The organism is Bacillus sp. FSL L8-0528, from assembly GCF_038593085.1.
Lineage (GTDB): Bacteria > Bacillota > Bacilli > Bacillales > Bacillaceae > Bacillus > Bacillus paralicheniformis.
The window spans coordinates 2,750,596-2,978,896 of sequence record NZ_CP151961.1 but is presented as its reverse complement, the minus strand read 5'-3'; the positions used below and the strand labels follow the sequence as shown (position 1 = coordinate 2,978,896).

The 228,301-nt window shown below is 46.0% G+C and carries 254 protein-coding genes, 1 tRNA gene, 1 other RNA gene, 5 pseudogenes and 5 other annotated features (1 of these 266 cut by a window edge); of the genes and pseudogenes, 221 read left to right on the top strand and 40 right to left on the bottom strand.

Features of this window, described 5'->3' with window-relative positions; all coding sequences use genetic code 11:
* The 8 genes from MHI30_RS15185 to MHI30_RS15150 form a co-directional block, all read left to right on the top strand.
* A protein-coding gene (locus MHI30_RS15185) for a MarR family transcriptional regulator (RefSeq protein WP_003184148.1) crosses the window boundary here: on the top strand, nt 1-431 show its 3' portion. The gene continues 13 nt to the left of window position 1, outside the view; only the last 431 of its 444 coding nucleotides appear in the window; its start codon lies beyond the left edge, outside the window; the stop codon is at nt 429-431.
* Between the two features lie 7 nt (nt 432-438).
* On the top strand, nt 439-1,257 hold the full coding sequence (racE, locus tag MHI30_RS15180; RefSeq protein ID WP_142238588.1) for a glutamate racemase: 819 nt from the start codon (nt 439-441) through the stop codon (nt 1,255-1,257).
* Between the two features lie 152 nt (nt 1,258-1,409).
* A complete protein-coding gene (locus MHI30_RS15175; RefSeq protein ID WP_075752008.1) occupies nt 1,410-2,519 on the top strand; it encodes a GerMN domain-containing protein in 1,110 nt (369 codons plus the stop codon).
* Between the two features lie 125 nt (nt 2,520-2,644).
* A complete protein-coding gene (gene rph, locus MHI30_RS15170) occupies nt 2,645-3,385 on the top strand; it encodes a ribonuclease PH (protein WP_025811024.1) in 741 nt (246 codons plus the stop codon).
* 22 nt (nt 3,386-3,407) lie between these two features.
* Nucleotides 3,408-3,998, top strand: a complete 591-nt coding sequence (locus tag MHI30_RS15165) for an XTP/dITP diphosphatase (protein ID WP_075752009.1) — start codon at nt 3,408-3,410, stop codon at nt 3,996-3,998.
* A 16-nt stretch (nt 3,999-4,014) separates the two neighbouring features.
* Nucleotides 4,015-4,536 carry a metallophosphoesterase gene (locus MHI30_RS15160; RefSeq protein ID WP_075752010.1) on the top strand — a complete coding sequence of 174 codons (522 nt, stop codon included), beginning with the start codon at nt 4,015-4,017 and terminating at the stop codon, nt 4,534-4,536.
* Between the two features lie 119 nt (nt 4,537-4,655).
* Nucleotides 4,656-4,729, top strand: a tRNA-Arg gene (locus tag MHI30_RS15155).
* Nucleotides 4,730-5,133: 404 nt separating this feature from the next.
* On the top strand, nt 5,134-5,622 hold the full coding sequence (locus MHI30_RS15150) for a hypothetical protein (protein WP_075752011.1): 489 nt from the start codon (nt 5,134-5,136) through the stop codon (nt 5,620-5,622).
* Between the two features lie 43 nt (nt 5,623-5,665).
* Here the strand turns inward: MHI30_RS15150 and MHI30_RS15145 are convergent, their stop codons facing one another.
* Nucleotides 5,666-5,920, bottom strand: coding sequence for a hypothetical protein (locus MHI30_RS15145; RefSeq protein ID WP_075752012.1), 255 nt, complete (start codon nt 5,918-5,920; stop codon nt 5,666-5,668).
* A gap of 398 nt (nt 5,921-6,318) precedes the next feature.
* On the opposite strand from MHI30_RS15145, the gene gdhA reads away from it, so the two are divergent.
* Nucleotides 6,319-7,701, top strand: a complete 1,383-nt coding sequence (gdhA, locus tag MHI30_RS15140; RefSeq protein WP_075752013.1) for an NADP-specific glutamate dehydrogenase — start codon at nt 6,319-6,321, stop codon at nt 7,699-7,701.
* A gap of 44 nt (nt 7,702-7,745) precedes the next feature.
* On the opposite strand, the gene MHI30_RS15135 is transcribed toward gdhA, so the two are convergent.
* Entirely contained in the window at nt 7,746-7,973 is a 228-nt protein-coding gene (locus MHI30_RS15135) for a hypothetical protein (protein ID WP_342409670.1), read from the bottom strand.
* Between the two features lie 455 nt (nt 7,974-8,428).
* Here MHI30_RS15135 and ilvE point away from each other — a divergent pair, with 455 nt between their 5' ends.
* From ilvE to yihA, 14 genes are all read left to right on the top strand, one after another.
* The gene (gene ilvE / locus MHI30_RS15130; RefSeq protein WP_025811029.1) at nt 8,429-9,343 is read left to right on the top strand and encodes a branched-chain-amino-acid transaminase; all 915 of its coding nucleotides are present in this window, start codon (nt 8,429-8,431) and stop codon (nt 9,341-9,343) included.
* 4 nt (nt 9,344-9,347) lie between these two features.
* Nucleotides 9,348-9,609, top strand: a binding site (T-box leader).
* A gap of 159 nt (nt 9,610-9,768) precedes the next feature.
* On the top strand, nt 9,769-11,493 hold the full coding sequence (gene ilvB / locus MHI30_RS15125; RefSeq protein WP_075752014.1) for an acetolactate synthase large subunit: 1,725 nt from the start codon (nt 9,769-9,771) through the stop codon (nt 11,491-11,493).
* On the top strand, nt 11,490-12,008 hold the full coding sequence (gene ilvN / locus MHI30_RS15120) for an acetolactate synthase small subunit (RefSeq protein WP_075752015.1): 519 nt from the start codon (nt 11,490-11,492) through the stop codon (nt 12,006-12,008). The genes ilvB and ilvN overlap by 4 nt, the downstream gene beginning before the upstream one ends.
* Nucleotides 12,009-12,030: 22 nt before the next feature.
* Nucleotides 12,031-13,059, top strand: a complete 1,029-nt coding sequence (ilvC, locus tag MHI30_RS15115) for a ketol-acid reductoisomerase (RefSeq protein ID WP_020452476.1) — start codon at nt 12,031-12,033, stop codon at nt 13,057-13,059.
* On the top strand, nt 13,046-14,602 hold the full coding sequence (locus MHI30_RS15110; protein ID WP_075752016.1) for a 2-isopropylmalate synthase: 1,557 nt from the start codon (nt 13,046-13,048) through the stop codon (nt 14,600-14,602). Before ilvC ends, MHI30_RS15110 begins: the two co-directional genes overlap by 14 nt.
* A gap of 27 nt (nt 14,603-14,629) precedes the next feature.
* The gene (leuB, locus tag MHI30_RS15105; protein WP_075752017.1) at nt 14,630-15,742 is read left to right on the top strand and encodes a 3-isopropylmalate dehydrogenase; all 1,113 of its coding nucleotides are present in this window, start codon (nt 14,630-14,632) and stop codon (nt 15,740-15,742) included.
* Nucleotides 15,743-15,775: 33 nt separating this feature from the next.
* Complete coding sequence (gene leuC, locus MHI30_RS15100; protein ID WP_075752018.1) at nt 15,776-17,194, top strand: 3-isopropylmalate dehydratase large subunit; 1,419 nt, start codon at nt 15,776-15,778, stop codon at nt 17,192-17,194.
* Between the two features lie 12 nt (nt 17,195-17,206).
* Nucleotides 17,207-17,806: a 3-isopropylmalate dehydratase small subunit gene (leuD, locus tag MHI30_RS15095; RefSeq protein WP_075752019.1), complete on the top strand. Its 600-nt coding sequence runs from the start codon at nt 17,207-17,209 to the stop codon at nt 17,804-17,806.
* A gap of 130 nt (nt 17,807-17,936) precedes the next feature.
* Nucleotides 17,937-18,944, top strand: a complete 1,008-nt coding sequence (gene ddcA / locus MHI30_RS15090; protein WP_075752020.1) for a DNA damage checkpoint antagonist DdcA — start codon at nt 17,937-17,939, stop codon at nt 18,942-18,944.
* Nucleotides 18,945-19,170: 226 nt separating this feature from the next.
* Complete coding sequence (gene tig, locus MHI30_RS15085) at nt 19,171-20,445, top strand: trigger factor (RefSeq protein WP_020452470.1); 1,275 nt, start codon at nt 19,171-19,173, stop codon at nt 20,443-20,445.
* A gap of 268 nt (nt 20,446-20,713) precedes the next feature.
* Complete coding sequence (gene clpX, locus MHI30_RS15080; RefSeq protein WP_003184083.1) at nt 20,714-21,979, top strand: ATP-dependent protease ATP-binding subunit ClpX; 1,266 nt, start codon at nt 20,714-20,716, stop codon at nt 21,977-21,979.
* Nucleotides 21,980-22,159: 180 nt separating this feature from the next.
* Nucleotides 22,160-23,815, top strand: a complete 1,656-nt coding sequence (gene lonB / locus MHI30_RS15075) for an ATP-dependent protease LonB (RefSeq protein ID WP_075752021.1) — start codon at nt 22,160-22,162, stop codon at nt 23,813-23,815.
* 216 nt (nt 23,816-24,031) lie between these two features.
* Nucleotides 24,032-26,356, top strand: a complete 2,325-nt coding sequence (lon, locus tag MHI30_RS15070; protein WP_075752022.1) for an endopeptidase La — start codon at nt 24,032-24,034, stop codon at nt 26,354-26,356.
* A complete protein-coding gene (gene yihA, locus MHI30_RS15065) occupies nt 26,353-26,940 on the top strand; it encodes a ribosome biogenesis GTP-binding protein YihA/YsxC (RefSeq protein WP_075752023.1) in 588 nt (195 codons plus the stop codon). The genes lon and yihA overlap by 4 nt, the downstream gene beginning before the upstream one ends.
* A gap of 47 nt (nt 26,941-26,987) precedes the next feature.
* On the opposite strand, the gene MHI30_RS15060 is transcribed toward yihA, so the two are convergent.
* Entirely contained in the window at nt 26,988-27,473 is a 486-nt protein-coding gene (locus tag MHI30_RS15060) for a hypothetical protein (RefSeq protein ID WP_020452466.1), read from the bottom strand.
* A 188-nt stretch (nt 27,474-27,661) separates the two neighbouring features.
* Here MHI30_RS15060 and hemA point away from each other — a divergent pair, with 188 nt between their 5' ends.
* The 8 genes from hemA (at nt 27,662) to ysxE (ending at nt 36,672) form a co-directional block, all read left to right on the top strand.
* The gene (hemA, locus tag MHI30_RS15055) at nt 27,662-29,023 is read left to right on the top strand and encodes a glutamyl-tRNA reductase (protein ID WP_075752024.1); all 1,362 of its coding nucleotides are present in this window, start codon (nt 27,662-27,664) and stop codon (nt 29,021-29,023) included.
* 5 nt (nt 29,024-29,028) lie between these two features.
* A complete protein-coding gene (locus MHI30_RS15050) occupies nt 29,029-29,859 on the top strand; it encodes a cytochrome c biogenesis protein (RefSeq protein ID WP_075752503.1) in 831 nt (276 codons plus the stop codon).
* Nucleotides 29,860-29,898: 39 nt separating this feature from the next.
* Nucleotides 29,899-30,840 (top strand): hydroxymethylbilane synthase, encoded by a 942-nt coding sequence (hemC, locus tag MHI30_RS15045; RefSeq protein WP_075752025.1) that lies wholly within the window; start codon nt 29,899-29,901, stop codon nt 30,838-30,840.
* Nucleotides 30,830-31,621: a uroporphyrinogen-III synthase gene (locus MHI30_RS15040; protein ID WP_075752026.1), complete on the top strand. Its 792-nt coding sequence runs from the start codon at nt 30,830-30,832 to the stop codon at nt 31,619-31,621. The genes hemC and MHI30_RS15040 overlap by 11 nt, the downstream gene beginning before the upstream one ends.
* A 3-nt stretch (nt 31,622-31,624) precedes the next feature.
* Complete coding sequence (hemB, locus tag MHI30_RS15035; protein ID WP_075752027.1) at nt 31,625-32,599, top strand: porphobilinogen synthase; 975 nt, start codon at nt 31,625-31,627, stop codon at nt 32,597-32,599.
* 26 nt (nt 32,600-32,625) lie between these two features.
* Nucleotides 32,626-33,921: a glutamate-1-semialdehyde 2,1-aminomutase gene (gene hemL / locus MHI30_RS15030; protein WP_075752028.1), complete on the top strand. Its 1,296-nt coding sequence runs from the start codon at nt 32,626-32,628 to the stop codon at nt 33,919-33,921.
* Nucleotides 33,922-34,068: 147 nt separating this feature from the next.
* Nucleotides 34,069-35,622: a LysM peptidoglycan-binding domain-containing protein gene (locus MHI30_RS15025; RefSeq protein WP_075752029.1), complete on the top strand. Its 1,554-nt coding sequence runs from the start codon at nt 34,069-34,071 to the stop codon at nt 35,620-35,622.
* A gap of 27 nt (nt 35,623-35,649) precedes the next feature.
* Nucleotides 35,650-36,672: a spore coat protein YsxE gene (gene ysxE, locus MHI30_RS15020; protein ID WP_075752030.1), complete on the top strand. Its 1,023-nt coding sequence runs from the start codon at nt 35,650-35,652 to the stop codon at nt 36,670-36,672.
* Nucleotides 36,673-36,690: 18 nt separating this feature from the next.
* On the opposite strand, the gene MHI30_RS15015 is transcribed toward ysxE, so the two are convergent.
* On the bottom strand, nt 36,691-36,882 hold the full coding sequence (locus MHI30_RS15015) for a hypothetical protein (RefSeq protein WP_020452457.1): 192 nt from the start codon (nt 36,880-36,882) through the stop codon (nt 36,691-36,693).
* 161 nt (nt 36,883-37,043) lie between these two features.
* Nucleotides 37,044-37,276, top strand: a binding site (T-box leader).
* A gap of 60 nt (nt 37,277-37,336) precedes the next feature.
* Between MHI30_RS15015 and MHI30_RS15010 the strand changes: the two genes are divergently transcribed.
* The 11 genes from MHI30_RS15010 to minD all read left to right on the top strand — a co-directional run bounded on the left by MHI30_RS15010 (nt 37,337) and on the right by minD (nt 49,320).
* Nucleotides 37,337-39,979 carry a valine--tRNA ligase gene (locus MHI30_RS15010; RefSeq protein WP_075752031.1) on the top strand — a complete coding sequence of 881 codons (2,643 nt, stop codon included), beginning with the start codon at nt 37,337-37,339 and terminating at the stop codon, nt 39,977-39,979.
* Nucleotides 39,980-40,061: 82 nt separating this feature from the next.
* On the top strand, nt 40,062-41,360 hold the full coding sequence (locus MHI30_RS15005) for a folylpolyglutamate synthase/dihydrofolate synthase family protein (RefSeq protein WP_305954529.1): 1,299 nt from the start codon (nt 40,062-40,064) through the stop codon (nt 41,358-41,360).
* 152 nt (nt 41,361-41,512) lie between these two features.
* The gene (locus MHI30_RS15000) at nt 41,513-42,262 is read left to right on the top strand and encodes an A24 family peptidase (RefSeq protein WP_075752033.1); all 750 of its coding nucleotides are present in this window, start codon (nt 41,513-41,515) and stop codon (nt 42,260-42,262) included.
* Between the two features lie 204 nt (nt 42,263-42,466).
* The gene (locus MHI30_RS14995) at nt 42,467-43,501 is read left to right on the top strand and encodes an SPOR domain-containing protein (RefSeq protein WP_075752034.1); all 1,035 of its coding nucleotides are present in this window, start codon (nt 42,467-42,469) and stop codon (nt 43,499-43,501) included.
* Nucleotides 43,502-43,923: 422 nt separating this feature from the next.
* On the top strand, nt 43,924-44,496 hold the full coding sequence (locus tag MHI30_RS14990) for a Maf family protein (protein WP_075752035.1): 573 nt from the start codon (nt 43,924-43,926) through the stop codon (nt 44,494-44,496).
* Nucleotides 44,497-44,550: 54 nt separating this feature from the next.
* The gene (gene radC, locus MHI30_RS14985) at nt 44,551-45,225 is read left to right on the top strand and encodes a DNA repair protein RadC (protein WP_075752036.1); all 675 of its coding nucleotides are present in this window, start codon (nt 44,551-44,553) and stop codon (nt 45,223-45,225) included.
* 87 nt (nt 45,226-45,312) lie between these two features.
* Nucleotides 45,313-46,323: a rod shape-determining protein gene (locus MHI30_RS14980; RefSeq protein WP_003184042.1), complete on the top strand. Its 1,011-nt coding sequence runs from the start codon at nt 45,313-45,315 to the stop codon at nt 46,321-46,323.
* 30 nt (nt 46,324-46,353) lie between these two features.
* On the top strand, nt 46,354-47,262 hold the full coding sequence (mreC, locus tag MHI30_RS14975; protein WP_017474373.1) for a rod shape-determining protein MreC: 909 nt from the start codon (nt 46,354-46,356) through the stop codon (nt 47,260-47,262).
* Nucleotides 47,259-47,777, top strand: a complete 519-nt coding sequence (gene mreD, locus MHI30_RS14970; RefSeq protein WP_020452449.1) for a rod shape-determining protein MreD — start codon at nt 47,259-47,261, stop codon at nt 47,775-47,777. Before mreC ends, mreD begins: the two co-directional genes overlap by 4 nt.
* Nucleotides 47,778-47,830: 53 nt before the next feature.
* Nucleotides 47,831-48,511, top strand: coding sequence for a septum site-determining protein MinC (gene minC, locus MHI30_RS14965; RefSeq protein ID WP_075752505.1), 681 nt, complete (start codon nt 47,831-47,833; stop codon nt 48,509-48,511).
* 2 nt (nt 48,512-48,513) lie between these two features.
* Nucleotides 48,514-49,320 carry a septum site-determining protein MinD gene (gene minD, locus MHI30_RS14960; protein WP_020452447.1) on the top strand — a complete coding sequence of 269 codons (807 nt, stop codon included), beginning with the start codon at nt 48,514-48,516 and terminating at the stop codon, nt 49,318-49,320.
* 46 nt (nt 49,321-49,366) lie between these two features.
* Here minD and MHI30_RS14955 read toward each other — a convergent pair whose 3' ends face one another.
* Nucleotides 49,367-49,690 (bottom strand): metalloregulator ArsR/SmtB family transcription factor, encoded by a 324-nt coding sequence (locus MHI30_RS14955; protein WP_023855421.1) that lies wholly within the window; start codon nt 49,688-49,690, stop codon nt 49,367-49,369.
* Nucleotides 49,687-50,118 (bottom strand): SRPBCC domain-containing protein, encoded by a 432-nt coding sequence (locus tag MHI30_RS14950; protein WP_035338321.1) that lies wholly within the window; start codon nt 50,116-50,118, stop codon nt 49,687-49,689. The genes MHI30_RS14955 and MHI30_RS14950 overlap by 4 nt, the downstream gene beginning before the upstream one ends.
* Before the next feature lie 145 nt (nt 50,119-50,263).
* Here MHI30_RS14950 and MHI30_RS14945 point away from each other — a divergent pair, with 145 nt between their 5' ends.
* The 9 genes from MHI30_RS14945 to pheA all read left to right on the top strand — a co-directional run bounded on the left by MHI30_RS14945 (nt 50,264) and on the right by pheA (nt 56,596).
* Nucleotides 50,264-51,055 (top strand): peptidoglycan DD-metalloendopeptidase family protein, encoded by a 792-nt coding sequence (locus MHI30_RS14945; protein ID WP_075752037.1) that lies wholly within the window; start codon nt 50,264-50,266, stop codon nt 51,053-51,055.
* Nucleotides 51,048-51,914, top strand: a complete 867-nt coding sequence (locus MHI30_RS14940; protein WP_075752038.1) for a M50 family metallopeptidase — start codon at nt 51,048-51,050, stop codon at nt 51,912-51,914. Before MHI30_RS14945 ends, MHI30_RS14940 begins: the two co-directional genes overlap by 8 nt.
* A gap of 74 nt (nt 51,915-51,988) precedes the next feature.
* Nucleotides 51,989-52,063: a sequence feature (ribosomal protein L21 leader region), on the top strand.
* A 12-nt stretch (nt 52,064-52,075) separates the two neighbouring features.
* Nucleotides 52,076-52,384, top strand: a complete 309-nt coding sequence (rplU, locus tag MHI30_RS14935) for a 50S ribosomal protein L21 (protein WP_003184027.1) — start codon at nt 52,076-52,078, stop codon at nt 52,382-52,384.
* Nucleotides 52,385-52,396: 12 nt separating this feature from the next.
* The gene (locus MHI30_RS14930; RefSeq protein ID WP_035338334.1) at nt 52,397-52,738 is read left to right on the top strand and encodes a ribosomal-processing cysteine protease Prp; all 342 of its coding nucleotides are present in this window, start codon (nt 52,397-52,399) and stop codon (nt 52,736-52,738) included.
* Nucleotides 52,739-52,750: 12 nt separating this feature from the next.
* Nucleotides 52,751-53,032, top strand: a complete 282-nt coding sequence (rpmA, locus tag MHI30_RS14925; protein WP_003184023.1) for a 50S ribosomal protein L27 — start codon at nt 52,751-52,753, stop codon at nt 53,030-53,032.
* Between the two features lie 226 nt (nt 53,033-53,258).
* The gene (locus MHI30_RS14920) at nt 53,259-53,837 is read left to right on the top strand and encodes a sporulation initiation phosphotransferase B (RefSeq protein ID WP_075752039.1); all 579 of its coding nucleotides are present in this window, start codon (nt 53,259-53,261) and stop codon (nt 53,835-53,837) included.
* A 32-nt stretch (nt 53,838-53,869) separates the two neighbouring features.
* On the top strand, nt 53,870-55,156 hold the full coding sequence (gene obgE, locus MHI30_RS14915) for a GTPase ObgE (protein WP_020452440.1): 1,287 nt from the start codon (nt 53,870-53,872) through the stop codon (nt 55,154-55,156).
* A 117-nt stretch (nt 55,157-55,273) separates the two neighbouring features.
* Nucleotides 55,274-55,717, top strand: coding sequence for an ACT domain-containing protein (locus MHI30_RS14910; protein ID WP_023855415.1), 444 nt, complete (start codon nt 55,274-55,276; stop codon nt 55,715-55,717).
* A 27-nt stretch (nt 55,718-55,744) separates the two neighbouring features.
* A complete protein-coding gene (pheA, locus tag MHI30_RS14905) occupies nt 55,745-56,596 on the top strand; it encodes a prephenate dehydratase (protein ID WP_035339345.1) in 852 nt (283 codons plus the stop codon).
* A 42-nt stretch (nt 56,597-56,638) separates the two neighbouring features.
* Here pheA and MHI30_RS14900 read toward each other — a convergent pair whose 3' ends face one another.
* A complete protein-coding gene (locus tag MHI30_RS14900) occupies nt 56,639-57,181 on the bottom strand; it encodes a transcription repressor NadR (protein WP_075752040.1) in 543 nt (180 codons plus the stop codon).
* Complete coding sequence (locus MHI30_RS14895) at nt 57,150-58,328, bottom strand: IscS subfamily cysteine desulfurase (RefSeq protein WP_075752041.1); 1,179 nt, start codon at nt 58,326-58,328, stop codon at nt 57,150-57,152. The genes MHI30_RS14900 and MHI30_RS14895 overlap by 32 nt, the downstream gene beginning before the upstream one ends.
* A gap of 100 nt (nt 58,329-58,428) precedes the next feature.
* On the opposite strand from MHI30_RS14895, the gene nadB reads away from it, so the two are divergent.
* The 7 genes from nadB to MHI30_RS14860 all read left to right on the top strand — a co-directional run bounded on the left by nadB (nt 58,429) and on the right by MHI30_RS14860 (nt 65,246).
* A complete protein-coding gene (gene nadB / locus MHI30_RS14890) occupies nt 58,429-60,003 on the top strand; it encodes an L-aspartate oxidase (RefSeq protein WP_075752042.1) in 1,575 nt (524 codons plus the stop codon).
* On the top strand, nt 59,984-60,823 hold the full coding sequence (nadC, locus tag MHI30_RS14885; RefSeq protein WP_075752043.1) for a carboxylating nicotinate-nucleotide diphosphorylase: 840 nt from the start codon (nt 59,984-59,986) through the stop codon (nt 60,821-60,823). The genes nadB and nadC overlap by 20 nt, the downstream gene beginning before the upstream one ends.
* A gap of 21 nt (nt 60,824-60,844) precedes the next feature.
* Nucleotides 60,845-61,954, top strand: coding sequence for a quinolinate synthase NadA (gene nadA / locus MHI30_RS14880; protein WP_075752044.1), 1,110 nt, complete (start codon nt 60,845-60,847; stop codon nt 61,952-61,954).
* Nucleotides 61,955-62,069: 115 nt separating this feature from the next.
* Nucleotides 62,070-63,119: a SafA/ExsA family spore coat assembly protein gene (gene safA / locus MHI30_RS14875; protein WP_075752045.1), complete on the top strand. Its 1,050-nt coding sequence runs from the start codon at nt 62,070-62,072 to the stop codon at nt 63,117-63,119.
* 172 nt (nt 63,120-63,291) lie between these two features.
* Nucleotides 63,292-63,927, top strand: coding sequence for a YhcN/YlaJ family sporulation lipoprotein (locus tag MHI30_RS14870; protein WP_075752046.1), 636 nt, complete (start codon nt 63,292-63,294; stop codon nt 63,925-63,927).
* A gap of 127 nt (nt 63,928-64,054) precedes the next feature.
* On the top strand, nt 64,055-64,777 hold the full coding sequence (locus MHI30_RS14865; protein ID WP_075752047.1) for a YebC/PmpR family DNA-binding transcriptional regulator: 723 nt from the start codon (nt 64,055-64,057) through the stop codon (nt 64,775-64,777).
* Nucleotides 64,778-64,919: 142 nt separating this feature from the next.
* Entirely contained in the window at nt 64,920-65,246 is a 327-nt protein-coding gene (locus tag MHI30_RS14860) for a hypothetical protein (protein WP_075752048.1), read from the top strand.
* A gap of 89 nt (nt 65,247-65,335) precedes the next feature.
* On the opposite strand, the gene MHI30_RS14855 is transcribed toward MHI30_RS14860, so the two are convergent.
* The gene (locus MHI30_RS14855; protein WP_003183993.1) at nt 65,336-65,515 is read right to left on the bottom strand and encodes a hypothetical protein; all 180 of its coding nucleotides are present in this window, start codon (nt 65,513-65,515) and stop codon (nt 65,336-65,338) included.
* A gap of 403 nt (nt 65,516-65,918) precedes the next feature.
* Here MHI30_RS14855 and MHI30_RS14850 point away from each other — a divergent pair, with 403 nt between their 5' ends.
* From MHI30_RS14850 to MHI30_RS14840, 3 genes are all read left to right on the top strand, one after another.
* On the top strand, nt 65,919-66,629 hold the full coding sequence (locus tag MHI30_RS14850; protein WP_003183992.1) for a poly-gamma-glutamate hydrolase family protein: 711 nt from the start codon (nt 65,919-65,921) through the stop codon (nt 66,627-66,629).
* Between the two features lie 60 nt (nt 66,630-66,689).
* The gene (locus MHI30_RS14845) at nt 66,690-67,154 is read left to right on the top strand and encodes a DinB family protein (RefSeq protein WP_003183991.1); all 465 of its coding nucleotides are present in this window, start codon (nt 66,690-66,692) and stop codon (nt 67,152-67,154) included.
* 95 nt (nt 67,155-67,249) lie between these two features.
* Complete coding sequence (locus tag MHI30_RS14840) at nt 67,250-67,429, top strand: small acid-soluble spore protein H (protein WP_003183990.1); 180 nt, start codon at nt 67,250-67,252, stop codon at nt 67,427-67,429.
* 277 nt (nt 67,430-67,706) lie between these two features.
* On the opposite strand, the gene MHI30_RS14835 is transcribed toward MHI30_RS14840, so the two are convergent.
* Nucleotides 67,707-68,357, bottom strand: coding sequence for a protein kinase family protein (locus MHI30_RS14835; RefSeq protein ID WP_003183988.1), 651 nt, complete (start codon nt 68,355-68,357; stop codon nt 67,707-67,709).
* A 242-nt stretch (nt 68,358-68,599) separates the two neighbouring features.
* Between MHI30_RS14835 and MHI30_RS14830 the strand changes: the two genes are divergently transcribed.
* From MHI30_RS14830 to yajC, 7 genes are all read left to right on the top strand, one after another.
* Nucleotides 68,600-69,121, top strand: a complete 522-nt coding sequence (locus MHI30_RS14830; protein ID WP_003183987.1) for an intercompartmental signaling factor BofC — start codon at nt 68,600-68,602, stop codon at nt 69,119-69,121.
* A gap of 122 nt (nt 69,122-69,243) precedes the next feature.
* Nucleotides 69,244-69,849, top strand: a complete 606-nt coding sequence (gene ruvA / locus MHI30_RS14825) for a Holliday junction branch migration protein RuvA (protein WP_003183986.1) — start codon at nt 69,244-69,246, stop codon at nt 69,847-69,849.
* A gap of 9 nt (nt 69,850-69,858) precedes the next feature.
* Complete coding sequence (gene ruvB, locus MHI30_RS14820) at nt 69,859-70,863, top strand: Holliday junction branch migration DNA helicase RuvB (protein WP_003183985.1); 1,005 nt, start codon at nt 69,859-69,861, stop codon at nt 70,861-70,863.
* Nucleotides 70,856-71,056: a DUF2905 domain-containing protein gene (locus MHI30_RS14815; protein ID WP_003183984.1), complete on the top strand. Its 201-nt coding sequence runs from the start codon at nt 70,856-70,858 to the stop codon at nt 71,054-71,056. The genes ruvB and MHI30_RS14815 overlap by 8 nt, the downstream gene beginning before the upstream one ends.
* A gap of 40 nt (nt 71,057-71,096) precedes the next feature.
* Entirely contained in the window at nt 71,097-72,125 is a 1,029-nt protein-coding gene (gene queA / locus MHI30_RS14810) for a tRNA preQ1(34) S-adenosylmethionine ribosyltransferase-isomerase QueA (RefSeq protein ID WP_020452420.1), read from the top strand.
* A gap of 28 nt (nt 72,126-72,153) precedes the next feature.
* The gene (gene tgt / locus MHI30_RS14805; RefSeq protein ID WP_020452419.1) at nt 72,154-73,299 is read left to right on the top strand and encodes a tRNA guanosine(34) transglycosylase Tgt; all 1,146 of its coding nucleotides are present in this window, start codon (nt 72,154-72,156) and stop codon (nt 73,297-73,299) included.
* A 46-nt stretch (nt 73,300-73,345) separates the two neighbouring features.
* The gene (gene yajC, locus MHI30_RS14800) at nt 73,346-73,609 is read left to right on the top strand and encodes a preprotein translocase subunit YajC (protein ID WP_085959518.1); all 264 of its coding nucleotides are present in this window, start codon (nt 73,346-73,348) and stop codon (nt 73,607-73,609) included.
* A 175-nt stretch (nt 73,610-73,784) separates the two neighbouring features.
* On the opposite strand, the gene MHI30_RS14795 is transcribed toward yajC, so the two are convergent.
* On the bottom strand, nt 73,785-74,168 hold the full coding sequence (locus MHI30_RS14795; protein ID WP_075752049.1) for a TIGR04086 family membrane protein: 384 nt from the start codon (nt 74,166-74,168) through the stop codon (nt 73,785-73,787).
* A gap of 149 nt (nt 74,169-74,317) precedes the next feature.
* On the opposite strand from MHI30_RS14795, the gene MHI30_RS14790 reads away from it, so the two are divergent.
* Nucleotides 74,318-74,968: a DUF421 domain-containing protein gene (locus tag MHI30_RS14790; protein WP_075752050.1), complete on the top strand. Its 651-nt coding sequence runs from the start codon at nt 74,318-74,320 to the stop codon at nt 74,966-74,968.
* Between the two features lie 9 nt (nt 74,969-74,977).
* Here MHI30_RS14790 and spoVB read toward each other — a convergent pair whose 3' ends face one another.
* A complete protein-coding gene (gene spoVB / locus MHI30_RS14785) occupies nt 74,978-76,531 on the bottom strand; it encodes a stage V sporulation protein B (protein ID WP_075752051.1) in 1,554 nt (517 codons plus the stop codon).
* Between the two features lie 117 nt (nt 76,532-76,648).
* On the opposite strand from spoVB, the gene MHI30_RS14780 reads away from it, so the two are divergent.
* From MHI30_RS14780 to dtd, 7 genes are all read left to right on the top strand, one after another.
* Entirely contained in the window at nt 76,649-76,945 is a 297-nt protein-coding gene (locus MHI30_RS14780) for a post-transcriptional regulator (RefSeq protein ID WP_075752052.1), read from the top strand.
* A 36-nt stretch (nt 76,946-76,981) separates the two neighbouring features.
* The gene (secDF, locus tag MHI30_RS14775; RefSeq protein ID WP_003183969.1) at nt 76,982-79,207 is read left to right on the top strand and encodes a protein translocase subunit SecDF; all 2,226 of its coding nucleotides are present in this window, start codon (nt 76,982-76,984) and stop codon (nt 79,205-79,207) included.
* A gap of 153 nt (nt 79,208-79,360) precedes the next feature.
* Nucleotides 79,361-79,654 (top strand): lipopolysaccharide assembly protein LapA domain-containing protein, encoded by a 294-nt coding sequence (locus MHI30_RS14770; RefSeq protein ID WP_017474367.1) that lies wholly within the window; start codon nt 79,361-79,363, stop codon nt 79,652-79,654.
* A 71-nt stretch (nt 79,655-79,725) separates the two neighbouring features.
* On the top strand, nt 79,726-82,074 hold the full coding sequence (recJ, locus tag MHI30_RS14765; RefSeq protein ID WP_075752053.1) for a single-stranded-DNA-specific exonuclease RecJ: 2,349 nt from the start codon (nt 79,726-79,728) through the stop codon (nt 82,072-82,074).
* 17 nt (nt 82,075-82,091) lie between these two features.
* A complete protein-coding gene (locus tag MHI30_RS14760) occupies nt 82,092-82,604 on the top strand; it encodes an adenine phosphoribosyltransferase (RefSeq protein ID WP_020452411.1) in 513 nt (170 codons plus the stop codon).
* A gap of 169 nt (nt 82,605-82,773) precedes the next feature.
* Nucleotides 82,774-84,975 (top strand): bifunctional (p)ppGpp synthetase/guanosine-3',5'-bis(diphosphate) 3'-pyrophosphohydrolase, encoded by a 2,202-nt coding sequence (locus MHI30_RS14755; RefSeq protein WP_023855390.1) that lies wholly within the window; start codon nt 82,774-82,776, stop codon nt 84,973-84,975.
* A gap of 13 nt (nt 84,976-84,988) precedes the next feature.
* Nucleotides 84,989-85,432, top strand: coding sequence for a D-aminoacyl-tRNA deacylase (gene dtd, locus MHI30_RS14750; protein WP_048349914.1), 444 nt, complete (start codon nt 84,989-84,991; stop codon nt 85,430-85,432).
* 29 nt (nt 85,433-85,461) lie between these two features.
* On the opposite strand, the gene MHI30_RS14745 is transcribed toward dtd, so the two are convergent.
* Nucleotides 85,462-87,033 (bottom strand): SH3 domain-containing protein, encoded by a 1,572-nt coding sequence (locus MHI30_RS14745; protein WP_048349915.1) that lies wholly within the window; start codon nt 87,031-87,033, stop codon nt 85,462-85,464.
* Nucleotides 87,034-87,175: 142 nt separating this feature from the next.
* Between MHI30_RS14745 and MHI30_RS14740 the strand changes: the two genes are divergently transcribed.
* From MHI30_RS14740 to MHI30_RS14720, 5 genes are all read left to right on the top strand, one after another.
* A complete protein-coding gene (locus MHI30_RS14740) occupies nt 87,176-87,340 on the top strand; it encodes a YrzK family protein (RefSeq protein ID WP_162009190.1) in 165 nt (54 codons plus the stop codon).
* Nucleotides 87,341-87,394: 54 nt separating this feature from the next.
* Nucleotides 87,395-87,634: a binding site (T-box leader), on the top strand.
* Nucleotides 87,635-87,714: 80 nt separating this feature from the next.
* Nucleotides 87,715-88,989: a histidine--tRNA ligase gene (gene hisS, locus MHI30_RS14735; RefSeq protein WP_020452407.1), complete on the top strand. Its 1,275-nt coding sequence runs from the start codon at nt 87,715-87,717 to the stop codon at nt 88,987-88,989.
* Between the two features lie 14 nt (nt 88,990-89,003).
* Nucleotides 89,004-90,782, top strand: a complete 1,779-nt coding sequence (gene aspS / locus MHI30_RS14730) for an aspartate--tRNA ligase (RefSeq protein WP_057957844.1) — start codon at nt 89,004-89,006, stop codon at nt 90,780-90,782.
* 68 nt (nt 90,783-90,850) lie between these two features.
* Nucleotides 90,851-91,047: non-coding RNA, 6S RNA (ssrS, locus tag MHI30_RS14725), on the top strand.
* Nucleotides 91,048-91,201: 154 nt separating this feature from the next.
* Nucleotides 91,202-91,966, top strand: a complete 765-nt coding sequence (locus MHI30_RS14720) for a tRNA threonylcarbamoyladenosine dehydratase (RefSeq protein ID WP_020452405.1) — start codon at nt 91,202-91,204, stop codon at nt 91,964-91,966.
* Between the two features lie 141 nt (nt 91,967-92,107).
* On the opposite strand, the gene MHI30_RS14715 is transcribed toward MHI30_RS14720, so the two are convergent.
* Nucleotides 92,108-93,373 carry a replication-associated recombination protein A gene (locus MHI30_RS14715; RefSeq protein WP_048350766.1) on the bottom strand — a complete coding sequence of 422 codons (1,266 nt, stop codon included), beginning with the start codon at nt 93,371-93,373 and terminating at the stop codon, nt 92,108-92,110.
* 375 nt (nt 93,374-93,748) lie between these two features.
* Here MHI30_RS14715 and cymR point away from each other — a divergent pair, with 375 nt between their 5' ends.
* The 13 genes from cymR (at nt 93,749) to MHI30_RS14650 (ending at nt 105,848) form a co-directional block, all read left to right on the top strand.
* Complete coding sequence (gene cymR, locus MHI30_RS14710; RefSeq protein ID WP_023855382.1) at nt 93,749-94,165, top strand: cysteine metabolism transcriptional regulator CymR; 417 nt, start codon at nt 93,749-93,751, stop codon at nt 94,163-94,165.
* A 20-nt stretch (nt 94,166-94,185) separates the two neighbouring features.
* Complete coding sequence (locus MHI30_RS14705; RefSeq protein WP_016885536.1) at nt 94,186-95,325, top strand: cysteine desulfurase family protein; 1,140 nt, start codon at nt 94,186-94,188, stop codon at nt 95,323-95,325.
* A 105-nt stretch (nt 95,326-95,430) separates the two neighbouring features.
* Entirely contained in the window at nt 95,431-96,549 is a 1,119-nt protein-coding gene (mnmA, locus tag MHI30_RS14700) for a tRNA 2-thiouridine(34) synthase MnmA (RefSeq protein WP_075752054.1), read from the top strand.
* Nucleotides 96,550-96,643: 94 nt separating this feature from the next.
* Complete coding sequence (locus MHI30_RS14695) at nt 96,644-97,294, top strand: tetratricopeptide repeat protein (RefSeq protein ID WP_016885534.1); 651 nt, start codon at nt 96,644-96,646, stop codon at nt 97,292-97,294.
* A gap of 51 nt (nt 97,295-97,345) precedes the next feature.
* Nucleotides 97,346-99,742: an ATP-dependent RecD-like DNA helicase gene (locus tag MHI30_RS14690; protein WP_075752055.1), complete on the top strand. Its 2,397-nt coding sequence runs from the start codon at nt 97,346-97,348 to the stop codon at nt 99,740-99,742.
* An 88-nt stretch (nt 99,743-99,830) separates the two neighbouring features.
* Nucleotides 99,831-100,295, top strand: a complete 465-nt coding sequence (locus MHI30_RS14685) for a PRC-barrel domain-containing protein (RefSeq protein ID WP_075752056.1) — start codon at nt 99,831-99,833, stop codon at nt 100,293-100,295.
* A 15-nt stretch (nt 100,296-100,310) separates the two neighbouring features.
* Nucleotides 100,311-100,502, top strand: a complete 192-nt coding sequence (locus MHI30_RS14680) for a hypothetical protein (protein WP_016885531.1) — start codon at nt 100,311-100,313, stop codon at nt 100,500-100,502.
* A gap of 15 nt (nt 100,503-100,517) precedes the next feature.
* Entirely contained in the window at nt 100,518-100,649 is a 132-nt protein-coding gene (locus MHI30_RS14675; RefSeq protein WP_003183926.1) for a YrzQ family protein, read from the top strand.
* 87 nt (nt 100,650-100,736) lie between these two features.
* Nucleotides 100,737-101,795 carry an AI-2E family transporter gene (locus MHI30_RS14670; RefSeq protein WP_016885530.1) on the top strand — a complete coding sequence of 353 codons (1,059 nt, stop codon included), beginning with the start codon at nt 100,737-100,739 and terminating at the stop codon, nt 101,793-101,795.
* Between the two features lie 60 nt (nt 101,796-101,855).
* Nucleotides 101,856-102,073: a binding site (T-box leader), on the top strand.
* A 67-nt stretch (nt 102,074-102,140) separates the two neighbouring features.
* The gene (gene alaS, locus MHI30_RS14665; protein WP_075752057.1) at nt 102,141-104,777 is read left to right on the top strand and encodes an alanine--tRNA ligase; all 2,637 of its coding nucleotides are present in this window, start codon (nt 102,141-102,143) and stop codon (nt 104,775-104,777) included.
* Nucleotides 104,778-104,860: 83 nt separating this feature from the next.
* Nucleotides 104,861-105,127 carry an IreB family regulatory phosphoprotein gene (locus MHI30_RS14660; RefSeq protein WP_003183920.1) on the top strand — a complete coding sequence of 89 codons (267 nt, stop codon included), beginning with the start codon at nt 104,861-104,863 and terminating at the stop codon, nt 105,125-105,127.
* A gap of 6 nt (nt 105,128-105,133) precedes the next feature.
* The gene (gene ruvX, locus MHI30_RS14655; protein WP_003183918.1) at nt 105,134-105,553 is read left to right on the top strand and encodes a Holliday junction resolvase RuvX; all 420 of its coding nucleotides are present in this window, start codon (nt 105,134-105,136) and stop codon (nt 105,551-105,553) included.
* Nucleotides 105,554-105,563: 10 nt separating this feature from the next.
* Nucleotides 105,564-105,848: a DUF1292 domain-containing protein gene (locus MHI30_RS14650; protein WP_016885528.1), complete on the top strand. Its 285-nt coding sequence runs from the start codon at nt 105,564-105,566 to the stop codon at nt 105,846-105,848.
* Between the two features lie 265 nt (nt 105,849-106,113).
* Here the strand turns inward: MHI30_RS14650 and MHI30_RS14645 are convergent, their stop codons facing one another.
* The 5 genes from MHI30_RS14645 to MHI30_RS14625 all read right to left on the bottom strand — a co-directional run bounded on the left by MHI30_RS14645 (nt 106,114) and on the right by MHI30_RS14625 (nt 109,311).
* Nucleotides 106,114-107,313, bottom strand: coding sequence for a tyrosine-type recombinase/integrase (locus MHI30_RS14645; protein ID WP_075752058.1), 1,200 nt, complete (start codon nt 107,311-107,313; stop codon nt 106,114-106,116).
* 91 nt (nt 107,314-107,404) lie between these two features.
* Nucleotides 107,405-107,881 (bottom strand): ImmA/IrrE family metallo-endopeptidase, encoded by a 477-nt coding sequence (locus tag MHI30_RS14640; protein ID WP_075752059.1) that lies wholly within the window; start codon nt 107,879-107,881, stop codon nt 107,405-107,407.
* A gap of 125 nt (nt 107,882-108,006) precedes the next feature.
* Nucleotides 108,007-108,528, bottom strand: a complete 522-nt coding sequence (locus tag MHI30_RS14635; RefSeq protein ID WP_075752060.1) for a hypothetical protein — start codon at nt 108,526-108,528, stop codon at nt 108,007-108,009.
* Nucleotides 108,529-108,622: 94 nt separating this feature from the next.
* Nucleotides 108,623-108,889 (bottom strand): hypothetical protein, encoded by a 267-nt coding sequence (locus MHI30_RS14630; protein WP_061576069.1) that lies wholly within the window; start codon nt 108,887-108,889, stop codon nt 108,623-108,625.
* 56 nt (nt 108,890-108,945) lie between these two features.
* Nucleotides 108,946-109,311, bottom strand: a complete 366-nt coding sequence (locus MHI30_RS14625) for a helix-turn-helix transcriptional regulator (protein ID WP_075752061.1) — start codon at nt 109,309-109,311, stop codon at nt 108,946-108,948.
* Nucleotides 109,312-109,446: 135 nt separating this feature from the next.
* Here MHI30_RS14625 and MHI30_RS14620 point away from each other — a divergent pair, with 135 nt between their 5' ends.
* Entirely contained in the window at nt 109,447-109,683 is a 237-nt protein-coding gene (locus MHI30_RS14620) for a helix-turn-helix transcriptional regulator (RefSeq protein WP_075752062.1), read from the top strand.
* 10 nt (nt 109,684-109,693) lie between these two features.
* A complete protein-coding gene (locus MHI30_RS14615; protein ID WP_075752063.1) occupies nt 109,694-109,873 on the top strand; it encodes a hypothetical protein in 180 nt (59 codons plus the stop codon).
* Here the strand turns inward: MHI30_RS14615 and MHI30_RS14610 are convergent.
* Nucleotides 109,857-110,099, bottom strand: a complete 243-nt coding sequence (locus tag MHI30_RS14610; protein ID WP_075752064.1) for a hypothetical protein — start codon at nt 110,097-110,099, stop codon at nt 109,857-109,859. The two genes, MHI30_RS14615 and MHI30_RS14610, sit on opposite strands and share 17 nt — an antisense overlap.
* A gap of 82 nt (nt 110,100-110,181) precedes the next feature.
* Between MHI30_RS14610 and MHI30_RS14605 the strand changes: the two genes are divergently transcribed.
* From MHI30_RS14605 to MHI30_RS14235, 75 genes are all read left to right on the top strand, one after another.
* Nucleotides 110,182-110,493: a hypothetical protein gene (locus MHI30_RS14605; protein WP_075752065.1), complete on the top strand. Its 312-nt coding sequence runs from the start codon at nt 110,182-110,184 to the stop codon at nt 110,491-110,493.
* On the top strand, nt 110,494-111,309 hold the full coding sequence (locus MHI30_RS14600; RefSeq protein ID WP_075752066.1) for a phage antirepressor KilAC domain-containing protein: 816 nt from the start codon (nt 110,494-110,496) through the stop codon (nt 111,307-111,309).
* Nucleotides 111,310-111,510: 201 nt separating this feature from the next.
* The gene (locus tag MHI30_RS14595) at nt 111,511-112,029 is read left to right on the top strand and encodes a helix-turn-helix transcriptional regulator (protein WP_044790091.1); all 519 of its coding nucleotides are present in this window, start codon (nt 111,511-111,513) and stop codon (nt 112,027-112,029) included.
* Entirely contained in the window at nt 112,026-112,295 is a 270-nt protein-coding gene (locus MHI30_RS14590) for a YqaH family protein (protein ID WP_075752067.1), read from the top strand. Before MHI30_RS14595 ends, MHI30_RS14590 begins: the two co-directional genes overlap by 4 nt.
* 374 nt (nt 112,296-112,669) lie before the next feature.
* Nucleotides 112,670-113,251: a host-nuclease inhibitor Gam family protein gene (locus MHI30_RS14585; RefSeq protein WP_075752068.1), complete on the top strand. Its 582-nt coding sequence runs from the start codon at nt 112,670-112,672 to the stop codon at nt 113,249-113,251.
* Nucleotides 113,248-113,913 carry an ERF family protein gene (locus tag MHI30_RS14580; RefSeq protein WP_342409669.1) on the top strand — a complete coding sequence of 222 codons (666 nt, stop codon included), beginning with the start codon at nt 113,248-113,250 and terminating at the stop codon, nt 113,911-113,913. Before MHI30_RS14585 ends, MHI30_RS14580 begins: the two co-directional genes overlap by 4 nt.
* Before the next feature lie 26 nt (nt 113,914-113,939).
* The gene (locus tag MHI30_RS14575) at nt 113,940-114,077 is read left to right on the top strand and encodes a hypothetical protein (RefSeq protein WP_178388303.1); all 138 of its coding nucleotides are present in this window, start codon (nt 113,940-113,942) and stop codon (nt 114,075-114,077) included.
* A gap of 13 nt (nt 114,078-114,090) precedes the next feature.
* Nucleotides 114,091-114,336: a hypothetical protein gene (locus MHI30_RS14570; RefSeq protein ID WP_075752070.1), complete on the top strand. Its 246-nt coding sequence runs from the start codon at nt 114,091-114,093 to the stop codon at nt 114,334-114,336.
* A 19-nt stretch (nt 114,337-114,355) separates the two neighbouring features.
* Complete coding sequence (locus tag MHI30_RS14565; protein WP_026579165.1) at nt 114,356-114,589, top strand: hypothetical protein; 234 nt, start codon at nt 114,356-114,358, stop codon at nt 114,587-114,589.
* A gap of 56 nt (nt 114,590-114,645) precedes the next feature.
* Nucleotides 114,646-115,641 (top strand): hypothetical protein, encoded by a 996-nt coding sequence (locus MHI30_RS14560; RefSeq protein ID WP_075752071.1) that lies wholly within the window; start codon nt 114,646-114,648, stop codon nt 115,639-115,641.
* 10 nt (nt 115,642-115,651) lie between these two features.
* Entirely contained in the window at nt 115,652-116,413 is a 762-nt protein-coding gene (locus tag MHI30_RS14555) for a DnaA/Hda family protein (protein WP_075752072.1), read from the top strand.
* 80 nt (nt 116,414-116,493) lie between these two features.
* Nucleotides 116,494-116,697 (top strand): XtrA/YqaO family protein, encoded by a 204-nt coding sequence (locus tag MHI30_RS14550; RefSeq protein WP_009328666.1) that lies wholly within the window; start codon nt 116,494-116,496, stop codon nt 116,695-116,697.
* Between the two features lie 13 nt (nt 116,698-116,710).
* Nucleotides 116,711-116,875, top strand: a complete 165-nt coding sequence (locus MHI30_RS14545) for a hypothetical protein (protein WP_178388304.1) — start codon at nt 116,711-116,713, stop codon at nt 116,873-116,875.
* On the top strand, nt 116,875-117,093 hold the full coding sequence (locus MHI30_RS14540; RefSeq protein WP_075752073.1) for a hypothetical protein: 219 nt from the start codon (nt 116,875-116,877) through the stop codon (nt 117,091-117,093). The genes MHI30_RS14545 and MHI30_RS14540 overlap by 1 nt, the downstream gene beginning before the upstream one ends.
* Nucleotides 117,071-117,376, top strand: a complete 306-nt coding sequence (locus tag MHI30_RS14535; RefSeq protein WP_256692801.1) for an IDEAL domain-containing protein — start codon at nt 117,071-117,073, stop codon at nt 117,374-117,376. The genes MHI30_RS14540 and MHI30_RS14535 overlap by 23 nt, the downstream gene beginning before the upstream one ends.
* Nucleotides 117,373-118,365 (top strand): DNA cytosine methyltransferase, encoded by a 993-nt coding sequence (locus tag MHI30_RS14530; protein WP_075218713.1) that lies wholly within the window; start codon nt 117,373-117,375, stop codon nt 118,363-118,365. Before MHI30_RS14535 ends, MHI30_RS14530 begins: the two co-directional genes overlap by 4 nt.
* Entirely contained in the window at nt 118,362-118,538 is a 177-nt protein-coding gene (locus MHI30_RS14525) for a hypothetical protein (protein ID WP_157769125.1), read from the top strand. Before MHI30_RS14530 ends, MHI30_RS14525 begins: the two co-directional genes overlap by 4 nt.
* Nucleotides 118,539-118,712: 174 nt before the next feature.
* Nucleotides 118,713-119,099: a YopX family protein gene (locus MHI30_RS14520; protein WP_075752074.1), complete on the top strand. Its 387-nt coding sequence runs from the start codon at nt 118,713-118,715 to the stop codon at nt 119,097-119,099.
* Nucleotides 119,096-119,365, top strand: a complete 270-nt coding sequence (locus MHI30_RS14515) for a hypothetical protein (RefSeq protein ID WP_075752075.1) — start codon at nt 119,096-119,098, stop codon at nt 119,363-119,365. The genes MHI30_RS14520 and MHI30_RS14515 overlap by 4 nt, the downstream gene beginning before the upstream one ends.
* On the top strand, nt 119,362-119,556 hold the full coding sequence (locus MHI30_RS14510) for a hypothetical protein (protein WP_075752077.1): 195 nt from the start codon (nt 119,362-119,364) through the stop codon (nt 119,554-119,556). Before MHI30_RS14515 ends, MHI30_RS14510 begins: the two co-directional genes overlap by 4 nt.
* The gene (locus MHI30_RS14505) at nt 119,553-119,975 is read left to right on the top strand and encodes a RusA family crossover junction endodeoxyribonuclease (RefSeq protein WP_009328659.1); all 423 of its coding nucleotides are present in this window, start codon (nt 119,553-119,555) and stop codon (nt 119,973-119,975) included. The genes MHI30_RS14510 and MHI30_RS14505 overlap by 4 nt, the downstream gene beginning before the upstream one ends.
* On the top strand, nt 119,954-120,160 hold the full coding sequence (locus MHI30_RS14500; RefSeq protein ID WP_075752079.1) for a hypothetical protein: 207 nt from the start codon (nt 119,954-119,956) through the stop codon (nt 120,158-120,160). Before MHI30_RS14505 ends, MHI30_RS14500 begins: the two co-directional genes overlap by 22 nt.
* A 58-nt stretch (nt 120,161-120,218) precedes the next feature.
* Nucleotides 120,219-120,458 (top strand): hypothetical protein, encoded by a 240-nt coding sequence (locus MHI30_RS14495; RefSeq protein ID WP_021837337.1) that lies wholly within the window; start codon nt 120,219-120,221, stop codon nt 120,456-120,458.
* A 14-nt stretch (nt 120,459-120,472) separates the two neighbouring features.
* Nucleotides 120,473-120,778, top strand: a complete 306-nt coding sequence (locus tag MHI30_RS14490; protein ID WP_145699678.1) for a hypothetical protein — start codon at nt 120,473-120,475, stop codon at nt 120,776-120,778.
* On the top strand, nt 120,768-120,983 hold the full coding sequence (locus MHI30_RS14485; RefSeq protein ID WP_075752083.1) for a hypothetical protein: 216 nt from the start codon (nt 120,768-120,770) through the stop codon (nt 120,981-120,983). Before MHI30_RS14490 ends, MHI30_RS14485 begins: the two co-directional genes overlap by 11 nt.
* Nucleotides 120,973-121,401: a single-stranded DNA-binding protein gene (ssb, locus tag MHI30_RS14480; protein ID WP_075752085.1), complete on the top strand. Its 429-nt coding sequence runs from the start codon at nt 120,973-120,975 to the stop codon at nt 121,399-121,401. Before MHI30_RS14485 ends, ssb begins: the two co-directional genes overlap by 11 nt.
* Before the next feature lie 12 nt (nt 121,402-121,413).
* On the top strand, nt 121,414-121,647 hold the full coding sequence (locus tag MHI30_RS14475; protein ID WP_069500427.1) for a hypothetical protein: 234 nt from the start codon (nt 121,414-121,416) through the stop codon (nt 121,645-121,647).
* Nucleotides 121,648-121,658: 11 nt separating this feature from the next.
* On the top strand, nt 121,659-121,835 hold the full coding sequence (locus tag MHI30_RS14470) for a hypothetical protein (RefSeq protein ID WP_178378787.1): 177 nt from the start codon (nt 121,659-121,661) through the stop codon (nt 121,833-121,835).
* Complete coding sequence (locus MHI30_RS14465; protein ID WP_164504578.1) at nt 121,822-121,983, top strand: hypothetical protein; 162 nt, start codon at nt 121,822-121,824, stop codon at nt 121,981-121,983. The genes MHI30_RS14470 and MHI30_RS14465 overlap by 14 nt, the downstream gene beginning before the upstream one ends.
* Entirely contained in the window at nt 121,980-122,345 is a 366-nt protein-coding gene (locus tag MHI30_RS14460) for a hypothetical protein (protein WP_044790080.1), read from the top strand. Before MHI30_RS14465 ends, MHI30_RS14460 begins: the two co-directional genes overlap by 4 nt.
* A 2-nt stretch (nt 122,346-122,347) precedes the next feature.
* Nucleotides 122,348-122,866, top strand: coding sequence for a hypothetical protein (locus tag MHI30_RS14455; RefSeq protein ID WP_075752087.1), 519 nt, complete (start codon nt 122,348-122,350; stop codon nt 122,864-122,866).
* Nucleotides 122,799-123,029, top strand: a complete 231-nt coding sequence (locus tag MHI30_RS14450; protein ID WP_230633584.1) for a hypothetical protein — start codon at nt 122,799-122,801, stop codon at nt 123,027-123,029. Before MHI30_RS14455 ends, MHI30_RS14450 begins: the two co-directional genes overlap by 68 nt.
* A gap of 166 nt (nt 123,030-123,195) precedes the next feature.
* On the top strand, nt 123,196-123,513 hold the full coding sequence (locus MHI30_RS14445) for a hypothetical protein (RefSeq protein ID WP_016885837.1): 318 nt from the start codon (nt 123,196-123,198) through the stop codon (nt 123,511-123,513).
* A 32-nt stretch (nt 123,514-123,545) separates the two neighbouring features.
* On the top strand, nt 123,546-123,983 hold the full coding sequence (locus MHI30_RS14440; RefSeq protein WP_011197860.1) for a hypothetical protein: 438 nt from the start codon (nt 123,546-123,548) through the stop codon (nt 123,981-123,983).
* Between the two features lie 35 nt (nt 123,984-124,018).
* Entirely contained in the window at nt 124,019-124,435 is a 417-nt protein-coding gene (locus MHI30_RS14435; RefSeq protein WP_016885836.1) for a hypothetical protein, read from the top strand.
* Between the two features lie 218 nt (nt 124,436-124,653).
* Nucleotides 124,654-125,187 carry an HNH endonuclease signature motif containing protein gene (locus MHI30_RS14430; RefSeq protein WP_016885834.1) on the top strand — a complete coding sequence of 178 codons (534 nt, stop codon included), beginning with the start codon at nt 124,654-124,656 and terminating at the stop codon, nt 125,185-125,187.
* Nucleotides 125,180-125,626: a hypothetical protein gene (locus MHI30_RS14425; protein WP_016885833.1), complete on the top strand. Its 447-nt coding sequence runs from the start codon at nt 125,180-125,182 to the stop codon at nt 125,624-125,626. The genes MHI30_RS14430 and MHI30_RS14425 overlap by 8 nt, the downstream gene beginning before the upstream one ends.
* A gap of 1,076 nt (nt 125,627-126,702) precedes the next feature.
* Nucleotides 126,703-126,927 carry a CotD family spore coat protein gene (locus tag MHI30_RS14420; protein WP_016885832.1) on the top strand — a complete coding sequence of 75 codons (225 nt, stop codon included), beginning with the start codon at nt 126,703-126,705 and terminating at the stop codon, nt 126,925-126,927.
* Nucleotides 126,928-127,242: 315 nt separating this feature from the next.
* On the top strand, nt 127,243-127,785 hold the full coding sequence (locus MHI30_RS14415) for a hypothetical protein (protein WP_029327027.1): 543 nt from the start codon (nt 127,243-127,245) through the stop codon (nt 127,783-127,785).
* 557 nt (nt 127,786-128,342) lie between these two features.
* Nucleotides 128,343-129,161, top strand: coding sequence for a terminase small subunit (locus MHI30_RS14410; RefSeq protein WP_016885829.1), 819 nt, complete (start codon nt 128,343-128,345; stop codon nt 129,159-129,161).
* Nucleotides 129,148-130,413, top strand: a complete 1,266-nt coding sequence (locus MHI30_RS14405; protein ID WP_044790075.1) for a PBSX family phage terminase large subunit — start codon at nt 129,148-129,150, stop codon at nt 130,411-130,413. Before MHI30_RS14410 ends, MHI30_RS14405 begins: the two co-directional genes overlap by 14 nt.
* A 24-nt stretch (nt 130,414-130,437) precedes the next feature.
* Nucleotides 130,438-131,916: a phage portal protein gene (locus tag MHI30_RS14400; protein WP_016885827.1), complete on the top strand. Its 1,479-nt coding sequence runs from the start codon at nt 130,438-130,440 to the stop codon at nt 131,914-131,916.
* Entirely contained in the window at nt 131,903-132,817 is a 915-nt protein-coding gene (locus tag MHI30_RS14395) for a phage minor head protein (RefSeq protein WP_016885826.1), read from the top strand. The genes MHI30_RS14400 and MHI30_RS14395 overlap by 14 nt, the downstream gene beginning before the upstream one ends.
* A gap of 1 nt (nt 132,818) precedes the next feature.
* Nucleotides 132,819-133,142: a hypothetical protein gene (locus MHI30_RS14390; protein ID WP_016885825.1), complete on the top strand. Its 324-nt coding sequence runs from the start codon at nt 132,819-132,821 to the stop codon at nt 133,140-133,142.
* A gap of 453 nt (nt 133,143-133,595) precedes the next feature.
* Nucleotides 133,596-134,252, top strand: coding sequence for a phage scaffolding protein (locus MHI30_RS14385; protein ID WP_016885823.1), 657 nt, complete (start codon nt 133,596-133,598; stop codon nt 134,250-134,252).
* Nucleotides 134,253-134,267: 15 nt separating this feature from the next.
* Nucleotides 134,268-135,236: a hypothetical protein gene (locus MHI30_RS14380; protein ID WP_016885822.1), complete on the top strand. Its 969-nt coding sequence runs from the start codon at nt 134,268-134,270 to the stop codon at nt 135,234-135,236.
* Entirely contained in the window at nt 135,226-135,489 is a 264-nt protein-coding gene (locus MHI30_RS14375; protein WP_073411487.1) for a fibronectin type III domain-containing protein, read from the top strand. Before MHI30_RS14380 ends, MHI30_RS14375 begins: the two co-directional genes overlap by 11 nt.
* 11 nt (nt 135,490-135,500) lie before the next feature.
* On the top strand, nt 135,501-135,668 hold the full coding sequence (locus tag MHI30_RS14370; RefSeq protein ID WP_016885820.1) for a hypothetical protein: 168 nt from the start codon (nt 135,501-135,503) through the stop codon (nt 135,666-135,668).
* 62 nt (nt 135,669-135,730) lie between these two features.
* Entirely contained in the window at nt 135,731-136,039 is a 309-nt protein-coding gene (locus tag MHI30_RS14365) for a phage head-tail connector protein (protein ID WP_025807718.1), read from the top strand.
* Entirely contained in the window at nt 136,039-136,380 is a 342-nt protein-coding gene (locus MHI30_RS14360) for a phage head closure protein (protein ID WP_016885818.1), read from the top strand. Before MHI30_RS14365 ends, MHI30_RS14360 begins: the two co-directional genes overlap by 1 nt.
* Nucleotides 136,380-136,784: an HK97-gp10 family putative phage morphogenesis protein gene (locus MHI30_RS14355; RefSeq protein ID WP_016885817.1), complete on the top strand. Its 405-nt coding sequence runs from the start codon at nt 136,380-136,382 to the stop codon at nt 136,782-136,784. Before MHI30_RS14360 ends, MHI30_RS14355 begins: the two co-directional genes overlap by 1 nt.
* Nucleotides 136,781-137,194: a DUF3168 domain-containing protein gene (locus MHI30_RS14350; protein WP_075752089.1), complete on the top strand. Its 414-nt coding sequence runs from the start codon at nt 136,781-136,783 to the stop codon at nt 137,192-137,194. Before MHI30_RS14355 ends, MHI30_RS14350 begins: the two co-directional genes overlap by 4 nt.
* Nucleotides 137,195-137,206: 12 nt before the next feature.
* Complete coding sequence (locus MHI30_RS14345) at nt 137,207-137,752, top strand: phage major tail protein, TP901-1 family (protein ID WP_044790065.1); 546 nt, start codon at nt 137,207-137,209, stop codon at nt 137,750-137,752.
* Entirely contained in the window at nt 137,676-138,014 is a 339-nt protein-coding gene (locus tag MHI30_RS14340) for a fibronectin type III domain-containing protein (RefSeq protein WP_075223551.1), read from the top strand. Before MHI30_RS14345 ends, MHI30_RS14340 begins: the two co-directional genes overlap by 77 nt.
* A gap of 64 nt (nt 138,015-138,078) precedes the next feature.
* Nucleotides 138,079-138,219 (top strand): hypothetical protein, encoded by a 141-nt coding sequence (locus tag MHI30_RS14335; protein WP_095240167.1) that lies wholly within the window; start codon nt 138,079-138,081, stop codon nt 138,217-138,219.
* Between the two features lie 75 nt (nt 138,220-138,294).
* A complete protein-coding gene (locus MHI30_RS14330) occupies nt 138,295-138,792 on the top strand; it encodes a tail assembly chaperone (RefSeq protein ID WP_075223552.1) in 498 nt (165 codons plus the stop codon).
* 128 nt (nt 138,793-138,920) lie between these two features.
* Complete coding sequence (locus MHI30_RS14325) at nt 138,921-139,136, top strand: hypothetical protein (RefSeq protein ID WP_235599277.1); 216 nt, start codon at nt 138,921-138,923, stop codon at nt 139,134-139,136.
* 19 nt (nt 139,137-139,155) lie between these two features.
* A complete protein-coding gene (locus tag MHI30_RS14320; RefSeq protein ID WP_061576050.1) occupies nt 139,156-142,227 on the top strand; it encodes a hypothetical protein in 3,072 nt (1,023 codons plus the stop codon).
* Entirely contained in the window at nt 142,224-143,027 is an 804-nt protein-coding gene (locus tag MHI30_RS14315) for a distal tail protein Dit (RefSeq protein ID WP_061576049.1), read from the top strand. The genes MHI30_RS14320 and MHI30_RS14315 overlap by 4 nt, the downstream gene beginning before the upstream one ends.
* Nucleotides 143,028-143,039: 12 nt before the next feature.
* Nucleotides 143,040-146,402, top strand: coding sequence for a prophage endopeptidase tail family protein (locus MHI30_RS14310; protein ID WP_075752091.1), 3,363 nt, complete (start codon nt 143,040-143,042; stop codon nt 146,400-146,402).
* 13 nt (nt 146,403-146,415) lie between these two features.
* Nucleotides 146,416-146,775, top strand: a complete 360-nt coding sequence (locus tag MHI30_RS14305; RefSeq protein WP_075752093.1) for a hypothetical protein — start codon at nt 146,416-146,418, stop codon at nt 146,773-146,775.
* 10 nt (nt 146,776-146,785) lie between these two features.
* Nucleotides 146,786-146,932, top strand: coding sequence for a hypothetical protein (locus MHI30_RS14300; RefSeq protein ID WP_021837364.1), 147 nt, complete (start codon nt 146,786-146,788; stop codon nt 146,930-146,932).
* A 14-nt stretch (nt 146,933-146,946) separates the two neighbouring features.
* Nucleotides 146,947-147,117, top strand: coding sequence for an XkdX family protein (locus MHI30_RS14295; protein WP_142238589.1), 171 nt, complete (start codon nt 146,947-146,949; stop codon nt 147,115-147,117).
* A 13-nt stretch (nt 147,118-147,130) separates the two neighbouring features.
* A complete protein-coding gene (locus MHI30_RS14290) occupies nt 147,131-147,436 on the top strand; it encodes a hypothetical protein (RefSeq protein WP_256700620.1) in 306 nt (101 codons plus the stop codon).
* A 62-nt stretch (nt 147,437-147,498) separates the two neighbouring features.
* The gene (locus MHI30_RS14285) at nt 147,499-147,768 is read left to right on the top strand and encodes a hemolysin XhlA family protein (protein ID WP_009328626.1); all 270 of its coding nucleotides are present in this window, start codon (nt 147,499-147,501) and stop codon (nt 147,766-147,768) included.
* 15 nt (nt 147,769-147,783) lie between these two features.
* Nucleotides 147,784-148,047, top strand: a complete 264-nt coding sequence (locus MHI30_RS14280; protein ID WP_073411470.1) for a phage holin — start codon at nt 147,784-147,786, stop codon at nt 148,045-148,047.
* A gap of 57 nt (nt 148,048-148,104) precedes the next feature.
* On the top strand, nt 148,105-148,992 hold the full coding sequence (locus tag MHI30_RS14275) for an N-acetylmuramoyl-L-alanine amidase (RefSeq protein ID WP_075752097.1): 888 nt from the start codon (nt 148,105-148,107) through the stop codon (nt 148,990-148,992).
* A gap of 189 nt (nt 148,993-149,181) precedes the next feature.
* A complete protein-coding gene (gene mltG, locus MHI30_RS14270) occupies nt 149,182-150,294 on the top strand; it encodes an endolytic transglycosylase MltG (RefSeq protein ID WP_075752099.1) in 1,113 nt (370 codons plus the stop codon).
* Nucleotides 150,295-150,440: 146 nt separating this feature from the next.
* Complete coding sequence (locus MHI30_RS14265; protein ID WP_075752101.1) at nt 150,441-151,103, top strand: O-methyltransferase; 663 nt, start codon at nt 150,441-150,443, stop codon at nt 151,101-151,103.
* Nucleotides 151,100-152,029, top strand: coding sequence for a peptidase U32 family protein (locus MHI30_RS14260; RefSeq protein ID WP_075752103.1), 930 nt, complete (start codon nt 151,100-151,102; stop codon nt 152,027-152,029). The genes MHI30_RS14265 and MHI30_RS14260 overlap by 4 nt, the downstream gene beginning before the upstream one ends.
* A 14-nt stretch (nt 152,030-152,043) precedes the next feature.
* The gene (locus MHI30_RS14255; protein ID WP_154495323.1) at nt 152,044-153,312 is read left to right on the top strand and encodes a U32 family peptidase; all 1,269 of its coding nucleotides are present in this window, start codon (nt 152,044-152,046) and stop codon (nt 153,310-153,312) included.
* Nucleotides 153,313-153,316: 4 nt separating this feature from the next.
* On the top strand, nt 153,317-153,952 hold the full coding sequence (gene udk, locus MHI30_RS14250; protein ID WP_075752107.1) for a uridine kinase: 636 nt from the start codon (nt 153,317-153,319) through the stop codon (nt 153,950-153,952).
* A gap of 239 nt (nt 153,953-154,191) precedes the next feature.
* Nucleotides 154,192-154,668, top strand: coding sequence for a transcription elongation factor GreA (greA, locus tag MHI30_RS14245; protein WP_003183903.1), 477 nt, complete (start codon nt 154,192-154,194; stop codon nt 154,666-154,668).
* A 54-nt stretch (nt 154,669-154,722) separates the two neighbouring features.
* Complete coding sequence (locus MHI30_RS14240) at nt 154,723-156,477, top strand: penicillin-binding protein 2 (protein WP_009327788.1); 1,755 nt, start codon at nt 154,723-154,725, stop codon at nt 156,475-156,477.
* 58 nt (nt 156,478-156,535) lie between these two features.
* Complete coding sequence (locus MHI30_RS14235) at nt 156,536-157,228, top strand: YrrS family protein (RefSeq protein ID WP_011201705.1); 693 nt, start codon at nt 156,536-156,538, stop codon at nt 157,226-157,228.
* Nucleotides 157,229-157,266: 38 nt separating this feature from the next.
* On the opposite strand, the gene MHI30_RS14230 is transcribed toward MHI30_RS14235, so the two are convergent.
* Nucleotides 157,267-157,470 carry a YrzA family protein gene (locus MHI30_RS14230; protein ID WP_009327794.1) on the bottom strand — a complete coding sequence of 68 codons (204 nt, stop codon included), beginning with the start codon at nt 157,468-157,470 and terminating at the stop codon, nt 157,267-157,269.
* A gap of 189 nt (nt 157,471-157,659) precedes the next feature.
* Between MHI30_RS14230 and MHI30_RS14225 the strand changes: the two genes are divergently transcribed.
* From MHI30_RS14225 to MHI30_RS14195, 7 genes are all read left to right on the top strand, one after another.
* Complete coding sequence (locus tag MHI30_RS14225; protein WP_003183896.1) at nt 157,660-158,301, top strand: class I SAM-dependent methyltransferase; 642 nt, start codon at nt 157,660-157,662, stop codon at nt 158,299-158,301.
* Between the two features lie 21 nt (nt 158,302-158,322).
* The gene (mtnN, locus tag MHI30_RS14220; protein WP_003183892.1) at nt 158,323-159,018 is read left to right on the top strand and encodes a 5'-methylthioadenosine/S-adenosylhomocysteine nucleosidase; all 696 of its coding nucleotides are present in this window, start codon (nt 158,323-158,325) and stop codon (nt 159,016-159,018) included.
* A 51-nt stretch (nt 159,019-159,069) separates the two neighbouring features.
* On the top strand, nt 159,070-159,993 hold the full coding sequence (locus MHI30_RS14215) for a cysteine synthase family protein (RefSeq protein ID WP_003183889.1): 924 nt from the start codon (nt 159,070-159,072) through the stop codon (nt 159,991-159,993).
* 1 nt (nt 159,994) lies between these two features.
* Nucleotides 159,995-161,137: a bifunctional cystathionine gamma-lyase/homocysteine desulfhydrase gene (locus MHI30_RS14210; protein ID WP_003183885.1), complete on the top strand. Its 1,143-nt coding sequence runs from the start codon at nt 159,995-159,997 to the stop codon at nt 161,135-161,137.
* An 88-nt stretch (nt 161,138-161,225) separates the two neighbouring features.
* Nucleotides 161,226-161,459 carry a YrhC family protein gene (locus MHI30_RS14205; RefSeq protein WP_011198155.1) on the top strand — a complete coding sequence of 78 codons (234 nt, stop codon included), beginning with the start codon at nt 161,226-161,228 and terminating at the stop codon, nt 161,457-161,459.
* Nucleotides 161,460-161,866: 407 nt separating this feature from the next.
* Entirely contained in the window at nt 161,867-162,016 is a 150-nt protein-coding gene (locus tag MHI30_RS14200) for a YrzI family small protein (RefSeq protein WP_009327800.1), read from the top strand.
* A 171-nt stretch (nt 162,017-162,187) separates the two neighbouring features.
* A complete protein-coding gene (locus tag MHI30_RS14195; protein ID WP_016886344.1) occupies nt 162,188-162,337 on the top strand; it encodes a hypothetical protein in 150 nt (49 codons plus the stop codon).
* A gap of 96 nt (nt 162,338-162,433) precedes the next feature.
* On the opposite strand, the gene MHI30_RS14190 is transcribed toward MHI30_RS14195, so the two are convergent.
* The gene (locus tag MHI30_RS14190) at nt 162,434-162,583 is read right to left on the bottom strand and encodes a YjcZ family sporulation protein (protein WP_003183876.1); all 150 of its coding nucleotides are present in this window, start codon (nt 162,581-162,583) and stop codon (nt 162,434-162,436) included.
* Between the two features lie 267 nt (nt 162,584-162,850).
* Here MHI30_RS14190 and MHI30_RS14185 point away from each other — a divergent pair, with 267 nt between their 5' ends.
* From MHI30_RS14185 to MHI30_RS14170, 4 genes and pseudogenes are all read left to right on the top strand, one after another.
* Nucleotides 162,851-163,456 (top strand): class I SAM-dependent methyltransferase, encoded by a 606-nt coding sequence (locus MHI30_RS14185; protein ID WP_075752109.1) that lies wholly within the window; start codon nt 162,851-162,853, stop codon nt 163,454-163,456.
* Nucleotides 163,457-163,626: 170 nt separating this feature from the next.
* Nucleotides 163,627-166,770: an Ig-like domain-containing protein gene (locus MHI30_RS14180; protein WP_075752111.1), complete on the top strand. Its 3,144-nt coding sequence runs from the start codon at nt 163,627-163,629 to the stop codon at nt 166,768-166,770.
* Nucleotides 166,771-167,034: 264 nt separating this feature from the next.
* A pseudogene (locus MHI30_RS14175) lies at nt 167,035-167,599 on the top strand (TetR/AcrR family transcriptional regulator).
* 33 nt (nt 167,600-167,632) lie between these two features.
* On the top strand, nt 167,633-170,821 hold the full coding sequence (locus MHI30_RS14170) for a bifunctional cytochrome P450/NADPH--P450 reductase (RefSeq protein ID WP_075752113.1): 3,189 nt from the start codon (nt 167,633-167,635) through the stop codon (nt 170,819-170,821).
* A gap of 61 nt (nt 170,822-170,882) precedes the next feature.
* On the opposite strand, the gene MHI30_RS14165 is transcribed toward MHI30_RS14170, so the two are convergent.
* Both MHI30_RS14165 and MHI30_RS14160 read right to left on the bottom strand, forming a co-directional pair.
* Complete coding sequence (locus tag MHI30_RS14165; protein WP_075752115.1) at nt 170,883-171,266, bottom strand: YoqO family protein; 384 nt, start codon at nt 171,264-171,266, stop codon at nt 170,883-170,885.
* Nucleotides 171,267-171,412: 146 nt separating this feature from the next.
* Complete coding sequence (locus MHI30_RS14160) at nt 171,413-172,630, bottom strand: MFS transporter (RefSeq protein ID WP_075752117.1); 1,218 nt, start codon at nt 172,628-172,630, stop codon at nt 171,413-171,415.
* A 119-nt stretch (nt 172,631-172,749) separates the two neighbouring features.
* Here MHI30_RS14160 and MHI30_RS14155 point away from each other — a divergent pair, with 119 nt between their 5' ends.
* On the top strand, nt 172,750-173,649 hold the full coding sequence (locus MHI30_RS14155) for a LysR family transcriptional regulator (RefSeq protein ID WP_075752119.1): 900 nt from the start codon (nt 172,750-172,752) through the stop codon (nt 173,647-173,649).
* Between the two features lie 273 nt (nt 173,650-173,922).
* Nucleotides 173,923-174,681: an ABC transporter substrate-binding protein gene (locus tag MHI30_RS14150; protein WP_237562594.1), complete on the top strand. Its 759-nt coding sequence runs from the start codon at nt 173,923-173,925 to the stop codon at nt 174,679-174,681.
* 42 nt (nt 174,682-174,723) lie between these two features.
* Here the strand turns inward: MHI30_RS14150 and MHI30_RS14145 are convergent, their stop codons facing one another.
* Nucleotides 174,724-175,668 carry a cupin gene (locus tag MHI30_RS14145; protein ID WP_075752121.1) on the bottom strand — a complete coding sequence of 315 codons (945 nt, stop codon included), beginning with the start codon at nt 175,666-175,668 and terminating at the stop codon, nt 174,724-174,726.
* 104 nt (nt 175,669-175,772) lie between these two features.
* On the opposite strand from MHI30_RS14145, the gene MHI30_RS14140 reads away from it, so the two are divergent.
* Complete coding sequence (locus MHI30_RS14140) at nt 175,773-176,600, top strand: uroporphyrinogen-III synthase (protein ID WP_075752123.1); 828 nt, start codon at nt 175,773-175,775, stop codon at nt 176,598-176,600.
* 285 nt (nt 176,601-176,885) lie between these two features.
* Here the strand turns inward: MHI30_RS14140 and MHI30_RS14135 are convergent, their stop codons facing one another.
* Both MHI30_RS14135 and MHI30_RS14130 read right to left on the bottom strand, forming a co-directional pair.
* The gene (locus tag MHI30_RS14135) at nt 176,886-177,551 is read right to left on the bottom strand and encodes a peptidase E (RefSeq protein WP_075752125.1); all 666 of its coding nucleotides are present in this window, start codon (nt 177,549-177,551) and stop codon (nt 176,886-176,888) included.
* A gap of 19 nt (nt 177,552-177,570) precedes the next feature.
* On the bottom strand, nt 177,571-177,948 hold the full coding sequence (locus MHI30_RS14130; protein ID WP_043926545.1) for a helix-turn-helix domain-containing protein: 378 nt from the start codon (nt 177,946-177,948) through the stop codon (nt 177,571-177,573).
* Between the two features lie 157 nt (nt 177,949-178,105).
* On the opposite strand from MHI30_RS14130, the gene MHI30_RS14125 reads away from it, so the two are divergent.
* The gene (locus tag MHI30_RS14125) at nt 178,106-179,326 is read left to right on the top strand and encodes an MFS transporter (RefSeq protein WP_075752127.1); all 1,221 of its coding nucleotides are present in this window, start codon (nt 178,106-178,108) and stop codon (nt 179,324-179,326) included.
* Between the two features lie 30 nt (nt 179,327-179,356).
* Nucleotides 179,357-180,205 carry an aldo/keto reductase gene (locus MHI30_RS14120; protein WP_075752129.1) on the top strand — a complete coding sequence of 283 codons (849 nt, stop codon included), beginning with the start codon at nt 179,357-179,359 and terminating at the stop codon, nt 180,203-180,205.
* 35 nt (nt 180,206-180,240) lie between these two features.
* On the opposite strand, the gene MHI30_RS14115 is transcribed toward MHI30_RS14120, so the two are convergent.
* Nucleotides 180,241-180,768 carry a methylated-DNA--[protein]-cysteine S-methyltransferase gene (locus MHI30_RS14115; protein ID WP_075752131.1) on the bottom strand — a complete coding sequence of 176 codons (528 nt, stop codon included), beginning with the start codon at nt 180,766-180,768 and terminating at the stop codon, nt 180,241-180,243.
* Nucleotides 180,769-180,772: 4 nt separating this feature from the next.
* Nucleotides 180,773-181,332, bottom strand: a pseudogene (locus MHI30_RS14110) (bifunctional transcriptional activator/DNA repair enzyme AdaA).
* Between the two features lie 218 nt (nt 181,333-181,550).
* Here MHI30_RS14110 and catA point away from each other — a divergent pair.
* Complete coding sequence (gene catA, locus MHI30_RS14105; RefSeq protein WP_075752133.1) at nt 181,551-182,201, top strand: type A chloramphenicol O-acetyltransferase; 651 nt, start codon at nt 181,551-181,553, stop codon at nt 182,199-182,201.
* A gap of 82 nt (nt 182,202-182,283) precedes the next feature.
* Here the strand turns inward: catA and MHI30_RS14100 are convergent, their stop codons facing one another.
* Nucleotides 182,284-182,544: a YrhK family protein gene (locus MHI30_RS14100; protein WP_075752135.1), complete on the bottom strand. Its 261-nt coding sequence runs from the start codon at nt 182,542-182,544 to the stop codon at nt 182,284-182,286.
* 120 nt (nt 182,545-182,664) lie between these two features.
* On the opposite strand from MHI30_RS14100, the gene MHI30_RS14095 reads away from it, so the two are divergent.
* The 7 genes from MHI30_RS14095 to MHI30_RS14065 all read left to right on the top strand — a co-directional run bounded on the left by MHI30_RS14095 (nt 182,665) and on the right by MHI30_RS14065 (nt 191,501).
* Nucleotides 182,665-183,126, top strand: a complete 462-nt coding sequence (locus MHI30_RS14095; RefSeq protein ID WP_075752137.1) for a hypothetical protein — start codon at nt 182,665-182,667, stop codon at nt 183,124-183,126.
* A gap of 626 nt (nt 183,127-183,752) precedes the next feature.
* Nucleotides 183,753-186,539 carry a sigma-54-dependent transcriptional regulator gene (locus MHI30_RS14090; RefSeq protein ID WP_075752139.1) on the top strand — a complete coding sequence of 929 codons (2,787 nt, stop codon included), beginning with the start codon at nt 183,753-183,755 and terminating at the stop codon, nt 186,537-186,539.
* Nucleotides 186,540-186,739: 200 nt separating this feature from the next.
* A complete protein-coding gene (locus MHI30_RS14085; RefSeq protein WP_075752141.1) occupies nt 186,740-187,177 on the top strand; it encodes a mannose/fructose/sorbose PTS transporter subunit IIA in 438 nt (145 codons plus the stop codon).
* Nucleotides 187,177-187,668 carry a mannose/fructose/sorbose PTS transporter subunit IIB gene (locus MHI30_RS14080; RefSeq protein WP_075752143.1) on the top strand — a complete coding sequence of 164 codons (492 nt, stop codon included), beginning with the start codon at nt 187,177-187,179 and terminating at the stop codon, nt 187,666-187,668. The genes MHI30_RS14085 and MHI30_RS14080 overlap by 1 nt, the downstream gene beginning before the upstream one ends.
* Nucleotides 187,669-187,686: 18 nt before the next feature.
* A complete protein-coding gene (locus tag MHI30_RS14075) occupies nt 187,687-188,490 on the top strand; it encodes a PTS mannose/fructose/sorbose transporter subunit IIC (protein ID WP_154495325.1) in 804 nt (267 codons plus the stop codon).
* 20 nt (nt 188,491-188,510) lie between these two features.
* A complete protein-coding gene (locus MHI30_RS14070; RefSeq protein ID WP_075752147.1) occupies nt 188,511-189,338 on the top strand; it encodes a PTS system mannose/fructose/sorbose family transporter subunit IID in 828 nt (275 codons plus the stop codon).
* Between the two features lie 129 nt (nt 189,339-189,467).
* A complete protein-coding gene (locus MHI30_RS14065) occupies nt 189,468-191,501 on the top strand; it encodes a glycoside hydrolase family 32 protein (protein ID WP_075752149.1) in 2,034 nt (677 codons plus the stop codon).
* 37 nt (nt 191,502-191,538) lie between these two features.
* Here MHI30_RS14065 and MHI30_RS14060 read toward each other — a convergent pair.
* Both MHI30_RS14060 and MHI30_RS14055 read right to left on the bottom strand, forming a co-directional pair.
* Nucleotides 191,539-192,072, bottom strand: a pseudogene (locus MHI30_RS14060) (SDR family oxidoreductase); the annotation flags it as partial.
* Nucleotides 192,073-192,160: 88 nt separating this feature from the next.
* Nucleotides 192,161-192,541, bottom strand: coding sequence for a hypothetical protein (locus MHI30_RS14055; protein WP_075752151.1), 381 nt, complete (start codon nt 192,539-192,541; stop codon nt 192,161-192,163).
* A gap of 652 nt (nt 192,542-193,193) precedes the next feature.
* On the opposite strand from MHI30_RS14055, the pseudogene MHI30_RS14050 reads away from it, so the two are divergent.
* From MHI30_RS14050 to MHI30_RS14025, 6 genes and pseudogenes are all read left to right on the top strand, one after another.
* A pseudogene (locus MHI30_RS14050) lies at nt 193,194-194,587 on the top strand (MFS transporter).
* 46 nt (nt 194,588-194,633) lie between these two features.
* Entirely contained in the window at nt 194,634-196,235 is a 1,602-nt protein-coding gene (gene xynB, locus MHI30_RS14045) for a xylan 1,4-beta-xylosidase (protein ID WP_075752155.1), read from the top strand.
* A gap of 394 nt (nt 196,236-196,629) precedes the next feature.
* Entirely contained in the window at nt 196,630-197,517 is an 888-nt protein-coding gene (locus tag MHI30_RS14040; protein ID WP_075752157.1) for a sulfite exporter TauE/SafE family protein, read from the top strand.
* A gap of 447 nt (nt 197,518-197,964) precedes the next feature.
* Nucleotides 197,965-199,200 carry a cytochrome P450 gene (locus MHI30_RS14035; RefSeq protein WP_075752159.1) on the top strand — a complete coding sequence of 412 codons (1,236 nt, stop codon included), beginning with the start codon at nt 197,965-197,967 and terminating at the stop codon, nt 199,198-199,200.
* A 393-nt stretch (nt 199,201-199,593) separates the two neighbouring features.
* Nucleotides 199,594-200,421, top strand: coding sequence for an alpha/beta hydrolase (locus tag MHI30_RS14030; protein ID WP_075752161.1), 828 nt, complete (start codon nt 199,594-199,596; stop codon nt 200,419-200,421).
* 261 nt (nt 200,422-200,682) lie between these two features.
* Nucleotides 200,683-202,467, top strand: coding sequence for a phosphatase PAP2 family protein (locus MHI30_RS14025; protein ID WP_075752507.1), 1,785 nt, complete (start codon nt 200,683-200,685; stop codon nt 202,465-202,467).
* Between the two features lie 97 nt (nt 202,468-202,564).
* On the opposite strand, the gene MHI30_RS14020 is transcribed toward MHI30_RS14025, so the two are convergent.
* The 4 genes from MHI30_RS14020 to MHI30_RS14005 form a co-directional block, all read right to left on the bottom strand.
* Nucleotides 202,565-203,359 (bottom strand): SDR family oxidoreductase, encoded by a 795-nt coding sequence (locus MHI30_RS14020; RefSeq protein WP_075752163.1) that lies wholly within the window; start codon nt 203,357-203,359, stop codon nt 202,565-202,567.
* 17 nt (nt 203,360-203,376) lie between these two features.
* Nucleotides 203,377-204,384 carry an AraC family transcriptional regulator gene (locus tag MHI30_RS14015; protein ID WP_075752509.1) on the bottom strand — a complete coding sequence of 336 codons (1,008 nt, stop codon included), beginning with the start codon at nt 204,382-204,384 and terminating at the stop codon, nt 203,377-203,379.
* A gap of 305 nt (nt 204,385-204,689) precedes the next feature.
* Entirely contained in the window at nt 204,690-206,045 is a 1,356-nt protein-coding gene (locus tag MHI30_RS14010) for an MATE family efflux transporter (RefSeq protein WP_075752165.1), read from the bottom strand.
* A 60-nt stretch (nt 206,046-206,105) separates the two neighbouring features.
* A complete protein-coding gene (locus MHI30_RS14005; protein ID WP_342409651.1) occupies nt 206,106-206,936 on the bottom strand; it encodes a MerR family transcriptional regulator in 831 nt (276 codons plus the stop codon).
* A gap of 528 nt (nt 206,937-207,464) precedes the next feature.
* On the opposite strand from MHI30_RS14005, the gene MHI30_RS14000 reads away from it, so the two are divergent.
* The gene (locus MHI30_RS14000) at nt 207,465-208,514 is read left to right on the top strand and encodes an NAD(P)/FAD-dependent oxidoreductase (protein ID WP_075752169.1); all 1,050 of its coding nucleotides are present in this window, start codon (nt 207,465-207,467) and stop codon (nt 208,512-208,514) included.
* A 73-nt stretch (nt 208,515-208,587) separates the two neighbouring features.
* Here MHI30_RS14000 and desR read toward each other — a convergent pair whose 3' ends face one another.
* The 3 genes from desR to desE all read right to left on the bottom strand — a co-directional run bounded on the left by desR (nt 208,588) and on the right by desE (nt 211,499).
* The gene (desR, locus tag MHI30_RS13995; RefSeq protein ID WP_075752171.1) at nt 208,588-209,187 is read right to left on the bottom strand and encodes a two-component system response regulator DesR; all 600 of its coding nucleotides are present in this window, start codon (nt 209,185-209,187) and stop codon (nt 208,588-208,590) included.
* Nucleotides 209,188-209,206: 19 nt separating this feature from the next.
* Nucleotides 209,207-210,319 carry a sensor histidine kinase gene (locus MHI30_RS13990; protein WP_075752173.1) on the bottom strand — a complete coding sequence of 371 codons (1,113 nt, stop codon included), beginning with the start codon at nt 210,317-210,319 and terminating at the stop codon, nt 209,207-209,209.
* 121 nt (nt 210,320-210,440) lie between these two features.
* On the bottom strand, nt 210,441-211,499 hold the full coding sequence (gene desE, locus MHI30_RS13985; protein ID WP_075752175.1) for a fatty acid desaturase DesE: 1,059 nt from the start codon (nt 211,497-211,499) through the stop codon (nt 210,441-210,443).
* Nucleotides 211,500-211,790: 291 nt separating this feature from the next.
* On the opposite strand from desE, the gene MHI30_RS13980 reads away from it, so the two are divergent.
* From MHI30_RS13980 to MHI30_RS13965, 4 genes are all read left to right on the top strand, one after another.
* Nucleotides 211,791-212,138 (top strand): winged helix-turn-helix transcriptional regulator, encoded by a 348-nt coding sequence (locus tag MHI30_RS13980; RefSeq protein WP_075752177.1) that lies wholly within the window; start codon nt 211,791-211,793, stop codon nt 212,136-212,138.
* A 185-nt stretch (nt 212,139-212,323) separates the two neighbouring features.
* The gene (gene hxlA, locus MHI30_RS13975) at nt 212,324-212,950 is read left to right on the top strand and encodes a 3-hexulose-6-phosphate synthase (protein WP_075752179.1); all 627 of its coding nucleotides are present in this window, start codon (nt 212,324-212,326) and stop codon (nt 212,948-212,950) included.
* Nucleotides 212,951-212,952: 2 nt separating this feature from the next.
* Complete coding sequence (gene hxlB / locus MHI30_RS13970) at nt 212,953-213,510, top strand: 6-phospho-3-hexuloisomerase (RefSeq protein ID WP_075752181.1); 558 nt, start codon at nt 212,953-212,955, stop codon at nt 213,508-213,510.
* A 536-nt stretch (nt 213,511-214,046) separates the two neighbouring features.
* On the top strand, nt 214,047-214,436 hold the full coding sequence (locus tag MHI30_RS13965; RefSeq protein WP_075752183.1) for a tautomerase family protein: 390 nt from the start codon (nt 214,047-214,049) through the stop codon (nt 214,434-214,436).
* Between the two features lie 85 nt (nt 214,437-214,521).
* On the opposite strand, the gene erm is transcribed toward MHI30_RS13965, so the two are convergent.
* Complete coding sequence (gene erm, locus MHI30_RS13960) at nt 214,522-215,385, bottom strand: 23S ribosomal RNA methyltransferase Erm (RefSeq protein WP_075752185.1); 864 nt, start codon at nt 215,383-215,385, stop codon at nt 214,522-214,524.
* A gap of 559 nt (nt 215,386-215,944) precedes the next feature.
* On the opposite strand from erm, the pseudogene hemB (MHI30_RS13955) reads away from it, so the two are divergent.
* The 15 genes and pseudogenes from hemB (MHI30_RS13955) (at nt 215,945) to MHI30_RS13885 (ending at nt 228,099) form a co-directional block, all read left to right on the top strand.
* A pseudogene (gene hemB / locus MHI30_RS13955) lies at nt 215,945-216,930 on the top strand (porphobilinogen synthase).
* Nucleotides 216,927-217,187, top strand: coding sequence for a membrane protein insertion efficiency factor YidD (gene yidD, locus MHI30_RS13950; RefSeq protein WP_075752189.1), 261 nt, complete (start codon nt 216,927-216,929; stop codon nt 217,185-217,187). The pseudogene hemB (MHI30_RS13955) and the gene yidD overlap by 4 nt, the downstream one beginning before the upstream one ends.
* 391 nt (nt 217,188-217,578) lie before the next feature.
* Complete coding sequence (locus MHI30_RS13945) at nt 217,579-218,286, top strand: DNA alkylation repair protein (RefSeq protein ID WP_075752191.1); 708 nt, start codon at nt 217,579-217,581, stop codon at nt 218,284-218,286.
* Nucleotides 218,287-218,330: 44 nt separating this feature from the next.
* Nucleotides 218,331-218,927, top strand: a complete 597-nt coding sequence (locus MHI30_RS13940) for a methyltransferase domain-containing protein (RefSeq protein ID WP_075752193.1) — start codon at nt 218,331-218,333, stop codon at nt 218,925-218,927.
* Between the two features lie 345 nt (nt 218,928-219,272).
* Nucleotides 219,273-219,533, top strand: coding sequence for a metal-sensitive transcriptional regulator (locus tag MHI30_RS13935; RefSeq protein WP_009327831.1), 261 nt, complete (start codon nt 219,273-219,275; stop codon nt 219,531-219,533).
* A 146-nt stretch (nt 219,534-219,679) separates the two neighbouring features.
* A complete protein-coding gene (locus MHI30_RS13930) occupies nt 219,680-220,162 on the top strand; it encodes a DsrE/DsrF/DrsH-like family protein (protein WP_020452325.1) in 483 nt (160 codons plus the stop codon).
* Nucleotides 220,163-220,255: 93 nt separating this feature from the next.
* Nucleotides 220,256-220,822, top strand: coding sequence for a sulfurtransferase TusA family protein (locus MHI30_RS13925; RefSeq protein ID WP_043054410.1), 567 nt, complete (start codon nt 220,256-220,258; stop codon nt 220,820-220,822).
* Nucleotides 220,823-220,903: 81 nt separating this feature from the next.
* The gene (locus MHI30_RS13920) at nt 220,904-222,034 is read left to right on the top strand and encodes an MBL fold metallo-hydrolase (protein ID WP_075752195.1); all 1,131 of its coding nucleotides are present in this window, start codon (nt 220,904-220,906) and stop codon (nt 222,032-222,034) included.
* 31 nt (nt 222,035-222,065) lie between these two features.
* Entirely contained in the window at nt 222,066-222,293 is a 228-nt protein-coding gene (locus MHI30_RS13915; RefSeq protein ID WP_043054408.1) for a sulfurtransferase TusA family protein, read from the top strand.
* Between the two features lie 55 nt (nt 222,294-222,348).
* Nucleotides 222,349-223,128, top strand: coding sequence for a sulfite exporter TauE/SafE family protein (locus MHI30_RS13910; protein ID WP_048350331.1), 780 nt, complete (start codon nt 222,349-222,351; stop codon nt 223,126-223,128).
* A 43-nt stretch (nt 223,129-223,171) separates the two neighbouring features.
* A complete protein-coding gene (locus MHI30_RS13905) occupies nt 223,172-223,507 on the top strand; it encodes a thioredoxin family protein (protein WP_075752197.1) in 336 nt (111 codons plus the stop codon).
* A 19-nt stretch (nt 223,508-223,526) separates the two neighbouring features.
* Nucleotides 223,527-224,618 carry a PAS domain-containing sensor histidine kinase gene (locus tag MHI30_RS13900; protein ID WP_043054405.1) on the top strand — a complete coding sequence of 364 codons (1,092 nt, stop codon included), beginning with the start codon at nt 223,527-223,529 and terminating at the stop codon, nt 224,616-224,618.
* Complete coding sequence (locus MHI30_RS13895; protein ID WP_075752199.1) at nt 224,593-225,237, top strand: response regulator transcription factor; 645 nt, start codon at nt 224,593-224,595, stop codon at nt 225,235-225,237. Before MHI30_RS13900 ends, MHI30_RS13895 begins: the two co-directional genes overlap by 26 nt.
* Nucleotides 225,238-225,396: 159 nt before the next feature.
* Entirely contained in the window at nt 225,397-226,596 is a 1,200-nt protein-coding gene (locus tag MHI30_RS13890) for an FAD/NAD(P)-binding oxidoreductase (RefSeq protein WP_043054403.1), read from the top strand.
* A 72-nt stretch (nt 226,597-226,668) separates the two neighbouring features.
* Nucleotides 226,669-228,099, top strand: coding sequence for an MBL fold metallo-hydrolase (locus MHI30_RS13885; RefSeq protein ID WP_075752201.1), 1,431 nt, complete (start codon nt 226,669-226,671; stop codon nt 228,097-228,099).
* Nucleotides 228,100-228,301: the final 202 nt, after the last annotated feature.

The window sequence follows — 228,301 nt, the reverse complement described above, 5'->3', positions numbered from 1 at the left end:
CTTCTTTGAATCACATAGCGGACATTGAAAAATCACTCCGCCATATTGCGGGCATCATTAAACAAAAAGGAAGAGAAATTCTCACCCAATATACGATTACCCCTCCCCAGTTTGTCGGTCTTCAATGGCTGTATGAATACGGGGATATGACGATCGGCGAGTTATCACAAAAGATGTACCTGGCGTGCAGCACCACAACGGATTTAATTGACCGAATGGAGAAAAACAACCTCGTTGAACGGGTTAAAGATCCGTCCGACAGGCGCGTAGTCCGCATTCATCTTCTATCGGAAGGAGAGCGGATCATCCAGGAGGTCATTCAAAAAAGGCAGGACTATTTAGAAGACATGTTAGAGGCGTTTTCCGAGGAAGAAACAGCCGCGTTTGAAAAATTATTAATTAAACTTCAGCAGGAAATGAACAGAAAATGAGGCGATTTTGTTGGATCAACCGATAGGAGTCATTGATTCGGGAGTCGGCGGTTTAACCGTTGCAAAAGAAATCATGAGGCAGCTGCCGAAAGAAAAAATTATATATCTTGGAGATACGAAAAGGTGTCCGTACGGACCCCGGGACAGACAAGAAGTCCTGTCATATACATGGGAAATGACAAATTATTTGTTATCCCGCCACCATATTAAAATGCTCGTGATCGCCTGCAATACAGCGACGGCCATCGCGCTTGAAGAAATCAGCAGAGAAGTCGCGATCCCGGTCATCGGCGTTGTGCAGCCTGGAGCCAGAACCGCGATTAAAGTGACGGAGAACCAGCGGATCGGCGTGATCGGAACAGAAAACACGATCAAAAGCGGCGCATACGAAGAAGCGCTTCTTTCGCTAAACGGAGATTTAACGGTGGAAAATCTGGCTTGCCCGATGTTTGTCCCGTTTGTGGAAAGCGGCAAATTTTTGGATGAGACGGCTGATGAAATCGTCAGGTCGTCACTGCACCCGCTCAGGGATTCATCAATCGATACGCTGATTCTCGGATGCACGCATTATCCGATTTTAAAAGAACCGATTCAGCGCTATATGGGAGAGCGCGTCAACATCATTTCCTCCGGAGATGAAACGGCCAGGGAAGTCAGCACGATCTTGTCATACAACGGTTTATTAAGCAAAACGGGGGAACCGCCGGAACACTTGTTTTTAACAACCGGGGAGCGCGCCCGCTTCACAAAAATTGCAAATGATTGGTTTGGATACGAAGTGAAAAATGTGGAAAGCATTTCTCTTCAGGAAACCGCTGTAAAATAAAGCTGCCGCACAAGCAAACGGCAGCTTTTTTTCATGGCCTTTTCTTTTAAAGAAAAGGTTTTTTGTATTCAGAGGGATTTTTTTAAAAAGCGGTCTAATTCAAAAACGGGCTCGTATACATAATAGTACAAACTGCCTTAGGAGGGAAAAGTATGCTGAAAAAAGGAATGAAAGGAATCGCGGTTACGGTTACGGCCTCCGCGCTGCTTCTTTCCGGGTGCGGAATATTTCAGTCAGATCAAGCCTCAGAGGAGATAGATCCGCCGCAGGACATCACATATGTAAAAGAGGAGAAGGAGCAAGACCAAACAGACAAAACCAAAGATAAAACAGAAGACAAAGGCAGCAAAACGACAAGCGACGATAAAGCCGCTCAAACGGGCGATACGGTCATGAGAGAGCTTTATCTCATTGATAAGAACGGCTATGTGACAGCGCAGACGCTGCCGTTGCCAAAGCAGGAAGGTACGGCTAAACAAGCGCTTGAATACCTCGTTGAAGGCGGCCCTGTTTCAAACATCCTGCCAAACGGGTTCAGAGCCGTGCTGCCGGCGGATACCACGGTCAATGTCGATATTAAAGAAGACGGAACAGCGATTGCTGACTTCTCAAATGAATTTAAAAACTATAAAGCTGAAGACGAGCAAAAAATTGTACAGGCAATTACATGGACGTTAACACAGTTTAACTCGATTGATAAAGTGAAGATCCGCATGAACGGCCATGATTTGAAAGAAATGCCTGTTAACGGCACGCCGATTTCAGAAGAACTCAGCCGCGAGGACGGCATTAACCTCGACACGGCGGGTGTGACAGATATAACGGCGACACAGCCGGTCACCGTCTATTATTTGGCTGAATCGGACAAAGGCACATATTACGTTCCTGTAACGAAACGGACATCTGTAAAAGAAAACGACCAGGTGACGGCGGCGGTTAAAGAGCTGACGGAAGGACCGGGCAATAAAAGCGGCCTGCTTTCCGATTTCCAGGGCGATGTCAAGCTTGAAAACGAGCCGAAAATTGAAGACGGCCATGTGACTCTCGACTTTAACGAAGCGATCTACGGGAGTGCCGACGGCGAGAAGAAAGTGATATCGGATGAAGTGTTAAACAGTATTGTGCTGACATTAACCGAGCTGCCTGATGTGAAAAGTGTGTCGGTTACTGTGAACGGAAAATCCGAGCTCGTCAATGAAAAAGGAGAAAAGCTTTCCAAGCCGGTTTCAAGACCGAGCAAGGTGAACACAGGTAGTTTTTAAGCAGAGATTTTTGATATACTATAGAAAAAGAGGTAAGCGATTAAAGCTGCCTCTTTCTTTATTCAGCTTTTTGGAAGAGCAGAATGATTGTGAAAGGTTTATGTACATACAATCGGAGGTAAAAAATGAGATACGATGGAAGAGAAAACAATGAACTGCGCCCTGTCACAATGGACCTCGACTTCATTACGCATCCCGAGGGATCGGTCCTGATCACAGTCGGCGGGACAAAGGTGATATGCAACGCGTCTGTGGAAGACCGTGTACCGCCCTTTTTGAGAGGAGAAGGGAAGGGCTGGATCACCGCGGAATACAGCATGCTCCCGCGGGCCACGAACCAAAGGACGATCAGGGAATCGTCAAAAGGGAAAATCTCCGGGCGGACGATGGAAATTCAACGGCTGATCGGACGAGCTCTGCGGGCGGTCGTTGATTTGGAAAAGCTCGGTGAGCGGACGATCTGGATCGACTGCGACGTCATTCAGGCTGACGGAGGCACGAGAACTGCGTCGATCACCGGAGCATTTACGGCCATGGCGCTTGCCGTCGGAAGACTTGTCGAAAAAGGCGCGCTGAAGGCGATGCCGATCACTGACTTTTTGGCTGCCACTTCGGTGGGAATCGATAAGGAAAAAGGATTGATCCTTGATTTGAACTACCAGGAAGATTCTGCAGCAGAGGTGGATATGAACGTCGTCATGACAGGCGAAGGCCGCTTTGTCGAACTTCAGGGAACAGGAGAGGAAGCGACATTCTCAAGAAGTGAATTGGACGGGCTTTTAGAACTGGCTGAAAAAGGGATCGCCGAACTCATCGAAAAGCAGAAAGAAGTGCTCGGCGACGTTGCATCAGCCATTCAACAATAACATGAGAAAGGCTTGATACAAGATGAAAGAAGTCATCATTGCCACGAAAAACGAAGGGAAAGTCAGGGAATTCAAAGCGATGCTCGAACCGAGAGGCTACGATGTCAAATCTCTACTGGACATCGGCTATACGCCCGAAATCGAAGAAACCGGGCAGACGTTTGAAGAAAACGCGGTGATTAAAGCGGAAACGATTTCGAAAGAAACCGGTAAAATCGTGATTGCCGATGACTCAGGCCTGTCTGTCGACTACCTCGGCGGCAGCCCCGGCGTATACTCGGCCCGCTATGCAGGAGAAGAGAAAAACGATCTCGCCAACCTGAAAAAGCTATTGAAAGAGCTTGAAGGGGTGGAAAAAGAAGACCGCTCCGCGAGGTTCAGATGCGCGCTCGCATTATGCACTCCAGGGCAGGAAACGAAAACGGTCGAAGGTTCTGTGGAAGGGTACATTACCGAAGAGCCGCGCGGCACAAACGGCTTCGGCTACGACCCGGTTTTTCTCGTCAAAGACAAAGATCAAACGATGGCCGAGCTCTCAAGCGGCGAAAAGAACAAAATCAGCCACAGAGCGGAAGCGCTGAAAAAACTGTCCGCTCTATTGGACCAAGCGTAAAGGAGGAGGGCCGATCATGAAGGTTCTGATTGTCAGCGACAGCCACGGCCTTGAAGACGAACTGGAAATGATCGCTGAGCGGCACGGAAAGGAAACAGATCTCATCATCCATTGCGGGGATTCCGAATTGGATCCTTCCCATCCCGCGCTTTCCTCTTACTTAACAGTAAAAGGAAACTGCGATTTTTACGGGGAGTTTAAAGACGAAATTGTCGTTCCCGTCGGATCGAAAAAGCTTTTTTTCACACACGGGCATTTATACGGCATTAAACAGTCGCTTTTAAATGTATACTACCGCGCTGAAGAACTCGGCGCCGATATCATCTGTTTCGGCCATTCCCACATCGCAGGAAGCGAACTGATGGACGGAAAACTGCTGATCAACCCCGGCAGCATCCGCCTTCCGCGGGTGCGGAAAGAAAAAACTTATGCTATACTAAACATTGACAAAGACAATGCAACGGTCCGCTATTATGACTTGGACGGCCGGGAAGTCGAAAGCCTGACGAACCACGTCCAACTGCCAGCACATTCATGAGGAAGAATTTTTTTCTTCCTCGTGAAGAAAAAAATTCTAAAAAGTTGTTGACTTTATGTCCCGATCCGCATATAATAAATCTTGTCGCTGATAGTTAAAGCGAAACAAAACAACATCATGTCCCAGTAGCTCAGCTGGATAGAGCAACGGCCTTCTAAGCCGTCGGTCGGGAGTTCGAATCTCTCCTGGGACGTCACTGAAAAAAGCCTCAAACTTCTTGGTATACAAGAGTTTGAGGCTTTTTTGTTTACTTGGAACTTGCGTTCTGTTTTGGGGTTGAAATGTGTTTTGGGAGCGGATTGGGAGCAGATTTAAATTTTCGAATTTCATTGAAACTCCTTTATCTTATTGGATATCCTGTTAAAATACACTCTCCATCTTCCCCTTTTAGGAATGTTTTTCATATATAACAAATTGGGTGTACCTAATCCTCTTTCTATACTTCTTCCAAGAACATCTCCATTTGTATCTTGAGGTGAGAGTAGTTCTCTGAATGGCCTTTTTCTTCAAACAACAACATCCTAAAAATCCCCTTTCATTATTTCAAACAAAATGAAAAAGATAAAGGGTGTGATCAATTTTAAGGAGGATGTTGTCATGACAAAACAACAGCAAAATCAGCAGCAAAAGCAGAAACAACAAAAACAAAAGCATGAGCAGCTGCTCGGGGCCAACATTACGGATACCGAACTTGCTCAGGAATTCGGAAATATCCAGCAGCAGCTTGCCCAGCTGGAGCAAACTGTTAATCAAATGGGGTCACAGCAGCAGCAGGGCCAAAGCGGCCAGCAGAGCTCTCAATTGAGCCAGGGCATCAATCAGCTGAAGCAGCAAATTCAGCAGTTCAGCTCACAATCTCAGCAGCAGATGCAGCAGACGGATCAGCAAATTCAGCAAAGCATTCAGCAGGCTGTTCAGCAGCTAAATCAGGCTCTTCAAGGAATCCAGACAAACCAGGCTATGAACCAAATGAGCCAGGCACTTCAGCAGGCGCAGCAATCATTTAACCAGCAAGGACAGCAACAGGGGCAGCAAAACCAACAAAACCAGCAGCAAAATCAAAATTTCCAGCAGCCCCTTCAATAAAAAGCTGTAAAGAGCCGTTTAGCACGGCTCTTTTTTATATCGGTCATTCCTCGTTTTGATCCTTTTCGTCATGGGTTGGATGCGCCCCGGGGTACTGTCGCGGCATTCCTTGGTGGAGATTGCGGAATTCATATGTGAAATTGCTGTAGTACTGCTGGCCTTCCTTCCATGACGTGTTTTTGTTTTCAACAGGCTTGTCTTTGCCTTGGGCAGCTCCATACGCTCCTTCAGGAAATTCTTCTGCCGTTAAAAAGTTTCTTTGTGTTTCAACGTTCGACAGTTCTTTTTTGTCGTCCATCAGATCACCCCTGTTTTAGTTTTATTGTTGCCATGAAAAAGAAGAGCTATGTGTTTTCGTTTTGTGCAGTAGGATTCATTTTAAGAACGGGATAAGATGCTCATTTTCTGCCGAGAGTACAACGGGCAAATGCGCCGATCACAACGAAAAGCACAGAAAGAACCTTTCGGATGTTATGGTATTTTGTGGTTTATTGGTCCTTTTCTCCTCAGCTTTTAAAAACTATTCTTCTATCTTAATACCCGCCTATTCTCGCTTTTTGTTATACATCTCAATTCAGCAATGGTTTAATCTGTTTTCCAGATTGATGTAAATGGGGAATTGGTTATAAAATTTACCATGATAGAAAATCTTACAAGTGCGTTCTGCTTTTATTTTAGAAAGGGAGCTGAAGAAAGGTGCATACGCTAGAAAAAATGGAGGAAACAAATTTCCAGACGGCGAGAGATTATGTGACAAAAGCATACGAGACAGTGCGGAAGCGAAATCTTCACGAAAGCGAATTTCTTCAAGCTGTCAAAGAAATTTTCGATTCCCTCGTCCCTGTATTAGCAAGGCATCCAAAGTATATTGAACACCGCATTCTTGAAAGGATTGCAGAGCCGGAACGGATGATCACCTTCAGGGTGCCGTGGGTCGATGATGAAGGCAATATCCAGGTTAACAGGGGATACCGGGTTCAATTTAACAGTGCGATCGGTCCGTATAAAGGCGGCATCCGCTTTCATCCTTCTGTAAACGCGAGCATTATTAAATTTTTGGGCTTTGAGCAGATTTTTAAAAATTCTTTAACCGGCCAGCCGATCGGCGGCGGAAAAGGCGGGGCTGATTTTGATCCGAAGGGCAAGTCTGACAGGGAGATCATGAGTTTTACGCAAAGCTTCATGAATGAACTGTACAGACATATCGGACCGGACACGGATATCCCTGCCGGTGATATTGGTGTCGGAGCAAGGGAAGTCGGGTTTATGTTCGGACAGTATAAAAAGATTCGGGGCCGCTATGATGCAGGTGTGTTAACAGGCAAAGGCCTTGAATACGGGGGCAGTTTGACGAGGAAAGAAGCGACAGGGTACGGTCTGGTTTATTTCGTAGAAGAAATGCTGAAGGATCAGGGGCTGCGTTTTGAAAACAGCACTGTTGTCGTCTCCGGTTCAGGTAATGTGGCGCTGTATGCGATGGAAAAAGCCGCTCAATTCGGCGCAAAAGTAGTGGCCTGCAGCGATTCTGACGGCTATGTCTATGACGAAAAAGGCATCAGCCTTGAGACGGTGAAGCGGCTTAAAGAAAGCGGGAACGGAAGGATTCGCGAGTATGTCAGCGAGCATCCGGAAGCACACTATTTCGAAGGATGCTCCGGCATTTGGTCTATTCCGTGCGATATCGCGCTTCCGTGCGCGACCCAGAACGAAATTGACGAAGAGGCGGCCGGAGTGCTTATTTCAAATGGGGTCAAAGCCGTCGGAGAAGGAGCGAATATGCCGTCTGAAGAGAGCGCCGTCAAACGCTTTTTGGATGCGGGGGTTCTTTTTGGGCCGGCTAAGGCTGCAAATGCCGGCGGTGTGGCCGTTTCAGCGCTCGAAATGGCGCAGAACAGCGCGCGGCTCCACTGGACGGCGGAAGAAACGGATGAGAAGCTCAGGACGATCATGGCCGATATTTACACGAGAAGCGTTGAAGCAGCTTCAGAATACGGACGTCCCGGCAATCTGCTTGACGGCTGCAATATAGCCGGATTTATTAAAGTGGCGGATGCGATGATCGCTCAGGGAGTCGTTTAACCGTAAAAGGAGAGAGCGAAATGCTCTCTCTTTTTTGTGCTTTGTTAATTTTCTCTGAATCCTCCGGTAAAGCCGTGCACAGCCGGAACGGAAATTCCCGGGTAACCGATGCCGAATCCGAGAGTCGGAGTGGTGAACACCCCGCCGTACGGATAATAGGGATAGGGCCCGTGCGCTGAAGGATTATAGACATAAGTAGTCGGATAGCCGAAGTATCCCGGGTATTGGCGCACGCGGGGATCAGAGTATGGAGGAAAGGTGCGGTACATCATATTCACCCGTTTCTTTTTGAATTAACAGCAGTTTATGTAAAAAATCGTAAAATGGAGTCTGTACACAAATGTGGTAAAAAATCTAACCTTCCGGGATGAAATTTTAAAAAGTTGTCGGTAATAAAATCTAACAAAACTGTATAAAACAACAGTTTTTTTATGTAATCTTTATAGATTGCATAAAAAATTTCAAATTGTTTTTCAATTTTGGATTTCCTTTTATATCAATCATGTAAGCGTATACAAATAGATTGATTAATCGAAATTGTCTAATAATTTTAAAAAATACGGTTGACACTGCATGTAAAGGGGCGTAATATGAGTTCAAACAAAAGAACAAATCACTTGAAAACTTTTCATCTTTCCCGGGAATGACAGCGGGAAAACGGGTTCCCGCATCATCAATTTTTAACCGTTTAAAGCGTTCATTTACAACAGAAAGGTGTGCTAGAGGGATGGGGGACCAGAAAGACCAGTGGATCTTCCTAAACGACAAACTCGTTAAAAAAGAAGACGCTAAAATATCAGTCTATGATCACGGATTTTTATACGGGGACGGCGTGTTTGAAGGGATCAGGGTATACGACGGCAACATCTTCAGAATGAAAGAGCACATGGACCGCCTCTACGATTCTGCGAGATCGATTATGCTGGAGATTCCATATCAGCAGGAAGAACTGACACAGCACGTTCTCAAAACAGTTGAAAAAAACGGGCTTAAAGACGCTTACATCCGCTTGGTCGTTTCAAGAGGAGCGGGTGACCTCGGACTCGATCCAAACAATTGTTCACACCCGAGTGTCATTATAATTGTCGAACCATTGGCAATATTCCCGAAACACTTATATGAAACGGGAATTGACATCGTGACGGTTCCGACAAGAAGAAACAGACCTGATGTGCTGAGCCCTAAAGTGAAATCGCTGAACTATTTAAACAATATTCTTGTCCGGATCGAGGCGCACATGGCGGGCGTGACAGAAGCGCTCATGCTCAATGATCAAGGCTATGTCGCCGAAGGTTCTGCGGATAACGTATTCATTTATAAAAACGGAAAGCTTTTGACGCCTCCGGGCTATATCGGAGCGCTTGAAGGAATCACCCGGAATGCCATCATCGAAATAGCTCAGGAGCTCGGCTATGAAGTGAAGGAAGAGCCGTTTACCCGCCATGACGTATACACAGCCGACGAAGTGTTTTTAACCGGAACGGCTGCAGAAGTCATCGCGGTCGTAAAAGTTGACGGCCGCAAGATCGGGGACGGCAAGCCGGGAGTCCACACAAACCGGATGCTTGAAAAGTTCCGCGAGCGCGTCGTCCGTGAAGGGGTAAAAGTCAGCCTCGAAGATCAAAGCTTAAGTGTCAGTTGAATAAAGACAAACGTTGAAGAGGATAAGTAACAGCGGAAACGCCGCCTGCAGAGAGCCGGGATTGCTGGAAACCGGTGACGGCCTCCGCTTGTGAACTCCCCTCTGAGTGTCAGCCTGAACGACTTCCAAGTTTAGTAAGGCTGGCCGGGTGAACGTCATGAACGTTCACTCGTTATTAAACCGGATAAGCGATTATCCATAAGGCGGCTTTAGAAAGCCGCGAACAAGGGTGGTACCGCGGAAAGAAAAGCCTTTTCGCCCCTTTGGCCTGCAAGGTGTGCAGCGTCAACAGTGGGCGGGAAGGCTTTTTTTAGCTGCAAAAGCAGATTGGAAACATGCTTTGCGGCATATATAAATTGATTATTTTTAAAAAAACCAATCGTGAATGAACAGTGATGATGATCACTTGATAAGGAGGAAGAAAAATGGGGACGAATGTACAGTTGGATGCTGAAAATGCCCAATGTACACAAACAATGGCAGGGGCGTCAATGCTGATCGAGGCTTTAAAACAGGAAAATGTCGAAGTGATCTACGGGTATCCCGGCGGTGCGGTCCTGTCGATTTATGACAAACTCTACGGATCGGGGATGTTTCATGTGCTGACGCGCCATGAACAAGGCGCCATCCACGCAGCCGAAGGATATGCGAGGATTTCAGGGAAACCGGGTGTCGTCATCGCCACATCCGGTCCGGGAGCGACCAACCTTGTAACGGGTCTGGCCGACGCGATGATCGATTCATTGCCTCTCGTCGTATTCACCGGTCAGGTTGCGACCTCGGTTATCGGATCTGACGCATTTCAAGAAGCTGACGTCATCGGAATTACGATGCCGATTACAAAGCACAGCTACCAGGTTCGCAATGCAGAAGATCTGCCGAGAATTATTAAAGAAGCATTCCATATCGCAACAACAGGAAGACCAGGCCCCGTTTTAATCGATATTCCTAAAGACATCGCCGTTGTAGAAGGAGAATTCCGCTACGACCATGAGATTCACCTTCCTGGCTATCAGCCGACGAAGGAACCGAATTATCTGCAGATCAGAAAGCTTGTAGAAGCGGTCAGTGCAGCGAAAAAGCCGGTAATTTTAGCGGGCGCGGGCGTTTTGCACGGGAAAGCGTCAGAAGAATTAAAAAATTATGTCGAACAGCAGCAAATTCCGGTGGCGCATACGCTGTTAGGTTTGGGAGGATTTCCGGCCGACCATCCGCTTTTCCTCGGGATGGCCGGAATGCACGGAACGTATGCGGCCAACATGGCTCTGTATGAAAGCGATCTGTTAATCAGCATCGGTGCGAGATTCGATGATCGGGTGACAGGGAACTTGAAGCATTTTGCAAAATATGCGAAAGTCGCTCACATTGACATCGATCCGGCTGAAATCGGCAAAATCGTTCATACGCACATTCCGGTTGTCGGCGACAGCAAGCTTGTACTGACAGAGCTGATCAAGCAAAACGGCAAACCGAGCGCTTCGGATGAGTGGAAAAAGCAGCTTGCGGACTGGAAAAACGAATATCCGCTCTGGTATGAAGAGAATGAAACAGAAGGATTCAAACCGCAGAAGCTGATCGAATATATCCACCGCTATACAAAAGGCGAAGCTATTTTAACGACGGACGTCGGACAGCATCAAATGTGGGCCGCGCAATTTTATCAGTTCCAAAAAGCCGACAGATGGGTCACTTCCGGCGGGCTCGGCACGATGGGCTTCGGACTTCCGGCGGCAATCGGAGCACAGCTTGCGGATAAGGATGCGACGGTTGTATCGATACTCGGCGACGGGGGATTCCAGATGACGCTGCAGGAGCTGTCCGTCATTCACGATCTGAACCTTCCGATCAAAGTCGTGGTCTTAAACAACCGCTGCCTCGGAATGGTACGGCAATGGCAGGAGATCTTTTACGATGAGCGCTATTCACACTCCAAGTTCGCATCACAGCCTGATTTCATCAAGCTGTCTGAAGCATACGGCATCAAAGGTGTCCGAATCACATCCGAAAAAGAAGCGGAAGAAAAGCTGGAAGCGGCGCTAACGTCGAATGAACCGATGGTCATCGATGTTCAGGTTGCACAAGCTGAAAAAGTATTTCCAATGGTTGCGCCTGGAAAAGGGCTGCACGAAATGGTGGGGGTGAAACCTTGAAAAGAATCATCACGCTGACGGTTTTGAATCAAAGCGGCGTCTTAAACAGAATTACAGGGTTGTTTACAAAACGGCATTACAACATTGAAAGCATTACCGTCGGCCACACCGAAACAGCGGGGATTTCCAGGATCACGTTTGTCGTTCATGTGGCAGATGAAAAAGAAACGGAACAGCTGACAAAACAATTAAACAAACAGATTGATGTACTGAAAGTCACGGACATTACAAATCAATCGATCGTCCAAAGAGAGCTGGCATTAATCAGGGTGGTTTCCCCTCCGTCGAGCAGGGCGGAAATAAACGGCGTCATTGAACCGTTTCGGGCGACTGTCGTCGATGTCGCAAAAGACAGCGTCGTGATTCAAGTGACGGGGGAATCAAGCAAGATCGAAGCCCTGATCGAACTGTTGAAACCATACGGGATTAAAGAGGTTGCCAGAACAGGCACCACGGCCTTTGCGAGGGGAACCCAGCAAAAGCCGGCCTCTATTAAAACAATATCTATTGTATAAAACATAAAAGGGAGAGATTGAAATGGTAAAAGTATATTATAACGGTGATATCAAAGAAAACGTATTGGCAGGCAAAAAAGTAGCGGTAATCGGATACGGCTCTCAAGGCCATGCGCACGCACTGAACCTGAAAGAAAGCGGAGTGGACGTCATTGTCGGCGTCAGAAAAGGGAAATCCTTTGCAAAAGCAGAGGAAGACGGCCATCAAGTTTTCACGGTAAGAGAAGCGGCAGAACAGGCCGACATCGTTATGGTGCTTCTTCCGGATGAACAGCAGCAAAAAGTGTATGAAGCGGAAATTAAAGACGGACTTCAAGCGGGCAATTCACTCGTATTCGCCCACGGATTCAACGTTCATTTCCATCAGATCGTGCCTCCGGCAGATGTTGACGTATTCCTTGTCGCTCCTAAAGGACCGGGCCATCTTGTCAGAAGAACGTTTGAACAAGGTGCAGGGGTTCCGGCGCTGTTTGCGATCTATCAGGATGTAACAGGGGAAGCGAAAGACAAAGCCCTTGCTTATGCTAAAGCGATCGGCGGAGCAAGAGCCGGTGTTCTAGAAACAACATTTAAAGAAGAAACTGAAACCGATCTTTTCGGCGAACAGGCGGTGCTGTGCGGAGGATTGACTTCCCTTGTCAAAGCAGGATTCGAAACGCTGACAGAAGCGGGCTATCAGCCTGAACTCGCATACTTCGAGTGTCTGCACGAGCTGAAGCTAATCGTCGACTTGATGTATGAAGAAGGTTTGGCAGGCATGAGATATTCGATTTCAGACACAGCGCAGTGGGGAGACTTCGTATCAGGCCCGCGCGTCGTCGATGAGAAGGTAAAAGCATCAATGAAAGAAGTATTGAAAGACATCCAAAACGGTACATTCGCGAAAGAATGGATCGTCGAAAACCAAGTCAACCGTCCGCGTTTCAACGCCATCAATACAAGCGAAAACGAACACGAAATCGAAGTGGTCGGCAGAAAGCTTCGCGAAATGATGCCGTTTGTCAAGCAGGGCAAGAAGAAGGAAGCGGTGGTAGCCGGTGCGAAAAATTAACTTTTTTGATACGACACTCCGTGACGGTGAACAGTCGCCGGGCGTTAATTTAAACACGCAGGAGAAGCTGGCGATCGCCCAGCAGCTTGAAAAACTCGGGGTCAACATTATGGAAGCGGGCTTCCCCGCTTCATCCCCCGGGGATTTCAACGCAGTAAAAGAAATCGCAAGGACGATTAAAAACTGTTCGGTAACGGGGCTTGCCCGCTCTGTCAAAGGAGATATCGATTCGGCGTGGGAAGCGCTCAAAGACGGGGCTGAACCAAGGCTTCACATTTTTATCGCCACTTCTGACATCCATTTAAAATATAAGCTGAAAAAAACGCGCGAACAGGTTCTGGAACAGGCGGTCGCAATGGTGAAATACGCCAAAGAACGCTTCCCGATCGTCCAGTGGTCTGCCGAAGATGCGTGCCGAACCGACCTTCCGTTTTTAGCCGAGTTCGTCAGCGAAGTGATCGCCGCGGGAGCGGACGTCGTCAATCTTCCGGATACGGTCGGTTATTTAGCGCCCGCCGAGTACGGAAATATCTTCCGCTATATTAAAGAAAATGCCCGCAATGCTGACAAAGTCACGCTTTCAGCTCATTGCCACGATGATTTAGGCATGGCTGTCGCCAACTCTTTGGCTGCGATTGAAAACGGAGCGGATCAAGTCGAATCGGTCATCAACGGCATAGGCGAAAGAGCAGGGAACGCCTCTCTTGAAGAAATCGCCGTCGCCCTTTATCTCAGAAAAGATTTCTACCAGGCGGAATCAACGATTCAGCTGAATGAGATTAAGCGGACAAGTGATTTAGTGAGCAAACTGACCGGCATGGCCGTGCCGCGGAACAAAGCGGTCGTCGGCGATAATGCCTTTGCCCACGAATCAGGCATTCACCAGGACGGTTTCTTAAAAGAAAAAACAACATATGAAATTATTTCTCCGGAGCTTGTCGGCGTGAAAACGGATGCGCTTGTGCTCGGAAAGCATTCAGGGCGCCACGCATTTAAAGATAAGCTGCAAAACCTCGGATTCCAGTTTGGAGAAGAAGAAATCAATAAATTTTTTAACATCTTTAAAGAGCTTACCGGCAAGAAAAAGGAATTTACGGATGAAGATCTCATCTCGCTGATTCTCGAGGAGAAAACGGCAGACCGCAAAATCGGCTATGAATTTATTTCACTGCAGGTTCATTACGGCACCTCGCAGGTTCCGACAGCAACGGTTTCCCTTAAAGATCAGGAAACGGATCAGATCATCCAGGAAGCGGCGACCGGAGCGGGTAGCGTTGAAGCGGTGTACAACACGCTGAAGCGCTGTATGGATAAAGAAGTCCAGCTCCTTGATTACCGGATTCAATCCAATCGCAAAGGACAGGATGCATTCGCGCAAGTATACGTCAGGGTGATGATCGACGGAAAAGAATCCGGAGGACGCGGAGTCGCCCAGGATGTTCTCGAAGCATCTGCCAAAGCTTACTTGAACGCAGTGAACCGCTATCTCGTATTGAAGACGAATACCGAAGGATTGTCAAAACAGGCGGCTGTAGGATCATAACAGTAATAAGGAAGGAGTTTGTTGAATTTGAAAAAACGAATCGCACTTTTGCCCGGTGACGGAATTGGTCCCGAAGTATTGGACGCGGCTGTTGATGTGCTGAAAAGCGTTGCTGAACATTATCAGCATGAATTCGAATTTGAATACGGCCTGATCGGCGGAGCGGCAATTGATGAGGCGGGAGCGCCGCTTCCCGAGGAAACTGTCGCCGCCTGCAAAGCTGCGGACGCCATTTTGCTCGGAGCAGTAGGCGGGCCGAAATGGGATCAAAATCCTTCTGAGCTGAGGCCTGAAAAAGGGCTGCTCGCCATCCGCAAGCAGCTCGATCTTTTTGCCAATCTGCGGCCTGTTAAAGTATTTGAAAGCCTTGCGGGGGCTTCTCCGTTAAAAACCGAATATATCGAAGGTGTTGACTTTGTCATCGTACGCGAGCTGACGGGCGGCTTGTATTTCGGAAAGCCGAGCGAGCAGTACGTCAATCAGAACGGCGAGGAAGAAGCCGTTGACACGCTGTTTTATAAAAAGTCGGAAATGGAAAGGGTCATCAGGGAGGCCTTCCAAATGGCGCAGAGACGAAAAGGCAAAGTGACCTCCGTTGATAAAGCGAACGTCCTTGAGTCAAGCAAACTATGGCGCAAGACGGCGGAAGAAGTAGCGAAAGAGTTTCCTGACGTCAAGCTTGAGCACATGCTCGTCGACAATGCAGCGATGCAGCTCATTTACGCGCCTGGACAGTTTGACATTATCGTGACTGAAAACATGTTCGGCGATATTTTAAGCGATGAAGCATCGATGCTGACCGGATCGCTCGGCATGCTGCCGTCGGCAAGCTTATCAAGCTCCGGACTTCATCTATATGAACCTGTGCACGGTTCGGCTCCTGATATCGCGGGACAGAACATTGCCAATCCGCTTGCGGCAATCTTGTCCGCGGCGATGATGCTCAGGACGTCATTCGGTCTTGAAGCTGAAGCGAAAGCTGTTGAACACGCAGTCGATCAAGTTCTCCGGGCAGGTAAGCGGACGAAGGACCTGGCAAAAGGATCGGAGCATTCCACGACTCAATCGATTACAGGGGAAGTAAAAGCTGCGCTGGCAGACGACAATGCCATTTCAAACATCATGACCGCTTACGTTTAAGGAAAATGGATATTGGTAGAGGGAGGAAGAAAGATGATGCCTCGAACGATCATCGAAAAAATTTGGGATCAACACGTGATTAAAAAAGGTGAAGGGAAGCCTGACCTTCTCTATATCGATCTGCATCTGATACACGAGGTAACGTCACCCCAGGCCTTTGAAGGCCTTAGGCAAAAGAACAGAAAAGTCAGACGGCCTCAAAATACGTTTGCCACAATGGACCACAACATTCCGACTGTCAATCGGTTTGAGATTAAAGATGATGTCGCCAAACGGCAGGTCAGTGCGCTCGAACGGAATTGCGAAGAATTCGGCATCCGCCTCGCAGACTTGTCAAGCGTCGACCAGGGGATCGTCCATGTCATCGGGCCTGAACTGGGGCTGACGCTGCCGGGCAAAACGATCGTTTGTGGAGACAGCCATACATCTACACACGGAGCGTTTGGCGCGCTCGCTTTCGGGATCGGAACGAGCGAGGTCGAGCACGTCTTGTCAACGCAGACGCTTTGGCAGCAAAAACCGAAGACGCTGGAAATCCGTGTTGACGGCAAACTGCAAAAAGGAGTGACGGCTAAAGACGTCATTCTGGCGGTCATCGGAAAATACGGGGTTAAATTCGGTGCGGGTTATGTCATTGAATATACCGGCGAAGTATTCCGAAACATGTCGATGGACGAACGGATGACGGTGTGCAACATGTCAATCGAAGCTGGGGCAAGAGCCGGATTGATTGCACCGGATGAAACAACATTTGAATATGTCAAAACGAAAAAATATGCGCCAAAAGGCGAAGAGTTTGAGAAAGCTGTAGAAGAGTGGAAGAATCTGAGAACCGATCCGGGGGCGGTCTACGACCGGACGATCGTGATGGACGGAAGCTCCATTTCGCCGATGGTGACGTGGGGCATCAACCCCGGCATGGTGCTGCCGGTTGATGAAGCGATTCCGGGGCCTGAGGCATTCTCGCAGGAAGACGATAAAAAAGAAGCGCAGCGCGCATATGAATATATGGGTCTTGAACCATATAAAAAAATCGAGGATATTACAATTGAGCACGTCTTTATCGGTTCATGCACCAACTCGCGCATGACAGATCTTCGCCAGGCGGCTGAAATGATAAAAGGCCAAAAAGTCGCTGACGGTGTCAGGGCGATCGTCGTTCCCGGCTCGCAAAGCGTCAAAATTCAAGCTGAAAAAGAAGGGCTTCACGAGATTTTCATCGAAGCGGGCTTTGAATGGAGAGAATCGGGATGCAGCATGTGTTTGAGCATGAACAACGATGTTGTCCCCGAAGGAGAGCGCTGTGCTTCCACTTCCAACCGCAATTTTGAAGGCAGGCAGGGCAAAGGGGCCAGGACGCATCTCGTCAGCCCGGCGATGGCTGCGATGGCCGCGATTCACGGACGCTTTGTCGATGTCAGAAAATATTACCAAGAGACAACAGCTGTATAGAGGAGTGACAAGATGGAGCCATTAAAGACCCATACCGGAATAGCGGCGGTGCTAAACAGAATCAACGTAGACACGGACCAGATCATTCCGAAGCAATTTTTAAAGAGGATCGAAAGAACGGGGTACGGACGTTTTGCTTTCTTTGACTGGAGGTATTTGGATAACGGCGATCCCAACCCTGATTTTGAGCTGAACCGGCCGGAATACAAAGACGCTTCAATTTTAATCGCCGGCGAAAACTTCGGCTGCGGCTCTTCAAGGGAACACGCGCCATGGGCGCTTGACGACTACGGATTTAAAATCATTATCGCGCCGTCTTTTGCCGATATCTTTCACCAAAACTGTTTTAAAAACGGCATGCTGCCGATCCGCCTTCCTTATGAGACGTGGAAAGAGCTTGCTGAACAGTATGAGTATCAATCTTTGCCGATGACTGTCGATCTCGAAAAACAGACGATAACAGACCACGCCGGGCAGCAGATTGCCTTTGAGGTCGATCCGCATTGGAAAGAGATGCTGCTGAACGGTTACGATGAAATTTCTTTAACATTGCTCCTTGAAGAAGAAATCGAACAATTTGAGAAACAGAGAAGTTCTTGGCTGCAAGCATAAAAAAGCTGTCCGATGTAGATCGGAGGCTTTTTTTTGCTGGCGGAAGCATACTGCCGCCGGTTCTTTCTTGTGTTTAGCGGGCCGGGTTGATACACTTGTTAAAAAATAAGTGCCTGAAAGGAACTTAGAAATGAAGCATGACAAGAAAAACTCGAAGATCATCCCGTTCCCGAACGTTAAGGAGCGTTTAGTGCACAAAGGGATGGCCGCGCTCAAAGAAAAGAATTACCACGAAGCGCTCAGGCTGTTTTCTGAAGCGAAGCGCTATGATGACGAGGAATCGGATATTTACCTGGGAATGGCCATCTGCCTGCTGGAAATCGGCGAGCTTGAAGAAGCGAAAGGCATCTGCGAAAAAATGCTGAAAGAAGGCCACGGCCATTATTTTACCGTTTTACAAGTCTATATGACGATTTTAATCCAGCTCAGACAATACGAAAAAGTAAAAGAAACGATTGAAGCTGTACTCGAAGAAAACAAGCTGCCTCCTGAAAGCGCGGAACAGTTTTATAAACTGCTTGATTTCAGCCGCAAGATGACGGAAGACCCCAGACCTGAGGACATCACCGAAGACCTTCCCGAGACGGAGGAGGTTGATCAGGAAAGGCTTTTGAATGACACGGAAGAGCAGGTTAAGCTTCTTCACGGACTGAAGGACCGCAATCTGACAAGCTATATCGGCTTGTTGAAAACGATTCTGCAAAATCCGAGCGCGCATCCTGTCGTAAAAACGATGATTCTTCAGCTTTTGGCCGAGTCAGACCATGAAAAGCCGACGCTTGTCGCAAAATTTGGCGATTCGATGACAATTAATCCGACAGAGACGGTCAAGCCGGATGATATGCCGATATTAAAGCATGTTCTGAGCGTGCTCGATGACACGCTGGGGAATGAAAATCCCACGCTGTACCAAGCGGTCGAAGAGCTGTGGAGAAGACATATTTACGTCCTCTACCCGTTTCAGCCGAAATACTCAAACCGCGAGCTCTGGGCTGCCGCGCTGCATAAAGTCGGATACGAGATGCACGGGATCGACATCGATAAAGAGGAGCTTCATATTCTCTATGAATTCAATGACAGACAGCTTGACGAGGCCTGCGCGCTCATCAAAGACATAGAAGAAATTTCTTATTTGTAAATGTTGAAAGCAGCGGGCATTGTGTTATAATATAGTGGTTGCATTTGTGAAAAACGGAAGCTGTTCCGTTTGCCGCTTAAGGTTCATTATTTATCTTTGTATACATAATGATGGCTGTCAGAAACACATGAGCTGCACACAGTCGGCAGCTTGCGATGGACGTAGCCGTTTGCTTGTTTTAAAATGGAAAACCGACACAACCTGAATAGATTTTGGAGGGAAACACATGTCAGTAAAATGGGAAAAGCAAGAAGGAAACGAAGGCGTTTTAACGGTTGAGGTAGATGCCGATACCTTTAATAAAGCCCTTGATGATGCATTTAAAAAAGTCGTAAAGCAAGTATCCATTCCTGGATTCCGCAAAGGGAAAGTGCCGCGCGGTTTGTTTGAACAGCGTTTTGGCGTTGAGGCGCTTTATCAGGATGCGCTGGACATCCTGCTTCCTGTCGAGTATCCGAAAGCGGTAGAGGAAGCGGGCATTGAGCCTGTTGACCGCCCGGAAATCGATGTGGAAAAAATCGAAAAAGGCGAAAACCTGATCTTCACTGCGAAGGTAACGGTTAAGCCTGAAGTGAAACTTGGCGAATACAAAGGCCTTGGCATTGAAAAAGACGACACTGCCGTAACGGATGAAGACGTTCAAAACGAACTGAAGTCTCTTCAAGAGCGCCAGGCTGAACTCGTTGTAAAAGAAGACGGCAAAGTGGAAGAAGGGGACACTGTTGTTCTTGACTTCGAAGGATTCGTAGACGGCGAAGCGTTCGAAGGCGGAAAAGCGGAAAACTATTCCCTTGAAGTCGGTTCAGGCTCTTTCATTCCAGGCTTTGAAGATCAGCTTGTCGGACTTGAAGCCGGTGCTGAAAAAGACGTAGAAGTGACATTCCCTGAGGAATACCATGCGGAAGAGCTTGCGGGCAAACCTGCCGTATTCAAAGTGAAAATCCACGAAATCAAAGCGAAGGAGCTTCCTGAGCTTAATGACGAGTTTGCGAAAGATGTCGATGAGGAAGTTGAAACGCTTGCCGAGCTGACTGAAAAAACGAAAAAACGTCTCGAGGAAGCAAAAGAAAACGAAGCGGACGCTAAACTTCGCGAAGAGCTTGTCGTGAAAGCAGCTGAAAACGCTGAAGCTGACATTCCTCAAGCGATGATCGACACAGAGCTTGACCGCATGATGAAAGAATTCGAACAGCGTCTGCAAATGCAGGGCATGAACCTTGAGCTTTACTTCCAATTCTCAGGACAGGATGAAAACGCGCTGAAAGAGCAAATGAAAGAGGATGCTGAAAAACGCGTAAAATCCAACCTGACACTGGAAGCGATCGCCAAAGCCGAAAACCTTCAAGTCACTGACGAAGAAGTCGAAGAAGAGCTTTCTAAAATGGCTGAAGCGTACAACATGCCTGTTGAAAACATCAAACAAGCAATCGGTTCTACAGAAGGAATGAAAGAGGACTTAAAAGTTCGCAAAGCAATTGATTTTCTTGTAGAAAACCGTTAATATGTTTCATAATCATACTTTATATAAAACAGGGCGCGAATGTTTCGTGCCTTGTTTTATACAATTTTGACTTATCATCTTTTCTTTGGGAAAGGATAGATAATGTCGTTTTGATCAACATACATATTGAATATGCCGAACGGCAAACACAACGTTATCGCCTTTTTGGAAAGTGTGGTAAAATGCAATACATAATGGAACGAATGTTTTCAAGCGATGTTTCTTTTAACGAAGAAACAGGAATGACAAGGATATAAGGGGTGAAAGAATGTTTAAATTCAACGAGGAAAAAGGACAATTAAAATGCTCGTTTTGCGGCAAAACACAAGATCAGGTACGCAAGCTTGTCGCCGGACCAGGCGTATATATATGTGACGAGTGCATCGAACTTTGCACTGAAATTGTAGAAGAAGAACTCGGCTCTGAAGAAGAAGTGGAGTTCAAAGATGTTCCGAAACCAAAGGAAATCCGCGAGATTCTTGATGAATACGTCATCGGCCAGGACCAGGCAAAAAAATCCCTTGCCGTGGCTGTCTACAATCATTACAAGCGGATCAATTCGAACAGCAAAGTCGATGATGTCGAGCTGTCAAAAAGTAATATTTCCATGATCGGACCGACTGGAAGCGGAAAAACGCTTCTTGCTCAAACGCTAGCCCGCATCCTGAATGTGCCGTTCGCCATTGCGGATGCCACTTCGCTTACTGAAGCAGGCTATGTCGGTGAAGATGTGGAGAACATTTTGCTTAAGCTGATCCAGGCTGCTGACTACGATGTTGAAAAAGCGGAAAAAGGCATTATCTACATCGATGAAATCGATAAAGTGGCGAGAAAGTCTGAGAACCCTTCGATTACACGCGATGTATCAGGTGAAGGCGTTCAGCAGGCTCTGCTTAAAATTCTTGAAGGTACGGTTGCAAGTGTTCCTCCACAAGGCGGAAGAAAGCATCCTCATCAAGAATTCATCCAGATTGACACAACCAACATCCTGTTCATTTGCGGCGGAGCTTTTGACGGAATCGAGCAAATCATCAAACGCCGTCTCGGTCAGAAGGTCATCGGCTTCGGCTCTGACAACAAGCATGAAGATCTTGAAAAAGAAGCGCTTCTTTCCAAAGTGCTTCCGGAAGACTTGCTTCGCTTCGGGCTGATCCCTGAATTCATCGGCCGTCTCCCGATCATCGCAAGCCTTGAACCGCTCGATGAAAAAGCGCTGGTTGAAATTTTAACAAAACCGAAAAACGCACTTGTTAAACAATATAGAAAAATGCTTGAGCTGGATGATGTGGAGCTTGTATTTGAAGACGAAGCGCTCACAGAAATCGCCAAAAAAGCAATTGAACGTAAAACAGGAGCACGCGGACTTCGTTCCATTATCGAAGGAATCATGCTTGACGTGATGTTCGATCTGCCGTCCCGCGAGGATATTGAAAAATGCGTGATTACAGGCAAAACCGTCACTGACGGCGAACCGCCGCGTCTCATTATGAAAGACGGCACGGTCGTCAATAAAGACAAAAAAACTTCAGCATAATGCAGAGAACCTCCTAGCCAAAAGGAGGTTCTTTTTGCATTCGGAAACCGTCGGTATACAGAAAAAAGTGACGGTTTGAAAAGCGAAATTATCCCTTTCTGTACGTTTATTCCCTCCCTGATCAGGAAATACTATCTGACATACTTCAAGATACGAAACCATTTCAGGAGGGACCATCAGTTGAGCTGGACGAGCATTGCACTTTTTGTACAACTATTTTTCGGGATCATCATCGGATTATATTTTTGGAATCTGCTCAAGAATCAAAGAACCCAAAAGGTTACGATAGACAGAGAGTCCAAAAAAGAGATGGAACAGCTCCGGAAAATGAGATCAATCCATTTATCAGAACCGTTATCAGAAAAGGTGAGGCCGACAGCTTTTAAAGACATCGTCGGCCAAGAGGACGGCATTAAAGCACTGAAAGCCGCCCTTTGCGGACCAAATCCGCAGCATGTCATTATTTACGGCCCTCCAGGTGTGGGGAAAACGGCAGCTGCAAGGCTTGTCCTCGAAGAAGCGAAAAAGAACAAGCGCTCACCGTTCCAGGAACATTCCGTCTTTGTCGAGCTTGACGCGACAACGGCCCGTTTCGACGAGCGGGGAATCGCCGACCCGTTGATCGGTTCGGTCCACGATCCGATTTATCAGGGTGCCGGAGCGATGGGGCAGGCCGGAATTCCTCAGCCAAAGCAGGGAGCCGTTACGCATGCACACGGCGGGGTATTATTCATCGACGAAATCGGAGAGCTTCATCCGATTCAAATGAATAAAATGCTGAAGGTGCTTGAAGATCGGAAAGTGTTTTTGGAAAGCGCCTATTACAGTGAAGAAAACACGCAAATCCCCAAACACATCCACGACATTTTTCAAAACGGGCTGCCGGCGGATTTCAGACTGATCGGCGCGACGACGAGGATGCCTGACGAAATCCCGCCAGCGATTCGGTCGAGATGTCTGGAAGTGTTTTTCCGCGACCTTGAAAAGCAAGAATTAAAAACGGTCGCCAAAAAAGCGGCTGATAAGATTCAGAAGAAAGTCGCAGAGGAAGGACTTGACTTGTTGACGCGGTATGCGAGAAACGGCCGCGAAGTCGTCAATATGATGCAAATCGCCGCCGGAATGGCTTTGACTGAAGAGCGCGACGAGGTGACGGTTGAAGATATCGAATGGGTGATCCATTCGAGCCAGCTGACACCGAAATACGAACAAAAAATCGCCTCCAAACCGCAGATCGGCATCGTCAACGGACTTGCCGTCCACGGCCCTAACAGCGGTTCGCTGCTCGAAATTGAAGTCACAGTCAACAAGGCTGCTGATAAGGGATCGATTAATATCACAGGCATCGCAGAAGAAGAGAATATCGGCAACCAGTCAAAATCGATCCGCCGGAAAAGCATGGCGAAAGGATCGGTCGAAAATGTCATGACTGTATTGCGGACAATGGGAGTAAAAGCTTCGGATTATGATATTCACGTGAATTTTCCCGGCGGTATCCCGGTTGACGGACCATCTGCAGGAATTGCAATGGCGGCGGGTATTTTCTCCGCCATTCATAAGGTTCCGATAGACCATACTGTCGCCATGACAGGGGAAATCAGCCTGAACGGCCGGGTAAAGCCGATCGGCGGCGTGATTCCGAAAATCAAAGCGGCCAAGCATGCGGGGGCAAAAACGGTCATTATTCCGCACGAAAATGTCCAGTCGATTTTAAAGCGGATAGAAGGCGTACATATCATTCCCGTCAAAACCTTGCAGGAAGTGCTGGACCTTGCATTGGTCAACCCTCCTTCAGAAATGCCTGACGGCGCTCAAATGAAAAGAGAATCCGTATAAATCCCCATCGTTTCAGATGGGGATTTTTTTCGGGCCGGTTTTCTCCGACAGGCGCCGGCATGTTTTCTTAGCGGAGGACATCTTTTCCTTTTTCAGAACTGAAAGAAAGGGTATACTACAGGAGACCCTTTTTATTTCGCCGGGCTTACAATTGTACAGGGATAAAAAAAGTATATTATAATGGTTCATACTAAAGTTACGGAGGTGTCAGTCAAAATGGCAGATGAAACGAAACGAAACATCCCGCTCCTCCCTTTAAGAGGTTTACTCGTCTATCCGACGATGGTTTTGCACCTTGACGTCGGACGTGAAAAATCGGTTCAGGCGCTTGAACAGGCGATGATGAATGACCATATGATCTTTTTGGCAACACAAAAGGATATATCCATAGACGAACCGGATGAAGACGAGATTTTTACATTCGGAACCTATACGAAAATCAAGCAGATGCTCAAGCTGCCGAACGGAACAATCCGCGTTTTGGTGGAGGGGCTGCAGCGCGCCCGCATTCTTGAGTATCATGATTTAGATGAATATACGTCTGTAAAAATCGAACGAATCGATGAAGAGACTGAAAAAGATGTTGAAGATGAAGCACTCATGCGCACATTGCTTGACCACTTCGATCAATACATAAAGATTTCGAAAAAAATATCGGCTGAAACATTTGCCGCTGTGACAGATATTGAAGAGCCGGGAAGAATGGCCGATATCGTCGCGTCCCACCTGCCGCTTAAGCTGAAAGACAAGCAGGAAGTGCTGGAAACAATCGATGTCAAAGCCAGATTAAACAAAGTGATCGACCTGATTCACAACGAAAAAGAAGTCCTTGAGATTGAAAAGAAGATCGGGCAGCGCGTCAAGCGTTCAATGGAAAGAACGCAAAAGGAGTATTACCTGCGCGAGCAGATGAAAGCCATCCAAAAAGAGCTTGGCGATAAAGAAGGAAAAACGGGCGAGGTCCAAAAGCTGACTGAGAAAATCGAACAGGCCGGCATGCCTGACAATGTGAAAGAAACCGCGTTTAAAGAGCTGAACCGGTACGAAAAAATTCCGTCAAGCTCAGCTGAAAGCTCTGTCATCCGCAATTATATTGAATGGCTTATTTCCCTCCCGTGGAACGATGCGACAGAAGACAGGCTTGATTTAAATCTCGCCAGTCAAATCCTTGATGAAGAACACCACGGCCTTGAAAAAGTGAAAGAACGGGTTCTCGAATATTTGGCAGTCCAAAAGCTGACCCGCTCGTTAAAAGGGCCGATCTTATGCTTGGCCGGACCTCCGGGTGTCGGAAAAACCTCGCTGGCCAAATCGATCGCCAAATCGCTCGGACGCAAATTTGTCCGCATTTCCCTTGGCGGCGTGAGGGATGAATCTGAAATCCGCGGCCACCGCCGCACATATGTAGGCGCCATGCCTGGCCGCATTATTCAGGGGATGAAAAAAGCAGGCAAGAACAATCCCGTGTTCCTTTTGGACGAGATTGACAAAATGGCTTCGGATTTCAGGGGGGATCCTGCTTCAGCGATGCTGGAAGTGCTCGATCCTGAACAAAACCATACGTTCAGCGACCATTATATTGAAGAGACGTTTGATTTATCAAAGGTTTTGTTTATTGCAACCGCGAACAACCTGGCCACAATCCCCGGTCCGCTCAGAGACCGTATGGAGATCATCACGATCGCGGGCTATACGGAAGTGGAAAAGGTCGAAATCGTCAAAGACCATCTGCTTCCAAAACAGCTGAAAGAACACGGTCTGAAAAAATCCAATCTGCAAATACGGGAGCAGGCTGTCCTGGATGTTATTAGCTATTATACGAGGGAAGCCGGCGTCAGAAGTCTTGAACGCCAAATCGCAGCGATATGCAGAAAAGCGGCAAAGCTGATCGTATCAGGGGAAAGAAAAAGAATTACGGTCACGGACAAAAACCTTGAAGACTATTTAGGAAAAAGAATGTTCAGGTACGGACAGGCTGAGCTCGACGATCAGATCGGCGTTGTCACAGGTCTCGCCTACACGACGGTCGGCGGAGATACGCTGTCCATCGAAGTGTCTCTTTCCCCCGGGAAAGGCAAGCTCATTTTAACCGGAAAGCTCGGCGATGTCATGAGAGAGTCGGCACAAGCCGCATTCAGCTATGTCCGTTCAAAAGCGGAAGAGTTGAACATCAGCCCTGATTTTCATGAAAAACACGATATTCACATTCACGTGCCGGAAGGGGCAGTTCCGAAGGACGGCCCATCCGCGGGGATCACAATGGCGACAGCTCTTGTTTCGGCGCTGACGGGCCGACCTGTTTCACGAAATGTCGGCATGACCGGCGAAATCACGTTAAGAGGCCGCGTTCTTCCGATCGGCGGCTTGAAGGAAAAGGCGCTCGGCGCACACCGTGCCGGCTTAAAGACTGTCATTATGCCGAAAGATAATGAAAAAGACATTGAGGACATTCCAAACAGCGTGCGGGAAGGCTTAACCTTCATTCCCGTCGCTCACCTGGACGAAGTTCTAAAGCATGCGCTAGTAGGAGAAGAGAAATGAAAGTAACGAAATCAGAGATTGTCATCAGTGCGGTGAAACCCGAGCAGTACCCTGAAGGGGGACTGCCGGAAATCGCCCTTGCCGGGAGATCTAATGTCGGAAAATCGTCATTTATCAATACAATGATCAACCGTAAAAACTTAGCGAGGACATCATCAAAACCGGGCAAAACACAGACATTAAACTTTTATATCATTAACGATGTCCTTCACTTTGTCGATGTGCCCGGTTACGGATTTGCGAAAGTCTCCAAAACGGAGCGCGAGGCTTGGGGCCGTATGATAGAGACGTATTTGACATCCCGCGAAGAACTGAAAGCGGTCGTTCAAATTGTCGACCTCAGGCATGCTCCTTCACAGGATGATGTCATGATGTACGACTTTTTAAAGCATTATGAAATTCCTGTGATCGTGATTGCGACAAAAGCGGATAAAATCCCTAAAGGTAAATGGGAAAAGCATGCCAAAGTCGTCAAAGAGACGCTCAATATAGAAAAAGAAGACAAGCTCATCTTGTTTTCCTCCGAGACGAAAAAGGGTAAACAAGAAGCGTGGTCGGCGATCGAGCAAATGATCGCGAGATAAAAGAAAAAGCACTTGCGGGATTGATGCAAGTGCTTTTCTTGAATAAACTATTTTCTTTTTAAGAATAATAAAAGCAGACTAACCGCGATAAAAGCGGCCGGCCAATAAGCTTCTACATATGCCGTCTCGATATTCGCCGTCTTCAGCCAGGCGGCAATCTGCCGGAAAAAGTAAAGATAGAGGGCGACAGCGATCATCAGCAGACTCTCATATTGATATTCTTTCGTCTTAAACGATTTGACAAGAAGCGCCGCACCGAGGATCAGCACGATGACCGCAAAATCATCCGCGCGGCTGAAATAGTCCTCTTTAAATGTGAAATAAACGCCGATCGCTGTCATGAAGAGCCCGGCAAAGGAATGGGCGGAATCGGCTTCCTTCTGCCCCTGATAAAAAAGAGCCAGCCCGATGAGCCCCGCAAGTACAGACCATTCTTCCTGTCCGTCAAACAGGCTGATCCGGCCCGACCGCAGAAAGGCGTAGACAGCCACGGCTATCAACAGCAATGGAAGCAAAACAGATTTCTTTTTCAAAGTATCACCTTCTTGATGTAGTGAAAGAAATAGAAACACATTTTCTACTATATCACATCAATTTTTTAAAATCTGTTCACATTTTGGGAAGAGAAAATAGTGAATATATGTTATAATCGTTTTGAATAATAAATTCTATATTATAATCATTCTAATTTAGATAGATGTTGGGGGTGCAAGCAAGAGTTATGCATATACTTGTCGTGGGATTGGATTACAAATCAGCCCCTGTTGATATACGTGAAAAGTTAACCTTTCAGCCGGATGAGCTGGGGCAGGCGATGTCGCAATTGAAAGAAGAAAAAAGCATACTTGAGAACATCATCGTGTCGACATGCAACCGGACAGAGCTGTATGCAGTCGTTGATCAGCTGCACACCGGACGTTATTATATGAAAATGTTTTTGGCGAACTGGTTCGGATTTAGTAAAGAGGACATTTCGCCTTACTTGAAGTTTTATGAAAACGACGGAGCCGTTGAACATTTGTTCCGCGTATCGTGCGGATTGGATTCGATGGTTATTGGAGAAACGCAGATTTTAGGCCAAGTGCGTACAAGTTTTAAGCTGGCTCAGGAAGAGAAGACAATTGGTACCGTTTTCAACTATTTGTTTAAGCAGGCGGTCACCGTCGCGAAGCGCTGCCATGCCGAAACGGATATTGCTTCAAATGCTGTATCTGTCAGCTATGCAGCCGTCGAGCTTGCAAGGAAAATCTTCGGCGACCTTTCCGATAAACACGTGCTGATTCTCGGTGCGGGCAAGATGGGGGAGCTTGCGGTTCAAAACCTGCACGGCCACGGAATCGGACAGGTTACCGTGATCAACAGAACATTTTCAAAAGCGAAGGAGCTTGCCGGCCGTTTTTCAGGCGCGGCGAAAAGCTTAAATGAGCTGCAATGCGCTTTGATGGAAGCCGACATTCTCATCAGTTCAACGGGCGCCAGCGGCTATGTCGTCACAAAAGAGATGATCGAACATGTCAATAAGCTTCGCAAAGGATGTCCGCTTTTTATGGTGGATATTGCCGTGCCGCGGGATCTTGACCCGGCTCTCAGCGAAGTGGAAGGCGTCTTTCTGTACGATATTGACGATCTTGAAGGGATCGTGGAAGAAAATTTGAAGGAGCGTCAGGCCGTTGCTGAAGAAGTGGAGCTGATTATTGAAGCTGAGATCGTCGCTTTTAAACAATGGCTGAATACGCTCGGCGTCGTGCCGGTCATCTCTGCTCTCAGGGAAAAAGCTTTGACAATCCAGGCGGAAACGATGCAGAGCATCGAACGGAAGCTCCCTCACTTGAGCACAAGAGAGAAAAAACTTTTAAACAAGCATACGAAAAGCATTATCAACCAGCTTTTGCGCGACCCGATTTTAAAAGTGAAGGAGTTTGCGTCAGAAGCTGATGCCGAAGAAAAGCTTGCGCTGTTTACGCAGATTTTTGATATTGAAGAAGCGGCTTTTCCTGACGGAGAGAAACAAGACGAACGCCAGCCGGTTCATGCGTTTAAGCGGCAAAACCAGCAGGGTTTGACTTCTATCGCGAGCGAGTGACAGACATGACAGACACATTGTTAGCAAGGCTTAACGAAGTTACAATCGTGTTGTACGCGCTCACCGTTCTCTTTTATTTTATAGACTTTTTACAGCACAACCGGAAGGCGGGAAAAGCGGCCTTCTGGTTGCTTTCTATTGTCTGGATTCTCCAGACGGTATACCTTTTTTATTTCATGCAGTACACAGATCAGTTTCCTGTTTTGAATAATGCGCAGGGGCTTTATTTTTACGCGTGGGTGCTTGTCACGCTGTCTCTCGTTTTGACGAAGCTTTTGAAAGTGGAATTTCTCGTTTTTTTCACCAATCTCATCGGCTTTTCAATGGCGGCGATTCACACGTTTACACCGACGGCGCAGCAGTCCGCGGAGCTTTCGGGAAGGCTCGTGTCCGAGCTCTTGATCATCCATATTACAATGGCGATTCTTTCGTATGGAGCGTTTTCATTGTCGTTTGTCTTTTCCGTGCTGTATCTTTTTCAGTACCGCTTATTGAAAAAGAAAAAGTGGGGGAAATGGCTCTTGAGAATCGAAGATTTGCCAAAACTTGATCATATGGCTTATGTCCTCAATCTCATCGGCGTTCCCATGCTTTTGCTGAGTCTGATTCTGGGGATTATCTGGTCGTATGTATCGCTTGAAACCCTGTACTGGGCCGATCCGAAAGTGCTCGGATCGATCGTCCTGCTTTTTTTATACGGATACTATTTATTTATCAGGATTGTCAAAGAGCTGCAGGGAAGGATCGCGGCCATGTGGAATGCCGCGTCTTTTCTTGTTCTTTTAATCAATTTCTTTTTGCTCGGCAGCTTTTCGCAATTTCATTGGTTTAGTTAGTTAAAACGGTTGCCCGTGACGGATTGGGAGGAAGAAAACATGAGAAACATCATTGTAGGCTCAAGAAGAAGCAAATTGGCGATGACCCAGACAAAATGGGTGATCAAAAAGCTGGAGGAATTAAATCCGGATTTCACGTTTGAAATAAAGGAAATCGTTACAAAAGGCGACCGGATCTTGGATGTTACGCTGTCAAAGGTCGGCGGGAAAGGCCTGTTCGTCAAAGAAATCGAACAGGCGATGCTTTCCGGGGAAATTGATATGGCCGTTCACAGCATGAAGGACATGCCGTCGGCGCTTCCCGAAGGGCTGGTGGTCGGCTGCATTCCAAAACGGGAAGATGCCAGGGACGTTCTCATTTCAAAAGGCCGTCAAAAGCTGGCCGACCTGAAACAAGGTGCGGTTATCGGCACGAGCAGCCTCAGAAGAAGCGCGCAGCTTTTGCAAATGCGCCCCGACCTTGAGATCAAGTGGATCAGGGGAAATATCGATACAAGGCTGAAAAAACTTGAAACCGAAGATTACGACGCGATTATTTTAGCAGCGGCCGGCCTGTCAAGAATGGGCTGGAAGGACGATGTCGTCAGCGAATTTCTTGATCCAGAGAGCTGCCTTCCCGCCGTTGGGCAAGGCGCGTTGGCGATCGAGTGCAGAGGCTCGGATGAGGAGCTGCTGTCCCTCTTTTCGCGCCTGAACGACCGCTACACACAGCTGACCGTCACGGCCGAGCGCGCTTTTCTTCATGCGATGGAAGGCGGCTGCCAAGTGCCAATCGCAGGATTTGCGACGATGGACGAAGACGGCGTCATCGAACTGACCGGTCTTGTGGCATCGCCTGACGGAAAAACCGCATACAGAGAAACAGTAAAAGGAAAAGATCCGGAGGCTGTCGGCAGAGAATGCGCGGCGGTCATGTCGGAAAAAGGAGCAAAGGCACTGATTGACCGGGTGAAACAGGAGCTGGAAGACAATGAAGCATGATCTTCCTTTACAGGGAAAGAAAGTGCTCGTCACCCGCAATAAAGCGCAAGCCCAATCTTTCAAGGAAAAGGTGGAGGCTTTGGGCGGAGAAGCTGTTTTAACGTCATTGATTTCGTTTCGGCCCGCTCTCCCGCCGGAACAGGCCCGACGCTTTCGAGCAGATCTTGAAAGCGCGGACTGGCTTGTTTTTACAAGCGTGAACGGGGCAAAATTCTTTTTTTCTTATTTAAAGGATGCCGGGTTCAGCGTTCCTTTCGCATCAAAGGCGAAGGTTGCCGCTGTCGGTGAAAAAACGGCCAGGTATTTGCGCGACAGGGGTCTTTTTGTCGATCTGATGCCTGAGTTATACGTGGCTGAACATTTGGCGGAGGCACTCAAACAAAATGCCGGCCGTCATGATAAAGTGGCCGTTTTAAAAGGGAATTTATCCCGAGATGTGATCAAGAAAACTCTCACTCCGCTCGGAATTCAAGTTTCGGAATGGATTTTGTATGAAACCGTTCGTGATGAAATGGGAATTCTGGAGCTGAAGGAAGCAGCAAAACACGCGTCTTTTGATTTTGTGACATTTACCAGCTCCTCGACGGTACATACATTCATGTCCATTCTGCAGGAGGAGAGCAGAGCGTGGGCCGAAAAGAACGGTACGGTTTTTATTACGATCGGGCCTATGACAAAGAAGGCGCTGTCGGACTACGGAATTCCTTCATATATGCCGGACGTCTATACAATCGACGGAATGCTGCGCGAAATATGCCGCATTTCAAGAAAGGGAGAATGACAAATGGAAGCATCATTTCAAAGACACCGCCGCCTGCGGACGACAGCAGGTATGCGAAATTTGGTAAGAGAAACCGAGTTAAGAGCATCTGACTTCATTTATCCGATATTTGTAACCGAGGAAGAGAACGTTAAAAGCGAAGTTCCGTCCATGCCGGGGGTGTTCCAGCTGTCTTTGGACCGGCTGAAAGAGGAGATTGAGGAAGTCGCAGTCCTCGGCATTCAATCTGTGATCGTCTTCGGCGTGCCTGAACACAAAGATGATGTGGGAAGCGGAGCCTATCACAACCACGGCATCGTTCAAAAAGCGATTGCACAAATTAAACAAGACTTTCCTGAGCTTGTCGTTATCGCAGATACGTGCCTATGCGAGTACACGGACCACGGTCACTGCGGCCTTGTGGAAAACGGTGAAATATTAAATGACGAATCGCTCGTTCTTTTGGCAAAAACCGCTGTCAGCCAAGCCCGTGCAGGCGCTGACATTATTGCGCCGTCAAACATGATGGACGGTTTCGTTGCCGCCATCAGGGATGCGCTTGATCAGGAAGGATTTACAAATGTGCCGATCATGTCGTACGCTGTAAAATATGCGAGCGCATTTTACGGCCCGTTCCGCGATGCCGCGGGAAGCAGCCCGCAGTTCGGCGACCGCAAGACGTACCAAATGGATTATGCCAACCGCAGGGAGGCTCTCCGGGAGGCAAAATCCGATGTGGAAGAAGGCGCCGATTTCCTGATCGTCAAGCCGACCCTTTCATATCTTGATATCGTCAGAGAAGTGAAAAACGAATTTAACCTGCCTGTTGTCGGATACAATGTAAGCGGGGAGTATGCAATGGTCAAAGCCGCGGCCCAAAACGGCTGGATTGAAGAAAAAGCTCTTGTTCTCGAAATGCTGACAAGCATGAAGCGGGCGGGCGCCGATTTGATCATTACGTACTTTGCAAAAGATGCGGCAAAATGGATTTCGGAATAAGAATTTGAACTGGGGGGTTTTAGAGGATGCGGAGCTATGAGAAGTCTAAAGCGGCATTCGAAGAGGCGCAACGAGTCATGCCTGGCGGGGTGAACAGCCCGGTCAGAGCCTTTAAATCAGTGAACATGGACCCGATTTTTATGGAGCGGGGAAAAGGATCAAAAATCTATGATATTGACGGAAACGAATACATCGATTATGTCTTGTCATGGGGACCGCTTATTTTAGGACACAGCAATGAAAAAGTGGTGAAAGAAATTCAAAAAACGGCAGAACACGGAACAAGCTTCGGTGCACCGACACAACTGGAAACCGAGCTTGCCGAGCTTGTCATCGAGCGCGTTCCTTCCATAGAAATCGTTCGGATGGTGAGCTCCGGTACGGAGGCGACGATGAGCGCCTTGCGGCTGGCGCGCGGATACACAGGCCGTAACAAAATCGTGAAATTTGAAGGCTGCTACCATGGACACGGTGATTCCCTGCTGATTAAAGCGGGCTCTGGAGTAGCAACGCTCGGCCTCCCTGACAGCCCCGGAGTTCCGGAAAGCATTGCAAAAAACACGATTACCGTTCCTTACAATGATCTGGAAAGCATGAAGCTTGTCTTTCAGGAATTCGGAGAGGACATTGCCGGCGTTATCGTTGAACCTGTCGCGGGCAATATGGGTGTCGTACCTCCGGTTAAAGGGTTCCTCGAAGGGCTTCGCGAGCTGACTGAGACGCATGGCGCTCTGCTGATTTTTGATGAAGTAATGACAGGCTTCAGGGTGGGTTACAACTGTGCGCAAGGCTATTTCGGAGTGACGCCTGATTTGACTTGCCTCGGAAAAGTGATCGGCGGCGGTCTTCCTGTCGGCGCTTATGGAGGAAAGGCGGAAATCATGGAGAAAATTGCGCCGAGCGGTCCGATCTATCAGGCCGGCACGCTGTCCGGCAACCCGCTTGCCATGACAGCCGGACTCGAAACATTGAAACAGCTGACTCCTGAATCCTACCAAGAGTTCTCCCGCAAAGCAGACCGTCTGGAAAAAGGAATTTCTGAAGCTGCAGAGAAAAATGGCATTCCGTGTACATTTAACCGGGCGGGGTCTATGATCGGCTTTTTCTTCACAAATGAACCGGTCATCAATTATGATACAGCGAAACAGTCTGACCTCGGACTGTTTGCCGAATATTATAAAGGGATGGCCGATGAAGGCGTGTTTCTCCCGCCTTCACAGTTTGAAGGGCTTTTCTTGTCAACCGCTCATACGGATGACGACATTGAGCATACGATTCAAGCTGCTGAACGCGTATTCGAAAGAATCAGCCGCTCCAGATAAAGAAAAGGGCTGCCGGACATTGCCGGCGGCCCTTTTTTGCATGGTGCCGGTAACGGCTTATGATTTTCTGTTCATATTCTGCCTGCTTTTCTCATACATCTTTACTGACATCTAATTTTAAAAATTAGGTGAAGGGAGGATATCAGTTTGCCGCAAAACAATCGTTTGCAATTTTCTGTAGAAGAGTCAATCTGTTTTCAAAAAGGACAGGAAGTATCCGAATTATTATCGATTTCATTGGACCCTGACATTACCGTTCAGGAAGTAAATGATTATGTATCCATAAGAGGGTCATTAGAGCTGACAGGCGAATACAACATAGATCAAACCCGGGAGTATGCACAGCTGCCTGCGACAAGCCGATTTGTGGAAGATGTAAAGCTGAAAGGGGACGGCAGCGCAGAGCTGACGCATTGTTTCCCAGTGGATATCACCATCCCGAAAGACAAGGTCAATCATTTAAACGACGTATTTGTTTTTATTGACGCTTTCGATTATCAGCTGACAGATGCGAGGATGCTGACGATTCAAGCTGATTTGGCGATTGAAGGCCTCTTGAATGTAAGCGGTGAAGCGGGAGAAGAAGAACCGCGTACTATGCCTGCGGCCGTCCAGCCGGAAGAGGAGTTCGAGCCTGCCTTCAGATCACCTTCAGACGACGAAGAGCAGGGTAAAGAGGAAGAATTTTTGATTCAGCTTGACAGATCTTATGAAGTGCAGGACGAAGAACAGCCGTATGAAGAGGCAGAAGAAAATGATACCGATGAGGAAGCGGTTCCGATTTACCAGTCGTTTCTCGGAGACGATACAGAGGAAGCAAAGCCGTTTTTTACAGCGTCTTTGTCTGCGGCAGAGCGTTCGAAGCGCGAAATGGAAAATCAAAAAGACGCCGCTCTTGAACATCCGGAAGAAGAAGAATATGAGCTGAAAAGGGAGAAAGTAGAAGCAAAGCCGGAAGAATATGAGCTCAAAAAGGGGAAAGCGGAAGCAGAGCCGGAAGAATATGAGCTCAAAAGGGAGAAAGTAGAAGCAAAGCCGGAAGAATATGAGCTCAAAAAGGGGAAAGCGGAAGCAAAGCCGGAAGAATACGAGCTGAAAAGGGAGAAAGTAGAAGCAAAGCCGGGAGAATATGAGCTCAAAAAGGGGAAAGAAGCAGAGCCGGAAGAATACGAGTTAAAAAGGGAAGAAGCGGAAGAAGAGCCGGAGCCGCTCCAAAGGGCTTATCAACCTCATGATCAACCGAAAGAAACCCCGTTCTACGGTGTTCCGCCTCTTTTGGAGGAAGACCAGAATGACAGGGAGCCTGAGACGTTTGAAGTTGAAGTGACACAGGAAGCAGAAGCGATTGATGAAGAAGAGGAAGCCGGACATACCATTGAAATCCCGGAATATTCGTTTCATGAGCAGACGGAGCCCGAAGAAGAAAGAGATGAGATGCCGGCAGCAGACGAACAGGAAGTGTCAGCGAAGGAGAATGACAATGCTCTCTATTTGACAAAGCTGTTTACAAAACAGGGAGAGGAGGAGTTTACTCGAATGAGGATGTGCATCGTTCAGCAAAACGATACCATTGATCTTCTGTGCGAGCGCTATGATATTAACGTCCAGCAGCTCATCCGGATGAATTCCCTTTCCCTTGACGAGGAATTAAAAGAGGGACAGATCCTTTATATACCGGATTATCAAAACAGCCATGCCTAATGCATTGATAAAAATGTGGTGAAGCCGATGGAAGGCATCCAGTCTGTTTTAAATGAGTACGGTCTTACGCCTGAATATATGGAATCGGTCAGTCCAAAGGTATGGAAAGTGTATACGGATCACGGTGTATTCGCCCTGAAAAAATTGGCGGCTTCAAGAAACGCCCGCTTCACAGAACAGATGATCATGCTGGAGGAAAAAGGCTACAGGCAGTTCGTTCCCGTCTATCGAAACCGCACGGGCGAATTTTTAACGCAAGCCGGAGAAGATGTCTGTTATCTCATGCCTTGGCTTACCCTTGAAAGAGAGGAAGAGCGTGATCAAAAACACGAATATATGTTTAAAGAAATCGCTCTTCTTCACAAGCGGACGGAAAAAGAGCTCGGTGTGAGACGGGAAGAAATACTCGGGCACTATGAACGGACAAAACGGAAATGGGAACAGCAAAAACAGAAATATGAAGAATTCATCTCAAGAGCGGAAAACGAATGGTATATGTCCCCGTTCCAGCTTCAGGCAGCCATGTATTTCAAAGAGACGATATCAGCTGCAGACTTTGCGCTTGCCCGCCTTGAAGAATGGTATGAGACCATGAAAGACAAAGAGTCTTCCAGAATGGTTTTAAACCACGGGCAGCTGTCCGTCCGGCATTTTCTCTATAACGATACCGGAACGGGTTACTTTACGAACTTTGAGAAAGCGGGACACGGGCCCCCTGCGAACGATCTCATCGTATTTTTTACAAGAATGTTTAAGACGAATCCCGTTATGTACACAGAATGTGTAAACTGGTTTTATACGTATCACAATGTCTATCCTTTGCGGGAGGAAGAAATCAGCTTATTCCTCAGCTATATGGCTTACCCCGGGCCTGTATTCGGCGTGCTGAACCGCTACGACCTTGAGAAGGGGCCCGGAGAAAAAGAAGCCTGTACAACGCTTTTGAAGGCGTACTGGCAAATGAAAAACGCCGAACCGCTTGTGATGAGCATTCACGAGACGGAAGAAAACAGAAAACTGCAGGAAGAAACAGAGTCCCCATCATCATGATGCGGACTTTTTTCGTGCCTATATCCAGTCAAGGTGAAAGGCGCACGCAAGGAATATGAGAATGCCCAAAAGGAGGACATCAAATGTGGTAGGAAAGATGATCGTGCGTATGCCCTGGAAGATCGTGATCGGGAGGACGACTTGAACAGCAACAAGCCTGACTTGCTTCAGCCACGGCTGGAATGAATGTGTGTTGAATTTTTTTCGCATCTTATGCCTCCTCTCCTTATCGTTACAGCATCATATGAGGAAAAGGAGCTTGTGTGCATGGCCCAGTCTCGTATAAAACAAGAGAAAAACGGAAAAGATGATTGACGAAAATGAAAAAGATTTAGTAATATAAGAAAAAGTACGTGCTGAAAAGTCAATGATCACCCGCTTTGAATGGGAAGAGTACAAAAACAGACGCTTGCAGAGAGGGAAGCCGGTTCGCTGAAAGGCTCCCAGTCAGTCTTTTTTGGAAGGTCGCCCAGGAGCGCAATTTCTCGAACAAAAAGTAGAGAAATTCGGGAAAGTCCCGTTATCCCATTTAAGTGCGTGAATGCGTTTTTTTTGCATTCATGAAAAAAGGTGGTACCGCGAGAGAGTTCTCTTCGTCCTTTTAACAGGATCGAGAGGGCTCTTTTTTATTGTTCAGCCGTTTAATACTGTTGGAGGTTTGAAAATGGATAATCAAGAACTGACGATGCCGACAAAATACGATCCGTCTGCAGTTGAAAAAGACAGATACGACTATTGGGTGAACGGCAAATTTTTCGAAGCGAAAAACGACCCTGAAAAAGAACCGTACACTGTTGTCATTCCCCCGCCGAATGTGACGGGTAAGCTGCACTTGGGGCATGCTTGGGATTCCACCTTGCAGGATATCGTGACAAGAATGAAACGGATGCAGGGCTATGACGTGCTCTGGCTGCCGGGTATGGATCACGCCGGTATTGCAACTCAGGCAAAAGTAGAAGCGAAGCTTCGCGAAGAAGGAAAAACGCGCTATGATCTCGGCCGCGAAAAATTCCTTGAAGAAACATGGAAATGGAAAGAGGAATATGCCGATTTTATTCGCAGCCAATGGGCGAAAATCGGCCTTGGCCTCGACTATTCAAGGGAGCGTTTCACCCTTGATAAAGGGCTTTCTAAAGCGGTTCGCGAAGTATTTGTAAAGCTATATGAAAAAGGGCTGATTTACCGCGGAGAATATATCATTAACTGGGACCCGGCCACTAAAACGGCTCTGTCTGACATCGAAGTCATCTATAAAGACGTACAAGGCGCGTTCTATCATATGCGCTATCCGCTGAAAGACGGTTCAGGCTCGATTGAAATTGCGACGACCCGTCCGGAAACGATGCTCGGCGATACAGCGGTTGCGGTACATCCGGAAGACGAGCGGTACAAACACCTGATCGGAAAAACGGTTATTCTGCCGATCACGGGAAGAGAAATTCCGATTGTCGGAGACGACTACGTCGATATGGAATTCGGCTCAGGTGCCGTCAAAATTACGCCTGCCCATGATCCGAACGACTTTGAAATCGGAAACCGCCACAACCTTGAACGCATTCTCGTTATGAATGAAGACGGCACAATGAATGACAAGGCGCTTCAATATAAAGGCATGGACCGTTTTGAATGCCGCAAGCAGATCGTGAAAGATCTTCAGGAAGAGGGCGTGCTGTTCAAGATTGAAGAGCATACGCATTCGGTCGGCCACAGCGAACGCAGCGGAGCAGTCGTTGAGCCGTATTTGTCAACGCAGTGGTTCGTGCAAATGCAGCCGCTTGCCGATGCCGCCATCGAATTGCAAAAAAGCGAAGGAAAAGTCAACTTCGTCCCTGACCGTTTTGAAAAAACGTATCTGCACTGGATGGAAAATATCCGCGACTGGTGCATTTCCCGCCAGCTTTGGTGGGGCCACCGGATTCCTGCGTGGTACCATAAAGAAACGGGGGAAATCTATGTGGGCGCTGAAGCTCCGGAAGATGCCGAAAACTGGGAGCAGGACAAAGACGTTCTTGACACATGGTTCAGTTCCGCTCTTTGGCCGTTTTCAACAATGGGCTGGCCGGATATCGATGAGGAAGATTTCAAGCGTTACTATCCGACGAACGTCCTTGTCACAGGATATGATATTATTTTCTTCTGGGTATCCAGAATGATCTTCCAAGGTATCGAATTTACCGGAGAACGTCCGTTTAAAGATGTTTTGATCCACGGGCTCATCCGCGACGACCAGGGCCGCAAAATGAGCAAATCGCTCGGAAACGGCGTCGATCCGATGGATGTGATCGATAAGTACGGAGCGGATTCGCTGCGCTACTTCCTTGCGACGGGAAGCTCTCCGGGGCAGGATTTACGCTTCAGCTTTGAAAAAGTGGAGTCAACATGGAATTTTGCGAACAAGATTTGGAACGCATCAAGATTCGCCCTGATGAACATGGACGGCATGACATACGAAGAGCTTGATCTGTCAGGAGAAAAATCAGTTGCCGATAAGTGGATTTTAACAAGGTTGAATGAAACGATTGAAACTGTGACACAGCTGGCTGACAAGTACGAATTCGGCGAGGTTGGCCGCCATCTCTACAATTTTATCTGGGATGATTTCTGCGACTGGTACATCGAAATGGCTAAACTTCCGCTTTACGGTGAAGATGAAGCGGCGAAAAAGACGACCCGCTCCATTTTAGCGTATGTGCTGGATCAAACGATGCGCCTGTTGCATCCGTTTATGCCTTTCCTGACGGAGGAGATCTGGCAGCATCTTCCTCACGAAGGGGAATCCATTACAGTCGCCAAGTGGCCTGAAGCTGTTAAAGAATATACGGACACCGAAGCAGCGGCGGATATGAAGCTTCTCGTTGAAGTCATCCGCGCTGTACGGAACATCCGCAGCGAAGTCAACACGCCGCTCAGCAAGCAGATTGAGCTTTATATTAAAACAAGCACGCCGGAAATCGCCGAACGACTTGAAGAAAACCGTTCGTACGTGGAACGCTTTACGAATCCGAGCCTTCTTCAAATCGGAACGGATATTCAAGCGGTCGATAAAGCGATGACCGCTGTCGTATCCGGCGCCGAGCTGATTTTGCCGCTCGAAGGTCTGATTAACATTGAGGAAGAAATCAGCCGCCTGCAAAAAGAACTCGATAAGCTGACGAAAGAAGTTGAACGGGTTCAGAAGAAATTAAGCAACGAAGGATTTATGAAAAAAGCGCCTGCACATGTCATTGAAGAAGAGCGGGCGAAAGAAGCCGATTATACGGCAAAACGTGAAGCTGTAGAAAAAAGAATCGCCGAATTGAAAAATTAATAACACGAAAAAAGGAGGTGTTTTCCAGGTCTTTCTAAAGGTGCTGGAAAACACCTTCATCAATTGAAGGGAAGGAATGCGCTTGTTCAAAACGTTTGATGAAGCACTCAGCTGGATTAACGGAAGGCTTAAATTCGGCGTGAAGCCGGGTTTGGAACGAATGGAATGGCTGCTGAGAAAGCTCGGACACCCCGAGAAAAAGCTCAATGCGATTCATGTCGCTGGAACAAACGGAAAAGGTTCAACGATCGCTTTTCTCCGTACGGTATTAAATGAAGCCGGTTATACAGCAGGCACCTTCACATCACCGTATATCATTACCTTTAACGAACGGATCAGCGTTGACGGCGCACCGATCTCGGACGACGAATGGACGGCGCTCTTTAATGAGGTCGGGCCTCTCGTCCTTGAGCTTGAAAAAACCGAATTCGGAGCCGCCACCGAATTTGAAATTATTACGGCATGCGCATTTTTATATTTTGCTAAATACCGGAGCACCAATTTTGTTATTTTTGAAACGGGATTAGGCGGCCGTTTGGATTCGACAAACGTCGTGAAGCCGCTGTTAACGGTCATCACTTCGATCGGCCATGACCATACGGCGATATTAGGCGGTACGCTGAAAGAGATTGCCGCAGAAAAGGCGGGGATCATCAAACGCGGCGTTCCTGTTATCACAGCCGTTCATCAGCGTGAAGCAGCTGAAGTGATAAAGCGAAAGGCGATGGAGACAGAATCTGCTTTTATATCCCTTCATGAGGATTGCGAGCTGTACGGAGAGCGTTCACTGCCCGATGGAGAGCAATTTTCACTGAAAACACCGTTGCATCGTTATGAAGGAATTGAAACAAGCCTGATCGGCACCCATCAGCGGCAAAACGCGTCTTTGGCCATACTTGCGGCCGAATGGCTGACAGCCGAAAAAAATGCGGCCATCGGCGAAGAAGAGCTGAAACGCGGCATTCATAAGGCGGGATGGCCCGGCCGGTTTGAGAAGGTATTGAACAGGCCTCTTGTTTATATCGACGGCGCTCATAACAAAGAAGGGGTAGAGCGGCTTGCCGAGACGATCACGTCCCACTTCGACGGGCGGAATATTCACGTATGCTTCAGCGCTCTCAAAGATAAGCCGTACAGAGACATGATCCGCAAAATCGAGTCGTTTGCATCATCGATTCACTTCACATCTTTTGATTTTCCGAGAGCGGAATCTGCTCAAAAGCTGTTTGAGCAAAGTACCGCTGATCATAAAACATGTGATGAAGACATAGGCTCTGTTTTCCGCTATATCGAAGAACAAGCTGAAGATGAAAAAGCGGTGGTCGTTGTTACCGGGTCGCTTTACTTTATTTCCGCCGTCAGGGCAGCTTTAACTGAATAAAAAACATAAAAATGCGCTTTTGGCCATCGGCTGACGGCGCATTTTTATGTTTTATGAAAAGCGGAGGCGCTTCATATTTGCTAAAATAACAGCCTCAGGAAGCCGCTCTTTCCCATGAAGCGGTTAAATTTGATTGTGCGAGGCTGATGGTGATGTTCATCTTTTACCTTTTTACGGCGGGGTTAGTGCTCGGTTCCTTTTTTAGTTCGGCCGGGCGCCGCATTCCTGAAAAGATATCATTGATTGCTCCGCGTTCCCTCTGCCGGGCTTGCAAAAGAAAGCTGGGCCTCTCGGAGCTGATACCTGTTTTGTCCTATTTGATGCAGCGGGGGAGGTGCAAGGGGTGTCAAACCCCGATATCGATCGTGTATCCGGCAGTTGAGCTCTCCGCCGCCATCCTGTTTGCGTTTGCCGGCATGCACGTTGGGCATCAGGGGGAGCTGGTGATTGTGCTTGCTCTTATTTCCCTGCTTTTGATTGTCTTTGTATCTGATGTGACACATATGGTCATTCCGGATGCTGTTCTTTGTTTTTTCCTGATTGTCTTTGCTGTCGGACGGTTTCTTGTTCCCCTCGAGCCGTGGCATTCCGGTTTGAGCGGTGTGTTTGCCGGCGGCATGCTTCCGCTCTTGACGCTGCTTTTGACGAAAGGAGGGATCGGCTGGGGGGACGTAAAGCTGTTTGCGGTGCTCGGCATGGCGCTCGGCAGCCGCCTCCTCATTCTCGCTTTTTTCCTTTCGGCAGCCGCAGGAACGGTGCTTGGTCTTATTGCGCTGCTGGCAGGCAAGCTAAAGAAAAATGAACCTATGCCGTTTGCTCCCGCGATTCTGATCGGGACGCTGATAAGCTGTTTTTATGGCAATCCAATGATCGAGTGGTACCTTCAAATGGCACGGTGGTAAAAAATTTGACGAAACCTTTTTGGGCAAGACGACAAAAGTCTTGTTCTTTTTTTTTGAGGCTGTGATAAAGTGTGGACAATAAGAGGGACAGCCTTTGGGAGAACTCCTCCTTCCTTCTGGCTTCCCTCTGCCGATCGTATAGAGAGCGGCCAATCTGCCGCCTAATCTCAATATAAAACAATAAACGGAAAGCGAGGGAAGCACATGAAAAAACGGAAAAGCAAGAAAAACTCAGCTAAAAAAGCGCCCCAGGAAGACCCGCTTAAAGTGATGATCAATGGCAGAGAAGAGACCATCTACGGAAATGAAAAAGAGTTTTCCAACAGAAATGAAGAAAAGAAGTTCACCTTTTCAAACTGGGAAGAAAAGAGAAAGGCGGAACGGGAAATATCGGCTTCAAAAGAGGACGGCACACCTGAAACAGATGAATTTACATGGACGCCTCCAGACGAAGAAGAAACCGTGTACAAAGACGATCCCAAAGTGGTGGCGCCTTATCAAAAGAAAAACGAGGCCAAAAACAACCGAAAAGCGAAAACGTCCCTTACGTATCCTTTGAAGCGCTTTGCTGCAACCATTATCTTTGCTGTGTTGCTGGGCACGGGACTCGGGCTGTTTGCGCTGAATCTCGCAACCCATAAAGAAGGAGTGCCGGCATCCGGCAGCCTGGGGGCAGATGCGGAAAACGGACAGACGGTTAAAGCCGGTGACTCAGGTGCCGAAGAGAAAAAGAGCGGAGAAAAAAATAGCGGACAAGCGGGAGAATCTTTTAAAAGCTTTGCCGTTCAGGCCGGCAAGTTTTCATCTAAAGAAGGAGCGGAGACGCTGGCCTCTCAAATCGCAGACAAGGGGTATGCCGCCGTTTCGATTGCCAAGGACGACGGATTTTATGTGATCGCCGGAATAACGGGGGAAAAACAGATGACATCTGAAATTGGCAAAATATTAATCGAAAACGATTTTGAAGCGTGGGGCGGAAAAGAGCTTCCGGTTGCACTCGAGCCCGGTTTGCTGGAGCCTTTTAAAGAAGCGGCTGAGCTGTCGGCAAAAGCGATTCTCGGCGCGGAGGTTACATCTCAAAACATAGCTGATGTCAAAGCTGAACTTGACGGCGCCAAATCAAAAGGAGAATCTGACGAGGTAAAGAAGAGCATACTGGAAGCCGTCAACCTGCTGGAGAAACCGACCGCAGCCAACGGCTGGAAAAGCCAGCAGCTATTGCTGAGCCAAATAAAATAAAAAAACGGCAGAGTGAACGGCCCCCTGTCAAGTAGACAGTGGAAATAACGAAAACACACTAGACGGCTTTAGCCCTGTATTCCGCCGGGCTGAGGCCGTTTAGTTTTACTTGTAGACGATCGTGGTTGTAAAACGTGAACACCATACTTGTCCGCAATCTCTTTCAGCGAAGCATTTCCCTGATCACATTCTGACAGAATGTTCAGTTTTTCTTCTATCGTGTACCATTTCCCAGCCATAAAATTTTTATTTCATCTGTCTACTTTTAGAGGAGCATATCAGAGGGCGAGAGGTTTTTTTATTTTCACGATTTTTGTCATTAAAAAGTTACTTTTCTGAAATTGTGGCGGCGGCGTTCTTTTGGTAGGATAAAACAGGTATCTTTTTTTCCTATGCAAAAACCTTTGAAAGGATGTCTTCTTATGGCCCGACAGCTCATATTGGCTTCACAATCACCCCGCAGAAAGGAACTCCTCGATCTCCTGCAGATTCCGTACAGCATCGTTACGAGCAACACGGAAGAAAAATTAATTCGAAACTTTTCACCAGCAGAAAACGTCAAATGGTTGGCGGAACAAAAAGTGCGTGCAGTAGCCGAACAATATCCTGATGCCGTCGTGCTTGGCGCCGACACTATTGTTCTTTATGACGGGGCTTATTTGGGCAAGCCCAAAGATGCCGAAGATGCAAAAAGGATGCTGAGCATGCTTTCGGGAAAGACCCATTCAGTGCTCACCGGCGTCTGCATTAAAGACGGCGAGAGATGCGAAACATTTTTTGAAGAAACCGAAGTCTCTTTTTGGCCTCTTGAAGAAAAGGAAATCAGCGCTTACATCGCTACGGGAGAGCCGTTTGATAAAGCCGGTTCATACGGAATACAAGGAAAAGGCGCGCTTTTTGTCAAACAGATAAAGGGAGACTATTATACAGTTGTGGGTCTTCCGATTTCCAAAACGATGAGAATGCTGAAAACGTTTGATCTACACTCCTTTTGATGAACCGAACGAGAAGGGAATCAAAAGGGAGGGTTTATCATAAGCGATCTGCCATTGAAATTAAAGGATTTTCCTGATGAAGAAAGGCCGCGGGAACGCCTTCTCAACACAGGCGCCGAAAGTTTGTCAAACCATGAACTGCTCGCGATACTGCTCAGGACCGGGACGAAAAAAGAATCGGTTCTTCAGCTTTCAAGCCGGCTGCTTCAAACGTTTGACGGCCTCCGTTTGTTAAAAGAAGCATCCGCTGAGGAGCTTTCAAGCATTTCCGGGATCGGCCGCGCCAAAGCCGTGCAGATTTTGGCGGCGCTCGAAATTGGCCGGCGCATTCACAGTCTTGCCTGCAAAGACCGTTATGTGATCCGTTTTCCCGAAGATGCGGCCAATTTTTTAATGGGGGATATGCGCTTTCTGTCTCAGGAGCACTTCGTATGCCTGTATCTGAACACGAAAAACCAGGTGATCCACAAGCGAACAATTTTTATAGGAAGCTTGAACTCTTCAATCGTCCATCCGAGGGAAGTGTTTAAGGAAGCTTTAAAGCGCTCCGCAGCCTCATTCATCTGCGTCCACAATCATCCGTCCGGAGATCCGGCTCCAAGCCGCGAAGACATAGAAGTTACACAGCGCCTTCACGAGTCCGGACAGCTGCTTGGAATTGAATTGCTCGATCATATCATCATCGGTGATCAAAAATTTGTGAGCTTAAAAGAAAAAGGATATTTGTAACACTTTTTTTTTCATTAAATTAAGCTATAATAGAATTTATGGGTTTTTGCTTAGGAATATTGTTTTAAGAAAGGAAGATACATACAAATGTTTGGAATTGGTGCGAGAGACCTTGGAATAGATTTAGGAACGGCGAATACGCTTGTTTTTGTGAAAGGTAAAGGAATTGTCGTCAGGGAGCCTTCCGTCGTTGCGCTGCAAACAGATACAAAGCAGATCGTTGCAGTCGGAAACGATGCGAAAAACATGATCGGACGTACGCCCGGCAATGTCGTCGCCCTCCGCCCGATGAAAGATGGCGTAATCGCTGATTATGAAACAACAGCGACAATGATGAAACATTATATTAGCAAAGCTGTTAAAAACAAAGGCTTATTTGCGAGAAAGCCGTATGTCATGGTTTGTGTCCCGTCGGGAATTACGGCGGTTGAGCAGCGTGCGGTTATCGACGCCACGCGCCAGGCCGGGGCGAGAGATGCATATCCGATTGAAGAACCGTTTGCAGCGGCGATCGGAGCCAATCTTCCTGTTTGGGAACCGACTGGAAGCATGGTGGTCGACATCGGCGGCGGAACGACCGAAGTCGCGATTATTTCTCTCGGCGGCATCGTCACATCCCAGTCTATCCGCGTTGCCGGTGATGAAATGGATGAAGCAATCATTACTTATATTAGAAAAACATATAACTTGATGATCGGTGACCGTACTGCGGAAGCGATCAAACTTGAAATCGGTTCTGCCGAAGCTTCTGAAAACGGAGAAAGCATGGAAATCCGCGGCCGCGATCTTTTAACAGGTCTGCCGAAAACGATTGAAATCACTGAAAAAGAAATTACAGCGGCGCTTCGCGACACTGTGACTGCAATTGTCGATGCCGTAAAAAATACGCTTGAAAAAACTCCGCCTGAACTCGCGGCTGATATTATGGACCGCGGAATCGTCCTGACGGGAGGCGGTGCGCTGCTGCGCCACTTGGACAAAGTCATCAGCGAAGAAACGAAAATGCCGGTTTTAATTGCGGAAGACCCTCTTGACTGTGTAGCGATCGGAACAGGTAAAGCTCTCGAGCAAATTCATCTATTTAAAGGCAAAAATTAAGGACACAGGGAATAGAAGAGGTGTATAATCATGCCGCAGTTTTTTACGAATAAACGGTTGATGCTTTTACTCCTTTGTATCATCATTTTAGTGGCAATGATTGGATTTTCGTTAAAGAATGACCGGAATGCAACTTGGCCCGAAAAATTTATTGGCGATACAACTGGTGTATTCCAGACGATTTTTCATACGCCCGCTCAATTTTTTGCGGGCTTCTTTGAAAATATCGAAGACTTAAAAAATACGTACAGCGAAAATGAGCGCCTGCGGAAAAAGCTCGACGGCCAGACGCAATACGAGGCAAAGCTGCAAGAGCTTGAAAATGAAAATAAGTCTTTAAGAAAAGAGCTCGGCCATTTGAAATCAATTAAAGACTATACGCCGATTCTGGCGACCGTTATCGCCAGAAATCCCGATAAGTATGAGTGGTGGAACCTGATCACGATTAACAAAGGTTCTAAGCACGGCGTCGAAAAGGATATGGCGGTCACAGATGAAAACGGCAACTTGATCGGAAAAATCAAAAGCACAAAAGTGAACAATTTCACTTCCACCGTCCAGCTTTTAAGCGCAACAGACAGAAACAACAGAATTTCTACGGTTATCGCTGCAAATAAAGGCAAGAAAACGGTCAACGGAATCATCAACGGCTACGACTCCGAGAAAAAGGCGCTGTCAATGGAAATCATTGAGCCTGATGAAGACAGGGAAGTGAAAAAAGGAGACCTCGTCGAAACTTCCGGCGCGGGCGGCGTTTTTCCGAAAGGCCTGACAATCGGAAAAGTGACAGAGGTGGAACCCGATTCCTACGGCTTGACGAAAATCGCTTATGTAGAGCCGGCGGCCGATATGTATAACCTTGATAACGTCATCGTCGTCGACAGAACGCTTGATACGGTGGATGTCGACAAGATGGACGATGAGGAGGAAGGTTCGTGAAACGCTTCCTTCTTCCCGTCGTTATGATGTTTGTTTTAGTATCTGACAGCGTCTATGCGGATTTTGTCAACCTGCCTTTTGTGACGGAAGAACAGCAGCTCATACCGCGTTTTCTGCTGCTTGTCTTAGTTTTTATGACGGCTTATGTCAATCAGCCTTTTGCCATTACATATGGATTTATTTTCGGACTGTTATATGATATTAATTACACCGACCTTTTAGGTGTATATATGTTCGGTTTTGCCGGTATTTGCTATTTATCGTCAAAAGCATTCAAAGTATTGCAGACAAACGCGCTGGTCGTCATTTTTATTTCGCTGCTCGCCGTCTGTGTTCTTGAATTTTACCAATATGGCGTGCAGATGCTGATACGTCCGGAAATCATGCCGTTCCATCAATTTGTGCTCGGCAGACTCCTGCCTACGCTTGGACTGAACGCCGTTGGTGGCCTTTTGCTCATTTACCCGTTCAAATGGTTTTTTACCAGTCTTAAGAAAGAGCTGAGGAATGAGTAAAAGAGGATTTTATGAGCCGATGTCGAAAAGAGTATGATGTTGAGGTGAACACCGTGAAGACCCAAAAGCAGCAATACGTAACAATTAAAGGAACGAAAAATGGATTGACGCTTCATCTTGATGACTCATGCTCTTTTGAAGAATTATTGTACGGTCTTCAGGATATGCTGTCACTCGAACATTATATGGATGGAAAAGGCCAGAAAATCAGTGTGCTCGTTAAGCTCGGCCACCGTTATGTGACAGAGGAGCAAGAACAGATCCTGACCGATGTGATCACTGAGAAACAAAATCTGTTCATCCACTCCATTGAAAGTGAAGTCATGACCAAAGATGAAGCAAACCGTTTAAAAGCGGAAAGCGAAATTATTTCTGTCGCTAAAATTGTCCGTTCAGGGCAAGTCCTCGAAACGGAGGGCGATTTGCTTCTGATTGGGGATGTGAATCCGGGAGGAATGGTGAAGGCCGGAGGGAATATTTTCATCCTCGGCTCATTAAGAGGGATTGCCCACGCCGGTTTTAATGGAAATAAACGAGCTGTTATTGCGGCTTCGGATATGAGACCGACTCAATTGCGTATCAATCATGTGCTCAATCGCTCCCCAGACCACATCCAAGAAGGGAACGACATGGAATGTGCTTATTTAGATGAAAATGAGAATATGGTCATTGACCGCCTTCAGCAATTAGCTCATTTAAGACCTAGTTTAACAAGGCTTGAGGGAGGAATGTAAAATTGGGTGAAGCTATCGTAATAACCTCGGGGAAAGGCGGAGTAGGCAAAACGACGACATCCGCAAATCTTGGCACCGCCTTGGCCATATTGGGAAAACGGGTATGTCTCGTTGACACGGATATCGGCCTGCGCAATCTTGATGTTGTCATGGGCCTTGAAAATAGAATCATATATGATTTGGTAGATGTCGTTGAGGAGCGATGCAAAATCCATCAGGCGCTTGTGAAAGATAAACGCTTCGATGATTTGCTTTATTTGCTCCCGGCCGCTCAGACAAGCGATAAGTCGGCTGTTCTTCCCGAGCAGATGGTCAAGCTTGTGCAGCAGCTCAAACAAGACTTCGACTACATTGTCATCGACTGCCCTGCAGGGATTGAGCAAGGTTATAAAAATGCGGTCTCGGGCGCTGACAAAGCGATTGTCGTGACGACACCGGAAATCTCCGCTGTTCGTGACGCCGACCGGATCATCGGCCTGCTTGAAAAAGAAGAAAATATTGAGCCGCCGAGACTTGTCGTCAACCGGATCCGCAACCACTTAATGAAAAACGGCGATACGCTGGATGTTGATGAAGTCATTCAGCACTTGTCGATCGAACTGATCGGTATTGTTGCGGATGATGACGAAGTGATTAAAGCTTCCAATAACGGGGAGCCTGTCGTCATGGATCCGAACAATAAAGCTTCAATCGCATACCGGAACATCGCCCGCCGCGTGCTGGGCGAATCTGTGCCTTTACAGTCGTTTGAAGAAGAAAATAAAGGCGTTTTCGCAAAGATTAAATCATTTTTCGGCGTACGCGCTTAACTTGCAAAAAAGCAATCTCCAAAGCGAGATTGCTTTTTTTGCAGTTTCATTGATCGTTTTCGACTTTGTGCTTTAACAAGGAAAGCTTATTGTCCCAATACATGTCGAAGTAGGCGAGCCATTGCTGCAGCTCCGCGAGAGGTTCGGGATGAAGCCTGTACAGTTTTTCTCTGCCCGCTTTTCTCCCGCTGACAAGCCCGGCTTCTGACAAAATTCTCAGATGCTTTGAAACAGCCGTCCGGCTCATCGGGAAATGAGTGCTAATATCTGTTACAGGCAATTCTCTGCCGGCGAGGAGCTTCAGCATTTTTCGCCGTGAGGGATCGGAAACGGCTTGGAACACATCATGTTTTACGGCCGATGATGTCACGAGCCTTCAACTGCCTGACGCAGCTTTTGATTGACGATCGCTTCCCAGCCGCCATTCATCCGATTGCGGACATCCGCTTGTTTTTCTCCCGCTTTTGAAACCGTTTCTTCCGGCGCGCCCCATCCTGAATGAATCAGGGTAAATTCGGTTTTTTCTGCAGATAGCTTTTTCAATTCAAATGTGACGATCCATCCCGATGTATCCCAGCTGAATGCGAGTCGATGCGGCGCTTCAAGCTCGATCACTTTGCACGGGGAGGGGCCGAACGGAGACTGCAAGGTGAATTCACAGCCGATCTCCGGACGGAAATCATTTGGCATAAACCAGGCGGCGATGCCTTCACTGGTGGCGACGGCCTCCCACACTTTTTCTATCGATGCGTGAAAAACAGCCTGTTTATGTATATCAGGCACTTGTTGATTGCTCATAATAGACCTCCTAGAAAAAAGTAAAACCAAATGGTTTCCTATCCATTATATGAAACCATTTGGTTTTATGTCAATGTTCCGTCATAATCCCCTGGGACAAGGCATATCATTGAACAAACGAACCTGAATGTAAAGGATGAGGGTTATGAGTCATAGAGCAGATGAGATTCGAAAAAGAATGGCCAGGAAAAGAAAGCGGAAGACGCCGGACAAACAGCCCTTTTCGTCAGGCGGCAAAAAGCTGCCGGTCAAGCCGCCTGCATGGACAGCCTTTTCAGAAGATGAAAAGGGAGGAGACTTCTCTCCGCCCGAAGGAAGCTCCCTGCTGATAAATGGGAAGCATCCTCTTGTCAAAGCGGATGCGCTCATCATGAAATGTCTTCTGTCGGCATGCCTTGTCCTTGTGTCCGCCATTGCCTACAAAGGCCAGTTTGAACCCGCAAACCAAATCAAACCGGTCATCAGCCAGGTGTTTACTGAAGAGTTCCAATTTGCGGCCCTCCAGAATTGGTATGAATCCAAGTTTGGCGATCCCCTCGCATTCTTTCAGCCGAAAGGCGACAAACCATCCGGCCAGGTCGAGGTGAATCAGGATCTCGCTGTTCCTGCCATGGGAAAGGTTCAGGAGAAATTCTCAGGCCAGGGCATTAAGGTAGAAACAGAAGACGAAACGATCCGCAGCATGAAGGAAGGCTATGTCATTGAAGTGGACAAAAATCCGGAAACGGGCCTGACGGTGGTTTTGCAGCATGCGGACAACAGCTATACCTACTACGGTCAGCTGAAAAAAGCGAATGTCGCTTTATACGATTTTATAGATAAAGGAACGAAGCTCGGAACGATTAAGCAGGATAAAAATCAAAAAGGTGTCTATTACTTTGCGATCAAACAAGGCGAGGAATTTGTTGATCCGATACAGGTGATCACATTTGAATAAATGGACGGAGCTCTTCACCAAGCTTCACATTCACCCGCTGCTGTGGCTTGTCATGGCGATCGGTATCATGACAGGACATATTAAAGCGCTGTTATGTTTAATGATCGTTATTTTGATCCACGAGCTTGGCCACGCTGCTGCTGCCGTTTATTTTTCATGGAGAATTAAAGGCATTTTCCTGCTGCCTTTTGGGGGAACGCTTGAAGTCGATGAACATGGCAACAGACCGTTAAAGGAAGAGCTGGCCGTCATCGCCGCGGGGCCTGTTCAGCATATCTGGCTTCAATTTGCTGCCTGGCTTTTGGCGGTCAATTCGCTCGTCAGCCCTCATATATTTGAAACGTTTACCTTTTACAATCTGACCATCCTCTTGATTAATCTGTTTCCGGTTTGGCCGCTTGACGGCGGGAAGCTGCTGTTTTTGCTGTTTTCAAAACACCTTCCGTATCAGAAAGCACAGCGGATGATGCTGGCTGTGTCATGCTTTTGCTGCGCTGTTCTAATCGCGGCAATTTTGTTGGTTTCCCCGTCACAGCTGAGCGCTTGGGTGCTCCTCGTATTTTTGGCTGCATCCCTTTACCAGGAATATCGCAATCGCCATTACGCCCATATCCGTTTTTTGCTTGAGCGGTATTATGGAAAGGAGAGGGAAGTGCGACGCCTCGCCCCGATCACGGTGTGCGCCGAACAGCGGGTTTATGAGGTCATGCTCCTGTTTAAAAGAGGCTGCAAACACCCGATCATTATTGAGAAGGACGGACAAAAACTGAGCCAGCTTGATGAAAACGAAGTTCTCCACGCTTATTTTACAGACAAGCGCACGACTTCCTCAATGGAAGATCTGCTTTTGGTTTATTGACTATATCCATCTTCTAAAAGACATTGACACTCGAGCTCTTTTCTGGTATATTTTTTAATGTTATGGATGTAGCACCCGTGCTACAACCGCTCAGCACAGGTGTTAAGTGCTTTCTTAGCCCCCTGTGACTGGCGAGTCTTAGTTTATTAGGAGGTGCAGAGATGTACGCAATTATTCAAACAGGCGGAAAACAAATCAAAGTTGAAGAAGGCCAAACTGTATACGTCGAAAAGCTTGCTGCTGAAGCCGGCGAAACAGTTACTTTTGACAACGTATTGTTTGTCGGCGGTGAAAATGTTAAAGTTGGCAGCCCTACGGTTGAAGGCGCTACGGTAACAGGCAAAGTTGAAAAACAAGGCCGCGCGAAAAAAATTACCGTATTTAAGTACAAGCCGAAGAAAAACCAACATAAAAAACAAGGTCATCGTCAACCTTACACTAAAGTTGTAATCGAAAAAATCAACGCTTAAGGCGTGTATGATATGATTCATGCAAAGGTTACCAGAGCCCGATCGAACAAAGACATCTTAGGCTTTGAAATGTCGGGACATGCGAATTTTGCTGAACATGGTCAGGATCTCGTTTGTGCAGGGGCATCGGCGGTCGCCTTTGGAGCTGTTAATGCCGTCATGAAGCTGACGGGCATTGAGCCGGTCATTGACCTCGGGGAAGACGGCGGATTTTTATCTTTCGGATTCCCGGACGGTACGGATCGGGAGGCTTTTGAAAAGGCGCAGCTCCTTCTCGAAGGCATGATCGTCTCCCTTGAAACGATCGAACGAGACTACAAAGGTTACTTAAAAGTAACGACGAACAGAATATAGGAGGTGAGCTACATGCTAAGATTAGATCTTCAGTTTTTTGCATCTAAAAAAGGAGTAGGTTCAACGAAGAACGGACGTGACTCTGAGGCGAAGCGCCTAGGTGCTAAACGTGCAGACGGTCAATTCGTATCTGGCGGTTCCATCCTTTATCGTCAGCGCGGAACAAAAATCTATCCAGGTGAAAACGTTGGGCGCGGCGGAGATGACACTCTATATGCAAAAGTCGACGGAACTGTTAAATTCGAACGTTTCGGCCGTAACCGCAAAAAAGTGAGCGTATATCCTGTAGCCTAACCTTTAAACGAAACTCCGGTCGTTCTGACCGGAGTTTTTTACATACAGCACCGTGACTAGCTTAAAAACACCTTCCCGCCCCCTGGAAAAGGCCGGGTTTCCGCTCTGATTCTGCTTCTTTAAAGTATATAAACGTGTTTCATTTATACTGCCTTCTCTGTTATAATTCAAAGTACAAACTGAATCAGACTCCTAAAATAGAGAACAAACGATTGGGAGTGCAAAAATGGAAGAAACTTCGAAAAAACAAGAAAAGAATATGGACGATAAGGCTTTGACCCATGAGCTTATCCATCTGCTCAGCCACTCAAGGCACGACTGGATGAATAAACTGCAATTGATTAAAGGAAACTTAACATTAAAAAAGTATGACCGCGTATTTGAAATTATTGATGAAGTGGTCATCGAAGCTCAGCATGAATCAAAGCTTTCAAACCTTAAAATCCCGCGTGCGGCGTATGAGCTGCTTACATTTAACTGGATGGCCCATTCGCTGACGCTTGAATATGAGGTGATCGGTCAGGTCAGGGATTTGTCAGCTTATGAAGAGAAGCTCGTCGTTTTCGTCAGAAAGCTGTTTGGGACTTTTGAGGATGCCGTTTTGAAAGGCGGCGACAATCATCTGACGATCACGCTGCAGACGGACGGTCCGGACGACCGGCTTGTCATCTTTCTGGATTTCCACGGCGTATTCACAAAGCTGACCGGTATTAAAGACTTTCATCATTCACTGGCTGATTTTTATGAAATCAAGCGGCTTGATGTAACAGACCGTGAGTGCATCGCCGAAATTCATATCAAGTAAAGCGGTTTTTTAGGAATAGAACGGAGGACATTATGTTTGTTGATCAGGTAAAAATATACGTAAAAGGCGGAGACGGAGGCAACGGTATGGTTGCTTTCCGCCGCGAAAAATATGTGCCAAAAGGAGGCCCTGCCGGAGGTGACGGCGGAAAAGGCGGAGACGTCGTTTTCAAAGTTGACGAAGGCCTCAGCACGCTGATGGATTTTAGATATCAAAGACATTTTAAGGCGACGCGCGGAGAACACGGCATGTCTAAAAACCAGCACGGCCGAAATGCAGAAGACATGGTTGTGAAAGTTCCGCCCGGCACGGTTGTCATTGACGATGATACAAAGCAGGTCATCGCTGATCTAACCGAACACGGACAGGAAGCCGTCATCGCAAAAGGGGGACGCGGCGGACGGGGCAATACCCGTTTCGCGACGCCTGCCAACCCGGCGCCGCAGCTTTCTGAAAACGGCGAACCCGGCAAGGAGCGCTATATCGTTCTCGAGCTGAAAGTTTTGGCCGATGTCGGCCTTGTCGGTTTCCCAAGCGTCGGAAAGTCAACGCTCCTGTCTGTCGTGTCTTCGGCCAAGCCGAAAATTGCCGATTACCACTTTACAACGCTGAACCCGAATCTCGGAATGGTCGAAACGGAAGACGGCCGCAGCTTTGTAATGGCGGATCTTCCGGGACTGATTGAGGGGGCGCACGAAGGAGTTGGCCTCGGACACCAATTCCTCAGACATATCGAAAGAACGCGCGTCATCGTGCACGTGATCGACATGTCGGGTCTTGAAGGGCGCGACCCGTATGAAGATTATGTGACCATCAATAAAGAGCTTGAACAGTATAATCTGAGGCTGACAGAACGTCCTCAAATTATTGTCGCCAATAAAATGGATATGCCGGATGCGGAAGAAAATCTGAAGGCTTTCAAAGAAAAGCTTACAGATGATTATCCTGTTTTTCCAATCAGCGCGTTGACCAGACAAGGGTTGAGGGATCTGCTGTTTGAGATTGCCGACCGTTTGGAAACGACACCGGAATTCCCGCTCTACGACGAAGAAGACATGACTGAAAACAGAGTCATGTATAAGCTTGAGGATGAGGAAGCGCCGTTTGAGATCAGCCGTGATCCTGACGGCACCTTTGTGCTCAGCGGAGCCAAGCTCGAACGCTTATTTAAAATGACGGATTTTTCAAGAGACGAGTCTGTTAAGCGTTTTGCCAGACAGCTTCGCGGAATGGGCGTTGATGACGCGCTTCGGGCCCGCGGTGCAAAAGACGGAGATACGATCCGTCTTCTCGAATTTGAATTTGAATTTATCGACTGATCATACCGGAGAGTTTGCCAGGCAAGCTCTCCGACTTTTAGCTGAAAGGAACGCCTTTCCTTTCGCTCACTGAATCAATGTAAAGGAATCAGGGTTTTTAAAAGGAGAGAAAAGTCTGTGAAAGAGGAGACCTTTTATCTTGTCAGGGAAGACGTGCTGCCGGAGGCAATGCGGAAAACACTTGAGGTCAAAAAGCTGATTGAGCGGAAAAAAGCGGAATCTGTAGCTGAAGCCGTCCAAAAGGTAGATTTGAGCCGAAGCGCTTTTTACAAGTACAGAGATGCGGTTTTTCCTTTTTATACGATGGTCAAGGAACAGATTATCACGCTTTTTTTTCATTTGGAGGACCGCTCGGGAACGCTGTCCCATCTGCTCCAAGTGGTGGCTGAATCGGGCTGCAACGTGCTGTCGATCCACCAGACCATCCCTCTTCAAGGAAGAGCGAATGTCACGCTGTCCGTCAGTACGAGAGGAATGGATGGAAATATCGATTTGCTGATGAACAAATTAAGAAAGCTGGAATTCGTAGAAAAGGTCGAAATACTAGGTTCGGGCGCTTAAAGGGAGAGAATGTCATATATCATGAGTATGAGAGTAGGTTATTTAGGTCCAGAAGCAACATTTACGCACCTTGCCGTCTGCTCCTGCTTTTCAGATGCAGACCAGCAAGCATTTAACACGATACCCGCATGTATGGATGCCGCGATGAACGGCGAGATTGATCTGGCTGTCGTCCCGCTTGAAAATGCGATTGAAGGATCGGTGAATCTGACAATAGACTACTTAATTCACGAACAGCCCCTTTATATTGTCGGAGAAATCACCGCTCCCATCCGTCAGCATTTACTTGTGCATCCTGCAAGAAAAGAGGCTTGGGAAGACATTCAGAAGGTTTATTCCCATTCCCATGCCATCGCGCAATGCCATAAATTTTTGCACAGCCGGTTCCGCTCCATTCCGTTTGAATATGCGACATCCACCGGAGCAGCTGCAAAATACGTGAGTGAACATCCGGACGAGAACATTGGCGTGATCGCCAATGAAATGGCAGCAGCTACGTATGGATTAGACATCGTCAAAAGAGATGTGCATGACTATGAATACAATCACACGAGATTTGTGATGCTTCATCCGGATCACGAGGCATCTCCGCCGGTCAATCCGCACTTGACGGGAAGGCCGAAAACGACTTTGCTGGTAACCCTTCCTTCGGACAAATCAGGGGCTCTCCACCAAGTGCTGTCGGCTTTCGCCTGGAGAAATTTGAATCTTTCTAAAATTGAATCGCGGCCGACAAAAACCGGTCTCGGCAATTATTTTTTCATTATTGATATTGAAATGGCACTGGACGACGTGCTGATTCCAGGTGCGATAGCTGAGCTTGAAGCTTTGGGCTGCAAGGTGAAAATGCTCGGAGCCTACAATGCGTATACATTATAAAGAAAAGGTCCTTTGCGTTGATGACGGCAAAGGACCTTTTCTTTATTCGGGAATGAGGATGCCCGCTTTTTGCAGGGCGTCGCAAGCTTGTTCGATCTTCTCTTCGTCATCTGCCTCCAATGTGTGCAGATGGGTGCCGTTTGTCAGTTGAGACAGATAAGCGGCGTTTGTCGACGAGATTTTTTTGACGAAATCCGAGACTTCTTTTCTTGTGCTGACCCTGATCGAAGCTGTTAAGTCGCCGTAGACCGGATGTTCAATCGTTACATCTTTCACGGTTACGCCAAAGTCGACGATCAGATTCAGTTCTTCTTCCGTTTTTTCCGGCTCGTGTTCACAGGCGATGAGCCGCTGAACCGGCTGTTTTTTGCCGAGGGCCGACCGCAAATACACGTATCCTTGGCTTGTTGCGATGATCGGTTCGTTTTTTGCTTTTAATAAAGAAATGTCCTGTACGATGACCTGCCGTGAAACAGATGCTCTTTTCGCCAGTTCGCTTCCTGTCAGCGGAGCCTCAGACTCCTTAAGCCAGGCCAGAAGCTGCTGGCGCCGCTCAGCTCCCGTAAGTTTTAATCCGTCTGTCAATCCGATGGTCTCCTTTCTCATGCATCATATCTTCAAAAACGTCCAACAGCTTATCAACATGTTCGCTTGTCGTATCGTATCCGAACGAAATTCGGACGAATTGAAGCGCGAGCTCCCTTGGGATCAAAAGGGCTTTCATCGTATTCGACGGCTCATGATAGCCCGCTGAACACGCGCTCCCGGTAGAAATGCAAATTCCTCTCCGATTACATTCCAGCATAGTATATTGTCCTTCAAAGGAATGAAAAAAACAACCTATAATATGCGGCAGAACATGCGAATTTGCCGAATCGGGCACAGCGAGGGAGACGGGAAGCTTCCGGGCTTTTGCCTTTTCCAGAAAACGGGCGCGCAGTTCCTGATGTTTGAGATACGCGGCACCCATACGCTTTATTGTCAACTCGGCAGCGGTAATGAAAGCGCCGATTCCAGGGACATTGACGGTGCCGCTCTTCAATCCGTTTTCATGCAAAGTGCCCGGGTAGACGGGTTTCCAGTTCACACCAGGCCGGATATAGACCGCTCCAACTCCTTTTGGTCCGTATACTTTATGGCTTGAAACAGATAAGGCATCAGCGCCGAGCTCATCAATGCAAACCGGAATCTTGGCAAAGGTCTGTACGCAGTCGCTGTGCAGGAGCACGTCCCGCTTATGCAAGTAAGCCGAAAGCTTTGCCAGGGGCTGGATGACGCCTGTTTCTGAGTTGGCATGCTGAATTGAGACGAGACCTGTATCAGGGCGGAGATGCCGTTCCAGTATCTCTGTTGTGATGATGCCTGAAGCATCGGGTTTCATCAAGTCGACTTTAAACCCCAGTATCTCAAGATGCCGCTTTAAAATGTGGATCGACTGATGTTCCATTTCTGTCATTAAAAAGCGCTGCTTTCCGGCGGGGAGTCCATTTAAGAGGGAGTGAATCGCCAAAAAATTGGCTTCGGTGCCGCCGCCCGTAAAATAAACGCCTTCTTCTTCCCCGGATAAAAGTTCCGCCATCCTTTGGCGGCAGTAGCGCAGAATGCTTTCGGCTTTCCCTCCCGCATCGTGCAGACTGCTCGAATTTCCGTACACGTCTGTGCTCAGTTTTTGAAACGCGTCCAAGGCTTCTTTTGCCGCCGGTGTCGTCGCTGCATAATCAAGATAAATCACAACTCTCGTCTCCCATTCTTTATAAAAAATACTTGAGTTTATTTTATCGATATGTAAATATAAGTGTCAAGACACATGTAAATTTACAGGAGGAGTCGACATGTCTCATCAGACGATAATTGTTGTCGGAGCAGGTGCCGCTGCGCTGTCTTTTGCTGCATCCATTCCGCCGTCTTATGAAGTGATTGTGATGACAAAAGCATCTGTAAAAGACAGCAATTCAACCCTCGCTCAGGGAGGAATTGCCTCGGCTGTATTGCCTCGCGATTCCTGGTCAGCTCATGCGGACGACACATTATATGCCGGATGCGGCCACAATCAAATCGAAGCGGTTCAAGATGCCATTAAAGACGGCCAGCGCCTTGTTGATGAGCTGATTCTTCAGCATTTCCCTTTTGATACTGACGAATCCGGAAAGCTCAGCCTCGGCAAAGAAGGCGCACATTCGATGAACAGAATTTTGCATGCCGGGGGAGACGCTACGGGGCAGGCGCTGATCCGGCACTTAATCGGAAGGCTCGGTCCTCATGTCGTATTGAAAGAATACGAAACGGCGGCGGATTTATGGATTGAAGACGGACGCTGTGCGGGCGTCTGGACGAAAGACCGCCAGGGAAAGGCTTTTCTCAGGAAAGCCGATTTTGTTGTGCTGGCGGCAGGAGGCTGCGGAAATCTATTTCAAATCAACACGAATAACCGTTCTGTGACAAGCGATGCGATTTCTTTGGCATATCGGGCAGGAGCCGAGCTCGCAGATTTGGAATTCGTTCAATTTCATCCTACATTGCTCGTCAAAGACGGGCGCGCACACGGGCTTGTTTCAGAAGCTGTGCGCGGAGAAGGCGCTGTCTTGGTTGATGAAAACGGACAGCGGGTGATGGAAGGCATTCACCCCATGCAGGATTTAGCGCCGCGGGACATCGTATCTCGTGCGATTCACGAAAAGCTGGCCTGCGGAAGCAGCGTATTTTTGGATATTACCCGCATATCAGACTTTAAAAGCCGCTTCCCTACGATTTCCTCTCTTTGCGAAAAAGCCGGAATTTCCATTGAAGAAGGCCGGCTTCCGGTTTCACCGGGCATGCATTTTTTAATGGGGGGCGTTTCTGTGAACAGATGGGGGGAAACGGACGTTCCACACCTTTATGTGATTGGGGAAGCCGCATGCACAGGCTTTCACGGCGCCAACCGTCTGGCAAGCAATTCTCTCTTGGAATGCATCGTCTTCGGAAGGAGAGCGGCGGATCGGATACAAGCTTATGAAAAACCTGAGCCTGTCAGAGGCCAATCTCCTCAGCCTGAGGATGTGACATATTCTGTTCCCCTGACAAATGTGAAGGATATTCAAAAACACATGACGGATCATGTAGCGATCGTGCGAACGGGGGATGAATTGACGAAGGTGAAAGAATGGCTTGAGCGAGTGCCTTTTCAAATCGTGAATGTGAAAGAAATCACAAAAGAACAGCTTGAATTAGCTCATTTATGGCAGACCGCCAAGCAGATGACGGTCTCGGCATTGATTCGTACAGAAAGCAGAGGCGGCCATTACCGTTCGGATTGCCCGGCGCCTGATGATAAAAACTGGCATGGCAAGCAAATCGTTCACACAAAAGGCGGGATCAAGATAAAACAAAACGAAGGGATTGTGAAATATGCAGCGGCTCATACTTAGGAACATGCTTAAAGAATTTTTCAAGGAAGATATCGGCTGGGGGGATTTCACTTCTGAAGCCGTTTTTGACGACAATCTTCAATGCGAAGCTGTCATCACAGCGAAGGATGACGGATTGTTTGCAGGAGAATTAGTGATTTTCGAAGGCTTTCGGCTGCTAGATGAAACGATCGCCGTGCAAATGCTGAAAACAGATGGCGAAGCGGTTCATAAAGGAGAAACGATCGCGCGGCTCAAAGGCCGTGCAGCTTCCCTCATGACCGGCGAACGGGTCGTGCTGAATCTCATTCAAAGAATGTCGGGGATCGCCACTTTAACAAAGCAGTCCGTTATCAGGCTGAATGATCCGGATATCGCGATTTGCGATACGAGAAAGACGACCCCGGGCCTGCGCATTCTTGAAAAATACGCGGTCAAAACCGGCGGGGGCTGCAATCACCGCTTTGGCTTGGACGGCGGCATCATGATTAAAGACAACCACATTGCCGCCTGCGGCTCGATTTTAAAAGCGGTTGAAAAAGCACGGTCAGCGTGCGGCCATATGGTCAAAATCGAAGTGGAGATCGAGTCTGAACAAGAGCTTCATGAAGCGATTGCGGCTGGTGCCGATATCATTATGTTTGACAATTGTCCTCCTGACAAGGTGAAAGCATTTGCGGAAATGACACCCGCCGGCATTATTACGGAAGCTTCAGGCGGAATTTCATTTGAAAATCTCGCCGCATACAGGGGAACAGGGGTGCACTGTATTTCATTGGGCTACTTGACTCATTCGGCGAAAAGCCTTGATATCAGCATGAATGTCGATCTGAAAAAATAAGCGGGATTGGAGAGGTGACAGATGTTTATTTTAAATTTGATTCATGACAGAAACGCCGGCATGATGCCGGAGCTGTATAAAGAATTGACCGAAGAAGAAATGGCCGGAAGGATTTTGAATATCAAAAAGAAATTCGGAGAAAGGCTGTTTATCCCGGGGCATCACTACCAAAAAGACGAAGTGATCCAATTTGCGGACGCGACGGGAGATTCGCTTCAGCTGGCGCAAGTCGCCCAAAAAAATAAAAAAGCGGAATATATCGTGTTCTGCGGCGTACATTTTATGGCAGAAACAGCCGATATGCTCACTTCGGACGAACAGATTGTCGTTTTGCCGGACATGCGCGCAGGCTGTTCGATGGCCGATATGGCCAACATGCAGCAGACGAATCGCGCCTGGGAAGAGCTTTCAGAGCTGTTTGGCGATACAATCATTCCCCTCACATATGTCAATTCGACAGCGGAAATCAAAGCTTTTGTAGGAAGAAACGGGGGAGCATCCGTGACATCCTCAAATGCGGCCCGCATGTTGACATGGGCGCTATCGCAAAAGGAGAGGATTTTATTTCTTCCGGATCAGCACTTGGGACGCAACACGGCATTTGACCTCGGCATTCCTCTCAGCAGAATGGCGGTATGGGATCCCATTGCAGAAAAACTTGAGTATAACGGCGATTATGAAGACATAAAAATCATTTTGTGGAAGGGGCATTGCTCTGTTCACGAAAAATTTACCGCGGCGAATATCAAAAACGTTAAAGAGCGGGATTCGGACATTAATGTTATCGTTCATCCGGAATGCACCCATGAAGTCGTCGCACTCAGCGATTTCAGCGGGTCTACAAAAAAAATCATCGATACGATTAATGAAGCAAAACCGGGGAGCAAATGGGCGATTGGAACAGAGATGAACCTTGTTTCACGCATCATTCAAGAACATCCTGATAAACAAATCGAATCCCTTAATCCAGATATGTGCCCTTGTTTGACAATGAACAGAATCGACATGCCGCATTTGCTGTGGTCGCTGGAGCAGATTGACAAAGGTGAACCGACAGGCGTGATCAAAGTGGATCAAGATATCGCAAAAGATGCCATTCTTGCGCTGAATCGGATGTTAACGATCCGTTAAATTTTTGGAGAACAAGTTTTTATCATAACCCCTCCGCTATGCGCATAAATTTGTGGAGAAGCATATTTGTTATTCTCATCTGTTCGTTCACGTTTTTGCATAGGAGGGGAAAACGTTGAAAATTCATATTGTCCAAAAGGGCGATTCTCTGGAAAAAATCGCGGAAAGATATGAAGTGGACTTTGAAGAACTGAAAAAGCTGAATTCGCAGCTGAGCAATCCAGATTTGATCATGCCGGGCATGAAAATCAAAGTACCGTCAGGGGGAGTGCCGGTCAAAAAAGAAGAACAGCTCAATATGCGAAAAGAGTTACCGAAAAAACAGCAGGAACATCCATTTGCAAAAGAAAAGCCGAAAAGCAAGCTTGATGTTGAAGATATAAAACCGAAAGAAAAGCCTTCGGTTCCTTATGTTCCGCCTGTCCCGAACATCGGACAGTCAAGTTTGCCTGAAGGCGACATATCGAATTTGTATCAAAGCGTCAATCAGCTTCACCAGCCGTACGCACCTCCAAAACCTTATGAACATCAAGAGAAAGGCCCCAACATGTATAATCCATGGACAAATGAGGAGGAGAATCATATGGAAAATGTCAATTATCCGAATGTTCCGCAGCCGCCGAATGTCGGTGCAGCAGGTGATGAAAATAAGCAGTTTCACGGCATGCCGAATGTAGCTGCTGCCGGATATCATCACCATCCGCATCCTTATCCGTTCTATCCTGGAGGCTGCTGGATTCCTGTTTCACCGGTGCTGCCTGGATCGGGATTATGCCACCCTTGGTATCCATATCCTGCTCAAATGATGCCTTACATGCATCAGCCTAGCTATGTATCTCCTGCTGAATATGACGGTGATGACAACATGGGGCATGACAATGTCGGTCATCACGGATATCATCATCAGCCGATGACTGCTCCGGCATATGCGCCTTATCAGCCGTTTCCGGGAAATGCACCGCCAAACGTCGGTCACGATCCCAATATGGCACACGGCAAAGAAGATGACTGCGGGTGCGGGCCGGGCCAATTCCCGGGAGGTTTTCCGGGTGCAGCGCCATATGGACAGATGCCGCAAATGGGAGCTCCGTACGGTATGGGCGGATACGGACAGCAGCCCGCAGGCGGACAGATGTTTAACAGACCGGAAGATGAAGAAGACTGATTCGGAATGGGACGATGATCTATCGTTCCTTTTTTATTGTGGACCGCTATAAACACTTTCATGCTTTTTCACGGACTGTCTATAACTGTCAAGGGTAACTCTTCACATCACGCACATCCTAAAAAAGAGCGCAATGCTCAAATTCAGCGGTTTTCTACGGGGGGTATTACCATTGGACAGCAAGCTGAAAGTGTTTTCGGGTATTTTGCTTTTGACAGCTGGTCTATCTGCCTGCGGAACGAACGACGCTATAGATAATGGAAACAATACGCGTCCGATCGGATATTATTCAAATGATGCAGATCGTAATAACGGTCTTGATAATGACGGTCCTGTTACAGAAATGCTTGAAAATATGAACGGGAGAAACGGTGCAACGAACGTGAACAATCGAGCGGGCAACGGGAATCCCGTTCCAACAGGCGATGGAACTTTCAGCCGGGGAGACATGAATTATCACAATCATTTGGTGAACACGGCGGACACAGGCTATAACAGACCAGAAAACCGTAAAATCTCCAGGAATATCACTGGACGCGTCAACAAATTGAATTATGTTGACGAGAGTCAGGCCGTGGTAACGAACGAAACGGTCATCATCGCGGTACGGTCAGATAAACGGCTGACAAATAATGAGAGAACTCAAATTAGAAAAGCAGCCAAAACGTTTGCTGGAGACCGGACCGTTCAAGTTGTCGAGGATGACGGCGCATTTACAAGGCTCCGCGAAATGAACGACGACCCTCAGAACATTAGGGATCGCGGAGACACGACGAATAACAATTTGAACCGCTTGCGCAACCAATGACAAGCAGGGAATTGCCGGGGATTCCCCGGCAATTTTTTTGTGAGCGTTCGGCCGATTTCTTTACAAAAACGGAGAAAACCGTATAAAGTGTACATAGAGACGAGAATTTTTTTGGAGGTAGAAAGATATGGCTGGCCATTCTAAATGGAAAAATATTCAGAGAAGAAAAAATGCCCAAGATGCTAAACGCGGCAAAATTTTCATGAAGCTTGCCAAAGAAATATATGTAGCCGCAAAAGAAGGGGGACCCGATCCCGAATCTAACGCAAGTCTGCGTCTCGTCATCGATAAAGCCAAAAATGCAAACATGCCAAACGACAACATCGACCGCGCCATCAAAAAAGCTTCCGGCAGCCAGGATGGAAAAAGCTACGAGGAAATTACGTATGAGGGCTACGGCCCAAGCGGTGTGGCTGTCATGGTCAACTGTTTGACAGATAATAAAAACCGGACGGCGACAAACGTCAGAACCGCCTTCAGCAAAAACGGCGGCAGCTTGGGGGAAACAGGATGCGTTTCTTATATGTTCGACCGGAAAGGATATATTGCAATCGAGCGTGAAGATCTTGAGATAGATGAAGAGGAGTTTATGCTTGAGGTTATTGATGCCGGTGCCGAGGAGCTCGAAACGAGCGAAGAGCTGTTCGAGATTTATACTGAGCCCGAACAGTTTGAAGAAGTAAAGAAAAACTTGGAGGAGCGCGGCTACCAAATGGCGACAGCCGAAATTACAATGGTTCCGCAAACCTATGCAGAGGTCGATGAAGCACTTCAGGAAAAAGTCGAAAAGCTCATTGACGTACTTGAAGATGATGACGATGTGCAGGAAGTGTATACGAACGTTCATTAAAAAGGACGCCGCACCGGGTTCGCGGCGTCTTTTTATGTATCATCAACCAATTAGCAGCCGTATCAAGCTGCTGCGGAAACAGGATTTGATTTTTTATCATATATTGTGAAGGAGTATGTCATTATGAGAGGAGGATCTGCAAATGGCTGAACAGCACGGGAATGAGAAGTCTTTCACGGCTATGGGCGGCAGTCCGCAAGACAAGGAAACCGCTCAAATCATCGAGAGAGTCAACGGCCTTATCACGGGATTTGGCGAATCGATCTATGAGCTGGTTCAGAAAAACAGCGGCATCGATCTGAGAGAGGCCGATTTCACAAAAAGCGAAAATGCGGAACTTAATGAAGCGATCCAAAATGTCATCAGCGAATATATTCAAAATCTCAACAATCTGAATGCCGATCTTAGCGGAAAGATCGGTGAATCGATCAACGGCTTTGTCACAAACAAAGATCAAAAAGATGTTTAAACATTTGACAGCATGACGTGTATTGCCGGCAAAGCTGCATTCAGCCTTGTCGGCAAGTTTTTTTATACATATGAGAATATGCTGTAACGCTAAATGCTTTTTTTCATGCCGCAGCGCCGGCATTCACGCAAAAACTGCCCGTTTTTTACAGAGCTTTTAAAAAGGGTGTAATCGCAATTGTCGCACCGTCCGTGGCGGACATCCGGATATTGATTGTAATCATAAACTTTTGTCAGGTCGTAGCCTTTTGTTTCATATTCTGTTTCCATGTTTTATCACCTGCATTTTTATTGTCGGTAATAGGATAACAGAACGGGGATGAAAAGAAAATATAACATCTGCAGCCGGCAGACGCGGCAGATTTTACTTTTATCAAACCGTATACCCCGTTTCTGATAGAACGCCTCATTCTCAAGCGGGATAGGCTGTAGGGAAAGTCGTGCAACAAGAGACGCCGATTCTTATGAGATTTTTTTCTTAAAATTTATCGATCTTTTAAACTAATGAAAAAGCATCATTTTATTTAAATTTTTATTTTTTATCAAACTTATTCATAATTGAACGCGTCATGTCTAAAGCGTAAAATAACTGTGTCACAAAAAAGCCAAATATACAATGAGGCATGGAGGACATGCCTATAAATCGAAAGGTAGTGTAAAAGGGGAATAACCAATGAAGAAAAAAGTACTCATCTACTTGGTGATCGCAGCAGTGATGATAAATGGTGTATACAGGTGGTCCGAAAAAACAACCCGGGAAAGCTATCAGATCCAGGCCGGGGACAAATACAAGAACTTCAAGGAATTGCAGGAAAACGAAAAAAGCGGCTATGACATTGATTATCACGAAAAAGCGGGAAGCGACTGTTTAATCTTTTCGCCCCACGGAGGAAGAATAGAAGGCGGAGTGAGCGAGCTTGTCCGAGCTTTTAATGATGATTATTCAACTTATTTATTCGAAGGAAAAAAGGATGAGAACAACTCCGATCTTCATATTACCAGCACAAACTTTGACGAGCCTCTGGCATTGCAGAAAATAAAAGAACACCGCTATACCATCGCATTCCACGGCTATTCGGGCGACCGTCCGCACACGCTTGTGGGAGGAACGGACAGAAAGCTGGCAAAAGCCATCGTCAAATCTCTGAAAAAGTCTGACTTTTCCGCAGAATTGGTCAAAGTGGACGGGAAATTTGCCGGAACTGCTGAGGAAAACATCAATAATGAAAGCCAGACAGGAATGAGCGTGCAGCTTGAAATCAGCACGGCTCAGAGGAAAGAGTTTTTCGAAGACTTTTCCTATAAAGAGAGGGAAGAGACAAAAACGAGAACATTCCGAAAATATGTCAAGGCGGTCCGCAAGGTGCTGCAGGACAGATGCTGAAAATGGAAACTCATGTTATTCTGTGTATGAACTGCTAAAACATGAAGGAGGAATAAAAGAATGGAACGGAAAGACCGCATCGTTCAGGAATTTATGTCCCACCGCCTTGTGACAGAAGAACTCATTCAAAAAATTGATGAAAAACATCTCGATTACAAACCGACTGAAACGTCGATGCCAGCAAAGGAACTTGTCACGCATATGCTGCAATCTTTCTATACCTTTGCTTCGGCGGCAAAGGAAGGGAACGGAGAGCCTTTTAAAAAGAAGCCCGAAGAAACAGGGACAAGCTTGAGCGAGCTTGCCAAAACGTATACAGAAAAAACAAAAACGCTGCTTGAATCCTTTACGGATGAAGAATTGGATCGTGAAGTCGATTTGACCGGCGTCTTCGGACGAAAAGTAGCCGGCGAACAGCTGCTGCAGCTCGCGATCGGACACGAAATTCACCACAAAGGCAATCTGTTTGTTTATGTCCGTGAAATGGGACACACGGATCTGCCTTTGTATGTAAAGATTCATTGATCCTGAGAGCCCTCCTTGAAAGAAAACCGGTTAAAAAGGAATACGAAAGCACCCGGGAGTACACATTATGAGTAAAAGCTAAAGGAGGGTGTCAGGTGAATACGCAGCGTGCCCAGGAAATCGTCGAATCACCCGATATGGTTGATGTTACTTATAACGGCAGGCCGATTTATATTCAGCGTGTCGACGAACAAAATGAAACCGCAAGAATCTTTCCGCTCGGCCAGCCGGAGAACGAGCAGGAAGTGCCGCTCGCAAATTTGAAAGAACATTAAAAAGAAACCCCTTCTGAGGAAGGGGTTTTGTTTTGGATTTGCCTGCCACACAGCCATCAAAAAAACACCCGAAAGACCGAGTGTTTAATTTATAATTTTCGCAAGTCCTCTTACTGCCAGCCTCAGCACATAAAACAATGGCTCAAGCAAATCGACGAGATAAAGATAATCCCATTTGTCATCATTACGTTTATTTTTTTTCTTCAACGAATGTTTCTCCTTTCTTGACGGTAATGGGGTTATTTCATATACGAGCATGCTTCCTATAAGTTTCAGATTACGGGTGAAATTTGTTTTTTCTGGAGGCCCATTGTTTTTGAAGCCAGCTTTTTTTATAAAGATAAGCGATCAATTCCATCCACATCTTAGGAAGCCTCTGCGGGAAACGGCTTTTTTTGTAAAGGGTTTGATAGGCTGTTTTTAAGTCATCCCACTGCCTGCATTCTTTCGTCTGCAAAAATCTGGCGACATCGATGACTTTGATTGTTCCAGACGGCGTCAGTATCAGGTTTCGGAGGTGGATATCGGATGGATTCAATCCTTTCCGCCTCGCATCGTTCAATGCGCGGTCGACCTCGCAGATCATGTCATCATCGATCCGAATGCCTTTGTTTAAACACTCATAAAAAGTATATCCTTTAATATACTCCATTAAAATATATGATGGCCCTGTTTCATATATATCAGGATAATAATTCGAATCAGAAAGCTTTTTGTAAATCTCCGCTTCCCTTGCGGCGATGTTCTTAAATTCAGGAAAAAAGACTTTAAGAGCCATTTCCCTGCCGCCCTCTTCAGTCAGCTTAAAAACGTATGCGCTCCTGCCTTTCCCGATCAATTCCAAGTCATCGGGTTTTTGGATAAGCTTGTTGAACTTTTTTTTCGTATCATACTTTACGGCTTCTGCATAGGTATGCGCCTTTTTCACGCTGAGCTCACCTTCTTTTTAAGGGCTGGTCAAACGAAAAACTCTCTATAATGTTGTTTATACATGAGAATGGGCTGTTTTGCACCTTAAATGCTTTTGAGTTCTTCATATTGGTTTGAAAATGTAACATTCGTAAACCGGTTGTCATCTAAAAAGAGATCGCTTGCTTTTTTAGATTAATTTTTAAAAGCGTTGGTCAAACTAAGGATATGATCGTTAAGGCAAAAAAGAAGGTGATATTGATGTACAGCCGAAGCAAGTTCAAAATCGGTTTATTGCTTATTGGAAGTCTGCTGGCCGCGCTCAGCTTTCACCTGGAGGCCTTGGCCGAAAAGCCGGCTAAAGTTCAAATCCAGCTTGAAAAGGTTTATCTGGACGGAGACGTTGGAATTGAGAATAAAGTAGAGGCCGCTCGCACACTGGAAGACTTTAAAGCTGCTTATAAAGGGTGGCAGCTCATCGATCAGAAAAAGGGGTTTATTCTGTTTCGCAAACAGGTGGACGACATTTCTCCCCTCAGCAAAACAAACGGTTATATCGGAGTGACTGAAGATGGCGTGATTTCGACTTTTCACGGTCGCCCGGGCATCTTATCAGAACCCATTCAATCGTTTTTTCAGATTGATATAAAGCGGCTGGAAAGCCGGATGGCGGATGATCTGCGCAAAGGGATACCATACCGCACGAAAAAGGAATTTGAACATGTCATTGAAGCCGTAAAATCATCCGGAAGCCAACATCATGTAGAAGATATGAAGACATGACGCTGTTATGTCTTTTTTCAGCTGCAGACAGAAGCTTTTTTAGCGAACATATGTTAACTTTTTCATTCTAGCTTTGCCTGTTTTGTGTTACAATGAAGAGCAGTCAAAGAGGTGAATGAACGTTGATCGAATTCGTAAAAGGGACGATTGATTATGTATCGCCCCAATATATTGTCATTGAAAACGGCGGGATCGGCTATCAGATCTTCACGCCAAATCCGTTTATTTATAAGAAAAACAGCAAAGAAACAATCTATACATACCATTATGTAAGAGAAGACACGAATGCGCTGTACGGCTTTTCGACAAGGGAAGAAAAAATGCTGTTTACGAAAATGCTGAATGTTACGGGGATCGGCCCAAAAGGAGCGCTTGCGATCCTCGCTTCCGGCGATCCGGGAGCGGTGATTGAAGCGATCGAGAATGAGGACGAAGCATTTCTCGTCAAATTTCCCGGCGTAGGCAAAAAAACGGCAAGGCAGATCATCCTTGACCTGAAAGGGAAGCTTGCGGACGCCGTTCCTGAAATCGCTGCCGATCTGTTTAACCATGAAGAGCGGGAGCAAATTCATGAAGCGGCAACGGCTCTTGAGGAAGCGCTTGAAGCATTGAGGGCGCTCGGCTATTCCGATCGGGAAATTAAAAAAGTCCAGCCTCATTTGAAAAAGGAAGAGGCGCTTTCGACAGATCAATACGTTAAAAAAGCATTGCAAAAATTGTTAAAGTAAGGTGATATCATGGATGAGCGGCTTGTATCAAGTGAACTAGACAACCATGAATCAGCGATTGAGCAAAGTCTGCGTCCGCAAAGACTTGCTCAGTATATCGGCCAGGAAAAAGTGAAAGATAACCTCAAGGTTTTCATCGAAGCTGCGAAAATGCGGGAGGAAACCCTTGACCATGTCTTATTGTACGGGCCGCCGGGATTGGGAAAAACGACGCTCGCCGCGATCATCGCCAACGAAATGGGAGTCAATCTCAGAACGACGTCAGGTCCGGCGATCGAGCGCCCCGGTGATTTGGCGGCGATATTAACGGCTCTGGAGCCAGGTGACGTTTTATTTATAGACGAGATCCACCGCCTGCACCGTTCGATCGAAGAGGTGCTGTATCCTGCGATGGAAGATTTCTGCCTTGATATCGTGATCGGCAAAGGACCGTCGGCACGTTCTGTGAGGCTCGATCTTCCTCCTTTTACCCTCGTCGGCGCGACCACAAGGGTTGGGCTTTTAACCGCGCCTCTCAGGGACAGGTTCGGCGTTCTGTCGAGGCTTGAGTATTACACGCGTGATGAGCTTTCAGAGATCGTGATCAGAACGGCAGAGCTGTTTGAAGTCGACATCGATTCGCTCTCGGCTCTCGAAATCGCGAGACGGTCAAGAGGGACGCCGCGGATTGCCAACAGGCTTTTAAGGAGGGTCAGGGATTTTGCCCAGGTGCTTGGAAACAGCTCCATCACAGAGGAAGTGGCGGTTGATGCGCTTGAACGCCTCCAGGTTGATAAACTCGGGCTTGACCATATCGACCGCAAGCTTTTGATGGGCATGATCGAAAAATTTGGCGGCGGCCCCGTCGGCATCGATACGATTTCGGCTACTATCGGTGAGGAGTCTCACACGATTGAGGATGTGTATGAGCCGTATCTTCTTCAAATCGGTTTTATTCAAAGAACGCCGCGGGGGCGCATCGTAACCCCTGATGTTTACAGCCACTTTAAAATGGAGGTTCCGAACCATGACTGAATTTCCAAAGATTTTAATGGTGCTGGGCGCCGTCATTTTTGGCATCGGTTTATTCATGCAAGTCATCGGCAGGCTTCCCGGCGACATTTTTGTGAAAAAGGGAAACGTGACGTTTTTCTTTCCGGTTGTTACATGCATTGTCATCAGCATCATTCTGTCCGTGGTGTTTTCCTTTTTCGGACGAATGAAATGACGCGACATTCAAGTCTATAGATAGAGTAAGGTGAAAAAAGATGAAAGTAGAATTATTCGATTTTGACTTGCCTGAACGCCTTATCGCACAGGTTCCTTTAAAAGAGCGGGATGCGTCCAGGCTGATGGTGCTGGATAAAAAAACAGGAGAAATCACTCACAGCACGTTTAAGCACGTGATTGATTTTCTGAACGCAGGCGATTGCATCGTGTTGAATGATACGAGGGTGCTACCGGCCCGCTTGTACGGAGTCAAGGAAGAGACGGGCGCAAAGGTTGAAGTTCTTCTGTTAAAACAGGAGGAAGGGGACGTATGGGAAACGCTTGTCAAGCCCGCAAAGCGGGTCAAGCGCGGAACCGTTCTTTCGTTTGGAGACGGCCGTCTAACGGCGGTCTGCACAGAAGAGCTCGAGCACGGCGGAAGAAAAATTGAATTCCGCTATGAAGGAATTTTTTACGAGGTGCTCGAATCGCTCGGCGAAATGCCTCTGCCTCCTTATATTAAAGAACAGCTCGATGACAGAGAGCGCTATCAGACGGTTTACTCAAAGAAACAAGGATCGGCGGCTGCGCCGACGGCCGGGCTGCATTTTACGGAAGAGATTCTGGATGCGCTCAGGAAAAAAGGCGTGCATATTGCGTTTATTACCCTTCACGTCGGGCTCGGGACATTCCGGCCTGTCAGTGCGGAAAATGTAGAGGAACACGATATGCATGCCGAGTTTTATGAAATGTCGGAAGAAACGGCAGCATTGTTAAACCGCGTCAGACAGGAAGGCGGAAAAATCATTTCCGTCGGCACGACATCGACGAGGACGCTTGAGACCATCGCTTCCGAACATGACGGCCGCTTCCGGGAAGCGAGAGGCTGGACATCGATTTTTATTTATCCAGGCTACACATTCCGGGCGATTGACGGGATGATTACCAATTTTCATCTTCCGAAATCGTCCCTCATTATGCTTGTCAGCGCGCTCGCAGGCAGAGAGCATGTGCTTTCTGCCTACCGCACCGCAGTGGAACACGAATACCGCTTCTTCAGCTTCGGAGATGCCATGTTGATCAAATAAAATTCAAAAAGATTGGAGGGCTCATAATTTGTCGCAGCAACCGATACGCTATGAGTTCATAAAAGCATGTAAACAAACAGGAGCAAGGCTGGGGAGAGTGCACACCCCGCACGGCTCATTTGAAACGCCGGTGTTTATGCCCGTAGGAACGCTCGCCACCGTTAAAACGATGGCGCCGGAAGAGCTGAAAGAAATGGGTGCAGGCATTATTTTAAGCAATACGTACCACCTTTGGCTGAGACCGGGCCATGACATCGTCAAAGAGGCGGGGGGCCTTCATCAGTTTATGAATTGGGACCGCGCCATTTTGACGGATTCAGGCGGCTTTCAGGTGTTTTCCCTGAGCGAGTTCCGCAAAATCGAAGAGGAAGGCGTTCATTTCCGCAATCATTTAAACGGAGACAAGCTGTTTTTATCTCCTGAAAAAGCGATGGACATCCAAAACGCCCTCGGATCAGATATTATGATGGCGTTTGACGAATGCCCGCCGTACCCGGCAGAGTACGATTATATGAAGAGGTCTGTTGAGCGGACGAGCCGCTGGGCGGAAAGGTGCCTGAAAGCTCACAAACGCCCTGACGAGCAAGGGCTTTTCGGAATCGTTCAAGGCGGAGAGTACGAAAACTTGAGAAAACAAAGTGCGAAAGACTTGATTTCACTGGATTTTCCGGGATATGCTATAGGTGGACTATCCGTCGGAGAGCCGAAAGACGTGATGAACCGTGTGCTGGAGTTTACAACTCCGCTGCTTCCTGCGGATAAACCGCGCTATTTAATGGGGGTCGGCTCACCGGACTCTCTGATTGACGGAGCCATCCGCGGAGTGGATATGTTCGATTGCGTGCTGCCGACAAGGATAGCGAGAAACGGTACGCTCATGACGAGCGAAGGGCGTCTCGTCGTGAAAAATGCCAAATATGAAAGAGATTTCAGACCGATCGACGAGCAGTGCGACTGCTATACGTGCCGCAATTACTCGCGCGCTTATATCAGACATTTAATCCGCTGTAACGAAACGTTTGGAATTCGTTTAACTTCTTATCATAATCTTTATTTTCTGTTAAAATTAATGGGGCAAGTCAGAGATGCCATTCGTGAAGATCGTTTAGGTGATTTCCGGGAAGAGTTTTTTGAGCGCTACGGTTTTAATAAACCAAATGCTAAAAGTTTCTGACACATAAACGAAGAAAGCGATAAAGCCATTTGAAAGGGGTGAAAAAATAATGGAGATGCTTGGAACATTACTTCCGATTATTTTAATGTTTGCGGTTCTTTATTTCCTTTTGATCCGTCCGCAGCAAAAGCAGCAGAAGGCTGTCCGCCAGATGCAGGAGGAGCTGAAAAAAGGAGATAAGGTCGTAACGATCGGCGGCCTGCACGGCATCGTTGATTCAATTGACGAAAGCAAGGTTGTCATCAAAACAGGTGACAATACCCGTCTGACATTCGACCGCCGCGCGATCAGAGAGGCGTCAGCAGAATAGCCGAAAGGCTGATACATAAGCATCGGAAATCAGACTGTCGCAGGACGTGAAAACGGCGCTAGCGCCGTTCCTTATGTCTTGATGAAGCCGCAGTTGTTCCTGATGTGACATGGCATAAAAGAAGCCTTATGGGCACGAGAAAAGGGAGCGGTCATCCGCTCCCTTTTTGCTGTCTTTATGCACGGCTCCCCTGCAGATTAACCCCGAAAATTCCGCCCAGCATGCTGACTCCCAAAAAACCGGAATGATAGAGGAGCTGCTTCAAATTGAAGGCTTCGCCAAAGCCGAGATATTGAAACAAAAGCACCGTAAGAGAGAAGCAAAGCGCTGTCAACCCTCCGCTCAGCCACCCTTTTTCCTTCGATTTGCCTCCCGCAATAAAACCGCCGATGAACAAGGTAATAAAAGAAATGGCGGTAATAAACCAGCTGAATGAACTTTCGGTTAATGATGTGAAGGTGAGGAGCAGCGAAATGAGCATGCTTCCCGCGAACATCAAAGCGAAAATAACCGCCAAGCTGTATAAAATCCCTTTGCCGACTTGTTTTGGTTCGTTCATCACGATCCTCCTTTCGATATAGACGGGCTCGTCTTTTTAAATGTATTCTGCACGTTTGGCAAATAGACTAGCTCCCCCGACCTTTTATACATAAAAGCCTCAATTTAACAAAGGCTATGTATATGATCATGATAGGGAGGCGGGCGGTAATGGATGAAATCTTAGCTCTTACGTTTCGGACGATCGTTTTGTATTTCATCATCTTTATTTTGTTTCGCTTGATGGGGAAGAGGGAAATAGGCGAGCTGAGCATATTGGATCTTGTCGTTTTTATCATGATGGCCGAAATCGCGGTTTTGGCCATTGAAAATCTCGATGACCACCTTCTCCATACGATCATTCCAATTCTCGTTTTGACGCTGATCCAGGTTATATTTGCATATCTGTCATTGAAAAATCAAAAAATCCGCCGGCTTCTCGATGGAAAACCGACGATTATCATAGACCGCGGAAAAATTGATGAACACGCCATGAGGACACAGCGCTATAATTACGATGATTTGATGACGCAGCTGAGAGATAAGAATGTGGAACGAATCGCGGATGTTTCATATGCGATTTTGGAGCCGACCGGGAAGCTTTCAGTGTTTACAAAAGACGGGCCGAACAAAATGATCGAACTGCCGTTGATTGTTGACGGAATTGTTCAAAAAGAACAATTGGAAAAGATCGGGAAAGACCGGGAGTGGCTTGAGCAAAAGCTTGAAAAAAGAGGACACCGCGACCTTTCCAAAATTTCTTATTGCACATACAATAATGGTTCTTTTTTTATTGACATAAAGGATGAATTTAAACCTTAAAGCGAAAGCTTACGAAATCCAGCGGCCGAACAGCGGAAACCGCTGGATTTCTTCTTTTTTGACCAGCTTGAAGGCGACCAGAAGGAAGACGTAAAGACAGCTTGTAACCGCGACACACAATAGCAGGCGCATCGGCTCGGACTGGTCTGAAAAAAGGTGTTCTTTCATCAGCAGGCTGCTCCATCCCGATATCAAAATGACGCCGAAGGATACGATATATTCTTTCAGATTGATGCTGATGGGAAGCACTTTGCTGACGGTTGCGGCGTGCAGCAGGGTGACGAGGATGATCCCTGTCAAAATCGCCAGCGCAGCCCCCATAATGCCAAGCGAAGGCCGTGAAGCGAGAACAAAAATGAGACCTGTTTTCACAACGGCGCCGACAAGGCTGTTCATCATTGCCGCGCCGGCCAGGTTTAAAGCCTGCAGGACGGCCTGCAGCGGACCTTGGAAATAGTAAAATAAAAAGAATGGAGCCATGATTTTCACATAAATAGCGGCATTTGACGACCCGTACATCACGCTGACCAGCTCATCCGCGTACGAAAACAAAATGACCGCCGATATTCCGCCGCTTAAAAGGCAAAGTCTCATGGCCTGCTCAAGCCTGTATTCCACGACTTGCATTTTTTTCTGTTCGATTCCTTCGCTGATGGCTGGAACGAGCGCCGTAGACAGCGAATATGTGATAAAGCTCGGGAGGGTGAGAAGCGTCAGGGCAAAGCCGGTCAACTCTCCGTACTGGCTCGTTGCGGCGGAAGCGGCGACCCCTGCTATTGCAAGGCTTTGCGCTACGACAATCGGCTCAAAAAACCATGACAGGTTGCCGATAAAACGGCTGCCCGTTGTTGGGAGCGAAACGCTCATCAGCTCGAAAAACGTGGTTCGTCCAGATTTCAGCGATTGGAAAAAACGTTTTCTGATGCGGATTTTCTTTTTGTATTTAAAGGCGACGAACAAATAAAGAAGTGAAGCCAATTCGCCAAACACGGATGACAGCATCGCGCCCGCAGCCGCATATTCGATGCCGAGCGGAAGGAATGCCGTCGTGCAGACGGCGACGAGCGATATCCGGACAATTTGTTCGAGAACCTGGGACACGGCGAGCGGCCGCATATTCTGCTTGCCTTGAAAATAGCCCCTCAGCACGCTGGAAACGGCAATGATCGGAACGACCGGCGTAACCGCCAAAAGCGGATAAAGCGTTCTTTTGTCTGTGAGCAGCGTGTCGGCCATCAGCGGGGCGTAAATGAGAAACACCGGAGTGATGACGGCGCTGAGCGTCCCGGTGATCGCAAGAGACATCACTAAAATCTGCTTTGTCTTCCTGTGGTCTCGGCGCGCTTCCGCTTCAGCGACCAGCTTGCTGATGGCGACCGGGAGGCCGAACTGGGTGAGGGTGACGGCCAGAAAAAAGGTCGGAGCCGCCATCATGTAAAGTCCGACGCCTTCACCACCGATGAACCTTGCGATGACAATCCGGTTGATAAAGCCGAGCATTCTCGTAATCAAACCTGCCGCTATTAAAATGAGCGTTCCTTTTAAAAACGTCTGCTTCGTCATTTCTAGAGTCCCCTGCCTTCTCAAACAACCTTTAATCATATACAATAAGATATGCGCATACATCGTCCAAGCATGACAAGTCTCTCTGAAAAAATGTGAAAGGAGCGTGGCTTTGGCATGGGCAAACATCCGGCTGATCTGTACAAGGACCATTTAAAACCTTTTCTTCGCAGTAAGACGGAAGAGTTCAGGATACTCGGGTATGACGATATTGAAATAGAGGAATTGTGGTCATACTTATTGAATAAGAAATGGAAGAAGCGGAAGGATGTTCAAATTCACCAGCTGGCCGGTGATATTTTATCTGTGAAAATTGGCGAATTTATGAACTATGCAACCGTAGAATCGTTTAAAACGTCTAATTTACTCGACAGCAAAGAAGGGCAGGATATGCTCGATGAGCTGCTGAGGTAGCCGTTGATTTTGGTTGATTTAAGGAGGAAATACATAATGAAAAAAGGACGCTTGATTGCGTTTTTCCTTACCGTTCTCTTGATCGGTACAGGACTGGGAATGTTCACGAAGCCGGCTGCAGACAACATCAGCCTCGGCCTTGATCTTCAGGGCGGTTTTGAGGTTCTGTATGAAGTCCAGCCTGCCAAACAGGGCGACAAAATTGACAGGGATGCCCTCATCAGCACGGTTGAAGCGCTGAACCGCCGGGCGAATGTATTAGGCGTCAGCGAGCCGAACATTCAAATTGAAGGAAACAACCGGATCAGGGTTCAGCTTGCTGGCGTCGACAACCAGAACAGGGCGCGGGAAATCTTATCAACACAGGCTCAGCTTACGTTCAGGGATACGAATGACAAAGAGCTTTTGAACGGTGCGGATCTTGTCGAAAACGGCGCCAAACAGTCGTTCAAGCAGGATACGAATGAGCCGATCGTGACGATCAAGCTGAAGGATGCCGATAAATTCGGCGAAGTGACGAAGAAAGTGCTCGATATGAAGCCGAACAACCAGCTCGTCATTTGGCTTGATTACAAAAAAGGCGACTCTTTTAAAAAGGAATCGCAAAAAGCGGATCATAAATACATCTCCGCTCCGAATGTCAGCCAGGTGCTGAATACGTCAGACGTGATGATTGAAGGCAACTTTACGATTCAGGAAGCAAAAGACATGGCGAGCATTTTAAATGCGGGAGCTCTTCCTGTCAAACTCGTTGAAAAGTATTCGACATCCGTCGGAGCGCAGTTTGGGGAGCAGGCTTTGAATGATACCGTGTTTGCGGGAATCATTGGTATTGCTATTATTTTCTTATTTATGCTTCTTTACTATCGCTTGCCTGGTTTTATTGCGGTCATTACGCTTTCGGTCTACATCTACATTACACTGCAGATATTCGACTGGATGAATGCGGTTCTGACCCTTCCGGGGATCGCGGCTCTTATATTGGGCGTCGGGATGGCGGTTGACGCCAACATCATTACGTATGAACGCATAAAAGAAGAGCTGAAGCTCGGCAAATCGGTCCGTTCGGCTTTTAAAGCAGGAAACAGAAGATCGTTTGCAACGATTTTTGATGCCAATATTACGACGATGCTTGCCGGAATCGTGCTTTTCATATTTGGTACAAGCTCTGTCAAAGGCTTCGCGACCATGCTGATCCTATCCATTTTGACAAGCTTTATTACAGCTGTCTTCCTGTCGCGCTTCCTGCTCGGCCTGCTGGTCGAAAGCCGCTGGCTTGACCGGAAAAAAGGCTGGTTTGGGGTGCGCAAAAAAGACATTTTGGATATCAGAAAGACAGACGAAAATACGGAGCCTCCGAACCCGTTTTCCAAATGGGATTTCGTCGGGAAGCGCAAATGGTTCTTTGCATTTTCGGGCGTTCTTCTGGCCGCTGGTCTTATCGTCTTGCTTGTGTTTAAGCTGAACCTCGGCATCGATTTCTCAAGCGGATCGAGAATCGAAGTTCAAAGCGATCATAAGCTGACAACCCAGCAGCTCGAAAAGGACTTTGAACAAGTCGGGCTTGATCCTGACTCGATCGTTCTTTCAGGCGAAAAAAATGATCATGGCGTCGCCAGGTTTGTCGGCGTGCCGAATCAGAAAAAGATCGCTGAAGTGAAAGATTATTTTAAAGACAAATACGGAAGCGAACCAAATGTCAGCACCGTATCGCCTACCGTCGGCAAGGAGCTGGCGAGAAATGCGCTTTATGCGGTGATCATCGCGTCAATCGGGCTCATTTTGTATGTCTCGATCCGCTTTGAATACAAGATGGCGATTGCGGCTATTACTTCATTGCTGTATGACGCGTTTTTCATCATTGCCGTCTTCAGCCTGACAAGGCTTGAGGTTGATGTTACTTTCATTGCTGCCGTGCTGACGATCATCGGCTATTCGATAAATGATACAATTGTAACGTTTGACAGGATCAGGGAGCATATGAAAAAGCGCAAACCGAAAACCTTCAGCGACTTGTCGCATATTGTGAATTTGAGCTTGCAGCAGACGTTCACGCGTTCGATTAATACGGTGCTGACTGTCGTCATTGTCGTCATTGCACTTCTCATCTTCGGCGCTGCATCGATTTCGAACTTCTCTGTTGCGCTGTTGGTCGGACTTTTGAGCGGAGTATATTCATCACTCTACATCGCAGCTCAACTATGGCTTGTCTGGAAAGGGCGCGAACTGAAAAAGCCGAAGCGCAAGCCTGCAGAAGAATAAATAATGGACTGCCCGCACTGCCGGGCGGTCTTTTTTTGATTTGAATAGAAAAAAAGTTGTTTTGGCGGCTTTCTATCGATCTTCTTTTTGTTTAAAATTGGAGCAGAGCGGGAAAATAACGCTAGAAAACGACGCGAATGGAGAGAGTATCTCATGAACAAACAATGGACGTTAATTGCTGCACTTATTTTTACATTAATTGTTGCTGTTTTCGCGGTCATTAATGTTGAACCGGTGAAGGTTGATTTTCTTTTTGGTACAGCAGAATGGCCTTTGATCCTGGTGATTTTGGTGTCGGTATTGATGGGGGCGTTTATCATCGGCTCGGCCGGCGCTTTCCAGATCATGCGGCTGAAAAAAGAGCTCAAGGCGCTCAAGAAAGAAGAACGGGCAAAGCATCCTGAACTCGAAGCCGAACCGGCGGCGCCCGAAAATCAGAAAGACTAGAAAGATTGTACGAAATAAATTGAATCCCCTCATGCCGCTCTAGTATAATAGTGTGGTTGAGGGGTGAATTTATGTTAGCGTCAAAAATGCGTTGGGACGTGCAAACGCCCGACAAAGAAAAGGTGGAGCAGCTCGCCGGAAGGTTAGGCATTACTCCCCTTGCCGCCTCATTGCTTGTCATGAGAGGTTACGATACAGCCGACAAAGCATCTTCATTTTTATATGGCAATGATGCACGTTTTCACGATCCTTATCTGCTGAAAGATATGGAAAAAGCTGTACGGCGAATCAAACAGGCAATTTCAGATCAAGAAAAGATTATGATTTACGGCGATTATGATGCGGACGGTGTGACAAGCACGACTGTCCTTTTGCAAATGTTGAAAAAATGTTCAGCACAAGCCGATTTTTATATACCTGACCGCTTTAAAGAAGGGTACGGTCCGAATGAAGCGGCCTTTCGCGGGATCAAAGAATCAGGCTATTCATTGATCATTACAGTTGACACAGGCATTGCCGGCGTTCATGAAGCTGAAGTCGCTAAAGAGCTCGGCATCGACCTGATCATTACGGATCACCATGAGCCGGGTCCCGTTTTGCCGGATGCTTATGCGATCATTCATCCGAAACAGCCGGGCTGCGGCTATCCATTTAAAGAGCTTGCCGGCGTCGGTGTGGCATTTAAGCTTGCCCATGCCTTGAACGGAGAGCTTCCGGAAGATTTGCTCGACCTTTGTGCGATCGGTACGATTGCCGATCTTGTGCCGCTTCATGATGAAAACAGGCAGATAGCCAAGCGCGGCATGGAACAGTTCAGGAAAACGAAGCGTCCAGGATTAAAAGCGCTGGCGAAAATTGCCGGAGCGGAGATACATAACGCGGATGAAGAGACCATCGGTTTTCAAATCGCGCCCCGCTTAAACGCGGTCGGCAGAATTGAACAGGCTGACCCGGCCGTTTACCTCCTGAACACAGAAGACGAAAGAGAAGCGGAAGAGCTTGCTGAGGACATCAACGCCTTGAACAAGGAGCGCCAAAAAATCGTCAATCAGATGACAGAGGAAGCCGTTCAGATGATCGAGGAGGAAGGCCTTGACCAGCCTGTGATCGTCGTAGCGCGGCCGGGCTGGAATCCTGGCGTCGTGGGAATCGTGGCTTCAAAGCTTGTCGAGCGGTTTTACAGGCCCGCCATCGTCCTTGGCGTCGATGAAGAAAAAGGAATTGCCAAAGGATCTGCGCGCAGCATCAAAGGATTTGATTTATTTCAAAACCTTTCCGAGTGCCGGGATATTCTCCCGCACTTCGGCGGCCACCCGATGGCAGCCGGAATGACGCTCAACCTGGAAGACGTTTCGGCTCTGAGGGAGAGAATCAACCGTCAGGCTGAAGCGGTTCTGACCGAGGCAGATTTTATCCCCGTCCAAGACGTCGATTTGTGCTGCCGGCTCGAAGATATATCGGTTGACAGCATTGCCGAAATGAACTTGCTGGCGCCGTTCGGCACGGGAAACCCGAAGCCGTTCGTTCTTGTCAGCGACGTAAAAATTGATGACGCCAAAAAAATCGGCGCCAACAAGAATCATTTGAAGCTTGTGCTTGCAGACGACGGGAACAAGCTCGATTGCATCGGATTTTATAAAGGCGCCATCGAAGACGGGATCGTTCCTGGAGCAAAGATTTCGATTGTCGGGGAACTGTCGATTAACGAGTGGAACAACAGAAAAAAACCGCAGCTGATGATCAAAGATGCGGCCGTCAATGAATGGCAGCTGTTTGATCTGCGGGGAAAACGGTCATGGGAAGAAAAAATATTGCAGCTGGACCCTGCAAAACGGGCGTGCATCTGCTTCCGCGAGGAAACAAAAGCGAAGCTTGCGGGGACAGGCCTTGAAGAAGAGCTGACCGTCATCAGCGGCCCTGAAGAGGCAGAGCGTCTCGACCTTGAGAGCCGCTATGCGGTATTTATAGATATTCCGCCGTCGCTCGACATCTTTGACCAAGTGATAAAAGGCAAAAAACTGGAGCGCATTTATCTGATTTTTTATCAATCAGATGAACATTTTTTCTCAACATTTCCAACAAGGGAATACTTTAAATGGTACTATGCTTTCCTCCTGAAAAGAGGTTCTTTTGACTTGCCGAAATACGGCGGGGAGCTTGCCAGACATAAAGGCTGGACAAAAGACACAATTGATTTCATGACAAAGGTGTTTTTTGAGCTCGGTTTTGTTACAATAGAGAATGGTGTTTTATCTGTTGTTTATCATGCCGAAAGGCGTGATCTGACAGATTCTGAAACCTACCGGGAAAAACAGCGCCTGATTGAATTGGAGCAAAAGCTCATTTATTCTTCGGCGGATGAGCTTAAACAGTGGCTGGATAAGCGGATGGCGGAAAACGCCGTCGCTTATAAAGTATGAGGAGGACATGAAGACAGATGGATTTGAAGAAGTATGTGACAATTGTGCCGGATTACCCGAAGGAAGGCGTACAATTTAAAGATATTACAACATTGATGGACAAAGGCGACGTCTATCGCTATGCGACAGATCAAATTGTAACGTATGCGAAAGAAAAAGAGATCGATCTTGTCGTGGGACCTGAAGCGAGAGGATTTATCATCGGCTGCCCTGTCGCATATTCGCTTGGGGTAGGATTTGCGCCTGTCCGCAAAGAAGGCAAATTGCCGCGCGAAGTCATCAAAGTCGACTACGGATTGGAATATGGAAAAGATGTCCTGACCATCCATAAAGATGCCATTAAACCGGGGCAGCGCGTCTTGATCACTGACGACCTGCTTGCAACTGGCGGGACGATCGAAGCAACGATCAAGCTGGTTGAAGAGCTCGGCGGCATCGTAGCCGGAATCGCTTTCCTGATCGAGCTGACATATCTTGAAGGAAGAAATAAACTGGACGGATATGATATTTTAACCTTGATGCAATACTAAACAAAATTTATACTATAAAAAGCACTCATCAAAAGCGGGTGCTTTTTTTCCTATTCATATAGTATTCCGGGGCCGGCAAAAGTCCTTTTGAATTTCTTCTCTTTACATCTGTGACATTTTTCTTGATAATAATTACAATACAGTTTTCAATTATAAAAAAGGTGATTCCATGGCGAACGAACAAGTATTAACCGCTGAGCAAGTCATTGAGAAGGCGAAAAGTTACCTTTCCGATGAACATGTTGCTTTTATAAAAAAGGCTTATCAGTACGCGGAAGACGCACATCGCGAACAATACCGCAAATCGGGCGAGCCGTATATTATCCATCCGATCCAGGTCGCGGGTATCCTCGTCGATTTGGAAATGGACCCCGCCACAATAGCGGGAGGATTTCTCCATGATGTGGTGGAAGATACGAGTGTAACGCTTGAAGATTTAAAGGAAGCATTCAACGAAGAAGTTGCGATGCTTGTCGACGGCGTCACGAAGCTTGGGAAAATTAAATATAAATCACAGGAAGAACAGCAGGCAGAAAATCATCGGAAAATGTTTGTGGCTATGGCTCAGGACATCCGCGTCATTTTGATCAAGCTGGCGGACCGCCTTCACAACATGAGAACCCTGAAGCACCTGCCGCAGGAAAAGCAGCGCAGAATTTCAAATGAGACGCTTGAAATATTTGCTCCGCTGGCTCATCGCCTTGGGATTTCAAAAATAAAGTGGGAGCTTGAGGATACCGCTTTGCGCTATTTAAATCCGCAGCAATATTACCGGATCGTCAATTTGATGAAGAAAAAGCGGGCCGAAAGGGAATTGTACGTCGAAGAGGTCGTAAACGAAGTGAAAAGCCGCGTCGAAGAGGTTAATATTAAAGCGGACTTTTCCGGACGGCCGAAGCATATTTACAGCATCTACAGAAAAATGGCGATGCAAAACAAGCAATTCAACGAAATTTACGACTTGCTCGCAGTCCGGATCCTCGTCAACAGCATCAAGGACTGCTACGCGGTTCTAGGCATCATTCATACATGCTGGAAGCCGATGCCGGGCAGATTTAAAGACTATATCGCAATGCCGAAGCCGAACATGTACCAGTCGCTCCATACCACCGTCATCGGTCCGAAGGGGGATCCGCTGGAAGTCCAGATCAGGACGTTTGAAATGCACGAAATTGCGGAATACGGAATCGCGGCCCACTGGGCTTACAAAGAAGGCAAAAATGTCAATGAAGATTCAAGCTTTGATAAAAAGCTCTCCTGGTTCCGTGAAATTTTGGAATTTCAAAATGAGTCGAGCGATGCCGAAGAATTTATGGAGTCTCTAAAAATCGATTTGTTTTCCGACATGGTGTTCGTTTTTACGCCGAAAGGGGACGTCATTGAATTGCCGTCAGGCTCCGTGCCGATCGACTTTTCGTACCGGATCCATTCAGAAATAGGCAATAAAACGATCGGGGCGAAAGTAAACGGCAAAATGGTCACGCTTGATTACAAGCTGCGCACAGGGGATATCGTAGAAATTCTGACGTCCAAGCATTCGTACGGTCCGAGCCAGGACTGGATCAACCTTGCGCAGACATCTCAGGCTAAGCATAAAATCCGCCAGTTCTTTAAAAAGCAGCGCAGAGAGGAAAACGTCGAAAAAGGCAGAGAACTGGTTGAAAAAGAAATTAAAAACCTGGACTTTGAAGTGAAGGACGTCTTAACAGTCGAGAATCTGCAGAAAGTCGCCGACAAATTCAATTTTGCCAATGAAGAAGACATGTATGCCGCAGTCGGCTATAACGGCATTACAGCCGCTCAAGTTGCAAACCGTCTGACGGAAAAAGAACGGAAAATCAGAGATCAGGAAGAACAGGTGAAAAGCGTTCAAGACGTAACGCCTGAACCGAAACCTTACCAAGGGAAAAAGCGCGAAGCGGGTGTTCGCGTCAAAGGCGTTGACAACCTTCTGATCAGACTGTCAAAATGCTGCAACCCCGTTCCGGGAGATCCGATCGTCGGATTCATTACAAAAGGCCGTGGTGTATCTGTCCATCGCGAGGACTGCCCGAATGTTTTAACAAATGAAGCACTCGACCGGCTGATTCAAGTAGAATGGGAGCATGAGCCGCAGACGCAGCGGAGAAAAGAATATAACGTCGAAATCGAAATTCTCGGCTATGACCGCCGCGGCCTTCTTAATGAAGTTCTTCAGGCCGTTAATGAGACAAAAACAAATATTTCATCTGTATCAGGTAAATCTGATCGCAATAAAGTGGCGACGATCCATATGGCCATCTTCATTCAAAATATTAATCATTTGCATAAAGTGGTTGAACGGATCAAACAGATCAAAGATATTTACTCCGTGCGCAGGGTGATGAATTAGGAGGAAAAGGGTCATGAGATTAGTTGTTCAGCGCGTCACAGATGCAAGCGTTTCGGTAGGAGGCGAGACTGTCGGTCAAATCGGTCTCGGCTTGATGGTGCTTGTCGGCGTGACGCAGGAAGATACGAGCGAAGATGCCGCATATTTGGCGGAAAAGCTAGTCAATCTGCGAATTTTTGAAGATGAAGGCGAAAAGATGAACCTGTCGCTTTTAGATGTCGGAGGCTCCGTTTTATCGGTATCTCAGTTTACCTTGTACGGCGACACGAAAAAAGGGAGACGGCCGAATTTTACAAAAGCGGCAAAGCCCGATCAGGCGCTTCAATTGTACGAGGAGTGGAACAGCATGCTTCGCGCAAAAGGGGTCGCTGTCGAAACGGGAAGATTTGGCGAAATGATGGATGTCAAGCTGACAAATTCGGGCCCCGTCACCTTTATTATGGATTCTAAAGCTTGAAAAAGCTCCCAATTGGGAGCTTTTTTAAATTAGTCAAAATAGTTTTCCAGGCCGCTTCTGATGCCGTCTGTCACTCTTTCTCTGTAAGCATTCGTGCTGACAACCGCTTCTTCTTGAGGGTGGCTCAAGTAGCCGAGTTCAAACAATGCGGCCGGCTGTTTATTTTCTCTTAATACGAAGTAGTCCCCGAATAATACGCCGCGGCTTGGCAGAGGCGAGTGTTTTTCGATCTCGGACTGCACGTCTGCTGCGAGCTTCCGGTCTTTTGAAGGGCTGTAGTAATAGGCGGTATTTCCCCTTACGGACGCGTTTGCAAAACTATCATAATGAATGCTGATAAAAGCGTCGGCGTTTCGGTAGTGAGAGGTCGCGACCCGCGACTGAAGGCTGACGAAAGAATCGTCATTCCGCGTCATATAGACATTGACGCCATCGGCTCTCAGTTTCGCGGCAAGAAGCGTTGCCGTTTTGATGGTCAGCCGTTTTTCCAGCGTCCCTTGCGTTCCGATTGTCCCGCTGTCATGTCCGCCGTGTCCGGCATCGATGACCACCGTTTTGTTTTTGATTGTGCCGCTCGAGCTCGACCGCTTTGCCAAAGGCGGAGCTGCGCTTTTCGAATCTCCGGCTGAGCCAGACTGGTCAGCAGTCTGAACGACCCAGTTTGCCACATAGGCGGAATCGCCGTTTGACAGTTTGATTTCATACCAGTCGCCTTTTGCAGAGACGATCGGGTAAGACTCGCCTTTCCCTGCGCGCTTGACGATCGCTGAGGATGTCGAAGGCCCGCTTCTAACATTTGTACCTTCATACACGATGGTGGCCTGCTGTTTTGACACGGAGCCGCTGCTTGTTTCCGAAGTTCCGCTTTTCTGTTTGGTTCCTTCGAGAATATAGTGGCTTGCGACCCAGCCCTTTTGACCATTAAATTCGATTTCATACCAGCCGTGCTGTTCGTTTAAAATCGTCACACTTGCATTCCGTTGGAGCGACGCAATAATCCGTCCTTGATGGGAAGCTGTGCTTCTGACATTTAAGGTGGATACGCCGACCGTTCCTGATTTTGTTGATGAAGCATGTGATGAAGACGATTGAGACTGTTTTGCTCCTGAACCTTGATTGACATAGTCTGAATGGACCCAGCCAGTGATGTTCTGGTAGGAAATCTTCATCCATTTTCCGTCGGTCTTTAGCAGGTCAGCCTGTTCTCCTTCAGGGAATACGCCTTGGACTTCATATGAAGTGCCGGGGCCTTTTCTGATTCTCAGGTTTGCTTCGGAAGATGTGACTTTTCCCGCCGCTGAATCAGAGCCGTTGGAAACTTGGCTTTTTTTCTTGATCAGCCAGGATACGACCCATCCTTTTTGTCCGCCGTTCAGCTGGATCTGGACCCAATCCCCGCGCTCTTCGAGGATCGGATAGCTTTCATTCCGGCTGACGACGCTGACGATTTCATGGCTCAGTCCGGGCCCGCTCCTGACATTGATTTCATCGGTGGCAATCACGGCTTCCCCGATGGCTGCAGAAGCTGTGTTTGACGATGTATAAAAGGCTGCTTGTGCTGCCAGCATCATCGATAGGATCAATACTGTTCTTTTTTTCATATTGTTACCCATCTCCTCCTTTCGGTAAAAAACTTGGAACACTACTTCTTCTTCTATATCGTATATTCCTTGCCGTTTTTTTAATAAAATGAAAATGATTTGTTTATACTATAGAAAAAAGATATCAAAAGGATGTTGTTGCGTGAGGTATAATCAAAGAATGGGCAGAGCGATCCATGAGCAAGAAGCGAATCTGCATCTAAAGGATCATGCGGACCCGGAGCAGGCCGGCTTTATGGAAGAAACGGCGACTGAGCTGGGGCTTGCGTCCAAAGAATCAATTCAAAATAAAAAGAACCGCAAATAGGGTTGACATGCACACTTAACACTCGTATTATAATATAAATTAGTGTACATATGAGTTGAACTGAAGATGGAGAATAGTAGGCAAGAGTACGTGAAAAGAGAGGAACCGCCCTGGGCTGAAAGCGGTCTGCACGGTATCTTGACCGAATGAACACTCCGAAGGTTTCCCGCTGAAAGCCCGGCAGAACTTGCGAGCAATTAGGCGGCGGACGTGAACCTGCGTTAAAGGCATGAGCGGGAACGGGTTGATCGTTCCAACTAGGGTGGCACCACGGGTATAACTCTCGTCCCTACTATTGGTTTTATAGTAGGTTCGGGGGTTTTTTTATTTCCATAAATGAAAAAAAGCATTTAAGTCATGAGGAGGATTTAAAAATGGGATTTAATATTCCAAGGGGAACACAAGATATTCTCCCAGGAGAATCGGAACGCTGGCAATACGTCGAAAAGATTGCGAGAGAAACGTGTCATGCGTATCAATATAAAGAAATCCGGACGCCTATTTTTGAACATACAGAACTATTTTCCCGCGGGGTGGGAGAATCGACCGATATCGTGCAAAAGGAAATGTACACATTCGCAGACAAAAAAGGAAGAAGCCTGACGCTTCGTCCTGAAGGCACTGCATCTGCAGTACGCTCTTTTGTGGAAAACAAACTTTTTGCTAATCCGGTTCAGCCGACGAAACTTTACTACATCGGACCGATGTTCCGCTATGAAAGGCCGCAGACAGGCCGCTACCGCCAATTTTATCAATTCGGCATCGAAGCGATCGGTTCGAACGACCCGGCGATTGACGCGGAAGTCATTGCCTTGGCGATGAGCGTATACCGGAAAGCGGGTCTCAACAATCTGAAGCTGGTCATTAACAGCCTCGGCGACAAAGAGAGCCGAACCGCTCACAGAGAAGCGCTGATCCGCCACTTTGAGCCGAGGATCGACGAGTTTTGTTCAGACTGTCAAAAACGGCTCCGGCAAAATCCGCTGCGGATTCTCGACTGCAAAAAAGACAGGGATCATGAACTGCTGAAAACGGCTCCTTCGATTCTTGACTACTTAAATGAAGAATCCAAAGCCTATTTTGCGAAAGTGCAGCAATATCTGACCGACATCGGCATTGCGTTTGAGGTCGATCCGAATCTGGTGAGAGGGCTTGACTATTACAATCACACGGCTTTTGAAATCATGAGCAATGCCGAAGGCTTCGGAGCGATTACGACGCTTGCTGGCGGAGGGCGCTATGACGGCCTTACCGAGGAGTTCGGCGGACCGAAAGCGCCGGGCATCGGCTTTGCGATGAGCATCGAACGCCTTCTCGCCGCACTGGACGCGGAAAATGTGAAAGTCGGAGCGGATGAAGGCATTGACTGCTATATCGTGACACTTGGCGACAAAGCCAAAGACTATTCTGTATCCCTCCTTTATAAATTGAGAGAAGCAGGGATTTCCGCCGAAATCGACTATGAACAGAAAAAAATGAAAGGCCAGTTTAAATCCGCCGACCGTCTCAATGCGAAATATATCGCTGTTTTGGGCGAGGATGAACTGAGCCAAAATCAAATAAATGTCAAAGATGCGAAAACAGGAGATCAACAGGCCATCGGCCTTGATGAATTCATCCGTTTCTTGAAAACAAACACTGAAAGTTAAAGGAGAGGACCGCTTTGTTTGGACGAACATATTATTGTGGCGAAATAACGGAGAAGGCGATCGGAGAATCCATCGTTTTAAAAGGATGGGTTCAAAAAAGACGCGATCTCGGAGGCTTGATTTTTATTGACTTGAGAGACCGCACCGGCATTGTGCAGGTTGTATTTAACCCCGACGTTTCCAAAGACGCCCTTGAAACAGCTGAAAGCATCCGCAGCGAATATGTGCTTGACATTACAGGAAAAGTCGTTGCCCGTGAAGAAGCAACAGTCAATCCGAACTTGAAAACCGGAAGAATCGAAATCCAGGCGGAATCGGTCAATGTGCTGAGTGCGGCCAAAACGCCGCCTTTTGCGATCAGCGACCAGGCTTCAGAAGTGTCTGAAGACATCAGGTTGAAGCACCGCTATCTCGACTTGCGCCGTCCGGAGATGTTCAACACCTTAAAAATGCGGCATAATGTTACAAAAGCTGTCCGCAGCTTCCTTGACGACAACGGCTTTATCGATATTGAAACACCAGTGTTGACAAAAAAAACGCCTGAAGGAGCGCGCGACTATCTCGTACCGAGCCGCGTCCATGAAGGCGAATTTTACGCGCTGCCGCAGTCTCCGCAGCTTTTCAAGCAGCTGTTGATGGTATCCGGCTTTGACCGCTATTATCAAATCGCCCGCTGCTTCAGGGACGAAGATTTACGCGCCGACCGCCAGCCGGAATTTACGCAGATCGATATCGAAATGTCATTTATGAGCCAGGAAGACATCATGAAGCTCGCTGAAGAAATGATGGCGAAAGTCATGCTCGAAACGCACGGTGTGGACATTTCTCTGCCGCTGCCGAGAATGTCATATCAGGATGCGATGAACCTTTACGGATCCGACAAACCGGATACCCGCTTTGACATGCTGTTGACCGATGTATCAGAAAGCGTAAAGGATTCCGATTTTAAAGTGTTTGCGTCAGCTGTGGCAAACGGAGGCGCGGTTAAAGCGATAAACGTTAAAGGCGCTGCATCTAAATATTCGCGGAAAGACATTGACGCACTCGGCGAATTCGCCGCAAACTACGGGGCGAAAGGGCTGGCATGGCTGAAAGCTGAAGCGGACGGACTGAAAGGTCCGATTGCGAAGTTCTTCCAGGGCGAAAAACAGCAGGCGCTCATTGAAGCGCTTGACGCCAAGGAAGGGGACCTCATCCTCTTTGTCGCAGACCGGCTGGAAGTCGCCAATGACGCGCTCGGCGCGCTGCGCTTAAAGCTCGGAAAAGAATTGAATCTGATCGATGAAAGCTTGTTCAACTTTTTATGGGTCGTTGATTGGCCGCTTCTTGAGTATGATTCAGAAGAAGGACGTTTCTATGCGGCGCACCACCCGTTCACGATGCCTGTCCGGGAAGACCTTGATCTGGTCGACACGAATCCGGAAGACATGAAAGCGCAAGCCTATGATCTTGTCTTAAACGGCTATGAGCTGGGCGGCGGATCGATCCGTATTTTTGAAAAAGATGTTCAGGAGAAAATGTTTGCGCTTTTGGGCTTATCTGAGGAAGAGACGAAAGAACAGTTCGGCTTCCTGCTTGAAGCATTTGAATACGGGGCTCCCCCGCACGGCGGAATCGCGCTCGGCCTTGACCGGCTTGTGATGCTGCTCAGCGGCCGCACCAACCTGAGAGATACGATCGCATTCCCGAAAACGGCAAGCGCAAGCTGTCTGTTGATGGAAGCACCTAGCGAAGTGGACAGCGCCCAGCTCGATGAGCTGCACCTGTCAATCAACCGCAAAGTTCGACAGTAAATTGTAAAATATACGGCTGTACATCCCATTGAAAATCAAAGGGACGTATGATATCATTTTTAACAAATAAAGTCCTGATGTGTTTGTTGTACACCTAGTTTTGACCGAACATTTTTTTACTTGGGAGTTCGACGTTTCCAAATGGAGCAAATGCCTCTTCTCACTCGTGTGCTCAAGAGGACTTGCAAAGTTTGGAACAGAACACCCACCTGCCGAGAGCGGGATCAAAACGAAGGAATACGACAACGGCACAATCGGGACTTTTTTTGTGCTTGAAAAGGCCTTTTTCGGCCATACATAGGATAATCTATGAGGCGAAGCGAAAAAATATGACGGGAAAATGAAATAGACCGCTTGTTTAATCACCCGATTATGATAAGATACTATCGGTAACTGTTAATAAAGATGGAGTGAGATTCTTGTTACATCAGTTTTCGCGCAATGAATTAGCGATTGGAAAAGAAGGTTTAAATATTTTAAAAAACAGCACGGTCGCCGTTTTAGGCGTCGGCGGGGTCGGCTCTTTCGCCGCGGAAGCGCTCGCCCGTTCTGGTGTCGGCAGAATCGTGATGGTCGATAAAGATGATGTTGACATCACCAATGTCAACCGTCAGCTGCCGGCTTTACTTTCAACGGTCGGACAGCCGAAAGTTGACTTAATGAAAGCGAGAATCGCCGATATTAACCCGGAGTGCGATGTCATCGCTTTAAAAATGTTCTATACCGAAGAGACGTATGAACAGTTTTTTGCTTATGAACCGGATTATGTGATCGACGCGTCAGACACGATTCATTATAAAATTCACTTAATGAAAGAGTGCCTGAAGCGGGACATCAACATCATTTCAAGCATGGGAGCGGCCAATAAAACAGATCCGACAAGGTTCCAAGTGGCCGATATTTCTAAAACCCACACCGATCCGATTGCAAAAGTCATCCGGACGAGGCTTCGCAAGGAAGGCATTACGAAAGGCGTTAAAGTCGTCTTTTCTGACGAAAGCCCGATCGTGATCCGCGAAGACGTACGCCAAGTCGTTGGAAATGACGAGGCGAAAATCCGCAAAGCCCAGATGCCGCCGTCTTCAAACGCTTTTGTTCCGTCAGTCGCAGGCTTGATCATGGGCGGCCATGTGATCATGGAGCTTTTGAAAGATATTCCGATCAAAAGGGTGAAAGATAAGTAATACAAACGGCAAAGGTGCTGTCGTTTAAGATTGTTGACAAAATCCCAAAACTAAAAGCCGTTTTGGGATTTTGTCATTCTTTAAAGCTTAGCGTAAGGAAAAACAGCCTGTCCCCCATATGAAAAGGGAACAGGCTGTTTGTTATTTTTGTTTCATTAGCTTGTCATATACTTGTTTCAGCGCGAGCTCAAATTTTCCTGTCTGCTTCGGCTGATAGTAAACTTTGTTTTTCAGCGGATCAGGCAGGTACTGCTGTTTGACCCAGCCGTTCTCGTAATTGTGCGGATATTTGTATTCGATGCCTCTGCCAAGCTCTGCGGCTCCTTTATAATGGGCGTCTTTTAAATGGTTCGGCACATCGCCGATCTTTCCGGAGCGGACGTCTGACAGCGCTTCGTCAACCGCAAGGATCGCCGAGTTTGATTTAGGAGACAGGCAAAGCTCGATCACGGCGTTGGCGAGCGGAATCCTTGCCTCCGGAAATCCGATTCGTTCCGCCGTTTGAATAGCTTGAAGCGTTCTTCCTCCAGCCTGCGGACTCGCCAGGCCGACATCTTCATAGGCGATAACAAGCAGCCTCCGTGCAAGGCTTTCCAAATCCCCCGCTTCAATGAGCCTTGCCAGATAATGAAGTGCAGCATTGACATCAGAGCCTCTGATCGATTTTTGGAAAGCGGAAATGACATCATAATGCGCGTCTCCATCTTTGTCGTGGACAAAGCTTTTTTTCTGCAGGCATTCTTCTGCGATTTCCAATGTAATGCGGATGGTTCCTTCGCTGTTTTCCTTTGTGGACAATACGGCAAGCTCGAGTGCATTCAAAGCGGAGCGGACATCGCCGCCGCAGCCGCGGGCCATATGGTCAAGCGCTTCATCATCGAGGGCAACATCATACGAACCGAGGCCTCTGTGTTCATCCTCAAGCGCCCGTTTAATGGCCGCTTTGATTTGTTCAGAGTCTAATGGCTGCAGCTCGAAAATCTGCGTTCTGCTTCTGATCGCCGGATTGATCGCATGGTACGGGTTGGCTGTCGTCGCCCCGATCATGATAATCATGCCGTTTTCCAAATACGGAAGGAGAAAGTCCTGCTTGCCTTTGTCAAGCCGGTGCACCTCATCAAGGATTAAGATGACCTGCCCCGACATTTTGGCTTCGGCGGCAACGGCTTCCATGTCCTTTTTATTATTGATGACAGCGTTCAGCTTTCGGAAAGCGATGCTTGTGCTGCGGGCAATCGCCGTGGCGATCGACGTTTTGCCGATGCCCGGGGGGCCGTACAGAATCATAGATGAGAGGTGTTTGGCCTGCACCATCCGATGAATGATCTTTCCTTCTCCGACCAGATGATCCTGGCCGAGAACCTCTTCGATTTTTGTAGGGCGCATTCGAAATGCGAGTGGTTTCATGATTGATCTCTCCCGAATGTATTCTTTTTATAGAGTAACGGAAAAAAGACGATTAGAAAAGAAATGAATATGGCAAGCTGAATATAGGGCCGAAAATGAAAGTTTATATAAAGTGTGCTATAATAACCTGTAATCTATCAGAAGGGCAAGGCCGGAACCTTGCCCCAACCGAGTTTTTAATATATAACAGATGTTTGAAACCGACAGCCGGCTTGCACCGGTGTTTCATCTTGGAGAACGGCTAATGCCTTGATAGGATGTGCCGGGCGCCTTTGCGTCCGAACGGGACTCGGCTGCGCGCTTTCACCTTCTGCGAGGAACGCCGAGAACCTTCGTCCTGAAGGCTTGATTTATTATAGGTTAGAGGTGTTTATTTTGAAAATATCAACTAAAGGCAGATACGGGCTGACGATTATGATTGAGCTTGCTAAAAAGCATGGGGAAGGCCCGACTTCTTTGAAAAGTATTGCTCAGACAAACGATTTATCGGAACATTATTTGGAACAGCTTGTTTCACCTTTACGGAACGCAGGGCTTGTGAAAAGCATCCGCGGCGCGTACGGCGGCTATATTTTGGGTGACGAGCCTGAGGCGATTACGGCGGGCGATATCATTCGCGTTCTGGAAGGACCGATCAGCCCGGTGGAAGTGCTTGAAAATGAGGAGCCGGCAAAGCGCGAGCTGTGGATCAAGATTCGCGACGCTGTCAAGGAAGTGCTGGACTCCACGACGCTTGAAGACTTGGCCAGCTATACAGAGGGCGAGCAAGAAGCGTATATGTTTTACATTTAAGATCGAGGTGTAATGGTAGGATGGAACGGATTTACTTAGACCATGCAGCGACTTCTCCGACTGACCCCCGGGTAGTGGAAAAAATGCTGCCTTACTTAACAGAAAACTTCGGAAACCCTTCAAGCATTCATTCCTTTGGGAGGGAGAGCCGAAAATGGCTTGACGGCACGAGGGAGCTGATCGCTCGGGAAATCGGAGCGCATCCCAATGAAATCGTTTTTACGAGCGGGGGAACCGAAGCCGACAATATGGCGATTCTCGGAACCGCGCTGGCAAGAGAGCAGCAGGGCCGCCACATCATCACGACAAAGATCGAGCACCACGCCGTTCTGCATACGTGCAACAGGCTTGAAGAAATGGGATTTGACGTCACATATCTTGATGTCGACGAAAGCGGAAGAATCTCCGCCGAGCAGGTGAAAGACGCGCTGCGGGACGATACCATCCTGGTGACGGTAATGTATGGAAATAATGAAGTGGGAACGATTCAGCCGATAGATGAGATCGGCGATCTGCTAAAAGACCATCGGGCGCTGTTTCATACAGATGCGGTTCAAGCCTTCGGCTTTTTGCCGATTGATGTGCAAAAAAGCCGCATCGATATGATGTCAGTCTCCGGACATAAACTGAACGGGCCGAAGGGGACAGGCTTTTTATACGTCAACGAAAACGTGAAGCTCAGCCAGCTGCTTTTCGGAGGAGAGCAGGAACGCAAACGCCGGGCGGGAACGGAAAATGTCCCGGGAATCGCGGGGCTCGGTGAAGCCGTTTTGCTGTCAGGTCAGGAAAGAGAAGAAAAATCGGCGCTTTACCGCCGGTTTAAAGACATCGTCATTCGTACGCTGGAAGCAGATGGCGTCTCCTTCGATGTGAACGGCAGCAGAGAGCACAGCCTGCCGCATATTTTAAATCTGTATTTTCCGGGAGTATCTGTTGAATCGCTGCTCGTCAATCTCGATATGGCGGGAATTGCAGTATCGAGCGGATCGGCGTGCACGGCCGGATCTGTGCTTCCGTCTCATGTTCTCTCCGCCATGTTTGGCGAGGAAGATGATCGGCTGACGTCATCCATACGGATCAGCTTCGGCTTTGGCAATACAGAGGAGCAGGTGGAGCGGGCCGCGAAAGAACTTGCGACAATTGTTAAGCGCCTTTCATAAATGTCGGGAAACGATGCTCCGAGCTAAAGATTCGCATCTTGCCCGAAAATGATGATATGATCTGAAAGGACAAGTTTTTGAATTGATTTATTGGAGTTGATGAAAATGGCGAAGCGGCCTGAAGATACACGGGTGGTCGTCGGAATGTCCGGAGGCGTTGATTCCTCTGTCGCGGCTTTGCTTTTGAAAGAGCAGGGCTATGATGTCATCGGAATTTTCATGAAAAACTGGGATGACACAGATGAGAACGGTTTTTGCACGGCCACGGAAGATTACGAAGATGTTATAAAGGTATGTAATCAAATCGGGATCCCGTATTATGCGGTGAATTTTGAAAAGCAGTATTGGGAAAAGGTTTTTCAATATTTCCTTGATGAATATAAAGCGGGCAGAACGCCGAACCCAGATGTGATGTGCAATAAAGAGATTAAATTCAAAGCCTTTTTGGAGCATGCTTTGTCGCTTGGGGCCGATTATTTGGCCACCGGCCACTATGCGCGGGTCGACCGTACGGACGGGCGTATTAAAATGCTCAGAGGGCTGGACGAAAATAAAGATCAGACCTATTTTCTTAACCAGCTGACAGAAGAGCAGTTAAGCAAAGTACTGTTTCCGATCGGCGAGCTTCAAAAAAGCCGCGTCAGGGAAATCGCAAAAGAAGCGGGGCTTGCGACAGCTGCCAAAAAAGACAGCACAGGCATCTGCTTTATCGGAGAACGGAACTTCAAAACGTTTCTCAGCCAGTACCTTCCAGCACAGCCGGGAGATATGCGGACGATGGAAGGCGAACTCAAAGGCCGCCACGACGGTTTAATGTACTATACGATCGGACAAAGGCACGGCCTCGGCATCGGCGGAAGCGGAGACCCTTGGTTTGTCGTCGGAAAAGAACTCGAAAAAAACATTTTGTATGTTGACCAAGGATTCGACAATCCGCTTCTTTTCTCCGATAAGATCACGGCGACAAACGTAAGCTTTGTACATGACGGCATCTTCGGCGGCGAAGACGAGCTTGCCTGCACGGCCAAATTCCGCTATCGCCAAGCCGATCACGAAGTCACTGTCAGAATGACCGGGACAGATGAAGCAGAGGTCGTCTTTAAAGAGCCGGTCCGCGCCGTTACGCCGGGACAAGCGGTTGTCTTTTACAGAGGCGAAGAATGCCTCGGCGGCGGAACGATTGATGATGTGTTTAAAGACGGACAACAACTTTGGTATGTATAAAACCGGGGCTCTGGATAACACCCCGGAGCTTCTCGAACGGCTGCCGGCAATGTCGGCGGCCTTTTTAAAATAGTTCGTGAAAGGGAGAGGGCTTTTGGATAACAATCAAATTGGAATAGATGCTATGCAAAAAGGCGACTTTGAAAAAGCCGCAGAAGCCTTTACAAAGGCAATTGATGAAAACAGCGGCGATCCGGTGCCTTATATCAACTTTGCCAATCTGCTTTCCGCAGTCGGCGAACTGGACAGGGCGCTTAAGTTTTACGACCGGGCGGCTGCTTTGGACGAGAAAGCGGGAGCAGCTTATTATGGAGCCGGGAATGTCTATGTCATGAAAGAACGGTATCAAGAAGCGAAGGACATGTTTGAAAAGGCGCATCGGACGGGCATGGAAAACAGCGACTTATATTATATGCTCGGGACGACGCTTATGAAGCTTGAGCAGCCGAAGCTCGCGATGCCGTATTTGCAAAGGGCCGCTGAGCTGAACGATGCGGATGTCGAAGCCCGTTTTCAATACGCGATGTGCCTTGCCAATGAAGGGATGCTGGACGAAGCGATCACGGAGTTTTCAAATGTAACTGAGCGCGACCCGTCCCATGCAGATGCTTTTTATAATTTAGGCGTTGCCTATGCGTTTAAGGAAGATCGGGAAACAGCGCTTGCCATGCTGAACAAAGCGCTGGACATTCAGCCGGACCATATGCTCAGCATTCGCGCCAAGCAGCTTTTGGAAGAAGCTTGATTGATCAAGGGCCGTTATGACGGATTTTGAATGGAGAGGGGGAGAACAGTGATGCAGCGCCATAACCCGGACCAAATTGAAATGGAAGAAGCTTCATTTGTAAAAGGAACGGTTGCGGCTGTCATTTATCATAATGAAACAAACCTGTATACCGTATTAAAAGTAAAAGTGGAAGAAACATCGGAGTCTTTTGAAGACAAAACCGTTTCTGTCACCGGTTACTTTCCTTTGATCCATGAAGATGATATCTACACTTTTTACGGAAAAACCGCCTCCCATCCGAAATTTGGCCTGCAATTTCAAGCGGATCATTTTAAAAAAGAAGTACCGACAACGAAAGAAGGCGTGATCCAATACTTGGCCAGCGATTTATTTGAAGGAATCGGCAAGAAAACGGCCGAGGAAATTGTTAATAAGCTTGGGGAAGGTGCGATCAACAAAATTTTAAGCGACGGGGCCGTCCTGTATGATGTTCCGAAGCTCTCCAAAAAAAAGGCGGATAAGCTTGCCGCTGCCCTGCAGCAGCATCAGGGGCTCGAGCAGATTATGATCTCCCTGAGCGAATTCGGTTTCGGCCCCCAGCTGTCCATGAAAATTTATCAGGCGTACGAAGCGGAAACGCTTGATAAAATCCGCGAAAATCCGTACCAGCTTGTCAAGGATGTCGAAGGAATCGGCTTTATCAAGGCAGACGAACTGGGCGGCAGAATGGGGATCTCAGGTAAACATGAAGAGCGGATCAAGGCGGCGATTTTATACACGGTTGAAGCGACATGCCTTCAAGAAGGGCATACGTACATAGACACGAGACAGCTTATCATCGAGACGCAAAAACTGTTAAACCAGTCTGCAGGTGATGAAAAAGTAACCGAGATGGATGTGGCGGACGCGATCATTTCTCTAGGGGAGCAAAAAGAGCTGTTCATTGAAGATGAAAGGTGTTACTATCCGTCCCTTTACTACGCCGAACAAAGCTTTGCCAAAAGGGTGCAGAAAATCGCCGGACAGACCGAATACGATGACCAGTTTCCCGAATCGGAATTCCTGCTCGCTTTAGGGGAGCTTGAAGAACGGATGAAAGTGCAGTACGCGCCAAGTCAAAAAGAAGCGATTCAAAAAGCGCTGATGTCGCCGATGCTGCTTTTGACAGGCGGACCGGGAACCGGGAAAACGACCGTCATCAGGGGAATCGTCGAGTTGTACAGCGAGCTGCACGGCTTAAGCTTAAATCCGGCTGATTACAAAAAGGATGAAACGTTTCCGTTTGTGCTGGCAGCACCGACCGGCCGGGCCGCTAAGCGGATGAGCGAGTCGACCGGGCTGCCGGCCGTAACGATTCACAGGCTTCTCGGCTGGAATGGAGCCGAAGGATTTACGCACGATGAAGACAATCCGATTGAAGGGCGGCTGCTCATCATTGATGAAACGAGCATGCTTGATATATGGCTCGCCAACCAATTATTCAAGGCGATCCCAGACCGGATACAGGTGATTATGGTCGGAGACGAAGACCAGCTTCCGTCCGTCGGTCCCGGACAGGTGCTAAGGGATCTTTTGGCATCGAATGTCATTCCTTCTGTCAGACTAACCGATATTTACAGGCAGGCTGAAGGCTCTTCAATCGTTGAACTGGCGCATGAAATGAAACAAGGAAAGCTTCCGGAAAACTTGACCGCGCCGACAAAAGACCGTTCTTTCATTCGCTGCCGCCAGCAGCAGATCAAAGAAGTCGTCGAAAAAGTCGTCAAAAACGCGCTGCAAAAAGGATATTCGGCCAGGGATATTCAGATTTTGGCTCCGATGTACAGGGGAGCGGCCGGCATCAACGAGTTAAACGCGCTTTTGCAGGGCATCCTGAATCCCCCGAAGCCGAAAGGCAGGGAAATGAAGTACGGCGATGTCGTGTACCGTACCGGCGATAAAGTGCTCCAGCTCGTCAACCAGCCGGAGCACAACGTGTTTAACGGTGACATGGGTGAGATCGTCTCGATTTTTTATGCAAAAGAAAATACGGAAAAAGAAGATATGGCCGTCGTCTCTTTTGACGGGAATGAAATTACCTTTACAAAAAAAGATTTTAACCAATTTACGCACGCCTATTGCTGTTCGATCCACAAATCGCAGGGCAGCGAATTTCCGATCGTCATCCTTCCGGTCGTCAAAAGCTATTACCGGATGCTGAGAAGGAACTTGCTTTACACGGCCATCACAAGAAGCAAGAAATTCCTGATTCTGTGCGGGGAAGAAGAAGCCCTTGAATGGGGCGTGAAAAATAAAGAATCATCGGAAAGGCAGACATCGCTTAAAAGAAGGCTTCAGCAGGCGGCGCATGAAGAGGATGAAGAGCTCATGGCGCTGCAAAAAGAGCTGCCTTTCAGCGTATATGACGCCAATATCGGGATGGAAGGCATTACACCTTTTGATTTTATGGAAAAGGAAGCAGAATAAGTGTTTTTCATGGAATCCATTTCATCGTATGAGTCGTGTCGCAACAGCAGATCATAAGAGTGTTCGTAAAAAGGTGGTTGATCACACTTTGAGAACATGCAATGAGCTGGAAGGACTCAATGTTTACGACAGACAATCTTCCCTCCCGCTTGGGGTGGTAACAGATATCTGTTTTTCCCATGAAGGGACATGTCTCGGATTGATTATGGAAGAGAAGCGGCGCTTTTACAATCCCCGTTCGCTTCTTCCGCTTCCCGCTGTCACCGAAATCGGATGTGACGGCGTATACGTTGATTTCACCGAATTCAAGCCGATGCAAGTTCCGAAGCAGAGTCTTTCTTATGACCAGATGAAACAAAAAATGGTCAAAAACGGAGCAGGAGACACGCTGGGCATGCTGGAAGATGTATACTTTTCTTCCGACACGGGCATAATCGTAGCATATGAACTATCAGACGGTTTTTTTGCCGATTTGTCAGGCGACAAAAAGCAGATTCACTCATCTGGGGAACCGCTTGAAGTAGGCAGAAGCACAATCGTCTTGAACGAATAAGAGGTGTGTGTTCAAATGCTCGTTTGCCCGAATTGCAAAAGCAAAAACATCGGCAAAATCGGTGTAAATCAATATTACTGCTGGGGATGCTTTATTGAGCTGACCCTTTCAAAAGGAAAAATTTCGACTCATCAAGTCGAAGAGGACGGAACATTGAGCAGCCTGGACGATCTGTTTTCAGATGACGAACGAACGATTAACCTTTGAATGGAGGTTAGAAAGTTGAATCGTACAATGACTTCTCTTATTTCTTTAGGAGCCGGGGCTTTGATGTACTACATGGCGTCTCAGAACGATATGATGAACAAGCGAAACATGAGAAAGCTGAGAAGACGCGTCATGAAAATGTTTTAAGCAGAAGGGATACCCTTAAAAGGGTGTCCCTTTTTTCTTCGGGAATAATTACAAGCAGAAATCAAAAGCTAACAAGGGGTGAAAAAAATGCTGAAAAAACCGCTGCAGCTTTTAATGTGGGTTTCGATCTTCATGCTTTTGCTATTAACCGTCTATATCTTTTTGCAGCTGAGAATGATTTGGGAGCCTGTCTGCGTGCTGCTGAAGTCGATTCTGATCCCGCTTGTAATTGCGGTTTTTATCACCTATCTGCTTTTGCCTGTCGTTGAAAAGATACACCAGGCCGGCGTGCCGAGAACATTGAGTATTTTGCTGATTTATTTTTTGTTTTTTGCCGGTCTCGGCTACGCTTTTTACAAAGGGGTGCCGATTCTCATTAAACAGCTGACAGAGCTATCAGAGGGAATTCCGTTTCTTGCCGCATCTTACGAAAGCATGCTGGATCAGCTGCATCATCATACAGACGGCTGGCCCGACGGTATGCACGACAGGATCGACAGGTTCGTCAATCAGACGGAAGAATTCGTAGCAAGCTGGGTGGAACGGACGATCAGAAGCATCCGGTTCGTTTTTGATTATATGCTCGTGGCGGCGATTATTCCTTTTTTAGTATTCTACATGGTGAAAGATATTGATACGATGAAGAAGGCGGTATGGTATTTGACGCCTTCTTCATGGAGGTCGAGAGGCAGCGAATTCATCCGCGATGTCGATGATTCTCTTGGAGACTACATCAGAGGACAGCTTTTTGTCTGTCTTGTCATCGGCTTGGGAGCGAGCCTGTCATTTTGGTTTTTTGACCTGCCCTATCCGCTGATCCTCGGCCTTGTCATCGGCGCGACAAATGTCATCCCGTATTTCGGTCCCGTCATCGGCGCGATTCCCGCCGTCATGGTAGCCGCCGCTTTATCGACGAGGCTCGTTTTTGTGGTGATCATTACGATTTTGGTGCTGCAGTTTATCGAAGGCAATATTCTCGGCCCTCTTGTCGTCGGCAAAAGCCTGCATATGCATCCCGTCGTCATTATGCTTGGATTGCTGGCGGGCGGGGAGCTTGCCGGCATCATCGGCATGATTCTGGCTGTGCCTGTCATGGCCGTTATCAAAGTGATGTTCGTCCATTTTTTAGCGGCAAGAAAAGCGTGAGCGGCAGAAGTTTGACATAACGGCTTCCGTTGTCTATAATTTCGAAATAGACATACATACGTATCTCGTTTGACGGATCCGAGTATACTGAAGCCCTGTTTGATAGAGAGAAGCTCCATTGCGGTGAAAGAGCTTTAACAGAAGATCAGTAGAAGCTAATCCTGAGTGCAGGCGAAAACCTGCCGTCTTCATCCGGCGTTATTCGGATATCAAGGTGATGGGCGTTTTGTTACGCCCATAATCAGGGTGGTACCGCGAGAGGAGCTCTCGTCCCTGTGTAAACGTTGTTTGCATAGGGCGGGGGCTTTTTAATTTGCATGTGCATCATTAAAGGAGGAAAAAATAATGAAGACATTAACATCCGCACAAGTGCGCCAAATGTTTTTAGATTTTTTTAAAGAAAAAGGGCATGCCGTTGAACCGAGCGCCTCTCTTATTCCGCATGAAGATCCCTCCCTGCTTTGGATCAACAGCGGAGTCGCGACGCTGAAAAAATATTTTGACGGACGGGTTGTGCCGGAGAATCCGCGCATCTGCAACGCTCAAAAATCAATCAGGACGAACGATATTGAAAATGTCGGGAAAACAGCCCGACACCATACGTTCTTTGAAATGCTCGGAAACTTTTCGATCGGCGATTATTTCAAAGAAGAAGCGATCGAGTGGGCATGGGAATTTTTAACCGATCAAAAATGGATCGGCTTCGATCCCGAACGCCTGTCAGTCACGGTCCATCCGGAAGATGACGAAGCGTATGAATTATGGTCAAAAAAGATCGGCGTTCCTGAGGAACGGATCATCAGACTGGAAGGAAACTTCTGGGATATCGGTGAAGGCCCGAGCGGACCGAATACCGAAATTTTCTATGACCGCGGTGAAGATTATGGAAATGACCCGTCTGATCCGGAACTTTACCCGGGCGGGGAGAACGAGCGTTACCTTGAAGTATGGAACCTTGTGTTCTCCGAGTTCAACCACAATCCTGACGGAACATACACACCGCTTCCGAAGAAAAACATCGATACGGGGATGGGTCTTGAACGGATGGTATCTGTTATTCAAGATGCCAAGACGAACTATGATACGGATTTGTTTATGCCGATCATCAAGGCGACAGAAGCCATTTCAGGAGAAAAGTACGGCACATCTGCTGAAAAAGATACGGCATTTAAGGTTGTGGCCGACCATATCCGGACGGCTGCGTTTGCGGTCGGCGACGGAGCGCTTCCGTCAAACGAGGGGCGCGGCTATGTCATCAGAAGGCTGCTTCGCCGCGCTGTCCGATATGCGAAGTCCATCAATATCAACCGTCCGTTTATGTATGAGCTCGTTCCGGTAGTTGCCGACATCATGGCCGCATTCTACGGCGAAGTCAAAGAAAAAGCGGACTTTATCGCGAAAGTCATCAAAACAGAGGAAGAACGCTTCCATGAAACATTGCACGAGGGCTTGGCGATTCTCTCAGAAGTGATTCAAAAGGAAAAAGCAAAAGGAAACCGCATCATTTCCGGGGAAGATGTCTTTAAACTGTATGATACGTATGGATTCCCTGTTGAGCTGACCGAAGAATACGCCGAAGATGAAGGCATGGAAGTCGATCATGACGGATTTGAGCGCGAGATGGACAAGCAGCGCGAACGGGCCCGGCAGGCGCGCCAGGACGTCGGCAGCATGCAGGTTCAAGGCGGCGCTCTCCGCGATATCATGACAGAAAGCGAGTTCATCGGCTATTCCGATATCAAGACGGAAACGAAAATCGCCGAGCTTCTTCAAGACGGGGAACTTGCCGACCTTGTTCAAGAAGGCAAGAAGGTTCAGTTTATCCTGGAAAAAACCCCGTTCTATGCTGAAAGCGGCGGACAAATCGGTGATAAAGGCTGGGTTAAAAGCGGGGATGCCGCTATTCGCGTCACAGACGTTAAAAAAGCGCCGAACGGCCAGCACCTCCATGAAGGGATCGTGGAAAGCGGCGCAATTAAAAGAGGCATGAGCGTGACCGCAGAAGTCACGGAGCGGCTCAGAAAAGACATCGTCAAAAACCATACCGCGACACACCTGCTTCATCAGGCGCTGAAAGATGTGCTCGGCACCCATGTCAACCAGGCCGGCTCGCTAGTCACTGACAGCCGTCTGCGCTTTGACTTCTCTCACTTTGGACAGGTGACTAAGGAAGAACTCGAACAAATTGAAACAAAAGTGAACGAGAAAATTTGGGCATCGATTCCTGTGCAAATCGACTTAAAACCGATTGATGAAGCGAAAGCGATGGGAGCCATGGCGCTGTTTGGAGAAAAATACGGAGACATCGTCCGCGTCGTTCAGGTCGGCGACTACAGCATCGAGCTGTGCGGAGGCTGCCACGTGAGAAACACAGCTGAAATCGGCCTCTTTAAGATCGTGTCCGAATCAGGCATCGGGGCCGGCACCCGCAGGATCGAAGCGGTAACAGGGCAGGGCGCTTATGAAGAGATGAACGCCAAACTGGAGCTTCTCGAGCAGGCGGCAGAAGTCCTGAAAACCAACGTGAAGGAAGTGCCGAAACGGATCGAAGCGCTCCAGTCTGATTTGAAAGAAGCCCAGAGAGAAAACGAATCTTTATTGGCGAAACTGGGAAATAAAGAAGCCGGAGAGATTTTAGAAAAAGTAAAAGAAATTGACGGAATCAAACTGCTCGCAGAAAAAGTGAATGCCAAAGATATGAATCACCTGCGCACAATGGTTGACGATCTGAAGGCGAAATTGGGCTCAGCCGTCATCGTTCTCGGGGCGGTTCAAAACGAAAAAGTGAATATTTCCGCCGGAGTTACAAAAGATTTAATAGAGCGGGGTTTCCACGCAGGCAAGCTTGTCAAGCAAGTCGCAGAAGCATGCGGCGGAGGCGGAGGCGGCCGTCCGGACATGGCGCAGGCGGGAGGAAAACAGCCTGAGCGGCTTGCTGAAGCATTAGCATCTGCGGAAGAATGGGTAAAATCCGTTTTATAAATAGCCGTTGTGGTGTAGAATGGTGATTAGAAGGTAATCAGGCTGAAACTTTGCCTGCGAATTTGGGAAAGAGGTGCAAAACGGTGAGCTCATTTGATAAGACGATGAAATTTAACTTTTCCGACGATTCGATGGAAACCAATGTAAATGAAGTGCTGATAACCGTCCATGATGCGCTTCAGGAAAAAGGCTACAACCCGATCAACCAAATTGTCGGATATCTGCTATCAGGAGATCCCGCTTACATTCCAAGGCATCGAGATGCACGTAACCTGATTCGGAAAATAGAAAGAGACGAGATAATCGAAGAATTGGTTAAATCGTACTTAGAACAGCATAAAGAGGCGTAAACAAGCATGCGAATATTAGGTCTGGATTTAGGTTCGAAAACGCTCGGCGTAGCGCTGAGCGATGAAATGGGCTGGACGGCTCAAGGGATAGAAACGATTAAAATCGACGAGGCGGGCGGTGACTACGGCTTGAACCGCCTCGCCGAATTGACGAAAGACTATGTAATTGACAAGATTGTACTCGGTTTTCCCAAAAACATGAATGGAACCGTCGGCCCGAGGGGGGAGGCGAGCCAGAAGTTCGCGGAAGTGCTTGAAGAAACGTTTCAAGTTCCCGTCGTGCTTTGGGACGAGCGCCTCTCGACAATGGCGGCCGAAAGAATGCTGATTTCAGCAGATGTAAGCAGGCAGAAAAGAAAAAAAGTAATTGATAAAATGGCGGCCGTGATGATCCTTCAAGGATATCTCGACAGCCTAAACTCATGAGGTGATCAAGATGGAACACGGAGAAAAAAACATTACGATTGTAGACGATAAAGGAAACGAACAGCTGTGTGAAGTGCTCTTCACATTTGACAGCGATCAGTTTAACAAGTCATACGTGCTTTATTATCCGGTTGAAGCACAGGATGAGGAAGAGATCGAGATCCATGCTTCAAGCTTCGTACCGAATGAAGCCGGAGAAGACGGCGAACTGATGCCGATTGAAACAGAAGAAGAGTGGGATATGATCGAAGAGACGCTGAACACGTTTTTAGCGGATGAAGACGAAGAAGAATAAAGCAGCGGCTGAACCGCTTGACAAAATCCTAAAACTTAAACCGTTTTAGGATTTTGTCATTTTTTAAATGGACATCTGCAATCATTTGCGCCCTGCTGCCGACAGGCGGCTTTTTTTATTAAAACATTTTGTAATAAATTGCCGAATGATAACGAATCATGTAGTATATGATATAAACTGAACGACTAAAACCTTGATATATCAAGGGTTCAGACGCGTTCATCACCTTCCCTGATCGAAAAAATAACATTTTAATAACATTTCTTCACGAAATACCGATATTAAGGATGTTTCCGAAAGTCTCCTGAACTTTCTGTGAAGCATCCTTTTTCATTTTTTCTGTGACATGTGTATAAATTTTCATCGTGGTTTTCATGTCATCATGTCCCACCTTTTTCATAATCGTCGGCAGGTCTACACCGGCTTCCGTTAACATGCTGATATGTGTATGTCTAAAAATGTGGGGTGTCGCACGTTTTTTGATAGATGTTTTTTCAAGCAGCCTTTTCATTCGCGCAATTATATTATATTGCAGGAAGGGGTATCCGTTTTCCCTTGAGAAAACAAAGTTTTCGTTATGATAATCTTCTGCCGGGATACGTGATCTTAGGCGTATTTTTTTCTGTTCAGTTTGAAAATCCTTTAACATTTCCATGATTTGATCCTCTATTTGGATTGTACGGATGGAACCGGGCGTTTTAGGCGGCGTCAACTCATAATCCTTCATGTTGTTGGTTTCTGAATAGATTGTCTTTGTTATTCGAATTTCATTTGTTTCGAAATTCAGATCAGACCATTTAAGGGCACACAATTCACCCGAGCGCATACCAGAAAAAGCAAGCAAATAAAACCTCTCAAGGTCCATGTCTAATCCAAATTCCTTGACAGTCAAGAGGAATTCTTCAAGCTCTTCTTTTTCAAGGTACTTTTCTTCGATCTTATTGTTTTCGATGTCTTCTATTGTTAATCGCTTTTTCGGAACGCTTGTGCCTGATACCGGACTCTCTTTTAGCAATTTCACTCTCACAGCGTATCTAAAAATCATTCCTGCTGTTGTATGAACGCCATAAATTGTATTCCTGGCGTATCCTTGTTCTATGAGATCATTCAATATTTTTTGATATTCTCTTGTAGTGATCTCAGTAATAATTTTTTTAGCCATAAACTTATTCAAAATATTAATCTCTTTCTGTCTGATCCGGATTGTATTATTCTTATTACCGGATGTGAGTGCGTAATCTTGTAGCCATTCTGCAGCCAGTTTTTCAAACGTCATCTTTCTTACAACGGTTTCATCGATCCCGTATTCTTTGAGTTTTGCGATAGCATCAAGAACCCTCTGTTCTGCCTCTTTTTTAGTCCTTCCTCGTCTGGATATTTGCCGGCGCTTTCCGGTAACTGGATGCTTGGGGCCATCAGCCATAGCTAGCCATTTCTTTCCTTTGATCAATTCCTGAGTGTACATCTTTTCACCTCAAATCGTGTGTATTTGATTGATCGGATGTTTTTCGCCCCTCTATGGTTATATCATTATTAATTACAATAGAGGTTATTTTTTAAACGATTAGACGCATTTTATTGAAATACATATTTAAACGTGTTGTGGCGAACGTTTCAGTGACTTTAAACGTCTTGGCGATGAGACGGGCGTCAAAAAAATAATTATGTGGAATTTTCATTCCACGAAGCATAAAAGTAGGGATGCAAAAGTGATATGAGAAGTAATTTGCTTGTCTTTCCTGATAATCTGACCAAAACTTCGGCATTGTTTTTTTGTCTCCTTCATGCCTGTAAAGATGGCATAGTTCATGAGCAAAGTCATCCCACTGTTCGCAGCGGTTTTTACGGCTATCTAATATAATCGTATACACGTCATTATATTTGAAAGAGCAACTCGGAATAGGCTTGAAATAAACTCTTATGCCTAACATCTCAGCTATACACTCGAAATCAATTTGCTCTGGTGTAGTTATGCTGATGCTTCTGTACAAGTTTTCAATCCAATCCTCTAAATGACTCTTTGTATACACCAAGAAGAACGCCTCCTAAGCCCATTTATCAAATTGAGAATAGTCCTTTTTTAAAAATAAGGAACGTTTGTTCTGTTTTTAGTGTTAAAGAAAAGCCCTAAAAAGGGCATTTCTTATAAAACGCTTGATTATTTCACAGGAATAGTGAAAGTAACAGCTTTATTTTTCATGAAGTCTTCAGTAGTCACATCACCAAAATTTAACTTGATTTCTTTAACACTATTAATATCGAGTTCTTTGCCTTCTGGCACGGTAAACTCAAGCACGCCTTCCTGTTTAACGCCGCCTTGGACTTCTCCGCCAACTTCGCCATCAGTCAAAAACATATTGGCTGATAATTGCATGTCTCCGACTACTGCATTACCTTGATCAGGATAGAAGTTTAGGACTTTATCAGTTGTATTTTCAATATTGAGTCCTACGTTAACTTTATCTTTCATAATCTTAACGTCGCCTAAATTAACTTTCATTCCTAAAGCATCAGTCTTTTGGCTGCTTGCATCAACTTTTTTAGAGCCGTCGTCTTTCTTCTCTTCTGTCTTCTTGTCTTTGGAATTGTCTGCCCCTGTTGATACGTCATCTGTTGATCCGCAGGCAGCTAAGGCCAAAGCAAGTCCAAGAGACAGGAATAAAACTAAAAATTTTTTCAATCTAAATACCCCCAGTTCATATGTATATACGCCTTTTATAATAGGCTAAAAATCGCTATATTTCAACACAATATTACAAAAATGACAAATTTTTTTACTGCTGTTTACGAGTTTTTAATGTATGAATCTCGAATTCTGCATCAGCCACTTTGCGATTGACAAAGATGACTCCTTCTTTAAGAGAGGTGATTTCATCAAGTAACAGGTTATCAGAATTGATATTTTCGGCATGCTGAGAATCAATTTTCTCACTTAATGCTTTGATGTCATCTTTAGTCGCTACATTTTTTTCGAGATCGGATAGACGGTTATTAATGGCCTGAATCTCTTTCAAAATCAATTCAAATTCTTTGTTTTCCATATAAAAAACCTCCCGATTTTATCATAAGTATGTGAGCGGACTTGCAATACTTTTGTTTAATCGGATTTTTTTTTACGCCCTTCTTTTAGTTGCTCGACTATTATTTCAAGTGCTGCTTGTACAATTTCATCTGTTACTTCACCATCACGGGCAGCGATGAAGGTTTTTGGGTCGTTCAAAATTTTCTTTGCTTCATCCGCAAAGATTTTCTCTTGAGACTCTTTGCTTTCCCCACGAATTAAATAATCAATACTCACCTCAAAGAAATCAGCGATTTTTATAAGGGTTTCATAATCAGGGCGACGCTTCCCTTGTTCATACATTCCAATTGTGCTTTCGGCTAAACCTAACTTTTTGCCTAATGCCTTTTGAGAAAGATTTTTTCCTTCCCTTAGTTCTTTTAGATTTTCTCCTAATTTCATCGTTATCACCTTTGATAATGATACCACACAAAACGTGTTTTTAGAAAAAACACCACGAAAAGTGTTGACACCACGAATTGAGGGGTTTAATATAATAAACAAGAACACCACACAATGTGTAGGGGGGTGAGGCCAATGGATAAACAATTAATTGCTCGAAGACTGGTAATACTTAGAGCAGAAAAGCCGCGTACTCAAGTAGCGAACGATCTTGGAATAAGCGTAAGCGCCTTGCAAATGTATGAAAATGGTCATCGTATACCACGTGATGAGATAAAGGTTAGACTAGCATCTTATTACAATAAGACTGTTCAGGAAATTTTTTTTAACAATCAACCCCACGAATTGAGGGGTAAATCAATCACAGCATAGGAGGCTGACCATGGATCAAAAAAAGCTAGATCAATTAACTGACTTTTTGCACGGTATGACCCAGTCTGAATGGAATCGCGTTAAACAACATGTTGATATGTTGTACAGTTCTAAAGCCGCCAAAGTGGAGTTTGACGACTCAGAACTATTAGAAATTAACCTGAAACGCGAATTTAGGATGAAACCTTGATCTGGATAAACATTGGATGAATACGATAATCGGCATTTTTGTATTGAATATGAACATAATCCTGTTGATACATCGTATGTTCATCCTTAGTTTTAGGGCTCCAAATATCAGCACCTTCTTTCCACCATGTAAGTGGAGAAGAGTCTGATCTGCCTATTTTACAGTCTGGATCACTGGTCAAGTCAACCCATTCACCACAAAGACAAGCATAAATTTGAGTAGCCATATTGATCACCACCTTTCCCAGAAGATTTTACCACACGAGAAAGGTTGGCAGATTACAAACCACAGTATAGGAGGTTTTTTATATGTTCACTATGCAATACGACGAAAAGTTTGTTGACCTACTCGCTTCTAAGATAGCCGACAGAGCAACAGACATTTTAGTCGAACGTTTAGGCTCTTTGAACGAACTGCCCCACATCCTGACAAGAGAAGAGGCAATGAAAGTTCTCAGATGCGGCCCGACCAAAATGTCAGAGTTGATGTCACGGCCTGATTTCCCGGTTACTGATGAGTTCGGAAAGAAAATTCCAACACAGATGCTTTTCAAATGGGTAGAGCGCAACACGCGATGGGTCGAACAAAACACACATTACTTTAAGAAAGGCGTGAGTTAAATGCATCAACTGCAAAAAGTCTTCAATTATCAAGATCAGCAGGTTCGAACAGTCGTTAAGGATGGTGAACCACTGTTTGTAGCTAAAGATATTTGTGAAGTGTTTGGTGACACAAATTATCGGCGATCTCTTTCAAGATTGGCTGAAGATGAAAAGGGTGTGTCACCTGTGAATACCCCCGGCGGATCACAACAAATGACTGTAGTAAATGAATCGGGACTGTACTCTCTTTTGTTTAATATGCAACCACAGAAAAAATCGCATATGACAGAAGAACAATTCCAACACCGCGTGGAAACACTTAAAAATTTTAGAAGGTGGATCACCCATGAAGTGTTACCAACAATCAGAAAAACGGGCGGCTATGTAGCAAATGACGATCTATTTATTCAAACGTATCTGCCGCAGGCTGACGAACAAACGAAACAGCTTTTCAAAGTCACCTTGCACACCATGAAAGAGCAAAGCAAACAAATCGAAGTCATGAAGCCAAAAGCACTGTTTGCGGATGCAGTCGAAGCGTCAGAATCATCCGTTCTAGTGGGCGAGTTAGCGAAAATCCTCAAGCAGAACGGAATCGAGATCGGCCAAAACAAACTATTCAAATGGCTGCGCGAGAACGGCTATCTGATTCGAAAGAAAGGTGAATCGTTTAACCTTCCAACTCAACGCAGCATGGATATGGGGCTGTTCGAGATCAAGAAAAGCACCATTGTAAACGGTGACGGATCGATCAGAACCACACGTACGCCAAAGGTAACGGGCAAAGGGCAAATTTATTTCGTCAATAAATTCATCAAGTCGCAATCTGCCTGATATAAGAAACGAAATTGAGCTTTAGGAAAAGAATTTGGTGAGTCCATTTTTGGACTGTCCTCTTTAAAACTCTACAGAACAAAGAATTACCTTGTTTTACATTTGGCAGAAAAGGAGCCATGCAAATAGCTTTATGACTTAATCATACATCCAGAATCTGTACAGAAAAATAGAGAACATAGGACAAAGGAGAGTTAAGGGATGCCGGAAATAGTGTCTAAATCACTGGCGCATCTACTTGAAACGAAGAACATGACAAACGGGCAGCTTGCCCTTGATCTAAACGTTTCTGAGTCGATGGTCAGCAAAATGAAAAACGGAACAAGAAAAATGCCATGGGATGTGGCGGAAACGTCACTAAAGAAATTCGATCAACCATTTTTCGCAATGGGAATCATGAACAAATTCAGCGACGGATGCTCACCGCCCGTTTTCACTGGGGAATCAGTCGAACAACATCGATTGGCTTTTGAGGAGATCATGGTCACACAGGCGACAGAAGCCATCCAGACGCTTGCAGATGTGAGTTTTGTTAAGAATCCGAAGCTTATCTCTTTGGAAGAAAGAGAGCGCATTAAAGTGGTTATAAAGGAACTTCTGGACGTGGAGGCATGGGCAAAAAACTTAGTGGCTTTATTGGCGAAGGAATACAACATTTCACTCAAAGAGTGCTACAAAAAAGCAACTATCACATGGAAGGCGAAAGGGTGGCTCGAATGAATTTAAACCATTTTTTGATGTCTGACAGGGAGAAGGCGGAACGACTTTACAAGTCATTGCAATTTCTCGTTTCTGAACTATTGGAGGATGCCGTCAAAGAGGGCGATTTTGATGGATGTATAGAACTTGCAGGGAGCATTGCCGACCATAGCAGGGACTTAAAGAAAATGCAGCATCCTGAGCAGGTGGTAGAGCTTCACGAAATCGCTTCAAAATTTGCGAAAAAAGGCTTGGATGTTACGGCCGTCAAGAGGAACGTTCATTGAGGCTCCATTACCTTCACAGGCGGGCGACGGCGTCAGAGGTTAGAGAGTGGTGCGCGAGAATCCGAAACTATCCTGAGTTATATCTATCCTGGGATCAATACGTTAAGAAATCCAGCGGAAAGGAGATTTTCTAAATGAACATTGAACACCCGATGATTACAGAAATCAACCGTTACGGCTATCCAAAGGAGTATTTACGGTATGAAGAAGAGGAAGAAAACGAAGACGACGAGGCATAAAAAAAGAACCTTACAGAAGGTTCAACAAGATCAAATACTCATTCATTAATTGGCTGGTGGAAGGCGTAGTAAACTTTCCAATTAAAAATTATATCAGTCTTCTGCCTAAAAAACAATATAGAAGGTGGTTAAACAATGGCTGAAATCGAAGAAATCAAAAAAGATTTAATGGATGCAATGCCGCAGGAAGATGAAGGGCCTGAAATATTTGAGGTTCACGATCTGGATACAGCAGCAGAAGCACAACGGCGTGTTGCTTACTTCAAAAGAAAGCAGGCTGAAATAGATGAAGTGGCCGACAAGCAAATAGAACGCCTCAAGATGCAAATAGAACGGCTTGAACACTGGCAAGAGGAAGCAAAAAAGGAATATGTCGAGCGTGAAGATTTCTACAAACACCGTCTTGAAAGATACATGCGCGAGGAAGTCAGGAAGATGCAAGAGAACGGCAAAAAGCCAAAGAAAACAATCAAGCTGCCTTACGGAACGATCAAGCTTGTTAAGCAACAGCCGGAATACCAACGAAACGAAAATGATCTGCTGGAATACGCGGAATCTAAGGGGTTTGTCAGGGTTAAAAAAGACGTTGATTGGGCGGCTATCAAAAATAAAGCCAAGGTGTTCGGCGACAAATTAATAGATGCAGACGGCGAGTTAATTCCCGGCGTAACGGTGGTTGACAGGGAAGACAAATTCACGGTCGAGGTGAGCGAATGATGAACATTTATCAAAAGCTGGTTGAAGTCAGGAAGGCTGTTCCCTATTTGAAAAAAGATAATCGGGGCGATCAATACTCTTATACAAGTTCCAGCCAAGTAGTAGCGGCAATTAGAGAAAAAATGGATGAATTCGGTCTTTTGCTTGTGCCGAATATTATCGACAAAAATGTGCGAACTGAAACAGTTGAATTTAAAGACAAAAACGGAAACGTCAACAAAAAAACAACTACCTATTTTACTGAATTGACAATGGAATTCAAATGGATCAATGCAGAAAACCCAGAGGAAACAATGGTTGTACCGTTTTATGCACAGGGTGTTGACAGAGCGGGGGAAAAAGGCGTCGGGAAGGCTTTAACATATGCCGAGAAATATTACCTTCTGAAACAATTCAACATACCGACAGATGAAGCCGATCCGGATGCATTCCAAGAAAAAGTTGAGTCCTCAAAGCCGCCTGAAATGATCACACAGGAGCAAAAGGATGAAATTCAATCGCTGGCACAAAGCTATGTTGAACTACGCGGTCAGGGTGATGCGAAGACGGTTTTGACAGCCTTGAATGTCATGGATATTAACAAGATTCAAAAAGGCGAAGCGGATAAATGTATTTTCCAGCTTAAAAGATGGGTTGCGAAGCTACAGAAAGAATCAGCTTAAAACATCAGGAAAGGCGGCGCATCACGATGAACAAAATCGCCCGCAAATGGGCGCGGATGTCGCGGAAACAGCAGGAGAGAACCGAGAATATCACGGCCGTCGTTCTGGCGGCTCTCCTATACGGATGTTATGTGCTTATGGGTTATCAAATCATTTCACTTTGAAAGGGGATTTCAAATGTTAGAACCAAGGTTTTGTTATCGGATACTGGCGGCTGCGGGACTGTCTCATGATGAGCAGGGTAACGATACAGAGTGCTTTACTCAGATTGAGTTAGAGGATCTCCCTAAACTTGAGCAAGATGAATATGACCGCAGACATGAAGAATACAGGCACGGCCTAGCTGAGCATTTAAGGCTGAACGTGAATTATCTAAAATGCATTAGCCAAGAAGAATACGACGACAACGTAGACGACTATTAAACGAAAGGGGAAACGTTCCATGTGGGGAGTACATCAAAGACTGGCAGAATTAAGAAACATCGAGAAAAACCACAGGGCATTGACCGAGGAAGAAAAGACGGAATTAAACATCTGCTTGGATGCAAATTTAAACCTTTGTCGAAAGGTGGCGCACCTAAAAAACCAGTCTTTACTTGCGACCATGACAAAGGATAACGATTGGCAGTTTGAAATATGCAGCCAATTAGAAGAAATATATACGGTTTTCCATTGATTTTAAATAAACGACCTGATCAGCAAGAGACGGACGGAGAAAAGGAGGCCAAGACATTGAACGGTTTGCTATTAGACGAATATCCCTTGATTGTCATTCCTTCTTTAGCAAAAGAAATCGGATTAAACGAAGCGATCGTTCTTCAACAAGTTCATTACTGGTTAAAGTCATCAGGTAAAAAAAGAGACGGTAGAAAGTGGATTTATAACACCTATGACGAGTGGTTGGAACAGTTTCCGTTTTGGTCAAAAAATACGCTGATACGTACTGTAGAAAGACTTGAAAAGTCCGGCATATTGATCACAGGAAATTACAACAAAGCGAAATACGACAAAACAAAATGGTACTCCATCGATTACGACCGTCTACCCAAAATGGGTAGAGGGACTACCCAAAATGAGCAGAGGGACTACCCAAAATGGGTAGACCGGTCTACCCAAAATGAGTACACCAATACCAGAGACTACACAGAGACTACTACAGAGACTAACAATAAACCGGATGAAAGTGAAAAACAGGACATCAGTAAAACAGATGCATTTCGAAATGAACTGGAATCGGTTGGTCTTAAATCTATAAATCTTTCAAGTTTAGAAGAGATTGAAAAATTAACAGAACTGACAATAAAAAAAGAGACTCTTCCAAAAGGGATTAAAAAAAGCATCTTAGTTCAATATCTTGACTGCCTCCGGCTTACTCGATCAACAGGTAAAATCTCGGCCAACGTCTTAATGACTCATCTTGAAAAAATGAGCAAGTACAGTCTCGATCAGCTGCATTATGCAATGTGGACGCATGTGGAGAAATACAACGACCGACAAGAAAAATACACGCTTGGCATTCTTAGAAACACAGACGACCACAAAGCGCGGCAGGGTCTCATGAAATTGATGAATCAGGGAGGTACAAGGAAAGGTGAACAGTTTAGAAGATACCCTAAAGCAGTTGGAGAAATCGAATCCCGGACTAGCGAAGAGGTTGAGAGACTCGAAGCGCTTGCAAGAGAAAAGGGCTTATCCGGAAAGATACGAGATACTCACTGTGATTTCTGAGGAAAACTGCATGTATAAGAAATGCGACGGCTCCGGTCTGATCTGGATTAAAGACCATCAGGAAAACAAGGAATTCATGAAAGAATGCCCGTGCAAGGCTGTCAAAACCTTAGAAAGAAAACTGATGGGTGCCCGGCTGCCGGAAGAGTTTAAAGACGTAACTTTAAATTCCTTTGCAATAGATGTCTATGAAAATGACGAATCGAAGGAGCGCGCGGCGAACGCAAAGCGGATTTCGAAAAACTATGTAGTTAAATTCGAGCAGATACGCGAGCAGGGGAAGGGATTGTATTTTTACAGCCATGAAAAGGGGAGCGGTAAAACGAGGTTAGCTGCAAGCATCATGAAGGCCATCACCAAGATGCACGACAAGCCGGACAATCCGTTGAAAATCATTTATTCCTCAACTGCTGATCTGATCGGAGAGATTAAAAAGACCTTTGAAGCAGATTCGAAGGTTAAGAGTTCCGACATTATCGAAGCTGCAAAAACGGCTGATCTGGCGATCTTGGACGATATCGGAGTAGAAAAAGCGACGGATTGGGTAGAAGAAACGTTTACCCGAATTCTGGACTACAGGCTTCAGAACAAAAAGCCGACAATCTTCACCAGTAACTTAGCGATTGATGAATTAGATGAAAAGTATCCGCGCGGAAGAATCAGCAGCAGGGTTGAAAAGCTTGCTTTCCCTGTAAAAATGCCAGATGAAAAAGTCAGAAGTAAGATAGCAAAACAAGAAAACGAGGAGTTGTTGCAACTGCTTTACGAATAAACAAAAACACCGAAACCTAAAGGCTCCGATGCTTTATGAACTGTGGGTAATTCAATTATAGCACACTGGGGGCGGTTTGAGTGAAGCCGAAAACAATAACTATCAATGATGATCTAAGCTTTACTGGAACGATGGAGAAAGGCAAAATCCGTGTAATTGTTGTGGACGGTAACAACGGGACGGCATACGAAACGGACGCCCCGGAACATGGGAAAACAATTATTCAAACGATAAACGGCAAGTGTAAACGTGTTGATTATGAAATAGGCCACAAACTCGATTAAAGGAGGATTCACAATGTGCAGCTTGTGCAATGGCGAAAAGGTTATCAGGCAGGAATCCGGCAGCATGGTCGCATTCCATGCCTGCCCGAATTGCAAGATTGAGAAGCAGGATTTAACAGACACAATCCAGCGGCTTGATGCGATCATTCAAAAACGGCAGCAGGAGAAGAGCGCGTAATGTACATCATGCTGACTAAATGCGAGTTTGGTTGGACGGAAGATGAAGTGAAGCTAGTGAAAGAGGATTGGCGCGCGGGCGTCCCCATCGAAGAAACAGCGTCGGCACTTGAGCGCCCGGCTTTGGAAGTATTCTTGTTGATTGTCGATCTATGCGAACGCGGGATACTCAAAGAGCGAAAGGGGAGTATTTACGGTGACAAGGCTAAATGTGGGTGATTGGGTGAAGTTCTCTCCGACAAATTTCTACAGGTGCAATCAAAAAACAATTCTTAAAGGGTACATCCTTGAAATGAACGGAAATTATGCAGATGTCAGAGCCGAAGACAAAAAATTATATCTGGGCCAGAGAATGGCGGACTTAATACCATGCGAGGATACGCCAGAATACACGCAGGAAAGCCTCAGAACGATGATAAACATTGCACTCGATACAAAAGACCGGAACTGGTTTGAAGAGCTTACAAGCGAATTAAAACGCATTCAGGAGGTAGCGGATTGAAAAGCATTGAGTTGTTTGCGGGAATAGGAGGAATCGCGCTTGCTGCTGAATGGGCCGGCATAGAAACGGTGGCATTCTGCGAGCGGGAGCCGTTCTGTCAGAAGGTACTACAAAAAAACTTTCCTGGTGTTCCCATCTTTGACGATGTATGCACCTTGAATAGACAGCTTTTAGAAGAAAAAGGAGTGATTGAACCAGGTGGAACAGTTGACATTATTTCAGGAGGATTCCCTTGCCAGCCTTACAGTATTGCCGGGAAGCGCAAAGGCAAGGAAGATGACCGTGACCTCTGGCCAGAAATGTTTAGGATCATCAAAGAGCTCAAGCCCACTTGGGTCGTTGGTGAAAACGTTGCTAACTTCGCAAACATGGAACTCGACCGCACGTTATTTGACCTGGAAAGTGCAGGTTACAAAGGGCAATCGTTTATTATACCGGCTTGTGCCGTCGACGCCAAACATCGAAGAGATCGAACATTCGTTGTTGCCTACTCCGACAGCGTCAGACGCTTGGAATACGAGAGACGGCCGGAAGCGGTTCAACAATCCAAACAGCAAGAGTTACAACGAAAAGAAAGCCATGAATCCATCATGTCAAAACCTGCACACTGCTGTCACAAAACTATGGCCGACACCAACAGCGCGGGATTGGAAGGGACGAACCGGTCCGAACTGGAATCATCAGACGTTACCCGACGCAGTTCTCTGGCCGACTCCGAGAACCAAGGGAATGTGCGGCGGCTCCGGCTCCTTTCAGACGATGATGGATCTACAGAAAAAGGGAGTTATTACAGAACAGGAACGGAAACAGATGACGGCGGGCAACGGTGGCCAGCTGAACCCGACGTGGGTCGAGTGGCTAATGGGATTCCCAATCGGGTGGACAGAATTAAAGGATTAGGGAACGCAGTGGTGCCTCAGCAGATATTCCCGATCTTTAAAGCGATTATGGATATTGAATTAAAACGCATTCAGGGGGTAGAGGGATGAGAGATTTTAAGTATGTACTATACGACACATTTACGGAAGAAATGTATTTTTGCAAAGAGGAAGAAAACGCCCTGAAAGAGTACGAGAAAACAAAAGAAGACGTTTCTAAACTTCGCGATGAAGAAGAGCATGTATATCTATTCCAGATCGTCAAACGGGAGGAAATCAAATAATGCAAAAGATCAAAAGACTCATCGTCCGGCTGATCGGGCGGAAAAAGAAGGAACAGAAAAAAGTGTTTGAGTGGTGGAAGTTGATATGAGGGCGCTGCTGTCGATCCTGCTGCAGGCCGGATACAGGGAAAAACAGATTGAACAATGGTTACAAGATGACGGGAGGTAAGGGGAATGAGAGAGATTAAGTTTCGAGCGTGGAATAAGGAATTGAAAAAGTTTGTTTATAGCGGAGATGCAGTGATGATTCTTGAAGAAGATGGAACGTTAGATATTCACGAGACTTTCCATTGGGATCAAGATTTCGAAAGTGTTTCTGACAAAATCGTTTTGCTTCAATACACCGGGTTAAAGGACGAAACCGGCCGGGAGATTTGGGAGGGAGACATCCGAAAAGACGTTTGGGGGAGAAAATTTAAGGTTGTTTACGACAACGATTTAGCTGCATTTTACGGTGAATATATTAACGGGCCTTCTGAGTCTCTTGCCGATTGCGGGCCAGATTCGGAATATCTCGGAACAGTCTATGAAAATCCTGAACTATTGGAGGTGGCGGAATGATGGAAATCTGGTACAGCAAAACGGATAAAGGCGAGTTTTGTGTCTTCAATCAATGGTTTGAAGACTATGGAGAACACTATTATTTCTATGCTTTCAGAGATTCAAAGAAAAGTGAAGAATGGTTAAAATACGGCGTCTACCGAAGTTATAAAACAGCAAGAAAATATCTTAAAAAACGGGAAGGTGATCCCGGACGCATGAAACGGGTTAACGAGTTGCCGGATGGCCTTAGATATTGGAGTCAGGAAATGGAGGCGGCGGAATGAAAGGGCGTTCGATTTACTTCACTCGTGATGAAATCCTTTTTCTTAAACGGTGTGTCGGTCATATTGATCCTCAGGACTTTCTAGACACCGAACATGGTCACATTGATCCAGACTATGAATCATTTAACCTTTATGCAAAAGTGAACGAAAAATTATTTAATGCTTTGACGAGAACGGAGGCGGCGGAATGATCACCCTTAACATACCAGTCGAACCAATGGGAGCCGTCCGGATGACCGGGCGCGGGAAATTCGTGAATAAAAACGCACAGCGGTATTTAGCTTATAAGGATTTCATCAAGCTGCACGCACAGAAGCAGATGAAAGGACAGCAGCTTTATACCGGCCCTACTGTAGTAAAGGTGCTTTTCTCGATGCCGATTCCAAAAAGTTGGTCAAAGAAAAAGCAACAGGAGGCCATTTCAACGGTACACATCAAAAAGCCGGACATCGACAATTTAGTAAAAGGTGTTTTCGACGCTCTGAATAAAACAGCGTGGCATGATGATAACCAAGTTTTCATGGTCATAGGAGCCAAAGTTTACGGAAAAGAACCCGGGATCGAGGTTCAAATAATGGGGCTGGCAGAATGGGAAAATTTAAGCGCCTGATCATCCGTTATAAAAACCAATACGGGCGCACTGTGGGGCACGACACCCTTTGGAGGGGTTTAGATAGCCTCATAGAGTTAAAACGTCGCTACGGCTTTTTAAACGAAGATTTGGAGCATGTCGAGATTGACGGTGAGGAATGCGATTTAAAAAAGGTAAGGGCTGCGCTTGAGAAGCGCGGGTGAAAAATTTCGGCTGAGAATGTCGATTCTTGTCGGAAATAGACGGAAGGGGAGAACGAAAATGAGAGATTATCAGAAGTTAGAAGCGCCACAATTGATTGAATTAGATGGCGAATATGGCTTTATTATTGCGACCAAAATAGATATTTCCGAAATGAGGAACGGGATAATTTTTATGACAGGCCAATCTTACAATTACGAAGACGGAGAGGTTAAAAAGGGAAGAGTCATAGAGGTTGAATATCGCACAATGTTTGATGGCCGACGCGAATTAGACGGAAACGGAAACGTCATAGACTGAAAGGGGAAAGGGAAATGGATGCAAAAACAGCGCGTGAAATGACCAAACACCATCTTGAGAAGATTCGTGAAGCTAATAAAATCGAGAATTCGGATAAATACAAAAAGATCATCGAAGAAATAGAGTGTACAGCATGTAGCGGCTTTTATGGGATGGTTTATGATTTCTACGAACAAGATTTGAGAGGTTATCAAGAAATCGAGAAGGCGCTTATTTCACAGGGTTACAAATGTTCAATACGAGAATCGGCGTTTATCGGAAAATTAGAGATTGAGGTTTCATGGGAACCGGAAACGGAGGGCGCAGAGAATGGCAGTTAAACTACACCGCCATATCTGGTGGGATAAGGATGGAATTGATGAATTTTCGAGCGCGGTCGGCAAGGAACGAGTAATAACTACCAACGGAAAATTAGAAATCGAACTACTTCTAACCGGAGATTCCAACAGATCGAGAGTGGTGCGGCGCATTATGGATGCGGTGGAAGAAATCATAGAAAAGGAGAATGCAAAAGATGCTGAATAGAACGGTGCTTGTCGGGCGCTTAACAAGAGACCCAGACCTAAGATATGTCGGGGATGGTAAGCCAGTAGTCAGCTTTACATTAGCAGTCAATCGAACATTTAAGAACCAGAACGGAGAAACGGAAGCGGACTTTATTAACTGTGTCGCTTGGAGAAACGCTGAAAATATTGCCAAGTTTCTGAAAAAGGGATCAATGGCAGGTGTGGACGGACGTCTTCAGACACGAAGCTATGACGATCAGAGCGGGCGCCGGGTGTTTGTGACAGAGGTAAACGTTGAATCTGTGCAGTTTCTCGATCCGAAGGGCGGCGCAGGGCGGAACCAGAGCAGTGGCCAGCAGGGGAACAGCTTTCCAGATGATCCGTTCGCCAATGACGGCAAGCCAATCGATATCAGCGACGAGGATTTGCAATTTTAAGGGGGAGAGACTGTGACACCAAAAGAACAGGAGTTAGCTTACAAAATGCTAGTTAAACTCGGGAAAAATATACAAAAGGTAGGAACTGTAAGACTTTACACGTCTGAACAAGAGCACGCACTTCAAAACATGGCGGATTGTATGAATACACTAGAAATATTACTACGACCAGATGAATTTAAAGAGCCCGGTTTTACAATGAGTCCATCTATAAGAGGACCAAAAAAGAAATGGGGATTATTTTAGGGGGCTGCGGCATGACAAGGCGCGTTGTTCAGTGGTCGGCCACGAATTACGACCAGGAAGAGTTGCAGGTTATTCAGGTGTTTGAGGAAGGCTTAAGCAAACAGGATGTTAAGAGGGAAGTGCCGTTCAGCAGATGGCACGGCGTCCTATACAAAACTGAAAGGGGAAACGGATATGACTTCAAATAGAAACTCAAGCAAGCATGGAGAGGTAATCACTTGGAAGATGACGGAGGAGCAGCGGCAGGCGTACATCAAAAAACATCCCATCATGCCGAGTGATGAGCATTTGAAGTATTGGGATTGGGACGGCGGAAAGAAGGAGCAGCAGGCATGAAAGAGTATGAAATCAGTTTGTCTAACGGAAGAGAATTTTACAGAAATGATGAGGGATCGTGTTGGCTGGATGGTGAGTATGAAACAAATCACGACATCGTTATAAGCGAATTGTCAGAAGAAATTATTAGATTACTGGTGGAAAACGCACAGCTAGACCATCGCGAAAAGGAAATTAAGCAGCTGTGGGTGGAAAACGAACAAATCAAGGGGAAAAATGCAGTTTTGCAGCACAAAATGAAATTTTATAGTGACGCTATTGAAATGATTCGGGCTGAAATAGAGAAGAAGGATATAAAAGGAGCTTACCTCTTAATGCTTTGGCTTATGGAAAAGACAGAAGAATGGGGTGAGGGTGATTAACAATGTGCATTCTTGACGAAATCGGATTCACGCCGGAGCAGTATTTTGAGTTGAAAGACAAAAGAATGACAGACGAGGAAATTGCATGGGACGAATTAGATGTCGAGCCCTGGCATTTGAAACAATGGAAGAAAAAGCACGGCGTCAGAAACGAAAAAATACGCCACGGAAAGAAGTTCACTCGTGAGGAATGGGAAGAGAAGCGAAAAGAAGGGCTGACAGAACCGGAAATCGCTGACTATTTCGGATACAAAACGTTTTCTATCTACTTGAGATACAAGAGAAGTCTCGGCATCCCGCCAATGACAAAGAAAATCGAGCGCACGCCGGAATTGCTGGCCGAAATCAAAAAGTATTTGGATCAGGGTTTTTTGATCAAAGAAATCACCGAGAAAATAAGCGTAAAGATGTCAAGTGCCATGGTTGGCAGAATCATAAGAGAGGAAGGGCTGCATGATGAGAAACCCGATAATAAAAAGCGTATTCGAGAAAATAGAAAAACAGCAAGAAAAGGGGCTTGAGAAATACGGAACCGAGGTCAAAACGGATTTGTACAGCTTGCGGGGATGGTTGCAGCACGCTCAGGAAGAGGTTATTGATTTAGCGGTATACCTTGAGGCGGCTATACAAAAATTCGATGAATTAGAGAAGAAATTTGATGAATTAGAGAGGGAGAAGGCATGATCATAGCATTCAAAATCATACTACTGCTCATAATTATCTTATCGTTTTTGGGAGCGGTCGGAGAGAGGGAAAACAAAAATCTACGGGATAACATGACAGCTATCTGCATAACATCAATAATCGGTTCTCTCGTCGCTTTCATCATGATTTAAGGGGGAAAGGTAGGGTGAAGGGTTTAAACGTGATCAAGGGCTGTTTAATCGCTCTTGGCGGGGTATTTATGATCGGGTATCAGTGGGTATACCGGCCGACACTCGGAGAATCTGCGGCAATTATCGTGTTCACCCTTGGATTAGTGTTTGCGACGGAGATCAGAAACTGGTTTTACAGCTTGATCTTGGTTCTGATCAGCGCTTTCGCCGTCGTCCTGTATGGATATATGTATCTTGAAAACTTCAAACAACTGCTTGTAATGCTATTAGTCTCTTTGCCAATGGTATCAGCAATATTCTTGCACGTGGCGGAGCATGATGCAGAGAAATAAACATCGGCGCGAGCCGGGAAGGGGAATAACTCATGAAAAAACTATTCAAAACCATTGTTACACTGTCACTCTTGATTTCTGGAACGCTTTTATTCTCACAATCTGCGGCGGCTGTTTGGTCGCCGTGGCAAAAGGAAGCATTCGGCCATACAGCGAGGATTTTCACCGACGACACGAATTACTATTCAGGAGCAAAAACAGTTGACTGGCGGGCGGAAAAGAAGGGTTCTGGAACGCTTTACTACACGGCTGGCGTCTATAAAAAACGTTCGGGCGGCGGCTTAACTGATACAAACCTTGTGCAGCGGGGATACTTTAAGCACTCAACACCGTTAAAGTCTTTCAGTGTCAACGAGATTCGCAAGCGCACCGGGAAAGGATCATATGTCATTCAGATCGATTGCTACACAGACGCGAAGAAAAACAACTATGTCGGGACGTTTGAATCCAAGACGTTTTATATCAAGTAAGGGGGCTGCAGCCCTCTTGAAAGGGAAAATGTAAAATGCAATTTATCGAATTGACGTTAATCGGCCAAGCCGGGAAGGAGAAACGCGGGCAGATGAATAAAGAACAGTTTACATTTGAAATGGAATTGAAGGGCGGACTTAATGGCGAGAAATCGGACGAGAAAAAACGTTTGGAAAAAATAAAAGAGTCTTACTCAAATTGCGTCGATATGGCTTTGTCTGAAGGTGAAACGTTGCCCTATTACGATATAGAAGTAGCTGATATGAATTTTCTTATCGAACAGGCTGAAAAGGGGCTGACCGTGACGAGGAGCGCCGGGAATTTACGCGCTTTACATGAATGTGTAACAGCCATGCAAAAAATCAAATTCATATGCCGAAGGGCGAAAAAAACCTACATCGAGGAAAAGGACATCGATGACATTTTGAAACTACTTGAAGGGAAAGTATGAGAGGCCGTAGCCGGGAAGGAGAATGAAGGACAAAAAACCGCCATGCGGCGGCCGTCAGGAAACATTTAAACTTGGTTTTATGGTATCATATAGGTATAACGAAAACAAAATAATCGTCCAAGACGGAAAGCCTGCGGACACTGAACTTACAGCATTTACGCTGTTTGTTTGGTGTCCGTTTTTTATTTGTACAGAAAACAGTAAGGGGGAAACATGAGATGGGAAAGAAAAATAGTTCCGATCCGATTTACAATACGGCAATGCCTTGGTGGAAGCATGAAATTTATGGGCCTGAATTAATGGGAATGAGACTTCTTAGGAAAAAATCAATCAAAGAAATGATCAAAGTCACCGGTAATAAATTTGATGTTGCGGGCATTGAAAAAGACGATAGCATTCCCGTTCCGCCTCCGATGGCAGGGATGTATATGTTGCATTTAAATTGCACCATGCACCACGTCTATCAGTTTAGAGAAATATTAGACGGGAAGAGAAATGACTTCAATGACAGCAGAGCAATAAATAAGCATCTAAAAGAACAAGTTAAGAAGAAATGTAAGAATAGATGTGTGGTTTGTAAATCAAAAGATGATTTGCATATGCACCATATAAAAGAATATGCGAAAGGCGGAAGGACAGATTTAGAGAATCTAATACTGCTTTGCGCTTCTTGCCACGCTGAAACTCATAAAGACAACAAATCCTATCATGTTTTGAAAAGTATGCTGAGGAAGGGTGAAAATAATGATTAAATCAAAATCCGAGATACATTACTTAATTAAAAATTATTGCTGGATGATGCAATTGATCATTATGAAACGTCAAGAGATGGTAAACGGTAGCCAATCATTAACTGCGAAATATGGTATTGAAGCCACGTTGCCGTCTGCCAAGGGCAATACATCCGACCCGGTTTATTTGGAAGTTTTGAGGATAGAAAAACACAATAAAAAAGTCGAAAAGATGAAAAAAAATCTCCAATTCATCTTAAAGCATCAAGATGTGATCACGGATGAAAAGAATGCCTATATTTTCAATAGGCTTCTAGATGGTTTAACACTTAGAGAAATCGGCCATGAAATGAATATATCGTTCGCCCAGGTCAACCGGCGTAAAAATGAAATTGTTGACCAAATTTATGAGGCGCAATTCAAAGAAGAAATGACACGAATGGCACAAACGAAAATATAGAAATTTTTTTGAATCCTTTATTTTCTGTGGGTTAAAATAGAGTCAAGGAACATCCCCACTATGTTTCTTTGTTTATCGTTTCTTTAAACGAACCTTACACCTTAACTATGTACAGATTGGCGGCACTGCGAATGCGTGGGGTCGCTCTTTTTTATGCGGTGGCGGAATAGGTAGACGCTTAGGCATAAGATCGGATACGACTCGGCGAGGTTTTAAAACCCATGGGAACCGTTAAAGGGGAAGTCAGGTAAGCTGCTGCCCGTTGTGGTGAAATGCCGATCATGCAAGGTGCAAATCCTTGCCCGCATATACGAAGATGCCAACAAATTGACACCTATTCACTTCGTATTCTTACGCAATTTAAATTGATTCTTAATGAACTTATCGTGGTACTCTCCTAATGAAGACGCTGACATCAGTCCGTCATAAACATTATCAGAGGGTGACAGGAAAACGATTTTGACACTATTATGGCATAATGTTGGCACTTTGTTTTGGTTTAGATCGAGTAATTTGGTATTAAGTGAGTAGACAAGTTTATTTTTTATGATTTACTGCATAAAATAAAATACATCGAGAATTACCCCTTTTTTGCACCCTTCATTTGGGTGCTTTTTTATGTTCTCTGTTTTGATTATGAGGTTTACACGTAATAGGGATGAGTCACACACACTTCCGGATGAAATTGATACATAAAAACTCGATGGACAAATTTCTTTTTCGATACTACCTGCATAAACTTTATTGAAATTCTCTCTTTTCATCCCATTTTAAAGAAGCATCTTTGATGAGGGGGCGCCAGGGATGCTTCTTGATGTTAATGAGAACATTTGCGGAATTTTGTTGATGTAGGAATAAACAAGTTGTCAATAATGAATTGAACACATAATTATAATATAACTTCTCTCCTTTTTTTATAGAGGATCCTAGAATTGATCTTTAGGATCCTCTTTTGTATACTTTAGGACTATTCCAGAATGAATTAGGACAAAATTAGGTTGTTGTAATAGTACATGTAAACACTTTATAGCATAGCTTAATAATGAATTAACTATATATTGAAAGGGGAGGTCATCTTGTTTCACTGCAAAACAAATGTGATGCCGCCAATTGTGCATCCGACGAACTGTTGTCAAACTCATACTTTTTCAAAAACAATTGTGCCGCATATTCATCCGCAGCATACGACTAATGTTCATCATCAGCATTATCAGCATGTACATCAATATCCGCATTCGTATTCTAACTGCAATTCTGTTACACAGTCTCAGATTCATTGCGGTAAGCCTTGTTGTAACTAGTAGGATCAACAATGTCGTATGGTTTACAGTGTACCTTCATATTGAGCACCCAAGTAAAGGGTGCTTTATATGTTTGTTGAGATACAGTCTGGTGAGTTCAACAAATTCCTATTAGAACAAGCTGGACTCTGATCAAATTGAGGACAGTAAAAGAATGGACTCACGAACGCGAAGCTCACAATTATGTCGTAAAAGTGGCGTGTTTTTGGTGTGAAGTTGGCGTAGCATAAGGAAAAATAGGGAGTAGAGTTATCCGAATTAAGAACATCGTTGAAGATCGGACATATACTGAATACAAAAAAATGGAATGTTTTTATGGACAATAAATCCAAAAAAATATTAGGCACATTTATTTCTATGATAGGTACAATACAAGCCGCTGTTGGAGGCACGCCTCAGTTTCCACTAGATGAAGAACAAAGATATCAATTTGAAATTATAGGTAATACCTTGCAGGCTGTGGGTAGTAGTTTATCTGCGGAGGGGCAAGGATCGAATTTTATGGGAGCTGTAGGAGAACAAATACAAGCGATTGGTAACTCAACTGTTTTAGTTGGTTTATTAATTTACAAAAGAAAGAATTCCGATATCGAGGAGAGGGTAGTGATTTCAGGAAATTGGCTACAAGCGTTGGGGAGCTTTGTTGGGCTTGACTATACTGGCAACGAGAATATTAGTGTCTTAGAAAGTAATCTGGGAGGAATTCTACAAGGTATCGGAAACTCATTGCAAGCAATAGGAGGAATTGAGACATTACGTCCTAACCTTATCCCTTTTAAGGGTGTTGGTACTCTTGGTAGTTGGATACAAGCAACTGGCAGTGTTATATCTTTTCTTGTGGAAATAAGTGATGAGTGAAACGCCTTCCGTTGGAGGGCGTGTTTTTATGCGGTAGTACAAAGCCAAAAAAGTAGGAAGTGAGAAAATGAAAAGCCGAAAAGATGAAATGGTTTGGGTGAAAGAATTAGGAATTTATATTTTACCAAAAGAAAAGTAATAAGATGTGGTGGCGTTGTGTTCTCAGGGTGACGCAAGCGGATAAGTGAAAGGGTCAAGGGTCGCATTAGCTCATCTGCCATGTGCAGAAGGAGCCAGCGGGAATTCCCAACGGGATAACCCGCATTTATTTGGCAGCGGCTTGCATGACGCAGGTCGCTTTTTGATATGCGTCCGGAAGAGGGCGGGCAAGTTCCTGCCAGTACGGGCGCAGCTCAGAGCAAATAAAGGAGAAAAAACTATGCTTCTACGACAATACTTACACGACAAACGAGAAGAAGAACACGAGAAAGCGAGAGAATCGGCCCGCAAAACTCACAAGTGTCACGGATGCGTGTGGGGGACATGGGCCGGGAATAAATACGTCTGTCCGTTTGGGCGGTGCGTGAAAAACAAGTAAGGGAGGCGGTGTCATGTAAATGGATTGGGAGAAAATCAAAAAGGAATACGAAACAACTGACCTGACATTGAAGGCACTGGCCGAAAAGCATAATGTAAAAATCGGCACTTTGAAGAGCAGGAAGAGCCGGGAAGGTTGGGTGCGTGTCTCGACAAAAAAGGATGCAACCAGAGTTAAAGAGGTTGCAACCCCTCAGCCTATTATCGAATCTGACGATTTAACTGAAAAGCAGAAGATGTTCTGTCTTTATTATATTAAGTATTTCAATGCGACAAAGGCATATCAGAAGGCTTATGGTTGCAGCTATCTATCAGCGAAGACGGAAGGCCATAAAACCCTTGCGAAGCCTTACGTAAAAAAAGAAATTGAAAGATTGAAGGCGGAGCAACAGCAGGGTGTTTTCTTGGATGCTCAAGCAGTCTTGCAAAAGTACATCGATATTGCATTCGCTGATATAACGGACTTTGCAACGTTCGGGAAAAGGGAAATACCGACGGAAGACGAGGAAGGAAACCCTATTACGAAAGAAGTCAATTATGTTGATTTCAAAGAGTCGGCAGAAGTAGACGGCACAATTATTACAGAAGTGAAAAACGGTAAAGACGGCGTTTCCGTTAAACTGGCCGATAAGATGAAAGCCCTTGAGTTCTTGGCAAAATATACTGATCTACTTTCAGAAAACGACCGCAAAAAGCTACAGCTCGAGAAATTGAAAGCTGAAACCGAACTGACGAAAGCGCGCATCAAGAAAACGAAAGCCGAAGTCGAGAAAGATGCACACGAAGACGCTGTGACAATCGTCGACGATATAGGAAGTGATCATATTGACGAAGGTTAAACGTATATCGGACATCATAACGCCTAAGTTTCGTTCGTTTTGGGCGGCAGCCAACAGTCATAAATACCTTCGGTATGTCCTGAAAGGCGGGCGCGGCTCTTCAAAGTCGACGCATATTGGTATACGGCTGATAAAGGACATGATGCAATACCCGGTCAGTACACTTGTGGTCCGGAAAGTAGGGAACACGTTAGGGGAATCCGTATTTGAACAGCTCAAAGAGGCTATCGATCTGCTGGGCGTGGGTTCGTATTGGCGCGTTAACAAATCCCCTCTGAAACTTACTTACATCCCACGAGGAAATAGTATCATTTTCAGGGGTGCGGATGATCCAGCCAAGATCAAATCACTCAAGATAGCAAAATACCCGGTTGCCTTCCTATGGATTGAAGAGCTGGCCGAATTTAAACTCGAAGAAGAAGTATCTATGATCGAAAATTCCGTTCTGAGGGCTGAACTTCCGGACGGTCTTTTTTATGCCTTTTACTACTCATACAACCCACCGAAAAGAAAGCAATCATGGGTGAACAAAAAATATGAATCTGCATTCGTACCAAAGAACACATATATTCATCATTCAACATATCTCGAAAATCCATACATTTCAAAAGCCTTCAAGGAAGAGGCTGAAACCGTCAAGGAGAGGAACCTTTTAAAGTACAAATGGGAATACCTTGGCGAGGCGATAGGATCGGGGGTAGTTCCATTCAATAACCTTCAATTTAGAAAAATTACAGATCAAGAGGTCAAATCATTCGACAACATCCGACAAGGGAACGACTTTGGGTATGGACCGGACCCGTTGGCCTTTGTTCGTTGGCACTATGACAAGAAAAAGAAAACGATTTACGCGCTTGATGAGCTATACGCGCACAAGTTGTCTAACCGGATGCTTGCCAAGTGGATCAAAGATAAAGGGTATGATCGGCATGAAATCATTACCGACAGCGCAGAGCCGAAATCTATAGATGAACTCAAATCAGAACACGGTATAAGGCGTATCAGGGGCGCCAAGAAGGGTCCAGACTCACGACAATACGGCGAGGAATGGCTTGACGATCTGGACGCTATCGTGATCGATCCAGAGAGAACGCCGAATATAGCGCGAGAGTTCGAGAACGCTGACTATAAAACTGATAAAGACGGCAATCCATTACCTAGACTCGAAGAAAAAGACGACCATACTATTGATGCAACACGCTATGCTTTCGAAAGGGATATGACAAAATCGGGTATTTCGATACTTAAATAGATTCAAAAGTAAGGAGGGCGGCACGTGGATATTTATCCAAACTCACCGACGCACACGGAAGAATTAATCGATTTAATTGAGAAGAACGCGCCGGGCGAAAATAAAGACCCGAACACAGAAATAATCATGCAATTAATTTCGAAGCATGACCCGAGCCTTATGTTAGAGGGCGTCCGGTATTATCTGAACGAAAGTGATATTACAAATCGTCAGCAGTATTATTGGAGAGACGGAAAAAAGATAATCGATAGTGAAGGTGTCAAGCCGAACAACAAAATACCGCATGGCTGGCACAAGCTCTTGGTCGATCAAAAAACACAATATTTGGTCGGGAAGCCGATAACCTTCGGTTCGAAGAATAAAACCCTTTTGAAATATGTAAATGAGCTTGCGGATGAAGAATTTGACGACACCATGAATGAGCTTGTCAAAAACGCGAGCAACAAGGGGATTGAATGGCTTCACCCGTTCATAAATGAGGAAGGCGAATTTGATTACGTGATTTTCCCGGCTGAAGAAATTATCGCGGTGTACGACAACACCAAAAGCCGGCGTCTCCTGTACGCAATCAGATATTACGAAATTGAAGATTTTGAGGGGAACAAACAAAAAAAGGTCGAGCTGTATATGACAGAAAAGGTGTACTACTACGTTGAAGAAAACGGAAGCCTTATCCCTGATTACAGTTACGGCGAGGAGAACCCTGTAAGCTATTTTTACACGGTCAATAAAGAAGAAAACACCAAAGAGGGCTATGGATGGGGCCGGGTTCCCCTAATCCCGTTCAGAAACAACACTGAAAGCGTAAGCGATCTGACATTCTATAAAGACTTGATCGACAATTACGATCGAATTGTATCAGACAACGCGAACAGTTTCGATGAAATTCAAGAACTAATCTATATTTTGAGAGGGTACAACGGTGAAGACTTGTCTGAATTTGTTGATAATCTGCGGTATTACAGGGCTGTCAAGGTAGACGGTGAAGGTAGCGGCGTTGATACCCTTTCCTCAGATGTTCCGATCGACAGCGCTGACAAACATCTTGACCGTCTGGAAGACAACATTTTCAGATTCGGCCAAGGGGTGAACAACAGCCCGGATAAATTCGGGAATGCACCTTCTGGCGTAGCTCTGGAAAACTTGTACGCATTGCTTGATCTAAAGGCCAACGCAACAGAACGGAAATTTCGGAAAGCGCTACAAGAATTTTTCTGGTTCTTCACCGAGTTTTTACGAATCAAGAAGCTAGGTGAGTTCGATTACAAGGAGATTCAAATGACGTTCAATAGGTCCAAGATCACGAACCAGCTTGAAAAAGTACAGATGATCAATCAAAGCCCGGATTTAAGCCGAGAGACGCGTCTTGCATATCATCCATTTGTTGATGATGTGGAGGCGGAACTTGAGCGGATCGAAACAGAGGAAACGGAGTACGGCAAGAATCTTTCTTCATTAGCGGCCGAAGATGAGGAAGGCGGCGAAGAAGATGAACCAGAATGACATTGACCTGTATCTCGATAACATGATCAGCCAAGCGGAAAAAAGAATCGATCAACTTTTCGTAAGGCGGCTGAAGGACATCAACCGGCAAATCGCGGTCATGTATCAGAAATACTCTTCAGGCGGCGAGCTGACTTACACCGATCTGAACAAGTATAACCGGCTACGGAAAGAACTGGACTTTATCGCCGAAAAGATCGACAAGGACTTCCGTTTCATCCTAAAAGAGATCGATTTACTGTTAGAAAAGCAGTATGTGGAGAATTATTTGCGGTCCGCGTACGTGTATGAGTTTGAGGCACAAGTCAAAATGGGGTTCACGATCCCGACGGCTGCCGTTATCGCGGCTGCCATTGAAAATCCTATCCCTGAATTACGGTTGCCGGTCCTCATGGAGACGACCCGGAATCAGGTTATATCGAGAATAACGATCGAAATTACACAAGGGCTTCTCGCTGGCGAAGACTATGCGAAAATGGCATCCAGAATAGCGAAAGCTCTCGATTTTGGGCGCGCTAAAGCCCGGAGAATCGCCCGAACTGAAGCGCATAGGGTTCAGGTATCTGGTCGCCTTGAAAGCGCCGAGAAAGCCTCAAAAAAGGCCGATTTAAAGAAAATGTGGGTCAGCACGCTGGATACCCGGACACGCATCGGGCACCGGAAGCTCGACGGGAAGGTTGTTGAGCGGGACGGCGTTTTCAAATCGATATACGGCGGCGTCGGGAAGGCTCCCGGCCACATGCACAATGCTAAGGATGATATAAATTGCCGTTGTTCGATCATTTTCATTGTCAATGGCCAGAAGCCGGAAGTCAGACGATCCAGAATCGCCGGCAAAAACGTCGTGATTCCATACACGACATACGAAGAATGGAAAGAACAACTTAAAAAGGCGGGGTAATATGGCTAAATTAGAGATTAAATTGACAGAAGAAGCGCAGAAAAGGAAAGAAGAGAGTCCCCTATCAAGTGCCGGGCTAAAATGTTCCGATTATCATATTTGGATAGACGGACATGAGCCGACGCATATGACTGAATTAAAGCTATCTATGAGAGTCGGAGAGCTGAACACAGCAACGATCACGTTTGCCGTTGACGAAATTGACATCGACGCCGATTTTTTAGCGGCTCTCGAAGCGAAGATCGAAGCTGACAAGGTAGCGGCGGCATCACCTGAAGAAACGACAGAAGATACGACAGACGAAGACCATTCGGAAGAGGGGTAATAGAATGGTTGATGACAACGGAATCAACTAGTTAATCCGGGAAGTGCTGTCTGAAAAGCCTGTGACGGTTTCCCTTGATGGAAAGGAAATAGCGGAAGCGTGTGCCAAGTCATTCACAAAATCGATGCGGCGGGATATGAGGTCAAAATAATGATACGCAATTCAAATTTGAGCGCCGAAAGCAATTCAATGTCTGTTTGTGAGCCTATTCTCTACACGGAAAGCGATAAATACAAGGAAATGCTTAATAAAGAGTTATATAAGGGTTTAAGAATCAATCCGGTATCAGTCAAGTACGAAAAGTAACAGTCGCCATGTAGCGGCTTTTTATTTTGTCCTGAGCATGACGTTAAAAGGCTTATTTGCTCGTTTTAAAGGTTTAGAGTCAAAACAAACGAAAATCCTGCGCGTGAGGTGGACACGCAAAAAAACATTAAAGGAGAGTGTGAGAAAGTGAGTTTAAAGGAATTGTTGGGTGAAGATTTATATACGCAAGTCATGGAAAAGGCGGGTGAGCAGAAAATCGCAGTTGTCAGTGACGGTAATTGGATTCCGAAAGAGAAATTCGACGAACTGAACAACGACAAAAAAGAGCTCAAAAACCAGCTGAACCAGCGTGACGAACAGCTTGAAGACTTGAGGAAGCGTGCAAAGGACAACGAAGAATTACACAACAAAATCAAGGAGATTCAGGACGCGAACGAAAAGACAGTGGCCGATTATGAGGCTAAAATCCAGCAACAGCAGAAGGATTTTGCTATCGAGAGGGCTTTGCGTGATGCAAAAGCGCGAAATCCAAAGGCTGTCAAAGCGCTTCTGGACCTTGAAAATGTCAAATTGGACGGGGATAAACTTCTAGGCTTAGATGAGCAATTAAAAGCCATCCAGGAGAGCGATAAGTATCTTTTCGGGGATGAAAACCCCTTCGATCTCCAAGGAGGCCCAAACCCACATGTTAACACAGGAAACGGATTCCCGAGCAATAACAATCCGTTTTCTCAGGATCATTTCAATATGACGGAACAAGGCCGTTTGATCCGAAATGAACCCGATAAAGCAAGAAAATTAATTATCCAAGCAGGCGACAACCCTGCAAATTTCGGACTATAAAGGAGAGGAAAATAAATGGCAGTGACAAGAGTGCAGGATGTTATTATTCCTGAAGTATTTAACCGATACACAATGAATAACACAGTTGAAAAGACAGCTATCTATCGAAGCGGTATTCTTCAGCCAGTTCCGGGAATTGTTGTTCCAAACGGTGGCGACACAATTAATATGCCTTTCTGGAACGACCTTGAAGGCGATCCGGAAGCGATCCAATCTGATTTTGCTTTAACACCGGAAAAAATCACATCCGGCAAAGACGTTGCGCGCGTTTTTGAATATGGGAAAGCGTGGAGTTCTGAAGATTTAGCGGCAGAGCTTGCCGGGTCTGACCCGATGCGTGCGATTGCTCAACGTGTAAATAATTATTGGGAAAGACAGTATCAAAAAATGATTTTCCGTATGCTTGACGGCGTTTTCGCTGACAATGTCGAGAACGACAATGCTGATTTGGTCCTTGACCTGTCGAGCGGAAGCGGCAAAAAATACACGACTTATATTTTTGGTTCCGGTGCCATCGGATATGCCGGCGGAATGCCGAAAACCCCGACTGAAACCGATCGAAATTCACTTAAAGGTGAAGATATCTTAATCAATCGCAAAAAGTTCATTATGCATCCACGTGGTTTTAAATGGACTGAAGCGGCAGTTGCCAAAGATATGCCAACACTTGCAGAAATGGCGGACGGCGCGAACTATGATCGTGTATACGACAAGAAAAAGGTCCGTATCGTGAAAATCATCACAAATGAAGAGGGCGGAAACGGCCTAACAGGCGCAGCCATCCTTGACGCACAGCAATTGTTAGGCGATGCGAAAGATGTTTTCACTTCTATCGCTATGCACTCACTGACGCATACGAACCTGCAGAAGCAAAACTTGATCGAATTCATCCCGAACAACCGGGCTGATGTCGGTTTCGGTACTTACATGGGTAAATCGATCATTGTTGACGATTCACTTCCAGTCGTAACGCCTGCTCCCTAATGCGCCCCAGAATCTCCGGTACGACAGTACAACTGATTCTATCGCAGTTGAATGGGATCCCGTAGATGGGGCGACTTCATACAACGTTTACAGAGGAGCAGACAAGAAATTCGCTGAAAACGTGACGCAACCTAAGTATGTAACAACCGGTATGAATCCGGATACTAAACTCACAATTAACGTAACGGCTGTTAATGAGTCCGGCGAGTCTCCTATGAGCGAAATTGTGACTCAAACTAAGCCATCGGCGTAAGGGGTGATTTAATGGGAGCGACAACATTTTATTTATTAGAACAGGAAAAGCGCCTGAGAGAAGCTAAAAAAGCGGCTCATGCGCAAAAAGAAGCGGAACAGGCAACAAAAAAAGATACCCAAAAGGCTAAGACGAGCACGAAGAAAAGAACATCTAAAACCAAAAAAGAAAAACAATGATCCGGTATCAAATAAAAAAGGGCAGGGGAATCCTCCTGCTCTTTCTTTATGGAGTGAAACAGATGGATATTGAAACGGTCAAACGGCTGTTGCAAATCAAAACAGACGAACATGACGAGTACTTAGAAGAAGCAGTTCCGTTTTATGTGGAGTTTGCAAAGGACAAATGTAATGACAGCTTTACGAAGGATGATAAAGAAGTTTTGCCATACGGTGTGCAATTATTCGTTGCGAAAGCAGTTGAATTTAACATGAATCCGGTTGATTTAAGTTCTCGATCATTAGGGGATGCGTCTTTTTCGTTCATCACGGAGCTTCCGGAAACGATTTGGGCGTATTTGTCCCCCTACAAAAAATTGAGGTGGCATTAATGCGCTACAAATTATACCCGCACATAATCACATTCCAAAAGTTTGAACAGATACCCAATGGCGGGGGCGGCTTTAAAAAAGACTGGGTGGACGCGATTACCGACTGCGAGGCATTTGTCGATTCGCTGACCGGAAAAGAATATTACCAAGCTCAACAGCTTGAGAACCCCGTCGAATACAACGTCTATTTTCCCTACCGGGAAGACGTTGAAAACGACATGCGGATCATTTGGAAAGACCGAAATGACAGGGTTTTGGTCATTCAGTCCCCGCCTATCGATCAAGGCGGCCAAGGTGAAATCTTGTGCTTTAAATGCCGTTCAGGGGAGAACATTCGCTGATGAACAGGATTACAAGGCAGATGACGAGGGCTGTTAATTCGTTCAGTGACCGGGTGCATGATCGAGTGAAGCGAATCATTGTTGAAACGGCGGAAATTATTGCCGGCCAAGCAGTGGCTACGGCGCCAGTAGACGACGGAAACCTTAAAAATTCGATAGAGGTTAATTACTCTCATGGTGGTTTCAAGGCTAAAATCACCGTCGGGGCTTCATATGCGATTTATGTCGAATTTGGCACGGGCATATACGCCGAAAACGGTAACGGCCGTAAAACACCTTGGGTGTATTTTGATGAGAAATTAGGGCGATATGTGTTCACCCGCGGAATGCGCGCGCAACCGTTCTTTTTCCCTGCTGTGGAAGCGGGCGCCCGTTATTTCGAAAGGAAGATGAACCGACGATGATCATTCAAAATAAACTAGCTTCCTGGAACCTTCAAAAAGCGATATACACCAGGCTATCGACGGATGCGGCGCTTAATGAAGTGATAAAGGGCGTTTTTGACAATCCGAATAAAGACACGCCTTTCCCGTATGTGTCCATCGGGGAAGACACGTCAACGCCATTCGAAACCAAAGTGACATTTGGCGAAAACATCACAACTGTTATACATGCGTGGAGCCGGGCAGAGGACGGCAGGCGCGAGGCAAAGGAAATCCTTTCTCTCGTCATGCAGGCCCTGACAAAAGAACCTTTAGAGGTGGAGGGGTTCAAACCCCTTCAACTCAGTTTTTTGCAATCGCAAGTGATCACCGATATAGACGGGATCACACAACACGGAATTTTGAGAATCCGAATTTATATTAACAATTAAGGGGGCTATCAAATGGCGGTATCAGGTAAACCGACTACCGGTAAAAGCATCATTTATATTGTGCAAGCTGCAAATGCGCCACTTGGATCAGATGCGAAGATTGTAGGCAACCAGACAGAAGGAACATGGACAAGGGAACAAGAAACGGTTGACGAACAAACAAAATTAGGCCGTATCGTTGGGTACGGGGCGAAAAGTGAGACATTCGAACTTACTTTATATGCACAACAAAAAGACGGCGGACAAGAAGCCTTAGAATGGACTTATGATAATGAATCCGAGTTGAAAGTTTGGCGTGTAGACACCAGCCAAAAGAACGACAACGGAAAATATGATTGCCGTTTCGGCTGGACGATTATCGAAAACATTGAGTTTAGTGAGCCGACAGACGGATTCGTCGAAGCAAGTACATCATTGCCGGTTCTTGTTCGTACAGTGCCGGGAGAAATTGAATTGCCAGACGACTTTATCCAATCAGCTAATGAAATTCTATTCGAAAAACCGGGCGAGACTACAGGCGGATTCGAGAAAAGAAAGCAGCCTACTTCTACTCCCTGAGGCGCCCCAAAATCTACAGTATACAGCTACAACTAATAGCGTGACCGTGGATTGGAAGGCTGTAGATGGGGCGACTTCATACAAGGTATACAGGGGATCGGAAAAAGTATTCTACAAAGAAGTGACAGAACCAAAATGCACGCTCACAGACATTACGCCGGATACTAAGCTCACAGTGAATGTGACGGCCGTTAACGAGGCGGGAGAATCGCCTATGAGTCAGATAGAAACACGTACAGAGCCAGAAACAAGTGGCTCATAATTTTCTAGTCAAATATTCTTTTTCGGTAATCCAAAAAGATTAGATTCTATCTAGGGGGCTGAACATGGAAATGAAAATGGTTGTTAAATTCGTAAATTATCAAGAGTACAGTGAGTTGCTCCAAAAGGCTATGAACCAAATTGAACAACTCAATAAAACGTTAGAGCGAATTGAAAACTTCAAACCAGAAGTAACTGTTGACTGAAGTTCTAAGTAATTTTAATTCGAGACGAAATTTGGGCACTCAGAGGGGTGCCCTTTTTTATAGGAGGAATATAACATGCCAACATTAGAAATCGAAGGAAAACAATATCAAGCACGCTGTGATTTTAAATTTGAAAGGACAGCAGAAGAAAAATATAACGAAAAAGACGAGAGCGGCAACAAACAGGGCGGCTTACGAAATGTTTATCTCGGCCTGCTTGAGCAACGCAGCTCTCTTTACTTAATCCGGTTCTGGGATTGTGCGCTTTCTCACTTGAAAGATAAAAAGCCATCTGTTGAAAAAATCGAGGCAGCTCTTGAAGAAGTCGTTGATAAAGAGGGTGCAAAAGGCGCCGAAAGACTTTACAAAGAAGCGTTTCAGGCGGTGGATCAATCCGGTTTTTTCGCAGTTCAAGTCAAGAGAATCTGGCAAGACTTCGACGTGCTCAAGAAGGAGATCAAACAGAGAGTCGGGGAGACGGAAGCGGAATTCCTGAAACGGAAGCAGGAGCGCGAGGACGCCAAGGAAATGATGGCGGAACTCGAAAAACTAAGGAAAGAGATGAACAAGTAAATTATGACGCAGTTATTTTGAATGCTGCTCGTTATCTTAATATACATGATCCGGAGCTTATACTTTCGTGGACACCACACGAGTATAAGCTCTTTTTAAAAGGCGCGCAGTATCGGCAGATCGATGAAATGGAATTGTTGACGAAGAACGCTCTGTTCCATCGATACGCTTTGAATAAAAAAGGGCGTGTGACCCCTAAAAAGATGTTTGACGCTGACAAAGCCCGGAAGATGGTGGACAACGAGGAAGACGGCTGGCGCAATGCGCGGAGCCTTGGCGTGAACCCTAATGCCCTAAAGCGCGCGACAGATGCCCTTAAAAAGATCACCCTTCCGGATTTCTAAAAGAAAGGGGGTTAAGGCTATGATCGAACGCCTTACAGCGATTGTCGATGCGGAAATAGGCAAATTCAAGCGCAAAATGGGAGAAGTTAAGGCGTTAGCCCGAAGCATCCCGAATAGAATCACCGTAACTGTTAAAGAAAATTTTAAAGAGGCCGAACGACGGCTAGGCGTTTTTGAAAACAGGATGGCCCGGCTAAGCAGGGTAATAAACGACTTTCAAACTGTGTTCGGAAACGCCTTTAGCGGCATGAAAATGTCGATATTCCCGGCTCTTGTGCCGGTGATATCGTCATTAACGGCGGCTTTAGGGTCATTAGGGCCGGTCATCGGCGTGGCTTCCGGCGGCCTTATGGGGCTGGCGAGTTCATTTGGGACAGCGGCAGCAGGCGCCGGAGCGTTTGGAGCTTTAGCCATTTCCAATATTAGCGGGGTTTTCAAAGCGTCTTCCGACTTGGCGAAGCTTCAACAAAAGCTGGACGAAACAACAGACCTGAAAGAGCGCGCCAAGATCATGGAAAAGATCAAGGCGATTCAGGAAAGCCTTGGCGCGGAGGAACGGAAAGCACTCGACACCTTAGAGGACTTCAAAGCAAACTGGCGCGAGATAGCCCAAGAAACACAAAAGCCGATCATGAAGACGTTCATAAACTCTTTGAATAGCTTCAAATCCATTCTTAACACACTGCGGCCGATGTTTAAATCCGTCGCGGCGGCTGGCCTTGAACTATCTGAGAGCTTTCAAAAGTCCTTGAATGCTCCTGATGTAAAAAAGTTTTTTGATTACTTGAATAAAAACGCAGGCCCGCAATTCGCCACGACTGTAAAAACGATGGGTAACTACTTGCGCGGCTTTTTAAATATGCTGGTTGCTTTTGGGCCGTTGGGACAACAAATGTCTCAAAGCATGTTGAAATCGTCCGAAGCATTCACGAAATGGTCTGCGAGCTTGTCGAGTTCAGATAAATTCAAGTCGTTTATTCAATACGTTCAGCAAAACGGACCTAAGCTCCTGACGATTCTTAAAAACATCGGATCGGGTTTGATTGGAATGTTTACAGCGTTCGCGCCGATGAGTGCGGACATGCTGACCGGACTTGTAAATCTTACAGCACGCTTTAAAGAGTGGGGAAACAGCCTGAGCGAATCGAAGGGCTTCCAAGAATTTATCAATTACGTGCGACAAAACACACCGACAGTGCTGTCACTGATCGGGCAACTAAGGGACTTGGTTGTTAATTTGGGTGTCGGCATGGCCCCGTTAGGTTCGCAGATACTGCAAATGGTCACAGGGTTTTTAAAATTTTCTAACGCCATGATGGAATCGAATCCTATTATCGGTCAAATGATCGGATATCTCATTACCTTTGGGGGTCTACTGCGAGCGACAGCACCGTTAGGCATTGCTTTTTCTGCAATTTTCACCAAAAAAGATTGGGTAAACGGAGTGAAAAATGTAAAAAAAGTCGGCGAGGCAATCTCGTGGATCGGCTCGATGTTCGGGAAAGTCGGGAAACTTTTCCTTACAAATCCTATTTTGATTGCTATCACAGCAATAGCGGCGGCGGCTTATCTGATCATCACGAATTGGGGGCCGATTTCAAAATTCTTCTCTGATTTATGGGAAGGGATCAAAACAAACGCGATAACGGCGTGGAATTCAATATCTGAGTTCTTTTCCGGCCTTTGGTCTGGAATAGTCGAACTTGCGTCAACAGCATGGGGCAGTCTGACGTCGTTCTTCTCAAGTTTATGGTCAGGAATCACCACGACAGCACAAGCAGCATGGACTGGATTCATGAATTTAGTAAAGCCAATTTGGGACGGAATTGTCGCGGTTTTCGGCCCGACTTTTAACGTCATAGTCACAACGCTGTCAAACATCTGGAACACGGTATCTAGCACGGTATCGTCCGTGTGGAATACGATCAAAACAACGCTGATCGGCGTCGTCACGAGCATTGTGGACGGTGTGAAAAATCATTTTTCGATTTTGTCCCAAACTCTTTCCGGCATCTGGAACGGAATTACTAGCATCGCAAAAGGCGCATGGCAAGTCTTAAAAAATGCGATCCTCGGCCCGGTTCTGCTTGTCATCGACCTTGTGCAAGGAGATTTTAAAGGATTCGCAAACCATTTAAAGCAAATCTGGACAAACATCAGCAACGGGGCAAAGCAAATCTGGAACGGGATCAAAACGGTTGTGTCATCACTCGTTAAAGGTTTAGTCAACGCTGTTAAAAATTATTGGAATACAGCCAAGACTGTAACGACAACAATCTTTAACGGGATCAAAAGCGTCCTTAGCTCAATCTGGAACGGTATAAAAAATACCGTGGTGAATCTCGCCAAAGGGCTGTGGAACGCAGTCAAAACCACTTGGAACACGTTCAAGACTGTAACGACAACCATTTTTAATGCAGTCAAAACCGTCCTGACAACCGTCTGGAATGCGGCGAAGTCAGTCGTCATAAATGCGGCAAAAAACATCTGGTCGAGCGTCAGGAATAACTTCAACAACATGAAGAATGTTGTTACAACCGTCATGAAGAATGTCAAAACCACGATCCAAAACCTTTGGAATAACGCCGTTAAATTCTTGAAGGGGATCGATCTGAAACAGATCGGAAAGAACATCATTCAAGGATTGATTAACGGTATCGGAAGTATGGCAAATGCCGTCTGGCGGAAAGTCGGCGACATCGCGGACGGGGTTAAGAAGAAAATCACCGGATTACTCAACATTCACTCGCCTTCACGATGGATGCGCGATCATGTCGGAAAAATGATTCCGGCTGGTGTGGCTGTTGGTATCGATAAAGCGGGCGGCCTTGTAGAAAAAGCTACTCAGAAACTGGCGCAGCTCACCATGTTTACGCCAGATCAAACGACATTCGCCTATGACACAGCCCTCAGCAGTGGCACATTAAACGATGTCCGCGGTCAGATCGAGGCAGAGGTCAGTGATTTCGAAATTTCAGACCGTCCGATCATTATTGAAATGGACGGCCGAGAAGTCGGTCGGGGCACGTACAAATACGTGAAAGAGTTCCAGAGCCGTGCAGACGGAAGGAGGACAACCATAAACCGATGATCGATTACAAAAAGATACTGACAACAGCAATAGACGACGCATTCGGCCAAACGATTCAAGAAGTAGACTATTGGATCAAATTCAACGGTTACACCCTGACGGATCATTTTTTCGTGATCAACGACAGGGGGCGCGGCATTGTCGGCAGGGAACTGAATTTAGTTTCCTTGCCGGGTGTCGATGGTGCCAAATTAAAGGGCGTAAGATACACGGAGCGTACTATCGAGATCGACACCTTATTTATAGCGGCCGACGATGCGGAATTACGAAAGATTTTAGAAGAAATAAATTATATCCTTGCGACAGACAAGGAAGAAGCGTTGATTTTTTCAGATGAGCCAGACCGAACATATTACGCCGTATTCAGTACAGCGCAAGAGAGTGAAGGACAAAACGGTGTCTATAAAGTGACACTTACATTTGTATGCCCGAACCCCGAAAAGGAAGCGGCTGAAACGGTTGTCACAACTGAAACAAATAGCCCTACAGTGGTAAAAAACGACGGGAAGAGGGCGGCTACGCCAACTGTTACATGCATTTTCGAGTCGGAGGCATCTACTTATGAAATTCAGTTGTTAAAAGAGGACGAAACAATCGAAAAGCGGATAAAAGTAAATTTCAACTTTATTCAAGGGGATACCCTTGTTATTGATTTTGAAAAGAGAAAAGTGATCATCAACGACAAAGTCAATATGAATGCGCTGCTTATGCTCTCAAGATGGTTTAATATCCCGGTCGGAGAAATCACCGTGAACACAACACACAAAAGCAGTATTTCATTTCGCAAGGCGTATATGTAAGGAGGTGCGTTTATGGCCGATATGTGGATTTTGGACGACAAGGATAAAAAACAAACAATCATATCAAGCGAAGCAAAAGAAGCATGTCGTTTCTATGATGCGCCATTTCGAGAAGAACTGAATGTTGGTTCTTCTTTTTCTTTTGTCGCGGACGCAGATCACGAGGATAGCGTTCATATAAAACCGGAGAATCAGGTCGTTTTCGAGGACAGGAGAGGAAGAAAACGCAATTTCGTTATAAAAGAGCTGGAAGACGCCGACGACGGGGCGAATGCACGCATTAGGGCCTATTGTGAGCCGGCACTGTCAGAGCTATACGATGAGTTTGTGACCGACATCAGGCCGCAAAATAGAACAGCCCAGTACGTTCTTGACCGTATTCTTGAGGGTACAAGGTGGCGCGCGAATGTTCCGGTCGATCTTGGCTTGCATTCCACAAATTTTTATCGCATCAGTGTCATGGAAGCCATCAACCAGATATTGCAGATATGGGGCGGCGAGTATTATGACGAAGTTGTTTTCGATGAAAATGACAATATCGTTGATCGAGTGATCCATATTCTGCCCCGACGCGGCCAAGACACCGGGAAGCGTGCGGAAATCGATAAAGACATTCAGGAAATCACAAGAACGGTACTGAGTTACCCGGTGACAGCCCTGTACGGTTACGGCGCAAGCCTTGAAACCGAAGGCGGCGGCAACACCCGTTATATTGATTTCTCAGATGTCGAATGGGTCAAAGCGAACGGCGACCCGGTAGACAAGCCGAAAGGGCAAGAGTGGGTCGGCGACCCTGAGCTTTTGGAGAAGTTCGGCCGAATTATGTATGACGGTCAGACGAAGCGGCACCGGTTCCAGAAATGGCAAGACGACAGCATCGAAGACCCGGCCGAATTGCTTAGAAAAACATATGAAGCGCTTATCAATCATGAAATGGTGCAAGTCAATTATTCTCTAAAGCTGGAACTGCTTGAATACATTTCGGGTTATGAGCATGAGGCGGTTGATCTTGGCGATACAATGATCGCAATTGACGACAATTTTCGACACCCTATCGAGGTTCAAACGAGAGTCATTGCAATAGAATACGATCTGTCTGATCCCGTGAATACGGCACAGGTAGAAATGGGGCAATTTTTAGACCTGTATTCAACCGAAAAGCGGATCAAAGAGCTTGAAACGACAATTGACACGAATCGCGGCAAATGGGACAACGGCGGCGACCCGATAATCGGCGACGGGAGCTTTCCTGATAAAGTGCCGCCTGTTCCGTCAAATATAAAAGTCGAATCCTTATTCCAAGGGGTTTCGATCACATGGGACTATAATCCAAGTTCATATATAGCGGCATATCAGATTTTCGCATCGCCGAATAAAGGATTTACGCCTTTGGATGAAAATTTGATTTTCAGCGGTAAATTAAGCGGATACGAGCATACGCCGGGCGTTGATCAAGTTTGGTATTACCGAATGCGAACGATCAATACACACGGCACGCCAAGCCCATTTACACAAGAATTTACAGGCGTTACCAGAAGGATTTTGACTGATGACATCGTTTTCGGGGCGGTTACGGCCGAAAAACTTGCCAATCTATCAGTCACGGCCGAAAAACTTTCACAGAAATTCGATGAATCCAACATTTTGCCGGGTTCAGTATTGCGGCCGGGTGAATTAGGTAACGTCAACGGTGCATCATGGAGCGTGAAAGAAGGGGAATTCAACGAAGTAACTGTCACTAGAAAAGCGGACGATACGCGGGCCGGGTTTGGTTTCAGTGCTTTCTATAGATCAACCCTGAGGCTGACTAAGGGTGAAAAATATACATTATCATTCGAGGTTAAAAGGAACAATACCCTTAATATCAACTTTATTTATATAAAAGATGACAGCGGCCAATATCAATTGGATGCACCCGATTTTAACGACATTAGCTCTTTCCCTTCCGATGAATTTGTAAGGGTTGACTATGTTTTTCAGTCACCGATCACAACCGAAACAGCCCGGCTGTGGTTAGGAGGTAATAAAGTCGGAGACGAAAACCCTTCCGTCACCTATAGAAAAATTCAAATTCGAAAAGGGGATGTAAGAAAAGAATTCGCCTTCAGTCCATACGACGTGATGCTGACTGAACAAGCAATTTCATCGGCCTTAATTGCGAAAGCGGCCATCCAATCGGCCCACATCCAAGAGGCGGCCATTACGACGGCGGCCATCGCAAACGGAGCCATTACACGAGCAAAGCTGGGAACAGCTATCATCGGTACGGCTCAGATCGAAGACGGTGCCATCACAAACGCGAAAATCGCCAATCTTTCAGCCGACAAGATCAACGCCGGGACGATTAAAGGTATCACGATTGAAGGTTCATTGATTCGCGGGGCGAGGTTCGAAGCGGCTGGTCAAAATAATGATTTTGAATCTTGGATGCAAGACGGGACGTTCTATCAATACACAAGAGACGACGACACAAGCATATACAATAAACTGTCTATAACGTCCGGGATGATTGAACAAGAAACGGGTTCATTCTATTGGGATGGTTCATCTATGAACGGTGTTCATACGACCGTCCATATCGGAAACGGAAAACTCGAAGTTCGAGGGGTGGCAGGTCAAAACCAACAAGGCGGTATCCCGACAATAGACATGTATTCCGAAAAAATCACTAATAATCCAGATAATGCTTTCCATGATCGCGATAATGTTTCTCGATACCGAATGAACAGAATCAACTCACAAGGTAATCAAGAAATCTTGTCCGTTATTTCGGGTTCTCATAGCTTTTTAGACGACACCATTTATGAAACTAACTACCACACCTTTGATCCTAATGGCGTCTATATGGCTTATTTCGGCGGCGATAAAAGTCATTTCCGATTCAAGCCAGTTAATTTTGATGTAGTAGCATCCGGTGGAATGCGTCTAAAAGCACCTAAACAAATTTTTGTCGATACAAACAAAATGATTTTACCTCCTACGACAACAATTAAGGGGGGAGACACTTCATATAATAGCTACCCGGCAGTGTTCGGGAGCCTTAAAAAGGTTATTACTGACACTTACGGAGGATTACAGCACTGTTTAGGCATTTTTGTGGATCAAATCACTATCCCTATGCCAATAAATGGCGGCGCTTATGGATACAACAGCAGAGAATATATATTCTCCGGCGATGGTGAGAATAACCAGATCGAAAACTGTTTCGCTGTTTTCGCTCAACCATTCGGAGCCTATTCAAATGCCGTAACTGTAGGTATTGAAAGCCAATCATCAAACGGATTTAAAGTTTTCATGCGAGGAACTGGCGCGACATCAAATATAGAGGGTAGAGACATAATTGTAAGGCTATTGGTTTTATACGAAGTAGCTTAAAGGGGTGCAAAAAATGATTCAAAGAAAAGACGTTCCGGCCGCCTGGTATTTTGAAGGTATGGAAGTGATAGAGACGGACACAGGCATAGAGATAAGCGCATGCGTTCTTAAACATAGAAACGATATTTACCCGTTTGAAGAGGTTTCATTCGATTTGATTCCTGACGATAAAGTGAAGGTCGCATATGATCTATACGTCGTTTTGGATCAAGATACAAACAAAATGGACTACATGTTAGTTCGTACCTATATAGACCCTGACGGATATTATCCAGGTTACAGCGGAGATAAGCGGCTTATCCATACGTTGTTAACAATAGAGGTCGACACTTCCGGCAACCGAAGCGGCACAATATACAATTACCACGAGTAGGAGGCAAACGATGAAACTTGAACCTATTGAACAGAATATCGAAGCAAAAGAGAGAGCCGGCCGAAAATCGAAGGAAGAAATGTTGCAGGAACAGTTGGTATACGCTCAGCGCCTTGCCAACGACTTATTTATGAAGCTCGAAAGGACACAATCGTGATGGAGGCGGTCGATATGTTTGAAGGTAAAAGTCGCTACTACGGGCATTTTTATTACTGCTGGCTAAACGGAAGTGTGACAACAAAAGAGCTGTACATTCATGTCGAAAACGGAATGATAACCGAAGAAGAGCGCGCGGAAATCATGAAGAATCCACGCGGCGACGCATTCCCGGATGAAGTATAAGGAGGAAGAAAATATGACCTTTGAAGAGTTAAAAAAACAGAATGACGATCTGAATTTCCAATTAGAAATGCAAACCTTGAAATCAGCGGCTTACAAGGAAGAAATGGTTCAAGCTCATGATAGATTGGCGGAAACACGAAGCCTTTACATGTATGAGCGGCGGACGCGACAGAACCTAGAACAGGAAAATGAAAAGCTCAAAAAAGAGCTTCAAGAAGAGCGGATCGGAAATTCGCAGGCGGAAGATGAAGTGATAGAAATGAATCAAGTCGAAGCAAATAAAGAATATCACGAAAAAAGAGCAGAAGCGGCGAAATAAGCGGCTTTTTTATTTTGCCTCAAAGAGGTGAAAATGATGTGAGAACGGGAGGATTAAGGGGCATGGCGCAAACAAACGAATTGGACGTCTTCAAGCATGAGATTACCGAGCTGAAAGCCGATCACAAAACGCTTGAACAGCGTGTCATCACACTGGAAAGGGCGTCTGATCGGCATGACCAACAGATTATGTCGATCAATGATAAGCTCAACAAGATTGAGGAAAACACAACTTGGATCAAGCGCAGCATAACGGGCGCGATCATCACAGCGGTTTGTACACTGGTGATCTCCGGGATTGCGGCGCTTTTTATTAATTTCATTCAAAAATAAGGAGGAAAATACAATATGAAAAACTTAGACAAAGGCACAGTCGTCCGGACGGTGCTTCTTTTTATTGCGTTGGTAAACCAAACTTTGATCGTATTCGGGAAGCCAGTTCTTCCGATCAGTGAAGATCAGATCAACACGCTCGCAGACGCTTTGTATTTGGCCGGCTCCACGATTTTTACAATCGTTACAACATTGGTCGCTTGGTATAAAAACAACTATGTGACAAACAAAGGAAAGCAGCAAAAAGAGGTTCTAAAACAAAAAGGATTAACAAAATGAGGTTGCCGTTCGGCTGCCTTTTTCTTTTGCAATAATATAGGAAAGGATTGATCAAAAATGAAAAAAGTATGGTTGGATGCAGGACACGGCGGTAAGGATTCTGGAGCGGCGGCAAACGGCATGAAGGAAAAGGATTTAGTCCTGAAAATGGTCAAATATGCAAAGTCTTATTTAGAGAGCCATTATAAAGGCGTACAGGTTAAACTCACCCGTTCGACTGATGTCTTTTATGAACTGTCAGAACGCGCAGATATGGCGAATAAATGGGGCGCGGATGTATTCGTTTCCTTCCATATTAATGCCGGAGGCGGCACCGGGTTCGAAACGTTCCGTTATCCTGGGACTGCAGGAGACACCCTCAAACTGCAGGAATGCCTTCATACTGCAGTCCTAACAACAATGAAAGCATACGGCCAGATCGCGGACAGGGGGCTAAAACAGAAAGACCTTGCGGTTGTCCGTGAAACTCATATGCCTGCAGTCCTCACCGAAAACCTGTTCATCGACCGCAAAGAGGACGCGGACAGGCTAAAGGATTCCGGCTTTCTAAAGGCAGTCGGCGAGGCTCATGCGCGCGGTATCGCGAAATATCTCGGCCTTTCCGGAGGCTCAAGCAAGCAACCAGCAGCAACGGCTCCAAAAAAGGAAGCGCCAAAAAAAGAAAGCAAGAAAAAGCCGGCGGCCAAAAAGTACACGCTGCCGACCGGAATTTACAAATACAAAAGCCCGATGATGAAAGGGACGGCCGTCCGACAGATTCAAGAGGCATGCGCTGCCCTCTATTTCTATCCGGAGAAGGGCGCGAAAAATAACGGCATCGATGGGTATTATGGAAGCAAGACGGCGAACGCAGTCAAACGATTCCAGATGATGCACGGTTTGGCTGCCGATGGCATTTACGGGCCGAAGACGCGGGCGAAGTTGGACAGTCTGTTAAACAAATAAAAAAACGTGTTATTAGAAAAAATAACACGTTAATAACGAAAGTTGCGTTCAGGGGCGAAAAACGGCAAACGAAAAGCATAAGAAAACAAAACGAAATCCCAAATAGAAACATGGAACGAAACGGACTAAAATACTGCGAAAAACGGAAAAATCATGTAGTATATACCATGGGAGGAGAGGAGGACACCAATGTTTGAAGATCAGACAAAGAAACCGTTTATAAAAAGACTCCTTAAACATAAAATAAAGTTTTGGCTGACTGTGGCCGCGGTTCTGCTGATTTTAACCGCAGGGGCTGTTTCGCTCTACGTCAAATCGGCGCTCGAACCGGTCGATAAAAATAATGCAAAAACGGTCAGCGTCTATATTCCGGAAGGATCGACCGTTACGTCGATCGCCGCCAAACTGAAAAAAGAGGACCTAATTAAAAACGAAAAAGTATTTATCGCTTATGTGAAATTTAAAAATGCCTCCGGCTTTCAAGCTGGGAATTTTCAGCTCAGCCAGTCGATGGATGCGGCCGGCATGGTCAAAAAACTGACAAGCGCTTCGCATGTACCGGCATTTAAAATCACCGTTCCTGAAGGAAGGCAGCTCCAGGAAATCGCAGCTATCATCGCCGGACAAACCAACTACTCGGAAGCGGACATTATGAAAAAGCTGGATGACCGCGAATTCATCAGCCGATTAAAACAGAAGTATCCGAAATTGATCACCGACGACGTGCTAAACAAGAATATCAAGCATCCGCTTGAAGGATACCTGTATCCTGCGACATATCCGTTTTACGACCCTGAGACGAAGCTGGATGCAATCATCGAAGCGATGATCAAACAAACAGATCAGCTGGCTGAAAAGTATGAAAAGCAGATGAAAGACAAAAAGATGTCCGTCCACAAAGCCTTGACGATGGCTTCTTTAATTGAAGAAGAGGCTACCGAAAAAGCGGACCGGCACAAAATCTCAAGCGTCTTCTACAACCGCATCAGCAAAAACATGCCATTGCAAACGGATCCGACCGTTTTATACGCGCTGGGGGAACATAAAAACCGTGTCATGTACAAAGACCTTGAAGCGGATTCCCCGTATAATACGTACAAACATACCGGTCTACCGCCTGGGCCGATTGCTAACGCGGGAGAGAGCTCCTGGGAAGCGGCATTAAATCCGGAGCAAACAGACTATGTTTATTTCCTTGCAAAGAAAAATGGGGAAGTCGTCTTTACAAAAACGCTTGAAGAACACAATAAAGCAAAAGCAAAATACATTACGAACACGCAGGACGAGGAAAAAGGAGAGTAAAAAATACTCTCCTTTTATTCGCAAATACAAAGGTTTTATGATAAAATATATCGGGTTGTTTATTGAGAAAAGACAGTCGACTGCTTTAGGAGAGTGCTGCACATCTGACCTAAGGCTCTTTTTTATGAAAGGGAGGCCATCTGCCCGTGAAGATTGGACACGAAGAATTGACCGGCTATCTTGAAAAGCTGCTAAAGCAGAGGCCGGCTGAAATTATGAAACTGGAGGCCTATGCTGAAGAGCATGGCGTGCCCATTATGGAACCGACAGGAATCGAAGTGCTCCTGCAGCTTCTTTCACTTAAAAATCCGAAAAAAATTCTTGAAATCGGTACCGCCATCGGTTATTCGGCGATTCGGATGGCACTTGCCCTTCCCGAAGCTGAAATCTTTACGATCGAGCGCGATGAAGACAGGTATCGGGAAGCGCTGAAAAACATCCGGTCATTCCAGCTTGAAAACAGAATTCACGTGTTCTTCGGCGATGCGCTCAGCGAATCGGACGCCGTTCAATCGATGGCTCCTTATGATGCGCTTTTTATCGATGCCGCAAAAGGCCAGTATCAGAAGTTTTTCAGTATATATGAAAAAATGCTCGCCGATGACGGCATCATTTTTACTGACAATGTCCTTTTCAAAGGCCTTGTCGCATCAGATTACAATCAGATCGAAAACAAGCGCATCAAAAAGCTTGTATCGAAAATAGATCAGTACAATCATTGGCTGATGGAGCATCCTGACTACCACACGGCGATCATGCCTGTGGGCGACGGATTGGCCGTCAGCCAAAAAAGAGGTGAACGGATATGAAAAAACCTGAACTGCTTGTGACGCCGACGGCTGTTTCGGATATTAAGCCTTTGGCAGAGGCAGGCGCCGATGCGTTTATCATCGGTGAACAAAGGTTCGGTCTGCGTTTAGCCGGGGAGTTTTCCAGAGAGGAAGTAAAGGAAGCCATCATTCAGGCTCATCAAAAAGGCGCAAAAGTATATGTTGCGGTGAACGCGATTTTTCACAATGACCGGGTGCCAGAACTGAATGACTATCTTTCATTCTTGGACGAGGCAGGCGCGGATGCGGTTGTCTTCGGCGATCCCGCCGTACTGATGGCCGCACGGGAATCAGCGCCGAACATGAAACTTCACTGGAATACGGAAACGACCGCAACCAACCATTATTCCTGCAACTATTGGGGGCGAAAGGGCGCGAAGCGCGCGGTGCTCGCAAGAGAGCTCAACATGGACAGCATCGTTGAGATTAAAGAGAAAGCCGAAGTCGAGATTGAAATTCAGGTTCACGGCATGACATGCATGTTCCAGTCAAAGCGCTCCCTGATCGGCAACTATTTTGAATACCAGGGAAAAGTCATGGATATCGAAGGCAAGAAAAAAGAAAAAGGCATGTATCTTCATGATCAAGAACGCGGTAACAAATATCCGATTTTCGAAGACGAAAACGGCACGCACATCATGAGTCCGAATGATGTCTGCATCATTGATGAGCTTGAGGATTTAATCGATGCCGGCATCGATTCATTTAAAATCGAAGGAATTTTAAAATCGGTCGAATACATGACTGAGGTAACGGCCATGTACCGCGAAGCCATCGACCTTTGCATCGCAGACAGAGAAGCATACGAAGACAAGAAAGAACAATGGATCGAGCGGATCGAACAGCTGCAGCCTGCTAACCGCAGCATCGATACCGGATTCTTTTTCAAAGAAACAGTATACTAAAAGGAGGGATAGCCATGTCTGCAGTAAAAGATAAAATTTCCAAAATCGTTGATGGAAAACGCGTCATTACGAAAAAGCCAGAACTTCTTGCTCCGGCGGGAAATTTGGAAAAACTGAAAATCGCTGTCCACTATGGCGCAGACGCTGTATTTATCGGCGGACGTGAATATGGACTCCGCTCAAACGCAGATAACTTTTCAATTGAAGAAATGGCTGAAGGTGTCGAATTTGCGAAAAAATACGGCGCAAGAATTTATGTGACGACAAACATTTTTGCGCATGAAGAAAATATCGACGGACTGGAAGACTATTTGCGCGACCTCGAGGGAGCAGGCGTGTCAGGCATTATCGTCGCTGATCCCCTGATCATTGAAACATGCCGCAAGGTAGCGCCGAAGCTGGAAGTGCATTTGAGCACCCAGCAGTCCCTTTCAAACTGGAAAGCCGTTCAGTTCTGGAAGGAAGAAGGCCTTGAGCGGGTCGTGCTCGCGCGTGAAACGAGCGCACTTGAGATCAGAGAAATGAAAGAAAAAGTTGATATTGAAATCGAAACATTCATACACGGTGCGATGTGCATCGCTTATTCCGGCCGCTGCGTGCTCAGCAACCATATGACGGCCAGAGACTCTAACCGCGGAGGCTGCTGCCAGTCATGCCGATGGGACTATGATTTGTATCAGACGGACGGGGCGAATGCACTGCCGCTATATGAAGAAGGCGATGCACCGTTTGCGATGAGCCCGAAAGATCTGAAGCTGATTGAATCGATTCCGCAAATGATTGAAATGGGCATCGACAGCCTGAAAATCGAAGGCCGGATGAAATCGATCCACTACATTGCGACAGTCGTCAGTGTGTACAGAAAAGTGATCGATTCTTATTGCGCTGACCCCGAAAATTTCGTCATCAAAGAAGAATGGCTGAAAGAACTGGACAAATGCGCCAATAGAGACACGGCGCCTGCTTTCTTTGAAGGAACCCCCGGATATGAAGAGCAGATGTTCGGTGTCCACGGCAAAAAGACAACATACGACTTTGCCGGACTTGTCCTTGATTATGATGAAGAGACAAAAATGGTCACGCTCCAGCAGCGGAACTTCTTTAAAACCGGAGATGAAGTCGAATTTTTCGGTCCGGAAATCGAAAATTTCACATGCAAAATTGACACGATTTGGGACGAAAAAGGCAATGTGCTTGATGCAGCCCGCCATCCCCTGCAGATCGTCAAATTTAAAGTGGACAACAAGATATATCCTAGCAACATGATGAGAAAGGGGCAGTAATGGCATGGGGAAAAAACCGGTAGTTATCGGCATAGCGGGAGGCTCCGGCTCTGGAAAAACGAGCGTCACCAGATCCATTTATGAACAGTTTAAAGGTCATTCGATCTTGATGCTCGAACAGGATTTATATTATAAAGATCAGAGCCATCTGCCGTTTGAAGAGCGGCTGAACACGAACTACGACCATCCGCTTGCATTTGATAATGACTATTTGATCGAGCATTTAAACGAATTGCTTGCCTACAGGCCGATCAAAAAGCCGATTTACGATTACAAGCTGCATACGCGTTCAGAGGAAGTCGTGCACGTCGATCCGAAAGATGTTATTATTTTGGAAGGAATCCTTGTTCTCGAGGATGAAAGGCTCCGCGACTTAATGGACATCAAGCTGTATGTCGATACGGATGCCGACCTGCGGATCATCAGAAGGATGGTCAGAGATATAAAAGAAAGAGGACGTTCGATCGATTCTGTCATCGAGCAGTATATCTCAGTCGTCAGACCGATGCATAACCAGTTTGTCGAACCGACGAAACGCTATGCCGATATCATTATTCCGGAGGGCGGCCAAAACCGCGTCGCCATCGACCTGATGGTAACAAAAATACAAACTATTCTTGAACAAAACGCGATTTTATAATAACATAGCATAGACAAACACAACTCTGACCATATTATGTATAGAAATTGAAGGGTTCTCATCCTGAGCCCTTCTTTAACTGTATAAGCACCATTTACCGGAGCCTTCCATCCGGTTTATATGATACTTTACAAATATGGGAGAGAAGAAGGGGACAAGGGTTGTCCTCATTCTTGTATATTCAAGTCTATACTCTCACATACAAGTGATGAGGAACCAACTAGAAGGAGTGAAGGAACATGGCACAAGAGAAAGTATTTCCTATGACAGAAACGGGAAAGAAAAAACTGGAAGAAGAACTTGAGTATTTGAAAACGGTTAAACGTAAAGAAGTTGTTGAACGTATTAAAGTGGCAAGAAGCTTCGGAGACCTTTCCGAAAACTCCGAATACGATTCAGCAAAAGAAGAACAAGCTTTTGTAGAAGGGCGCATCACAACCCTTGACAATATGATCCGCAACGCAAAGATCATCGAAGATGACGGTGCAAACTCAGACATCGTCAGCCTTGGAAAAACCGTTACATTTACGGAGCTTCCTGACGGTGAAGAAGAATCTTATACGATTGTGGGCAGCGCGGAAGCCGATCCGTTTGAAGGAAAAATCTCGAACGATTCCCCAATCGCGAAAAGCCTTCTCGGCAAGCAGGTTGGAGACGAAGTAACCGTTCAAACACCTGGCGGCGAAATGCTTGTAAAAATTGTGAAAATTTCATAAAATTTGTTTAGCAAACGATGACCTCGTCCACAATGTGGATGAGGTGTTTTTATAATGAAATGGCAAAAGCGTATGAAGTGGGTATCGATTATCATTTCGGCTGCTCTTTTATTTCTGCTGATCAGGCTGGCTGAAATTCAACTGTTTTTTACCGAGTCCTTTTCTAAACGGAATGTGAACTTAATCCAGGAAAGCGTCAAACAGCGCACGGAGGAAGTTCGGATTTCAGACGGGAGAGGATCTTTTTTAGATCGGAACGGCGAACATTTGTCCGTCAGCCAAAAACCGGCCATCGTCTTGTTCCCTTTTTTAAAAAATCAGCCGTGGCCGGCCAAAGAAGCAGCCGAAATTTTAAACATGACAGAAGATGAGCTTGGAAGCAAGCTGGACCATGCAAAAAAACCCGTGATTCTCACAAAACATGACGGAGCGTCCGTTTCAAAGACGGCTCTCGAAAAAATCAATAAACTGAAATATCCGGGCGTTTACGGCGTATACATAGAAGAAACAGAAAAGAACAGGCTGGCTTCGCATACGCTCGGTATGACCAATCAAGACCCGGACCTCCTCAGACGCAAATATCCCGATAAAGAGGGCCTCTCCATCAGCACGAAAATCGGCACCTTCGGCATGGAGCGGACGTTTGATGAATTCCTGCTGCCTGAACAAGACACAAAACTGTTGTATCATGTGGACGGATTGGGAAACCCTTTGTTCGGCATGGACGTCAAATATACAGCAGACGCAAATCCGTTTTACCCGCTGCAAGTCAAAACAACGCTCGATAAAAAGGTTCAGCAGGCAATGGAAGATGTACTTGATGACCATCAGCTCGATAAAGGCGGGGCGGTCCTGCTTGACATCGAGACGAACGGCGTGGTGGCGATTGCGAGCAAGCCCGACTTAAACATGGCTGCGCAAAAAACAAGGCAGAACTATATGCTGACTCCGGTATATCCCGGCTCGGTTTTTAAAACCGTGATTGCCGCTGCAGCGATTGAAAACGGCTTGGATCATCCGTCTAAAACCTTTAACTGCAATTTGAACCTGTACGGTGAGGCCGGAGAGGACAAAGGAAAGCTCAGCCTGGAAGACAGTTTTGCGGAAAGCTGCAACTACACGTTTACAAATCTTGCCGGACAGCTCGTAGAAAAAAACAGCTCCGTGATCGAAGATACTGCTGCAAAGCTTGGGCTGACCGGACGGGTCGGCTGGGAAGGAAAGCTGTATCATGAAGATGAGTTCAGACAGTTTTATCATGAAACTGCAGGATCAATCTGGGGGGATGAAAAGGACAAAAAAGTTAAAAAAGCTGTAGCCCAGACCGCTATCGGCCAAAAGAATGTGAAGCTGACTCCGTTGGAAATCGTCAACATGATGGCGACCATCGCAAGAGGCGGAGAGAAAAAACAAGTCAAGATCGCAGACCAGATCGAATATAAAAACGGCACATTGATGACGGCTTTTAAAGATCACGAGCTCCCAGGAGAGAAAATCGACCAGTATACAGCGCAAAAGCTGCAAAAACTGCTCAGAAAAGTTGTCACATCTGAAAAGGGGACGGGCCGGCGCTTCAGCGATCTTCCGTACGATGTAGCGGGAAAATCGGGCACAGCGCAGACAGGCAGGACGACAGATGACAAAAAAACGCTCTATCATAAATGGTTTGCCGGTTATTTTCCGGCGGACAAGCCGAAATATGCGCTCGTCGTCGTCCATATGGATACGCCGGATAGCAAGGCTGCGACAAATGCCGTATTTTATGATATTGTTAAAAAAGTATATGAAATTGAAAAGAACCAGACATAGAAGAATGCCTCAGGTGATGATAAAATAGGAAGCGAGGCAAGAGGGAAAAAGGAGTGCAATGAACTTGAGCGAAACAAGGGAATCTCGTTTTGAAAATCGTGATAAGCGCAGGAAAGCGAATCTTGTGCTTAACATTTTAATAGGCATCGTATTGGTATTAATCGTTGTCGTTGCCAGCAGTCTGATGATGAACAGTCCGAAGGAGCAGGCGCAGCAAGATGTCTCGAAAAACGATTCTGAACAGACGACAGAAGCGCCTGCTTCCGACAATAAGAAACAAACATCTGATGAAGATGTAAAAGATGAGGACAAAGGAAAAAGCGATTCTGCCGATAAAGAAGACAGCGATTCCGACTCAGACAAGGATAAAGAATCTGCTTCAGACGAGGACAAGTCAACATCAGATGATCCGTTTGAAGGAGCCGAAGTGACAGAAGGCGGTTCAAGCGCCAATGTTGAAAAAACGATCATCAATCCTGACTGGGAGCCTGTCGGCACACAACAGAGCGGACAGCATACCGCAACATATGATTCCTCTTCACAAGACTGGAAGGAAATGCTTGAAGCCATTTCATATGCGACAGGGGTTTCTAAGGATAACATGACGGTGATCTGGCTCGGAAACAACGGCAGCCCGCAAGATGCGAAAGGAACCATTCGGGCGAAGGACACTGGCGTCAAATACCAGGTAGCCATTACTTGGGTTGACGGAAAAGGCTGGAAGCCGACAAAAGTTGAACAATTGAAATAAAGAAAAAAGCGGCCGGTTGCTAAAACCGGGCGCTTTTTTTATGATTCGGCTTTAAAATGAACGACTGCGCTGTAGTGGATCCGTCCGTCAATAACCGCCGTATGGTGGGAAACCGAATGGACCCTCAGCAAAATCGCCTGGTTGTTTTCAATCTGCTGACTGATCTTTTTTTCAAGCTCCTCTAAGCTCAGTGCCTCAAAAAACTCAATTTTATCTTTGATCAGATCGAGGCCGAAGTTCATAAACCAATCCTCCATTCGTTTCAAGTCATTTTTTATTAAAGCAGAGAAGCGGCCGGGTGACAAGGGAAATATAACCAAGCCTTTTTTGTACCCAAAACGAATGACTTGTGGTAGGATAAGAACTAATCAATCGAATAAATCATACTATACTTATAGGAATTGTAAAAATAGATGGAGAGTGACGACAAAATGGGAAGAGAGTTCATTCCTTTATTTGAGAACTGGGCAAATTCTTATGATGATACAGTAGTTGGCCGCGATCTTCAATACAAAGAAGTGTTTCGCGACTACGACGGGATTTTGGATGATGTCGTCAGCCGCTCGGGGCATAAAGTTCTTGAATTCGGCGTCGGAACAGGCAATCTGACTGCAAAATTGCTGGCGGCCGGAAAGGCAGTCACCGGTGTAGAGCCTTCAAAAGCGATGAGGGAAATTGCCGAGGCAAAGCTGCCGGAGAATGCAGTGATCGTTGACGGAGACTTTCTTGACTTTCCGGACCCTCCGTTTTCTCCCGACACGATTGTCAGTTCTTATGCGTTTCACCATCTGACAAACGAAGAGAAGCGGGAAGCTGTGAAGCGATATGGAAAAATGCTCGGGAAGCATGGTAAAATAGTGTTTGCTGATACCGTCTTCAAGGATCGGGAAGCCTTCTCTGCCGCTGTTAAAAAAGCGAAGGAAAACGGGTTTCTGCAATTGGCGGAAGACCTTGAAACGGAACATTATCCGACGATTTCGGAGATGGAAACGATCTTTACCTCAGAACATTTCAGTATCGCCTTTCAAAAGCATAATGATTTTGTCTGGGTAATGGAAGCGGCAAAATTGTAATTTGAAGGGAAGTTTTAAGATATGAAAATCGCAGTTATCGGAGCAATGGAAGAAGAAGTCACGATTTTGCGAAGCAAACTCGAACAGACGAACCGGGAAGTCATCGCAAACTGTGAATTTACCAGCGGGTTTTATGAAGGAAAAGAGGTCGTGCTTTTAAAGTCCGGCATCGGCAAAGTCAATGCAGCCATGAGCACGACGATTCTGCTTGACCGCTTTAAACCGGACGTTGTCATCAACACCGGATCAGCCGGCGGCTTTCATCATTCGCTTAATGTCGGAGACATCGTCATCTCGACCGAAGTCCGCCATCACGATGTCGATGTCACGGCATTTGATTATGAATATGGACAGGTTCCGAATCTGCCGGCTGCATACAAAGCCGACAGTGCATTGATCCAAGCGGCGGAAGACGAAGCGTCTGAACTGGGGCACATTCAGGTTGTCAAAGGAACGATAGCAACAGGCGATTCCTTTATGAGCGATCCTGACCGCGTCGCATTCATCCGCGGCAAGTTTGAAGACCTTTACGCGGTTGAAATGGAAGCTGCGGCTGTCGCGCAGGTTTCTTATCAATTTAATACGCCGTTTGTTGTCATCAGGGCGCTCTCAGACATCGCCGGAAAAGAATCTGAAATTTCATTTGACCAATTTTTGGAACAGGCTGCCAAGCATTCGACAGATCTTGTGCTTCGCATGATTAAAAGAATCAATTAAAACAGGGGGAGGCTCCCCCTCTGTTTTGCACCTCTTGAAGGAGGAAGGAACATGAATGTGATCAAGGATATCACCGAATTGATCGGCAAAACGCCGCTTCTGCAGATTTTGGATTTTCGAATCCCTAAAGGCGTTAACATATATGCAAAACTTGAAATGATGAATCCGGGAGGCAGCATTAAAGACCGGCTCGGAGAAGTGCTGATTGCTGAAGCGATCGGTTCGGGAAAGCTGAAACCCGGTGGAACGGTCATTGAGGCAACAGCAGGCAATACGGGAATCGGTCTGGCTCTCGCCGCCAGAAAGCACGGCATTCGACCCGTTTTTTGCGTACCCGAGCATTTCAGCATGGAAAAACAGTCGATTATGAAAGCGCTCGGCGCTCGGATAGTTCATACCCCCAGAAGTGCCGGGATGAAGGGTGCGATTGAAAAAGCACTTGAACTTGAGAAGGAGATTCCCGATTCTTATTGCGTTTTGCAGTTTAAAAACCCAGTAAATCCATTGGCTTACTATAAAACGATTGCCCCGGAAATATGGAATGATCTTGGCGGCCGGATTGACGTCTTCGTCGCCGGTGCTGGGTCAGGCGGCACATTTGCGGGAACCGCCAAGTTTCTGAAAGAAAAAAATCCGTCCATTAAAACGGTTATTGTTGAACCGGAAGGCTCGATTTTAAACGGAGGGGAACCGCATGGGCATAAGACCGAAGGAATCGGAATGGAATTCATCCCGGAATACATGGAGGAAAGCTATTTCGATGAGATTTACACAGTGCTTGACGAAGATGCGTTTCGACTCGTAAAAGAAGCCGCGGAAAAGGAAGGGCTTCTGATTGGAAGCTCATCAGGCGCCGCGTTGTTTGCCGCATTGAAAGAAGCCGAAAAAGCGAAAGCCGGCACAAACATTGTGACGATTTTTCCCGACAGCAGCGACCGCTATTTAAGCAAAAAAATTTACGAAGGAGGAATATGATATGAAGCCAAAAACGAAAATGATTCACGGCGGAATTACAGGAGACGAAAAAACAGGAGCGGTATCGGTTCCTATCTATCAGGTCAGCACGTACAAACAGCCTCGCGCCGGCCAGCATACAGGATACGAATATTCCCGGACGGGAAATCCGACGAGAACGGCGCTCGAATCCTTGATCGCGGATGTTGAAGGCGGTGCAGCAGGCTATGCGTTCGGCTCTGGGATGGCGGCGATCACAGCCGTCATGATGCTTTTTAAAAGCGGCGATCACATCGTATTGACAGATGATGTATACGGCGGCACCTACCGCGTGATGACAAAGGTATTGAATCGCATCGGCATTGAAGCGACCTTCAGTGATACGAGCAGCATCGAAGACATCGAAAAAGCGATCAAGCCGAATACAAAAGCGATTTATGTTGAGACGCCGACAAATCCTTTATTGAAAATCACTGACATCAAGAAAACTGCTGAAACAGCGAAAAAGCACGACTTATTGCTGATTGTCGACAACACCTTCTACACGCCGTACTTTCAAAATCCAATCTCGTTGGGAGCCGATATCGTCCTCCACAGCGCGACGAAGTACTTGGGCGGACACAGCGATGTCGTCGGCGGACTTGTCGTAGCAGCCTCGAAGGAACTCGCAGAAGAGATCCATTTCATTCAAAACTCTACAGGCGGGATTCTCGGGCCTCAGGATTCCTGGCTCTTAATGAGGGGGATGAAAACCCTTGGCTTGAGAATGGAAGCCCATGAGCAAAATGCCCGGAAAATCGCGGCGTTTTTAGACGATCATCCCGCCGTCAAAAAGGTTTATTACCCAGGGCTGCCGTCCCATCCGGGACATGAGCTTGCCAAGCGGCAAAGTACGGGCTTCGGAGGCATGATCTCGTTTGATATCGGAAAAGAAGAGAACGTGGACCTTGTCCTTGGCCGTTTGAAATGGTTTACGATCGCCGAAAGCCTTGGTGCGGTTGAAAGTCTGATATCGGTGCCGGCGCGAATGACTCATGCTTCGATCCCGCCTGAACGCAGGCTGGAGCTTGGCATCACAGACGGATTAATCCGTATTTCCGCCGGGGTTGAGGATATTGACGATCTGTTGGAAGACTTGCAGCAAGCGCTGGCCCCTCTTTCTTAAAATGGCTGAATTTACATGTCTGGTCATCTGTCAATCTATGTTATTCTCAAATCATATCCATTATAAAACAAAAGCAGGTGATCATGACATGCAGAAGAAAAAAGTCAAATCGCTGATGGAAGACTATAAGCAGTTTGCTTTTACGCTTCTCAGCGTAAGCGCATTTTTATATATCGGATCTGTCATTCCGGGACAAGGTTTGGAAACAGGCCAAAAGATGACAATGATGCTCGCGACGTGCGGCTTTTTAGGAGGAGCTTTCTATTGTGTGAAGCGCTCGCTCAAATATAAAAGACAATTAGACGAAATGGAAGAATCATAAGCAGAGAGACTCCTGAAGGGGTTCTCTGCTTTTTTTTGCTCGATCAATCCGTCCATTTTTAAAAAAAACGGTTTACAAACAGGAATTTGATGGATATACTTACAAAGTAAACAAAAAGCAAAGGAGGTTGATGAACATGAAACCAGCACTGACTACATACATTAGACTTTGTGAATGCCAATACCATGATTCATCAAACCTGTGGGAGAGATTGTGCACTTCCTTAACCGATGCTTTTACAGCACAGCCGATACGTTAGGAAGTTAGGCATAATAATACGCTGCTCCTCCCGCAAGATAAAGACTCGATTCGTTTTTATCTGGCGGTTTTTGTTTGCGCCCGCAGGTTTGTCAGATGATCTGCGGGCTGTTTTTGTTTTTTAGCGAACTTGAAAGGGGGTGAGCGATGTGACCATTAATCTATTCTTCTTAACACTAACCATTCAGAGACGATTTAAAAGTCCGGAAGAGTACGAGCGAGAATACGAAATTGAACAAATGTACAATGAAATGAAAGATCTGCAGCTAAAATATCTTTACCTGAACAGCCAGCGCTAACTTAAAGCGCGAAAAAAAATAAAGGAGGAGATCATGATGATTTATAGAAGGGAACTGTTGGCACATTACACTCGGGAGAAGGACCAGGTTTAGCCGGGGCAAAACGAGTTCCGCATCTCCGCTTTTCTGCATAATATGAAGCAAGCAATTCAAGGAATGCAGGTGAAAAGCATGCAGAAAAACGGCAGAATGCCTTTTATCGGCCACGGGTATACATCGATGCCCCATTCTTTCAAGCACGGATACGGTAATCCGTACCGGCGCCAAAGAATGGAGATGGTGCGCCACTTCGGGTATTGGCCGCATTATTGGTATTATTGAGAAAGAGCAGAAAACGGTTTGTTTTCTGCTCTTTTTCATTTGAACAAACTAAATGGCAAAATGAAAGGGGAGCTTTAAAGCCCCCCTCCTGTTCATTTAGCAGACGTAACAAGCGCCGATGATAATTAAAAGAATGAATAGAACCACAACAAGCGCGAATCCGCCTCCATAGCCGTATCCGCCGCCGTATCCGCCAGGGTAGCCACCCCAGCCGCCGCAGCATCCGCCGCCGTAACCAAAGCCCATAAATAGCACCACCTTTTAGTGAAAATTCCATATATACTATGCATGGGTTTAGGTTGTGGAAAGGGCGGATAGACCAAATCATTAAAAAAACAGTTTTCATAAAGCGAAACATTTTCAAAGCTGAAGCCGTCTAGTTATGGAATGTAACAAAAGAATGCAGTTATTTTTGCAAATCCTTTTAATATTCGGTGCATTGACCGATATGAGTGGGGAAAGGCCCGTTTGAACGATTTGCGGGCTAATTAGAATTAAAGCAGGTGTTTTAACGTGTTTGAACAATGGCTTGGAAAACAATTGCGGAGCCCGAGAGGCATTTTGTCGAAATGGGTCGCGTCATATATGGAAAACGGAAATCATGATATAAACGAATGGACCATCAATTTAATGGATGTCTGTCCGCATGAGCGCATCCTTGAAATCGGAACGGGAAGCGGAGCGGCGCTTTATCGGATCGCGGAGATGCTTGAAAGCGGCAAAGCCTGCGGCATAGACGCTTCAAAAAGTATGGTCAAGCAAGGGATGCGGCGAATCCGTCATATGAAAGAAGAAGGAAAAGCCGAATTGAAGCTCGGCCATGCCGAAAACATTCCTTATCCGGACCGTTCTTTTCATAAAGTATATTCAGTCCACACCCTTTATTTTTGGACGGATTTCAAACAAGCATTAAAAGAAATTTACCGTGTTTTACAGGTTGACGGCACGCTGTTTCTCGCCGTGCATCTGGAAGGGCAAATGAAAAAATCGAAAAAAACAAAAGGCTTCTCCTTATACTCAGAAAAGCAAATTAAGCAACTGCTTGAAGAAAGCCATTTCAGAGACATCACGGTACATATGCACGAAAATTACTGCTGTATTTCTTCGGTAAAATCGTGAGCTTTGTACGATCATCCCTTTCATACGAGAGGGATTTTTTATGTTTGATAGAATTGAAACCGGATCTTAAATATCATATTTTGGATTTTTAAAGAAAAGTATTCCAATAACATAGCAAACATGGTTTAATATCAAAGTGAACGTTTTTACTATATTTTCCGGAGGTATTTATGAACAAAAGGATTGTAAAAAGTTCGATTGCTTTCTTTCTCCTTGTTGCATTGATTTTTGGCCAGCTGCCTTTACCGAAGACTATGGCAGCCGAAGACAGCGTTCCGATTAACGAAACCACACTGACCGGCGCGTCCCCTGTTGAAGCGTCATTTCAAAGCGATGATGAGGTGCATTGGTATAAAATCAATCCTTCAAATCAGGAAATCGCAAACGACACACATTTCCGCGTTAAACTGAAATCAGCTGCAGAGCTGAACATTTCCGTCTACTCCAGCCTGGAAAATGCAGCTGATCACCAAACGTTTGACAGATATAACGGCTACTCCTATGAAAATAATCCCGCTTTAATCGATTTTCCGATTGCCTGGAAAGGTCCTTACTACATAAAAGTAGAAAATCACCATGATGAGGAAAACGAAACCACTTCAATTACAGATATTTCTTACACCATCAGCTATGAAGGCGTCACCCTGCCTCCGGCAAACCAGGAGGCGGAAGAAGAGTGTCCGGCAGAATTAAGCGTCTCCGAAAGGGAAACCGGCAAGGGCATATTAAAACAGTTAAGAACGATCAGGGATGAAGTTCTTTCAAAAACTGAAAAAGGAAAAGAGCTGTCTTCCCTTTACTATAAAGCCGCTCCATTCATCAGCGCAAAAATGCTCTTTAACAAATCGATGAGAGACAGTGTCTACAAAGATTTGGTGCAGCTGAAGCCGCTGTTTGCCGATGTCGCAAAAAACGGACAAGAGAGCGTATACACCATGACGAATGACGATCAAAAGGCGATCAGCCGCATGTACGAAACAGCACGCGCGTCCGTTCCCGAGTCGCTGAAAAAACAGCTGGATCAAGTCGCAAAAGACATCGGCATCGAACAATTAACAGGCAGCAAAGTATCGGCTGTGCTCGAAAAAGCGGGAATGGCGACAGCTTCATCAAGCGCGCCCGAAAAACGCTATATTGTAAAATTGAAAGACGGCAAAAAACTGGGTTCTTTCAAATCTAAAGCCCAATCTTCCGGCGTCAAGGCATTAGAACCCCTTGGTAAAAGTAAAACGAAATTTAAAGATATGTACGTTGTGGAAATGAAGGAAAGCCGTTCTGCCGGATTCAAAGCGGCGGCAAAGCAATATAAGACGGCAGCTGCCAAGATCGCCAAGATGCCTGAAGTGGAATTCGTCGAACAGGTTCAGCAATATGAAGCACTGTCAGCAGACACCCAGTATCCATATCAATGGTCGCTCAAAAATAACGGCAAAAACCGTGCTGCGAATGCAGATATACAATTTGAACAGCTTCAAAAGCTGATGAAAGGCAAAAAGCTGAGAGATACAGTAATCGCCGTTGTCGATACGGGTGTTGATCATACGCTTGCCGATTTAAGCGGCAGCGTCAAAAAAGACGAAGGCTATAACTATATCGGCCGCACCGCGGATGCGATGGATGACAATGGCCACGGCACACACGTGTCAGGCATCATCGCAGCTGCACAAGACAACCATTTTTCAATGGCGGGAATCAATGCCTATGCCAAAATCCTGCCTGTCAAAGTGCTGGATTCTTCAGGCAGCGGAGATACGGAACAGATTGCAAACGGCATCATCTATGCTGCCGACCACGGTGCAAAAGTCATTAATTTAAGCCTTGGCGGACCATACAGCAGGGTGATGGAATATGCGCTCAAATACGCGGCATCCAAAAATGTGACGATCGTTGCCGCCACCGGTAATGACGGAGTGTCGGAGATTTCGTACCCGGCATCTTCGAAATATACGCTTTCAGTCGGGGCGACCAATAACCTCGATCTCGTCTCGGACTATTCCAATTATGGAAAAGGTCTCGATATGGTGGCGCCGGGAACCGATATTCCAAGCCTCGTTCCGGACGGAAATGTCACTTATATGAGCGGAACATCCATGGCGGCGCCGCATGTTGCAGCTGCAGCGGGACTTCTTTTGTCACAGAATCCATCTTTGAAACCAAAGCAAGTCGCAAAGCTATTGACCGAGACGACAGCAGATGTGGCATTTGAAGAACAGGATAATCCCAACCCGGACTATGATCTGGATGTAGAACCGGCTGCTCAAATCCCTGGATATGATTTCGTTTCCGGGTGGGGGAGGCTGAATGTTTATTACGCAGCCAGCGTTTTTGAGCTGAACATGAAGGTTCATCCCGTTTTAAACCGCCATACGGCAGTGACAGGCACAGCCAAAAGCGGTGTGGCGGTCAAAATTTTGCGAGGGAAGCAAGTACTGGGCACGGGAACAGCCGGAAAATCAGGCGCGTTTTCAGTGAAAATTCCGGCCCAGAAGGCGGGGCAAGTTCTTCATGTCGCGGCATCGGGTTATCAGGCGGAAGCCTCGCTCAGAACCGTCGTGGAGAAAGCGCCGAAAAACCCGTCCGTCAAACGCATCACGAACAAAGATACTGCCGTAACGGGGAAAACGGCGGCCGGCTACACGATCAAAGTGAAAAACGCGTCCAAAAAAGTGATCGCGCAAGGTAAAGCGGATGCATCCGGAGCGTTTAAAGTGAAAATCAATAAGCAAAAAGAATATGCCGTTTTGTATGTCTCCGCATCTGCTGATGACCACAGAGAAAGCGGCGATGTCAAAATGACGGTGGCTGACGTCATCCCGCCAGACGCCCCGAAAGTTTATCCGGTTTCCGATAAAAGTACGGTGATTCACGGAAAAACAGAAGCAAACGCGCAAGTCAGCGCAAAAGTAAAAGGAAAGACGATCGCTTCCGGCAAAGCGAACGGGAAAGGTGAATACAAGCTGAAAATCAGCAGGCAAAAAGCCGGAACGGTCATCAGTGTAACCGCAAAGGATAAAGCCGGGAATGCCAGCAAAGCGAAAGCCGTCACTGTGCTTGACAAAACTCCCCCGCCCGCGCCAAAAGTGAATACGGTGACAAACAAGAGCACGGCCGTTAAGGGGAAAGCAGAGGCAAACGCCGCCATCACCGTCAAAGCGGGAAAGAAAACGCTCGGTACCGGCAAGGCCGATAAAAAAGGCGCGTTTTCCGTCAAAATAAAAAAACAAAAGGCAAACACCATTTTAGCGGTCACTGCAAAAGATAAAGCCGGCAATACGAGCAAAGCGAGCAAATTAAAAGTCAAAAAAGCAAAATAACTCGATGGCAGAGGGAACTGATGACATATCAGTTCCTCTTTTTTAATCGAAATTAATATATAAGAATACTATTAAACAGCCACACTGTCTGCATTCGATTTATGAATTTCAGCTCATGTCAACAGTTGGGCCTATTCTCCCTTTTTTGTTTTTCTTCAAAAAATTTTATATTAAAAAAGGAATTTTCGAGTGTTCTGTCAAAAAGTGAATGTATTGGAAAAAGCGGAATGAACGTTCATTCCGCTGGCTTGGAGGGCAAAATCAATGGAATCGGAAAGCAAATATCAGAAGATTATCGAGGCTTCGCTCGTCCTTTTCGCAGACCGAGGCTTTGACGCCGCAACCATTCCGATGATTGCCGAGAAGGCAAACGTCGGTGCAGGCACCATCTACCGCTACTTTGACAGCAAGGAAGACCTTGTTCCAAGACAGTGTGAAGAGATTTAAAGAAAAGATTGAGGAGGACTATCCTGAAGATTCAGCAGGGATAAAAAAACAGTTTCAGCATATTTTCCGCTGCCTTTTCGAGTTTTCTCAGGAAAATGTCCATGCGCTCTACTTTTTGGAAATTGACAAAACCTCTCATTACCTGACAGAGAAAAGCCGTGAAGTCTTGAACGAACTGCTGGATTTCGTCTATTTATTTTTTGAAAAAGGGAAAGCGGCCGGTGTGATTCGCCCCTTGCCTTCTCACATCTTGTCGGCTGTGGTATTCGGGGCGTTCGTTCATATTCAGAAATTGGTAAGGGCCGGGGAAATCGAAGATCCTACCGGACTGATCAAAGAGATTGAAGAATGTTCCTGGCATGCTGTCAAACATCATGGATGAAAAGCTTTTTTCAAAACAGAAAGGATGATTTTCATGAACACGTTAAATGGAATTCCAATCCCTAAAACTTACGGGCCGCTTGGCAACCTGCCTTTGCTTGACAAAAACAAGGTCTCCCAGTCTCTTTGGAAAATCGCGGATGAGATGGGGCCTATCTTTCAATTTAAGTTTGCGGATGCGATTGGGGTATTTGTGTCCAGCCATGAACTGGTTAAAGAAGTCTCTGACGAATCCCGGTTTGACAAAAACATGGGGAAGGGGCTATTGAAAGTTCGCGAGTTCAGCGGAGACGGGCTGTTTACGAGCTGGACGAAGGAACCCAATTGGCGGAAAGCCCACAATATCCTTCTGCCGAGCTTCAGCCAAAAAGCGATGAAGGGATACCATCCCATGATGCAGGACATCGCCGTCCAGCTCATCCAAAAGTGGTCCCGTCTCAATCAGGATGAAAGTATTGACGTACCGGATGATATGACGCGGCTGACGCTGGATACGATCGGCTTATGCGGATTTAACTACCGCTTTAACAGCTTCTACCGCGAAGGACAGCATCCGTTTATAGAGAGCATGGTCCGGGGTTTGAGCGAAGCGATGAGACAGACGAAGCGCTTTCCGCTGCAGGATAAGCTGATGGTCCAAACGAAGCGTCAGTTTGACAGCGATGTTGAGTCGATGTTTTCTCTTGTTGACCGGATCATCGCTGACCGGAAGCAGGCCGGCGGTGAAAGCGGAAATGACCTTTTGTCGCTTATGCTTCATGCGAAAGACCCTGAGACCGGCGAAAAACTGGATGATGAGAATATCCGCTATCAAATCATTACGTTTTTGATCGCCGGGCACGAGACGACGAGCGGTTTATTATCGTTTGCGATCTATCTGCTCCTGAAGCATCCAGATAAGCTTAAGAAAGCGTATGAAGAAGCAGACCGCGTACTGACCGATCCCGTTCCTTCCTACAAACAGGTTCAGCAGCTGAAATACATTCGAATGATTTTGAATGAATCGATAAGGCTTTGGCCGACGGCGCCGGCTTTCGCTCTTTATGCAAAAGAAGAAACGGTTATCGGGGGAAAATACTTGATTCCGAAAGGCCAGAGCGTCACAGTGCTCATCCCAAAACTGCACAGGGATCAAAGCGTCTGGGGAGAAGATGCCGAGGCGTTCCGGCCTGAACGGTTCGAGCAGATGGACAGCATTCCGGCGCACGCATACAAACCGTTTGGCAACGGCCAAAGGGCATGCATCGGCATGCAGTTCGCCCTTCACGAAGCGACGCTTGTGCTCGGCATGATTCTTCAGTACTTTGATCTTGAAGATCATGCAAACTATCAATTGAAGATCAAAGAATCGCTGACATTAAAACCGGATGGCTTCACAATCAGGGTAAGGCCGAGGAAAAAAGAAGCAATGATGGTGACGCCGGGTGCTCAACCTGAAGAGAACATGCGGCAGGAAGAAAAGCCTTCCGCACCGGCTGCGGAAAATACGCACGGAACCCCTCTCCTTGTGCTCTACGGTTCAAATCTCGGCACAGCCGAAGAGGTTGCAAAGGAGCTTGCTGAAGAAGCGCGTGAGCAAGGATATCGAAGCCGGACGGCGGAGCTTGATCAATATTCAGGCGCCCTCCCGGCAGAAGGGGCTGTTATCATTGTGACGGCTTCCTATAACGGAAACCCGCCCGATTGCGCAAGGGAATTTGTCAATTGGCTTGAGCATGATCAGACAGGCGATTTGCACGATGTCAAATATGCGGTATTCGGCTGCGGTAACCGGAGCTGGGCCAGCACCTACCAGCGGATTCCGCGCCTGATTGACAGCGCATTGGAAAAAAGAGGCGCCCAAAGGCTGCACAAGCTCGGAGAAGGGGACGCAGGCGATGATTTTGAAGGACAGTTTGAGTCATGGAAAAACGATCTGTGGCCGCTTTTAAGAACCGAATTTTCATTGTCCGAACCCGAGCCGAATCAAACAGAAACAGACAGACAAGCCATATCTGTCGAGTTTGTAAGCGGACCTGCGGCTGCGCCGCTGGCTAAAGCTTATCAGGTGTTTACAGCGAAAATATCGGCAAACCGGGAACTGCAGTGTGAAGAGAGCGGGAGAAGCACAAGGCATATTGAAATATCGCTTCCTGAAGGTGCCGCATATCAGGAGGGAGACCATCTCGGGGTGCTTCCGCAAAACAGCGGGGTGCTGATTGAACGCGTTTTTCAGCGGTTTGGGCTGAACGGAAATGAACAAATTCTGATCAGCGGCCGGAATCAAGCATCACATTTGCCTTTGGAGCGGCCCGTTCATGTCAAGGACCTTTTTCAACATTGCGTCGAGCTCCAGGAACCGGCTGCAAGGGCCCAGATTCGCGAGCTGGCGGCACATACTGTTTGTCCGCCTCATCAGCGCGAGCTTGAAGACCTGCTGAAAGATGACGTCTATAAGAATCAAGTGTTGAAAAAACGGCTGACAATGCTTGACCTGCTTGAACAATACCCGGCCTGTGAACTGCCGTTCGCCCGTTTTCTGGCGCTTCTGCCTCCGCTAAAACCGAGGTATTACTCGATTTCCAGTTCGCCGCAGCTTAACCCTCGGCAAACAAGCATCACCGTCTCTGTCGTAAGCGGCCCGGCATTGAGCGGCCGCGGGCAATATAAGGGGGTCGCATCGAACTATCTCGCAGGCCTTGAGCCGAAAGACGCGATTTCTTGTTTCATCAGGGATCCCCAGTCAGGCTTCAGGCTTCCTGAAGATCCTGAAACACCGGTGATCATGGTCGGACCGGGCACCGGAATCGCACCTTACCGCGGGTTTCTTCAGGCGCGCCGCATCCAGCGCGATGCCGGGATAAAGCTCGGGGAAGCGCATTTGTACTTCGGCTGCCGCCGTCCGAACGAAGATTTTCTGTATCGAGACGAATTGGAGCAAGCGGAAAAGGACGGAATCGTCCATTTGCATACAGCGTTTTCCAGGCTTGAAGGCCGTCCGAAAACATATGTGCAAGATTTGCTCAGAGAGGATGCAGACATGCTGATTCACTTGTTGAACGAAGGCGGCCGCCTGTATGTGTGCGGAGACGGAAGCCGCATGGCTCCCGCTGTTGAACAAGCTTTGTGTGAGGCGTACCGCATTGTACAGGGAGCGAGTCAGGAAGAGTCGGAAAGCTGGCTGTCTGGACTTTTGGAAGAAGGGCTCTATGCAAAGGATGTGTGGGACGGCGGCGTTTCCTAACATGACGTGAATGCGGACAGCATCGTAAGAACGTAAAACAAAAAGAGGCATTCTGAATGGATCAGGATGCCTCTTTTTTAGAGTTTGTGATTTTTTCATTGATATGGATGTAAAGGTTTGATCCCAAGAACAAAACGAGCAAAATATACACCCATTTTGCCGGCGTTTCCCAGCCCTCGAAAAAAGGCAGAGCTGCAATGAATGTTTGCCCTTTCATGATGACAAACACCAATAACGCCACAAAGATGACAAGCGCGATTCCCTGTAAAATGAGCGTTTTTGCACTTCGTTTTTTCAAATCGTCCCATACGTACATCAGCCCGAATACCAGGGAGGCCATTGAAATGATATCATTCGCTGTGCCATTGATCTTGAGCCCCGCCCGGAGAAAAAGATTCAAACCTACAGATGCCAAAATTCCGTAAAATCCGATTGTTTTAAGCAAGATGATACCCCCTCAAACCATTATAGAGGGAGATAAAGGAAAAGCCAACATGACAGGCTGCATTCAATCATTCTAAAAACGGCTGATCTTCAGGAGGAATCGTCATGCTGGCTTTGATTTAAATATCGGCATGCGGTGAAGAAAGTTTAGCTTTTATTTCGGATCTGTGTATCGTCTTGCCGCCTGTTCCTTTTGGCTTCGGCAAAGAAAATTGCAGGATAAGCGGCCAAAAGCAGCAAGGTAATGAAGGAGACGATTCCCGGCCATTTAAAATGAGTCCAGAAGAAGCCTCCGAAAGACCCCGCTAAGCTTGAGCCGAGATAATAGCTCAGCAAATAAAGGGAGGAAGCTTGAACGCGCTGTTCGCCGGCCGTCTGCCCGACCCAGGAGCTTGCGATCGAATGCGACCCGAAAAATCCGAATGTAAAGACAGCGATCCCGGCGATTTTCAGAGAAAGCTGAGGCAGAAGCGTAAGCAATGCGCCTCCCGCGATAATGGCAATCCCGATTTTCAGCATCAATGGGCTGCCAAAACGGTCGGCTTTCTTCCCCATATAAACGGAACTGATTGCCCCTGCCAAATAAACGATAAAGATGAACCCGATGACAGTTTGAGAGAGTCTGTACGGAGGTCCCATCAATTGAAACCCGATATAATTGAACAGCGTAACAAAGCTTCCCATTAATAGAAATCCGAGTGAAATAATCGACAGCAGCCGTTTGTTCATCAAGACGGCAGAGTAGGCGAGGCTCGCCTTTTTCACGCTCGTTTTTCGCTTGGCGGAGTGCTGCGGCCGGGGCAGCAAAATCCAAAACAAATAGCTTAATAGCACTGATAATCCCCCGATGATTCCAAGCGCTGCACGCCAGCTGAACAAGTCTGTCAAAAGGCCGGTCAAAAGCCTTCCGCTCATTCCTCCGAGGCTTGTGCCGCTAATGTATAACCCCATCATTTTGCCGAGCCCTCGCGGATCAAATTCCTCTCCGACATAAGTCATGGCGATCGCGGGTACGCCTGCAAGGAAAAAGCCAAGCAGCCCTCTCATCACCAAGAGCGCCGCGAAGTTCGGACTAAAGGCGGTCAAGAGGCCGAGCACAGATGTCGCAAACAGGGATATTGCCATAATTGTCTTCCGGCCAAATCCGTCAGATAAAGCTGCTGCCGTAAGCAGTGCAAAAGCCAATATACCTGTTGAAATGGATAAAGTTAAGCTTGCAGCTGCCGCCGATATGCCGAATTCCTCCGCAAACAGAGGCATAAGCGGCTGTGTGGTGTAAAGCGTGGCAAATGTCACAAAACCGCTGATGAATAAGGCGATGCTTGCTTTTTGATAATCTTTCGTATGCGGCTGTATGTAAGTCATGGTAGCTCCTCTTTTCAGAATGACAATCTATGTTTCATGGTACGCTTTCATTTGTGATGTGTCTAATTTATAATATCTATCAACATCATGCATTCTAGTTATGAAGGAGCGGATGAGCATTGGAACTCTATCAAATTGACCATTTTATTGCCGTGAGCAGGCATAAACACTTTACAAAAGCCGCCCTGGAACAAAGGATTTCCCAGCCGGCTTTGAGCAGGTCGATCAAAAAGCTTGAAGAAGAATTGGGCGTCCCGCTGTTTATTCGAAAAACAAAATCGATCCGCCTGACAAAGTACGGCGAGCAGTTCCTCATCAAAGCGAAACAGGCCCGCCTTGCTCTTGACGAAGGCGTCCAGCAAATCAGAGAAAGCGTCAATCCGAATGCCGGGGAAATCTCGGTATCTTTTTTGCATACGCTTGGTTCACGCCTGATGCCGCAGCTAATTGCCGGTTTTAAAAAGAAATACCCGAATGTTGCGTTCCGTCTGTATCAGGCCGCAAATGAACATCTTCAGCACATGGTGGAGACGGGCGAGGCTGATATATGTCTCAGCTCACCACCCCTCCCAAACGAGCTTCTTGAATGGACGGTGCTGGATACTGAACCGCTTTACCTGGTGCTTCCCGCCGACCACCCGCTCGCAAATCGGGAAGAAGTCGCGATCAGATCCATTGCCCATGAAGACTTTGTCGGTTTTAAGCCGGGTTATGGTCTTCGATATGTGTTTGATCAAATGTGCCGGGAACTGTCCATCAGCCCGAAGCTTGCGTTTGAAGGGGAAGAAGTGTCGACGATTTTGGGTCTTGTATCAGCAGGGCTCGGTGCGGCGATCCTGCCGAAAACGGCGGAACATATCCATTCTCCAGTGGCATTTTGCCGAGTGTCAGACTACCGTTCTGAGAGGACGATCGGTCTCGCCGTTTTGAAAGACTATTATTTATCGCCGGCGGCACGCAACTTTAAAGAATTTGTCATCGAATACTATCGACGGAACGAGCGGCCTGATCAGCCGTAAATCAAATAAGGACTTCTCATGGTGACAAATATCCTGTATATTGATAATGATAATTATTATCAATTTGAGGGTTGGACATGACGAAAAAGCAGTATTCTTATATATTGACCGTTTTACTCGCATTTTCTGTTTTTCTTTCAGGCTGTCAAAGCGGCCAAAAACAGACGGCATCAAAGAACGAAGAGAAAGCAAGAGTGGTGAAAACAATCAACGGGAAATGTCACTGTACCGGCCAATCCGAAGCGCGTCGTTACGATAGGCTATGCCGGGACCATGCTTGCATTCGGGATCAAGCCGCTTGGAGAAACAGGGAAATATCTTGAAAGTCCATATATTAAAGATCATATTTCAGAAATAAAGAATATCGGGGGAAAAGACGGTTTTTCAGTATCTGTGGAAAAGATTCTTAAGCTTAAACCCGATTTGATCGTATCGATGACAAACGATAAAAAAGAATATGAAAAGCTCTCAAAAATCGTTCCCACTGTCGTTTATCCGTTCGGCACGTTTAAAGATGCACGCGATGAAATGAAAACGTTTGGCGAGCTGCTCGGCAAGGAAAAGGAGGCTCGGGAGTGGACGAAAACGTTTAATCAAAAAATGAAAGCCGCCCGCGCGAAAATTAAAGATGCATCTGTACAAGGTGAAACGTTCTCTTTAATCGGCGCATATGCAAAATCTGTGTATGTCTACGGGGCCTACGGGTATCGGGGCGGAGAAGCGATCTATACGCAGCTGGGACTGACGCCGCCTCAATCTGTTAAAAAGGATGCCATTGATACAGCTGACGGATATAAAGCCATATCTTTCGAAGTCCTGCCGAAATATGCCGGAGACTACATATTTGTCGATGAATCATACAACGGAAAGCTTGATCAGGACAATCCGGTTTGGATGTCGCTTGACGCGGTGAAAAAAGGCAAGGTCTTTTTCCTCGATCCGGACAGGTTCTGGCCGTATGATCCAAACGCTGTTCAGGCGCAGGCCGAAGAAATCGCTGACATGATTTCCAAGAAAGCGAAAAACGAATAGAAAAGCGGGGAGCCGAAAAGAATGATCCGGCTTCCCGCTTTTTCATTTTTCATAATGCTGAAATTGAATATCCAGTGTCCGGAGGTACGTTTGCAGGCCCGCATCCTGGATGGGGATGATATAGGCCGCTTCACCCGACTCATTATGGTGGGAATGCCATAATCCCGGCGGTGTAATGAAGGCTTTTCCGGTTACCCAGTCAATCCGTTTCGGATCGATGATTTCCTTTGTGACCGGATCGATTTTGCTTCCGACTAATGTGTACGTGCCGGGTGCGGCATAGGCGACAAAATCGAGAGCCACCGACTTGTGGCTGTGGGGCGCTTGATTAGATCCGGGAGGCACGATGCCGAACATCGCCCACAATACATGGGTGATCGTCAACGTTTGATCGAATATATCATTGTTTAAAAGAACGGAAATCCGGTTTCGGAAACGGGCGTCAGGAGCGGCGGCTGCTTCAGCCAATTTTGCTTTTGCCTGTTCAGCGGTGTAGAGGGTTGGTTGAAAGCGGGATTCCGACGGCTTTACGCCCAAATAATGCAGAAGAGGTGAATCGGTGATGTAATAAATGGCGGCATCTTCTGCTGCGGTATGCCGGCTGCTTGAACCGGCAGGCAAAGTCAAAAAATCGCCTTTCTGCCAGTGAATCGTATCTTCGCCCGTTTCGGTACGCCCTGCGCCGCTGACAATGTAATATAGTTCGCTTGTCGCACGGGGGACGGTGGGAATCGTGTCGCCTGAACGAATCTTGATGAAGTGGGCGAGAAGGGAAGGGCTTGAAGCGGGATAATCCGTCTTCAGTTCTTCTGAGATGTCCAGCGGGATGATCCGCGTTTCACCTGTCTCATACAATTCAGGTCCGAACTCTTTCACAGGAACCGGGCTGATTATTCCGCTTCCAATCGGGTCAGAGGCAGTGGTATACTCGAAAAAACGGGCATGTTTCGTCAAATGCTCGGCTCGGGTTTCAAATTGAGAATGCATTGAAAAACCTCCTGTTATTTTTTGATAATTCAATCATATCTCATTTGGAAGATGCTAGTAAACCATTATATTGATAGAAACAGATACGGAAAAGAGGGATTGGATTGGAAAAAGGATTGAACGGCAGAAGAATTGCCATCGGAGCATCGCGAAAAACGGATGAAATGAGCACATTAATCAAAAAGCAAGGCGGGGTTCCCGTCGTACGCTCCCTTCAGGGTACCGTGTTTTTGGCCGAAAAAGAAGTAGGTCCTGATTTGCGAGCCTTTGTTGAAAGGGGAGCCGACTGGGTGATTTTTACAACCGGAATCGGGACGGAGACGCTTGTCAACCTAGCTGAGAAACTGGGGATCGGTGAGCGCTATTTACAAGCGATCCGCGGGGCGAAGGCGGCATCGAGAGGCTACAAAACAATCGCCGCTTTAAAAAAGCTCGGCATTACGCCGGTTGCGGCGGATGAAGACGGCACCACCAAGGGACTGATCGACTCGCTTCAATCCCACGATTTTTCAGGGAAACGGGTGATGGTCCAGCTTCACGGCGAAAACGCACCGTCATTGCTTCAGTTTTTGGAAGAGAAAGGTGCAGCCGTTGTTCCGCTTCTCCCGTATCGCCATGTTGCCCCGGACCGGGAAACCGTCGCTTTATTGTGCAGCGAGGTCATCAACCGTGAAGTGGATGCGGTTTGCTTTACAACAGCCGTCCAAGTCCGCTCGCTTTTTCATTTTGCGAAAGAAAACGGCTGTGCGGAGAAAATTGTTCAATCTTTTCAAGACAGCGTGTTGGCGGCCGCTGTCGGAAAAGTGACGGCAGAAGCTTTAAAAGAAGAAGGAGTTGAACGCCTGCTCGCTCCCGGCCTCGAACGGATGGGAGCGATGATTGTGGAGCTGGCCCGGTTTTATGAAACGGAAGAGGAAATCAAAACACAGTAAGTGCGAAGGAAATCAGCAGATTGGGGTGTGAGAGTCTCCTTGGGAGGCGCTGCCATGTGATGCAGACCCAAAAGAAAAAAAGCCGCAGACACAGCTTGCCGTGCGGCTTTCATTTGCTGGGCCGTGATACTTTTTGAATCATGCTTTTGAATATGTTGATCGTGAGCCGTTGATTTCAAATTGCTGGGTATGGCCGTGTTTTTTCTGTCGTATCGCCTTGTCAAACGGCTTGCAGCCGCAAAAACAAGAAAAACGCTTCGCCGATGAGCCGAAGCGTTTTTTACTTTATAAAACAAATCGATCTGAAACGAATACCGCACCGTCTTCATTAAAAATCCGGGCGGGCTTTGTTCCGATGACCCGGATGTCTGAAGTGCTTGCGGCGATTCCCGTTTCTTCCGGCAAGGCGATGACGGGCGTGTCAAAAGCATGCCTATACCTTTTAATCAGCGGATCATGTTCAACCTTGTAGTGGCACCAAACCGCATAGTCTCCCAGGAGCTTTAAGCCGTTAAAATCGCGCAATCCGCAAGCATTGCGATCCATATAAGAGCAAGTCATGATGTTCTTTCCGAGAATGATGGCGTCGGCGCTTCCGCCGTAAATGACGCCGCCGCTTTCGGCATAACGCTTTAAAACCTCGATAAATTGTGATTCAATGAATTGTTTGAGCAGACGAAACGTATTTCCTCCGCCGATATATACGGCAGAAAACGCGTCCAAATCGTGCCCGGTTTTGTCTTTGACATCCGTCCACATCACGATATTTTTAACGCCGAGCGGGTGAAAGAGCCGGCTGATCCAATCGAAGCCGTCACCATACCTGTCGGCGTCCATGGCAATCGGAATATACAACAAAGGCTTATGAGGGCAGAGGCTCCCGGCAAAATGCCGATCCAGCCGTTCGGTTTGGTGTGCATCTCCGCCTCCGGAAAGAAACCATTTTCCCATCCTGACCTCCATCCATTTATTATGTTTCCTTTAATTGTTCATTCAACACGCTGTCCTCCAAAACAGCAAATTTGTCTCCATACACTTTCGTAATATGTGTTTCACCCCAGGCGCACAATGAATCCAATATGTCTTTAAGCGTCCATCCGTATTCGCTGAGTTCGTATTCGACCTTCGGCGGCACCTGCTGGTACACGATCCGGTTGATAACGCCGTCCTCTTCCAGTTCGCGCAGCTGCTGGGTCAGCATTTTCTGTGTAATGTTCGGCATCAGCCGCTTCAGCTCGCTCGTGCGTTTTTTGCCGTGCGTCAAATGGCACAAAATCACACATTTCCATTTACCGCCAATTACTTCGAGTGTAGCTTCGACAGATATATTGTACTTTTTCTGCTTCATGTTCTCCTCCAAACCATAGGAACTAAAAAGTACCTATCTAACTTTTTGGTTCCTAGCGCACTTAAAAGTGCGTACTTTTTTTTATAGATGATATGTACCATAATATCATTTGCCGGCAGCCATTTGCTATACATTAAAAACGAAAGGGGGAAAAAGAATGACTTCTGTTCATGATAAAAAACGCAGTACATTAGCGCTTTTAGCCTTGGCGGCCAGCGCATTTGCCATCGGGACAACCGAATTCATCAGCGTGGGACTTCTGCCTTTAATTGCTGATGACATGAACATTTCAGTGACGACCGCAGGGCTGACTGTATCGTTATACGCTTTAGGCGTGACAGTCGGCGCCCCCGTATTGACGTCTGTGACATCGAGTATGCCGAGAAAAGCGCTGCTGCTTGTGATTATGATTATTTTTATGATCGGCAACGGGCTTGCGGCATGTGCCGGAAGCATCGGTGTTTTATTAACCGCCCGCGTGATTTCCGCGTTTTCTCATGGCGTATTTATGTCAATCGGTTCAACAATTGCGGCAAGCCTGGTCCCGGCGGATAAAAGAGCCGGAGCGATATCAATTATGTTTACCGGGCTGACGATTGCGATGATTACCGGAGTTCCCATCGGCACGTTCCTCGGTCAGCTGTTCGGCTGGCGGATTGCTTTTGCGGCGATCGTCGCAGTCGGCGCACTGGCGTTTATCGCCAACAGCTTGCTTGTTCCGGCCGATTTGCCAAAAGGCGTCCGAACGTCTTTCAGGAACCAGTTGAAGCTTGTAACCAATGGCCGTCTGCTGCTTTTATTCATCATTACGGCGCTTGGTTATGGAGGAACATTTGTTGTCTTTACGTATTTATCCCCGCTGCTTCAGCATGTGACGGGATTTAAACAGGAAGCTGTTGCCATCATTTTGCTTGCTTACGGCATTGCCGTCGCGCTCGGAAATATCATCGGAGGTAAAGCGGCCAACCAAAAACCGCTTACTGCATTATTCTATATGTTCATCGCCCAAGCTGTTGTGCTTCTCATCTTAACGGCGGCTGTTCCTTATCAGGCAGCGGGCTTTATCGCCATCATGCTGATGGGATTTTTAGCATTTATGAATGTCCCCGGGCTCCAGTCCTATGTAGTAATTCTGGCTGAACGGTTTGTTCCGGGGGCGGTAGATGTCGCATCAGCTGTCAATATCGCCGCATTCAACGCCGGGATCGCGATCGGCTCTTATACAGGAGGCGCCATCACACAATCGATCGGTTTAATTCACACGCCATGGGCCGGAGCTTTGATGGTGCTCGGCGCCGTCGCGCTGACGGGCTGGAGCAGGGCGCTGGAACGACATGATCAAAAACAAAATCAAGCTTTAAAGAAAAACTGCGCATAACGCATACAAAAATATAAGGAGGCCAATGAGATGATGACGGCAAGAAATTTGCAAGATCGAATCACATTGAATAACGGGACGGACATGCCCTGGTTTGGACTTGGCGTGTTTAAAGTAGAAGATGGGCCCGAACTGGTGCAAGCTGTAAAAACGGCAATCAAGCACGGCTACCGCAGTATTGATACGGCAGCGATCTACGGAAATGAAGAAGGGGTTGGCCAAGGAATTCGCGAAGGGTTAAAAGAAGCCGGAATTTCTAGAGAAGACTTGTTTGTAACATCAAAGGTCTGGAATGACGATTTAGGCTATGACGAAACGATTGCAGCCTACGAAGCGAGTCTCGAAAAGCTCGGGCTCGATTACCTGGATTTATACCTGATCCACTGGCCTGTTGAAGGGCGCTATAAAGCGGCGTGGAAAGCACTTGAAACCCTTTATGAACAAGGGCGCGTCAAAGCAATCGGCGTCAGCAATTTTCACATTCACCATCTGGAAGACTTGCTGAAAGATGCCGCCGTCAAACCGGTCATCGACCAGGTCGAGTATCACCCGCGGCTCACGCAGAAAGAACTGCAAGCGTTTTGCCGTTCGCACGGCATCCAGCTTCAAGCATGGTCGCCGCTGATGCAAGGCCAATTGCTCAGCCACCCGCTGCTGAAAGATATCGCGGACAAGCACGGCAAGACACCCGCCCAAGTCATTTTACGCTGGGATTTGCAAAACGGAGTCATCACCATTCCAAAGTCGACAAAAGCGGAGCGCATTGCCCAAAACGCGGACGTATTTGATTTTGAACTGACCCTCGAGGAAATGAAGCAAATTGACGGACTGAATCAAAACACCCGTGTCGGCCCTGATCCTGATAACTTTGACTTTTAACAAAAACGGCCCCGTTCGAATTTTCGAACGGGGTTTTAATTGAATTGTGCGGTTACGCCTGCGGCCTCCATCTTCAGCAGTTCTTTTTTCATCTCCAATCCGCCCCGGTATCCCGTGAGCTGCCCGTTTTTGCCGATAACCCGATGGCACGGCACCACCATTAACAGCGGATTTGCGCCGATCGCCGCGCCTACGGCCCGGACAGCGTTCCGCTTTTGTATATGCCCGGCAATATCGGAATAGGAACGCGTGCTCCCGAAAGGAATTTCGGAGAGCGCCTGCCACACAGCCAGCTGAAAAGGCGTGCCGGCAAGGTCGACAGGAAAGCTGAAATGAGTCCGCTTGCCATCTAAATACGCCTGAATCTGCTCGGCGTATTCTGCCAACCCTTTGTCATCCCGAATGAAAACTGGCTGTGCGTACCTTTTTTCAGCCCAAGCGGCCAGCTCCCCGAAGCCTTGGTTCCATGCCCCGGTAAAACAGAGCCCGCGGGCAGTCGCCGCAATGTGAATCTGCCAGCGGCGGCAAGTCAGCGTACGCCAGTATACGATTTGATCTTCCATATGTTTACCACCGTTTCATTTGCCGGTATGACGTCGGCGATTGCCCCGTTTTCTTTTTAAACAAAGCGGCAAAATAATCCGCATTCTCGATGCCTACCGTCGATGCGATTTCTGCGATCGTTCGTTCTGAATGGGCAAGCAAATCGAATGCTTTCTCAATCCTTTTCTGCAGGATGTATTCTGCCGGCGAGACGCCTTTGATTCGTTTAAACGTCCGCTGCAGATGAAAAGGGCTGATATGGCACCTGTCAGCCAAAGCTTGCAGAGACAGCGGATCGCGAAAAGATCCCTCGATGATTTGCACCACACGCTGTGCCAGCTCTTCATCCGGCAGCAGCATCCCGGCCGGATTGCAGCGTTTGCAGGGGCGGTACCCTTCTGATAAAGCATCTTTTGCATTGAAAAAGATCTGCACATTTTCGATTTGCGGAACTCTCGATTTGCAGGAAGGGCGCAAAATATCCCGGTCGTTTTGACCGCGTAATAAAAAACTCCGTCATAGGCGGAATCGTTTTCCGTAATCGCCCGCCACCTTTCAGGCGTCAATCGTGATTTGCTGTTCATATCTTCACCCCGATCTATGTCAGTATAACCTAAATGACAGCCGGAGGTGGAGAGGCGGAGAATGGCACAGCAAGAAGACAAAGAAGAAGAAGAGGGACTGTTGCTTGGACCTCCGAAACGCGGTACAATTCATTTACAATCAGGATGAGGTGAGAATATTGCCGAAATCAGTGAAGCAGGCCTCCTAAAATAAAAATCTATATTTTAGGAGGTAAAACATGAATTTTCAAACAATCAAGCTCGACACTTGGTATAGAAAACCTTATTTTGACCATTACATGAAGGAAGCGAAATGTTCTTTCAGTATAACGGCAAATGTCAATGTGACAAATTTGCTCGCCATGCTCAAGAAAAAGAAGCTCAAGCTGTACCCGGCTTTTATTTATATCGTATCAAAGGCCATTCATTCGCGTCCCGAGTTTAGAACAACTTTTAACGGCCAAGGACAGCTGGGATATTGGGAACAAATGCACCCGTGCTATACGATTTTTCATCAGGACGACCACACGTTTTCCGCACTCTGGACAGAATACTCAGATGATTTCTCACGGTTTTATCGTCAATATCTTCAGGATGCTGAGCGCTTTGGAGACAAAAAGGGCTTGTGGGCTAAGCCGGACATCCCGCCCAATACGTTTTCAGTTTCTTCTATTCCATGGGTGCGCTTTACAAACTTTAATTTAAACCTAGATAACAGCGAACACTTGCTGCCGATGATTACAAACGGGAAATATTTTTCAGAAGGCAGTGAAACATTTTTGCCCGTTTCCCTGCAAGTACACCATGCAGTGTGTGACGGCTATCATGCCGGCGCTTTTATGAACGAGTTGGAACGGCTTGCCGCCGATTGTGAGGAGTGGCTTGTGTGACAGAGGAAAGGCCGATAGGATTCGGCCTTTTTTATATGCACTTCTTAGCGGGTCTCCTAACATCTCTCACTGCTGTTTGAATTTACTCACGGCATTTGGAACGCCGGCTCTCAACAAACTTTCGGTAATGAAAATCATGAACCAAACGGATCGTCGGCCTGATTAACAGCTGAAAGCTGCCGATCACAAACATCCATATTCCCGCCGGCTTCAGTTCCTCGGAGAAGAAGCAGAAGCTTCCAACAAGGAATAAAAGACCGATGAGAAAATCGTTTAATGTATGAAGAACTTTGTATCTTTTTTTGAAAAAGAGTTCGTATCGATTGTTTTGGTTTTGCGGCATTGCTTGATCCCTCCAGTCCATTTATTACCCTGCCGGAAGCAGGAGTGAAACGTCGGTATGCATAGGATTTATGAATAAGGAAAAACATATGGGGACATAAACCATCGAGGAGTGAAAAATATGCGGCGGCTATTCATAGGTGCATTGTGCCTGTTCGGCTTGATTGTTCCGACATTTGAAACAAAAGCGCTGACGTTTGAAGAATTGCCGGTTAAACAGGCTTCAAAACAATGGGAAGTTCAAATCGGTAAAGCCGAAGCCGGGAACGGAATGGCGAAGCCGGAAAAAGGTAGGTTTCATACTTATGCTGTCGAAATCAAAAACATTGGACACGATGTAGCTTCGGCGGAAATTTATCTCTATCGGAATGAGCCCAATTGTTCAACGAAATTTTCGCTTTGGAACATTCCTCACGAAAATGCGGTCTCTTTAGCCAAAAGCTTAAATGACGGAAGCCCTGTCAAACACCGGAATTTGCTATTGGCAGAGAAAGCGACCGAATTGGAAGTGGACTTGATTTGGACGGAAAAAGGGAGTGAAGGCAGACTTTTAAAGGAATCGTTTATTTTCAAAGGGAGATGAATCATGAAGAAAGAGGCCGTTGAACCGTCAACGGCCTTTCAGCGTGTCGACAAACCCTCGCATTCGTTGTCAGGTCTGCGCGTCGGTGCTCACGAATAGGAGAAGGATCGGCGGCTAACCGCTCAGGCGTCCTGCCTGAACGCCGCCGTCATCACATCCTGTGAAAGTCAGCTTCCGATGCTCGGCCTTCCTAGACTGCAAGGGTTTTCAATCATGCTGAAGGGATAACAAAAAATACCGTTGAACCGTCAACGGCCTTTTTTGTGAAGATTAAGGCAGCCGGTCGGTCGTCCAACATGATATCGAAGTGAACGTTGATCAGCAGAGCTTTTCACAAAACATTTACATTTAGAGAAAAATACAGGATGTTTTCACCAATATTTTCTCAATGATGATACACTATTGACAAGCTGCTACTTTGGGAGGGGTGTTTCTATGGATGCTGATGAAGCAAAAACACCAAACTGTGTCATGAGAGCACGATCAAATCGATATAAAAGTAGGAGAGCCAGGGTTGTCAATCTGTAAAAGATCTTTTTTATCCCGTGATTCGGCTTTAAAGTTCTGAATCTTCAAGAAAGTTTGCCGCCTTGTTGCTGATCAATCGAGAACAAAGGATGATACATATGAAAAGAATAGATAAAATCTACCATCAGCTGCTGGATAATTTTCGCGAAACGAATATCCAGCAGCTTTTAAAGATACAAGGGAATTCGGCTCAAGAAATCGCCGGACAGCTGCAAATGGAGCGTTCAAATGTCAGCTTTGAATTAAACAATCTCGTTCGGGCCAAAAAGGTGATCAAGATTAAAACGTTCCCCGTGCGCTATGTCCCGGTGGAAATCGTTGAAAACATCTTGAACATCAAATGGAATTCAGAGTTGATGGAGGTTGAAGAACTGAAGCGGTTGGCTGACGGCCAAAAAAAGCCGGCGCGCAACATGTCCGCCGATCCCCTCGAGCTCATGATCGGGGCTAAAGGGAGCTTGAAAAAGGCAATCTCTCAGGCGAAAGCGGCTGTCTTTTATCCGCCGCACGGCTTGCACATGCTGCTGCTCGGTCCGACGGGTTCGGGTAAATCGCTGTTTGCGAACCGGATCTACCAGTTCGCCGTTTATTCGGACATATTGAAGCCCGATTCCCCGTTCATCACATTCAACTGTGCCGATTATTATAACAATCCTCAATTATTGCTCTCTCAATTGTTCGGACATAAAAAAGGGTCGTTTACAGGTGCCGGCGAAGACAAAGCAGGATTAGTCGAACAGGCGGACGGGGGCATTCTGTTTATGGATGAAATTCATCGTCTCCCGCCGGAGGGGCAGGAAATGCTGTTTTATTTCATTGACAGCGGCACATACAACAGGCTTGGTGAAACAGAGCATAAGCGAACGGCAAAAGTCCTGTTTATCTGCGCAACAACAGAAAACCCGAGTTCTGCTTTGCTGAAGACATTTTTACGGAGAATTCCGATGACCGTACATATCCCTTCGCTCGATGAACGGTCCCTTGGAGAAAGAGTAGAACTGACAACGTTTTTATTGGGGAAAGAAGCAGAGCGGATCAAAAAAAACTTAAATGTGCATATCGATGTCTATAATGCATTGATTAATTCTGCAAAATTCGGAAATGTCGGGCAGCTGAAATCAAATGTGCAGCTCGTCTGTGCGCACGGATTTTTAAATAACCTTGACAAAGACGAGGTTGTGGAACTGACCGTCCGGGATCTTCCCGATGAGATCAAACAGGACTGGATGTCCAGCAGCAAAAATATCGAACGGAGCAAAATGATTTCTGAATACGTCAACATTACAACGATCATCTCTCCAATTGTGGAAGATGATACAACGAAAATCGATGACTCATTTAACTTATATCATGTCATAGAAGAAAAAGCGAAAATCCTGAATAAAGAAGGCTTAACAAAAAAACAAATCAATCAATATATTTTAACGGATATTCATTTGCACGTCAGAAGCTTTTTTAATCAGAAAATGCTTCAAAACCACAGCTTGCTCAAATTCGTTGAAGACGACGTGATTCAGATGACGAAAGAATTAAAGGAAGTCGCCGAACATGAGTTAGACTGCAAATTCGACCGTAAATTCATCTATTTCCTGAGCATGCATATCGCCGCATTTTTAAAGCGCGGAAAGCAGGTTGATATCTTAAACCCGCAGGAAACAGATGAAATCAGGGAAACCCATGTGAAAGAATATGAGGTCGCACTGATTTTCAAAGATAAAATTCAAGCGTATTTTAAAGTAACCGTTCCGGAAATCGAAGTGATCTACTTGACGATGCTGATTCAGTCGATTAAATCATGGAAAGAAAACAAAAGGACGGGCATTGTCGTGGCGGCCCATGGAAACAGCACAGCAAGCTCTATGGTTGAAGTAGCCACTGAACTGCTGGGGAGCACCCCGATTGCTGCGGTTGATATGCCTTTGACCGTTTCACCCGCGGAAATCGTCAGCAGTCTGGCGGAGAAAGTGAAGCAAGTTGATGAAGGTGAAGGCGTATTAATGCTTGTCGACATGGGATCGCTTGCGATGCTGGAAACAAGGCTCGAACAACAAACGGGCGTAAAAATAAAAACGATCAGCAATGTTACGACATCAATGGTGCTTGATGCCGTCCGCAAGGTGAATTATTTGAATTTGAATTTGCACGCCATCTACGATTCGGTTACAAAGGATTTCATCGATTTATGGGCCGATAAACCGCGGGTTTCAGGCAAAAAGAAGGCGATCGTCTCCATTTGCACGACAGGCGGCGGAACAGCGAAAAAGCTCGAAGAGATCTTAACATCAATCGTGAGCAGGACATCCGATGAACAAATCAGCATTTTGACGGTGTCATCGATAAAATTAGCAAGCCGCATGAAAGAAATTGAAAAAGCGTATGAGATCCTTGCCACGGTGGGCACGAAGAATCCTAAAATCGATGCTCCGCACGTGCCTTTAGAAGTATTGATTGAAGGCGAAGGAGAAAAAGTGATTCAGCAAGTAATCGGAAACGGCAATATCCCTGTGAGCGGCGGATTATCCGGTAAAAATGTGGTGGTGAAGGAGCTGTGCGAAGACAGCCTGAAGAAGTATCTTGTCTTTTTGAATCCCTATCATATGATAGACATGCTGTTGGAGTGGCTTCAGACGGTTCAAGACGAACTGCGCATCACATTCAGCAACGCGGTGCTGATCAAAGTCATCATGCATACCGCTTTTGCTTTTGAAAGGGTGATCAAACAAAATCCGATCGCTTTTCCTGAGGAAGAAGAAATGAATGATCAGCTTGAAAAAGTTCTTCACATCACAGAGAAAACATTAAAGCCTTACGAAGAAAAGCTTGGACTCGCGATCACTGAAGATGAAAAAATATTTATCGCGTCCATCTTTTCTGAAGAGTTATAGCTGTTTTCCATGAGCGATTTTTTCAGATAAACCTGTATTAAGTGGAATCCCATTTTAATACAGGTTTATTTTTATGCTTGAATGTGTTTCAAACTTAAAAATCATTCGTCTTGAGATACAGTGAAAGCGCTTAATACAACTTTGTTGGCACGATACTTGCATTATAAATAAGCGAACGAAAAAAGAAAGGAGCAATGTACATGATTACAGTCATTATCAGCGGCCACGGAAACTTTCCCACAGCATTAAAAGAATCTTCAGGGATGATATTCGGAGAAGAAGACAGCCTGATCGCGGTGCCGTTTCTGAAAGGGGAAGGCATTCAGACACTGCAAGAAAAATATCATCAGACGCTGAAGGACATTCCAGAGGAACACGAGGTGCTTTTTTTAGTGGATATTTTCGGCGGGACGCCATATAACGCAGCGACCCCTTACATCGCGAAGGAGCGGAGATTCGATATGGCAGCCGGCGTGAATCTGCCGATTTTATTAGAGGCATTGAGCTTGAGGAAGCATATGCCGCTTAAACAACTGCTGAACCAGTTGAAAAAGATGAGCCGGGAATGCTTTCAAATCTGCAGCGAACAATTGGAAAAATTCAGTCAGTCCAATCAGGGAAGAGAGGATGAATTGTAATGAAAATCGTTTTAGCAAGAATTGATGACCGCTTTATTCACGGCCAAGTATTAACAAGATGGATCAAAATCCACGCTGCTGACCGCATTATCGTTGTCTCTGATGAGGTGGCGCAGGACGAAATGAGAAAAACGCTGATCCTTTCTGTCGCACCTTCAAATGTGAAAGCCAGCGCCGTTTCGATCTCCAAAATGGCCAAAGCGTTTCACAGTCCGCGGTACGAAGATACGACGGCAATGCTGTTATTCGAAAATCCGGGCGACATTGTTTCCTTAATCGAAGCAGGTGTTCCGATCGAAACAGTCAATGTCGGCGGGATGCGCTTCGAGAATAACCGCAGGCAAATCACGAAATCGGTCAGCGTGACTGAAAAGGACATCAAAGCGTTTGAACAATTGCACGGATTGGGCGTGAAGCTGGAACTGAGGCAGCTGCCGTCAGATTCGAGCGAAGACTTTATGCAGATTTTAAGAAACGCAACAAAATCCTAGAAGGAGGGTTCTAAAGCCATGTCAACGATTCAAATTATTTTGCTGCTCGTCATTGCAGCTATAACAGGTATCGGTAGTGTATTGGACGAAGGGCAGACACACCGTCCGCTGATTGCCTGCACGTTGGTCGGCCTGGTTCTCGGGGATCTGAAAACAGGCATCATTCTCGGCGGAACGCTGGAGCTGATGGCGCTTGGCTGGATGAACGTCGGTCTTGCAATGGCCCCCGATACGGCTATCGCTTCCGTGATTTCGACCATTTTAGTGATTACCGCCGATCAGGGAATCGGCGAAGGGATTGCCGTCGCGGTGGCTTTGGCTGCTGCGGGTCAGGCGCTGACGATTTTCGTCAGGACGATCACCGTATTTTTAATTCACCGCGCCGACAAATACGCAAAGGATGGCAATTTTAAAGGAATTGAAATCATGCATATTACCGCCATGGCGTTTCAGGCGCTGCGCGTTATGATTCCGACATTGATTGTGGCTCTGATAAGTGTCAGCGCTGTTCAGGCGTTTTTGGGAAATATTCCGGACGTCATCATAAAAGGTTTGCAAATAGGCGGGGGCATTATCGTTGTTGTCGGATATGCGATGGTCATCAACATGATGAACATTCCGTATTTGAAGCCGTTTTTCTATATCGGTTTTTTGCTGGCCGCGTTTACCGATTTCAATTTAGTCGGCTTCGGTGCCCTCGGGCTCTGTCTGGCATTTTTATATCAGCAAGTGATGCAAAAAAATCATGCGCAGGGGGCGGTGGCTGCCGCCAGTGACAGCAGCGTGGCCGCTTATGATGATGACGATGATCTGGATGCTTAACAATTGAGGAGGGACGAATAATGGGCACAGAAAAAAGGTTAACGAAGAAAGAGATTTTCAGTATGTTTATCCGCTCAAACTTTTTGCTCGGATCATTTAACTTTGAGCGTGTACAGGCGCTCGGCTACTGCTACGTCATGATTCCGGCGATCAAAAAATTGTACGGTCCGGGAGCGAAACGGAGCGAAGCGCTCCAGCGCCACTTGGAATGGTTTAATACGCATCCGTGGCTGACAGCGCCGATATTCGGCGTGACCGCTGCGATGGAAGAAGAAATGGCCAACAATAAAAAGATTGATGCCAAAGCGATTAATGGAATGAAAATCGGCTTAATGGGCCCGTTGGCAGGTGTGGGCGATCCGATTTTCTGGGGGACGTTGCGTCCCGTTCTGGCAGCCTTGGGAGCGTCGCTTGCTTTAGGCGGAAATATCGCCGGCCCGCTTTTGTTTTTCTTTTTAATCAACGCGGTCAGATTAAGTACAAAATACTACGGGTTAAAGTACGGCTATGTGAAAGGTATGGAAATTTTGCAGGACTTGGTCGGGAACCGCATTCAAAAAATGACGGAAGGCGCTTCAATACTCGGGCTGTTTGTAATGGGAGCGCTCGTTTCCAAGTGGACGACGATCAATATCCCGATCGTCGTGTCGAGAATTAAGGATGATGCAGGCAAAGTCGATGTGCAGACCGTGCAAAACATTTTAGACAGCATCATGCCGGGGGTACTGCCTTTAGGATTGACACTGCTCGCTGCGTGGATGCTTCGCAAAGGGGTGAATCCTCTTCTCATGATTTTCGGTATTTTTATCATCGGGATTGTCGGCTATTGGACTGGTTTTTTGGCATAAAATGACTTAGTTGTTCTTTTCTTAGCTTTTGGAGAGGCAGGTCCATTCGGCCGCAAAAAGGGGGCGGCTGTTTGGACTTCCTGCATTAACCGTCACTAAAAACCGTGTGAAGAAGAGGGGAGAAAAGGGATGAAAAAGAAAATGATTCAGATGGGGATCATAGGGGCCATGATGTTTCCGGAAGCCTTTTCCGCAGCTGCGGCCGACCCGGACTACTATAACGAGGATCATCGGCCCAAGTATCATTTCACGCCGGAAGCAAACTGGATGAATGACCCGAACGGGATGGTGTATTACGCGGGAGAATATCATCTGTTTTATCAATATCATCCGTATGGCCTGCGCTGGGGGCCGATGCACTGGGGGCACGCAGTAAGCAAAGATTTGGTCAAGTGGGAGCATTTGCCGGTCGCGCTGTATCCTGATGAAAAAGGGACGATTTTTTCGGGCAGCGCTGTCGTCGATCGGAATAATACAACAGGGTTTCAAACAGGGACGGAGAAGCCGCTCGTTGCCATTTATACGCAGGACCGGGACGGGGAACAAGTACAAAGCATCGCTTACAGCAATGACAAAGGCAGGACATGGACGAAGTACTCAGGCAACCCCGTCATTCCAAATCCGGGAAAAAGAGATTTCCGAGATCCGAAAGTCGTTTGGCACAAACAGACGAACAAGTGGGTGATGTTGCTTGCAGGCGGCGACCGAATTCTGATCTATACATCGCCTGACCTGAAGCAGTGGACATATGCGAGCGAATTTGGAAAAGGAGAGGGCAGCCATGGAGGCGTGTGGGAATGTCCGGATCTGTTTGAGCTTCCTGTAGAGGGCAGACCGAATGAAACGAAATGGGTGATGCAAGTCAGTGTTGGAGACGGTGCTGTCTCAGGAGGATCAGGCATGCAATATTTCGTCGGAAGCTTTGACGGAACAACCTTTAAAAATGAAAACCCGCCGAATCGCGTATTATGGACAGATTACGGCAAAGACTTCTACGCAGCTGTCAGCTGGTCTGATATCCCGCGGTCTGACGGACGAAGGCTTTGGTTAGGATGGATGAGCAATTGGCAATACGCAAACGATGTTCCCACTTCCCCGTGGAGAAGCGCAATGTCTATCCCGAGAGAACTAAAATTGAAAGCGTTTTCTGAAGGGTTCAGAATTGTTCAGGCTCCGGTAGCGGAGCTGGAGTCGATCAGGGGTGTATCGCAAAGGTGGAAAAACAAGATCATTTCGCCTCGAAACAAAAATTTTTTGAAAGCGCTGTCAGGTGATGCGTACGAAATCAATGCGGAATTTCAAGTAAATACCGGAACTGCGGCCGAATTCGGCTTTAAAGTCCGAACAGGGGAAAACCAATATACGAAAATCGGCTACAGCAAAAACAGCGCTTCACTGTTCGTCGACCGAAGCCAATCCGGAAACGTCTCCTTTAATCCGAACTTTAACACCGGAAAGCATGCGGCCCCGCTGCAACCGGTCGGCGGGAAGGTGAAGATGCGCATTTATGTCGACCGCTCTTCAGTTGAAGTATTCGGCAACGACGGGAGGCAGGTGATCACCGACATTATTCTGCCGGACCGATCCAGTAAAGGGCTTGAAGTATACGCATCTAACGGGTTTGTCAAGCTGAATTCGATGACGGTTCATCCTCTGAAAAATGTATGGGGAACGTCTCCCTTTCAATCGAATTTGACCGGCTGGACGACCGTAAACGGTGTATGGGCCGACACGATTGATGGAAAACAAGGGCGATCTGACGGGGATTCGTTCATTTTATCTTCAGCAAAAGGAACAGATTTCACATATGAAGCAGATGTCACGGTAAAGGATGGAAATGGCAGAGGGGCGGGTGCTCTCGTGTTTCGGGCCGACAAGGATGTTCAAAACGGATACCTTGCCAATGTGGATGCCAAGCATGACGTGGTGAAGTTTTTTAAATTTGAAAACGGCTCGGCTTCTGTTATTGCCGAACACCGCACACCGATAGAAGCCGGCCGGAAATATCACCTGAAGGCGGTGGCCCGCAGTTCCAACTTTAATATTTACTTGGACGACCGATTGGTGATAAGCGCCCGGGATTCCACGTTTACCGAGGGAGCATTCGGCTTGAATGCATGGGATGCGACCGCAGTCTTCCAACATGTTTATGCTGATCGATGACGATGAAGCTGGAATGCCGGGCATTCCAGCCTTTCATTTAAAAGACGCTGCGGACCAATCCGCCGTCCGCCCGCAAGGCTGCACCATTGATCGGCGAGGAAAGCGGACTGCTTAAAAAGGTGACAAAGTGCGCGATTTCTTCAGGCCGAATCAGCCTTTGTATGATAGAGGTCGGCCGGTTTTCTTTCATAAACCGCCTTTCCGCTTCTTCAACCGTCAGGTTTTCATCCGGATAAAGAGTCTTCAGCATCGTTTCAACGCCTTCGGTTAAGGTTGAGCCCGGCATAACGGTATTGACAGTCACATTTGTACCCGTAGCAAGCTCTGCCAAGCTCCGGGAAATCGATAGCTGCATCGTTTTTGTTGCGCTGTAATGCGCCATTTCCTGTGACGGCATAACTGCGGCTTCGCTCGCAATAAAAATGACCCGCCCTTCTTTTTTCTCGATCATGCTTTGCAAATATCTCCGCGAGAGCCTTACTCCGCTCATAATATTCACTTCGAAAAAGCGGAACCAATCCTCATCCGGAATCTCGAAATATTCCGCCGGCTCAAAAATTCCTAAATTATTAAAGAGGGGACCGCGTTTGTTTGACCGGGCAAAAAAAGCATCAAAAAACCGCCGTCTGTAAACGGCGGGCTTACTGTTTATGGGGAATTCAATCATAGCAAGTAACGGTGATGTATGTATCGTTCCCTTTAAACAGAACGAGTTCTGCTTTTTTATTCGCACCATCTGTAAAATCGCTGACATCGATCACCGGACTGTTGTTTTTCGGTCCGACGTAGATATTTTTTCTTACGATTTCGGGCGTGCTTCCCGCCCCGTCAACTTCATACAGCGTAAAAGTAAAGCCATAAAAGCTGTTGTTGTGAAAATAAAATTTCCCTCCGCCTGATTTAATGATCGGAGTCTGCGATGTCATGCCATATGTGCCGATATTATCCCATACACCGGCACCTGCTGCAGACGCCGAAGAAAAAGGCAAAAGCAAACACGCCAAAGTGAGCAGTAAGGCACCGATTTTGCTGAATTTCATGATTGGTCCTCCTTTTTAGTCACTACACTGGGGATTGTATCATTCATCACAGATGAAAGAATGAGGCATTGTTCCCTGAAAAATTGGGTTTATCTTTTTCATGCGATGCACTTTTTGCGAGCGGCATCCATAAATTGTGCTTTTATTAAGAAAAAAGGCCGATCATGGTCTGAGGCGCTATAACATATGAAGCAGATATCCCATGCAGGGCCCAATTCTGCCGAACGCTCCCTCAATCCCCGCATTGTTATCAGGAGAAATCTGTTGTTTTAACGTTGTTTCCTTACCGCAGTTTTTCGAGGTTTTTTTCTTTTGAAATCGAAATAGGCACTGCTAATGATTGACAACATTTTCAAACTGACTTAAACTTAGTTTGTTGGTTAAACTAAGTGTAGGCATGAGGAGTGGATGAAAAAGGGAGACCATTTTTATGTTCTGATCATAAGCAACCTTTGAAATCTGATTTTTGTGAAAATTTCAAAATGGAGGTGATAAGATCGCATAAACCTACAATCTTGAAGAGAATTCGTGGTTGACGAGAGAAGCATCTGTCTCACTTCGGCTGAAAGGCCGCTTGCCAGGTTTAATGTATGCGTTTTCATATAAACTTATCATAAAGCCGCTTTGAAAGGCTGTGGAGGAGGTAAGAATCATGACGGGTGAACATGTAAAACAAGTTAGTATGTATGAGAAATCCGGTTATGCTTCTGGAGATTTAGCATGTAATTTAATTTACACCACGGTTTCTACATATCTTTTATTTTTCTATACGGATGTTTATGGTTTATCAGCCGCTGCCGCTGGAACAATGTTTCTGATTGTTCGAATCATTGATGCGCTTGCCGATCCTTTTATCGGAACATTAGTAGACCGAACAAACAGCAGATTCGGGAGGTTTAGGCCGTATCTGCTGTTCGGCGCGTTTCCGCTTTCTGTACTTGCCATCCTCTGTTTTACAACCCCGGATTTTTCAGATACCGGAAAACTAATCTACGCCTATATCACGTATGTCGGTTTATCGCTCACATATACGGCGATAAATGTTCCATACGGCGCTTTAACCTCCGCGATGACGAGAGATAATCAAGAGGTCGTCAGCATTACTTCGGTTCGGATGGTCTTTGCCAATCTTGGCGGACTCATCGTATCTTTTTTTGTTCCTTTACTTTCTACTTATTTAGGTGATACGACAGGAAACACGGCTCTTGGCTGGCAGCTGACGATGAGCATGCTGGGGATCATTGGCGCCTGTCTATTAATCTTTTGTTTTAAAAGTACAAAAGAACGGGTCACTCTGCCAATGTCCGAAGAAAAAATTAAATTTTCCGATCTATTCGAGCAATTTCGGGTGAATCGTCCGTTAGTCGTTTTAAGCATTTTCTTTATCATTATTTTTGGCGTCAACTCAATAAGCAATTCCGTCGGCATTTACTACATGACGTACAATGTAGGCAGAGCTGATCTTGTGAAATGGTACGGCTTGCTTGGAAGCCTTCCTGCATTGGCCATCCTGCCGTTTATACCCCGAATCAATAGGTGGCTGGGAAAGAGAAAGCTATTAAATGCCGCTTTATTATTAAATATCATTGGACTTTTGGCCATTCTCATTGTTCCGCCAAGCAATGTGTTTCTGGTGCTCTTCTTTCGTGTCATTGCCGCAGTTGGAAGTGTGACGGCCGGGGGATATATGTGGGCGCTTATCCCTGAAACCATCGAATATGGCGAATATAAGACAGGGAAACGCTTGAGTGGATTGATTTATGCGATTATCGGCTTCTTTTTCAAGTTTGGCATGGCACTCGGCGGAATCGTTCCAGGACTCATACTGGAGAGGTTCGGCTATGCCGCAGGTCAGGTCCAAACTCCTGAAGCGTTGACAGGGATATTATTAACGACAACTGTAGTTCCGGTTATTTTCCTTATATTAGCTATGATCGACATTAATTTTTACAATTTAAGCGATGAAAAATATGCAAAAGTCGTACGTGAATTAGAGAATAGAGATAAAGTGACCTGGACCATATGAATGAATTTGAGTGGGAATAGGGCTAGCCGGCTTACACTTTAAAGACAACCGTTAGGAGGAATGAAGATGAAGATTATCAATCCGGTGCTTAAAGGTTTCAACCCGGATCCATCCATATGCAGAGTAGGGGAGGATTATTATATCGCAGTATCAACCTTCGAATGGTTTCCAGGAGTGCAAATCCATCATTCGAAAGATTTGGTGAATTGGCGTTTAGTTGCACATCCGTTGCAGAGGGTTTCACAATTGGATATGAAAGGGAATCCCGACTCAGGCGGTGTATGGGCGCCTTGTCTAAGTTACAGTGAAGGAAAGTTTTGGCTTATATATACAGATGTAAAAGTTGTGGATGGAGCCTGGAAAGACTGTCATAACTATTTAGTTACTTGCGAAACCGTCGATGGGGATTGGGGGGAGCCGATTCAACTAAATAGTTCCGGCTTTGATGCTTCATTGTTCCATGATGTCGACGGAAGAAAATATTTGTTAAATATGCTGTGGGATCACCGGATCGGCCGCCATTCATTCGGAGGCATTGTGATGCAGGAATTTTCCGTGCACGAAAAAAGGCTTATCCATCATCCGAAAATCATTTTTGAAGGCACAGATATTAAACTGACTGAAGCGCCGCACCTTTATCATATCGGGGATTATTACTATTTATTGACAGCGGAAGGCGGTACCCGTTTCGAGCATGCCGCCACAATTGCCCGTTCAAAACATATCGAAGGACCATATGAGATTCACCCCGACAATCCAATTTTAACGTCTTGGCACGAACCTCGGAATCCGTTGCAGAAATGCGGACATGCATCAATTGTGGAAACGCATACAGGCGAGTGGTATTTAGCTCATTTAACCGGGCGTCCTATTCATCCTGCTGATGACTCGGTTATTCACCAAAGAGGATATTGTCCTTTGGGAAGAGAAACCGCGATTCAAAAATTGGAGTGGAAAGACGGCTGGCCTTATGTGGCAGGCGGAAAAGAGGGGAGGGTGGAGGTGGAGGCGCCCCGCATATCTGAAACCAAGTTTCCATCGACATATGAGGAAGTCGATCAATTTGCTGATCGGACATTAAATATAAACTTTCAGACATTGCGGATTCCCTTTACGAAAGAATTAGGATCATTGACTGAAAGGCCGAATCATTTACGTTTATATGGACATGAATCACTAACCTCCACATTTACCCAGGCGTTTGTAGCCAGGCGTTGGCAAAGCCTCCGTTTTACAGCGGAGACTGCTGTTGATTTCAGTCCGGAGACCTTTCAGCAAGCAGCGGGACTCGTGAATTACTACAACACCGAGAACTGGACGGCTCTTCAAGTGACTTATGATGAAGACCTTGGGCGCATTTTGGATGTAACGATATGCGATAATTTTACATTCTCACAGCCGATAAAAGACAAAATTGTCATCCCGCGGGACATACAATATGTTTATTTAAGAGTAAATGTCGAATGGGAAACATATTATTACTCCTATTCTTTTAATCAAAAAGACTGGTATAAAATTGAGCTCCCGTTGGAGTCTAAAAAATTGTCAGATGATTATGTGCGCGGAGGCGGATTCTTTACCGGAGCTTTTGTGGGAATGCAATGCCAGGATACAAGCGGGGCACATCAACATGCCGATTTTGATTACTTTATGTACAAAGAGCTATGAGTCAAAAAAACACCGCCCCCGACAATCGGGGGCGGTTCAAATTTGCTTTCGTCCCTTCCCGTTTTAATGCCTCTTTCCCCCTCGGTTCATTTTAAAAGTCGTCATCCTCGCTCGCTTTGGGGTAAGTGAAACGCAAAAGGAGCAGATGCATGATGGAACCTTTTAAATTAAACTTCATTACTTAACAATGATTCCGGAAGGTGTTCATTAATGAACATCCATAAGACAAAGGACCGGGGGATAGGCGCTCATTTTGCATGCATATGTTCTTTTTTGCTGGTGTCGATGATAAATACAAAAAATTTATATTTTTAAAAATTCGCACTTTACAGGTAGGTATAGTATAGATTATATTTAACAATAAAAATAAAACCAATTGAAGTGGGAGGCCAACATGAAAAAGCTGATTGTGTTTGTCTTGATAGGATTATTTGCGCAGCTGATAGATGGCGCCTTAGGGATGGCGTACGGGGTGACATCGTCATCATTGCTGCTTGCCTTCGGCATTGCACCGGCGGTTGCGTCAGCATCCGTTCACCTGGCGGAAGTGGTCACAACCGCGGCATCTGGTGTGTCGCATATAAAGTTTGGAAACGTCGATAAACAAACGGTCAAACGACTCGTCATCCCAGGATCACTCGGGGCATTTCTCGGCGCTTCCTTTTTAAGCAACATTCCGGGTGAGCTTGCGAAACCTTATATTTCAATGTTTCTGCTTGTTCTCGGCGTGTATGTGCTCATTCGATTTCTATTCATGTTTAAAATAGGAGAGCAAAAAAACAATATCAGCCTTTCGAGAAAAAAAGCCGTTCCCCTGGGATTAATCGCGGGTTTTGCCGATGCAACCGGAGGGGGCGGCTGGGGGCCGATTGCCACTCCTGTTTTGTTATCCAAAAAAGGCGTCAGTGCGAGAAAAGTAGTGGGAACTGTTGACACAAGCGAATTTGCCATTGCCGTTTCGGCAACGTTAGGATTTTTCATTTCTCTCGGCTGGGAAGAAGTCAATTGGCTGTGGGTTGGTGCATTGATGATTGGCGGAATTATTGCGGCACCGATTGCCGCCTGGCTGGTGCAGAAGGTGCATGCCCGATTAATGGGCGTTCTGGTCGGCGGGCTGATCATCCTCGTCAACACAAGAACGCTGGTCCATTCGTGGATCGATCAAACAGCATTATATCCGGTTATTTATATTGGAATTATCGCAGCTTGGATATCAGCTATTGTCTATATTGTTGTAAAAATAAGAACAAGTGATCAAACTGCTCAAGCGTTTAATCAGTAACTCTGCGACGGCTTTAGACTTTCATGGACGTTTTAAAAAAGAAGCGGAAGTCGATAAGCAAGGAAAGGAAAGAAGAACTTCACGCTGTCAACAAACGAATAGATTCCGATCGGACAACCGAAGGGCTCCTGTTAGACTGCCGTTCCTTGAAAAGGAACTGTTAACTAAGAGGATTTTTTATTTTTAAATTTACTTATAGCGAGATCGGCATAGCGCCGGTCTCAGCTTGTTTTCATTCCTTTTTTACATCTCCCCGTCTCATTTCTATACAAGGAATGCGGAAGGTGTTCATTAATGAACACCTCCCGCTTGATTGCCGATTGAATGTGAATTTCCCTGAAATTATAATATTTGTGAATGAGTGGATGTGAACAGCCTAACGCATTATCTCGGTATACAATTCCGATCAGGCTGTTATTTACAAAAACAGAGATGGAGGTTGGATGTATGTCTTCAAAACAAGAGGAGAGCTTCGCCATATTAACTGAGAGAGAATTGTCTTCTGCAGCATTTAAAGATGAGGCGTATGAATTTTACAAGCGATTACGCGCTTCCCGTCCTGTCTGTCCCGTATCGATGGGGGAGCTGGGCGAAGGCTGGCTCATTACGAGGTACGATGATGCGGTCCATATATTAAAGGATGCAAGAATGAAGAAAAATTACGAAAATGTGTTTACAGAAGAAGAATTAGAGAACTTTTCCGCTCTGGAAAATGAAGAACCTTTATCAAAGCATATGCTCAACGCAGATCCCCCCGACCACGGCCGTTTGCGGTCTCTTGTTCAGAAAGCATTTACTCCCCGGATGGTTTTACAGCTCGAAAACAGAATCCAAAAAATCGCTGATTCCTTATTGGATCAAGTAGAACCGAACCATTCTATGAATCTTGTAGACGACTTCGCTTTCCCGCTGCCGATCATTGTCATCAGCGAGATGCTTGGTATTCCGCTTGAAGATCGGCAAAAATTCAGAGTTTGGTCCCAGGCGGTGATTGATTTTTCTGACACGCCCGAAAGCCTGGAGGAATACAAGTATAAAATAGGCGAATTCGCTGAATACCTGGAATATTTGGTCCGCAAAAAAAGGGACGAGCCGGCTGAGGATTTAGTCAGTGCATTAATTCAGGCAGAAAGCGAAGGAACGAAATTAAGCATAGAAGAGCTGTATTCGACGATTATGCTTCTTATCGTCGCAGGACATGAGACAACGGTAAACTTAATAACCAATATGACCTTTGCCTTGCTGAACCACCCTGAGCAGCTGGAAAAGCTTCGTCAACATCCTGATTTAATCGACTCAGCCATTGAAGAGGCGCTCAGATTTTACAGTCCCGTGGAATTAACCACCTTGCGCTGGGCGGCCGAACCGTTTACATTGCACGGGGAGGAGATTAAGAGAAAAGATGTGGTCATCATTTCATTAGCCTCGGCCAACCGCGATGATACGGTCTTTTCGAATGCCGACCGCTTTGATATTGAAAGAAAGGATAACCGCAACCTTGCTTTTGGCCATGGCAGCCATTTTTGCCTCGGCGCACCGCTTGCCCGATTGGAAGCCAAAATCGCCATTCAAACCTTGCTGCGCCGCTTTGAACATATAGAGATTAAAGGCGAAAGGGAGCAAATCAAATGGAAAGACAATTTTCTGATGAGAGCTTTAGAAGAACTGCCATTATGTTTTTAAATGGGTAGATTTGCGGTCAGCCGTGACTTGTTATCTGTCATTTCGGCCGAACAAAAAGCAGACGTCCATCTATCACAGGGCTCATAAAAATCGTACTCCCCGATATGACGGGGAGTACTCTTCTTGCCGGCTTAATTGTCTATTACTTATTCAGGTCGCTTTCACGAAGGCATCCTCTCATCTTTTCCTCGCAGATTTACCGCACCTCGACAATAAAAACCTTTAATTTTCTCATTGATTTTAATATTTGTAAGTTTTTTGTTTCTGTTTATAATTAGAAACATATGTTAATGTTCCGGTACCTGTTAAAACCGCTTAACAGATGAGCATTCCCGGAATGTTATGTGAGGCTCTTTAAAATATACTGGCTAAAGAAGAAAGGTGTTTTTTAATTTGAGAGGATTCATCAAATGGACAGGGGTGGCGATTCTGTGTATCGGCTTATTCGCCTGTACTTCCAACAAGAATGCTGAAAATGTTCATTACGCAAAAGACGACAGACAAACATTGGATATTTATACACCGCAAACAAACGAGGGTGAAAAACATCCCGTTCTCATCTACCTTCACGGCGGAGGATGGACAAGCGGCGACAAAAGCAGGGCTGCTTCGAAGCCGGCATTTTTTACAGATAACGGCTATGTTTTTGTATCTGTCAACTATCGGCTTCATCCGGATGTTGAGTATGATGAGATGGCTGATGATGCGGCCAAGGCCGTAAAATGGGTGATGGATCATGCGGACGAGTATCAAATCGATCCGTCAAAAATCAACGTCATGGGACACTCGGCAGGGGGACAATTGGCCGGATTAATTGCCGCAGATTCAACATATTTAAATCGTGTCGGCCTCACGCCGGCCGCACTCAATTCGATTGTTGTTTTAGATGGCCCCTTGGATATGAAACGATTCATCGAAGCGATCCCGTCTTATAAAGAAGTGTTTGGCACAGACGAAAAGGTGTGGACAAAAGCATCGCCGCTTTCCTACATAAACAACTCAAAATTGCCGCCCGCCTATCTTGTGACCCGCTGGGAAGACCCTGCCGTTTACAAGTTCGCGGAAACCGTAAACAAAGCGAAAGCAACGGATTTTGTTTATCAAGTCAACAGCTTATCTCACAGTGATTTAAATAAGATGTTCGGCTCTCCGGATGCGCCGGCAGAAGCACAGAATCTGACAAAAGCGGTTATGGCGTTTTTAGAGAAGGAAAATAAATAGACTAAACGGGCCGATTTAGCCTCCTATGCATTTGGCTGAAAGTGTATAAACAGCTGTTAAATTAGCAGAGAAAGGCCTGAATTTTAAATCCGGCCTTTCTCACACTTGTTCCCCCCCTCACTCATAAAGCATCGATCTGCAAAATCCCAAAATATAAACAAAACATTAATAAAATCAAGCCATTTGATTAACAAATTTACGATACGATCATATAGAACTTGATGGTTGGGAGATGAAGAGCAAGGGGGATATGATGTGAGAATGAAACGGTTAAGGATGAGGAAGCATTTACTGATAGCTGTCTGTTCTTTGGCACTTCTTCTAAGTTCTCCGGATGTAGGCGATGCGAGCGCAGCCACTAAACGAACAACCGCAGCTTCGCCGTACTCTTCCGGATTTTTCGTAGATCATTACAAAAATAATATCTCTGCTAATATGACGGTGGAATCCAATCCTGTCATCGGGGTACTTTCCGAATTTAATAAACTTTGGACCCCCGGAAAGACGTGGAATACCGGTACTAAACTGAACAGCAGAGTGTTGGATGCCAACATCCAAAAAGTCGTGGATATTGCTGAACACCGCACGATGCTTGAGGAAAGTGCTGCATATTTTGATGATCGGAGGGGCCAGAGCTACAGTGTTATTGACGGCCTCGGGAAGCTGGCTGACGTCTATCGAATGAACGCGGGAGCGACGACAACGATCATCAGTATCCCGGCAGATGCCTCGATAAAAAAATATCATGATGAAGGAACCAATTCAGGCAGCACCAGCTCGGAACTTGGACATGTCGTGAGTTTGGTCAATACTTTACGCGGCAACTATTCTTCATCGAATCCGGCTAAAGGCTATTTCAATTATCCCCGCCCGTTTCGCTGGAAAGACAATTCGATCATTGTTCCAACGCTTATTCCCGTCATCAATCCTGATCCGAACAAAGACGGAGGTTTTCCAAGCGGACATACGAACGCCGCATATCTCAGCGCTTTTGCTTATGCCTATGCGATACCAGAGCGTTATCAAGAGCTGCTGACTCGCGCTTCAGAACTCGGTCATAACCGGATTGTTGCCGGTATGCATTCCCCGCTGGACGTCATGGGGGGAAGGGTAATGGCAACAGCGTTGTCAGCTGCGATTCTGTCTGATCCCGACAATGAAAAATTGAAGAAAGCGGCTTATGATGAAGCTCATCGTAAACTATTAACGCAAACCGGTACAGGCGAAGACAGATACAGCGATTATGAAACGAATAAAAAACAATATACGGAACGATTGACATATGGATTTCGTCAAATGAAGACAACCGCTAAACCAATGGCAGTTCCAAAGGGAGCCGAAGTCCTGCTGGAAACGCGTTTTCCTTACCTTGACAAAAAGCAGCGCCGTTCGGTTTTGGCCACTACCGGTCTTCCGGCCGGCTACCCTGTTCTTGATGATCGAGAAGGATGGGGAAGGCTTAATCTCTTTTCCGCCGCAGATGGGTATGGTGCTTTTACCAAAAATGTTACCGTGACCATGGATTCCGCAAAAGGCGGCTTCCATACAGCCGATCGCTGGCGCAACGACATCTCCGGCACTGGAAAGCTGACCAAAAAAGGGACAGGCACTTTGAAGCTGGAAGGGGATAATACATATTCCGGCGGTACACGGATTAATCAAGGAACGCTTGAGGGCGGTTCGGAGACAGCTTTCGGGAGAGGTGATGTTACACTAAACGGAGGCATCCTTAAGGAAGATGTGCCGGGAAAACTGATCATCGAAGGAGACTACAAACAATCTGCTGAAGGAATACTTGAACTTCAGCTCAGCGGCAAAAAAGATCAGCTGAAAATTAAAGGCAAAGCAAAATTGAAAGGGATATTACGCCTCAATTTTACGGACAATTACGTACCGGCTGACGGATCGGCGATCATAACCTTCCGCAAGCGTCATGGCTCATTTTCTTCCGTCGAGACCAAGGGGTTGCCAAGCAAGTATAAAGTGAAGATCATCTATAAGTCCAACAGTATTCAGTTGAAAGTTGAGCAAAAGGGGAGAAGCTGATCTGTAAGAGGATTCACGTCACCAAAAGCTGCAAGCTGGCGCATACTGCCGCCAGCTTGTTTTTAGTGTTGACGAAGTCTATCTTGAACGGGGGATCTTAAAAAATAGTCGGCACCATTCCTCCGTCCATACGGATCGGAGACCCTTTAAATGCGGATGCATAAGGACTGCATACAAATGCCGCCAATCTCCCGATTTCAATAGGCTTGATAAATCGCTGTATTTCGGATTGAGGCAGGTTTGTGGTCATAAATTTCTTCTCTTTTTCCGAAAAAGTCATCCCTTCATCAGGGTACATTCCCTGAATAATTTGCTTCACATTCTCAGAGAGTGTCGGCCCCGGCATGATCGTATTGACCGTTACTTCTGTACCGATTGTTAATTTTGATAAGCTTTTTGCCAAAGATAATAGCATTGATTTTGTCATACAATACTGAGGCATCTGCCCTGAAGGCATCATCGCTTCTTCACTTGCAATAAAGATGATGCGGCCAAAATCACTTTTCAGCATTTTCGGCAAATAAAATTTAGTTAAACCGTTTGCAGCCAGCACATTGGTGCGGAAGTATTTTTCCCATACTTCATCGTCAACGTTTTCATATTCCATGATTTCATAAATGCCCATATTGTTTACTAAAATATCGATTTGAGGGTATTTTTTAAATAAAGCTTCCCTTTGCCTAATATCCACGATGTCAGCCGCGGCGTTTTGGGGAGAGGTGGCAGGAAAAGCTGATTTTATTTCATTGACTGTTCGTTCTGCCTCTTCCTCATTTCGTCCGTTAATGAGGACATGAACACCTTCTTTGGCAAGTTCAATAGCGATGGCTTTTCCTATACCTTTCGTCGATCCTGTAACTAATGCTGTTTTATTTTTTAATCCCATATCCATCAAACATTTCTCCTATTCTAGTTAAGTCCATTCATCCGGGTTTGCTTACGCCAATTAGAAGGTGTCTCGCCTTCCCAGAGGCGGAAGGCCCGGTAGAATGAGTTCTGATCTTCATATCCGATCAGAAAGGCCACTTCTTTAATATCGAGCGAAGGGTCTGCCAAGTACTCCCGCGCCTGCTCATGTCTGACTTGGATCAACAGCTGTTTAAAGCTAGTGCCTTCGTCAGTAAGCCGGCGCTGCAAGGTGCGGCCGCTCATTCCTAATTCGCCCGCGACAGTCCGAATGTCTGGGTGCCCTCCTGTGAGCGTGCGTTTCATGATCCACTTGACCACTCCGGTAATTGAAAGGCTATTTTGCTGATCATTCAACGATTGATCCAGCACAGGAGTCAGAATCTCCAGCAACTCTGCATTATACGAGACAAAAGGGCGGTCCAGATCTCCTCGATGCAGCGTCAGCCGATTCCGATCTGCACCGCTCCGGATACGGCAGCCGAAGTATGCTTCAAGCGCCTGCATGTCGCCCATTGGGTGTGCAAACTCGACCGACTTCGCTGTCAACGGCTGACCTGTGCCCCGGCGTCCGAGTTCGAGAAGAAATGCCAGTGTAATGCCAATCAAGAGCGGCGGACCGGGTTGCTTATCATCCAACCATTCCAGTTCGATTGCGCAGTGCTCACCTTCCTCGGTGATACGCAAACTTTCAGGAGGGCATAATTGTTTGTAGCGGGCCATTCGCTTTAGCGCGTCGCGGTAGTCACGGGCATGGTAAGCCGCTAATACGGCCGGAGGGTAATGTGCCGGCTCAAAGCCGGTCGCAAGCTTGATGATTCCTTTGGAAACATCATCAACAAGGTCGGAATACGCCTGCCAGATCGCGAAGTATTGGGCGGCGGTGACAACTGGTTCAGTCATCATGGTGAGCGGCAGCTGGGCTTTTCGGAGCACGTCAGAGGCATTAATTCCTAAGTGACGCAATCCTGCCCAAAACCCTGCCGGGAATTTAATTCGATTATGAGACATCATACGTATGAGCACTCCTTTAACTTTCTGCACCTTCGCTCACTTGGTCGTCATTGCGTCCTGCCTTGTTGGCGGGACAGTTATAACTTTACCTATCCATTGTCGGACTGTAACTAGCAAAGGACGACATTTAACTTGCCGATTACGCCGAACGTGTCAGCGTACGAAGACTGTGACAGGCGGGCGCCTGTATTCTATCATTACCTTCAAATAGGAGGGACAAGTATTATTGTTTGAACCTTCAATTGATGAATGCAGTCCTTAGATATAGGAAACAAGCCGGGAAGAATCTCCCGGCTGTAAAATCATCCCTTGCCGAACATGGGATTTCCTGTTCTCATCACATGTTTTCTCGTCATGAAAAAGAGGAGGGCAGCGACAAAAAACTCGGAAAGCGGCAAGGATAGCCAAACTCCCGTGATGCCAATAAACTTAGGCAAAATCCAAAGCAGGACGAAAAGGGACACGAAGCTTCGCAATATGATAATCACAGCCGATGAGCCGGCCCGGCCAATGGATTGAAAGTAACTCATATAGACAAAGTTATAGCCAAGGAAGGTATACCCGATAAAAAATAGGCGGATTCCATCGATGGCCAGCTGCTGGATTTCGGTTGATTCTATTCCGAATAAGCCTACAAGGAACGGTGCAGCCACCCAGCCGATAACGAGCAAAAGAATTCCCAGGATAACAGCGGTCTTCTCCCCAATCTTCATGCTGCTTTTGATTCGTTCGCTTTCTTCAGCACCATGATAATAGCTGATCATGGGCTGAAGTGCCATTTCAATGCCGAAGAAGGACAGGAACATGAACCCGTGAAGGTAGTTAATGACCGAGAAGGCAGCGACTCCTCCCGTGCCTGCCAGTCCGGCCATCGCCAGGTTATACCCTGTTACAAATGCGAGGAGCCCGGCCTCTGCCAGAAAACTTGGAAACCCGATGGAAAAGATGTGCATAAGGGATTTCCAGGACCACTGAAACGCCAGCTTTCTCAGCTGCACTTGACGGTTAAAGAAGTGCAGGGATAATACAAGCAGTCCGGCGAATCCGCCAAGCACCGTTGAAATCGCAGCGCCTGTTACCCCCATGTTCAAGATCATGATTGTATAAAAATTCAGGATGATATTCACAATCGATGTTGTTGCAAGAGCCATCATCGAAAGCTTTGGACTGCCGTCATTCCTTACAAAAATACTTAACACCTGTTCTAATGCGATGACCCAGCCGAATAAAAACATGACGTTTAAGTACTCTATGACGTAAGAAGAGGTGTCGGAGTTAGCGCCAAGCCATAGCGAAATGGCTTGAATATTGAGAAGCCCGAACACCCCTAAAAGCGCACTGATGATTAGCGTAGAGAAGAGAGCCAGAGAAAAAACGCTGCTTGCCTTTTGCGGACGATTCTCTCCGATGCTGATAGAGTACTTCGTTGCTCCGCCTATCCCAATCCACAGAGCGATGGCCATAATCAAAGAAATGACCGGATAGGAAAGGTTCACTCCAGCCAGTGCTGCGGTTCCAATCCCATTTCCCACGAATAGGCCATCAATTAAAATATTCGCTGACATCAAGAGTAATCCAAGCGTTGCAGGGATGAAATATTTAAAAAACACTTGATTAACTGGTAATTTCATTAGCTGCTGATGTGTTTCTGTCATCATGTATTCCTCCTATAATGAGCTACAGGAGTATTCTAAACCTTCAAGTTACTTGAAGGTCAATCAAAACTTTGTCACCGGAATTTGGATTAAAGTGACAAAATGATCGGACTCCTTGATGACAGCCTCATCAAGAACGGAAATCTCAACGGGGATTCCTTCAAGTTTATATCCTTCCTCTTTCAGCTGACGTAAAACAAGCTGATAACTTTTCCTCATGTCCTCGTAGGGGCCAATATGGGGATAGCTGGCATACAGCCCTTCGTTTAAATATTCCTCGCTGTCTTCGCCGTGCAGCAATTCAAATAAGCCGATGTATTTTACAGGTCCTTCTTGCTTCAAGCTTTCCATATCCACGATCGTTCCGATGTCTCCGGTGAAGAAGCCGTTATTCTCGATCGACTGGCTCGAGAGCGTTTCTCTATCCTTTAAATAAATGTCGTCGCCTTCCTCTATCAGATCGACAGGTTTGTCAAAATGCAGATAGGAAACAGGCCGTTTTGGGAAATACTGAAATGTTAAAGCGGGGTGACCGGCAAGTTTTATTCCTTCTTCGATTGTGGAAATTTTGTTCTCGATCCTCGCCGCACTGCGTTGGAGCCGGAAAATTTCCATCCTGACTTCCTCAAGCTTCTTCTTTAAAATGTCCATCGTCGTTTCCGGAGTCCTTTTATTTAACTGATGCTGAATGTCTTTTAACGAAAATCCATTTTTCCTTAAAAAAATAATGGTATCCAGAACCTGAAATTGTTCAACACCATAATATCGATAGGATGTTTCAGGATCGGTATACTTTGGCTTGAACAGTCCGATTTCATCATAGTAACGCAGAGTCGATGCGGGCAGCTTGAAAAGTCGCGCTACTTCTCCCACGCGGAATCGATTGTTCATCATTTTTCACCTCATTTGTTCGTTTTAGTGATATCACCGAAATACAGAGCTATTCGGTTATCGGAATTATGTATTAAGTCTACTATTGACAGTAGGTGAAAATACACGCCTGGTCAATAAGAAGTCGCAGTATCCCTAAGCAATCTGTTCGATGCAAAGCAATTCTTTATGCCATACCAATCTATCATCATGGAAAAGAAACGGAGGTTGCGAACGTTAGATTTTTAAAAATAAATGAGGACTCCATTATTGGAAGCCCTCATTTGCCATATTTTTTTTCATTACGAATAAAAAAATCTGAATACAGTTTGATTAATGTAGCCCATTCAAAGGAAAAGTTCGGAAAGGCCACACGCCATCGCAGCATCTCAGTAACAGCTGGTCAATTCATCCGGCTTGAAGGTAGGCGAAGAATGAACTTTTTATTAAAATGGATTGTAAAAACGAAGCAATCAAAGTACACTTAATGATAATGATAATCATTTACGATTGAGGGTGTAAACTCATGACATATACCGGGAGTGAAGAGCGATGAGCAGAAATGAAGTGTTTGATGTGACCGTGATCGGCGGAGGTCCGGCCGGGTTATATTCCGCCTTTTACAGCGGACTGCGGGGAATGAAAACGAAGATTATCGAATATCAGCCGATGCTGGGCGGAAAGGTTCACGTTTATCCTGAAAAAATGATCTGGGATGTCGGGGGGCTAACGCCGATTTCGGGAGCCAGGCTGATAGAACAGATCGTGCAGCAGGGGCTAACGTTTCACCCTGAAGTGCTGCTGAATGAGAAAGTCGAATCGATTGCCCGCAATGAAGCAGGGTTGTTTGAATTACATACGGCTGCCTCAGGTGTGCATCTGTCCAAGACGGTCATCGTTGCCGTGGGCGGCGGCATCCTCAATCCGCAAAAGCTTCAGATTGAAGGAGCAGAGCGTTTTGAAGTGTCCAATCTGAATTATACGGTCAAATCGCTGCAGCATTTTAAAGATAAAACGGTCATAGTATCAGGCGGAGGCAATTCGGCTGTCGATTGGGCCAACGAGCTCGAACCTGTAGCGAAAAAGGTCTACCTCGCTTACCGCAAAGATGCGCTCAGCGGGCATGAGGCCCAGGTGGATCAGCTGCTGAACAGCTCGGTGAGCTGCTTCTTCCATACACAGATTACCAAGCTGATCGCTTCGGAAGATCATGAGGTGATCGAACGGGTCGAGCTCACGAACGCTCAAACCGGTGAGGTGATGGAGCTGCCTGTCGACGAAGTGGTCATCAACCACGGCTATGAACGCGACACCTCACTGCTGGAGAACAGCCGGCTTCATATTACCCGGGTTGATGACTATTATATTAAAGGTACCGCCAACTGCCAGTCTTCCGTGCCCGGACTGTATGCGGCAGGGGATATTGTGCATTACGAAGGCAAGCTGCACCTGATCGCCGGAGCGTTTCAGGATGCGGCAAACGCGGTCAACAGCGCCAAGCGCTTTATCGATCCCGAAGCACACAAGAGTGCGATGGTGTCGTCGCATAATGAGGTTTTCAAAGAGCGCAACCGCGAGCTTGTGAAGAAGATGTTCGTGTAGAAAAGAAGCGTTTCCGCCCGTGGGAACAGCTGATTCGTCGAGAGGATCTTGGAGATATGCCAAGATCCTCTTTTTATTTAAACCAGCCTTTTTCCTTTGAACGGGTTATGGCTTCGATCCGATTTTTCACCTCAAGCTTTTCAAGAATCATTGAGATATAATTTCGGACGGTTCCGCTTTTGATGCTGAGTTCTTGGGCGATTTCTTTTGTGTTTTTTCCGTCGGCCACAAGTTCGAGCACTTCTTTTTCTCTATCTGTAAGGGGATTGGCCTCACTGTACATGTCTTCCATCAATTCAGGCGCATAGATCCGCTTTCCTTTCATGACGCTGCGGATGGCGCTCACAAGTTCTTCGCTTGGGCTGTCCTTTAACAAATAGCCTTTAACACCTGCTTTAATGGCCCGCTGAAAGTAACCGGGACGGGCAAAAGTGGTTAAGATAATAATGTTGCAGCCTGTATCCTTTAGTTCCTCGGCAGCTTCAAGCCCCGTCTTTCCGGGCATTTCAATGTCCATAATGCATACATCAGGCCGATGTTTTTTTGTGAAATCAACGGCATCCTGTCCGGTTGTGCCTTTGCCGACGACTTCCATATCTTCTTCTAAATTCAGAAGCGATCCTAAAGCGCCCAAGAGCATCTGCTGATCTTCCGCAATAAATATACTAATCATGCAAGCCATCCTTTTTTGTTTATTTTGAGTTATTAGGAATTGACATGGTAAGCTTAGTTCCGTTTTTTGTATCAATGTGAAGGCTTCCGTTTGCAAATTCAAGCCGTTCTCTCATCCCAAGCAAGCCGTGTCCTTTTGAAAAGCACTTCTCTTCACCTTGAAACGTTCCATCGTCAGTCACTGTAATGACAACTTCCTTCCAGAGCTGCTGGATGTCAATGCGGCAGGTCGTAGCCTGACTATGCTTGACGACATTAGTGACAGCTTCCTTTAAGCACATGCTCAATATGTTTTCATTAAGCAATGAGATATTTTCCGGCAATTTATCTTCTTCATAGATGAACGCAATGTCGGCTGCTTCAAGAATTTGTTTGATGTTGATAATTTCATCCTTGAGCCGGATGCCTTTCATGGAGGATACAATTTTTCTGACTTCATTTAAAGAAGTTCTCGCAGTTTGCTGAACGCTTTTCAGTTCACGCGCAGCTTGATCGGGATCTTTGTAAATTAATTTTCTCGCCAAGTCGCTTTTTAAACCGATCAGAGACAGCTTTTGTCCAAGTGTATCGTGAAGGTCGCGGGCAATCCGCTGCCGTTCTTCTAATTTTACCAAATTGGCAATCCGTTCATTAGCATACTCGAGTTTTTCTTCGAGGCGTTCGCGTTCCTTGCGGTTTCTGATACTGAACGGCAATAAAATCGCGCTGATGAGAGTGATGACCACAAAAGGAATTTGTGTCAGAAAAAATTCCTTTTTTAAAACGAGACTGAAGTTGGCAGCGACGGCTGCGCTTATTAAATGGACGTAATATAAAATGTGAAAAGGGGCTCGTTTTTTAATGTTCCCTATAAAATATGCGATAAAAAAAGCAAAATAAATATAGCTGAACAGCATAATCGAGGCGGTTGAAATGCCGATTAAAATAAACGCCCACAAATAAACGTCCCAGCCTTTTGAGACAAAAGCAAATCTGTATACCGCAAAAAATAAAAGTGTCAAAATGATGCCGACGACGATGACAAGTGTAGATGATGATTGCATGATAAAGTAGAAGGGCAGGATGAAAAATATCGTCCATATATACGGCGAGATCCCGTTAAGTTTTTGAAATGCAAAATGCTTTTTGAACATGATATAACCTCGTTTTCAGCTTTTCATCTTTAGAGTAACTTTACCATTGCCTGAGCCGGATTGCATCATCCGACAATAAATAAGGAAGCCTTCTTGTTAATATAAGAAGACCTCCTCATCGTCAGGCGTTCTTCCGCAGCTTCTGTTTTTCCGTTGAATCCTGCGAAAGATGGGAAGATGTTTGTTTCATGTCCCGAAAGGTTACAAACTGCTTTTTTTCTTCATCCCAAAGCCGGAACGCGAGTGATTGCAGGCTTGTTTTTAAAGTGATGGTCGGGACGTTTTTTAGTGGTTCATGCTGCTCATGTGCAATTTCAAGTTTATAGTTAGGCACCTTTGGGCTCAGATGGTGAACGTGGTGGTACCCGATATTGCCTGTAAGCCATTGAAGCAGTTTCGGGAGCTTATAAAATGAACTTCCTTCCACAGCGGCCTGAACGTAGCTCCAGTTTTCATCCGCTTCAAAATAAGAATCTTCAAATGTATGCTGAACATAAAACAGCCAAACGCCGATCGAACCCGAGATCAGAAAGATCGGACCCTGTACGAGCAAAAACGATTGCCAGCCAAAGATCAGGCAGCAGACAGCAGCCAATGCCGCGATCGCAAGATTGGTGAGGTATGTGTTCACACGTTCCTTCCGTCTTGCACCTTTTTTGTTAAAGCGGTTTGTGATCAGAAAGACATAAATCGGTCCGAGAATAAACATGATAAACGGATTTCTGTAAAGTCTGTATGCGATTTTTGTGCGTAAAGGTGCGGCTTTATATTCGTTTACCGTCAGCAGCCAGATATCGCCTGTTCCGCGTTTATCCAGGTTGCTGCTTGTCGCATGATGAATCGAATGGCTGTGCTGCCATTGAAGATAAGGAAATAAAGTCAGAACGCCTGTCAAAAAGCCGAGAATATGGTTATGGCGCTTTTGTTTGAAAAAGGATAGATGGCAGCAGTCGTGAAAAATAATGAAAATTCTCGTCAAAAACCCTGCGGCAATCACCGTTATTCCTAAAGTAAGGAGATAGGAGACATCGAGGCTGAAATAGGCAAGAAACCAAAGTCCGAAAAAAGGAATAAACGTATTGAAGAGCTGAATGAGACTGTTTTTGGTATCAGGCTGGGCAAACGCAGCAACCTGTTTTGTTAGCTGTTTTTGTTTATGGGCAATAGTTTGTTCAGTCATAGTAAAGTTATCCTCTCATAAATGGGTCTTAAGTTAAGTTTACGGCACAGCGAGATGTCTTTGTAGTAGCACACATCATGCTTCAAACATGACACTTGTCATGTTTCCTGCACTCGAATGGATTGCTCAGGCATAAGAAGATTGACAATGTCATGATGGGCAAATCTGCATGATGATATGGTAAATAACGGAAGTTACAAAAACGCGATGATTGATTCGTTAAACAAAGTTCTTTTACAATGATGTAATAGATGATCATCGTTTAGTCATTTAGATAAGGAGTGAATTCATATGTCACGAATGGAAAATAAAATATTTAATTGTGAGAAGGAGCTGACGCTCAACATTATCGGCGGAAAGTGGAAAATGCTGATTTTGTGGTTTTTAGGAAAAGAAGGTACGAAAAGGTTCGGAGAATTAAAAGCTTTGATGCCCGGCATTACGCAAAGAATGCTGGTGAATCAGCTGCGGGAATTAGAAGAAGATCATATTGTACATAGGGAAGTATATCCGGTTGTTCCCCCAAAAGTTGAATATTCCCTAACAAAACAAGGAGAAAGTTTAATGCCTATATTAGAGGCGATGTATGAATGGGGTAAAAATTATATAGAAACTAACTTTTCAAAAGATGATGAATAGAATGATTGACTTTAAGATACTGTTTTGGAGACAGTATCTTTTTCTATACCATATGAGGAAAAGTATAGTATGTAAAAAAAAAGTGCGTACTATTAATGGAATTTTTCACTTGTTATACTCTTGATGTAACAAAATATGAAAAGAATAATCCGCGGAATTCTTAATTCAAACAGAGGTGATTGCAAGTGGAATTACAGTTAGCATTAGATTTAGTCAATATACCGGAAGCCATCGAAGTAGTAAAAGAAGTGGAAGAATACATTGACATTGTAGAAATCGGTACGCCGGTTGTGATAAATGAAGGACTCCGTGCAGTGAAAGAGGTGAAAGCCGCTTTCCCGAATTTGAAAGTACTGGCAGACCTTAAAATTATGGATGCGGCAGGGTATGAAGTGATGAAAGCATCAGAAGCAGGAGCCGACATCATCACCATTTTAGGGGCTGCTGAAGACATGTCTATTAAAGGCGCTGTAGAAGAGGCAAAAGCCCAAGGGAACAAAATCCTGGTGGATATGATTGGAATTAAAGATATCAAATCGCGCGCTAAGGAATTGGATGAACTTGGTGTCGATTATATTTGTGTCCATACCGGTTATGACCTTCAAGCCATTGGCCAAAATTCATTTGAAGACTTAATGACCATTAAAAATGTTGTAAAAAACGCTAAAACGGCTATTGCAGGCGGAATTAAATTAGACACATTGCCCGACGTCGTTAAATTAAAACCTGATTTGGTTATTGTCGGGGGCGGTATTGCAAATCAAGATGATAAAGCTGCGGCAGCCGCAAAAATGAAGCAGATGATCCAATAAACATGAAGACTTATGATTATGTAAAAGCGATCATCGCAGAGCTTGATCTTGCAACGTCTCAAAATCAAGCGGAAGGAATAGAAGACTTAATATCCACTATCATGTCTTCTGAAAAAGTGTTTGTTTCCGGTGCAGGCCGCTCTGGTTTAATGGGGAAATCATTTGCTATGCGATTAATGCATATGGGTATTGATGCATTTGTAACAGGAGAAACCGTAACACCACCATTTACCGGAAAAGACTTGCTTATCGTGGGCACAGGTTCAGGGAAAACAGAAAGTTTGCTTCATATGGTGGAAAAGGCAAAAGATATCGGAGGCACTGTCGCAGCAGTTACGATCTCTCCAGATTCACCCATAGCTGAAATAGCTGACCTGATACTGCAGCTGCCCGGCTCCCCAAAAGATCAAACGACGGGCAATAAACAGACGATACAACCGATGGGCTCGCTTTTTGAACAGACTCTTTTATTGTTTTATGACGCTATCATATTGCGAATCATGGAAATGAAAGGGCTGAATACTCATAACATGTATGGAAATCATGCCAATCTTGAATAATAGAAAATCGCCATCCGCTATCTTGGATGGTGATTTTTTTTGCATACAAACCTGTTTTTAACATATCATTTACATCTTTATTATATTTTTGAAATGTAGATAACGTAAACTGGAGCAGGGACTAAATAGATATATGAAGAAAGGAGCTTATCATGCTTACAAGTTTTAGCCTGATTGGGTTTATACCTTCAATTATTGTTGCTGCTTTAATCATATTCGGGTTGAGAAAGCTTGTACTTTCTTTAAGAAATAAATAGGGTATTGATAATCATGTTGTTGTCACATTTTGATAAAGTTTTGTTTATATACTAATCTCCTAAATATTGATTGTGAGCTGATCCAGCCCTTGTATCTTCTGTTCTGATAAATGAGATGAATGGATGATCAAATATTGAATATATTTTGGTTATATGTTATGTTTTTATCAAGTTAGCAGAAATCATTCCTTGTATCCATATCGAAACAATTGTTCAAGGACAGGTGGAACCTCTTATTTCTCTAACGAAATTTAAAACGATCAAAAAGGGGATAAACAAATGCCATTATTACGTTTCGATCTAATAGAAGGCCGTGATGAACAAGCATTAAAAAAATTATTAGATACCGCACACGATGCGATGGTAGAAGCGTTTAACGTTCCGGAGAAAGACCGCTATCAAATTGTTCATCAGCATCCGGCGAATGAGCTCATTATCCAAGATACAGGCTTGGGATTGAATAGATCAAAGGATCTGGTTGTGATCAGCATTACCAGTAAAACAAGAACGGAAAGTCAAAAAGAGAAATTGTACGCTTTACTTGCTGAAAGGCTTGAAGCGGAATGCGGCATTTCACCTGAAGATGTCATGGTGTCCATCACAGAAAATGGAGATGCCGATTGGAGTTTCGGCCTCGGCGAGGCGCAGTTTTTAACTGGAAAGCTGTAAGCACGCAAAAGGAATGTTGACAGGGACATCTGAATCTCTTCAGAAATAGCAAAAGCTGCTGACGGGAAGTCAGCAGCTTTTTTCTTTATATTTCTCCGGGTTTTCGCTTATTTGCTCTTGGCCATTTGTGGTGCATCACATATTGAGTCATCGTGTTAAAAATAACCGCCCATTGGTTTTCGGTGAGCGTTCCAACGGTTTTTTCATTGTTGATTTTTAGACTTTTTCTTAAGTGTTTCATTTGAGGCGGAGTAAAAATCCCGCGTAAAGCAACACAGAGAGGGATATTCGGCTCCTTTAGCGCGTATTCGGCAAGCCCCCGAAACGCAATATAATGTTTATGTGATATAGGCGCGTCTTTTTTTCGTGTTATTCTGACCATTGCCGAGTCCACTTTTGGAGGGGGAGAAAAATGTTCTTTCGATATTTCTCTGACAATGCCGATATTAAACCACATTCTCCAAGCTAAAACATAGGAATTTTTAATGAATTTTGATGTGAAGCGTTTAGCAGCCCCTTTTTCCATTACGATGATCCCTTTTTGAAATCCGCTTGCAGGATTGTTCAAAAGCATTTTCATAATGGGGGTTGTGATGGCATAGGGAATATTAGAGACCACCACAAACTTTTCTTTTGGTAAATGAATCTTCAAGATATCTTGATGAATAATTTTCGTATTTGAATGGTGTGCTGTTTTACGTGTGAGTATATCAATGAATTTAGAATCGTTTTCCACTGCCAATACCTTACCGGCCTTTTGACATAGCACAGTTGTCAAAGCCCCTTTTCCCGCTCCTAACTCTAAAACTGTATCGTCAATGCCGATATTTGCCCGATCCACAATTTCTTCAATTAATTTTTTATTATGCATCAAATGCTGTCCCGAAAAATTCGGGGATTCCCCGCGGTTTAACTTTTTTCCTCTGTACTTATGATTTTTTTTCTTCATGTTTCCTCTTCCTCTCATCATAAAAAATCACAGGCGGTCTGCCTGTGATTCAGAGTAAAGGGAAGAGCCATCCTTTAAGGATGAATCCGCGGTATTTCCATAACCAAATAAGCCTTTCTCAGCCGTTTGAAAAAAGGATTAAACAAAAAAGAAAGGCAGAACGATCCGCCTTTCTACAAGTTACAAATTTTATATGCAAATTGAAGATTATTAAAAAAGGACAGACTGATCCCGTTTACTCTGCATACACAAACAGAGCCTTTGAACGTATTTAATTACTGGTTCAAAGTTGGGAAACGAAGTCTCATTGAGTGTGTCATTTTTTAATAATCCTCCTGAAAAGTTAAAGTTACGATTACATTGTAGGGCATTCTTTGGAAAACGTCAACGGCTGCTGGAAGTTTCTTCTCCTTACGAATACGCAGGGGTTAACCAGGCAGTGTTAAGAACGGGAGTCTACTAACATTGAAATTATAGATGTGATTGTCTATAATTCAAGATATAAATCGTAATATTTACGATTTTAGAATAATCCATGTAGAAAAGTGGTGCAATAACATTGAATCAATCATTCGCATTCTCACGGCATCGCAGACTGCGCTCAACGCCGGGTATCCGGGATTTGGTAAGAGAAAATCGGCTTTCCGCTAACGATTTCATATATCCTCTGTTTGTCCAAGAGGGGAGGGGGTTAAAAACAGAAGTTCCTTCCATGCCGGGCGTTTATCAACTGACATTGGATTTATTGGAAGAGGAAATTATGAAGTAAGGACACTCGGGATTAAAGCGATTCTTCTCTTCGGGATTCCGAATTGGAAAGATGATTTGGCAACGTCTGCTTATGCGTCAGATGGAATTGTTCAACGAGCGGTTAGGCAAATCAAGGCTTTAGATTCTGATTTGGTCATCATTACAGACACATGTATATGTCACTATCAAACAGAAGGCCATTGCGGCATACCGGTAAACGGCAGGATCGATAATGACGTGTCTTTAGATATACATGTAAAAGTCGCCGTATCTCAGGCTGAGGCAGGTGCCGATATTCTGGCGCCCTCAAGCATGATGGATGGATTTGTGACGCATATACGACATGCACTGGATGAATCGGGTTATAAAGACATACCGATCATGTCGTACGGTATTAAATATGCTTCAAGCTATTATGGACCATTCCGTGATGCCGCGGATAATTCGCCGGCTTTCGGTGACCGCCGGACCTATCAGATGGACCCGGCAAACCGTTTGGAGGCTTTTCGTGAGGCACAGTCCGATATTGAAGAGGGAGCGGATTTTATGATCATTAAACCTGGTTTGCCTTATTTAGACATCATCAGGGATATGCGAAATTCTCTCCAGATTCCGCTGGTTTCATATCAAGTAAGCGGTGAATATGCCCAAATAAAAGCTGCATCGCAAAACGGCTGGATAGATGAAAAAAATACAGTGTTGGAAAGTATGCTTGCGATGAAGAGGGCCGGTGCAGATCTAATTGTTACATATTTTGCAAAGAATATAGCAAAATTTCTTCGGGAGGAATCGTGAAACGGGCAGCGATCGTATTCATTCGATTCTATCAAAAGGCGATATCACCTCTTTTCCCGCCAACTTGCAGATTTTATCCAACATGCTCCAACTATGGGCTTGAAGCGATTCAAAGGTTTGGGTTTATCAAAGGCAGTTATCTGCTCATCAAACGATTACTGAAATGCCATCCCCTTCATCCAGGAGGCTTTGATCCTATTCCAAGCAAAACAGAGAAAAAAAGTGAAGGGGAATCGCCCAAATCAAATAGGATTTAACTTTTTCTGGGGATTGCTCTTTATGAAAACATACCTAAAAAAACAAAAGTTGTGATCAGCTGATGCAAATATCAGTGGCATTCGAATTTGACGCATGAAGAGAAAAGGCGGTCAAAAACCCCCCCTTTCTGCTTGTTAAAATGTTTCATATAATAAACATAAATGATATGAATGAAGTGCAGAGGAAATGTAGTTTTCATTAGACTTTAGGAAACAAAACAGCCGCTAAAAAAGATGAGGATCATACATGGCAACTGATCTTTTCATGCTGATGTAGCCGTTTATGGAGAGCATTAAAACAAATGAAATTGATTTGAAATGATTAGATGAAGTTAAAGAGCATGATAATGGAGTTAAAGTAATGAATTTAATTTAAGAAGGAAGTGAAAGCATGGATCTTGAAACGGTTATGAAGGAACTGGAAGCGTTGGGTACGGAAAACATGAAAAAAAGATACATAACGAATGGTGCACACGAACCGCTTTTTGGCGTGGCGACAGGCAAGATGAAGCCGCTCGCAAAGAAAATCAAGAAAAATCAGCCTTTGGCGGAGCAGCTTTACGCTACCGGGAACTACGATGCCATGTATTTTGCCGGCATTATTGCTGACCCAATCATAATGACTGAAGCTGATTTTGAGCGCTGGATCGATGCTGCGTATTTTTATATGCTTTCTGATTATGTTGTTGCCGTAACTTTGGCAGAAACCGATTTTGCGCAAGCTGTCGCAGATAAATGGATTTCAAGCGGGGAAGAACTCAGAATGTCGGCAGGCTGGAGCTGTTACTGCTGGCTTTTAGGTAATCGATCGGACGATGAATTTAATGTGACCAAAATTGCCGGTATGCTTGATCAGGTGGAACATGCGATTCACGATTCTCCGGATCGAACAAAATCGGCTATGAATAACTTTATCTACACAGTCGGGATTTCATATTTGCCGCTCCATGAAAAGGCGGTTGAAACCGCAAAAGCAGTAGGCCCGGTCGAACTTCGGCGGGACAAGAAAAAAAGCAGTATCCTGAACGCTTCCAAAAATATTCAAATGGATGTTGAGAGAGGCCGCCTTGGTTTCAAACGGAAATATGTAAGATGTTAGCACAGTCTGCAGTGAAATTTCTAAAAATAACTAGGGAGCGGAGCATGGAAAATAACGTTTTTGAACAGATGGCAAAACGATATGATACAGAAGAAAGAATTGAATTAGCAAAAGTGATCGTGAATGAAGTAAGACAAGAATTGAGAAATAGTCAATCAAAATCTTTAATCGACTATGGGAGCGGTACTGGTCTCATTAGTTTAGAATTATCAGATTTAGTACATTCTATTTTGTTGGTCGATTCGTCAAAACAAATGCTGGAGGTGGCGAAAGCTAAAATTTCTCGCAAAGGAATCGCCAACGCAAAAGTGCTTTATTCAGATTTTACCCAAGAAACTCCTGAACTGAAGGCAGACATCGTTTTAATGTCACTAGTCCTTCTTCATATTCCGGATACGAATAAAATTTTACAAGAATTGTTCGGTGTTTTAAATAATGGCGGAAAGCTCATGATTATTGATTTTGACAAAAACGATAAAATTCAACATCCGAAAGTTCACAGCGGTTTTTCGCACGGAGAATTGAAAAAAAGATTATCCGATGTTGGATTTAAATCAACTGAAATGAAAACATTCTATCACGGCCATCGTATTTTTATGAATCAAGATGCTCCAATGTTTATATCCAGCAGCATAAAGTGATTTCTTGTTTTTGAAATGAAATAGCGGAAGCCGGAAAACGATCCGGCTTTTTCTGCTTCACTTCCCTTCTCCACAAGGTAAAACACATGAAACATCTTCATCAGCGCTCGGGTCCGCGACAGAAGCTTAAAATTTGATTTATCCTCAGCAGTTCAGTATATTATACACATAGGGGTATATGTATTGTGCGGGAGATAGGCTGTTTTGTACAAAAAGTCGTCACAGGCTGGATTCTTAACGAATATGACAGAAATGCAGGACAGTTCATATCCGCATAGTAACGGTTTCGCGAAACTGTTGATAAAAATGATATGCTATCATCATAAGAAAATGGGAGGTTATCTGATGGAATACGATGATCAATTAAAAAATAGGATCAAACGAGTGGAGGGTCAAGTTCGAGGGATATTAAAAATGATGGATGAAGGAAAAGAGTGTAAAGAGCTCGTAAGCCAAATGTCAGCGGTTCGTTCCGCATTAGATCGCGCCATTGGTGTTGTTGTAAGCAGCAACTTGGAGAAATGCGTTCGCCTTCAAATCGAAAGAGGAGAAGATACCGAAGACCTCATTCAAGAAGCCGTTAATTTATTGGTTAAAAGCAGATAGTGTTAAGATGGCTGTTGATAATACAGCCTCTGTATACCCTTAGTTAAAAGAAAACCCCTTAAGGGTATAAAGAGCTGAAACTTATATTTTTTTATTTTTTATATACCCATACGGGTATTAGTATATGGAAATAGGAGAGTTGATCTATGTCAGACCAAAAAGAAAAAACGACCATTGTTTTATTTAGCGGTGACTTAGATAAGGCGATTGCCGCTTTTATTATTGCTAATGGAGCCGCTGCTTATGATCATGAGGTAACAATTTTTCATACATTTTGGGGGCTTAACGCTTTAAGAAAGGATGAACCGGTGCCGGTAAAGAAAGGGCCGCTTGAAAAAGCATTCGGCTTTATGATGCCCCGGGGTTCAAAGAAATTCGGATTATCTAAAATGAATTTTGCCGGTATCGGGCCTAAAATGATCAAACATGTCATGAAAAAGCACGGCGTGCTGTCTCTGCCTCAGCTGATTGAAATGGCGCAAGAACAAGGAGTTAAGCTTGTTGCCTGTACAATGACAATGGACTTGTTAGGCTTGCAAAAAGAAGAACTTATCGACGGTATTGATTATGCAGGAGTTGCCGCATATCTCGGGGATGCCAACGAAGCAAAAGTGAATTTATTTATATAACGGTCTCCAAATTAAACGGTGCTTTAAGGAATAGGGTTGCCGGAGCGATCAAATGGAACTTTGATACTGAAAATGAGTATGGAGGGATGATTGATGAACATCAAATCTGACCGCGTGTTAGATGCGAAGGGGCTTGCTTGTCCAATGCCCGTTGTAAAAACGAAAAAGGCCATGAATGAGTTAGAACCGGGGCAGGTAATGGAAGTGCATGCTACTGATAAAGGGTCTCTTGCTGATATACAGGCATGGGCAAAGGGAAGCGGCCACCAGTATCTCGGGACGACAGAAGACGGAAATATATTAAAGCATTTTCTTCGTAAAGCAGGTCACTCGGAAATAAAGAAAGAAAAAACGTTTCCTTATGTGATTCAAAATGAAGAGCTTCAAAAAAAGGTAGAGGCGGGAGAACGGATAACAGTCGTTGATGTTCGGGAACCTGCAGAATACCGTTTCGGCCATATTCCAGGAGCGATTTCAATCCCATTAGGTGAACTTGAAAAAAGAGCAAAGGAACTGAATAGAGAAGAGAAAATTTACGTTGTTTGCCGTACAGGTAATAGAAGCGATCTGGCAGCTAAACAGCTTGCAGCTAACGGCTTTAAAGACGTTGAAAATGTGGCGCGGGGAATGGAGGAGTGGTCAGGGCCTATTGAAAAATGATCAATAAATTGAACGGCTGCAAAAGTTGCGACCATTGCAACATGTGCCAATGAGATTCTAACATTCTAAGGAGGTTTAGAAGTGGACTTTACAATCATTTCACCAAAAGAAGTAACCGAAAAATTATTAGGAAAAGAATCGTTTTTTATTTTAGACGTACGAAATAAAGATGCCTTTAGTGATTGGAAAATCGAGGGCAGCCGGGTTGAACATTTAAATGTTCCGTATTTTGATTTAATTGATGGTGTAGATAAAATTGCAGGCCAAGTTCCCAAAGATCAAGATGTTCTGGTGGTTTGTGCCAAACAAGGGTCTTCGGAGATGGTTGCACAGCATTTAGTGGATGCCGGTTTTGAAAGAGTTTTTGCACTTGAAGGCGGCATGAAAGCGTGGAGCGAATTTTTACATCCGGTAAAAATCGGAAACTTGAAAGAAGGGGGCTCGATCTATCAATTCGTAAGAATGGGGAAAGGCTGTTTATCCTATTTTATTGAGACTGACGGAGAAGCAATTGTAGTTGACCCTGCTCGTACTGTAGACGCATATATAGATTTTGCAAAAGAGAGAAACGTTACGATTAAACATGTGGTCGATACACATTTACATGCGGATCATATTTCTGGCGCACGTTTACTTCGTGAGCGTACAGGAGCCTCATACTACCTGCCGCCAAAAGATGCTGAGGAAGTGCAATTTTCGCATGAACCGTTAATTGAAGGTCATGATGTTTCGATAGGAAACACAAGCATGAAAGTGGAGCCTATCTACTCACCGGGCCATACGATTGGAAGCACATCTTTAATTGTTGATAATCACTATTTGTTAACAGGAGATATTTTATTTGTTGAATCAATCGGCCGGCCAGACTTGGCTGGAAAAGCCGGGGACTGGGCAGAGGATTTACGTAACACATTGCATGAAAAATACAAACAAATATCAGGTGACTTGATTGTGCTTCCAGCTCATTTTTCGTCAGTCAGTGAATTAGGCGATCAAGGGCAGGTTCAAGCTAAGCTGAGTGATGTATATAAAAAGAATGCCGGTTTAAATCTGGATGAAAATGAATTCAGAAGTGCTGTATCAGAAAACCTGCCGCCACAGCCAAATGCCTATCAGGAAATCCGTCAAACCAACATGGGCAAAATAACGCCGGATGCTGACAGGCAAAGTGAGATGGAAATTGGACCAAACCGTTGCGCGGTTCATGGATGAGTATAGATTTGAAGATAGGGAGAGATAAAACATGAAATCAGATAAAGTGATAGATGTTAAAGGATTCGCGTGCCCGATGCCAATTGTGAAAACAAAAAAAGCTATGGATGAATTGCAATCCGGAGAAGTGTTAGAAGTACACGCCACTGATAAAGGGGCAAAAAGTGATCTGACAGCATGGGCGAAGTCAGGCGGCCATGAATTGCTTAAAGGTACTGAGGAAGATGGTGTACTAAAGTTTTGGCTTAAAAAAGGTTAAGGTGATAAAAAGGGGGGACTATTCCCCTTTTTATTGAAGGAAAGGAGGAAAGTCGGTGGACATCTCTTTTATTCTTCTCATATTTTTCATCGGATTTGTTGGTTCTTTTATGTCCGGAATGCTTGGTGTCGGCGGGGCAATTCTTAATTACCCTTTATTATTATATATTCCTGTGTTATTTGGGTTTACAGGCTTTAATGCTCACCAGGTTTCAGGTATTGTCGCAGTCCAGGTTTTTGTTGCAACATTTTCCGGTGTATGGGCTTACCGGAAAGGCGGTTACTTAAATAAAGAACTTATCACCGTTATGGGATTAAGTATTCTGATCGGAAGTCTAGTCGGTGGTTATGGGTCACATTTTTTCTCCGAAGATTTCATAAACTTGGTTTACGGAATATTGGCGATAATCGCCGCAGTCATGATGCTTATTCCAAAGACAGGAACAGAAGGTAATCACAGTGATCACGTTCGCTTTCCGAAGATATTAACCTCAGTAATTACTTTTGCAGTCGGCTTGGCTTCAGGCATTGTCGGTGCCGGCGGCGCTTTTCTGCTTGTTCCGCTAATGTTAGTCGTTTTAAAAATACCTACACGAATCACAATCGCAACATCGCTCGCAGTTACATTTATTTCATCGATTGGAACAACAGCTACAAAGCTCATCATTGGACATGTTCCTATTATGCCGGCTTTGATTATAATAGCTGCCAGCCTAATGGCATCCCCGCTAGGTGTTTTAATTGGCAAGAAGATGAAGGCTAAAGTTCTTCAAGGTATTCTGATATTCGTTATTTTGATTACAACTGTGAAAATCTGGTTTGATATCTTACATTAATGTTTAAAGTTTTCTATATTTTCTGTTTTGAAGGAGGGATTGGATGAAAGAGATTACAGAGCTGACTTCAATGGCGGCAATTGAGAAGTTTATAACCGGTCATAAATTAAGTTTTATATATATATCAAGGCCTCAATGCACAGTATGTCACGCTGTTCTGCCGCAGCTTAGAGTACTGTTGACTCGCTTTCCAAAGATTAAATTAGGGCATATCAACGCTGATATAGTGGAGGAGGTTGCCGGCAGGTTTTCAGTCTTCACAATTCCTGTGCTTCTTTTGTTTATTGAGGGAACCGAATGTCTAAGAGAAGCGCGTTTTGTTCATTTTGAGCAGCTTGAACAGAAGTTAAAAAGAGTCTATCAGTTGTACGAGGAATAGATAGCTAAAGGGAGGGGCCATGATGTGTCAAAACCCGACTTTTTTTGAACGGTATAAAGAAGAAGGAAAGTCAATGGAAAGCGGCTATTTAAGGCAGATCTTCGACCATTTGCAGGATGGAATCATCATGATGGATCAGGAACGCAGAATTCTGGTGATGAATCCGTCCGCAGAGAAGATGACGGGATGGAAATTAGGTGACAAGGTTCCGTACTGTTCCTACTGCCAAACGAGAAAATTGGAAGCGGGAGAAGAGCGTTGTTATTTGCTGGCCAAGCGGGAAGTTCCTTATTTTCTTTCCTCGATGCCCACATATGAGGGACGATTCGTTGACATGGAGATGAGTACGGCTGTCATTTCTGAAAACGGCGATCAAATGGAAGTTCTTTTGGTCCTGAAAGATTTAACGATAAAGAAAAAGGAAGAGGAAGCGCGGATCTCCAAGCTGGTTCTGCAAAAAACGCTAGAAACTCAGGAAAACGAACACAAGCGGCTGGCCCAGGAACTGCACGATGGCGTAGGACAATCGCTTTATTCGGTATCAGTAGGTATTCAAGCGATTCAATCGCGCATGGAGCAGGAAGAAACATTTAGAGAGTACATGCAGGAAATCATCGATGAACTGGAAAAAGCGATCCAAGACGTCAAGCTCTACTCTCTTCAGCTGCGGCCGCACAGTCTCGATCAGCTGGGGCTGATTCCTGCTGTCAAGCACCTTGTGTCCAGCTTAAACAAGACTCATCAGGATGTTTCTATTACGTTTGCCTCAAGCAATGTCAGCATTCGCTTGCTGCCGGTTTTGGAAATCAATTTATACCGCATCATTCAGGAGGCGCTGCATAATGCCCTGAAATATTCGCAGGCGACACATATTAAGGTCATATTGTACAAAGAAGATGGCGAGCTTATTTTGATGATTCAGGACAATGGCATTGGTTTTGATCGCGGGCTGACAGAGGAAGGCTTGGGATTCAAACATATGGAAGAAAGAGTCAATCAGATGGAAGGAAGCCTTCGAATTCACTCCGCACTTCAGAAAGGAACGACAATTAAAGTGAAAGTACAGGACAAGGAGGGGAGGGGGAGTGATCAAGGTATTGCTGGTCGATGACCACATGATGATCCGCAAGGGCATCCGTGTGCTTTTGGAAGGTTTTTCTGAAATCGAAATTGCGGGAGAAAGCAACAATGGCAACGAAGCCGTTTTTAAGGCCGGACAGTTGAAACCGGATGTCGTGCTGATGGATTTGTCGATGCCAAACGGGTTGGACGGATTCACAGCGAGCACTGCGATCCGAAAGATGAACCCTTCTGTTAAAATCGTGATTTTGACAATGCATGATGAAGAAATTTTTATCCAAAAAGCGATAGAGGCGGGGGCCCATGGATACGTCTTGAAAAACAGTCATTATCAGTTGCTTTATCAGGCGATTGTCGAAGTGTACAGGGGAAATCTCTATTATAAGACATCTGTATCGCAGGACATCATTGATCAATGGCTGAATTCAGAGTCCCAAAAGCCGCCTTCTGTTTTAACTGTTCGCGAAAAGGAGATTCTCAGATTCATTGTGCTGGGTTATGCCAATAAGGAGATTGCCGATAAACTCTCAATCAGCGTCAAAACCGTCGAAAATCATAAAACAAATATGATGCAGAAATTAAAACTGGACTCGAAACACGAATTAATCCAATATGCGATCAAAAACAAATATCTCGATCTGACGTTCTAACATACTGCCCCTTAACCTTGTCAGCTTGGGAAGACGGTGCTCAAATAAAAGTAGGGGAGTTCCCCTATACAAAAAAAGGAAGATGGATGGTAACTTAAAAAACGAGAGACACATCTTTAAGACAAACAGCAACTTTCTATAAACATAAGGGGGTTGACCATGGCAAGACAGGCTCGTTATTCCATTGTCATTGTTGGAGGTGGGACTGCTGGCATCTCTGTCGCCGCCCGTCTCGTTCGGGCTTCTAAAACACTCAAAGGACAAATTGCCATCATTGACCCGCAAACAAAGCACTATTACCAGCCTTTGTGGACATTAGTTGGAGGCGGCGCAGCGAAGAAGGAAGAGTCTGAGCGCGATTTAGCTTCCCTGATTCCTGGCGGGGTCGACTTGATCGGCGATGCTGTAACTGAGTTTCGCCCGAATCAGAACACACTTCTTACAAAACAAGGAACGATCGTTTCCTACGATTATCTCGTGGCGGCAGCCGGTTTGCAAATCGATTGGGACGGGGTCAAAGGTTTGAAAGATGCGGTTGGAAAAAACGGGGTTTGCAGCAACTATTCATATCATACGGTAGACAGCACTTGGGAAAACATCCGCAATTTTAAAGGCGGAACCGCCATTTTCACTCATCCTGATTCTCCCGTGAAGTGCGGGGGAGCTCCACAGAAAATTATGTACTTAGCAGATGACTATTTTCGCAAGTCAAATGTTCGCCATCAGTCGGACATTATTTTCGCATCGGCGAAATCGATCATTTTTGATGTCCCCAAATATGCAAATGCGCTCGAAAAAGTCGTCAGGCGCAAGGATATCCACACGATGTACAAGAGAAATCTAATCGAAATTCAGCCTGATTCAAAAGAAGCCTTGTTCGAAAACTTGGAGACGGGAGAGCAGGAAGTATTAGCATATGATCTTCTTCATGTGACGCCGCCGATGAAAGCACCTCTCTTCATCAAAGAAAGCGCATTGGCGGATGCCGGCGGCTGGGTCGATGTTGATCCGTACACGCTGCAGCACAAAAAGTTTGCCAATGTTTTCGGAATTGGTGACTGTGCCAACCTGCCGACGTCCAAAACGGGAGCTGCAGTTCGTAAACAGGCTCCGGTTGTGGTGCGAAATCTGATGTCCTTGATCAAAGGATCTTCATTAGAAGCAAAGTACGATGGATATACCTCGTGCCCCTTGGTTACAGGATACAACAAACTCGTGCTGGCTGAGTTTGACTATCACAAGGTGCCGCAAGAAACGTTTCCATTTGATCAGTCCAAGGAACGATTCAGCATGTACCTGTTAAAAAGAAGATTGCTTCCCATCATGTATTGGAATGGCATGTTAAAAGGACTGATGTAAGAGGCAAGACAAAGCATGATGCGAACTCAAAAGGACATATTCCGTTAAATGTTTCAAGAGGAGGAATACAACATGTTATTGCGCTATTTTTACGATGAAAAGCTGGCCCATGCATCCTATCTGGTTGGCTGCCAAAAAACAGGAGAGGCAATTGTCATTGATCCCGGCCGCAATCTAAAACCATATTTACAAGCAGCCGAAGATGAAGGGCTAAACATCACAGCGGCCGCAGAAACCCATATCCACGCCGACTTTGTTTCCGGCGCTCGCGAACTCGGCGCTACACATCAAGCGAAGCTGTATCTTTCCGATGAAGGGGACGCAGATTGGAAATACCAATATGTCGATGAATTGAAACATCAACTTGTGAAAGACGGCGATCGCTTTTCCATCGGAAACCTGATGTTTGAGGTTATGCATACTCCCGGCCATACCCCGGAAAGCATTTCCTTTCTGTTGACGGACGGCGGAGGAAATGCGGATCGTCCAATCGGCATCTTTACAGGAGATTTCGTCTTTGTGGGCGACATTGGCAGACCCGATTTGCTCGAAAAAGCGGCGGGGATCAAAGGAACGTCACAATCGGGGGCAAGAGAGATGTTCAAGTCCCTTGGAAAGTTTAAACAACTCCCGGATTACTTGCAGGTTTGGCCGGCTCATGGCGCAGGCAGCGCTTGCGGCAAGGCATTGGGAGCCATTCCAACTACGACTGTCGGTTACGAAAAGATGTTTAACTGGGCAATGGCATACACCGATGAAGAAACATTCGTTAAAGCCTTGCTTGACGGGCAACCAGAACCGCCAAAGTATTTCGCTGTGATGAAACGAGTAAATAAAGAAGGCCCTGCATTGCTTAAAGATCTTTCTGCTGTTCCAGAGATTACATCGATTGAACAAGTGAAAGATTTGCAGGGAAAAGAGCAAATTGTGGATACCCGCACTTCCCGAGAATTTGCTGAAGGGCATATCAAAGGCACAATCAACATTCCATTCAACAAGGCGTTTACGAACTGGGCAGGCTGGCTCATCGACTACACTCGTCCTGTGTACTTCATAACGAATCCGGCAGAAGTGAACGAACTCCTGGAAGCGCTGCGCTCTGTGGGCATTGACAATGCGGCAGGGTTTATGGATCGGGACAAAATCCTGGCAAGCGGTGCTTTTTCACTTGAATCGTACGCGGAGATCACGCCACCTGAGATCGCAAAATTAGTGGATGACGGATTCGTGCACGTGCTTGATGTTCGCAATCTGACTGAATGGCAGGAAGGTCATATTCCAAATTCGCAACACATCATGCTGGGAACGCTCCCAGAACGGCTCGATGAAATTAGAAGAGACTGTCCGATTCTTGTGCAATGCCATTCCGGAGCCCGATCTGCCATCGGGGCCAGCATCCTGCAAGCTAACGGCGGTTTCAAACAAGTATTGAGTTTGAGCGGCGGCATTGTCCAATGGCAGAAAGACGGTCTTGCCATTACAATCCCTTGCAGCGGATTGTAATGAAAGAAAATGTCTGCTCAAGCGCATGGAATAAAGAGTCAAGAGGCCGATATTGTCTTACTCCCGGCCTCTGACTGATATTATTTCCGCTTTTCCTTCTCCGTCTGATCACACTTCTGAAACATCTTTCGCAGCGCCCGCTTTTTCGCGTTTTCTCTTCCTTCGAATCAAGGCCGAAACGGCCGACGATGACTTTTTTCCG

What these genes read in the sequence shown, in the direction of transcription:
- MHI30_RS15175 (WP_075752008.1), top strand. Translation starts at nt 1,410, where the DNA reads ATGCTGAAAAAAGGAATGAAAGGAATCGCGGTTACGGTTACGGCCTCC.
- rph (WP_025811024.1), top strand. Translation starts at nt 2,645, where the DNA reads ATGAGATACGATGGAAGAGAAAACAATGAACTGCGCCCTGTCACAATG.
- MHI30_RS15165 (WP_075752009.1), top strand. Translation starts at nt 3,408, where the DNA reads ATGAAAGAAGTCATCATTGCCACGAAAAACGAAGGGAAAGTCAGGGAA.
- MHI30_RS15160 (WP_075752010.1), top strand. Translation starts at nt 4,015, where the DNA reads ATGAAGGTTCTGATTGTCAGCGACAGCCACGGCCTTGAAGACGAACTG.
- MHI30_RS15150 (WP_075752011.1), top strand. Translation starts at nt 5,134, where the DNA reads ATGACAAAACAACAGCAAAATCAGCAGCAAAAGCAGAAACAACAAAAA.
- MHI30_RS15145 (WP_075752012.1), bottom strand. Translation starts at nt 5,920, where the DNA reads ATGGACGACAAAAAAGAACTGTCGAACGTTGAAACACAAAGAAACTTT.
- MHI30_RS15135 (WP_342409670.1), bottom strand. Translation starts at nt 7,973, where the DNA reads ATGATGTACCGCACCTTTCCTCCATACTCTGATCCCCGCGTGCGCCAA.
- ilvE (WP_025811029.1), top strand. Translation starts at nt 8,429, where the DNA reads ATGGGGGACCAGAAAGACCAGTGGATCTTCCTAAACGACAAACTCGTT.
- ilvB (WP_075752014.1), top strand. Translation starts at nt 9,769, where the DNA reads ATGGGGACGAATGTACAGTTGGATGCTGAAAATGCCCAATGTACACAA.
- ilvC (WP_020452476.1), top strand. Translation starts at nt 12,031, where the DNA reads ATGGTAAAAGTATATTATAACGGTGATATCAAAGAAAACGTATTGGCA.
- leuC (WP_075752018.1), top strand. Translation starts at nt 15,776, where the DNA reads ATGATGCCTCGAACGATCATCGAAAAAATTTGGGATCAACACGTGATT.
- leuD (WP_075752019.1), top strand. Translation starts at nt 17,207, where the DNA reads ATGGAGCCATTAAAGACCCATACCGGAATAGCGGCGGTGCTAAACAGA.
- ddcA (WP_075752020.1), top strand. Translation starts at nt 17,937, where the DNA reads ATGAAGCATGACAAGAAAAACTCGAAGATCATCCCGTTCCCGAACGTT.
- tig (WP_020452470.1), top strand. Translation starts at nt 19,171, where the DNA reads ATGTCAGTAAAATGGGAAAAGCAAGAAGGAAACGAAGGCGTTTTAACG.
- clpX (WP_003184083.1), top strand. Translation starts at nt 20,714, where the DNA reads ATGTTTAAATTCAACGAGGAAAAAGGACAATTAAAATGCTCGTTTTGC.
- lon (WP_075752022.1), top strand. Translation starts at nt 24,032, where the DNA reads ATGGCAGATGAAACGAAACGAAACATCCCGCTCCTCCCTTTAAGAGGT.
- yihA (WP_075752023.1), top strand. Translation starts at nt 26,353, where the DNA reads ATGAAAGTAACGAAATCAGAGATTGTCATCAGTGCGGTGAAACCCGAG.
- hemA (WP_075752024.1), top strand. Translation starts at nt 27,662, where the DNA reads ATGCATATACTTGTCGTGGGATTGGATTACAAATCAGCCCCTGTTGAT.
- MHI30_RS15050 (WP_075752503.1), top strand. Translation starts at nt 29,029, where the DNA reads ATGACAGACACATTGTTAGCAAGGCTTAACGAAGTTACAATCGTGTTG.
- hemC (WP_075752025.1), top strand. Translation starts at nt 29,899, where the DNA reads ATGAGAAACATCATTGTAGGCTCAAGAAGAAGCAAATTGGCGATGACC.
- MHI30_RS15040 (WP_075752026.1), top strand. Translation starts at nt 30,830, where the DNA reads ATGAAGCATGATCTTCCTTTACAGGGAAAGAAAGTGCTCGTCACCCGC.
- hemB (WP_075752027.1), top strand. Translation starts at nt 31,625, where the DNA reads ATGGAAGCATCATTTCAAAGACACCGCCGCCTGCGGACGACAGCAGGT.
- hemL (WP_075752028.1), top strand. Translation starts at nt 32,626, where the DNA reads ATGCGGAGCTATGAGAAGTCTAAAGCGGCATTCGAAGAGGCGCAACGA.
- ysxE (WP_075752030.1), top strand. Translation starts at nt 35,650, where the DNA reads ATGGAAGGCATCCAGTCTGTTTTAAATGAGTACGGTCTTACGCCTGAA.
- MHI30_RS15015 (WP_020452457.1), bottom strand. Translation starts at nt 36,882, where the DNA reads ATGCGAAAAAAATTCAACACACATTCATTCCAGCCGTGGCTGAAGCAA.
- MHI30_RS15010 (WP_075752031.1), top strand. Translation starts at nt 37,337, where the DNA reads ATGGATAATCAAGAACTGACGATGCCGACAAAATACGATCCGTCTGCA.
- MHI30_RS15000 (WP_075752033.1), top strand. Translation starts at nt 41,513, where the DNA reads ATGTTCATCTTTTACCTTTTTACGGCGGGGTTAGTGCTCGGTTCCTTT.
- MHI30_RS14995 (WP_075752034.1), top strand. Translation starts at nt 42,467, where the DNA reads ATGAAAAAACGGAAAAGCAAGAAAAACTCAGCTAAAAAAGCGCCCCAG.
- MHI30_RS14990 (WP_075752035.1), top strand. Translation starts at nt 43,924, where the DNA reads ATGGCCCGACAGCTCATATTGGCTTCACAATCACCCCGCAGAAAGGAA.
- MHI30_RS14980 (WP_003184042.1), top strand. Translation starts at nt 45,313, where the DNA reads ATGTTTGGAATTGGTGCGAGAGACCTTGGAATAGATTTAGGAACGGCG.
- mreC (WP_017474373.1), top strand. Translation starts at nt 46,354, where the DNA reads ATGCCGCAGTTTTTTACGAATAAACGGTTGATGCTTTTACTCCTTTGT.
- MHI30_RS14950 (WP_035338321.1), bottom strand. Translation starts at nt 50,118, where the DNA reads ATGAGCAATCAACAAGTGCCTGATATACATAAACAGGCTGTTTTTCAC.
- MHI30_RS14945 (WP_075752037.1), top strand. Translation starts at nt 50,264, where the DNA reads ATGAGTCATAGAGCAGATGAGATTCGAAAAAGAATGGCCAGGAAAAGA.
- rplU (WP_003184027.1), top strand. Translation starts at nt 52,076, where the DNA reads ATGTACGCAATTATTCAAACAGGCGGAAAACAAATCAAAGTTGAAGAA.
- MHI30_RS14930 (WP_035338334.1), top strand. Translation starts at nt 52,397, where the DNA reads ATGATTCATGCAAAGGTTACCAGAGCCCGATCGAACAAAGACATCTTA.
- rpmA (WP_003184023.1), top strand. Translation starts at nt 52,751, where the DNA reads ATGCTAAGATTAGATCTTCAGTTTTTTGCATCTAAAAAAGGAGTAGGT.
- MHI30_RS14920 (WP_075752039.1), top strand. Translation starts at nt 53,259, where the DNA reads ATGGAAGAAACTTCGAAAAAACAAGAAAAGAATATGGACGATAAGGCT.
- obgE (WP_020452440.1), top strand. Translation starts at nt 53,870, where the DNA reads ATGTTTGTTGATCAGGTAAAAATATACGTAAAAGGCGGAGACGGAGGC.
- pheA (WP_035339345.1), top strand. Translation starts at nt 55,745, where the DNA reads ATGAGAGTAGGTTATTTAGGTCCAGAAGCAACATTTACGCACCTTGCC.
- nadB (WP_075752042.1), top strand. Translation starts at nt 58,429, where the DNA reads ATGTCTCATCAGACGATAATTGTTGTCGGAGCAGGTGCCGCTGCGCTG.
- nadC (WP_075752043.1), top strand. Translation starts at nt 59,984, where the DNA reads ATGCAGCGGCTCATACTTAGGAACATGCTTAAAGAATTTTTCAAGGAA.
- nadA (WP_075752044.1), top strand. Translation starts at nt 60,845, where the DNA reads ATGTTTATTTTAAATTTGATTCATGACAGAAACGCCGGCATGATGCCG.
- MHI30_RS14865 (WP_075752047.1), top strand. Translation starts at nt 64,055, where the DNA reads ATGGCTGGCCATTCTAAATGGAAAAATATTCAGAGAAGAAAAAATGCC.
- MHI30_RS14860 (WP_075752048.1), top strand. Translation starts at nt 64,920, where the DNA reads ATGGCTGAACAGCACGGGAATGAGAAGTCTTTCACGGCTATGGGCGGC.
- MHI30_RS14855 (WP_003183993.1), bottom strand. Translation starts at nt 65,515, where the DNA reads ATGGAAACAGAATATGAAACAAAAGGCTACGACCTGACAAAAGTTTAT.
- MHI30_RS14850 (WP_003183992.1), top strand. Translation starts at nt 65,919, where the DNA reads ATGAAGAAAAAAGTACTCATCTACTTGGTGATCGCAGCAGTGATGATA.
- MHI30_RS14845 (WP_003183991.1), top strand. Translation starts at nt 66,690, where the DNA reads ATGGAACGGAAAGACCGCATCGTTCAGGAATTTATGTCCCACCGCCTT.
- MHI30_RS14830 (WP_003183987.1), top strand. Translation starts at nt 68,600, where the DNA reads ATGTACAGCCGAAGCAAGTTCAAAATCGGTTTATTGCTTATTGGAAGT.
- ruvB (WP_003183985.1), top strand. Translation starts at nt 69,859, where the DNA reads ATGGATGAGCGGCTTGTATCAAGTGAACTAGACAACCATGAATCAGCG.
- MHI30_RS14815 (WP_003183984.1), top strand. Translation starts at nt 70,856, where the DNA reads ATGACTGAATTTCCAAAGATTTTAATGGTGCTGGGCGCCGTCATTTTT.
- queA (WP_020452420.1), top strand. Translation starts at nt 71,097, where the DNA reads ATGAAAGTAGAATTATTCGATTTTGACTTGCCTGAACGCCTTATCGCA.
- MHI30_RS14795 (WP_075752049.1), bottom strand. Translation starts at nt 74,168, where the DNA reads ATGAACGAACCAAAACAAGTCGGCAAAGGGATTTTATACAGCTTGGCG.
- MHI30_RS14790 (WP_075752050.1), top strand. Translation starts at nt 74,318, where the DNA reads ATGGATGAAATCTTAGCTCTTACGTTTCGGACGATCGTTTTGTATTTC.
- spoVB (WP_075752051.1), bottom strand. Translation starts at nt 76,531, where the DNA reads ATGACGAAGCAGACGTTTTTAAAAGGAACGCTCATTTTAATAGCGGCA.
- MHI30_RS14780 (WP_075752052.1), top strand. Translation starts at nt 76,649, where the DNA reads ATGGGCAAACATCCGGCTGATCTGTACAAGGACCATTTAAAACCTTTT.
- secDF (WP_003183969.1), top strand. Translation starts at nt 76,982, where the DNA reads ATGAAAAAAGGACGCTTGATTGCGTTTTTCCTTACCGTTCTCTTGATC.
- MHI30_RS14770 (WP_017474367.1), top strand. Translation starts at nt 79,361, where the DNA reads ATGAACAAACAATGGACGTTAATTGCTGCACTTATTTTTACATTAATT.
- recJ (WP_075752053.1), top strand. Translation starts at nt 79,726, where the DNA reads ATGTTAGCGTCAAAAATGCGTTGGGACGTGCAAACGCCCGACAAAGAA.
- MHI30_RS14760 (WP_020452411.1), top strand. Translation starts at nt 82,092, where the DNA reads ATGGATTTGAAGAAGTATGTGACAATTGTGCCGGATTACCCGAAGGAA.
- MHI30_RS14755 (WP_023855390.1), top strand. Translation starts at nt 82,774, where the DNA reads ATGGCGAACGAACAAGTATTAACCGCTGAGCAAGTCATTGAGAAGGCG.
- dtd (WP_048349914.1), top strand. Translation starts at nt 84,989, where the DNA reads ATGAGATTAGTTGTTCAGCGCGTCACAGATGCAAGCGTTTCGGTAGGA.
- MHI30_RS14745 (WP_048349915.1), bottom strand. Translation starts at nt 87,033, where the DNA reads ATGAAAAAAAGAACAGTATTGATCCTATCGATGATGCTGGCAGCACAA.
- hisS (WP_020452407.1), top strand. Translation starts at nt 87,715, where the DNA reads ATGGGATTTAATATTCCAAGGGGAACACAAGATATTCTCCCAGGAGAA.
- MHI30_RS14715 (WP_048350766.1), bottom strand. Translation starts at nt 93,373, where the DNA reads ATGAAACCACTCGCATTTCGAATGCGCCCTACAAAAATCGAAGAGGTT.
- MHI30_RS14705 (WP_016885536.1), top strand. Translation starts at nt 94,186, where the DNA reads ATGGAACGGATTTACTTAGACCATGCAGCGACTTCTCCGACTGACCCC.
- mnmA (WP_075752054.1), top strand. Translation starts at nt 95,431, where the DNA reads ATGGCGAAGCGGCCTGAAGATACACGGGTGGTCGTCGGAATGTCCGGA.
- MHI30_RS14690 (WP_075752055.1), top strand. Translation starts at nt 97,346, where the DNA reads ATGCAGCGCCATAACCCGGACCAAATTGAAATGGAAGAAGCTTCATTT.
- MHI30_RS14680 (WP_016885531.1), top strand. Translation starts at nt 100,311, where the DNA reads ATGCTCGTTTGCCCGAATTGCAAAAGCAAAAACATCGGCAAAATCGGT.
- MHI30_RS14670 (WP_016885530.1), top strand. Translation starts at nt 100,737, where the DNA reads ATGCTGAAAAAACCGCTGCAGCTTTTAATGTGGGTTTCGATCTTCATG.
- alaS (WP_075752057.1), top strand. Translation starts at nt 102,141, where the DNA reads ATGAAGACATTAACATCCGCACAAGTGCGCCAAATGTTTTTAGATTTT.
- ruvX (WP_003183918.1), top strand. Translation starts at nt 105,134, where the DNA reads ATGCGAATATTAGGTCTGGATTTAGGTTCGAAAACGCTCGGCGTAGCG.
- MHI30_RS14650 (WP_016885528.1), top strand. Translation starts at nt 105,564, where the DNA reads ATGGAACACGGAGAAAAAAACATTACGATTGTAGACGATAAAGGAAAC.
- MHI30_RS14645 (WP_075752058.1), bottom strand. Translation starts at nt 107,313, where the DNA reads ATGTACACTCAGGAATTGATCAAAGGAAAGAAATGGCTAGCTATGGCT.
- MHI30_RS14630 (WP_061576069.1), bottom strand. Translation starts at nt 108,889, where the DNA reads ATGGAAAACAAAGAATTTGAATTGATTTTGAAAGAGATTCAGGCCATT.
- MHI30_RS14625 (WP_075752061.1), bottom strand. Translation starts at nt 109,311, where the DNA reads ATGAAATTAGGAGAAAATCTAAAAGAACTAAGGGAAGGAAAAAATCTT.
- MHI30_RS14620 (WP_075752062.1), top strand. Translation starts at nt 109,447, where the DNA reads ATGGATAAACAATTAATTGCTCGAAGACTGGTAATACTTAGAGCAGAA.
- MHI30_RS14615 (WP_075752063.1), top strand. Translation starts at nt 109,694, where the DNA reads ATGGATCAAAAAAAGCTAGATCAATTAACTGACTTTTTGCACGGTATG.
- MHI30_RS14610 (WP_075752064.1), bottom strand. Translation starts at nt 110,099, where the DNA reads ATGGCTACTCAAATTTATGCTTGTCTTTGTGGTGAATGGGTTGACTTG.
- MHI30_RS14605 (WP_075752065.1), top strand. Translation starts at nt 110,182, where the DNA reads ATGTTCACTATGCAATACGACGAAAAGTTTGTTGACCTACTCGCTTCT.
- MHI30_RS14600 (WP_075752066.1), top strand. Translation starts at nt 110,494, where the DNA reads ATGCATCAACTGCAAAAAGTCTTCAATTATCAAGATCAGCAGGTTCGA.
- MHI30_RS14595 (WP_044790091.1), top strand. Translation starts at nt 111,511, where the DNA reads ATGCCGGAAATAGTGTCTAAATCACTGGCGCATCTACTTGAAACGAAG.
- MHI30_RS14590 (WP_075752067.1), top strand. Translation starts at nt 112,026, where the DNA reads ATGAATTTAAACCATTTTTTGATGTCTGACAGGGAGAAGGCGGAACGA.
- MHI30_RS14585 (WP_075752068.1), top strand. Translation starts at nt 112,670, where the DNA reads ATGGCTGAAATCGAAGAAATCAAAAAAGATTTAATGGATGCAATGCCG.
- MHI30_RS14580 (WP_342409669.1), top strand. Translation starts at nt 113,248, where the DNA reads ATGATGAACATTTATCAAAAGCTGGTTGAAGTCAGGAAGGCTGTTCCC.
- MHI30_RS14575 (WP_178388303.1), top strand. Translation starts at nt 113,940, where the DNA reads ATGAACAAAATCGCCCGCAAATGGGCGCGGATGTCGCGGAAACAGCAG.
- MHI30_RS14570 (WP_075752070.1), top strand. Translation starts at nt 114,091, where the DNA reads ATGTTAGAACCAAGGTTTTGTTATCGGATACTGGCGGCTGCGGGACTG.
- MHI30_RS14565 (WP_026579165.1), top strand. Translation starts at nt 114,356, where the DNA reads ATGTGGGGAGTACATCAAAGACTGGCAGAATTAAGAAACATCGAGAAA.
- MHI30_RS14555 (WP_075752072.1), top strand. Translation starts at nt 115,652, where the DNA reads ATGTATAAGAAATGCGACGGCTCCGGTCTGATCTGGATTAAAGACCAT.
- MHI30_RS14545 (WP_178388304.1), top strand. Translation starts at nt 116,711, where the DNA reads ATGTGCAGCTTGTGCAATGGCGAAAAGGTTATCAGGCAGGAATCCGGC.
- MHI30_RS14540 (WP_075752073.1), top strand. Translation starts at nt 116,875, where the DNA reads ATGTACATCATGCTGACTAAATGCGAGTTTGGTTGGACGGAAGATGAA.
- MHI30_RS14525 (WP_157769125.1), top strand. Translation starts at nt 118,362, where the DNA reads ATGAGAGATTTTAAGTATGTACTATACGACACATTTACGGAAGAAATG.
- MHI30_RS14520 (WP_075752074.1), top strand. Translation starts at nt 118,713, where the DNA reads ATGAGAGAGATTAAGTTTCGAGCGTGGAATAAGGAATTGAAAAAGTTT.
- MHI30_RS14515 (WP_075752075.1), top strand. Translation starts at nt 119,096, where the DNA reads ATGATGGAAATCTGGTACAGCAAAACGGATAAAGGCGAGTTTTGTGTC.
- MHI30_RS14510 (WP_075752077.1), top strand. Translation starts at nt 119,362, where the DNA reads ATGAAAGGGCGTTCGATTTACTTCACTCGTGATGAAATCCTTTTTCTT.
- MHI30_RS14505 (WP_009328659.1), top strand. Translation starts at nt 119,553, where the DNA reads ATGATCACCCTTAACATACCAGTCGAACCAATGGGAGCCGTCCGGATG.
- MHI30_RS14500 (WP_075752079.1), top strand. Translation starts at nt 119,954, where the DNA reads ATGGGAAAATTTAAGCGCCTGATCATCCGTTATAAAAACCAATACGGG.
- MHI30_RS14495 (WP_021837337.1), top strand. Translation starts at nt 120,219, where the DNA reads ATGAGAGATTATCAGAAGTTAGAAGCGCCACAATTGATTGAATTAGAT.
- MHI30_RS14490 (WP_145699678.1), top strand. Translation starts at nt 120,473, where the DNA reads ATGGATGCAAAAACAGCGCGTGAAATGACCAAACACCATCTTGAGAAG.
- MHI30_RS14485 (WP_075752083.1), top strand. Translation starts at nt 120,768, where the DNA reads ATGGCAGTTAAACTACACCGCCATATCTGGTGGGATAAGGATGGAATT.
- ssb (WP_075752085.1), top strand. Translation starts at nt 120,973, where the DNA reads ATGCTGAATAGAACGGTGCTTGTCGGGCGCTTAACAAGAGACCCAGAC.
- MHI30_RS14470 (WP_178378787.1), top strand. Translation starts at nt 121,659, where the DNA reads ATGACAAGGCGCGTTGTTCAGTGGTCGGCCACGAATTACGACCAGGAA.
- MHI30_RS14465 (WP_164504578.1), top strand. Translation starts at nt 121,822, where the DNA reads ATGACTTCAAATAGAAACTCAAGCAAGCATGGAGAGGTAATCACTTGG.
- MHI30_RS14460 (WP_044790080.1), top strand. Translation starts at nt 121,980, where the DNA reads ATGAAAGAGTATGAAATCAGTTTGTCTAACGGAAGAGAATTTTACAGA.
- MHI30_RS14455 (WP_075752087.1), top strand. Translation starts at nt 122,348, where the DNA reads ATGTGCATTCTTGACGAAATCGGATTCACGCCGGAGCAGTATTTTGAG.
- MHI30_RS14450 (WP_230633584.1), top strand. Translation starts at nt 122,799, where the DNA reads ATGATGAGAAACCCGATAATAAAAAGCGTATTCGAGAAAATAGAAAAA.
- MHI30_RS14440 (WP_011197860.1), top strand. Translation starts at nt 123,546, where the DNA reads ATGAAAAAACTATTCAAAACCATTGTTACACTGTCACTCTTGATTTCT.
- MHI30_RS14435 (WP_016885836.1), top strand. Translation starts at nt 124,019, where the DNA reads ATGCAATTTATCGAATTGACGTTAATCGGCCAAGCCGGGAAGGAGAAA.
- MHI30_RS14430 (WP_016885834.1), top strand. Translation starts at nt 124,654, where the DNA reads ATGGGAAAGAAAAATAGTTCCGATCCGATTTACAATACGGCAATGCCT.
- MHI30_RS14425 (WP_016885833.1), top strand. Translation starts at nt 125,180, where the DNA reads ATGATTAAATCAAAATCCGAGATACATTACTTAATTAAAAATTATTGC.
- MHI30_RS14415 (WP_029327027.1), top strand. Translation starts at nt 127,243, where the DNA reads ATGGACAATAAATCCAAAAAAATATTAGGCACATTTATTTCTATGATA.
- MHI30_RS14410 (WP_016885829.1), top strand. Translation starts at nt 128,343, where the DNA reads ATGGATTGGGAGAAAATCAAAAAGGAATACGAAACAACTGACCTGACA.
- MHI30_RS14395 (WP_016885826.1), top strand. Translation starts at nt 131,903, where the DNA reads ATGAACCAGAATGACATTGACCTGTATCTCGATAACATGATCAGCCAA.
- MHI30_RS14390 (WP_016885825.1), top strand. Translation starts at nt 132,819, where the DNA reads ATGGCTAAATTAGAGATTAAATTGACAGAAGAAGCGCAGAAAAGGAAA.
- MHI30_RS14380 (WP_016885822.1), top strand. Translation starts at nt 134,268, where the DNA reads ATGGCAGTGACAAGAGTGCAGGATGTTATTATTCCTGAAGTATTTAAC.
- MHI30_RS14370 (WP_016885820.1), top strand. Translation starts at nt 135,501, where the DNA reads ATGGGAGCGACAACATTTTATTTATTAGAACAGGAAAAGCGCCTGAGA.
- MHI30_RS14365 (WP_025807718.1), top strand. Translation starts at nt 135,731, where the DNA reads ATGGATATTGAAACGGTCAAACGGCTGTTGCAAATCAAAACAGACGAA.
- MHI30_RS14360 (WP_016885818.1), top strand. Translation starts at nt 136,039, where the DNA reads ATGCGCTACAAATTATACCCGCACATAATCACATTCCAAAAGTTTGAA.
- MHI30_RS14355 (WP_016885817.1), top strand. Translation starts at nt 136,380, where the DNA reads ATGAACAGGATTACAAGGCAGATGACGAGGGCTGTTAATTCGTTCAGT.
- MHI30_RS14350 (WP_075752089.1), top strand. Translation starts at nt 136,781, where the DNA reads ATGATCATTCAAAATAAACTAGCTTCCTGGAACCTTCAAAAAGCGATA.
- MHI30_RS14345 (WP_044790065.1), top strand. Translation starts at nt 137,207, where the DNA reads ATGGCGGTATCAGGTAAACCGACTACCGGTAAAAGCATCATTTATATT.
- MHI30_RS14340 (WP_075223551.1), top strand. Translation starts at nt 137,676, where the DNA reads ATGAAATTCTATTCGAAAAACCGGGCGAGACTACAGGCGGATTCGAGA.
- MHI30_RS14335 (WP_095240167.1), top strand. Translation starts at nt 138,079, where the DNA reads ATGGAAATGAAAATGGTTGTTAAATTCGTAAATTATCAAGAGTACAGT.
- MHI30_RS14330 (WP_075223552.1), top strand. Translation starts at nt 138,295, where the DNA reads ATGCCAACATTAGAAATCGAAGGAAAACAATATCAAGCACGCTGTGAT.
- MHI30_RS14325 (WP_235599277.1), top strand. Translation starts at nt 138,921, where the DNA reads ATGGAATTGTTGACGAAGAACGCTCTGTTCCATCGATACGCTTTGAAT.
- MHI30_RS14320 (WP_061576050.1), top strand. Translation starts at nt 139,156, where the DNA reads ATGATCGAACGCCTTACAGCGATTGTCGATGCGGAAATAGGCAAATTC.
- MHI30_RS14315 (WP_061576049.1), top strand. Translation starts at nt 142,224, where the DNA reads ATGATCGATTACAAAAAGATACTGACAACAGCAATAGACGACGCATTC.
- MHI30_RS14310 (WP_075752091.1), top strand. Translation starts at nt 143,040, where the DNA reads ATGGCCGATATGTGGATTTTGGACGACAAGGATAAAAAACAAACAATC.
- MHI30_RS14305 (WP_075752093.1), top strand. Translation starts at nt 146,416, where the DNA reads ATGATTCAAAGAAAAGACGTTCCGGCCGCCTGGTATTTTGAAGGTATG.
- MHI30_RS14300 (WP_021837364.1), top strand. Translation starts at nt 146,786, where the DNA reads ATGAAACTTGAACCTATTGAACAGAATATCGAAGCAAAAGAGAGAGCC.
- MHI30_RS14295 (WP_142238589.1), top strand. Translation starts at nt 146,947, where the DNA reads ATGTTTGAAGGTAAAAGTCGCTACTACGGGCATTTTTATTACTGCTGG.
- MHI30_RS14290 (WP_256700620.1), top strand. Translation starts at nt 147,131, where the DNA reads ATGACCTTTGAAGAGTTAAAAAAACAGAATGACGATCTGAATTTCCAA.
- MHI30_RS14285 (WP_009328626.1), top strand. Translation starts at nt 147,499, where the DNA reads ATGGCGCAAACAAACGAATTGGACGTCTTCAAGCATGAGATTACCGAG.
- MHI30_RS14280 (WP_073411470.1), top strand. Translation starts at nt 147,784, where the DNA reads ATGAAAAACTTAGACAAAGGCACAGTCGTCCGGACGGTGCTTCTTTTT.
- MHI30_RS14275 (WP_075752097.1), top strand. Translation starts at nt 148,105, where the DNA reads ATGAAAAAAGTATGGTTGGATGCAGGACACGGCGGTAAGGATTCTGGA.
- mltG (WP_075752099.1), top strand. Translation starts at nt 149,182, where the DNA reads ATGTTTGAAGATCAGACAAAGAAACCGTTTATAAAAAGACTCCTTAAA.
- MHI30_RS14260 (WP_075752103.1), top strand. Translation starts at nt 151,100, where the DNA reads ATGAAAAAACCTGAACTGCTTGTGACGCCGACGGCTGTTTCGGATATT.
- MHI30_RS14255 (WP_154495323.1), top strand. Translation starts at nt 152,044, where the DNA reads ATGTCTGCAGTAAAAGATAAAATTTCCAAAATCGTTGATGGAAAACGC.
- udk (WP_075752107.1), top strand. Translation starts at nt 153,317, where the DNA reads ATGGGGAAAAAACCGGTAGTTATCGGCATAGCGGGAGGCTCCGGCTCT.
- greA (WP_003183903.1), top strand. Translation starts at nt 154,192, where the DNA reads ATGGCACAAGAGAAAGTATTTCCTATGACAGAAACGGGAAAGAAAAAA.
- MHI30_RS14240 (WP_009327788.1), top strand. Translation starts at nt 154,723, where the DNA reads ATGAAATGGCAAAAGCGTATGAAGTGGGTATCGATTATCATTTCGGCT.
- MHI30_RS14235 (WP_011201705.1), top strand. Translation starts at nt 156,536, where the DNA reads ATGAACTTGAGCGAAACAAGGGAATCTCGTTTTGAAAATCGTGATAAG.
- MHI30_RS14230 (WP_009327794.1), bottom strand. Translation starts at nt 157,470, where the DNA reads ATGAACTTCGGCCTCGATCTGATCAAAGATAAAATTGAGTTTTTTGAG.
- MHI30_RS14225 (WP_003183896.1), top strand. Translation starts at nt 157,660, where the DNA reads ATGGGAAGAGAGTTCATTCCTTTATTTGAGAACTGGGCAAATTCTTAT.
- mtnN (WP_003183892.1), top strand. Translation starts at nt 158,323, where the DNA reads ATGAAAATCGCAGTTATCGGAGCAATGGAAGAAGAAGTCACGATTTTG.
- MHI30_RS14215 (WP_003183889.1), top strand. Translation starts at nt 159,070, where the DNA reads ATGAATGTGATCAAGGATATCACCGAATTGATCGGCAAAACGCCGCTT.
- MHI30_RS14210 (WP_003183885.1), top strand. Translation starts at nt 159,995, where the DNA reads ATGAAGCCAAAAACGAAAATGATTCACGGCGGAATTACAGGAGACGAA.
- MHI30_RS14205 (WP_011198155.1), top strand. Translation starts at nt 161,226, where the DNA reads ATGCAGAAGAAAAAAGTCAAATCGCTGATGGAAGACTATAAGCAGTTT.
- MHI30_RS14195 (WP_016886344.1), top strand. Translation starts at nt 162,188, where the DNA reads ATGCAGAAAAACGGCAGAATGCCTTTTATCGGCCACGGGTATACATCG.
- MHI30_RS14190 (WP_003183876.1), bottom strand. Translation starts at nt 162,583, where the DNA reads ATGGGCTTTGGTTACGGCGGCGGATGCTGCGGCGGCTGGGGTGGCTAC.
- MHI30_RS14180 (WP_075752111.1), top strand. Translation starts at nt 163,627, where the DNA reads ATGAACAAAAGGATTGTAAAAAGTTCGATTGCTTTCTTTCTCCTTGTT.
- MHI30_RS14170 (WP_075752113.1), top strand. Translation starts at nt 167,633, where the DNA reads ATGAACACGTTAAATGGAATTCCAATCCCTAAAACTTACGGGCCGCTT.
- MHI30_RS14160 (WP_075752117.1), bottom strand. Translation starts at nt 172,630, where the DNA reads ATGACTTACATACAGCCGCATACGAAAGATTATCAAAAAGCAAGCATC.
- MHI30_RS14150 (WP_237562594.1), top strand. Translation starts at nt 173,923, where the DNA reads ATGCTTGCATTCGGGATCAAGCCGCTTGGAGAAACAGGGAAATATCTT.
- MHI30_RS14145 (WP_075752121.1), bottom strand. Translation starts at nt 175,668, where the DNA reads ATGCATTCTCAATTTGAAACCCGAGCCGAGCATTTGACGAAACATGCC.
- MHI30_RS14135 (WP_075752125.1), bottom strand. Translation starts at nt 177,551, where the DNA reads ATGGGAAAATGGTTTCTTTCCGGAGGCGGAGATGCACACCAAACCGAA.
- MHI30_RS14130 (WP_043926545.1), bottom strand. Translation starts at nt 177,948, where the DNA reads ATGAAGCAGAAAAAGTACAATATATCTGTCGAAGCTACACTCGAAGTA.
- MHI30_RS14125 (WP_075752127.1), top strand. Translation starts at nt 178,106, where the DNA reads ATGACTTCTGTTCATGATAAAAAACGCAGTACATTAGCGCTTTTAGCC.
- MHI30_RS14120 (WP_075752129.1), top strand. Translation starts at nt 179,357, where the DNA reads ATGATGACGGCAAGAAATTTGCAAGATCGAATCACATTGAATAACGGG.
- MHI30_RS14115 (WP_075752131.1), bottom strand. Translation starts at nt 180,768, where the DNA reads ATGGAAGATCAAATCGTATACTGGCGTACGCTGACTTGCCGCCGCTGG.
- catA (WP_075752133.1), top strand. Translation starts at nt 181,551, where the DNA reads ATGAATTTTCAAACAATCAAGCTCGACACTTGGTATAGAAAACCTTAT.
- MHI30_RS14100 (WP_075752135.1), bottom strand. Translation starts at nt 182,544, where the DNA reads ATGCCGCAAAACCAAAACAATCGATACGAACTCTTTTTCAAAAAAAGA.
- MHI30_RS14095 (WP_075752137.1), top strand. Translation starts at nt 182,665, where the DNA reads ATGCGGCGGCTATTCATAGGTGCATTGTGCCTGTTCGGCTTGATTGTT.
- MHI30_RS14090 (WP_075752139.1), top strand. Translation starts at nt 183,753, where the DNA reads ATGAAAAGAATAGATAAAATCTACCATCAGCTGCTGGATAATTTTCGC.
- MHI30_RS14085 (WP_075752141.1), top strand. Translation starts at nt 186,740, where the DNA reads ATGATTACAGTCATTATCAGCGGCCACGGAAACTTTCCCACAGCATTA.
- MHI30_RS14080 (WP_075752143.1), top strand. Translation starts at nt 187,177, where the DNA reads ATGAAAATCGTTTTAGCAAGAATTGATGACCGCTTTATTCACGGCCAA.
- MHI30_RS14075 (WP_154495325.1), top strand. Translation starts at nt 187,687, where the DNA reads ATGTCAACGATTCAAATTATTTTGCTGCTCGTCATTGCAGCTATAACA.
- MHI30_RS14070 (WP_075752147.1), top strand. Translation starts at nt 188,511, where the DNA reads ATGGGCACAGAAAAAAGGTTAACGAAGAAAGAGATTTTCAGTATGTTT.
- MHI30_RS14065 (WP_075752149.1), top strand. Translation starts at nt 189,468, where the DNA reads ATGAAAAAGAAAATGATTCAGATGGGGATCATAGGGGCCATGATGTTT.
- MHI30_RS14055 (WP_075752151.1), bottom strand. Translation starts at nt 192,541, where the DNA reads ATGAAATTCAGCAAAATCGGTGCCTTACTGCTCACTTTGGCGTGTTTG.
- xynB (WP_075752155.1), top strand. Translation starts at nt 194,634, where the DNA reads ATGAAGATTATCAATCCGGTGCTTAAAGGTTTCAACCCGGATCCATCC.
- MHI30_RS14040 (WP_075752157.1), top strand. Translation starts at nt 196,630, where the DNA reads ATGAAAAAGCTGATTGTGTTTGTCTTGATAGGATTATTTGCGCAGCTG.
- MHI30_RS14035 (WP_075752159.1), top strand. Translation starts at nt 197,965, where the DNA reads ATGTCTTCAAAACAAGAGGAGAGCTTCGCCATATTAACTGAGAGAGAA.
- MHI30_RS14025 (WP_075752507.1), top strand. Translation starts at nt 200,683, where the DNA reads ATGAAACGGTTAAGGATGAGGAAGCATTTACTGATAGCTGTCTGTTCT.
- MHI30_RS14020 (WP_075752163.1), bottom strand. Translation starts at nt 203,359, where the DNA reads ATGGATATGGGATTAAAAAATAAAACAGCATTAGTTACAGGATCGACG.
- MHI30_RS14015 (WP_075752509.1), bottom strand. Translation starts at nt 204,384, where the DNA reads ATGTCTCATAATCGAATTAAATTCCCGGCAGGGTTTTGGGCAGGATTG.
- MHI30_RS14010 (WP_075752165.1), bottom strand. Translation starts at nt 206,045, where the DNA reads ATGATGACAGAAACACATCAGCAGCTAATGAAATTACCAGTTAATCAA.
- MHI30_RS14005 (WP_342409651.1), bottom strand. Translation starts at nt 206,936, where the DNA reads ATGATGAACAATCGATTCCGCGTGGGAGAAGTAGCGCGACTTTTCAAG.
- MHI30_RS14000 (WP_075752169.1), top strand. Translation starts at nt 207,465, where the DNA reads ATGAGCAGAAATGAAGTGTTTGATGTGACCGTGATCGGCGGAGGTCCG.
- desR (WP_075752171.1), bottom strand. Translation starts at nt 209,187, where the DNA reads ATGATTAGTATATTTATTGCGGAAGATCAGCAGATGCTCTTGGGCGCT.
- MHI30_RS13990 (WP_075752173.1), bottom strand. Translation starts at nt 210,319, where the DNA reads ATGTTCAAAAAGCATTTTGCATTTCAAAAACTTAACGGGATCTCGCCG.
- desE (WP_075752175.1), bottom strand. Translation starts at nt 211,499, where the DNA reads ATGACTGAACAAACTATTGCCCATAAACAAAAACAGCTAACAAAACAG.
- MHI30_RS13980 (WP_075752177.1), top strand. Translation starts at nt 211,791, where the DNA reads ATGTCACGAATGGAAAATAAAATATTTAATTGTGAGAAGGAGCTGACG.
- hxlB (WP_075752181.1), top strand. Translation starts at nt 212,953, where the DNA reads ATGAAGACTTATGATTATGTAAAAGCGATCATCGCAGAGCTTGATCTT.
- MHI30_RS13965 (WP_075752183.1), top strand. Translation starts at nt 214,047, where the DNA reads ATGCCATTATTACGTTTCGATCTAATAGAAGGCCGTGATGAACAAGCA.
- erm (WP_075752185.1), bottom strand. Translation starts at nt 215,385, where the DNA reads ATGAAGAAAAAAAATCATAAGTACAGAGGAAAAAAGTTAAACCGCGGG.
- MHI30_RS13945 (WP_075752191.1), top strand. Translation starts at nt 217,579, where the DNA reads ATGGATCTTGAAACGGTTATGAAGGAACTGGAAGCGTTGGGTACGGAA.
- MHI30_RS13940 (WP_075752193.1), top strand. Translation starts at nt 218,331, where the DNA reads ATGGAAAATAACGTTTTTGAACAGATGGCAAAACGATATGATACAGAA.
- MHI30_RS13935 (WP_009327831.1), top strand. Translation starts at nt 219,273, where the DNA reads ATGGAATACGATGATCAATTAAAAAATAGGATCAAACGAGTGGAGGGT.
- MHI30_RS13930 (WP_020452325.1), top strand. Translation starts at nt 219,680, where the DNA reads ATGTCAGACCAAAAAGAAAAAACGACCATTGTTTTATTTAGCGGTGAC.
- MHI30_RS13925 (WP_043054410.1), top strand. Translation starts at nt 220,256, where the DNA reads ATGAACATCAAATCTGACCGCGTGTTAGATGCGAAGGGGCTTGCTTGT.
- MHI30_RS13915 (WP_043054408.1), top strand. Translation starts at nt 222,066, where the DNA reads ATGAAATCAGATAAAGTGATAGATGTTAAAGGATTCGCGTGCCCGATG.
- MHI30_RS13905 (WP_075752197.1), top strand. Translation starts at nt 223,172, where the DNA reads ATGAAAGAGATTACAGAGCTGACTTCAATGGCGGCAATTGAGAAGTTT.
- MHI30_RS13900 (WP_043054405.1), top strand. Translation starts at nt 223,527, where the DNA reads ATGATGTGTCAAAACCCGACTTTTTTTGAACGGTATAAAGAAGAAGGA.
- MHI30_RS13890 (WP_043054403.1), top strand. Translation starts at nt 225,397, where the DNA reads ATGGCAAGACAGGCTCGTTATTCCATTGTCATTGTTGGAGGTGGGACT.
- MHI30_RS13885 (WP_075752201.1), top strand. Translation starts at nt 226,669, where the DNA reads ATGTTATTGCGCTATTTTTACGATGAAAAGCTGGCCCATGCATCCTAT.